This is a genomic window from Streptomyces sp. NPDC041191 (assembly GCF_055591945.1).
The window spans coordinates 54,647-252,651 of sequence record NZ_JBVIZC010000006.1; the positions used below are offsets into that span (position 1 = coordinate 54,647).

Consider the following 198,005-nt stretch of genomic DNA (forward strand, 5'->3'; position numbering starts at 1 on the left):
CGACCACCACTTCAGGACCCTCGCCGAGCGGCTCGTCGCCCTGGGGGCGAACGACACCGTCATCGTCCTCGGCTGGGAGATGAACGGCACCACCTACAGCCACCGGTGCGGTCCCGACCCCGCCGCGTGGAAGGAGTACTGGAACCGCATCGTCACCGCCATGCGCTCCGTGCCGGGCCAGAAGTTCCGCTTCGACTTCAACCCGAGCCGCGGCCTCGACGCCGTGCCGTGGACCGAGTGCTACCCGGGCGACGGCGTCGTCGACATCATCGGCATGGACTCGTACGACCAGCCGCCGGGAAGCAGTTTCGACCAGCACGTCAACGAGCCGTACGGGCTTCGGAAACAGGTCGATTTCGCGGCCGAGCACGGAAAGCTGATCTCCTACCCGGAATGGGGCCTCTTCCGCAACGGCGACAATCCGGAATACATGCGGCGCATGCTCGAATGGATGAACCTGCACAAGCCGCTTTACCACACGATCACCGATTACTGCCCGCACGGCGTCTGGCAGTGCGACGACAATCCGGAGTCGTCGCTGGTGTTCCGCCAGATGCTGTACGGGAAGGAACCGGAGGTTCCGACGGAGCCGGAGCCGAAGCCTGAACCGGAGCCGAAGCCTGAACCGGAGCCGAAGCCCGAACCGGAGCCCAAGCCCGAGCCGAAGCCGGAGCCGGAGCCGGAGCCCAAGCCCGAACCGGAGCCGGAGCCCAAGCCCGAGCCCGAACCCCGGCCCCCGGCCGTCTGCTGGACCGTGGGTCTCGGTTCCTGGGTGGAGGGCTGGCTCGGCGGGTCCGTCTGTCTTCCGAAGGACCCCTGGAAGAGCGGGACCGACGCCGGCTGGAAGGACGCGTTCAAGGGCGCCTGGCCCTTCTGATCCTCCCGGTCCCCGGCCCCGGCCGGGGACCGTTCCCCGCGACGGCGGCGGCGACGGCGACGGCGACGGCGGCGGCGGGAGGTCACCCGCCGCGCCGCACGTGCTTCCCCACCCGGGCGAGCGCCTGTCCCACCCGGGTGTCCTCCCGCGCCCGCCGGGCCGCCCACCGCCGCGCCCCGGCCGCGCCCGCCCGCGCCCAGAGCAGCGGAGCCGTACCGGCACCGGCCAGGAGCAGCCGGCGGTTGCGCACGGGCTCCGGACGCCAGTGGTGCTTGTACGGCTCGCTGCCCCGCAGCATGCTCAGGGCGGCCCGCCCGCCCGCGCCGGCCTCGCGCGCCCCGTGCCGCAGCAGCATCGCCGCCACGTCGACCTTGCGGGCGCGCAGCTCCGGGTCGGCCCCGTACAGGTACCCGCCGGCCAGCCGGGGCGACATCAGGGTCAGGTCGGCGGCGACCACGTCCCCGGCGAGCCGGAACTCGGTGACCATCGCGTCCCCGCGCTCCACCATGGGCCGCACGGCCCGGACGAGATGCTGGGCGAACCGCTCGCTGGTGTGCTCGGCGGTCACGCCCCGCCCCTGCCACTGGAGCCGGTGGAGCCGCAGGAGCCGGTCCAGGGCGGCCGGGACCTCCTCGCCGGGCACCACGCGCGCGTCGATGCCGAGCGCGTCCAGCTTGCGCAGTTTGGCGCGGACCCGCTGGGCCTTCCCGGAGGGGATGCGGGCCAGGAGTCCCTCCATCGGCACGGCGGGCAGTTCCAGGCACAGCGAGTCGGGCAGCGTCCGGCGCGGACCGGACCAGTGGGCGAGGACCCGCTCGCTGGCCGCGCCCGGCCGGACCTCCCGCAGGTCGACCACCGCGCCCCGGGCGGCCCGCGCGATCCCCCGGGCCAGGGCGGGCGCCGCCTCCGGGCAGCCGTCGTCGAGGAGCACGTCCGTGAAGTCGGTGATCGAGCCGCCGAGCTGGGTGAGGACGGGCAGCGGCCCCCGGGCCCGCATCAGGGGTGCGGCGGCCACGAGTCCGCCGTCCTCCCGCCGTACGAGCACCACCCGCAGCGCGCCGGGCCGCCCGTACGAGAGCCACCAGGAGTGCAGCCAGGAGTGGGACTGGAAGGGGGTGGCGGAGGAGCAGCGCCGGTACAGCGCCGTCCACTCGGCCGCGAGCCGCCCGAAGTCCTCCCCGTCGCGGCAGACCTCGGTCCGCAGGGTCCCCGGGGTCACACCGTCTCCGGCTGGTGCGCGGCGGCGGCCGGGGCGGGCACGGCGGCGGCCCCGGCCCGACGGGAGTGGCGGGCCTCGTCGCGTGCGGCGGCGCGCCGCGGGCGGACGAGGAGGGCCAGGCCGCCGAGGAGCCCGCCCGCGCAGCCGCCGACGAGCGCGGCGAGCGGCGCGGACGGCGAGACCGGGTCCACGGGCTTCGTGGCGCGGGAGAACCGGACGACCTTCACGCCCGTGCTCCCCGCCACGTGCGCGCTGTCGAGGATCAGCGCGCGGGCCACCCCGTCGGCCATGGCCACCGCCTCGGCGGGCTTCGCGGACCGGGCGGTGATCGAGATCATCGGGGCGTCCGGGGAGGTCTCCGCCGTCACGCTCCTCCGCAGCGTCCCGGCGGTCACCCCGGCCCACACCTGGGCGTCGCCGGTCACCGCGATGTCGGTGGCGACCCGCCCGTACGCCTGGGCGAAGCCGACCGCCCCCGCCGGGTCGGTCCTTCCGGCCGGTACGACGATGACGTGGCTGGTCGCCGCGTACTCCGGGGTCTTCAGCGCCCCGTAGCCGCCGCCGAGGGCGGCCCCGGCGAGGACGGCGGCGGGCAGCACCGCCCAGCGGCCGGGGAGGCGCGGTCCGGCGGGCGGGAAGGAACGGAGGGGTGTGGTCTTCACGGGTCGGGTTTCTCCCACTTCACGGATGCTTCACGGGGACGGGGACGGGGGCTGGGACAGGGACGGGGGCTGGGACAGGGGCGGCGGCTGGGACGGAGTCCGGGGCCGGCTCCGGACCTGGGGCGGGATGCCGTGGACGGTCCGCTCGTAGAGCGACGCCAGCAGGCGGGCGCTGTGCGCGATGTCGTAGCGGCGGGCCGCCTCCGGCACCGGGAGCCGGGTGGTCCCGGCGTCCCGGAGGTCCCGCAGGGCGGAGGCCAGCCCGGGTACGGAACCGGTGATCCGGCGGGCGCCCGGGGCCGCGTCCGGCGGCAGGTCCTCGACCGCCGGACAGGCCGCGTACAGAACGGGAAGGCCGGCCGCCAGCGCCTCCACGACCGCGAGCCCGAAGGTCTCGTCGGGCGAGGGCGACACGAAGACGTCCATCGCGGCGAGCAGTCCGGGCAGCGAGGGCCCGGCCGCGCCGGGGGCCGGGGGGTCCTCGCAGGCGCCGGTGAGGAGCACCCGGCCGCCCGCCCCGAGGCCGTCGGCCAGCCGCAGCAGCGCCTCGCGCTCACCGCCCCCGCCGACGAGGAGCAGCCGGGCCTCCGGCACCGCCGCCACCGCCCGTACGAGCAGGTCGAACCGCTTCCCGGGCGCCAGCCGCCCCACCCCGCCGACGACGTACGCGTCCTCGGGGAGGCCGAGCGCCGCCCGGACGCGGCGGCGGGCCCCCGCGTCGAAGGCGAACCGGCCGGTCTCGATGCCGTTCGGCACCACCCGGACGCGGTCCCCGGGCACGCCCCAGGCCACCAGCCGGCGGGCCACGCCGACCGAGACGGCGACCGTGGACGTGCCGAGCCGCTCCGACGCCAGGTACAGGGCGCGGGTGCCCGCCGACAGCGGCCGGCCCTCGATCTGGGTCTCGCCGAGGGAGTGCTCGGTGGCGACGATCCGCCGCACCCCGGCGAGCCGGGCCGCCGCCCTGCCGTACACGCACGCCCGGTACAGGTGCGTGTGGACGAGGTCGTAGCGGCCCCGCCGGACGACCCGGGCGAGCCGGGGCAGCGCGCCGAGGTCGCGGTTCCCCGTCATGCCGAGGTGGGTGACGGGGGTGCCGTCCGCCTCGATGCCCGCCGCGACCGGACCCGGGTCGGTGAGCGTGACCACCTCGCTCCGCACGGGAAGGTGGCGCAGCAGGAGCCGCAGCTGCTGCTCGGCACCGCCGATGCCGAGGCCGGTGATGACGTGCAGGACCTTCACCGGGCACCGACCACGGCCGGGCCGTACCGGGCGGGGGCGGGCAGATCGGCGGGGCGGCGCCGGCGCAGCGGGTGCAGGAGGCGCTTGGCGGCGAGCCGCCAGGCGGTGTCGTTCTCGCCGATGTGGACGCGGGGCAGGGCGTACGCGCCGGTGTACGGGCCCGGGTCGATCGCGCAGGCGTAGCGGTAGCCGGCCTCGCGCACGGCCCGCATCGCACGCCGGTCGAACCGCCCGTACGGGTAGCAGAAGCCCTCCACCGGGCCGCCCGTCAGTTCCTCCAGGAGCTCGCGGCTGCGCAGGGTTTCGGCGGCCAGCGTCCGGTCGTCGGCCTCGGGCAGCGGGACGTGCGTGAGGCCGTGCGAGCCGATCTCCATCCCGGCGCGGGCGATCCGCCGGACGGCGTCCCCGGAGAGCAGCCGCTTGCGCGGGCCCGCCGCGTCCCAGCCGTTCTCGCCGCCTAGCCGCCCCGGCAGGACGTACACCGTGGCCGTGAAACCGTGCCGGCGGAGCAGCGGCAGCGCCGCGTCCGCGAAGTCCGCGTACCCGTCGTCGAAGGTCAGGCCCACCAGGCTCCGGGCGCGCCCCTGGGCGGCGGCGGTGAGCAGCTCCCCCACCGACACCCCGCGCAGCCCGCGCTCGCCCAGCCAGCGGAGCTGCCGGGCGAAGCGCACCGGGGAGACGGTCACCCGGTACGGGTCATCGGCGGTGTTCGCGATCGAGTGGTACATCGCCACCCACAGGGGCGGTCTCCCCCACGGGGGCGGCTTCGGCAGCAGACGGCTCGGCGCGGTGACGGCGGGCATGGGGGGTCCTCCGGTGGGCGGAGCTGGACAGGGGGAGAAGGCCGGGCGCCTCGGGGGCGCAGACGAGGAACAGCAGGAAGACGCCGGTGACGGCGAGGGCGGCGACGGCGACGGCGAGGGCGGCGGGACCGATCGCGACCGAGCAGACCCAGCCGGCGCCGGTGGCCCCGGCGCCCGCGCCCGCGAGGCGGAACAGCCCCGCGCCGAGCCGGCCGGCCCGGACCGGGACGGCCTGGCGGTGCGCGCCCCGCAGCAGCAGGACGGCGGTGAGCGTGATGCCGAACGCGTTGGCGCCGGCGATGCCCACCGCGCCCCAGCACCGGGCGCCGGGCACGCCCGCGACGGCGGTCGCGACGAGCCCCGCGCCCATGGCGACGGCCGGGTACCAGAGCGGGCGGGCGGCGGAGAAGTAGCAGCGGACCAGGGCGCCGACCATCGTCTGGCCCAGCAGGCCGAGGGCGTACACCCGCATGACGGTGGCGGTGGCGGCGGTGTCCGGCGCCCCGAACTCGCCCCGCTCGAAGAGCAGTTCGACGATCCGGGGGGCGGTGGCGATCACCGTCGAGGCGCCGGCCAGCACGACGACGGCGGCGAGCAGCAGGTCCCGCTCGACCCGGTGCCGGGCCGCCTCCGTGTCGCCCGCCGCGAGGGCGCGGGCGACCACCGGGAAGCTGACCGTGCACAGCATCAGCGACAGGATCATCGGCATCTGCGCGACCTTCTGCGCGTAGTTCAGGTGCGAGATGGCGCCGGCGGGCAGCGGCGCGGCGAGGAACCGCTCGATCAGGGTCTGGGACTGGCGGCAGAGCGAGAACGCGACGACGGGCGCGATCAGGCCGAGCACCAGGACCCGGCCGTCCCCCCCGCCCGTGGACGCGGGAGCCGCCGCGTCCGGCGCCGGTACGGTCCCGGAGCGCAGCGCCCGGACCAGGGAGGGCGCCTGCACGAGGACCATCAGGACCCCGCCGACCGCGACCCCGACGGCGGCCGAGCGCACCCCCCAGGATGCGCGCAGCACCAGGACGGTGCCGATGATCCCCACGTTGTACGCCACGTAGATCGCCGCCGGCGGCAGGAAGCTGCCGTGCGCGCGCAGCGCGGCCGAGCAGTAGCCGACCAGGGCGAAGGAGAGCACGCAGGTCGCGGTGGACCGGGTGCAGTCGACGGCGAGCGCCGGGTCGGGGAGGCCCGGCGCGAGGGCGGCGACGAGCAGCGGGGCGGCGACCACGAGGACGGCGGCGACGACGGCGGCGGTGAGGGTGAGCCGGGGGAGCGTGCCGCGCACGAGCGCGCGCACCGGGTCGGCGAGGTCGCCGGACGCGCCGCCGGAGCGATGCGCCAGGGCGCGGGAGAAGGCGGGCACCAGGATCAGCGCCATCGCGTCCTCGATGAGCAGCGTCGAGGCGAACTCGGGCACCGTCCACGCCACCAGGAACGCGTCGGTCGCGGCCCCGGCCCCGAAGTACCCGGCCAGGATCTGGTCCCGTACGAGGCCGAGCAGCGCGCCGACGGCGGTGAGACCGGCGGTCACGGCCGCCGCCTTCGCCAGGAACCCCCGCCCCCGCTGTTCGTCGCCCGCGCCCCGCGCCCCGCGCGCGTGTGCGCGGGCCCGGCGCCCGGGGCGGGCGGACGGCGCGGACGCGGTCTTCGACGTGGGGACGGCGGCGGGCGACTCGGGCACGGGCGGGGCGGACAGAGACCCGGACAGGGCGGACTGGGCGGACGGCTCGGACAGGGACCCGGACGGGGCGGACGCGCCGGACCCGGCGGACGAGCCGGGCGCACCCGGCGGGACGACCGGCCCCGGGACCCACGGCGAGTCCGCCGGCACCGCCGCCGCCCACGGATCGGCCGTCCAGGGGACGGCCGTCCACGGATCGGCCGGCGGGGTGCCGAGCGGCGGGCGGGACGCGGGGCACGGCTCCCCGGTCCACGGCGCGTCGGCCCACGGCGCGTCCGTGGGCCGGGGCTCCCCGGCCCACGGGTCACGCACGTCCCACCCCCGCCAGCGACCACCGGGCCGCCAGGCCGAGCACGACCGACATCAGCACCGTCGAGGGCCCGCCGATGTCCGCGTAGAAGAAGTCCACGAGCTGCCAGACGAGCAGACCCGTCGCCACGAGCGCGCAGTCCGCGCCGGGGCCGGGGGCCGGACCGGAAGCCGTGCCGGGCCGCCGCCGCAGCGCGCCGGCCAGCAGCGCCGCCCAACTGCCCGCCAGGGCCAGCAGCCCCACAAGACCCTGCTCGCTCAGGACGAGCAGGTACATGTTGTGCGGGGAGAGCAGCGGCTGGCGGTGGAAGCCGGCGCCCGCGCCCGCCGTGTCGCCGCCGGAGGACAGCGCGACCGAGGCGTGCGCGTCGCGGTACCGGGGGAAGCCCTTCAGGCCGACGCCCGTGAGCGGTTCCGCGCGCCACATCTCCCCGGCCGCCGCCCACATCGTGTACCGGTCCGTCACCGACTGGTCCGGCGCCGCCGTCACCCGGGTGATGCTGGCGACCCGCTCCTCCACCACCTCCGAGCCGATCCCCAGGCCGCCGACGAGGACGACCCCGAGCGCGCCCGCCGCGAGCGCGACCCGGACCGCCCGGAGCGGCCCCGCCAGGAGGAGCTGGAGCGCGCAGGCGAGTACGGTCGCGATCCACGCGCCCCGGCTGAAGGACAGCACGAGCGGGAGGAACAGCAGCCCCGTGCAGACCAGCGCGGCCGTCCGCGCCCGCCCCGGGCCGCTGCCCAGCGCGATCCCGGTGGCGGCGACCAGGCCGTACGAGACGGCCGTCGCCATGCCCATCACGTCGGTGGCCCCGAAGGTGCCGACGGCCCGGATGTCCTCGCCCTGGTACGAGGCGCCCGTACCGGTCAGGTACTGGGCGACGCCCACCGCGCCCTGGAGCAGCGCGAGCCCGACCAGGGCCCAGGCGACCACGGCGAAGTCCCGCCGGTCGCGGACCGTCAGGAGCACGGCGGCCGGGACGAGGACGAAGACCTGGACGTAACGGGCGACGCCCGGCAGGCTCGACGCCGGGTCGTTCGAGGTGATCGCGGCCAGGCAGATCCCCAGCACCGGCAGGCCGAGGACGACGGCCGCCGTCCGGGTCAGCGGCCGGGCCCCGTCGCGCACCACCCGTACCAGGCAGATCAGGACGAGGAGCCCGGAGGCCGCGTCCGCGACCGTCCCCGTGCCGCCGGTACCGCCGTCCGCGCCGCCGCCGGGGACGAGCAGCAGCGCGACCACGGCGAGGACCGGGGCGAGTGCCGCGGCCCGGCGCAGCCGGTCCCGCGCGGCCGGGGGGACCGGGGCGGCCACGGGCGGCGACGCGGCCGTGGCCATCCTCAGCTCCCCGTGGGCCGGACGAACTCGCCCGCCGTGCGCAGCAGGATGCAGACGTCCTGCCAGAGCGACCAGTGGTCGATGTAGTGGTTGTCGAAGCGGCAGCGGTCCTCGATCGAGGTGTCGCCGCGCAGCCCGTGCACCTGCGCGAGCCCGGTCAGCCCCACCGGCATCCGGTGACGGTCCGCGTAGCCGGCGTGGATCTTGCTGAACTGGGCGACGAAGTGGGGGCGTTCCGGCCTCGGTCCGACCAGGCTCATGTCGCCGCGCAGCACGTTCCAGAGCTGCGGCAGCTCGTCCAGGGAGGTCTTCCGCAGGAAGCTCCCGGCCGCGCTCATCCGCAGGTCGCCCGCCACGTTCCAGCGGGTGGCCGCCTCGGTGTCGTCGGAGGGGCGGAGCGTACGGAACTTGAGCAGGGTGAAGGGGCGCCCGTGCCGGCCCACCCGCTCCTGCCGGAACAGGACCCCGGGCCCGTCCGAGAGGCGCACCGCGAGCGCGCAGAGCAGCAGCACGGGCAGCGCGGCCACGAGCGCGAACGCGGCGAGGACGACGTCGAGGACCCGCTTGGCGCCCAGTCCGCGCCGTTCGTCCAGCGGGACGATCCGGTGCCAGGCGTATCCCCACATGTGCTCGCCCATCGGGCCGGGCCGGTGCCGGCCGCCGACCCGCCAGGTGGCGCAGCCGTACTGCTGGAAGAGCGTCACCAGGCCCGGGGCGTCCTCCAGGAACACCGCGTCGCACACGGTGTTCTGGATGACGGCCCGGTGGATCTCCTCGGTCGTGGTGAGCACCGGGAGCCCGGCCTCCCCGGCCGGACGGACGCCGCCCTGCTCCGGCACGCCGACGATCCCGACCGGCCGCAGCCCGTACTCGGGGTGCCGGGCGGCGGCCGACGCGAACCGGCGCGCGGCCGCCGCCCCGCCGACGACGAGGGCCGACCGGGGGTGGGCCCGCGCGATCCGGCGGCGCCGGGCGAGGACCAGCGCGCGGACCAGGCACACGACGAGGACGTGGACGCCGTACGCGGCGCAGAGCCGCGCCGGGCCGATCGCCAGGGCCGGGGAGTACGCGGCGGCCCCGGCCGCGGCCAGGCACCAGGCCACCCCGGCGCGGGAGGCGAGCGCGGGCAGTTCGTCCAGGGCCCGGACGTGCGCGGCCGGCCGGTGGAGCCCGGCCCACCCGTCGAGCACCAGGACGACCGCCAGGACCGGCAGCACGAGCCGGACGTCGTGGTGGGCCGTGCTCAGCACGGAGACGGCGGCGACGACCGCCAGGCAGTCGGCCGCCACCGGCGCCGCCGCGCCGGACCGGGTGCCGGGCCGGGTGCGGCCGCGCGGCGGCGCGAGCCGGCCGGGCGTGCCGCGGGGCGGCGCGAGGGGGGCGAGACCGAGGGTCCGGTCCGCCGTGGGCCGGGGACCCGGCGAGGAGGGAACGCTGGTGCTTTCCGTGGTCACTGCGCAATCGGCTCTCTGTGCTCGTCCCCCCGCACACCGGCCAGCTCGCGGTAGACGTCCGCGACGGCGGCGCCGGTGCGCCGGACATCGAAACTGCTGAGTACGTGTGCCTGGGCCTCGCGGCCCAGACGGCGCCGAAGCTCCGGCCTGCCGAGGAGGCGGCCGAGAGCGGCGGCGAGCGCGGCCGGGTCCTCGGGCGGGACCAGGCACAGGGGTTCGTGGTCCGGCGGCAGGCTCTCCCGGGCCCCGTCCACGTCGCTGACGACGACGGGCCGGCCGCTCGCCATGGCCTCCAGGGGCGCGAGCGCCATGCCCTCCCAGCGGGACGGCAGGACGACCACGTCGGCCGCCCGGTACCAGGGGGCGGTGTCCCCGACGGCCCCGGTGAACCGCACCGAGGGACCGGCGGCGGCCCGCAGCGCCTCCCCGTCCGGACCGTCGCCGACCAGGACGAGCCGGGCCGTGGGCACCTCCGCGAGGACGGCGGGCCAGGCGGCGAGGAGGACGTCCTGCCCCTTCTGGCGGCAGAGCCGGCCCACGCAGACGACGGTGGGGACGGGATTGCGGGACGGTCCGGCGCCGGCGAACCGGTCCACGTCCACGCCGTTGTGGACGACCGACCAGTCCGCCTCGACCCCGGCCGCCTCGCCGGTCCGCCGCTCGGCCTCGCTCACGCAGAGGACGCGGTGCGTCCAGCGGGCGCCGAACCGTTCCCAGCGCCGGGCGAGCGCGGCGGTCGTCCCCCCGACCGCGGCGAAGGACCAGGCGTGCGGCTGGTACACCGTGGGGACGCGTCCCCGGACGGCGAGCCGGGCGCACAGCCCGGCCTTGGCGCTGTGCGCGTGGACGAGGGCGGGCCGTACGGCGCGGATCAGCCGGGCCAGGTCCCACGTCTCGCGGACGAGGGAGGGCCCGGGGGCGCGGCGGGCCCGCCAGTCGTGGACCTCGGCCCCCTCGGCGCGGACGGCGGCGGAGAGACCGGTGCCGGGCGGGCAGGCGACCGCGACCCGCAGGCCGGCGGCGCGCTGGGCGCGGACGAGGTCGGCGACGACGCGGGCGACCCCGCCGTCGCCGGGCTGGACCGCGTGCAGGACGGTGACGGACCCGGGGTCCGTGTCGCATGGTGACAGCACGTCAGCGCCGGACGTCGGCCCGGGCGGACGCCGCGCCGCGGGGCACGGCAGGAACCGCTGAATTCCGCATACAGGTTCTCCGCTTTGATGAGAGAAGGAAGGGAAGACCCGCGAAGGCCGGGAGAGGAGAAGGTGTCGTCCGCACGTAACGAGTGAACGCGCGGCGGGCCCGGAAGCAACGTTCGGGAACGTTATAACCCCGGCGGGGGACGAAGGCGGGCATTAGGTGTCCGGCGACGCCAACTGCCGTGTCCGGCGGTCCCGTTCTCCGCCGCGCGTGTCGCGGCATTCCGCGTCCGGCGGCCCCGTCGGCCCCCGTGCGGTCCGGCACCCGGGTGAACGTCACCCGTTCGGGAGAGCAACCGATGGAAATGTGGCGCGTTGTTGAGAGAGTCGGGTCGCACAGTCCGCGCGGTCCGAGTCGCATGAATTCGATCGAGGAGCACTTCCCCATGTCCCGTATCGCCAAGGCCGTTGTCCTCACCGCCGGTGCCGCCGCCGCCGTCGCCGGTGCCGCCGGTGCCGCCGTCGCCGACTCGGGTGCCGAGGCCGTCGCCGCCCACTCGCCCGGCGTCCTGTCCGGCAACGTCCTCCAGCTCCCGATCCACATCCCGGTCAACATCTGCGGCAACACCGTCGACGTCATCGGCGTGCTGAACCCCGCCTTCGGCAACACCTGCGTCAACGCCTGATCGAGCACTTCTGATCGGTCCTTCCGCAGCCGGTGCGTCCACCCCTCGGGGTGGGCGCACCGGCTTTTTCTCGCCGTGATGGAAGCGGTGCGCCTCCGAACGCGCCGTCGCGCGCCGCCCGGTGCAACGGCGCACGCCCCTCCGGAGGGTGGGGCGCCGAGGTGGATTCACCCGAACGAATGCGTGGCGCTCAGTAGTTCCACGACTGCGGAGGGCTATGTCCGCAGGCACCCGGAGAGGGCAACGGGCCGGCGGGCGGGGGAGGGGAACGGGTGTACGCCCGCTCCGGAGGTCCGTTCTTTCCGGCCGTTCCACTGCGTCTGCACGTATGTACGGCCGGTGCGGCGCCGACCGCGTCGATCGGACACGGCACCGAGAAATTCGCCCGTCCGGAGTTTCCGGCGGCCGTACTCCTCGTTACAGAGAGGGAACGCCGCGCGGCATTTCCCCGGAAACTCCGCGCGGAAAGTGACGTGAAAGAGCAGAGGAAGGATTCACCCCATGAAGCCCACCAAGGTCGCCGCGGTCGTCGCCGGTTCGCTGATGGCCCTGGGTGCCGCCGCACCCGCCATGGCCACGGAGGCGCTGACCCCCGCCAGCCTGAACGGCGGTCTGGAGGCGATCAGCGCCAACGGGCTGAAGACGGACATGCTGAGCAACACCACGGAAGGCTCCCCGGTGAAGACCGTCACCGACACGGCGGAACGGCTGAACGAGACCGCCAAGGGCACCCCGCTGCTCGGCGGTCTCCCGGTCCCCGGCGGTCTTCCGGTCCCGGGTGGTCTCCCGGTCCCGGGTGGTCTTCCGCTGGGCGGCTGACGACACATCAGCGAGCCTGGCTGTCACGGGTAAGCGCGGCGGCCGGAGCGTCCCGCCCCACGGTCGGCTGATCGAATGATTTTCTGATCGGCCGCCGTGTGGCCCTCGCTCCATGGGTCACCCCGCCTCCTACTCTCTCGCCAGTCCCACGAGAACGACGGTGGGTACCGGGCCGGACGGAGCGAGGGGGGAATCCTCGCCGGCCCCTCCTTTTCTCCAGAGGAAGAGCGGTATGCGGTCGATCATCAGCAGGAAAGTACTCACCGCGGCGGCAGCGACCGGCATCCTGTCGCTGAGCGGCGGATTCGCCCTTGCCGCGAGCTCCCCCGGGGCGGGTGACGGGCCGGGGTACGGCGGGTCCGGCCACGTCCAGGGTCCCCTTCCGGCGGACGTCTGCGGCAGGGCCATGGAGAGGGGCGACGCCGTCGCGGCGGCCCTCGGCCACCTGTGCGCGCCCGAGGAGGACCCGGGAGGCTACGGCGAGGAGCCGTCGCACCCGCCGACGACGCCCCCCACCAAGCCGCCGACGACGCCTCCCACGCACCCGCCGACGCACCCGCCGACGCATCCGCCGACGCATCCGCCCACCACGCCTCCCACGCACCCGCCGACGCACCCGCCGACGACGCCTCCCACGAAGCCGCCGACGCACCCGCCCACCACGCCCCCCACGCATCCGCCGACGACGCCGCCGACGAAGCCGCCCACGCACCCGCCGACGACGCCTCCGACGACCTACCCGCCGAAGCCCGGTGAGTGCGAGGAGCCCGACCCCTGCGGTCCCACCAAGCCGCCGACGACGCCTCCCACGAAGCCGCCGACGCACCCGCCGACGACGCCTCCGACCACGCCTCCCACGACGCCGCCGACCACGCACCCGCCGGTCACGCCTCCCACCACGACCCCGCCCCACCTCCCCGAGACCGGCAGCGAGGCCGAGCTCATGGGGGCGGCCGCGATCAGCGCCGCCCTGGTCGTCGGCGGCACCGTCCTGTACCTCCGCGGCGGACGCGCCGCCCGCCGCCACTGACCCTCCGTACCGTCACGGCGTCAACCGGGGCCCTCGCCTTCACCGGCGAGGGCCCCGCGCGTTGCTGCACACAGGGGAAACCCGCCACGTTCCCCCGGGGGCCTCGTTGTCAGGGCATGACTCTGCGCTCTCACGCCGGCATGGGACTCCTCATGACCGCACTCGCCTCCGCCGCCCTGGCCGCGCCGGCCTCCGCCGTCGAAGCGCCGGTGGTCGTCCCGCTCCAGGGGCTCGAACCGGTCCTCCCGATGGACGCCCCCACCGTGGCCACCGGCGTCCCCGTCCCGGTGCCCGGCGCCCCCACCGGCTTCCAGGAGGGCACCGGCTCCCTCCCCGGCGTCACCCTGCCCAGCGTGCCCCTCGTCGGCGCCTTCCCGAAGACCGTGGTGGACGCCCCCCTGCCCGAACTCCTGAGGGGCGGCGACCCCGGTCACGCCCTCCTCGCCGCCCCGGGCTCGGAGATGCTGGCGGTCACCCCGGGCGCCACCGTCGGCAACCCGGTGACCGCGCCGCGCGGTGCCGGTCTGCCGAAGCTCACCGCGCCCCGGGTCGGCCTGCTCGCCCCCACGGCGAGCGGGGCCCTGGACTCCACGCTCGGCCTGGCGCCCGAAGGACCCTGACCGGCCGGTGGGCGAAGGGGGCGCCCGCGGCCCGTTCGCCCGCGCTTCCGTTCCTCATGACCCCATGACCCCATAACCTCATGGCCCCATAACTCCCGTACTCCCGTTCTGCGTTCTCCTGTGCGAGCGGTGACCGGGCGGGTGAAGGGACGATTCTTCCCCGCCACCCCAAGGGATGTCGGTCGTTGCAGAAGAAGGCTTGTCGCATGGCCGCGGCCTGCGGACCGGAGCCGTTCCGTCGCATCCGGCGGCGGACGGAATTCCGGTCCGCGGGCCATTTTCCTTTTCTTTTCCCCGTTCGGCCCAATGGCCGTGACCCCTCGCCCCGGACGGCGTTGAACGGGCATGACGGCCGTGATTCCTGCGGTCGCTATCCACGTCCAAGGAGTTCTTGATGTCTCGCATCGCGAAGGCTGCCGTTGTCCTCGCCGGCACGGGTGCCGTTGCCCTCAGCGGAGCCGGCCTGGCCGTCGCCGACTCGGGCGCCGAGGCCGTCGCCGCCCACTCGCCCGGTGTCGCCTCCGGCAACGTCCTCCAGGTCCCGGTCCACATCCCGGTCAACCTCTGCGGCAACACCGTCAACGTCATCGGCGTGCTGAACCCCGCGTTCGGCAACACCTGCATCAACGCCGACCTCGACGACGACCGCCACGAGGACGGCGGCTACGGCGGCTGATCCCCCTCGTTCCCCCACGTGTCCCCCCGGTCCATCCAGGGCCGGGGGGACACGTGCGTGCGGGGCTCAGGCGTACCGGTAGATCCGGCTGTGGTCGGACATCGAGGCCGGGGTCACCCCCCAGGGCGCCATCGCCTGGTGCCGGGCGACGACCTTGCCGTGCTGCCCGTCACCCAGCGGCGGCGGCTCCGCCGGCAGGTAGGCGGCCCCCGGGTTGCGCTGCTGCCAGCGCGACCAGACCAGGTCCACGAAGGAGTGGTGCAGCCAAAAGACCGGATCGTTCACCGAACCGCCGCCGAGCATCAGCCCGCCGACCCAGCGGTGCACCCGGTTGTGGATGCGGAACCGGTCGTTGCCCTGCCCCGAACCCCACCCCTCCAGCCGGTTCCGGAAGCCGGAGGGACTGGTCGAGTTCCAGGGCGCCACGTCGTACACCCGCTCCCGCATCACCTCCTCCAGCTGGGCCTGGGTGGGAAGCGTGATCGGATCGCGGGGACGCCCGAAGTCCCTGGTCAGGAAGCGGCTCTGGGTCATCGAGTGGACGATGTTCCAGCGCCCGGAGGAGTGCGCGAAGGGGCCCGTCATCACCTGGAGGTCGGCCCGGCGCCCGTTGCCGCCCATGAAGTCCTCGCCCCAGAGGGACGAGGCCGGACTGTTGTCGCGGGTCCAGTCCCAGTACGGGACGGACACCGCCGGATCGACCCGGCGCAGCGCCGTCTCGAACTCCAGCAGGAACTTGCGGTGCCAGGGCAGGAAGCTCGGCGTCATGTGGGCCACCCGCAACTTCCCCTCCCCGTCGGCGACGTAGTGGTCGATGTGGGTGCGGACGAACCGGTCGTACGTGCCGTCGCGCTTGAGCTCCAGGACGGCGGCGACGAACCGGCGGCGCTCGGCGGCGGTCAGATCGCGCTGGTTCTTACGCGTGTACACCACGCGGGGTCCCTCCCATCGGGTCGGCGGGGACGCCGTGGGCGCCGGCGAGGGGGGAGAGCGGGAACCCGCCCAGCTCGTCCACGGCCGCGCGGGTCGCCGCCAGGGGCGTCGGACAGGACTCGTAGTGGTCGACCGGCGTGACGTAACCGCCGTCGGCGCAGCGCATCAGGTGCAGCGGCCGGCCGTCGACCAGGGCCACGGGCTCGCCCCCGGGGCCGGAGAAGCCCAGGATGCGGTGGCCCCCGTACATCTCGTCGAAGGCGTGCGGGTCGTCCGGGACCTCCTCCGGGCCCCCGTCCGGACCGCGGAGCGCGACCCTGCCGAGGGCGCCTCCCGTGAAGGCGGTGACGGCCAGGGCGAAGAGGGACCGCAGGGCGACGCGGCGCGGGACGATCATCGGTGATCTCCAGGTGGTCGGCTGGGGGTCCCCCCGCCGCAGGTAGGGGGAGCCTTCAGGGCACAACGATGAAAACCCGGGTTCGTTGCGGCGGAAATGCCAGCGGTGTGAATATCGGCCGACCGGGTGAAAGGGACGGGGGAAAGGGGTGGTTGCGGCATTAGCATCCGATTCATGACCACTTCCCCTGTCGCTTCCTCGGCTCGCAGTGCCTCACCGCTGGGGACCCTCACGGTGATCCCGTGGTCCAGCGAGCCCTCCGCCGACTCGGCGGGCACGCCGTTCCTCATGGCGTACTCGCTCGGCGACGGCCGGGACGGTCCGGAGGCCGGGCGGCGGGCGATGCGGTCGGCCCTGGAGAACACGGGCCTCTCGCTCGGCGACCGGCTCTTCGACCTGGAGCGGGACACCGGGATCAACGCCTCGCTGCTCGTGGAGGACGGCTCGGCCGTGCTCACCCTGCCCTTCCTGAAGGCGCGGTGCCCGGTGCCGGACGAGTGGGGGGCCGCCGCCCGCGAGAGCGGCAAGGTCTATCTCATCTGCTCGGCGCGCCCCTGGCCCGAGGCCGTGCCGGGCCGGCCCGTGGAGGAGGAGCGGCTGCGCGCCTTCGTCTCGGACGAGGAGATGCTCGCGGACAGCGCCCACGTCCTGATGCCGGTCCGGCGCCTCCAGGGCTGAGCGGGCGGAAACGGAGAGGGGTCGCGCCATGACGACGGTGGACGTACGGGGCGGGGTGCCGGGGCAGCGGCGCGGGGAGACGGCCGGGGAGCCAGGGGGCCCGGTCGGAGCGGGCCGGGCCCTCGCGTGGCTCCTGGTGGTCACGGGTGCGGCCGGACTGCTCGCCGCCTGGGTGATCACGCTCGACAAGTTCAAGCTCCTGGAGGACCCCGGTTTCACCCCCGGGTGCAGCCTCAACCCGGTCGTCTCCTGCGGCAGCGTCATGAAGAGCGGGCAGGCGGCGGTCTTCGGCTTCCCCAACCCGATGATCGGCCTCGTCGCGTACGGCATGGTGGTCGCGATCGGCGTCGGCCTGCTCGCCGGCGCCCGCTACCGCCGCTGGTACTGGCTCGGCCTCCACGCCGGCACCCTCTTCGGCGTCGGCTTCTGCACGTGGCTGATGCACCAGTCGCTGTACGAGATCAACGCGCTCTGCCTGTGGTGCTGCCTCGCCTGGACCGCCACGATCCTCATGTTCTGGTACGTCACCGCGCACAACGTGCGCACCGGCGTCCTGCCCGCCCCGGCGGGGGCGCGGACCTTCTTCGGCGAGTTCGCCCTCGCTCCTCCTCTGCTGCACATCGGGGTGGTCGGGATGCTGGTCCTGACCCGCTGGTGGGACTTCTGGACGAGCTGACATGGGCCGTCGCCCCCGGTGGCCCGCCCGGCCGCGAGCCGCACCGACGCTGCTGCTCGCGGCCCTCCTCGTCCTCCTTCCCCTCCTCCTGCCGGACGGCCGGATCGCGCCCGGCCACCGGCACGCCGGGAAACGGCCGCCGGAGGTGGCGGCGGGGTTCTTCACCGGCTCCGACGAGGCCGGGGTGCGGCGGATCGCCCGGGTGCAGGAGTGGCTCGGCGGCGAGCCGCTGACCGTCGGGCACACGTACCTGCCCGGCGACCGCTGGTCCAACATCGAGGGACACCCCGCCCTCTTCGGGCCGTGGGCGCGCTGGAAGGAGGAGCGGCCCGGACGGCTCTTCGTGCTCAACGTGCCGCTGCTCGACCGCAGCGAGGACCGGCTGCCCGACGCCGAGGTGCGGGCGGAGCTGCGGCGGGGCGCGGAGGGCGCGTTCGACGGGCACCTCCGGACCCTGGGGGAGCGGCTGGTGGCGCACCGGCTCGGGGACGCGGTCCTGGTCCTCGGCTGGGAGATGAACGGCACCACCTACAGCCACCGTTGCGGACCCGACCCGGAGGCGTGGAAGGCGTACTGGCGGCGGGCGGTGGGGGTGCTGCGGGCCGTGCCGGGGCAGCGGTTCCGCTTCGACTTCACGCCGAGCCGGGGGCGCGACGCCGTGCCGTGGCCGCTCTGCTACCCCGGGGACGACGTCGTGGACATCATCGGGATGGACGCCTACGACCAGCCCGAGGGGCTCCCCTTCGAGGGCCAGGTGAACGAGGAGTACGGCCTCGCCCACCACGTGCGGTTCGCGGCGGAGCACGGCAAGCCGGTCTCGTACCCGGAGTGGGGGCTCTTCCGCAACGGCGACAACCCGGCGTACGTACGGGGGATGCTCGACTGGTTCGCCGCGCACCGGCCGGTCTACCAGACCGTGACGGACTACTGCCCGCACGGGGTGTGGGAGTGCGCGGACAACCCGGAGTCGGCGCGGGTGGTCAGGGGCGCGCTGGGAGCGCCGGACCGGCCTTGAGGGTGTCGACCGTGCGGTCGAGGAGGGTCACGAGGTCGTCGGCGCGGCCGTGTTCGGCCCAGTGGACGGTGGCCTCGCGCAGGGCGCCGAGGACGGCGGCGGTGAAGACCCGGACCTCCAGGTCGCCGGGGGAGCGGCCGGTGCGGTCGGCCAGGGCGCGGGCGAGACGGCGCCCGGTCTCGGCGGTGGTGTCGGTGAACCGGGCCCGCACGGCGGGGGTCTCCGCCATGAGCCGGGCGCGCAGCCGGGTCTCCTCCGGTTCCTCCGCGAAGGCGGTGCGGACCGCTTCGAGGAGGACCGCGCGCAGCGACTCCAGCGGTTCCTCGTCCCCGGGGCGGGCGCGCAGCCGGGCTTCGAGGAGGGCGTCGTCCTCGTCGGTGAGGAGGATGTCCTCGCGGACGGGGAAGTAGCGCGTGACGGTGGACGGGGAGACCTCGGCCGCCGCCGCGATCCGGTCGGTGGTCGCGGCCTCCCAGCCGTGCTCGGCGGCGAGCCGGTAGGTGGCCTTCCGGATCGCGGCGCGGGTCTTCGCCTTCTTGCGTTCGCGCAGGCCGGGGCGGGTGGGGGGTTCGGCAGCCATGGCCACCATGGTCCCAGGTCAGGCGTGCTGGTACGCCACCAGCGAGATGCCGACGTAGTGGGCGATGAAAGCGGCGAGGGTCAGCGTGTGGAAGACCTCGTGGAAGCCGAACCAGCGCGGGGAGGGGTTGGGGCGCTTGATGCCGTAGACGATGCCGCCCGCGCTGTAGAGCAGGCCGCCGACGACGACCAGGACGAGGACGGCGATGCCGCCCGTGCGCAGGAAGTCGGGGAGGAAGAAGACGGCGGCCCAGCCCATCGCGATGTAGCAGGGGGTGTAGAGCCAGCGGGGCGCGCCGACCCAGAAGACGCGGAAGGCGATGCCGGCGAGGGCCGCCGCCCAGACCGCCCACATGAGCGGCTTCGCCGTGGAGTCGGGGAGCAGGAGCAGGGTGAGCGGGGTGTAGGTGCCCGCGATGATCAGGAAGATGTTGGCGTGGTCGAGGCGCCGGAGCACGGCTTCGCCGCGCGGCCCCCAGGTGCCGCGGTGGTAGAGCGCGCTGACGCCGAAGAGCAGACACGCGGTCAGGACGTAGATCCCGCAGGCGACACGGGCGCGGGACGAGTCGGCGAGGGCGACCAGGACGACGCCCGCGACGATCACGGCGGGGAACATGCCCGCGTGCAGCCAGCCTCGCAGCAGGGGCTTCAGCGGGAGCGCCGGGGACGGGTCGGCCGGGGTCACTTCCGGAGGGACTGCAGTCATGCACGGAATCGTACCTACGCTCCCGTAGGTCCCGTATATGAGTGGCGATGCTCACATGTGCGGCCCTCTGGACATATGGGCAGTTCCATCGGATGATCAAATGAGTGCGGTCGGCACCGGATGAGCAGCTACGAAGCATCCGGGTCGCGGCCCCCACGGGGCAAAAACCAAAAACCCCCTCAAAAGGAGCAATCGTGGCGCGCGACAACGCGGCTCCCACCGCCGTCCCCACCCAGCACCGTGAACTGGTCTCCTGGGTGAACGAGATCGCCGAGATCACCCAGCCCGACGCCATCGTCTGGTGCGACGGCTCCGAGGCCGAGTACGAGCGCCTGTGCGAGGAGCTCGTCGCCAAGGGGACCTTCAAGAAGCTCGACCCGGCTCTGCGCCCGAACTCCTACTACGCCGCCTCCGACCCCTCCGACGTCGCGCGCGTCGAGGACCGCACCTTCATCTGCTCCGAGAAGGAGGAGGACGCGGGCCCGACCAACCACTGGAAGGCCCCGGCGGAGATGAAGGAGATCTTCGCGGGCGAGGACGGCATCTTCCGCGGCTCCATGAAGGGCCGCACCCTGTACGTCGTGCCCTTCTGCATGGGCCCCGTCGGCTCCCCGCTCTCCGCCATCGGCGTCGAGATCACCGACTCCGCGTACGTCGCCGTCTCCATGCGCACCATGACCCGCATGGGACAGGCCGTCCTCGACGAGCTGGGCGACGACGGCTTCTTCGTCAAGGCCGTCCACACCCTCGGCGCCCCCCTCGCGGAGGGCGAGCAGGACGTGCCGTGGCCCTGCAACTCCACCAAGTACATCTCGCACTTCCCCGAGACCCGCGAGATCTGGTCGTACGGTTCCGGCTACGGCGGCAACGCCCTGCTCGGCAAGAAGTGCTACGCGCTCCGCATCGCCTCCGTCATGGCGCGCGACGAGGGCTGGCTCGCCGAGCACATGCTGATCCTCAAGCTGACCCCGCCGCAGGGCGAGTCGAAGTACGTCGCCGCCGCCTTCCCCTCGGCGTGCGGCAAGACCAACCTGGCCATGCTGGAGCCCACGATCTCCGGCTGGACCGTCGAGACCATCGGCGACGACATCGCCTGGATGCGCGTCGGCGAGGACGGGCGGCTCTACGCCATCAACCCCGAGGCCGGCTTCTTCGGCGTCGCGCCCGGCACCGGCGAGCACACCAACGCCAACGCCATGAAGACCCTCTGGGGCAACTCCGTCTTCACCAACGTCGCCCTCACCGACGACGGCGACGTGTGGTGGGAGGGCATGACCGAGGAGGCGCCCGCGCACCTCGTCGACTGGAAGGGCAACGACTGGACGCCGGAGTCCGGGACCCCCGCCGCCCACCCCAACGCCCGCTTCACCGTCCCGGCCGGCCAGTGCCCGACGATCGCCCCCGAGTGGGAGGACCCCAAGGGCGTCCCGATCTCCGCGATCCTCTTCGGCGGCCGCCGCGCCTCCGCCGTCCCGCTGGTCACCGAGTCCTTCGACTGGAACCACGGCGTCTTCCTGGGCGCGAACGTCGCCTCCGAGAAGACCGCCGCCGCCGAGGGCAAGGTCGGCGAGCTGCGCCGCGACCCCTTCGCCATGCTGCCGTTCTGCGGCTACAACATGGGCGACTACATGGCCCACTGGGTCAAGGTGGGCGCCGGCGCCGACCAGGCGAAGCTGCCGAAGATCTACTACGTGAACTGGTTCCGCAAGAACGACGCCGGCAAGTTCGTCTGGCCCGGCTTCGGCGAGAACAGCCGCGTCCTGAAGTGGATCGTCGAGCGCCTGGAGGGCAGGGCCGAGGGCGTCGAGACCCCGATCGGCATCCTGCCGACCCCGGAGTCCCTGGACACCGACGGCCTGGACCTGCCGGCCGAGGACCTGGAGTTCCTCCTCAAGGTCGACCGCGACGTGTGGCGCGAGGAGGCCGCCCTGGTCCCCGACCACCTGAACACCTTCGGCGACCACACGCCGAAGGAGCTGTGGGACGAGTACCGCGCGCTGGTCGAGCGCCTGGGCTGATCCCGCACCCCGAACTCGTGGTGGGTTGCCCCGACATTCCGCCCTGACCAGTGGGGTCACGACGGCCCACCACGATCCGCCCGGCCCCCGGAGCCCCCTCAGGCTCCGGGGGCCGGCGCATGTCCGGACCCGGAGGCACGGGCCTTTCGTACGGAGGGGCGGCGGAACGGAGTCCGGGGCACGGCCGGGGGTCCGGCCGTGCCCCGGAGGGGGGTGGGTGGCACCCGGTCCGCGCGGTTCGTGGCGCGCGGACCGGGGCCGTCAGGGGGCGGCGACCGCGGCCGGGGCGGGTTCCCCGGCCAGCGCCGCGGTGTGCGCGTCCATGCGCTCGGCGGTGAGGATCGCGGCGGCCGTGTCGGCCCGGGAGGCGGCGACGACCAGGGCGCGGCCCGCGAGGGCGTGCGCCCTGCGGTGCAGCTCCCGCGCGGGCGTACCGCTCAGGGCCGCGTGACGCGCGGGCGGCGCGCCGCGCAGCCGTGCCACCTGCCGGGCGATGAGTTCGCCGGCCTCCGTGTCGCCCAGCTCGTCGGTGACGGCGAGCAGGGCGGCGAGGTGTCCGGCGAGCTGGATGTCCAGCTCCTCCTCGCGGGAGCGGTGCGGGTACGCGTCGTGGGTGTCGTCGGCCATCCGGTGGACCGACTTGGTGCGGATCGGTTCGTACATGGGGACGGCCTCCTGAGGTGCTCTGGAGCCATCCTAGCTTAGATCATGTCTAAAGTTGAGTCGTGTCCGGCGAGGGGATTCCGGTGGCCGGCGCGGACCGTCAGGGCTGGGCGTAACCGTCCAGGAAGCGCCCGATCCGCGTCACCGCGTCCGCCAGGTCCGCCGCGGCCGGCAGCGTGACGATCCGGAAGTGGTCCGGCTCGTGCCAGTTGAAGCCCGTCCCGTGCACGACCATGATCTTCTCGGCCCGCAGCAGGTCGAGGACCATCTGCCGGTCGTCCTTGATCTTGTAGACGTTCGGATCGAGCCGGGGGAAGAGGTACAGCGCGCCCTTCGGCTTCACGCACGTCACGCCCGGGATCTGCGTGAGCAGCTCGTACGCCGTGTCCCGCTGCTCCAGGAGCCGCCCGCCCGGACGGACCAGTTCCTCTATCGACTGCCGGCCCTGGAGCGCGGCGGCCACCGCGTGCTGCGCGGGCATGTTCGCGCAGAGGCGCATGTTGGCCAGGATCGTCAGCCCCTCGATGTACGAGGAGGCGTGGTGCTTCGGGCCGCAGACCGCCAGCCAGCCCGAGCGGAACCCGGCCACCCGGTAGTTCTTGCTCATCCCGTTGAAGGTGAGGCAGAGCAGGTCGGGGGCGATGGCGGCGGTCGGGGTGTGCGTGGTGCCGTCGTAGAGGATCTTGTCGTAGATCTCGTCCGAGCAGACGACCAGGTCGTGCCGCCGGGCGATCTCCGTCAGGGAGCGCAGCATGTCGTCGTCGTAGACGGCGCCCGTCGGGTTGTTCGGGTTGATGATCACGATCGCCCGGGTGCGGTCGGTGATCTTCCGCTCGATGTCCGCGAGGTCGGGCATCCAGTCGGCCTGCTCGTCGCAGCGGTAGTGCACGGCCGTCCCGCCCGCCAGCGACACCGAGGCCGTCCACAGCGGGTAGTCGGGGGCCGGGACGAGGACCTCGTCGCCGTCGTCGAGGAGGGCCTGCATCGCCATCTGGATCAGCTCGGAGACGCCGTTGCCGAGGTAGATGTCCTCGACGGAGAGCGGGATGCCCTTGGTCTCGTAGTGGCTCATCACCGCCCGGCGGGCCGAGAGGAGCCCCTTCGCGTCGCCGTAGCCGTGCGCGTGCGAGAGGTTGCGCAGCACGTCTTCCAGGATGGCGGGCGGGCACTCGAAGCCGAAGGCGGCCGGGTTGCCCGTGTTGAGCTTGAGGATGCGATGACCCGCGGCTTCGAGCCGCATCGCCTCTTCGAGGACCGGGCCCCGGATTTCGTAACAGACGTTGGCGAGCTTCGTGGACTGGATCACCTGCATGACGAGAGCTTACGGCCGGCCCGGCCCGGACGCTCCGTGTTCTGGGCCACGTCGTGGCGGACGCCCGTCCGGAAGCCGGACGGGGCGGGGCGCCGGGGCCGCGCGGGCACGGGACGCCGGGACCGGACGCGGACGGGCGCCCCCGGCGCGGCGCGGGGGGAGGGGCCGGGTGCGAGGGAGTGCGGCGCGGGGGAGGGGCCGGGCGCGGCGGGGCGCGGCGCGGCCGGATAGGTTGGCGCGTCATGTGGGTTTTCAGCGCCTCCGGATGCCGGTGGCTGGGTGCGGGCGGGTCGCTCGCCGTCGCCGTGGGCGGATGGTTCGCCGGGACGCTGCCGGTGCGCGGCGGGCGGGGGCTGTGGGAGCCGCACGGTCCGGCGGCCACCTCCGCCGGGGCCGTCCTCGCGTACCTCGGCCTGACCCTGCTCGTCGCCGCGTGGGGGCGGTACGGCGTGCTGCTCGCCCGGGACGTGCGGGACGGGGCGGCACCGGCCTCCCGGGCCGCCCGGGACGGGGTCCTCGCGACCCTCGCCTGCTGGGCCGTGCCGCTGCTCCTCGCCCCGCCGCTGTACAGCGCGGACGTCTACAGCTACGTCTCCCAGGGCGCGATGGTCCTCGAAGGGCACGACGTGTACGGCGCCGGGCCCTCCGTCCTCGGCCCCGGCGACCCGGGGGCGGACGCGGCGGCGAGCGTCGGCGGGCACTGGACCGACACCCCCGCCCCGTACGGCCCGGCCTTCCTGCTCCTCGCGGCGGCGGTCGTGAAGCTCACCGGCGGCGCGGTCGTGCCCGCCGTCCTCGGCATGCGCCTGGTCTCCCTCGGCGCGCTCGCGCTCGTGGCGTGGGCGGTGCGGGGACTCGGCGGCGGGCCCGGCGGCCGGGCCGGCGCGCTGTGGCTGGCCGTCCTCAACCCGCTCTTCCTGATCCACGTCGTCGGCGGCACGCACAACGACGGCCTGATGACCGGACTCGTCCTCGCCGGCGTCCTGCTCACGACGCGGGGCCGGTGGATCCTCGGCTGTGCCCTCGTCGGCCTCGCCCTGACGGTGAAGTCCCCGGCGGCGGTCGCCCTGCTCTTCATCGGCGTCACGGTCGCCCGCCGGGACGGCGGCCTGCGGGGCGCGGCGAAGGGCCTCCTGCTGCCCGGGGCCGTCGCGGGGGCCGTGGCGGCGGGGGCGACGCTGCTCGCCGGGACCGGGTTCGGATGGCTGCGGACCCAGAGCGTGGCCGGGACCATCCACACCGCCCTGTCGGTCTCCAGCGACCTCGGACTCGGGCTCGGGCTGCTCCTCGGGGACGACCCCGACCCGGTCAAGGGCGTCGTGCAGAAGCTGGGCCTGCTCGCGGCCCTCGTGATCATCGCCGTGCTGGCGTGGCGGTCGTGGCGAGGGCTCCTCGACCCGGTCCTCGGTCTCGGCCTCTCCCTGGTGGCCCTCGTCGCGCTCTCGCCCATGGTCCAGCCCTGGTACCTGCTGTGGGGGACGGCCGTCGTCGCGGCCGCCGCCTGGCACAGCCGGGCGGGTCAGGTGCTCGCGGTGCTGTCGGCGGCGCTGGTGTACGAGACGGCGCCGTCCGGGCGCACGCCCTGGTACGGCTTCGCGCTGGCGGGGGCGGTGGCCGTGCTCGGCCTGGCACGGACCCGGCGGGAGCCGTGGCCCGCCGCCGTGACGGGCGGTCCGCGTCCGTCCCCGGCCCCGTCCGCTTCCGCGTCCCCGGAGCGCCCCCGGTCCCGGTAGCCTCCGGCACCATGACGCGTGCCTGGGTTCCACCGGTGTTGCTGCTGCTCTGCGGTTCGTCCGTCGCGACCGGGAAGGCCCTCGGGGGGAACCCCGCCGGAGCCGCCGTCCTCCTGCTGCTGTTCGTGCTGCTCGCGGCCGCCGTCTCTCCCCTGGTCTTCCCGAGGCCGACCGGCGCGGCGGAGGCCCGGCGCCGCGCCGGGGCCGACGGCCGCCCCGTCGTCTACTGGCGGCCGGGCTGCGTGTACTGCCTGCGCCTGCGCGTCCGGCTGGGCACCCGCGCCCGCCGGGCGCACTGGGTCGACATCCGGCGCGATCCGGAGGGGGCCGCGGCGGTGCGGGAGGCCACCGGTGGCGACGAGACCGTGCCGACCGTCGTCGTGGCGGGGCGCGCCCACGTGAACCCGGACCCGGCCCGGGTCCGCGCGTGGCTGTCCCGCCAGGTGTATTGATCACCAGCGTCAACAACGCTCGTGATCAATACGCCTGGGCCCTGTTCAGCTCCCCGAGCAGCTTCCAGGTGCGGCGTCGGTCCTCCTCGCCGTTCACCTCCGTCGCGGTGAACACCACCTCCGTCGCCCCCGCCTCGCGGTAGCGCCGTATCCCCGCGGCCACGGTCTCCTCGTCGCCGATCAGGGCCAGGTCGGCGGCCCGCTCGGCACCCGACAGCTCGATCACCCGCCGGTAGGAGGGGATCCGCTCGTAGAGCGCGAGGGCCTCGGCCGAGGTCTCCCGCACGGCGTCCGCGTCGGACGTGACCACGCCCGGCACGAGGGCCACGACCCGGGGCGCGGGGCGGCCCGCCGCCTCGGCGGCGGCGTGGACCGCCGGGACGATGTGCTCGGCGAGCGCCCGGGGCCCCGCCAGGTACGGCAGGATGCCGTCGGCGAGTTCGCCGCTGACCCGAAGCGCCTGCGGCCCCATGGCGGCGACCAGGACCGGCACCGTCGGCCCGGCTCCCGGCACCGACGCCGAGTAGGGGGTCGTGGCGGTCAGGAACTCCCCGTGGAAGTCGGCGCTGCCCGTTTCGAGCAGCGGACGCAGAGCGGTCAGGAACTCCCTGAGCAGCCCGATCGGCCGCTCGTACGGGATGCCGAAGCCGGTCTCGGTCAGATGGCGGGTGCCCAGGGCGAGCCCGAGGTGGTAGCGGCCGCCGGTGGCGGCCTGCGCCGTCTGCGCCTGGGACGAGACGAGCAGCGGGTGCCGGCCGAAGACCGGGATCGCGGCCGTCCCGACCTGGAGGCCCGGCACCTCGCGCCCGACGATCGCGGCGAGCGAGGGCGAGTCGTACGCGAAGGTCTGGCCGAACCACGCGGAGTGCAGGCCGGCGTCGCGCGCCTCCCGCGCGAGCCGCACCGTGTCGTCGATCGGAAGCTGACGGGAAGTCGAGCTGAGCGTTGCTCCGAGAGTCATGCACCCGGCAACGGGCCCTTCCCGCACCGGCATTCCCGTTTCCGTGTGACAAGCACGTGTCGGGAACCCGGGGCCCGTCACGGTGCCGCTCGCCGTGCTCCCGCCCGGCCGGCGGGAACGCCTCGCCGCCGAGTACCGCGCGGCCGGGGCCTGTCCCGAGGACCGGGACCGGACACCCCTAGGGGCGGGACACCGGCGTCCGCCTGATCGTCCTCCCCGCCAGGACGTCCGTCCGCCTGCCGTCCTCGATCACGAACCTCCCCCCGATCAGGACGTGCGGGATGCCCCTCGGCGGGGTCCGCGGGGCCGCGTACGTCGCGCCCGCCGCGACCGTCGCCGGGTCGAGGAGGACCAGGTCGGCCACGTACCCCTCGCGCACCAGGCCCCGGTCCGGCAGGCGGAGGCGGGCGGCCGGGCGGGAGGTGAGGTGGGCGACGCACTCCTCCAGGGAGAGGACGCCGAGGTCGCGCACGTACCGCCCCAGGTACTCCGGGAACGTGCCGTACGCGCGCGGGTGCGGCTTGAGGCCCTGGAGGATGCCGTCCGAGCCGCCGGTGTGCACCCGGTGGCGCATGATCGTCCGGACGTTCTCCTCGTGGCCGACGTGCTGGAGGATCGTGGTGCCGAGCCGGTCCTCGACCAGGAGCCGGCGGGCCGTGGCCCAGCCGTCGACGCGGCGGCCCACGAACCCCGCGAGCGCGGGCTCGTTCACCCCCGCGACCTCGATCGTGTCCCAGTCGACGGGGACGCCGTGGCAGCCGTCCGAGCCGACCACCTCCAGGTGGTGCCCGATCCGCGCGGCCGTCGCGTCGTCCCGGAGCCGCGCGAGCACCGCCTCCGGGCCGCCCTCGCTCGCCCAGCTCGGCAGCAGGGCCACCAGGGTCGTGCAGCCGGAGGTGTACGGGTACGTGTCGAGGCTGATGTCCGCGCCCGCGTCCAGGGCCCCGTCCAGGAGCGCGAGCAGCTCGGCGGCCCTGCCCTCGTTCACGCCGAAGTTCATGGTGGCGTGGGCCAGGTGCAGGGCGCACCCGGCCTCGCGGGTGAGGGCGACCATCTCCGCGTAGGCGTCGAGCGCCCCGGCGCCGTACGAGCGGTGGTGCGGGCAGTAGTAGCCGCCGTACTCCGCGACGACCCGGCACAGTTCGGTCAGTTCGGCGGCCGGCGCGTACATCCCCGGGGTGTACGTCAGGCCGGAGGACATGCCGACCGCGCCCTGCTCCAGGCCCTCCGCGACGAGCCGCCGCATCCGGTCCAGCTCGGCCCCCGTCGCCGGGCGGTCCTCCCAGCCGACCGCCAGGGCGCGGACCGTCCCCTGGGGGACGAGGTAGGCGGCGTTGACGGCGATGCCCCGGCCGCCGTGCGCGTGGTCGAGCCGGTCCAGGTACTCGCCGACCGTGCGCCAGTCCGTGTCGAGGCCGGAGCCGTCGCCGTTCCAGCCGGTGATCGCCCGGCGCACCTCCGCGAGTGTGCGGTCGTCCACCGGCGCGTACGACAGGCCGTCCTGGCCCAGGACCTCCAGGGTCACGCCCTGGGCGGCCTTCGCGGAGTGGTCCGGGTCGCGGAGCAGCGCGAGGTCGCTGTGGGCGTGCATGTCGACGAAGCCGGGGGTGAGGACCAGCCCCTCGGCGTCCAGGGTCCGGCGGCCGACGGGCCGCTGGCAGCCCGAGGCGGCGGCCTCCTGGACGATCGTGGTGATCCGGCCCCCCTCGACGCCGACGTCGGCCCGGTAGGAGGGGCCGCCGCTGCCGTCGACGACCTCGGCGTCACGGATGACGAGTTCCAGCACTGTTCCGGCTCCCCGGCTCTCGGACGGTTTCGGAGGACGGCGTCCCGGAGGGACGCGTGGTGGAGGGGGGCCTTCTCCGTAGGGGGCGCCCCCTACGGAGAAGGCGCCCCCTTTCCGGAGAAGGTGCCCCGGAGGGGGGCGCCCCGGGAGAAGGTGCCTCAGAAGAAGGTGCGGATGTGGTCGACCACCGTGCCGTCGGCCTCGACGAGCGGGATGAGCTGCCACTTGTCGAACGCCGTGCACGGGTGGGAGAGGCCCATCCCCACCCAGTCCCCGACCTCCAGGTCCGCCCCCGGCTCCGTGCGGAGCCAGGCGTGCTGGTCGGAGAGGCCCGTGACGGTGATGCCCTCCGCGGCCCGGACCTCACCCGTACGGGCGTCGCGGACCACCTGCGCCTCCGGGAGGTGCAGGTCGTGGGCGGCGTCCCGCTTGCCCGCGTTGGTGAACGCCTGCCCGTCGGTGGGACGGGAGACGACCTGCGACCAGAGCCGGAACGCCGGCCGGAGCGCGCCCTCCTCCGGCACCCGGTTGAAGGGGGTGAGGGTCCGGTAGTGGCCGTCGTCGTGCGAGACGTACGCGCCGGAACGCAGCAGCTTCAGGACCGGGAGCGAGAGGGCGGGCAGCTCCGCGAAGACCTCCGCGACCGTGTCGAACCAGGCGCTGCCGCCCGCGCTCACCACGATCTCCCCGATGCCGGCGTCGAAACGGCCCTCCGCGTCGAAGGCGGCGGCGAGGCCGGTCAGCCGCAGCAGCCAGGCCCGGACCCGGTCCGGGCTCGCCCGGGGCACCTCCCCCTCGTACCCGGCGACGCCGACGAGCCGCAGGGTCGCGGCGGCGGCGACCGCGTCGGCGACGGCGGCGCACCCGGCCTCCGTACGGACGCCGGTGCGCGCCTCCTCGCCCGCGCCCAGTTCGACCACGACGTCCACCGGGCGGGACGCCCCGGCGTCGCGCAGGGCCTCGTCCATCAGCTCGACGCCGCGCACGGAGTCCACGTAGCAGACGAAGCGGAAGTCCGGGTCGGCGTCGAGCTCGGCGGCCAGCCAGCGCAGGGCGGCGGGGTCGGCCAGCTCGTTGGCGAGGAAGATCCGGGCGATGCCGTGGGCGCGGTAGACACGGGCATGGTGGGGCACGGCGGCGGTGATGCCCCAGGCGCCGTGCTCCAGCTGCCGGTCGAAGAGCTGGGGGGCCATGGAGGTCTTGCCGTGCGGGGCGAAGGCGAGGCCGTGCCGCTCGGCGTAGGTCTCCAGGAGGCGCAGGTTGTGCGCGACGGACTCGGCGGAGAGGGCGAGGACGGGGGTGGTGTAGCCGCCGGTGAAGAGGTTCCGGCGCTGGGCGGAGAGCTCCCCGACGGTCAGGCCCTCGGCGTCCGGGGGGAGGGCTTTGAAGCGGTGGTCGACGCGTTCGGCGGCGGGGTCCGGGGCGCGGCGGGCCGGGCCGGCCGTCGTTCCCGTCCGCGCGGGCGTCCGGGCCGCCGGATCGTTCGCGGGTCCGCCCGCCGGGCGGTCCGTTCGGCCGTCCGCCGGGCCGTTCACCGGATCGTTCGCCGGGTCGGGCATGGGATCTCCTCCTCGTCGGTGTTGCAAGCTGTGCAACGTTCATTGCGCATCTTGCTCATCGTTGTCTAACATCCGGGCCAAGGCCGGGTCAATGGACCCGTGGGAGACGCAGGGAGCACGAGAGTGAGCGGAGACGCACCCGCGGACGCGGCCGCCGCGGCCCCGGACGTCGTCTGCCTCGGCGAGTCGATGGTCACCTTCCTCCCCTCCCGGCCGGGCCCCCTCGCGGACGTCCCTTCCTTCACCCGCGCGATCGGCGGTGCCGAGTCCAACGTCGCCTGCGCCCTGGCCGCCGCCGGCCACCGCGCCAAGTGGGTCGGCCGCGTCGGCCGCGACGGCTTCGGCGACCACCTCCTCGACACCGTCGGCGGCCACGGCGTGGACGTCACCGCCGTCGGCCGCGACCCGCACCGGCCGACCGGGATCTACTTCCGCACGGACCGGGACCGGGCCACCGACGCCCACGAGGTCGTCTACTACCGGGCCGGTTCCGCCGCCTCGGCCATGTCCCCGGCCACCGTCCCCTACGAGACCGTCGCCGGCGCCCGGATCCTGCACCTCACCGGCATCACCGCCGCCCTCTCCGAGGACTGCCTCGCCCTGATGAGGGACCTCACCGCCCCGCGCCCCGGCCGGCCGCTCGTCTCCTTCGACGTCAACCACCGGCCGGCCCTGTGGCGCGACGGCGGCGCGCCCGACGTGCTGCTCGCGCTCGCCCGCCGCGCCGACGTCGTCTTCGTCGGCGCGGACGAGGCGGAAGGGCTCTGGGGCCTGGGGAGCGCCCGCGCCGTCTTCGGCGCCCTCCCCGAACCCGGGGTCGTCGTCGTCAAGCTCGGCGCGGACGGGGCCGTGGCCGTCGACCGCCGCTCCGGGGAGGGCGGTGACGGGGAGGGTGGTACCGGGGAGAGCGGTGCCGGGGGCGGCCGTACCGGAGACCGCCGTACCGGAGACCGTCGTACCGGAGACCGTCGTACCGGGAGCCGCGTGCTCCCCGAGGAAGGCACCTTCGTCCCCGCCCCCCGCGTCGACGTCGTCTCCCCGATCGGCGCCGGGGACGCCTTCGCCGCCGGTTTCCTCTCCGCCACCCTCCGCGGCCTCGGCCTCGGGGACCGGCTCCGCCACGGCCACCTCATGGCCGCCGCCGCCCTCACCGTCCCCGGCGACCTGGCCGCCGCGCGGCGGCCCTCCTGGACGGACCGCGCCGACCGCCTGGTGGCCCTCGACGACGCGGCCTGGGAGACACTTCACCTCGGCCCCGGCTGGACGGAGGCCGACCGGGAGGACGCCGGCCGGCCGGGGGACGGCCGGAAGCCCTCCGGCGGGAAGGACTCCGGCGGGGCGGCCCCCGACCGGGCCGGGAACGGCCGGGAGGACGCCGGCCGGACGGCGGCCCGCCCGGCGGGGCCCGGCCGTACGGGAAACGACCAGGAGGTACGCACGCCATGAGCCAGACCGTCGACCGGGCGCTCAGCATCCTGCCGCTGCTCGCGCGGGGCCCCGCCGACCTCGGGCAGGTCGCCGAGAGCCTCGGCGTCCACAAGTCCACGGCCCTGCGCCTGCTCCGCACCCTCCACGAGCACGGTCTCGTCCACCGCCAGCAGGACCAGCGCTACCGTCTCGGCGCCCGGCTCTTCGCCCTCGCGCAGGAGGCCGTCGAGAACCTCGACGTCCGCGAGATCGCCCACCCCCACCTCGCCGCCCTCAACGAGCGCACCGGGCACACGGTCCACCTCGCGGTGTACGAGGAGGGGGAGGTCCTCTACATCGACAAGGTCGAGAGCCGCTACCCGGTCCGCATGTACTCGCGCATCGGCCGGCCCGTCGCGATCACCGTCGCCGCCGTCGCCAAGCTGCTCCTCGCCGACCTGCCCGAGGCCGAGCGGCGCGCGGTCGCCGCGAAGCTCGACTACCCCCCGTACACGCCCCGTTCGACGCCGAACGCCGCCGCCTTCCTCAAGGAGCTGGAGATCGTGCGCGAACAGGGATGGGCCACCGATCTCGGCGGCCACGAGGAGTCCATCAACTGCGTCGGCGCTCCCGTCCGCGGCGCGGACGGGCGGGTCGTCGCCGCCCTGTCGGTCTCGGCGCCCAACGTGGTGGTCACGGCCGACGAACTCCTCGCCCTCCTCCCGCAGGTGCGCCGCACCGCGGACGCCATCAGCCGGGAGTACTCCGGCACCGCTCCGACCAAGGACACCGCATGACCGAGCAGACGACCGAGAAGACCGCGATCACCCCCGCCACCCACACCGCCCCGCCCGCGAAGTTCTCGCACGGCGTGCGGAAGGGCAACATCCTCCAGGTCGCCGGCCAGGTCGGCTTCCTGCCCGCCGTGGAGGGACAGGCGCCGACGGTCGCGGGCCCGACCCTGCGCGAGCAGACCCTCCAGACCTTCGCCAACGTCAAGGCGATCCTGGAGGAGGGCGGCGCGACCTGGGACGACGTGATGATGATGCGCGTCTACCTGACGGACGTGGACCACTTCGCCGAGATGAACGAGATCTACAACCGGTACTTCGAGGAGCAGGGCCTCAAGGCCCCCGCCGCCGCCCGCACCACCGTGTACGTCGGCCTCCCGCCCGGCCTCCTCGTCGAGATCGACGCGCTGGCCGTCCTGGGCTGAGCAGGACCGCACCGGCACCGGGGCGCCGCGGCCCCGGACGCCCCCGGCGGCTCAGATCCAGCCGCGGCGGGCCGCGACGACACCGGCCTGGAAGCGGTTCACCGCGCCCAGGAGTTCGTGGAGGCGGCTCATGCGCCGGCGCATGGTGCGGACCGACCAGCCGAGCTGACGGGCTATCGCCTCGTCCTTGAGGCCGCTGACCAGCAGGGTCAGCACCAGGCGGTCCTCCTCGCCGAGCGGGTCCTCGGCGGGGAGGTCGAGCGGCAGGGCCTGCTTCCAGCACAGCTCCCAGTAGTCGGTGAGGGCGTCCAGCAGGGCGGAGGGGCGGACGACCGCGGCGCGCACGCCGTCGAGGTCCAGGGAGAGCGGCATCAGCGCCAGCCGCCGGTCCGCGATGGCCAGTTTGATCCGCAGGCCCGGCATCACCCGGGCCTGCTCGCCGCGGCGCACGAGCCCGCGGATGTCCTCCAGCACCCCCGGCCACTCCAGCGCCTCGGGGGCGTAGACCGCGCGGTAGCGCACGCCGCGCCCCAGCGCGTTGCTCTCCACCGGGTTGGAGGTGGTCAGGGCGTACGGCGGCCGGTCCAGCGTCATGACGTCCTCGCGCGCCTCCTGCTGGAGGCGGACGAACCAACGCCCCAGCGCCTCGCGGCCGGTGGCGATCTCCACCTCGTCCTCCCCGGTGGAACCGGCCCGGGCCGCCGCGAAGAGGCGGGACAGCTCGCCCGCCGCCGAACGGACCCGGTCCAGCTCCTCGGCCCTGGCCCGCACCAGGGACTCGACCGCGGCCTCCGGCTCGATCGCCGCGTACCGGCGGCGGACGCCCGCGAGCCGCCCGACCAGACCGTGGTCGTGCAGCCGGTCCAGCGCCCTGGCGGCACGGACGGGGGAGCAGCCGAGGTCGGCGGCGAGTTCGGCCGGGGCCGCCGTGCGCCGGGCCAGGACGGCCCGGTAGACGCTCTCGTCGAACGGATCGATGCCTGCGGCGGTGAGCGCGGTCGTCATATGCGGATACTGGCCCACTTGTGCCAGGGGCAGCAAGGGGCCGCCGGAATCCGTTGTACGGAGAGTGACTTCGGGGCTAGGACCTTTGTCCATGGCCAAGAACCCACGAAGAAGCCGGCGCCTGGCGGCCGTCACGGTCACCACCGCGGCGCTCGCCGGAACGCTCACCGCGCTGCCCGGCACCACGACCGCCACCGCGGACTCGCCCGACACGAACCGGCGGGTCATCGTCGAACTGTCCGGGGAGGCGGCCGTCGCCGCCGCCCCCGGCGGTTCCCTCACGTCCCCGGGCGCCGCCGCGGCCTCCGCCGTCGGCGCCGCCCGGCAGGCCCTGGCGGTACGGCAGGACGCCCTCGTCGCGACCGCCCGGAACGCCGGACTGCACCCCGCCTCGCCCCGCCGACTCGGCCTGCTCGTCAACGCCGTGGCGATGACGGTGCCCGCCTCCGAGACGGCGCGGCTGGCCGCCCTGCCGGGCGTCGCCGCCGTCCGGCCCGACACCCGCGTACAGGTGCGCACGGACACCAGCGTGCCGCTGACCGGCGCGCCCGAGGTGTGGAAGCGCGAGGACCCGGCCGGGACGAAGGCCACCGGCAGGGGCACCGTCGTGGCGGTCCTGGACAGCGGCGTGGACTACGGCCACCCCGACCTGGGCGGCGGCTTCGGCGAGGGCCACAAGGTCGTCGGCGGCTACGACTTCGCCAACGGCGACGGCGACCCGATGGACGACAACGGGCACGGCACCCACGTCGCGGGCATCATCGCGGGCAGGGCGGCCGCGAAGGGGGGCGTCACCGGCATGGCGCCCGACGCGCGCCTGCTGGCCTACAAGGTCACCGGCGCCGACGGCAGCGGGTACACCTCCGACATCATCGCCGGCATCGAGGCGGCGGCCGACCCGGCCAACCCCCACCGGGCCGACGTCATCAACATGAGCCTCGGCGGCCCCGGCGACGGCACCGACCCGCTGGGCCGCGCGGCGACCGCCGCCGTACGCGCCGGAGTGGTCGTCGTCGCGGCGGCGGGCAACAGCGGACCCGGCGCCGGCACCGTCAACACCCCGGCGTCGGCCGACGGCGTCATCGCCGTCGGCGCCTCCACCAGCGGGGTGCGGACGCCCAACGCGTACCTGGCGGGCAGGGAACCCGAACTGATCCAGACGTACCGGGGCATCCTGTCCGCCAACCCGCCCCGGGAACCGGTCACCGCCCCGCTCGTGGACGTCGGCGCGGGCACCGCCGAGGACTGGAAGCGGGTCGGTGACGTACGGGGCAAGATCCTGCGGGCCGACATCCTCGTCGCGCCCGGTACGGACGTCCTGAGCCAGAACGACATCGACTGGGCGCGCGAGGCCGAGGAGCGCGGCGCGCTCGCCGTGCTCGGCGGCCTCCCGGCCCACGGCGGACCCGTGCTCGCCACCACCCCGGGAACGGTCGAGGTCCCGGCGACCCCCGCCCGCCCCGACTTCGCGCGGACCGCCGCCTCCGGCGACTCGCTGCGCATGGACCGCCTGGTCCTCATGGGCATCGACACGACCCAGTACGCCCAGCTGAGCCGCGAACTGGCCGCAGGGAAGGTGCTCGTCACCCTGCGCGGCACCGACTCCACCGACCAGGTGGCCTCGTTCTCCTCGCGCGGCCCCGGCACCGGCTTCGCCCTCAAGCCCGACCTGGTCGCCCCCGGCGTGGAGATCCGCTCGGCGATCCCCACCTCGATGTACGGGCCCGGCGTCTACCGCATGTCGGGCACCTCGATGGCGAGCCCGCACGTCGCCGGCGCCGCCGCGCTGCTGCGCCAGCTGCGCCCGGACCAGGGCCCCGACGCGATCAGGTCCGCACTCGTCGGCACCGCGAAGCAGCTCCCCGGCGCCGGTCCCACCGTCCGGGGCAACGGGCGGCTCGACGTGGCCGCCGCGGCGTCGGCCACCCTCGGCGCCTCCCCGACGGCCGTGTCGTTCGGCCTCGCCGACCTGGCGGACCGGACCGTCGGCGGCACCGCGGAGATACGCCTGACCAACCCCGGCAAGGAGCCGCTGACCACCGCCCTCGGCAGCACCGGGCCCGCCACCGTGTCCCCGGCGCGGGTCACCGTCCCCGCCGGGGGGACCGCGACCGTCACCGTCACCCTGCGCGCCGACCGCCCGGCCGCCGACACGGAGATCAGCGGCCTGATCACGGCCACCCCCGCGCGCGGCCCGGCCCTCCGGGTGCCGTACCTGCTCGTCGTCCGGCACCTGGTCGTCCAGGCGTCCCCCGACCCGAGCGACGGCCGTTCCACCGTGCACGTCGCCGCCCCGGCCGCCCTGGACGCGCCGCCGGAGGTCACCGTCACGCCGCCGCACGGCAAGGCGTTCACCCTGCGCACCACCATGAACGGCGCCGGCTACTACCAGGCCGACGTGACCGGGAAGGCGGCCGGCGCCCACCGGCTGTCCGTGCGGGCCACGACCACCGACGGCCGGCGGATCACCGGCACCGGCGCCTTCGAGGTCACTCCCGCCGGCAGCCGCGGCGACCGATGGGAGCCCATCGGCCCGAACGGCGAGGCCGGACACGTCGCGCTCTCGCCCGCCCGGCCGAAGCAGGCCGTCATGACCCAGTACGGCAAGGCCGCCCCCTGGCTGACCACCGACGGCGGCGCCCACTGGCGCCAGGTGGGCCGGCTGCCGGTCGCCGACGGCAGCGGCACCGGGGCGGTCGTGGTCGACGCCCGCCGTCCCGACCGCTGGTGGTACGCCGTGAACTCGGCCGGCGACCCCACCCGCCGGGGCACGATCCTGCGCACCGACGACAACGGCCGTACCTGGCGCACGCTCGACGTGCCCGACGTCCGCGTCGACGAGTTCGTCGCGGACGAGGGGACCCGCACCCTCGCCGCCGTGACCGGCGACACGCTGAGGGTCAGCACGGACGCGGGCGACAGCTGGGCCGCGTACCCGACCGGCGTGACCGGTCCCGTCCGCGAGGCCGCCCTCGTCGGCGACACCCTGTACCTGGCGACCTTCGACGGCGTCTGGCGGATCGACGGCGTCGGCAAGGGCGACCCCGGCCCGGCGCGCCTCCTCCTCGACGAGCCGGTGGAGGGCGTCTACGGCATGGCGGCCGACTCCGCCGTGGTGGCGACGTACGTCCCCGGCACGGGCGTCCGCGGCTCCTACGACAAGGGCCGCACCTGGTCCACCCTGCTGCCCCTGGAGAGCGGCGGCCACGGACTGTCCGCCTCCGGCGGCGACCTGTACCTGCGCACGCTGTTCGGCGCCGGGCAGGTGAGCCACGACCACGGCAGGACCTGGAAGCCCGCCCCCGCCCCCTCCGGGGCGGCCATCGCGATGGACTACGACCGCTGGGCCGACGGCTCGGTGACCGTGTCCAGCGAACAGGACGGCCTGTACCGCGGTTCGGCCGACGGCACCGGTTACCGGAGGATCGGCGTCCAGGGCCTGACCGTCTTCGCCCTCGCGACCAGTGGCGACCGGCTGCTCGCCGGAACGGTGAGCGGCACCTACCGCACCGCGGTCCCCGTCGCGAGCCCCGAGTGGGGCCCGTCCGGCGGGGAGGGCATGACCGGCCGCCTCACCTCGCACATCGCCGTCTCGCCCGGGGACAGCAGGGTGGTGTGGCAGGTCCGGCGCACCGCGACCGGCCTCTTCGAGGTCTCCCGCAGCGACGACGCCGGCCGGACCTGGCGGGTGAAGGGGGTGTCGTCGGAGATCCCGACCTCGATCCTGGTCCACCCGGCCGACCCGGACCGGGTGACGATCGGCTTCAGGAGCATCCTGGGCGACGGCCTGTTCTCGACCCTCGACGGCGGCAGGACCTGGAAGAACCTCTTCCACCCGAGGGCCTTCGAGGCCATGGCCGGTGATCCGCGCGACCCGCGGCGCCTCTGGCTCGGCAACGCCTCGGGCCTCTACCGCTCGGACGACGGCGGCGTCACCGTGACCAAGGTCGCGGAAGGCCCCGTCTCCGCGATCCTGGTGGACGACCGGCGCCTGGTTGTCGGAGGCTCGTCCGTCCGGGTCAGCACCGACGGCGGCAGGACCTTCCGCACCGCCGACACCGGGCCGCTCGCGGTCCACGTCTCGGACCTGCTGCGGGCCGGCGGGGCGCTCTACGCGGCCACCACCCGCTCGGCCGCGTCCGGACTCGTCCAGGGCGGCCGGGGCGTACTGCGCAGCACCGACAACGGCCTGACGTGGGAGAACGTGTCGAGCGGCCTGCAGAACACCGACGCCACCAAGCTGGCCGCCGCCCCCGACGGCCGCACGCTCTACGTCGGTACGGTCGACGGAGGGGTGCACCGCCTAAAGCTGCGCCGCTGACCCGTTCGCGGGGGCGCGTCCGCGCGAACGGCGCGCCCCCGCGACGGCGCGGCGAGCATCGACATCCTCCTGAAGAACAACACCAACTGGACCTCCGCCACGCATTGGCCCGGTGGGGCGCGTCAACACTACGATGCGACCGCCGGAAAGGCCTTGGATGCTGCGGGCCAGGTGACCGGAACCGGTGCCGAGGTGTCGCAGACGATCACGTGGACGGAAACGACATTGGTGACACCCTGATGAAGGCGAAGAGGATCTTGGCCGCTGTCGGTGCCCTGCTGGCCGCCGGGCTCGCACTCGCCTGGTTCACCGGGTGGGGGCCGGTGGCGCCCGGAACCATCTCCGCCCGTCAGCTGGCGGGAGTGTGGACGGACGGGGACGGGGCCTCCGTGGAGTTCCGTACGGACGGAACGTTCTGCGCCCGTGACTTCCCCGTCGAGCGATCTCCCGAGCGGCTGATCACCTCGTGCGGAGAATGGTCGTTCAGCGACGACGGCGACCGGGACCAGGGGATCGACCTGGGCTTCGACACGCCCTCGTTCGCCCTGGACTCCATGGTGAGGGTCGCCGGGCGGGGCGGCGAGGGCGGGCTCTACGTCCTCTACGACATCGACGACTTGTCGGACCGCGTCGAACTACACCGGCGGGGCTGACGGCACCCACGCACCGGCCGGGGCCGGCGGGAGGTTCCTCCCGTCGGCCCCGGCCTTCGTCCAGGGGATCAAACCGCGCAGTACTGCCCCTGCTTACCGATCGAGCGGTACATGCAGTCCGCGTTCTCCAGGAGCTGGAGCACCGCGTCGCGGTTGCGGGCCGTCTCGCGGTCGATGACCTCGTCGGGCGGGTAGAAGCCGCCGCCGGAGGACGAGGACGGGTACATCTCGAAGGTGTACGCGAAGATCTTCTGCGCACCCCACAGGTAGTCGTCGATCGAGCCGTCCGTGACGTACAGGTCGCTGGACTGCTCGGGCGTGTAGCCGTTGCTCGCCGCCATCTTCTTCCCCGCGGCCGCGAAGGCGTTCCGGTCGTCCGCGGTCATGCCGGTGGTGGTGTCGGCGGTGGTCCAGCCGAACGGCCAGAGGACCAGTTCGCTGTACGTGTGGAAGTCGATGGCCGCCTTGATCTGCTGCTTCCCGCCGACCACCCGGGAGCGGACGAAGTCGGCGACGACCTTCACCTCGGGGGCGGACTCGGGGGCCGCGCCCCGGTAGGTCTCGGAGCCCTTGGAGCCGGACGAGCCGCCGCAGCAGCCCCACTTGTAGTCCCAGTTCCGGTTGAGGTCCGTGCCGACGTACGAGGAACCGGAGTTGGGCTGCCGGTTCTTGCGCCAGCTCCGGTACGAGCCGGAGGCGATGTCGTACTCGCCGCCGTCCGGGTTGAGGTCCGGGACGATCCAGATCTCGCGCCCGTTCACGGCGTTGGTGATCCTGCTGTCCGTGCCGTAGCCCGCGCCGAGTTCGCGCAGCAGGTAGAGCGCCATCTCGACGGTGAGGTGCTCGCGGGCGTGCTGGTGGTGGGTGAAGAGGACCTCGGGCTCGTTCTCGTCGGCGGCCACGTTGTCGCTGATCTTGATCGCGACGATGTCCCGGCCCTCGTACGACTTCCCGATCACCCGCTTGCTCATGATCGAGGGGTACTGGGCGATCCGCTGGTCGATCTCCGCGTTCGCCTCGGCGTAGTTGTGGTAACGGGAGTCCGCCGACGGGAAGTCCAGCGGGCCGAGCGCCGACCGGACGGCCCCGCCCCGGTCCGGAGGGGCCGGCAGGGCCACCGGCTCGTGGCCCAGGGCCCGGAGGCGCCCGAGCTGTTCGGCGTTCGCGCTGACCACGACCGAGCGGGCGTCGACCTCGTCGATCGAGACGCCGGTGGCGGTGAGCGCGGTGCGGGCGGCCGGGGTGGAGGGTCCGGTGATCTCGTACTGCCGGATCACCTCCCCGGCCCCGGCGGCGCGGGCGGTGCCGGCCGGCGCGGGGTCGGCCCCGGCGGGGGTCGCGAGCGCGGAGAGGGGCGCCGCGAGGGCGAGCGCCAGGAGGGCCGCCAGGCCGGCGGACCTCCTGCCGCGGGGTGAACGTCGCATGCTGTCTCCTGTGGTGTGGGGGGTGGGGGAGCGCGACAACGAGAACGACGGAGCGAGGTGGAGCGGCGTGCCCGGCACATGGTGGACTCATGTCATGGACTGGTCAAGGTAGGGGGTTCGGTCATACTGTCCCGCGTGGGGACCCTCATCGGCAGATACGTCATCGAGAACAAGCTGGGCGAAGGCGGCATGGGCACCGTGTACCTCGCCCGCTCGCGCGGCGGACGCGCCGTCGCCGTCAAGGTGGCGCGGCCGGAACTCGCCTCCGACCCCTCCTTCCGCGCCCGCTTCCGCGCCGAGGTCGCCGCGGCCCGGCGGGTCGGCGGCTTCCACACCGCGCAGGTCGTCGACGCCGACCCCGACGCCGAGGCGCCCTGGCTCGCCACCGCCTACATCCCCGGCCCCACCCTCGCCGGACTCGTCGCCGCCGAGGGCCCGATGGACGAGCCGCGGCTGCGCGCGCTCGGCGCCGCGCTCGCGGAGGCCCTGGAGGCCATCCACGCCTGCGGGCTCGTCCACCGCGACCTCAAGCCCGGCAACATCGTCATGGCGTCCGACGGACCGCGCGTCCTCGACTTCGGGATCGCCCGCGCGGTCGAGTCGACCCGGCTCACCGCCACCGGCTCCGCCTTCGGCACCCCCGGCTACCTCGCCCCCGAACAGGCCCTCGGCGAGGAGGTGACGGGCGCCACCGACGTCTTCGCCCTCGGCGCCGTCCTCGTCGCCGCCGCGGGCGGACGCCCCTTCGGCGAGGGCACGCCCATGGGCCTCATGTACCGCTCGGTCCACGAGGCCCCGGACCTCGGCGCCGTCCCCGGGGCGCTGCGCGGCCTCGTGGCGCGCTGCCTCGCCAAGGACCCGGCCGAGCGGCCGACGCCGGACGAGATCCTGGACGCGCTGGGGGAGGCGGAGCCGGGGGCGGGGACGGGAGCGCCGACCGCCACGGTGGTCGTACCGGCGGTGGACGGGGGAGTGCCCGCGGTGTCCGGCGGGGGCGTGCCGCCCGTCGGCCCCGCCGCGGCGGCCGCGGCCGGTTTCGTGACGGTCCCCGCGTCCGCGCCCCCGGCCGGGTACGGGTATCCGTCCGCGCCGGGCTTCGGGCCCCCGGTCGGCGCCGCGCCCGCCCCGGGCTACGGGCCTCCCGCCGCCTACGCCGTCCCCCCGCCGCCCTCCTCCGCACCGGGGGACCCGGCCGTCTTCGTGGCCGCCGACCGGGTGTCCGGGATCGTGGTGGACGGTTCCGGGGTGCACCTCCAGCTCTACGGCGAGGAGGTGGAGTTCGGCTGGGAGGAGATCGCGGGCGTGGACCTGGCGCGCACCCGGCGCGGCCGGGGACTGCGCGTCGCGGTCTCGCTCCGCGAGGGCGGCGCGTACACGTGCGAGCTCGACGGCCGCCGCGCCGCCCGCGTCGACGAGTGGACGGTCCGGCTCGACGCGGTCCTGGCCGGTTTCCTGCCCCGCCGCTGAACACGCCTTCCTCCGGGGCCGGATCGTGGTTCTCGGAGTGGCCGGCGCTCTTGAAGCGGGTCAGTGCTCTCGAAGGTGACCAGTGCTCTCGAAGTGGATCGGGGCTTCCGGAGCCGATCGGGGCTCCTGGAGCGGACTGGCGCTCCCGGAGCGGTCCGGCGCTCCCGGAACAGCCTGTCGCTCCCGAAGTGGAGCAGTGCTCGCGAAGCGAATCGGCGCTCGCGAAGCGAATCGGCGCTCCCGAAACGGAGCAACGCCGCCGGGGGAGCGGCGGCGCTGCGGGGCCCGTAGGCGCGGGGGAAGGGCGTACGCGTACGGGGAGTTCCTGCGCGCACGGGAAGGACGTACGCGTAGGAGGAGGTTCCGCGCGCCGGGAGAGGCCGTGCGCGCGGCGGGTGTCCCTCCCGGGCGCGGGAGGGACACCCCGTCCGCTACGGGAGGCCGTGCACGTGCGGGCCGACCGCGTTCGACCAGGCGTTGCCCGCCGTCGCGTCCCAGTTGGTCGACCAGGTCATCGCGCCGCGCAGCGTCGGCCACGCCTGGGCCGGCTTGAAGGTGCCGCAGCCGGTGAGCTTCGTCAGGCAGTCGAGGGCGTTGTTCACGACCTGCGGGGAGACGTAGCCACTGCCCGCGCCCCGGGTGGAGGCGGGGACGCCCAGGCCGACCTGGGACGGATCGAGCCCGCCCTGGATCTGGATGCAGGCGAGCGCGGTGAGGAAGTCCACCGACCCCTGGCTGTACACCTTGCCGTCGCAGCCCAGCATCGAACCGCTGTTGTAGTACTGGGTGTTGACGACCGTGAGGATGTCCTTCACGGCGAGCGCGGTCTTGAAGTACTCCGTGCCCGTGGACTGCATGTCGATGGTCTGCGGGGCCATCGTGAGCACCAGGCCCGGGCCCGCCTTCGCGGAGAGCTGGCGCAGCGCCTTGGTGAGGTAGGTGGAGTTGATGCCGTGTTCGAGGTCGATGTCGACGCCGTTGAAGCCGTACTCCTGCATCAGGGCGTACGCGCTGTTCGCGAAGGCGGTCGCGCTCGCGTCGCTGTTGATCGTGACGTTGCCCTTCTCGCCGCCGACGGAGATGATCACGGACTTGCCGACCGCCTTCTTGGCCGCGACGTCGGCCTTGAAGTCGGCCACCGAGGCGTAGCCGACGGCCGGGTCGAGGGTGAAGGTGATCTGGCCGGGCGTGGTGGTCGAGTCGGCGAAGGAGACGGCGATGATGTCGTACGCCGCCTGCACGTCCCGCAGCTTCTGCTTGGCCGCGCCGTTGTCGAAGTTCTGCCAGTAGCCGGTCACGGCGTGCTTGGGCACGGCCGGGCCGGGGCCGGTCTGGTCCTTGGCGGTGCGCGCCGTCACGGCGGCGGACTTCGCGGACTCGCCCGCCGCGTTCGTCGCGGACACCTGGAACTGGTAGGCGGTGTCGGCGGTGAGCCCGGTGACCGTCGTGGAGGTGCCGCTCACGGTCTGCGGGGCGGTGCCGTCCCGGTACACCTTGTAGGCCGTCGCGCCGGAGACCGCGCCCCAGCTCAGGTTCACGGAGGAGGAGGTGACGGTGCCCGCCGCGAGGCCGGCCGGGGTGGACGGGACGACCGGGTCGGGGTCCGGGACGCCGCCCCCGTCGGGTCCGAAGACGCTCACGTCGTCGACGAGGTAGGGCGAGGTGCCGTACCAGCCGTGGGTGTAGATCTCGACCGAGGTGGTGGAGGCGCCCGTGGTGAAGGTGGTGGTGAGCTGCTTCCAGGACGGGGAGTCCGGCGTCCAGGTGGAGACCGAGCCGGTGCCGGTCCCGGTGCCGCTCGCGCCGAGGTAGGCGTACCCGCCCTGGACCCAGGCGCTCAGCGTGTACGTCGCGTTGGGCTTCACGGTCACGGTCTGCGTGCACTTGGCGTTGTCGAGGCCGGCGGGGGCCGCCTTCAGGGCGCCGGTGCCGGTGCGGACCGGCGAGGAGACGGCGGTGCCGCTCCCGCCGGAACAGGCCCAGTTGGCCAGGCCGTTCTCGAAGCCCGCGTTCCTGGCGACGTTGACGTCCGCCGCCTGGGCGGTGCCGGCGCCGCCGACGAGGACGAGTCCGGAGCCGACGGCGAGCGCGAGGGCTCCGCCGAGCCATCTGCCTCCGCGCGGGCGGGTGGGGGTGCGGTCCACGTGCGTCCTCCGTGGGGGAGTTGGGGATGTGGAGGTGCCGTACGGAGGGGGGGCGTACGGGGTACGGGTTTCGGACGGTGGCCACCGTTGTGGGAACAAGCTGGTCCAGACCAATCGCATTGTCAAGACTTCCGACGGCGAGAGGCGTCCGCCCGGACGCGACAAATGGAGGGAGCTTGGCGGATTGTGTGTTCACCACCCCGGGGCACGTGGATAAGGTGCAGAGACGGCGGCACCCCGGTGCGACGCCGTGAACGCGGTAGGTGAGCCGTGACTCCCGGGAAACCGGGGGCCGGAGGGGACGGGGGGCCGACGTGCCGACAGCGATCGCGGTCACCAGCGCCGACCTGGTGCTGCCTCCGGTCGATCCCGGAACCCCGCGGGCCGCCGTGTTACCGCCCCCCGAGGGCCGGCCGCTCGACGCCTCGGTGGCGGACATGCGCCAACTCCTCGCCCGGTACGGACACGTGGTCGTCGTCTGTCCCACCTCCGCGCCGGTCGCCGTCGCCCGGCGCCTCCACGCCGTCCGCGCCCTCCTGGAGAGCGACCGGATCGCCCTGGTCAGGACCGACCTGCCGCCCCTCGGCGCGGCCGTGCTCGTCCGCCAGCTGTGCCGGCTGGCCGGCTGCGACTTCACCCCCGGCGTCCTCGCCTCCGCCGCCCGGCTGCTCGCCCACTACATCTACGCGGGCGCCGTCCTCGGCTCGGTCTCCCGGCTCGACCGCGTCCCCGTCGGCCTCGGCTCCCACCTCAAGGGCTGGCTGCCCGGCGCCCACTTCGCCGTCCTCGCCGGCCCCACCCCGCAGATCGTGCGCGTCGGCGACCGGGAGGAGTCCCTCGCGGGGCCGGAGTTCACCACCGAACTCCTCCTCGCCCGCGGCCGGCTCCAGACCGACTGGCCCGCCACCACCCTCGTCCCCCGGTGGCGCATCCCGGGCCCCGTCCAGGAGACCCCGCTGCCCGCCTCCTCGCCCGCCTGGTGGGGCACCGGCAGGCTCGTCGAGTTCGCCGCCCACCTCCCCGACCTGTCGGTCCTCCACCAACTCGTCTCCTCCGTACGGCGGGACACCTGCCACTGGTGCGGCATGGACCTCATCGGGGACCGCTGCGGCTTCTGCGCGGCCCCGCTGACCGTTCCCGACCGGGAAGACCGGGGAACCCACGCGGTCCGGCGCACCGGCGCGTACGGGGAGCCGTACGCGGACGCGCGCGAGGAGCCGGGCACCGGCGCGTACGGGCAGCCGTACACGGGCGCGTACGAGGAACCGCGCACCGGCGCGAACGCCGTCCACGGACCGGGGACCGCCGCCCCCCACGCCCTGGGCCCCGCCGGACGGACCGCCCCGCCCGCCCTCGGCCCGGCCCCCCGCGCCCCCGGCCCCCGCACCCCCCGCGCCCTGCCGTGAACGGTCTCCCCGGGCCCCCGCCCCCTCCCCGCCCCGCCACCGGCCCCGTACCACCGGCCGGCCGACCGCCGGCCCACCCGTCCGCCCGTCCGCCCGGACCCACGTCTCCGATCGAGGTAGTACGGCCATGAACTCCCGCCAGCGCCGCGGCGTCGTCCTGCTGCTGCTGTCCGTCCTGTGCGCCCTCGGCGCCTTCGCCGGTGTGCTCGCCGTCATCAGCGACGTGAACACCAAGGTCGGTCCGGAGACCACCGCGTACCGGATCAAGAAGGACGTGGCCCCCTACACCACCCTGACCCCGGGGCAGTTCGAGAAGATCACCATGCCGAAGCGCTGGCTCTCCGAGACCGCCGTCACCGACCTCGGCCGGCTCCGGGGAAAGATCGCCGTCACCGAACTCAAAGCGGGCTCCCTCCTCCAGGAGGACATGATCGTCGACCGGCCGGCGCTCCAGCCGGGCCAGCAGGAGATCGCCATCATGATCGACGCCGCCACCGGCGTCGCGGGCAAGATCACCGCCGGCGCCACCGTCAACATCTACGCCACCTTCGCGGGAGAGAAGAAGGGCGACCCCGACCAGTCCCGGATGATCGTCGCCGGCGCCCGCGTCCTCGACGTCGGCAGGCTCACCCCGGTCTCCGACCGCTCCGACCGGTCCGACCGCGCCACCTCCACCGTCCCCATCACCTTCGCGCTCTCGACCCTCGACACCCAGCGCGTCGCGTACGCCGAGTCCTTCGCCGAGCACGTACGCCTCGCCCTCGTCGCCCCCACCAGCGGCGGCGCCCCGGCCGACCAGCGCGACCGCACCTACACGCTCGACAAGGACAAGTGAGGCCGGTATGACCACGAGGATCCTGCCGGCCGTCGGCGACCCCGACGCGTCCCGGTCCGTCGTCACGCTGCTCAGCCAGCTCCCCGACGCCGAACCCGCCCCGCCGGCCGCCGACTCCACCCAGCTGGTCGACACCCTCGCCCGTCTCGCCGCCGCCTCCCTGGACGAACTCCCCGAGGTCGTCCTCGTCCACGAGCGGATCGGCCCCGTTCCCGCGCTCGAACTCGTCCGCGAGGTGGCCCTCCGCTTCCCCGCCGTCGGCGTCGTCCTCATCACCGCCGACGCCAGCCCCGTCCTCTTCTCCGCCGCCATGGACTCCGGGGCCCGGGGCCTGGTCACCCTCCCCCTCGGCTACGAGGAACTCGCCAGCCGCGTCCAGGCCGCCGCCCAGTGGTCCGCCGGCGTCCGCCGCCACCTCGGCACCGGCGCCGACCGGGGGGCCGGCGGCCCCGGCGGCACCGTCGTCACCGTCAGCGGCGCCAAGGGCGGCGTCGGCACCACCGTCACCGCCGTCCAGCTCGCCCTCGCCGCCCGCGCCTCCGGCAAGAGCGTCGCCCTGGTCGACATGGACCTCCAGAACGGCGACGTCGCCTCGTACCTCGACGTCCAGTTCCGGCGCTCCGTCGCCGACCTCGCCGCCATCACCGACATCTCGCCCCGCGTCCTCCAGGACGCCGTCTACGTCCACGAGACCGGGCTCTCGCTGCTGCTCTCCCCCGCCGAGGGCGAACGCGGCGAGGAGGTCACCGACCGCGCCGCCCGCCAGGTCGTCAGCGCCCTGCGCGGCCGCCACGAGGTCGTCGTGGTCGACTGCGGCTCCCGGCTCGACGGCGCCAACGCCGCCGCGATCGAGATGGCCGGCACCGCGCTCCTCGTCACCACCCCCGACGTGGTCGCGGTCCGGGCCGCCAAACGGACCGTGCGCATGTGGGAACGGCTCCAGGTCCGCAAGGCCGAGGAGACCGTCACCCTCGTCAACCGCCACCACCGCTCCAGCGAGATCCAGCCCTCCCTCGTCCAGAGGATCACCGGCACCCGCGTCGCGGGCGTCGCCGTCCCCGCCCAGTTCAAGGAGCTCCAGGCCGTCGTCGACGCGGGCCGCCTCCACGAACTCGACGCCAGGTCCACCGTCAAGCAGGCCCTGTGGGCCCTCGCGGGAGAACTGGGCCTGACCGGGGCCCCGGCGGCGGGCGCCCCCGGCAAGCAGCTCGCCCGCGCGGGCGACCGGGGCTCCCTCGGCCTGCGCCGCCGCACCGGGGGCCGCTGACCGATGCGCATCCACCGGGACGGCGCCACGGGCGCCGGGGACGACAGGGGACAGGTGGCGATCGAGTTCGCCGGCATGGTGCCGCTGATCCTGCTCACCCTCGCCCTGCTCTGGCAGGTCGTCCTGGTCGGTTACGCCTACACGCTGGCGGGGAACGCGGCGGACGAGGCGGCGCGGGCGTGCGCGGTCGACGACGACGGCCCGGCCGCCGCCCGCCGCCACGTCGACGGGGCCTGGAGCGCCTCCGGCGGGGACTGCGTGCCCGGCGGCGGGATGGTCCGCGTCCGCGTCGAGGTCGAGGTCCCGGCCCTGGTCCCGGGCCTGGGAGGACTCTTCCCGGTCACGGCCGACGCGGGCGCGGTGAAGGAGGAGGACCCGGCACCATGAGCCCACGACCGCGCACGGGAGCCCGCGACCGCGGCCAGGTCGCCGTCGAGTACCTGGGCTTCCTCCCGATCCTGCTCCTCGTCGGCCTCGCGGGCCTCCAGCTCGGCATCGCCGCGTACGCCGTCCAGCAGGCGGGCACGGCGGCCCGCGCGGCGGCACGGGCGGCGAGCAGCGACGCGGAGGACGCGCCGAGCGCCGAGGAAGCGGCCGCCGCGGCCGCGAGCGGCTGGCTCCGCCCCTCCGTCTCGGGGCCCCGCAGGGGCGGCGGCGAAGTCACCGTCACCGTCACCGTGCGCATCCCCTCCGTCGTCCCCTTCTGGAAGGACTTCGGCGACGCGGAGAAGACCGTCACCATGCCGACGCCCGACGAGGAGGACCTGCCATGAGCCTGCGCTCCCGGATGCACACCCCTGAGGAGAAGGGCGCGGTCACGGCCAGGGAGGACGGCCATCTCGTCGCCGCCTTCCGCGCCAAGCTCCTGGAGGAGATCGACCTCACGGAGATGTCCGCGCTCGCCGCCGCCGAACGCCGGGCCCGCCTGGAGCGCGTCCTCGGGCACATCATCAGCCGCGAGGGCCCGGTCCTCTCCACCGCCGAACGCTCCCGGCTGATCCGCCGGGTCGTGGACGAGGCCCTCGGCCTGGGCGTCCTGGAGCCGCTGCTCGAAGACGCCTCGATCACCGAGATCATGGTCAACGGCCCCGACCAGATCTTCGTCGAGCGGGGCGGCCGCGTCGAACTCCTGCCGCTCCGCTTCGCCTCCCACGACCAGCTCATGCAGACGATCGAGCGGATCGTGTCGACCGTCAACCGGAGGGTCGACGAGTCGAACCCGATGGTCGACGCCCGCCTCCCCTCCGGCGAACGCGTCAACGTGATCATCCCGCCGCTCTCCCTCACCGGCGCGACCCTCACCATCCGCCGCTTCCCCCGCGCGTACACGCTCCACGAGATGCTCGGCCTCGGCTCCCTGGACGAGCAGATGCTGCTCCTGCTCTCCGGGCTCGTGCAGGCCAGGTTCAACCTGATCGTCTCCGGGGCCACCGGCACCGGGAAGACGACCCTCCTCAACGCCCTCTCCGGGCTCGTCCCGGAGGGCGAACGGATCATCACCATCGAGGACTCGGCCGAACTCCAGCTCCAGCAGTCCCACGTCATCCGCCTGGAGGCCCGGCCGCCCAACATCGAGGGCCGCGGTGCCATCACCATCCGCGACCTCGTCCGCAACTCCCTCCGCATGCGCCCCGACCGGATCATCGTCGGGGAGGTCCGCGGCGGCGAGACCCTCGACATGCTCCAGGCGATGTCCACCGGCCACGACGGCTCGCTCGCCACCGTCCACGCCAACTCCGCCGAGGACGCCCTGATGCGGCTCCAGACCCTCGCCTCCATGTCCGAGGTGAAGGTGCCGTTCGAGGCCCTGCGCGACCAGATCAACAGCGCGGTCGACGTTCTCGTCCAGCTCACCCGGCATCCCGACGGAACCCGCCGGATCACCGAGATCGCCGTCCTCGCCTCGCACGGCCGCGAACGCTTCCTGCTCGCCACCGTCTGCCGCTTCCACGCCCAGCCGCTCGCCGCCGACGGACGGGTGTACGGGCAGTTCACGTACCATCCGCTGCCCCGCCGGGTCGCCGAACGCCTCTACCTGGCCGGGCAGCCCGTCCCGCAGGCGTTCGGCGTGGCCGCCACCGACGCCCACCTGACCACCCGCGAAGCCGTCTAGGCCCCGCACGACCGAGGAGCAAGGGCCATGACCGACCCCTTCTGGCCGACGGCAGCCGTCGCGCTGCTCTGCTGCGTCCTGGGCGTGACCGGCGTCCAGCTGTACGCGAGCGGGGCCCGCCGGCACGCCGCCCTCGTCGCCCGCCTGGACGAGACGGGCGCACCCGAGACCGCCGGCCGCCGCAGGCGCCGCTTCCGGGGCATCGACCGGCGGGTGCGCCGGACCACCCTCGGCCGCAAGCTGGAGCTGCGGATCGCGGCCACCGGCCTCGACGTCACCCCGGGGGAGTTCACGGTGGCCCTCACGGCGACCGTGGCGGTCCTGTGGGCGGTGGGACAGGCGGCGCTGTCGCCGTTCTTCGGCCCGATCTGCGGTCTCCTCGGCGTCTGGGTCGCCCTCGGGTACCTCAACTGGCAGCGTCAGAAGCGCATCGAGAAGTTCATCAACCAGCTCCCCGAACTCTCCCGCATCCTGGCCAACGCCACCCAGGCCGGACTCGCCCTCCGCATGGCCCTCGGCCTCGCCGCCGAGGAGCTGGAGGCCCCGGCCGGCGACGAACTGGAGAAGGTCGCCCAGCAGCTGGCCGTCGGCACCTCCCTGGACGACGCCCTCGGAGAACTGGCCGAACGCCTGCCCTCCCGCGAGCTCGTCGTCCTCGTCACCACCCTGGTCCTCGCCAACCGGGCCGGCGGCACCGTCGTCTCCTCCCTGCGCAACCTCACCGAGACCCTGGAGGAGCGCAAGGAGACCCGGCGCGAGGTCCGCACCCAGCTCTCGCAGGTGAGCATGACCGCGTACTCCGTGCCCGTCATCGGCGTCGGATCGCTGCTGCTCATCGACAACCTGCAACCCGGGTCCCTGGACCGCATGACCGGTTCGGGCCTCGGGCAGCTCGCCGTCGTCGTCGCCCTCGCCCTGTACGGGGTCGGCTTCGCCGTCATCCGCCGCTTCTCGAAGATCGACGTGTAGGGACGGCCGCCGTGGACCTCCTCCTCGCCCTCCTGGCCGGACTCGCCGTGGCGGGCGCCTGCTACGGGATACGCCTCTACCGGGCCGACGCCAGGCTCCCCGACGACCTCCGGCTCGCCCTGGAGGTCGGCGCGACCCGTACGGGCGCCGTCGACTCGGCGGTGGACCGCCTGGGCATGCGCTGGTCGCCGGCGGTCCTGCGCCTGATGGGCCCGAAGCGGGTCAACGCGGTACGCCGCCGCATCGACCTGGCCGGAAACCCCGGCGGCCTCACCATCGACCGGTACGGGGCGCGCAGGGCGGTCTACGGCTTCCTGGGCGTCCTGGGCGCCCTGACGATGCTGAGCAGGGGCGCGTACCTGACGGCCCTGCTCCTGCTCGCCTTCGGGGCGTTCTGGACGGAGGTCGGCATCTGGTCGGCGGTCCGCATCCGCAAGGACCAGATCGAACGCACCCTTCCGGACTTCCTGGACGTCCTGGCCGTCGTCGTCTCGGCGGGCCTCGGCTTCCGCCAGGCACTGGAACGGGTGGCGGAGAAGTACGAGGGACCCTGGTCCGACGAACTCCGCATCACCCTGCGCCAGATGGACATGGGCGTCAGCCGCCGCCAGGCCTTCGACGAACTGCGCCGCCGCAACGACTCGGAGCAGGTCGCCCAGTTCGTCACCGCCCTCCAGCAGGGCGAGGAGCTGGGCGCCCCGATCGTGGACACCCTCATCCAGATCGCCAACGACATGCGCCGCACCGACGCCCAGAACGCCCGCCGCAAGGCGGCGAAGGCGGTCCCGAAGGCGACCATGGTCATCACGACCCTGATGGTCCCGGCGACGATCATCCTCCTGGGCGCGGGCCTGTTCCTGGGCACGGGGACGGACTTCGGGGCGGTGACGGGTAAGTGAGCGGCCGACAGCAACGGAGGTGTTGATGCGACTGCACACGGGAAAGAAAGCTCCAGGAACCTTGACCATGCGAACCACCACTCAAGTAATTTGCATATGCGACGAGTGCGTCATGGCGCGGGTTGGGTGTAGGAGGTGGGGGGGATGACCTCAGTGGATCTGGTGGAGCCGGCCGTCACGCACCTGGGCGGCCGGTGGTCCAGTGAGAGAGCTTTTTTCTTCTCTGAACTCTCTACCTGTGCCCACGTCGAGACCGTAGCCTCCTGGCAAGGTGTCGGGCTCCGGAGATGACCAAACTTGACGACCGGGCCCGGAGGACCTGGGTATTGAAGGAAGCGTGGGCGTACAGTGCCCGCGCACAGGCGTCCGACCGCAGAGGGGACCACGATGAACGACGCGATGCTAAAAGTCCTGGCCAAAGCCAAGATCGAACTCACCTCGCGTGCGCGCCCCGAGGATCGCGGGCAGACGGCGGTGGAGTACCTGGGAATCATCGTGGTGGTCGTGGCAATCGTGGTGGCGATCACGGGGACGGACATCGGGAGCACGATTATGACGGCGATCAAGAACAAAATCGCCGAGCTGACCGGCTGAATTTTCATTGCGGCAGGGACTCGGGACAGGCTTTTCCTGTCTACATCGCTGTCATAGGGGGGTTGTTGTTCTTGGCCTTCGCCTACTTCGCGATAGGTCAGGCCGCGTCTGCTCGAAATAATGCCCAGAGTGCCGCTGACGCGGCAGCCCTGGCGGCTGCGCAGGATGCCCGGGATCAGTTGCGTGAAGGCTGGCTCGAAGTGCTCCTCGACCCGGATCGGTGGGGCGAATTCCTTGAAGGGAGGGCTTACGTGCCAGAAGCCGCGTGTGAGAGCGCGGCGGTCTTCGCATTCCGGAATGGAGCCGACCTTGTCGCTTCTGGCTGTGAGCCGCTCTCCTCGGAGGGCAGCGGATTCAGGGTGACGGTGCGCACGGCAGGTGGAGAGCCGAACCGCGCGACGGCGTCCGCAGAGGCGGTGATCAAGCCGCGTTGTATGTTCAAAAAACAGGAACCTACCCCAGAGTTGCCGACATCCTCGCCCACGTCCCCTCCGTCGGGTGAGCCCGAAGAACCCGAAGAAGAGGAACACGCTTCGATTCGTGGGCTTTTCTGTGCTGGCGAACCCTGGGACGTCGACTTGAAAGATCCAAAGCTTCCCAGTGCTGCGGATCTGTTCATCGTCCGACTGTCCAAATGAACTGAAAAGAGTAAAGGATGAGCGTTGCATGAGCCTACGGTACGCGCGGAATCTTCGTGGAACGGCCGTCGTCGCCGTTGCGTCGATGGCACTCCTCGTGGTTGGTTGTGGAGTGGGTGAGGAGCCGAAATCGGATAAACCTTCTGTTGTGGCGACAGCTTCTCAGGGGGAAAGTAAAACGAAGGGCTCGCAGTCGGCTGATGAGCCGACAGAGACTGTGGCGGTCCTCAGGGGACAGGACGGTTTCGAGTTGACCATCAATTCGGCGGTTCGTGATGCTGGCGGATTCCTGACTCTCAAGGGAGCTCTGAAGAATACATCTGAAAAAGGGCGAGCGGTTCCCGATGTTGTGAGGGGGGATGAGACAGAAGTGCTGAAGCACGGAACGTCTCTGGGAGGGGCCACTCTCGTGGATTTGGCGGGGAAGAAGCGCTACTACGTTCTGCGGGACACGGACGGGCGACCGTTGACCACAACAGGTCTGGGGATTGTCTCGGCCGGCAAGTCGGTCGATATCTTCCTCCAGTTCCCCGCACCCCCCACCTCCACCACCGAAGTCTCCTTCCAACTCCCCACCTTCGAACCCGCCACCCTCACCCTCTCCTGAGGCGACGCCATGACGACGACACACCGCCGCCTCGCCACCCTCGCCCTCGTCTCCGTGGTCCTGTGGCCCGCCACCGCGCCCGCCGCCCGGGCCGACGATCCGCCCGGCTCCGCCGGCAGCGCTTCCCCCGCGCCCGTCATCGACGAGACCGCGCCGGGGTTGATGCTGCCCGACGGGGCCGTGCTCGCGCCCGCCAAGGTGCTCGACATCAAGCAGATCGTCGAGGAGGAGGGCGGCGCGCAGCGGCGGCAGGACACCAACGTGGACGTGACCTTCGCGCTCCAGGCCGAGGTCCTGTTCCCGAAGGACAGCGCCAAGCTCGGCGCCGCCGCCACCAGCCGGATCGCCGCGATCGCCGCCGAGATCAACAAGCAGGGGTCGGGGCGGGTCCGGGTCTTCGGGTTCACCGACAACCTCGGGACGTACGAGCACGGCCTGAAGCTCTCGAAGCAGCGCGCCGTGGCCGTGCAGCAGGTGCTCGCCCGGGCCCTCGACCCCGGGACGACCTTCGACATCCGTGGTTACAGCGAGGACTATCCGATCGCCGACAACGCCACCGAAGAAGGCCGCAAGAAGAACCGGCGGGTCGAGGTCTCCTTCCCGCGCACCACCCCGCCCGCCGCCCCCTGAGCAGCGGTACCAGGGGCGGGGGCCGTACGGGCAGGCGCCATGAGCAGGACGCGGGTCCGGCGGCTCTCCGGTGCCTTCGCCCCCGGGCGCGACCGCCCCACCGCACCGCGTGCCGCCTCCGCGTTCCGTCGCAAAACACGGAATCGGCGGTGTCCGCCCGCCGGTCGGGGGCATTCTGAACAGATGACGACGATGCCGAGCGTGACGCCGGGTGAGCAACTGGTCAGTGATCTCGTCACCCGGATTCCCGGGTTCCGGGGGGCCTACGAGACCCATGTGTTCCATCAGGGCGGTGTGTTGCCGCACGTGTTCTTCTGGGACGTCGTCCAGGACACCGTCCGTTCCTTCCTCGGCGAGGACCCGGCCGCGCCCGACTGGCGCCGCACGCTCGCCTTCCTGGAGGAGGAGGTCCGTCGCGGGGACCACGGCGTCGACGAGGTCATCGTGACCTCGTTCCTGGGCGACCTGCCCTCTCCGCACGAGCCGGGGCACGCGATCGTCCACCGGCTCGGCCCCGTCATGGCCGCGAAGTTCGCCCGCGTGAGGCCGCTCGGCTGATCCCTCGGCTGATCCCTCGGCCGGTCTCCGGCCGATCCTCCCTCGGGCGACCTCCGGCCGATCCCCGCGCCGGTCTCTCCACCAGCCTCCCCGCGCGGCCCTGAGCGGTCCCGCGCGGCCCTGAGCGGTCCCGCGCGGCCCTGAGTTGCCCCGTGCGCCCCCGTGTTATTCAACTAGCCTCCCACCAGGGGTACTTGGGTATCGTTCCCCGGACATGCCGAGGCTGACGCGCTCCGGCGCGGACCGGGGGTGGCGGAAACGTGCTGAGTGACGAGGACGTCCTGGCGGCCGTGCGGCGCAGTCTCCAGGAGCGCGGCGAGACCGGCCGGGTGCTTCCGGAGGAGGCGGACATCAGCCACCACCTCCTGATCGAGGGGAAGATCCTGCGCAGCATGGAGACCCGCACGGAGGAGGAGCGGTTCCACCAGGGCTCCATCGACCTGTCGGACCGGCCCGTGTACGGCTCCGACCTCCACGCGTACCGCATACCGCCCCCCGAGGACCCCGCCTCCGGGACGACGCTGAGACTGGTGCGGCGCGGTTCGGTGGACGACCGGTCCTGCGACTGCGGCAACGGCGTGGTGGCCTGCGAGCGCTGCAAGGGGAGCGGCGAGCTGCCGTGTGCCCCGGCCAAGGCGTGCGGCGAGTGCCGGGGGATCGCCGCCTGCCTGTGGTGCGACGGCACCGGTCGCCGCAGCCGTCAGACGCACAGCCGGCTGAACACGGGGCAGCAGGCGAGGGAGGGACGCGTCACCTGCGGCAAGTGCGGCACCGCGAACGCGGCGTGCGCCGGCTGCCGCGGACACGGCGGGACCACCTGTGCCCGGTGCGGCGGATCGGGTTCCCGCGCCTGTCCCGACTGCGACCGGACGGGCACCGTGCCCCACCGGCGCTGCGGCGGCACCGCGCGGACCGTGACGTGGACCGAGGGCGTCGTCACCCGGAGCCCGCTCGTCGTGAAGGTCACGTTCTCCTCCCCCGAGCTGCCGTACGGGGCGTGGAGGAGCGCCCGCGACCACGGGGCCTGGACCGGCGTCCGCGTGGTCGGCCCGCGCTCCTCCCTCGCGCGCGACACCGCCGGGAACGTGGCCGCGGCCCTGGAGCCGTGGCTCGTCCGGCACGACGGGGAGGTGGGCCGCCGGGTCGACCTGCGCCACCTGTCCCTGGCGCGCGTCACCCTCGCCCCGGACCCCCACCGGGTGTTCTTCGTCGTCCCCGGGCACGACGGGCCGCACGTCGCCGCGTGGCCCTCCGTGAGCCGGGTCCGGCTGATCGCCGCCGTCGCGCTGGCGGCCCTGGTGGCCCTCGTCGTCGTGTCCCGCCTCCTCGTCTGAGCCCGGCAGGAAGAGAGCGTCCGCCCCACTGTCCCGCCTCTTCGTCCGAGCCCGACGGGAACGGAGCGTCCGCCCCACCGCCCCGGTCCCGCCCTCCGCCCCTCCCCGCCCCGCCCCCGCCGTCCCACCCCACCGCCCCGAACCGATAATCGAACCCATGCCCCCGCCCCGTCCCGACGGCCCCCGTCGTTTCCCCCGCCCCCTCCTCCTCGCCCTCGGCGGCTACGCCGCCACCCGCGCGATCGGTCTCGTCGTCCTCGCGATCGCCGCCGCCGCGACCGGCGAGGACGGGGCGCACCGGCTCAAGGGCCGCTGGGACTCCGTCTGGTACACGCGGATCGCCGAGCACGGCTACGGGTACGAGGTCACCCTGCCCAACGGCGACGTCCACTCCGACCTGGCCTTCTTCCCGCTCCTTCCCGCCCTGGAGCGGGGCCTCTCCACGGTGCTCCCCCTGGACGCGGCCACCGCCGGGCTCCTCGTCTCCTGGACGGCCGGGCTCGCCGCCGCCTGGGGCATCTTCGCGTGCGGCGCCCACGCCTTCGGGCCGCGGACCGGGACCGTGCTCGCCGTCCTGTGGGGCGTGTACCCGACCGCGTTCGTGCAGTCCATGGCGTACACGGAGACCCTCTTCACCGCCCTCGCCGCCTGGTCCCTGTACGCGGTCCTGCGCGACCGCTGGATCCTCGCCGGTCTCCTCTGCGCCGCCGCCGGCCTCACCCGCCCCACCGCCGCCGCCCTGGTCGCCGCCCTCGGGACCGCCGCCCTCGCCGCCCTCGTCCGGGACCGCCGGCTGCCCGCGCGGACGGTGGCCGGCGTGCTGCTCGCGCCCCTCGGCTGGCTCGGGTACGTCGTGTACGTCGGCGTCCGCGCACACAGCCCCACCGCCTACTTCGAGGTCCAGGCCGCCTGGGGCAACTCCATCGACGGCGGCCTCGCGCTCGCCCGGTTCGTCGTGGGCCTGCCGTGGCCCGCCGCCCTCGGCCTGACGGCGGCCCTCGCTCTCCTCGCCGGGCTCGTCGTCCTCTGCGTACGCCAGGGGCAGCCGCTGCCCCTGCTCGCGTACACGGTCGGCGTCGTCCTCGTCTCCCTCGTCGGCGCCGCCTACTTCGGGTCGCGTCCGCGCCTGATGATGCCCGCGTTCGGGCTGCTGCTCCCGCCCGCCGCGGCCCTCGCGAAGCGCCGGCCGCGCACCGCCGTGCCCGTCCTCGCCGTCCTCGCCCTCGCCTCCGCCGCGTACGGCGCCTTCACCCTGCTCGGCCCGGGCCCCCCGTGACGGCCACGTCCACCCGTATCCCCCGCCGCACCCCCCACTCCGCCAGCGCGCCCGCCTCCGCCTCCAGGACGTGCCGGCCGCGCGGACGGACCATGCCGAGCCGGCCCGGCCGCATCGTGGCCACCGACAGGACCCGGAACGAACGGTCCAGGTACGCCACGTCGATCGCGAACCGCATCCCGAAGGTGTGCACGCTGTTGGTCCGGACGATCAGCAGCGCCCCCGCGACCCCGTCCCGCCCGAGCAGTCCCCGCCGCCGCGCCCGGTACGACGCCGCCACCTCCAGGGGCACCGGATGACCCCCCGGCACCGTCAGCGTCCCCGTTCCGTCCGCCCATTTCGCCATGTGCCAGACCGTAGCCGCACCGACTGCCTAGGGTCGGCTCCGTGTACGTCTCGCTGATCGCCGCCGCCGCCCTGTGGGGGGCCGCCGCGGGGCTGCTCGTCCCGCGCGCCGCGTACCGGCTCTCCGTGGAGCCGGGCGAACCGTGGCGGGACCGCTGCCCCGCCGGGCACGTGCTCGCGGGCCCCGCGCGCGGCTGGCTCGGCGGGCCCGGCCGGGGGGCCTGCGCGACCGCCGCCCCGGCCGGCGCCGTCGTCCCCACCGCCCTGGTCTGCGCCGCGCTCGCCGCCGCCACCGGCCCCCGGCCCGAACTGGCGGCCTGGCTGCTCGCCGCCCCCCTCGCCGTCCTCCTCGCCCGTGTCGACGCCCGCGTCCACCGGCTGCCCGACGGGCTGACCCTGCCGCTCGCCGCCGGCCTGCCGCTGCTCCTGGGGGCCGCCGCGCTCCTGCCGGGCGGCGCCGGCTCCTGGCCCCACGCGCTGCTCGGCGCGGCCGTCCTCGGCGGCTCCTACCTGGTGCTCTTCCTGATCAACCCGCGCGGACTCGGCTTCGGCGACGTGAAACTGGCGCTCCCGCTGGGCGCGGCCCTCGGCTGGTACGGCCGGGAGGTCCTCTTCGCCGGGGCCTTCGCGGGGTTCCTCCTCGGCGCGGTGTACGGCCTCGGGCTTGTCCTGCTCCGGCGGGCCGCCCGCTCCTCGGCGATCCCCTTCGGGCCCTTCATGCTCGCGGGCGGCCTCCTCGGCCTCCTTCTCGGCGCGTCCACCGCCACGCCCTGAGGCCGCGGCCGGGGCCCCGGGGTCCCCGCCGTCAACGTCGTACCCCTCGTCCTCCGTCCCTCCTGGGAGGGACGGAACCCCGCCGCCACGCCGGGGCGCAAAACCGCCACGGGGCCCCGGAGCCCTTGTCCCGCTTGGGGCCCGGACGGTCCGGAGCGGCGCGCCGGACCGACGTGGCGCGCACCACGACCACCGAAGGGTTATGGTGGAAACCCCCCCCTCGGGCCGGTCCGTATCCCCCCCACGGACCGGCCCGTTTTTCTTTCCCGGACGAGCACCCGGCCCCCTGCCGGCGCCCCGGACCGCGGCCCCGACCGGGCCCCGGCCCCGCCTCGGCCGGGCCCCGGCCGAAGTCTCAGCTCCGGCCGGCCCAGATGTTCGTCCCCGCGGTGTCCACCGCGAACGAGTCGATCTCCACCAGCTCCGCGTCCGTCAGCGGCGCGCCGCCGAGCGCGGCCACGTTCTCCTCCAGCTGGGCGACGCTGGACGCGCCGATCAGCGCCGAGGTCATCCGCGGGTCCCGCAGCACCCACGACAGCGCGAGCTGCGCCAGGGACTGCCCGCGCCGCTCCGCGATGTCCGCGAGGCCGCGCAGGCGCCGCAGCACCTCGTCGGAGAGCAGGGCCGGGTCGAGGGACTTGCCCTGGGTGGCCCGCGAGCCCTCCGGGACGCCCTTCAGGTACTTGCCGGTCAGCAGTCCCTGGGCCAGCGGCACGAAGGAGATGCAGCCCATGCCGGCCGCCTCCAGGGTGTCCAGGAGGCCGTCCTCCTCGGTCCAGCGGTTGATCATCGAGTACGAGGGCTGGTGGATCAGGGCCGGGACGCCCATCTCCCGCAGGATCCGCGCGGCCTCGGCGGTCTGCTCACCGGTGTACGAGGAGACGCCGACGTACAGCGCCTTGCCCTGCCGGACGGCGGAGGCCAGGGCCCCCATCGTCTCCTCCAGGGGGGTGTCCGGGTCGAAGCGGTGCGAGTAGAAGATGTCGACGTGGTCGAGGCCCATCCGCTTCAGGGAGGCGTCCAGCGAGGACAGCAGGTACTTGCGGGAGCCCCACTCGCCGTACGGCCCGGGGTGCATCAGATAACCGGCCTTGGTGGAGATGGCCAGTTCGTCCCGGTAGGGGGCGAAGTCCTGCGCGAAGATCTTGCCGAAGTTCAGCTCGGCCGAGCCGGGCGGCGGCCCGTAGTTGTTCGCGAGGTCGAAGTGGGTGACGCCCAGGTCGAAGGCGCGGCGCAGGATCGCCCGCTGGGAGTCCAGCGTGCGGTCGTCGCCGAAGTTGTGCCAGAGGCCGAGTGAGATCGCCGGCAGCTTGAGGCCGCTGCGGCCCGCGCGGCGGTACTCCATGGTGTCGTAGCGGTCCGCGGAGGCGCGGTACAAGGGGGAATCAGTCACGTATCTCTGCTTATCACGGACTTGTGACCGTCCCGGACTGGGAGCCCGCACCCCCGCGCAGTAGTGTGGCGGCCTGCGGACCGCCGATGCCTGGGGGCCCGTCGCTGCACGGAGGGGTAAAGAACAGTGAACCTGCGCGACCTGGTGTACGGGCTCTACGCACGCCGGGTGGAGGGCCGTCTCGACCACGCCCAGGTCCCCAAGCACATCGGGGTCATCCTCGACGGGAACCGGCGCTGGGCCAAGGCGTCCGGCGGGACCCCCGAGCAGGGACACAAGGCCGGCGCGGACAAGATCCAGGAGCTGCTCGGCTGGTGCGCCGAGACCGACGTCGAGGTCGTCACGCTCTGGATGCTCTCCACGGACAACCTGAACCGGCCCGAGGAGCAGCTCGTGCCGCTGCTCGGCATCATCGAGAACGCGGTGCGCGCGCTGGCCGCCGACGGCCGCTGGCGGGTCCACCACGTCGGCACGATGGACCTGCTGCCCGCCCGCACCCAGTCCGTGCTCAAGGAGGCCCAGGAGGCCACCCGGACCAACACGGGCATACTCGTCAACGTCGCCGTGGGGTACGGCGGACGCCAGGAGATCGCCGACGCGGTCCGCTCGCTCCTCCTGGAGCACGCCGAGCGGGGCACCAGCTTCGAGGAGCTGGCCGAGATCGTCGACGTCGAGCACATCTCGGAACACCTCTACACGCGCGGCCAGCCCGACCCCGACCTGGTGATCCGCACCAGCGGCGAGCAGCGGCTCTCCGGGTTCATGCTGTGGCAGAGCGCCCACTCGGAGTACTACTTCTGCGAGGTCCACTGGCCGGCCTTCCGTAAGGTCGACTTCCTGCGGGCACTGCGCGACTACGCGGCCCGGCACCGGCGCTACGGGACCTGAACCGCCCGGACGGAATCCGAACCACTAGGACGACATTCGAACTCCCGGGCGAAGTCCGAACGTCCGGGCGTGGACCGGTCGGCGCCCTGGCAGCGCCCGGCAGACACCCTGACAGGGCCCGACGGACACCCTGACAGGGCCTGGCAGACACCCGGGCAGGACCCGGTGGACGCCCGGCCGGAACCGATCACCTCGTGTTCACGAACACGTCGTCACACCCCCTGGCATGGCCGCCCCCGTTGGAGGGCATATCCCTGGTGAAGTGAGCGGCACGGAGACCGCCACCCGGGAGGCCCCTTGCGCCAGGACGACCGTGCGGGACACGCACGGGAGAAGTGGAGGGCCGTGGTCCGGCCCGCGCAGCGCGGCCCGATCCCGGTCCCATCCCGCAGCGACACCGGTTCCGTCGCGCCCCGACCTCACAGGGGTCTTCAGAGGGGGTCTGTCCTTCCGTGGTGACCAGCACGAAGCGCCGCCTTTCCGACCGGCGCACCTATGTTCTCGACACCAGCGTCCTGCTGGCCGACCCCAACGCCGTCTCCCGCTTCGAGGAGCACGAGGTGGTGCTCCCGATCGTCGTGGTGACGGAGCTGGAGGCCAAGCGGCACCACCCGGAGCTCGGGTACTTCGCCCGGCAGGCCCTGCGCCTCCTGGACGACTTCCGGGTCCGGTACGGACGCCTCGACGCCCCCCTGCCCATCGGGGACCTGGGCGGCACCCTGCGTGTCGAACTCAACCATTCCGACCCCGGCGTCCTGCCCGCCGGCTACCGGTTGGGGGACAACGACTCACGGATCCTCGCGGTCGCGCGCAACCTCCAGGCCGAGGGGTACGACGTCACGGTCGTCTCCAAGGACCTGCCGCTGCGCATCAAGGCGTCCTCGGTCGGGCTCCTCGCCGAGGAGTACCGCGCCGAACTCGCCGTCACGGACTCCAGCGGCTGGACCGGGATGGCCGAACTGTCCCTCTCCGCCGACCAGGTGGACCTGCTCTACGACCAGGACACGCTGTACGCGCCGGAGGCCGCCGAGCTGCCGGTCCACACCGGCCTGGTGCTCCAGTCCGAGCGCGGCAAGGCGCTCGGCCGGGTCACCGCCGAGGGGAACGTGCGCCTCGTCAGGGGCGACCGGGAGGCGTTCGGGCTGCGCGGCCGCAGCGCCGAGCAGCGGATCGCGCTCGATCTGCTCCTCGACCCGGACGTCGGCATCGTCTCCCTGGGCGGCCGGGCCGGCACCGGCAAGTCCGCGCTCGCCCTCTGCGCGGGCCTGGAGGCGGTCCTGGAGCGCCGCCAGCACCAGAAGGTGATGGTCTTCCGCCCGCTGTACGCGGTCGGCGGCCAGGAGCTGGGGTACCTGCCGGGCAGCGAGGCCGAGAAGATGAGCCCGTGGGCGCAGGCCGTCTTCGACACGCTGTCCTCGGTCGCGAGCCGCGAGGTCGTCGAGGAGGTGCTCGGCCGGGGGATGCTGGAGGTCCTCCCGCTCACCCACATCCGGGGCCGTTCCCTCCACGACGCCTTCGTCATCGTGGACGAGGCCCAGTCCCTGGAGCGGAACGTCCTGTTGACCGTTCTGTCCCGGATCGGGGCGAACTCGCGGGTCGTGCTGACCCACGACGTGGCCCAGCGCGACAACCTCCGGGTCGGCCGGTACGACGGAGTCGTCGCCGTCATCGAGAAACTGAAGGGGCACCCGCTCTTCGCCCATGTCACCCTCACCCGCTCCGAGCGTTCCCCGATCGCCGCGCTCGTGACGGAGATGCTGGAGGACGTTCAAATCTGACCGTTTCGTACGCACTTGTGTGCGTACGGCAGAGGGCGCCGCCCGGCGAAGCGCAGGATCTTAGCCGGGCGGCGCCCTTCTGTCCGCAACATCGCCCGGAACACTTGCTCCTGTCGAGGTGTGAGCTTTCACACGCACCACAGAATTGCCTTGCGGTGGCGCGGTCCGGCAGAGTCTTGCTTCCGTCAGGCCCCGCATACGGCACACGTGCATCCCCAGGGGTGCCCACCGCACAACTCAACAGCCGTCCGCCGTATGCCGCCCACAGCACCACGGGCCCGTGTCTCCTGTGACCCCGTACGTCGGAGACCAGTGCCAGGGGCAAGATTTCGCCCGCGTGGTCACCTGTGCGGGCGTGCTGGAAGGAAACCGTGTGAGCCGGATCTCGGTCCGGGGATTCGCAGTGGCTTCGGCCACCGCGGTCACCACCGTCGGCGCCGTCGTCGGCGTCGCCTCGGGCAACGCCGCCCAGTCCGCTGACGACACCTTCGAGGCCGCCGCGGCCGACACCACCCTCCTCGCGGACATTCCCGCGGGCGAGCAGGCGCAGGTGCAGGTCTCGTCCCTCTCCGAGCAGGCCGACGTCCAGGCCGCCGCGGCCGACTCGGTCGCGAAGAAGTCGGCGGAGGAGGCGGCCCGCATCCGCGCCGCCCAGGACGCCGAGGCGAAGAAGCAGGCCGCCGACAAGGCGGCCGCCGAGGCCAAGGCCAAGGCCGAGAAGGAGCGCAAGGAGAAGGAGGAGGCCGAGCGGGCCAGCCGCTCCGCGATCCGCGAGTCCGTCTCCTTCGCCGCCCAGGGCTCGTACACGGTCGCCGAGGTCAAGGCGATCGCCCGCCAGATCGTCCCGTCCGGGCAGTTCCAGTGCTTCAGCAACATCGTGGACCACGAGTCCACCTGGAACTACCGCGCGACCAACCCGTCCTCGGGCGCCTACGGCCTCGTGCAGGCGTATCCGGGCTCGAAGATGGCCTCGGCCGGCGCCGACTGGCGGACCAACCCCGCCACCCAGATCAAGTGGGGCCTCAACTACATGAACGAGCGCTACGGGAGCCCGTGCGACGCCTGGTCGTACTGGCTGACGCACCGCTCGTACTAGTACCGGCGCCTCAACCACGGGAAGCCCCCCGCCGTCCTACGGCGGGGGGCTTCCGCGCATGGGCGTGTAGGTTCGAAGGTCAGGGGCACCCGGGGAGCTGACGGGAAGAGCGGGCGGGGAAGAGGGAAGAGATGTCGAGAGTGCCAGGGTGGCTGAACCGGCTGGGCGAGAGCCTGAGCCGCATGGGTGAACGTCTCGACGAGCGCAGGGCGGAGGCGGAACGGGACGACGAGATGGACGCGCCGTACGGAAGACCCGGAGGCGGCTCCCGCGCGGACGCGGAGGACGCCGTCGGGGACACCGCCGAGGACACGGCCCTCTCCGTGCCCGCGCCCCCCTCGTACGCGCCGGCCGTCGCCGCCCGCCCCGACCCCGCCGCCGCGATCCCCTGGGGCATGCGCGTGGCCGCCGAGGCGGGCTGGCGGCTGCTCGTCCTGGCCGGCACGGTCTGGGTCCTGATGAAGATGATCAGCTCCGTCCAGCTGGTCGTCCTCGCCTTCGTCGCCGCCCTCCTCGTCACCGCCCTGCTCCAGCCCACCGTGGCCGCGCTGCGCCGCAGGGGGCTGCCCCGGGGGCTCGCCACCGCCGTCACCGCCGTCTCCGGCTTCGTCGTGATGGGCCTGGTCGGCTGGTTCGTGGTCTGGCAGGTGATGGACAACATCGACAACCTGTCCGACCAGGTCAAGGGCGGCATCGAGGAGCTCAAGCGCTGGCTCCTCAACAGCCCCTTCCACGTGACCGAACAGCAGATCAACGGCATCGCGAAGAACCTCAGCGACTCCGTCGGCGCCAACGCCGAACAGATCACCCAGGTCGGCCTCCAGGGCGTCACCGTCGTCGTCGAGGCGATGACCGGCATCCTGCTCGCCATGTTCTCGACGCTCTTCCTCCTGTACGACGGGAGGAAGGTCTGGGAGTGGGTGCTCAAGCTGGTCCCCGCCCAGGCCCGGCCGGGCGTCGCCGGCGCCGGACCGCGCGCCTGGCGCACCCTCACCGCCTACGTGCGGGGCACGGTCCTCGTGGCCCTCATCGACGCCGTCTTCATCGGCATCGGCCTCTACTTCCTCGACGTGCCGATGGCCGTGCCGCTCGCCGTCTTCATCTTCCTCTTCGCCTTCATCCCGATGGTCGGCGCCGTCGTCTCCGGCGCCCTCGCGGTCGTCGTCGCCCTCGTCACCAACGGCGTGTTCACCGCCCTGATGGTGCTCGTCGTCGTCCTCGCCGTGCAGCAGATCGAGGGTCACGTCCTCCAGCCGTTCATCCTCGGCCGGGCGGTGCGGGTCCACCCGCTGGCCGTCGTCCTCGCGGTCGCGGCCGGCGGCCTGACCGCGGGCATCGGCGGCGCCGTCGTCGCCGTCCCCCTGGTCGCCGTCACCAACACGGCGGTCGGCTACCTCCGCGCCTACAGCACCGAGCAGGCCCTGCGCAGGGCACCGGAGCCGCGCGGGGCGACCGCGTACGAGGTCGCCCCCACCCCGGCACCCGGCGCGGCGCCCGACAAGGCCGACAAGGCGGAGGGGGCGTGATCTCGGAGCCGGAGCTGGAGGGCGGGGAGGAGCCGGGGAGCCCCGAGGTGCTCACCGCCGACCCGCCGCCCCGCCCGCCCCGGGCCCGCCGCCCCTGGCTGTGGGCGCTCGGGGGCGCGGTCGCGGCCTCGGCCCTCTGGGGCGGCGGCCTCTACGCGTACGGACAGCGGGAACCGTCGGGGCCGGACCTGCGCGGGTACGGGGCGGTGGAGAACCTCTGCGAGGTGGCGCGGCTGGAGGCCCTCGCCGGGGTCCTGGGCAAGCGGACCGGAGCGGGCTCCTCCCCCTTGATGGACGAGGCGGCGGTCCACGAGTCGGAGTGCTCGGTCAGCTTCGGATCCCCGGGGGCCGAGCTGGGCGTCAGGGTCGCGTACACCCTGCACAGGGTGGTCGACCCCGGGCCGGAGTTCGAGGCGCGGTGCCGGCAGACCGGGCTGCTGCAGAAGATCGACGGCATCGGCGAGCAGGCGTTCTTCGAGGACATGGGGGAGGACGGGGGCCGGCTCCGGGTCCTCGACGGCCAGGCCGAGATCGACGTCGTCCTCTACCACCAGAGGGAAGTGGTGGACGGGGAAGTGGTCACGACCGTCCCCCCGGTGGACCTCTCCGGGATCGAGACCCCGATGACCAAGGACGTTCTCGCCCTGATGGCCGCGCTCAGGAAGTGACGGGGCGCCGGGGCCGGGAGGGACCGGGGGCCACGAAAGGCCCGTGAACGGCGGAAGGACCCCGGGGCCCGATGCCCCGGGGTCCTTCTCGTGCGGTGTGGCCGCGCCCTACTCGGCGAGGACCGCTTCCGCGTCGAGGGTGACGCCGACCGCCTGGATCACCGCGGCGATCTTCACGGCCTCCTGGATCGTGGTGCGCTCGACACCGGCCTGGCGCAGGACCTGCTCGTGCGAGTCCAGGCACTGGCCGCAGCCGTTGATCGCCGAGACGGCCAGCGACCACAGCTCGAAGTCGACCTTCTCGACGCCCGGGTTGCCGATGACGTTCATCCGCAGGCCGGCGCGCAGCGTCCCGTACTCGGGGTCCGACAGCAGGTGCCGGGTCCGGTAGAAGACGTTGTTCATCGCCATGATCGCGGCGGCGGACTTGGCCGCCTGGTACGCCTCGGGCTTCAGGTTCTCCCGGGCCTCCGGCTCCAGCTCCCTGAGCACCTTCGGCGAGCGCGAGGCGATCGCGCAGGCGAGGACGGTGCCCCACAGCTGCTGCTGCGGAAGCTCGCTGTTGCCGATGACCGAGCCGAGGTTGAGCTTCAGGTCCTTGGCGAAGTCCGGTATGGCTGCCTTGAGTTCATCGAGAGCCATGTCGGATCACTCGCCCGAGAGGAGCTTGACCGGGTCGAGGGTGGTCTCACCCTTGGTCCAGTTGCACGGGCACAGCTCGTCGGTCTGCAGGGCGTCGAGCACCCGCAGGACCTCCTTGGGGTTACGGCCGACGGAGCCGGCGGTCACCATGGTGAACTGGATCTCGTTGTTCGGGTCCACGATGAAGACGGCGCGCTGGGCGAAGCCGTCCTCGCCCTCGACGCCGCAGTCCCGCATGAGCTCGTGCTTGGAGTCCGCGAGCATCGGGAAGGGCAGGTCGCGCAGGTCGTCGTGGTCCTTGCGCCAGGCGTGGTGCACGAACTCGGAGTCGCCCGAGACGCCGAGGATCTGGGCGTCGCGGTCCGCGAACTCGTCGTTCAGCTTGCCGAACGCGGCGATCTCGGTCGGGCAGACGAAGGTGAAGTCCTTCGGCCAGAAGAACACCACGCGCCACTTGCCCTCGTAGGCCTTGTGGTCGATCTGCTCGAACTCCTTGCCGCTCTCCAGCGACACGCAGGCGGTCAGGTCGTAGGTGGGGAACTGGTCACCGACAGTGAGCACGCGCTCTCCTTGCAGCTGGGAAGTGCCCCTTTTGAGGGTCTTCCGTAGGGGTTGGACGGATCACCAGCATGGCACGGAGTGCATTGATCAGGGAAATAGCTAGAGTGGGGCGTGTTGATCGAAGGTGGTTATCAGTGGCATCCCCGTACCTCCCCCCGCTCGGCCCCCAGCGGGGCAAACAGCCCAGCCTTGCGCAGCTCAGGGCGTTCGTCGCGGTCGCGGAGCATCTGCACTTCCGGGATGCGGCGGCCTCCATCGGCATGAGCCAGCCCGCGCTCTCGGGCGCGGTTTCGGCACTCGAAGAGGCACTCGGTGTCCAGCTCCTCGAGCGTACGACGCGGAAGGTGCTGCTCTCGCCCGCCGGGGAACGGCTCGCGGTGCGCGCGCGAGCCGTCCTCGACGCGGTGGCGGAGCTGATGGAGGAGGCGGAGGCGGCGCAGGCCCCGTTCACCGGGGTGCTGAGGCTCGGGGTGATCCCGACCGTCGCCCCCTACCTGCTGCCCACGGTCCTGCGCCTCGTCCACCGGCGCTACCCGGACCTCGACCTCCAGGTCCACGAGGAGCAGACCTCCTCGCTCCTGGAGGGACTGGCGGCCGGGCGGCTCGACCTGCTCCTCCTCGCCGTGCCGCTCGGGGTGCCCGGGGTCACCGAACTCCCCCTCTTCGACGAGGACTTCGTCCTGGTCACGCCCGCCGGGCACCCGCTGGCCGGACGGGACGACATCCCGCGCGAGGCCCTCGGGGAACTCCGGCTGCTGCTCCTGGACGAGGGCCACTGCCTGCGCGACCAGGCCCTCGACATCTGCCGCGAGGCCGGGCGCTCGGACGGCGCCGAGGTCACCACCACCGCGGCCGGCCTCGCCACCCTGGTCCAGCTGGTGGCGGGCGGCCTCGGCGTGACCCTGCTGCCGCGCACCGCCGTCACGGTCGAGACCGCCCGCAACACCGCCCTGTGGACCGGGTTCTTCGCCGATCCGGCCCCCTCGCGGCGGATCGCCCTCGCGATGCGGACGGGCGCGGCCCGGCAGGGCGAGTTCGAGGAGCTGGCCGAGGCGCTGCGGGAGGCGATGCGGAGGCTGCCGGTCCGGGTGGCGGGCGCGAACGGAACCGGAACCGGCGCCTGAGGCGGGACCCGGCGCCGCGCCCTTACGCGTACGGGTCGCGCACGGGTTACTCCGTGCGCAGCCCGTCCGCGCGCATCAGCCGCCACAGGGCCGGCAGGCTCAGCAGCGTCACGACCGCGATCAGGGCGGCGCCGATCCCGACGACGGGCAGGAAGGCCCACCAGTCCTGGACCCGCTGCCCGCCCATCCTGAGCAGGACGAGCCCGAGCCCGAGGCCGCCCGCCACGGCGAGGGCGAGTCCGAGGGCGATCGGTACCGCCGTCTGCCACAGCACCGACCAGCTCAGGGTGGAGCGCCGGGTGCCGAAGGCGACCAGCGAGGAGAGCAGCCGCCTGCGGTCCTTGAGCTGTTCAAGGGTCGTGACCAGGAGCGAGGCCGCCACCAGGAGCATCGTCAGGGTGGAGCCGACGAGGATGCCGGTGCGGACGCTGGAGAAGGCCGCGTCGCGCTCGACGTCCTTCAGGTCGCGCACCCAGGAGGTCGGGTCGATCGCCGCCGCCGTGTTCCGCACGTGGTCGGCGGCGTCGGGCACCGCCGGGTCGATCCGGATCATGCTCTGCGCGTGGGGCTCGTGGAGCAGGGCGGCGTCGATCGCCGACGGGGTGGCGAGGAGGCCGTACTGGTACAGGCCCGTCGGGTCGGGGCGGGAGTCCACGACCCGGGCGGTGGCGGGGACGTGCCACAGCGGCGGAGGGCTCGCGGCCCGCCCCGGCCCGCCCTTCTCCGGGTGCGGGTGCGGGTCGCGCAGGGCGACCGTGGCGCCGGGCCGCGCGACCCGGGTGATCCGGGCGTCGTCCGGGGCGCCCTGCCGGCCGTGCGGGAGGAAGACGAAGACGTCGCCGTCCCCGCAGGAGGGCAGCGCGGCGTACTCCTTGAGGGAGGCGCAGTCGCCGACCCTGATCGAGGCCAGCGGGGCGAACTCCTCGCCCTTCCCCAGGGGGCCGGGCCGCCACACGTGCGACTCGACGACGCCCATCGCCTCGGTGACGCCCTCGGTCCGTCCGAAGCGGGCCACCATCCCGCGGGCCTCGTCGGCGGTCCTGGCGTGGGCGCCGACGGCGAGCTGGGCGCGGGAGGTGTCCTCGCCCGTGAACCGCGTGAAGTCGCTCTCCATCGCCTGGAAGAGCATCTGGAGCGCGATGGCCCCGGTCGCCGCGACGACGATGCCGCTGACCGCGCGGGCCGCCGTGCCGCTGCTCAGCTGGAGCCTGCGGACGGCGAGCTGCCAGGCGACCGGCCCGCCGCGCAGCCGTCCCATCCCGGCCTCCACCAGCCACGGCAGCAGCGTGGTCAGTCCGACCAGGAAGAGGACGGTGCCGGCCACGACGGGCACGGTGTCGAGACTGGTCGCGGTCGCCTCGACCCGGCCCATGAGCGGGACGAGCAGGGCGGTGCCGGCTCCGAGGAGCAGCAGCCGCCACCACAGCCGGCGGCGGCGCGGGACGGAGGTCCTGACGACTCCGAGCGGTTCGATCGCCACTCCGCGCAGGGCGAAGAGGGTGACCACGACCGAGGAGACGGGGACGGCGGCGAGGGCGAGCGCGGCGAGCGCGGGCATCGGCACGACGTCGGAGGGGAAGGCGTTGACGTCCCAGACGGTGAAGGCGCCGGCGAACTGCCGGGCCACCGCGAAGAGCCCGATCCCGGCCAGGAGGCCGAGGAGCGCGCCGGCGAGGGATTCGCCGGCCGCGATCCGCCGGGTCGTGGCGGTGTCCGCGCCGACCAGCCGGAGCGCCGCGAGCCGCCGGTCGCGCTGCTCGCCGCCGAAGCGGACGGCGGTCGCGATGAAGACGAGCACGGGCAGGAGCAGGACGACGCAGGCGACGACCACGAGGAGGATCAGGAAGGCGTTCATCGGCTCCTCGGGCACCGACCAGCCGAAGCCCCTGCCGCGCCCGTCGGAGTTGCCGGCGTCGAGGAAGCCGGCGTGGGCGACGTACCGCAGGTCGGCCGGGCCGATCAGCCCGTCCTTGCCGATCGTCCCGGCCACCCGGTAGGGGAGCCGCTCCTTGAGCAGGGTCCCCTCGGGGGAGTCGAGCAGTTCGCGGAGCGCGGGGGAGACCAGCATCTCGCCGGGCCGGGGGAACGCGGCCGCGCCCGGGGGGACCGGGGGCGCGTCGCCCTCGGCGCGCAGCAGCAGTCCGGAGACGACGTCGTCCCGGTAGGTGGTGGCGCGGGTGAGGTGGAGGAAGGTGTCGGGGCCGGGGCGGGGGGCCTCCGCGCTCGCGTCGACGGCCCGCACCGCCTCCCGCACCTCCCGCTGGAAGAGCATCTGGGGCAGCGAGGAGGCGAGCAGCAGCAGGGCCGTGCCGAAGCCGACGCCGGCCGCGGTCAGCAGGGTGCGGAAGAGGCCGGGGCGGCCGCCGGCGACGGCGAACCGGGCGCCGAGCGTCAGGTCGCGGACCCAGGTGCGGAGCTTCATGCCGCCCACTCCGCGTCCCGCACCCTGCCGTCGCGCACGACGATCTCGCGGTCCGAGTAGGCGGCGACCCGGGCCTCGTGGGTGACGAGGACGACGGCGGCGCCGGTGTCCCGCGACGCGTCGGTGAGCAGGCTCATGACCCGTTCGCCGTTGAGGGAGTCGAGGGCGCCGGTGGGCTCGTCGGCGAAGATCACCCGGGGGGCGGTGACGAGCGCGCGGGCGACGGCGGCGCGCTGGCCCTGGCCGCCGGAGATCTCGCCGGGGCGCTTGTCCGCGACGGAGTCGACCTCCAGGCGGGTCAGCCATTCGAGGGCGCGGGCCTCGGCGGTCTTCCGCTTCTCGCCGTTGAGGCGGAGGGGGAGGGCCACGTTCTCGACGCAGGTCAGTTCGGGGACGAGCTGGCCGAACTGGAAGACGAAGCCGAAGTCGGTGCGGCGCAGGGAGCTGCGGGCGCCGTCGGAGAGCGCGGTGAGGTCGCGTCCGTCGTAGGTGAGGGTGCCCGCGTCGGGGCGCACGATTCCGGCCAGGCAGTGCAGCAGCGTGGACTTGCCGGAACCGGAGGGGCCCATGACGGCGACGACCTCGCCGGCCCGGAGGGAGAAGTCGGCGCCCGTGAGCGCCGGGGTCGGCCCGTACGCCTTGTCGAGGCCGGTGGCGCGCAGGAGCGGTGCGGAGGTCATCGGCGGATCTCCTCGGCGAGCCGGTCGAGCCGGGCGGCGGTCAGTTCCAGCCAGCGCAGGTCCGCCTCCAGGTGGAAGAGGGCGTGGTCGCAGATGAGCTGGTCGGCGAGGTCGCCGTCCTGCTTGCGGCGGGTGAGCTCGCGCATCAGGCGCAGGTGCTCGGAGCGCTGGGTGTCGAGGAGCTCGGCGGCCCCGCGCCCGGTGAGCAGGGCCAGGACGACCTTGGTGTAGAGCGTGGACTGGAGGTACGGCTCCGGCTTCTCCGGGGTGGCGAGCCACCGGGCGACGTCGGTGACGCCCGCCTCGGTGATGGCGTACCGCTTCCGTTCGGGGCCGCCGCCCGCCTCGACGCCGTCGACGGCCACGAGGCCGTTCTTCAGGAGCCGGGACATGGTCGAGTAGACCTGCCCGTAGTGGAGCGGCCGGTCGTGGCCGAACTTCTCGTCGAAGGCGCGCTTGAGGTCGTAGCCGTGGCGCGGACCGGACTCCAGGAGTCCGAGGAGGGTGTGACCGATGGACATGGGCGTCACTGTACATGGGGTGTATACGCACGATGTATAGCTGGTCGGAGGTAAGCGGAACGCCTCGTTCGCGCAACCGTCCGGCCCGCCGGAGCGTCGGTTCCTCTGGGTGCGGGTGCTGATTCTCACGTCCGGAAAAGGCGTGATCGGTCTCCTTTGTCCGCCTCGCCGGTGTTAGCTTGCTGAGCTGATCCGGCGGGTACGGGGACAGCGCCGGGGCGCGGGGACACACGACGAGCGGAGCGACGGAACACATGGGCCGACCTGACACGGGAAAGGCGAAGAAGGGCGGCATACGCCGCTTCTTCTCCCCGAAGAAGCTCCTGGGCACGTTCCTGATGGTCTGCCTGATCGGCGCGGGCGCCCTGTACGTCGTCTACCTCATGGTCCCGGTGCCGACGGCCAACGCCGAGGCGACCATGCAGAGCAACATCTACAAGTACGCCAACGGCAAGATCCTCGCCCGCACCGGCAAGGTCAACCGCGAGATCGTCGACCTGGACAAGATCCCGGAGCAGGTCCAGAAGGCGTTCGTCGCCGCCGAGAACAAGAGCTTCTACCGGGACAACGGCGTCGACATCAAGGGCACCACCCGCGCCGTCTGGTCCACCCTCACCGGCAAGGGCAAGCAGGGCGGCTCGACCATCACCCAGCAGTACGTCAAGAACTACTACCTGAGCCAGGACCGGACGGCGAGCCGCAAGCTCAAGGAGATGGTCATCGCCGTCAAGGTGGACCAGCGGATGGACAAGGGCGACATCCTCGCCGGGTACATGAACACCAGCTACTACGGGCGCGGCGCCTACGGCATACAGGCCGCCGCCCGCTCGTACTACGGCGTCGACGCCTCCCGCCTCACCACCGCCCAGGGCGCCTACCTCGCCGCCCTGCTCCAGGCGCCCAACCAGTACGACTGGACCACCGCCAACGCCACCGGCCGCAAGCTGGTCGAGGAGCGCTGGAACTACGTCCTCGACAACATGGTCGGCGAGGGCTGGCTCCCGCCCGCCGAGCGCGCCGGCACGAAGTTCCCCGTCCCGCACAAGCCCAGGCCCCTGCCCGGCATGGAGGGCCAGACCGGCTACATCGTCGAGGCGGCGAACGAGGAGCTGGCCCGCCAGGGCGTCAGCGAGGAGGACATCCGGGCCGGCGGCTGGACGATCACCCTCAACATCGACGAGAAGAGGCAGAAGGACCTCGTCACGGCCGTCGGGAAGCAGCTGGAGTCCAAGCTCGACCGCAAGGGCAACGCGAAGCACGCCACCGTCCAGGCCGGCGCCACCTCCGTCGACCCGAAGACCGGCGCGGTCGTCGCGATGTACGGCGGCGTCGGCGCCACCGAGCACTGGATCTCCAACGCCACCCGCCGCGACTACCAGCCCGCCTCCACCTTCAAGCCGATCGTCCTCGCCAGTGCCCTGGAGAACGGGTCGACCACCCAGGACGGACGGACGATCGGCCTCGGCACGATCTACGACGGCACCAGCAAGCGCCCGGTCGTGGGCAGCGACATCCCCTTCGCCCCGGAGAACGAGGACGATGACGACTACGGCTCCCTCTCCGTCCAGCGGGCCGTCAACAGCTCCGTCAACTCCGTCTTCGCGCAGATGATCGTGGACGTCGGCCCCGGCAAGGTGAAGCGCACCGCACTCGGGCTCGGCATGAAGGACGGCAAGGACTTCCCCGAGGCCCCCGCCATGTCCCTCGGCACCATGAACGCCTCGACCATGGACATGGCGGGCGTCTACGCCACGCTCGACAACCACGGCAAGAAGGTCACCCCCACCCTGGTGAAGACCGCCGAGCACCGGGACCGCAAGGTCCGGGGCGGTAACGCGATCGGCGGCCAGGCCGTCAGCCGCGAGACCGCCGACACCGTCACCAAGGCCCTGACGGGGGTCGTGAAGCCCGGGGGCTCCGGCTTCCGCGCCGCGGGCGACTACGAGGCCGCCGGCAAGACCGGCACCTCCGAGAACAACCGCTCCGCCTGGTTCGTGGGCTACACGCCCGAACTCGTCACCGCCGTCGGCCTCTTCGGCGAGAGCCCCACGGGCCGCCAGGTCACCCTCACCGACACCATCAACGAGGGCCGCGCCAACGGAGGCCGTACGCCCGCCCAGATCTGGGGCGACTACACGAACCGCGCCCTCGACGGCGGCTCCGACGCGGAGTTCGACCTGGAGACCAAGGGCCCGGACGAGGCCGAGCCGGACCCCGCCCGGACCACCGAGGCCCCGGACGAGCCGACCCGGGAGCCGTCCACCACCCCTCCGGCCACCCCGGCGAAGCCGACGCGGACCCCGGCGACCACCCCGCCGGTGACCCCGTCGCACACTCCGGCGACCACGCCGCCGACGCCCACCCGGGAGCCGGTGACCGACGAGCCGTCCTCGCCGCCCTCGATCGAACCGCCGGACGGCGGCGCCACCGAGCCCGGCCAGGACCGGCCCGGCCGCCCCGGCGGACCGGGCACCCCGCCGCCCCGGCAGTGACGGCACGGCGGTGACGGCACGGCGGTGACGTCCCGGCGGTGACGGCACAACGGAGGGCCGGACCCCGTGCGGGTCCGGCCCTCCGCCGCACGCGGGCCCGTACGCCCCTCACGCCCGTACGGGCCGCCGGCGTCGTACGGGCACGCGGGAAGGGCGCTCACGCCCCCCGCGTGCGGGCCCCGTCCGCCCTCAGGCGCGGGTCGCCAGCTCGAACCAGACCACCTTGCCGCCCGAGAGCCGGGTGGCCCCCCACCGCCGGGCCAGCCGGTTCACCAGGAAGAGGCCGCGGCCGCCCTCGTCCGTGTCCCGCGCCCGCCGCTGCCGGGGCAGCTGCGGGGAGTCGTCGCCGACCTCGCAGCGCAGCACGTCCGTCCGGAGCAGCCGCAGGGTCACCGGCCGCTCCGCGTACCGCACGGCGTTCGTCACGACCTCGCTGACCAGCAGCTCCACCGAGTCCGTCAGCTCCTCCAGGCCCCAGCGGGCGAGCGCCCGCCGGGCGAGGCGCCGGGCCCGGCCCGGAGCGGCGTCCTCCGGGTCCAGGAACCAGTACGCCACGTCGCTCGGCGCGATCCCGTCGAAACGGGCCGCGAGCAGCGCGATGTCGTCGTCCCGGTCCCCCGGGCCCAGCATGTCCAGGACGTCGTCGCAGAGCGCTTCGAGCGGCGGCGAGTGGTCGGGGCCGGTCAGCTGCGCGGTCGCGGCGAGCCGCTCCCGCAACTGCTCGATCCCGGTCCACACGTCCCGCACCCGGGACTCCACCAGACCGTCCGTGTACAGCAGCAGCGTGGCACCGGCGGGGGCGTCCAGCTCGACCGCCTCGAAGTCCACCCCGCCCACCCCGATCGGGGCGCCCGACGGCACCCGCAGGACCTCCGCGCGCCCGCCCAGGTGGAGGAGTATCGGCGGCGGGTGCCCCGCGTTCGCCACGGTGATCCGGTGCGAGACCGGGTCGTAGACCGCGTACATGCAGGTCGCCATCCGGTTCTCGCCCAGCCGCTGCGCCTGCTCGTCCAGGTGGTGCAGGACCTCCTGCGGCGGCAGGTCGAGCCCGGCCAGGGTCTGCGCGGTGGTGCGCAGCTGGCCCATGATCGCCGCCGACGTCATGGAGTGGCCCATGACGTCGCCCACGACCAGGGCGACCCGGCTGCCGGGCAGCGGGATCGCGTCGTACCAGTCGCCGCCGACCCGCGCCGTCTCGGCGGCCGGCAGGTAGCGCGACGCCAGCCTGACCCCGGTCGGCTGCGGCAGCGAGTCCGGCAGCATCGTCCGCTGGAGCTCGTCCGCGATGTACGCCTCACGCCCGTACAGCACGGCCTTGTCGATGCCGAGCGCGGTGTGGGTCGCGAGCTGCGCCGCCACCAGCAGGTCGTTCGGGTCGAAGCCGGCCCGCTCGGGGCGGCGCAGGAACACGGCGGCGCCGATCACCCGCCGCCGGCCGCGCAGCGGAGCCAGTATCGCCCGCGGTCCGCCGGGCAGCGGATGGCCGGAGCCGAGCAGCTCGGTCAGCGCGGCGCGGGCGGCGGCGGAGTCGCCGAAGACCGGCCGCACCCCGCGCAGCACCTCGGCGAGGGCTCCGCCGGGCCGCACCTCGCAGAGTTCGGCCGCGAGGGTCGGCTCCGGATCGGGTACGAGGACCGCGTCCCCGGACTCCGGGTCCGTTAACCGCAGCCGGTCCGACCGGCGCAGCCGCAGCACGAACGGGGCCGCCGGCCGCTCGTCGCCCACCGGCAGCGGGTCGCGGAGGTGGACCAGGATCTCGTCCGAGAAGGTGGGCACGGTGGCCCGGCACAGACCGAGCACGATCTCGTCCAGGTCGATGCCGCGGGCGATGCGCCGCGTCGCCGCCCCGACGAACCGCAGCCGCTCGCCCTCCCGCCGGGCGGCGCCGTCCCCGGCCCCGCCGGGCGGCTGGGGGGAGACCGCGACGGCCACGGCACCGGGCCCACCGGCCCCGCGGGGCGGTGCGGGCAGGCCGGCGGCGGGGGCCTCCGTACCGGGAAGCGCCGCTCCGCCCGGCCGGTCGGGCAGGCCGGTCACCGCCTCCTGGCGGGGGCGCGCGCGTTCCTGCGGCCGGGCAGCCAGGGGCTGCCGTCCTTCGTGGGAGGTGGGATGCTCCGTCACGCGTGGGGTTCCGTCCGTCCGGGCCGGTGGTGCGATGCACTCGCTCTTCTCGCCGATGCCGCGCCCGCGACGGGGATAAACCCCTCGCGCGCGGCGGATGCCGAGGCTCCGCACGTCGCGGGGACGACAGGGGGCGCGCCACCCGGGCAGACGTCCGGCACTGCTCTCCCCCTCGTGGGTGACTGGCGGTCAGGCCCCGCTCCGTACGCGGCCACTGTCGTACTGTCCGGTAGCTCTGACGTGCTGTTCGTTCCGATTCCGACGTGCGGAGGACGATCCTACGTTTGCCCCCCTGGGGCGCGACAAGGGTCTCACGGGGCCGTGTGCGCCGAAGTGCGGTCCCAGTCCGCCGGCAGCTCCGGAACCCGCCACGCCGGATCGGGCCGCCAGTGCTCCCAGCCGTCCCGGAACGGCGTCCCCCAGGCCCGGACGCGCTCCACCGCCAGCTCTCCGGCGGCCCGCACCCGGGCCGCCTGCTCCGGCCCCATCAGGCCGGACCGCTGGGCCTGCGCGAACTCGTCCTCGTCCCGCCACACCCAGGTGCGGTCGGGGTAGACGGAGATGTCGAGGAAGTGGTCCTCGGAGTCCACGCCGCCGGACCACCGCGTCCGGGGCTCCTCCAGGTTCACGTACCAGCTGCGGAAGCGCCAGCCGCGCTCCCAGAAGAGCCACACCGACCACGGCTCGCCGGGCCGCGCCAGCTTCAGGACCCCGGTGCCGGACCAGCGCGCCCGGCCCGTGGTGCGGGGGGCGGTGTAGCGGGTGGCGAGCGGCTCCTCGTGGACGGGGGCGCCGTCGGCGAGCACGGGCCGCACGCACTCGGTGCCGGGCGCCATCCAGACCGCGAGCAGATCGGCCGTGTCCCGGACGACCGTCACGGGCCGGCAGATGTGCACCGCTCCGGTGCCGTTGCCTCGGTAGCGCCAGAGGATGTGGTCCCCCGGCGCCCAGTGCGGGGAGCCGTCCGATCCTGTCATGCGCAGATCTTAGGGCGTGTGCCGGAAGCGGCGCCGTCCTCCGGGCGGACTGCGCCGCTTCCGGCACACGCCCCCGGCGCCGCCGCGGCACGGGTCACGGGCGGCCGCCCCCGCCCTACGGGCGCGTCATCCGCAGGACGTCGAGGGCTTCGTCCAGCTGTTCCAGGGTGAGGTCGCCCCGCTCGACGTACCCGGAGTCGAGGACCACCTCGCGGATGGTCCTCCGCTCGGCGAGGGACTTCTTGGCGACCTTGGCGGCCTCCTCGTAGCCGATGTACTTGTTCAGCGGGGTGACCACGGACGGCGAGGACTCGGCGTACTCGCGGGCGCGTCCGGCGTTGGCCGTGATCCCGTCGACCGTGCGGTCCGCGAGCAGCCGGGAGGCGTTGGCCAGGAGCCGTACGGACTCCAGCAGGTTCTTGGCCATCACCGGCAGCATGACGTTGAGCTCGAAGTTCCCGGCCGCGCCCGCCACCGCCACCGTCGTGTCGTTCCCGGTCACCTGCGCGGCGACCATCAGGACCGCCTCGGGGATCACCGGGTTCACCTTGCCGGGCATGATCGAGGAGCCGGGCTGGAGGTCGGGGAGGTTGATCTCCGCGAGGCCCGTGCGCGGCCCGCTGGCCATCCAGCGCAGATCGTTGGCGATCTTGGTGAGGGAGACGGCGAGGGTCCTGAGCTGCCCGGACGTCTCCACCAGGCCGTCGCGGGCGCCCTGCGCCTCGAAGTGGTCGCGGGCCTCGGTCAGCGGCAGCCCGGTCGTGCGGGCGACCTCCTCGATGACGGCCGCCGAGAAGCCGGGCGGGGTGTTGATGCCGGTGCCCACCGCCGTGCCGCCGAGGGGGAGTTCCGCGAGCCGGGGGAGCGCGGACCGCAGCCGTTCGACCCCGTACCGGATCTGGGCCGCGTACCCGCCGAACTCCTGGCCGAGGGTGACCGGGGTGGCGTCCATCAGGTGGGTGCGGCCGGACTTCACGACCTCCGCGAATTCGGCCGATTTCCGCTCCAGGGCGGCGGCCAGGTGCTCCAGGGCGGGGATCAGGTCGCGGGTGACGGCGCCGGTGGCCGCGATGTGGATGGAGGACGGGAAGACGTCGTTGGAGGACTGCGAGGCGTTCACGTGGTCGTTGGGGTGGACCTCCCGGCCCTCCGGCAGCCGCTCGGTGGCGAGGGTGGCGATCACCTCGTTGGCGTTCATGTTGGACGAGGTGCCCGAGCCGGTCTGGAAGACGTCCACGGGGAAGTGCTCGTCCCAGCGGCCCTCCGCGACCTCCCCGGCCGCCGAGACGATCGCCCCGGCCCGGTCCCCGTCGATCACCCCGAGCCCGGCGTTGACCTTGGCGGCGGCGGCCTTGATCCGGGCCAGGGCCTCGATGTGGGCGCGTTCCAGGCGCTGGCCCGACACGGGGAAGTTCTCCACCGCCCGCTGGGTCTGCGCCCGCCACTTGGCGTGGGCGGGAACCCGCACCTCACCCATGGAATCGTGCTCGATCCGGTAGGGCTCACGGTCGTTCATCTTCTTCAACCTCCCGAAAAAGTTGAGCAGTTGTCTTGTTCGATGTATTCCCAAGCCGCGTACCGGCCAGTAAAAACCGTGGGTAACCCCACTTCCAGGAGGCGCCATGACGCGCACCAGGTACAGACTCCGCCGGCCCGCCGCAGCCGTCGCCGCGGCCGCCGCGGTCCTCGGAACCATGATCGCGGCCACCGCTCCCGCCGGCGCGGCCGACACGGCCACCGGCACGAGGGCCACCGTCTCCTCCGTACCCCTTCCCCCCGCCCTGGAGGCGATCCGGGCGGCCGAGGCCACCAAGATCTACGGAAGCCCCGAGGAGCGCCCGCTCGACCAGCGCAGGACCGGACTGGTCTCGCTCGGCGACAGCGAGATCTCCGGCGAGGGCGTCGGGACCTACGAACCCCCCACCAACGGTCCCACCAACTGGTGCCACCGCTCGCCCGACGCCGCCATCCACCGCACCGGGATCCCCGCGGACCTCACGTTCAACGTGTCCTGCTCCGGCGCGTACAGCGGCAACATCCGCATCGGCGGCTCCCCGCAGTACGCCGACGAACTCGTCCAGAGCGACAACCTCGCCGTCAAGGCGCGCAACACCCGCGTCAAGATGGTCCTCCTCGTCGCCGGAGCCAACGACGACCTCCAGTTCGGCCCCGTCATGACCGACTGCGTCACCCGCTACCTCCTCAGCCAGGGCGCCTGCGAGCCCAAGTACGCCCCCGGCTGGCAGGCCCGCGTCGACGGACTCGTCCCCAAGGTCGAACAGACCGTCCGCGACCTGAGGACCGTCATGCGCGACGCCGGGTACGCCGACGGCGACTACAAGCTCGTCCTCATGGGCTACCCCAGCCCGATCGGCCCCGACTTCCGCGACAACCCGAACTTCCCCGGCAAGCTGGCCTGCGGCGGCCTGGGCTACGACTCCGACACCGTCTGGGGCCGCAACACCGCCGTACCCGCCTTCGAGCGCGGCATGCGGAAGGCCGCCGCGAGCACCGGGGCCACCTACCTCGACAACTCCCGCCTCTTCCACGGCCACGAGGTCTGCATGGAGGACCCCTGGGCCCGGGGCCTCTACATCGACGTCACCAAGCCCGGCCTGCCGGACGAGAACTCCGTCCGCCAGTCCTTCCACCCCAACGCGCGCGGGCATGCCGCCTTCGCCTCCTGCCTCACCCAGCTCTACGCGTCCGGCCTGCGCGAGGCGAGCTGTGCCGACGTGAACTCCACCGGCAAGCCCGCCCTCTTCCCGCTCGCCTGGGACGACGCCTACCGGCCGCTGAGGAACCAGGCGACCGGCAACTGCCTGGACGTGGACGCCGCGAGCAGCTCCAACGGCACCCGGGTCCTCGGCTGGGACTGCCACGACGGACGCAACCAGACCTGGTGGTACGACTCCGCCCGGCAGACCGTCCACACCGGCCTCACCCAGGACCGCTGTCTCGACGTGCCCGACCTCCAGTACCGGACGGGCACGGCCCTGCTCCTCTGGAACTGCCACGGCGGCGCCAACCAGAAGTTCGTCCGTGACGGCGCCACCATCCGGCCCGCCGCCGCGACCGGCGTCTGCCTCACCCAGGGCGCGGCGAGGGAGCCCGTCAGGCTCCAGACCTGCGACGGCTCCGCGAACCAGAAGTTCGCGTAGCCCGTACCCCGCAGGGAACACCGCGGCCCCCGTCCAGCACGGGACGGGGGCCGCGGCACGCCCGGCTCAGGAGCCCTTCAGGGTCGTGCGGGCCAGTTCGTACGCCGGGAGCATCGCGCGGTGCTCCCCGGTGTCCGACCCGCCGAGATCGACCACGACCACCCCGCGCGGGGTGGTGACGGCGAAGGCGCGGGCCTCCTTGCCCCCGGCGTTCTCGGTCTCGGCACTCTTGCCGAGTGGCTCGTCCCGCACCGTGTAGGTCGCCTCGACGGCGGGCAGCGCGCCCGCCGTCGTCTCCCGGTAGAAGGCGCCCGGACTCTTCCCGCCCGCCGTCACGAAACCTTCGAGCACGGCCCGCGCGGACCCCTTCTCCGCCGTCCACACCCGCAGGAAGCCCAGGTGTCCGGCCGGTTTGGCGTCGATCTCGCAGCGCATGACGGCCGGCCCCCGGCGGGCGAGCTCCGCGAGTTCGGACCCCTCGGGGACCACGACCGCCTTCGGCCTCCACTCCGCCGCGAGCGTGAAGGAGACCGGCAGGACGCAGGCCGTCCCCGGGCCGCCGAGGGAGGCCCCGGCGGCGGGCGCGGCCGGGGCTCCGGTCCCCGGCGGCCCCGCGGTCGGCCGCGCCCCACCGGCGACCTCCGGCAGCGGCTCGGGACCGCAGCCGGACAGCAGCGGTCCCGCCGCGAGGAGGACGGGAACCAGGAGCCGTGCCGGAAGTCTCATGACCGGCAGGGTAGTCCCGGACCGGACCCGCCGGATCCGGGAGGTCCCGGCGGGCGGGGCCGGCGCGGCGCGCGTCCCCGCGTCCGGACGGGAGTGACCGAAGTCCCGTTGTGGAGGCGGACCGGCCCCCGGGATGATCGGGGACCGGAACGGAGGGAGCGCCATGAAGTACGCCGAGGGGCCGAGCACGCACGGTGACATCCACATCGGGGCGTCCGTGCCCCTGGTCTGGGAGCTGGTGACCGACATCCTGCTGCCCGCCCGGTTCAGTCCCGAACTGCGGCGCGCCGCCTGGCTCGACGGGGCGGACGGCCCCCGGCCGGGCGCGCGCTTCGAGGGGTACAACCACCACCGGCTGCTCGGCGAGTGGCGGACCGTCTCGTACGTGACCGAGCTGGTGGAACGGCGGGTGTTCGCCTGGGCCGTCACGGACGCGGACGGCCTCTTCGGGGAGCCGGTACCGGACCCGGCGGGGGCCCTGGCGGCCTGGCGCTACGAACTCGCCCCCGAGGACGGGGGCACCCGGCTGCGGCAGTCGGCCCGCCTCGGTCCGGGCCGCAGCGGAGTCACCCTGACCATCGAACGGTGGCCGGACCGCGAGGAGGAGATCGTCGCCGCCCGGCTGGAAGAGCTGCGCACGGGGATGGAGGCGACCCTCGCGGGCGTCAAGGCCCTCGCCGAACAGGGCGGTTGACGCCCCGGCGCGGACGGCGGGAGGAACCCCGGCCGGTGGTGGCCGGGGCCCCTCGGGGGACGCCGTCCCGGGTCAGGCGAGGCCGGGGCCCCGCACCGGGATGTGGGTGAACGTCGGCTCCGGCGCCGGGTTCTGGAAGAAGTCGTTCCCCTTGTCGTCCACGACGACGAAGGCCGGGAAGTCCTCGACCTCGATCTTCCAGACCGCCTCCATGCCGAGCTCCTCGTACTCGACGACCTCGACCTTCTTGATGCAGTCCTGCGCGAGGCGGGCCGCCGGGCCGCCGATCGAGCCGAGGTAGAAGCCGCCGTGCGTGCCGCACGCGTCGGTGACCTGCTGCGAGCGGTTGCCCTTGGCCAGCATGACCTTCGAGCCGCCCGCCGCCTGGAACTGCTCGACGTAGCTGTCCATGCGGCCGGCCGTCGTCGGGCCGAAGGAGCCGGAGGCGTACCCCTCGGGGGTCTTCGCCGGACCCGCGTAGTACACCGGGTGGTCCTTCAGGTACTGCGGCATCTCCTCGCCCGCGTCCAGGCGCTCCTTGATCTTGGCGTGCGCGATGTCGCGCGCCACGACCAGCGGCCCGGTCAGGGAGAGGCGGGTCTTGACCGGGTGCCTGGTCAGCTCGGCCAGGATGTCGTCCATCGGCTGGTTGAGGTCGATCCGCACGACCTCGCCGGCCTCCAGGTCGGAGTCCTCCGTCTCCGGCAGGAACCGCGCCGGGTCCGTCTCCAGCTGCTCCAGGAAGACGCCCTCGGCGGTGATCTTCGCGACGGCCTGGCGGTCGGCCGAGCAGGAGACGGCGATCGCGACGGGCAGCGAGGCGCCGTGGCGCGGCAGGCGCACCACGCGCACGTCGTGGCAGAAGTACTTGCCGCCGAACTGCGCGCCGATGCCGATCCGCTGCGTCAGCTCGAAGACCTTCTCCTCCAGCTCCTTGTCGCGGAAGCCGTGGCCGGTCTCGGCCGAGCCCTCGGTGGGCAGCTCGTCCAGGTAGTGCGCGGAGGCGTACTTGGCGGTCTTCAGGGCGAACTCGGCGCTGGTGCCGCCGACGACGATCGCCAGGTGGTACGGCGGGCAGGCGGCCGTGCCGAGCGAGCGGATCTTCTCCTCCAGGAACTTCATCATGCTCGCCTCGTTGAGGACGGCCTTCGTCTCCTGGTAGAGGAAGGACTTGTTGGCGGAGCCGCCCCCCTTGGCCATGAAGAGGAACTTGTACGCGCCGCCGTCGGTCGCGTACAGCTCGATCTGCGCGGGCAGGTTCGAGCCGGTGTTCTTCTCCTCCCACATGGTCACCGGGGCCATCTGCGAGTACCGCAGGTTGAGCTTGGTGTACGCGTCGTAGACGCCCTTGGACAGGGCCTCCTCGTCGCGGCCGCCCGTCAGCACGTTCTGGCCGCGCTTGCCCATGACGATCGCGGTGCCGGTGTCCTGGCACATCGGGAGGACGCCGGCGGCGGCGATGTTCGCGTTCTTCAGGAGGTCGAGCGCGACGAACTTGTCGTTGCCCGACGCCTCCGGGTCGTCGATGATCCGGCGCAGCTGGGCCAGGTGGGCCGGGCGCAGGAAGTGCTGGATGTCGTGGATCGCCTCGGCGGCCAGCGTGCGCAGCGCCTCCGGCTCGACCTTGAGGAACGTACGCCCGTCGGCCTCGAAGGTGGAGACGCCTTCGGAGGTCACCAGGCGGTAGGGCGTGGTGTCCTCTCCCAGGGGGAGCAGATCGGAGTACGAAAACTCTGGCATGACGGCGGTCATTCCTCACTCGGCGGACGGCGGCGCCGCCTCCGTTGGCGGCGCGCCCTCCAGCGTAGAACGCGCCCGCCCCGGCGTTCCTGTGAGGTAAGGCTCACCCGCGCCGGCGCCGGGTCCCGGGCGCGGCCGGACCCGTCCGCGCCGATTCCGTCCGCGCCTTCCGGCCCCGCCCCCTGGTCGCGATCTATCGCGTTTCGCTAGGCTGCCTCCGTGGACCTCGAAAAGCAGCCCGAACCCGAGAAGCAGCCGCAGCCGCAGCGGTCGGCCGCCCCCGCCGAGACCGCCCCCGCGGCGCCCGTCTTCGCCGATCCGGAGGGCTCGCTGCGGGCCTCGGACGCGGACCGGGACCGGATCGCGGACATCCTGAGGGACGCCCTGGCCGAGGGGCGGCTCGACCCCGAGGAGCACGCGGACCGGATCGACGCGGTCTACCGTGCCAAGACGGTCGGGGAGCTGGAGCCGATCGTCCGCGACCTGCCGGCGGCCCGGACCTCCCGGCCGGAGCCCGGGGAGGCGTACGCCTACGGCCCCGACGTCCCGGAGGGCGCCCCGGACAACCTCGTCGCGGTCTTCTCCAGCACCACCCGCAAGGGCCGCTGGCGGGTGGGCCGCCGGACGAACGCGTTCGCGTTCTTCGGCAACGTCGAGATCGACCTGACCGAGGCGATCTTCGCCCAGCGCCTCACCACCATCAACGCCACCTCCGTCTTCGGCAACGTCGAGGTGCGGGTCCCGGAGAACATCAGCCTGCGCGGCAACGGCAGCGGGATCTTCGGCAACTTCGAGGTCGTGACCCTGGAGGGCGTCGATCCGCAGGCCCCGGTCGTCGTCGTCAACGGCTACTCGGTCTTCGGGAACGTCGAGGCGCGGCCCAAGCGCGGCAAGTGGATCACGGACCTCCAGGCCAGAGCACGGAAGCACCTGGGCCACTGACGGACACCGGACGCGGACGCCCCGGCCGGGCGCCCGGCGTCCGGGCGCGGGGGAGTACGCCGGCGGCGGGGCGGGAGCGGGAGCGCGCGCCGGCCCGGCGGGGTGGGAGCGGACGGTCGCGAGGCGCCGCGAGGGCGGGAAGACCGGCCACGAGGTGACCGGAATGCGCCGTCCGGCGTTCGCGGGGCGGTGCGCGGCGGCACCCAGTGCATAGGCGCACGCACAGTGGGTAAGGCTCGTGCATCGCCCTCGCCCGCGAAGCCGTCGTCAGGAGTAGACCGTGCTGCAACTGCCGCATCAGCCCCTCCAGGCCGTCGCCGTCCCCCCGCCGCGCACCCCCGCCCGGGAGGACGAGGGCGGTCCGTGGCACGCGGAGGCGGTGTGCCGCAGGGACGAGGCCGGACTCTTCTTCGCCCCCTCCAAGGAGCCCACCGCCGCGCGCCTCGCGCGCGAGGAGGCGGCCAAGCGGGTCTGCGCGCGCTGTCCGGTGATGGTCGAGTGCCGCGAGCACGCGCTGCTCCAGCCGGAGCCGTACGGGGTGTGGGGCGGGCTCACGGCGGCGGAGCGCCGCGTCGTGCTGGCCCGGCGCCGGCGGCGCGAGGTGGAGCTGAGGAAGTCGGCCCCGGCCGAACGGATCGCCAAGGCGGGCTGACCGGACCCCGACGGAGGCGCGGACGCTCCGCGCGGGCCCGTACGGGAAGGGGCGCCCCCACCGCACATGGGGGCGCCCCTCTTCGTGCCGTCCGTCCGGCGGCTCCCGCCGGACCGGCGGCGGACCGTCTCAGTTGGCGCGATCGAAGTCGATCTTGCTGTACGCGCGCAGCTTCGAGAGCCGGTGCGTGGAGTCGATCTGGCGGATCGTGCCCGACTTCGAGCGCATGACCAGGGACTGCGTGGTCGCCGTCTCGGCGCGGTAGCGCACCCCGCGCAGCAGTTCGCCGTCGGTGATGCCGGTGGCCACGAAGAAGACGTTGTCCCCGCCGACCAGGTCGTCCGTGGAGAGCACCCGGTCCAGGTCGTGGCCCGCGTCGAGGGCCTTCTGCCGCTCGGTCTCGTCCTTCGGCCAGAGCTTGCCCTGGATCACGCCGCCGAGGCACTTGATGGCGCAGGCGGAGATGATGCCCTCGGGGGTGCCGCCGACGCCCATGAGCATGTCGACGCCGGTGCCCTCGCGGACGGCCATGATCGAACCGGCGACGTCGCCGTCCGAGATGAACTTGATCCGGGCCCCGGTCTCGCGGATCTCCTTGACGATGCCCTCGTGGCGGGGGCGGTCCAGGATGACGACCGTGATGTCCTCGGGCGAGGAGTTCTTCGCCCTGGCGACCCGGCGGATGTTGACCGAGACGGGGGCGTTGATGTCGACGAAGTCGGCGGCCTCCGGGCCGGTGACCAGCTTGTCCATGTAGAAGACCGCGGACGGGTCGAACATGCTGCCGCGGTCGGCGGCGGCCAGGACGGCGATCGCGTTGGGCATGCCCTTGGCGTTGAGCGTGGTGCCGTCGATCGGGTCGACCGCGATGTCGACCTCGGCGCCGGTGCCGTCGCCGACCCGCTCGCCGTTGAAGAGCATGGGGGCTTCGTCCTTCTCCCCCTCGCCGATGACGACGACGCCGTCCATCGAGACGGTGGAGATCAGGGTGCGCATGGCGTTGACCGCCGCGCCGTCCGCGCCGATCTTGTCGCCGCGGCCGACCCAGCGCCCGGCGGCCATGGCGGCGGCCTCGGTCACGCGGACCAGTTCGAGGGCGAGGTTGCGGTCGGGGGCCTCGGGGGAGACCTCCAGTTCGGGCGGGAGGGTGTGCTCGGTCATCGGGGCGCACCTTTCTGTACGGCGACGGCCGGGAAAAAAAGAGGGTGCTGCGACTCTATCGTCAGGTCGACAAAATGAGCAGGGGGGCCTACGTATGAGCACGGGACCGTGATGCGACCATGGGGGGCGTGGCAGGTATGCGAGGCAGGCAGACGGTACGCGGGATGTTCCAGTCCCTCGGTGTGATCATGGTCGCCGCGGGCGTGATGTATCTCTTCATCCCGCACGACGAGAGCACGGAGCCGGTCAAGGCGAAGGACTACCGGGTCGAGCTCCTGACGGCCCAGCGGGCGGCGCCGTATCCGGTGCTGGCCCCCGAGGGCCTCGGAGAGGGCTGGAGGGCGACGGTCGTCTCGTACCGGCGCGAGAAGGCCGACGCGTGGCAGCTCGGCTTCCTCTCCCCGGACACGCAGTACGTGGCGATCCACCAGTCCACGGCGGCGGCGGGCGCGTTCGTGCCCGAGGTCACCCACAAGGCGAAGAACACGGGGAAGACCCGGGCGGTCGCCGGTGAGGTCTGGCAGCTCTGGGAGGGCCCGAAGTACGACGCGCTCGTACGCACGCAGGACGGCGCCACGACCGTGGTGACCGGCACGGTCTCCTTCGACCGGCTGGCCGAGATGGCGGGCTCGCTGCGGTCGAAGAAGGTCTGAGGCGTCCCCGGGGCCGAGGGCGCCGGGAGGGCCGGGGCGGGTCCGGGACCTGCCGGGCCGGCCCGGGAGGCGTACGGGAAGGGCCCCGCACTCGTGGAGTGCGGGGCCCTTCCCGTGGCGGTGGCCGCGGCGGTGACCGCGGTCACCGGCCCGCCGGTCTCAGACGGTGGTGACGACCTCGTCGAAGGACAGGCGCGGGGAGCGCGGGAACCAGGCGTCCTCGCCCGGCTTGCCGATGTTGACGACCATCAGCGGGGTGTGGTCGTCGTCGAGGAACTCCTTCTGGACACCGGCGAAGTCCAGGCCGGTCATCGGACCGGCGGCCAGGCCGGCGGCGCGGACGCCCACGATGAAGTACGCGGCCTGGAGGGCGGCGTTCAGCAGGGCGGACTGCTCACGGGCCGGGCGCTCGGCGAAGAACATGTCCTTGGCCTGCGGGAAGTGCGGGAGCAGGGCCGGCAGCTCGTCGTGGAACTCGTTGTCGGCGGAGAGGATCGCGACGAGCGGCGCGGCGGCGGTCTTCGGCCGGTTGCCCTCGGCCATGTGCGCGACCAGGCGCTCGCGGGCCTCGGGGGAGCGGACCAGGGTGATGCGCAGCGGGGACTGGTTGAAGGCGGTGGGGCCGTACTTCACCAGGTCGTAGATCGCCCGGACCTGCTCGTCGGTCACCGGCTCGTCGGTGAACGTGTTGGCGGTGCGGGCCTCGCGGAAGAGGAGGTCCTGGGCGGCGGGGTCAAGGGCGAGGGACATGCTGCGTACCTTCCGGACTGCGCGGCTGCGCGAAAGCGCACAAGGGGGATCACTCGTACGGAGTTCAAGCGATGTCCCCGACAGTACGCCCAGGATTGGTGAAAGTTCAACTACCTAATCCGGATAGTGATCCGCTTCACTCGTGATCCTACGCCGGGACGGGAGCGGACCGGAAGGTCACCCCTCCCCGTCGTCCCCGGCCCCGTCCTCCCCGCCGTCCGCCTCCGACGCGAGGGCCGCGTCCAGGCGGGCCCGCGCCCCTTCGAGGCGGAGCCGGCACACCTTCGCCAGCTCCTCCCCGCGCTCCCAGAGCGCCAGGGACTCCTCCAGGGTCGTCCCGCCCGCCTCCAGCCGCCGGACGACCTCGATCAGCTCGTCCCGCGCCTGCTCGTACCCGAGCGTCGTCCCGTCCGTGCCCGTGCTCGTGCTCGCTGCCATGTTTCGTCCTCTGTCGGTGATCGGTGATCGGTGAACGCCGGCCGATGTGCCGTGGTCGTGGCCGGCGGCCATGTGCGGGGGCGTCCGGCCCCGGAGCGCTCAGCCGGGGTCGGCCACGCGCCGCACCGCGAACTCGCCCTCCGCGACCCGGGCCCGCAGCTCCTCGTCCCCGGAGACCTCGCCGGGGGAGCGGACCACCGTGCCGTCCGCCCGCTGGAGCACCGCGTACCCCCGTTCCATCGTCGCGGCGGGCGACAGCGCCCGGACCCGCGCCCGGGTGTGCGAGAGCTCCGAGTCGGCCCGGTCGAGCAGATGGCCGAGGACCCGCCGGCTCCGGGCGAGCAGCGCGGCCACCTCGTCCTCGCGGACCTCGACCACGCGCAGCGGCCGTTCCATGACGGGCCGCGCGAGCGCGTGCGCCAGCCCGCGCTCCTCGCGGTCGAGGAGGCCCCGCACGGTCCGCAGCGCCCGGTCGCGCAGGCCGCGCACCCGGTCCAGCTCCTCCCCGACGTCCGGGACGACCTTCTTGGCCGCGTCCGTCGGCGTCGAGGCGCGCAGGTCGGCCACCAGGTCGAGCAGGGGCGAGTCCGGTTCGTGCCCGATCGCGGAGACCACCGGCGTACGGCAGTCGGCCACCGCCCGGACGAGCTGCTCGTCCGAGAACGGCAGCAGGTCCTCGACGCTCCCGCCGCCCCGGGCCACGATGATCACGTCCACCCCCGGGTCCGCGTCCAGCTCCCGGACCGCCCCCACGACCTGCGGAACCGCCTTCACGCCCTGCACCGCGACGTTCCGCACCTCGAAGCGGACGGCGGGCCAGCGGCGGCGCGCGTTCTCCAGCACGTCCCGCTCGGCGGCCGACGCCCGTCCGCAGACGAGGCCGATCCGGTGTGGCAGGAACGGCAGCGGTCTCTTCCGGTCGGACGCGAACAGGCCCTCGGCGGCCAGGGTCCGCTTCAGCTGTTCGAGGCGGGCGAGCAGCTCCCCGATCCCGACCGGCTTGATCTCGACGGCCCGCAGCGACAGCTGCCCGCGCGGCGCGTACCACTCGGGCTTGGCGTGCACGACGACCCTGGCCCCCTCCGACACGACGTCCGCGACCGCGTCGAAGACCTGCCGGTAGCAGGTGACGCCGATGGAGATGTCGTACGAGGGGTCCCGCAGCGTCAGGAAGACGACCCCGGCACCGGGGCGCCGCGACAGCTGCGTGATCTGCCCCTCGACCCAGATCGCCCCGAGCCGGTCGATCCACCCGCCGATCAGCCGGGAGACCTCACCGACGGGGAGCGGCGTTTCCGCGGACGTAGTCAGAGCCATGGACCGAGCGTAACGGCGCGGTAGGACAACGTCAGGGCGCCGAGGGGCGGAAGGGCGGAGGGCGTCACGGCGCCGGACGCCGGTCGTACGGGACGGCCGGGGCCGGGTCCGTACGGGACGGTCCGGGTCCGTACGGGACGGTCCGATCCCGTACGGGAGGGCCGGGGCCGTGCGCGGACCCCACCGCGGACCCCACCGCGGCCCCCGCCGCGCGCGGCTCCGGACACCCCGCCGCGCGGTCCCGCACCCCGGGCGCCCTCCTCCCGTCAGGACTCCTGCCGCACCCCCTGGACGGCCAGCACCACGAGCCCCACGCCCAGCCACACCACGCCCACCACCTGGGCCGCCGTCGACGCCTCCACGATCACCGCGACCAGGATCGCCGCGCCGACGACCGGGACCACCACGTGTTTGAGCACGTGCGGCGGCCCCTCTCCCCTCCGTACGGCGAACCAGCCCACCACGCTCGCGTGCAGCAGGACGAAGGCCGTCAGGGCGCCGACGTCGACCACCGACACCAGGTGGTCGAGGCCGTCGTCCCGTCGCGCCGCCCACACCGCCGCGATCATCGTCACCGCCGCCGCCACGAGCAGCGCCACGCGCGGCACGCCGCCGTCCGTCCGGGCGAGCGGGCGGGGCAGGCGCCGGTCGCGGCCCATCGCGAAGAGCAGCCGGCCCCCGGCCGCCTGCCCGGCGAGCGCCGCGAAGGCCGCGCCGATCGCCTTCGAGACGGCCACCAGGTCGTGCAGCCAGCCGCCGACCGAGGTGTCCACGGCGTCGTAGAAGGCGGAGCCCTGCTTTCCGGGGTCGGCGGCGAGATCGGCGGAGGAGACCGGTTCGAGCAGCGCCACCAGCCAGGTCTGGGCCACGAAGAGCACGCCCGCGAGGGCCAGGCAGAACAGCAGCGCCCGCGCCACCTTCTCCGACCCCCCGGTGACCTCCTCGGCGAAGGAGGCGATCGCGTCGAAGCCCAGGTAGGAGAGGACGGCGACCGAGACCGCGCCGAGCACCGCCGCGAGCGAGAAGGAGACGTCCCCGGTCAGCGGCGACCACCAGTCGCGCTGCGCCCCGTCCCGTACGAGCGTCACCACGGCCGAGACGGCGAAGACCAGCAGGACCACGATCTCCATCGCGAGCACGGCGAAGCCGACCCGGGCCGCCGCCCGGACGCCCCACAGGTTGAGCAGGGTGGTGACGACCACCGCGATCCCGGTCCACACCCACCGGTCCACCTCCGGGACCAGCGCCTCCATGGCGATGCCCGCGAAGAGGTAGGCGACGGCGGGGATCAGCAGGTAGTCGAGCATCGCCATCCACCCGGCGACGAACCCCGGCCCCTCCCCGAGCCCCTTGCGCGCGTAGGTGAAGACGGAACCCGCCTGGGGGGCGACCCGCACCATCTGGGCGTAGCTGAACGCCGTGAACGCCATGGCGACCGTGGCCACCAGGTACACGAGGGCGACCGCGCCGTGCGACTTGGCGTCCAGCGTCCCGAAGACGCCGACCGGCGCCATGGGCGCGATGAAGAGAAGTCCGTAGACGACCAGGTCGCGGAACCCGAGGTTCCGTCGAAGCCCCGTGTGGTCCTCGCCGCCCGTACCCGCCGTCACCCGCGATTCCTCGGCCATGGACCCAGTCTCGGCCACGACGGCGGCCGAACCGCTGACCGACGCGGCCGTACGGAACGCGGCCTTCCGCCGACCGGCGCGGCCGTGCGGGGACGCGGCCTTACGATGGGACGCATGACTGCAACGCCCGCGCCGACGCCCGATTCCGCCTCCGCGACGAACCGCCCGAAGCGTGTCCTGCTCGCCGCTCCCCGCGGCTACTGCGCGGGCGTGGACCGTGCCGTGATCGCGGTGGAGAAGGCCCTGGAACAGTACGGGGCCCCGATCTACGTCCGGCACGAGATCGTCCACAACAAGTACGTCGTCCAGACCCTGGAGCGGAAGGGCGCGATCTTCGTCGACCAGGCGACCGAGGTGCCGCCGGGCAACATCGTGATGTTCTCCGCGCACGGCGTCGCCCCGACCGTCCACGAGGAGGCCCGGCAGGGCCGGCTCGCGACCATCGACGCCACCTGCCCGCTGGTCACCAAGGTCCACAAGGAGGCCGTCCGCTTCGCCAAGGACGACTTCGACATCCTCCTCATCGGCCACGAGGGCCACGAGGAGGTCATCGGCACCTCCGGCGAGGCCCCGGACCACATCCAGCTCGTCGACGGCCCCGAGGACGTGGCGAAGATCGAGGTCCGCGACCCCTCCCGGGTCGTCTGGCTCTCCCAGACCACGCTGTCGGTGGACGAGACGATGGAGACGGTCGACGCGCTGAAGGAGAAGTTCCCGCAGCTGATCTCCCCGCCGTCCGACGACATCTGCTACGCCACGCAGAACCGCCAGACCGCGATCAAGGAGCTGGCCGGCCAGGCCGAGCTGGTGATCGTCGTCGGCTCGAAGAACTCCTCCAACTCGATCCGCATGGTCGAGGTCGCCAAGCAGGCCGGCGTGCCCGCCGCGTACCTCGTGGACTTCGCGAGCGAGATCGACGAAGCCTGGCTGGAGGGCGTCACCAGCGTCGGCCTCTCCTCCGGCGCCTCCGTCCCGGACGTCCTGGTGCAGGAGGTCCTGGAGTGGCTCGCCGAGCGCGGTTACGCGGACGTCGAGATCGTCAAGACGGCCGACGAGTCCCTGACCTTCTCGCTCCCCAAGGAGCTCCGCAACAGGGACCTGCGGGCCGAGGCCGAGAAGCTGGGCGCGGCGGCACCGGTCGAGGACTGAGCCGACGGATTGCCCCCGGCCGATCACCTCGGGTGGTCCGCCCCGGTGGTCCGCCCCCGGCGGGAGGGCGGACCGGCCGGGGCGGCCGGACCGAGGAGTAACTCGGCGCGCCAGCCTTTACGGTGGGTCCATGAACGTCTTCGGAGTGGACATCGGCGGCTCGGGCATCAAGGGCGCTCCCGTGGACCTGGAGCGCGGCGCGCTCACCGCGGAGCGCCAGAAGGTACTGACTCCACAGCCCTCCACACCCGACGGGGTGGCGGACTGCGTCGCGGAGGTCGTGGAGCACTTCGGCTGGACGGGACCGGTGGGAGTGACCTTCCCCGGCGTGGTGACGGGCTCCACGATCCGTACGGCCGCCAATGTCGACAAGTCGTGGATCGACGTCGACGCGGGCGCGCTCCTCGGTGAACGCCTCGGGGGACTCCCCGTGACCGTCCTGAACGACGCGGACGCGGCCGGGATCGCGGAGATGACCTTCGGCGCGGGCCGGGGCCGCAAGGGCACGGTGATCATGCTGACCCTCGGCACGGGCATCGGCTCCGCCCTGTTCGTCGACGGCCGGCTCGTCCCCAACACGGAGCTGGGCCACCTGGAACTGAAGGGCCACGACGCGGAGAAGCGGGCCTCCACGAAGGCCAAGGAGGACGAGGACCTCACCTGGGAGCACTGGGCGACCCGCAGGGTGCGGAAGTACCTGGAGCACGTGGAGATGCTGTTCTCGCCGGAACTCTTCATCATCGGCGGCGGCGTCAGCCGCAAGGCGGACAAGTTCCTCCCGCTCATCGAGGGCGTCCGCGCGGAGATCGTCCCGGCGGAGCTCCAGAACAACGCGGGCATCGTGGGGGCGGCGATGGCGGCGCGGGCGGCGTCCGGAGCCTGAGGGGGAAGGGCCGGGGGCGAGGACGGGGAGCGGGGGGCGGACGCGCCCGGCTTCCGGACTGCGGATCGTCCGGCGCAACGGATGCCCGGCCCCCGGCCCGTTCGGCGCAACGGATGCCCGGCCCCCGGCGCACCGGTGGGCCGGGCCCATCGGCGTGCCCGGCCCACCCGTGCGCCCGGCTCACCGGGCCTTGGCGGCCCTCGTGGTTTTCGTACCCTTCGCGTCTTGCGCGTCCTTCGCGCCCTTCGGTGCCGGTGCCGGTGCCGAGGCCGGGGACGGAGGGCCGGCCGCTCCCCGGCCCGGCCGGGGCCGCCGCTGTCGCCGCCCCATGTCCCGCACCTTGCGGACGCTCGTGATGACACCGGCGACCAGGGTGCCGCCGTACAGCCATCCCGCCTGGACGGCCAGGGCGGTCACGACGGCCATGGCCTGGCTGCCGAGGCCGCCCGTGCCGCCTGCGACGGGGACGATGCCGACGGCGAAGGCGATGGGGACGCCGATGGGGGCGGTGACCAGGTCGGCGGTACGGACCCAGAGCGCGGTCAGGGCGCTGACCAGCAGGAACACCAGCCCGTAGGCGACGGGGGAGGCGTCGAGGAGCAGCAGGTCGAGCAGACCGGCTGCCAGCATGACGGCCGAGGCGAAGAGCCCCGCGCCGAGACCGGTGAGCCGGGGCGCGGGGAGCCGCCGCAGGGCGAGGACGACGGGAGGCACGGGCCGGCCGCCGGGCCGCCGGGCGGGGGCGCGGTCCGGGATGCGGCCGGGAGCGCCGGGAACGCCGGGGGATCCGCCCCGTTCGGCGCGGGCACCACCGGGGGCCCGCCCGGCACCGCGGGTCGCGCGGTGCGCGGGGGCGCCCTCCGCGAGCGGACCGGAGGGGGCGGCGTGCGGTGCGGCGGGCGGCGGGGCGACGGGCGGTTTGCCGGGGGATTTCGGCCGTCTGCGCCCTTGGGGCCGGCTTGTCCTGTGCTGCTCCATCCGACCAACGTAGGTCGGCGGGGGGCGGGAACCGGGTCCGGGACACGCGCTTTGGGCGACCTTGCGCCCGAGAACGGCCGAAGGCCGACGTCACCGGCCGGTTCGCCCCGCCCGTAAACTGGGGGACCGGCCCCCCGTCCACACTTCAGGAAGTCGCCACCGTGTCGCTCACGATCGGAATCGTCGGTCTGCCGAATGTCGGCAAGTCGACCCTGTTCAACGCCCTGACCAAGAACGACGTACTGGCGGCCAACTACCCGTTCGCCACGATCGAGCCCAACGTCGGCGTCGTCGGCGTCCCCGACGCCCGCCTCGCCAAGCTCGCGGAGATCTTCGGCTCGCAGCGCGTCCTCCCGGCGACGGTCGACTTCGTCGACATCGCGGGCATCGTGCGCGGCGCGAGCGAGGGCGAGGGCCTGGGCAACAAGTTCCTGGCGAACATCCGCGAGTCGGACGCCATCTGCCAGGTCATCCGCGCCTTCAAGGACGAGAACGTCGTCCACGTCGACGGCAAGGTCTCGCCGAAGGACGACATCGAGACGATCAACACGGAGCTGATCCTCGCGGACCTCCAGACGATCGAGAAGGTCCTGCCGCGCCTCCAGAAGGAGTCCCGGATCAAGAAGGACGTGGCGCCGAAGGTCGCCGCGGTCGAGGCGGCCCAGGCGATCCTGGAGCGCGGCGACACCCTCTTCTCGCAGGGCGTCGTCCAGGGCTCGGAGAAGGCGGAACTCCTCCACGACCTGCACCTGCTCACCGCGAAGCCGTTCCTCTACGTCTTCAACGTGGACGAGGACGAGCTGACCGACGACGCCTTCAAGGCGGAGCAGAGCGCCCTGGTCGCCCCGGCGGAGGCGATCTTCCTCAACGCCAAGCTGGAGCAGGACCTCGCGGAGCTGGACGAGGAGGACGCCATGGAGCTCCTCCAGTCCGTCGGCGCCGAGGAGCCCGGCCTCGCCACCCTCGCCCGCGTCGGCTTCGACACCCTGGGCCTCCAGACCTACCTGACGGCCGGCCCCAAGGAGTCCCGCGCCTGGACCATCAAGAAGGGCGCGACGGCCCCCGAGGCGGCCGGTGTCATCCACACCGACTTCCAGAAGGGCTTCATCAAGGCCGAGGTCATCTCCTTCGCCGACCTCGTGGAGACGGGCTCGGTCGCCGACGCCCGCGCGGCCGGCAAGGCGCGCATGGAGGGCAAGGAGTACGTGATGCAGGACGGGGACGTCGTGGAGTTCCGCTTCAACGTCTGAGTTCTTCGGCGGCCGGACAGGGGTTGCCTGTGTGGCGTTCCGGTCACGGCCGCCGCGTCGAGGCGCCCCGTGCCTGTTCGACCGCTGCGAAGAGCGCCTCCGGTGCGGCTTTCTGCCGTCTCGGGGCGCGGGGCCGTGAACGCGGGCGCCGGGCCGCGTCGAGCAGCGCGTCCGGGAGGGCACGTGGCGCGGCGGAGGCTCCGTCCGGGAACGGACGGAGCCTCTGGTCCCGGGCATCCGGGTCAGCCCAGGAGGCGTCCCGCGGCGGACTCCCGCGCGGATCGGGACTTGCGGAGGTCGCGTGCGACGACCGCCTTCTGCAGCCAGCGGTCGGCCCCGTCGTAGCGTGCCGTGAACGCGCGACGGCCGTGCACGGCGAGGTAGTTGTCGACGATCAGCAGGCTGCCCGCTTCCACCACCACGTCCTGCTGCACCCGCTCCAGCTCCGTCACCAGCTCCTTGAGCGCCACTTCCGCTTCGTGGTCGCCGTCGACGCAGCGCATGAAGAACGGGTCGATGCGCAGGTACGGAGCGTCCTCGGCGCCGAAGAGCACGGCGACGGGCTCGGGGTTGTCCCGCATCGCGCGCATCCGCAGCAGTCCGGGGTCGTTGGGCCGCTGAACGGCGAGCTGCCGCAGGTGCTCGTCGTCGGGCAGGATGTAGAAACGCGGTGCGGACAGCACCCGTCGCGTGTCCGCCGACAGTTCCACCTCCTGGACCGAAGCCAGCGTCGTCGGAACCCGGTCGTGGTTGCGGATGCCGAAGAGGGCCAGGTAGTCGCAGCGGTAGGGGTGGAACGCGTCCTCGGTGTGCCATTCGAGGAGCACGTCGCTGCCGTGTCCGTTCTGCTCGCCTTCTTCGCCGGCGATGGGCAGCACGTTCTGGATCATCCGTCCGGACTGCAGCGTGGGCCAGCTGAACACTTCGCCGAGGCACTGTCCCATCAACCCGAGGAAGAGCTCTTCCCGGCGGGTGCGTCCGGCGGCGGCGGCCTCGGCCCAGGTGCCGGGTGTCGGGCCGACGGCCTCGTCGTCGACGCCGAAGCCGCGCAGCAGGAAGCCGGCGGCCGCGTCGTTGCGCCGGAAATCCTCCAGGGCCCGGCGAAGACCGGTCGGGACCTTCGACACCAGCTCCCAGGCGTTGTCGTAGAACGCCTGCTCGCCGGGGTCGCTCTGTGCCACGTGCGGGTCGGAGAGCAGCTGTTCGAGGGAGGCTATGTCGTCGGCGGAGAGGTCGTAGTTCAGGATTCCGCGGTACTGGCTCATGGGCGCCTTACTCGGGGTGTCGGATGTGGGGTGTCGGCCTTTTAAAGGCCGGTGTGCGGGAGGCGGTCCTGCTGTTCTTCCGCCGTACTGCCCTCGGGGACCCACCATGGAATGTGACGGTCGAGAGGGGCGATCGGCATGACGGCCTTGAACATGTCGTTCTCCATGGTGGCCAGCCGCACGTCGTACGGTTTGCCGACCGCGGCGAAAGCGCGTTGGATTCCCGTGCGCTGCCGTTCGATGAACTTGGCGTTCCGCTCGAAAGTGCTGACGGGTTGCAGCAGGAAGTAGGTCCGCTGGTCGCCGTGGCTGTACCGCGGCGATGTCTCCGGGTAGCAGGGGGCGAAGGAGACCAGGAAGAACAGTTCGCCCTCGATCATCGCGTACCAGCGTTCATCGGGCTGCGGATCGTCGGGAATGTACACGCTCGGGAACATCCGGGTAAGCGTGGTGTAGAAGCGTCGGGTGAGATCCACCAGCGCGTCCAGCGTGGTGCCGAGCGTCGGCTCCTCGAAGGTGATGATCATGCCGTCGAGCGAGCGTTCTTCGGCCGTGCGGAAGAAGTCCGAGATGAGGTCGCGGTGCCGCGCCAGCTCGTTCTCGACGTCATCGGTCGGAATGGTGATCCCGGGTCCCAGCTTCGACGGCTTGGCGAAGGGGCAGTACGTCTTCTGCGTGATTTCCTCGAAGCTCATCCCTGGTTCCCCGCCTTCACTGCTTCCGCGCCCGCCGGCACTGGTGCGCTATGGGCTTTCGTGGCCCGGCAGCCGATGACGTAGAACCACCAGCTGGCCATCACGACGGCGATCAGGACGTAGAACATCGCGGCCGGCACGAAGTGCTGGAGCAGGAAGCCGCAGAGGATCGGCCCCAGGGCGATGCCGATGTGGATGAGATTCTGTGCCCCGAAATAGCTGCCGCGCAGGTTGTCGGGGGCGATGGAGTCGATGAACGTGAACTCGGCGGGCACCAGGACGACCTCGCCGAGGCTGAAGACCACCACGGCGGCGACGATGACGGCCGCGTTCGTGGACAGCGACATCGCGACCAGCCCGATGACGAAGGCGCCGATCCCGACGGTCAGCCACTTCAGGAGGTTGTCCTGCTTCAGGCGGCTGCCGAGGGCGTACTGGGCGCCGATGACCGTGATGGCGTTGGCGGCGGAAATGTAGGCGACCAGCCTGTAGGCGGTGTCGCGGTCCTCCACCAGGACGAGGTACTGCGACATGAAGGTCAGGAGGGGCCCGTACACCACGATGCTGAGAATTCCACCGATGGTGAAGTAGGTCAGACGCCGGTCCGCCCCCATCACCTTCAGCACGTCGCGGAACTTGGGGGTCTCTTCCTCGTCCTGCTTCTCCGCGCTCTGCTCCGTTTCCCCGGCCGGTGTCGTCGTACCGGTGCCGGCGGGCAGGAACCGTTGGCGGAAAATCACCAGAGGCACCAGGGAGGCGCCGATGACGACGACGCTGAGGAAGAACGGCCCGCCGGAACCGAGCGTGAGCGCGGCGATGCCCAGGAAGGGGCCCACCGCCGCACCGATGTTCTGCAGCGAATACCGCAGGGAAAACACCTTGACGCGGTTCTCGGCCGGCACCAGTTCGGAGAGCAGGGCACTGCCGGCGACGCCCATCGACCAGGAGGCGACGTTGGTCATCAGCAGGATGACCGTGACGGCGACCGGATCGTGGAACACCGTCAGGCTGAGATTGAACAGGATGATCGCGATGTCCAGCGCGATCACCAGATCGATTTTTCTGAACCGGTCCGCGAGATAGCCGCCGTAGACGCCCGCCAGCGTGCCGACCAGTACGCTGCCGCCGATCACGTAGCCGATGGTGGCGCCGTCCATGCCCACCGTGTCGTACAGGTAGATGGGCATGTAGGCCAGGATCGCGAAGGAACTCAGGCTCCGCGCGGCGGCGGAGGCCAGGAGGACCTTCATCGCGAACGGAAGTCCACGGACCATCGTCAGGAAGTTCTTCATCCGTTGTCCCCTGCCGCGATCGTTTCGAGCGTACCGATGATGGATTCCTTGATCTCGTCGATCCGGTCGTCGTCGAACACCCCGGGGTGGTATCCGACGGTGAACGTGATGTCCCGGTCCGGGGTCACCGTGATGCTGAGCGGGTAATGCGGAATGCCCGCTCCGTCCTGCGCCCGCTCGCGCACCCGCAGACCGTCGGCGCCGCTCTCGTCGAGGGAATCCGCGGGGTAGCTCTGGAACACGTAGCAGGCGTCGAACAGTTCGCCCGCCCCGAAGATCCGCTGGATCTCGGTGAGCTCGAGGGAGCGGTGCGGGAAGATGTCCAGCTGCGACTCCTGCACCCGGGCCATGGTCGTGCCGACGGGCTCGCCCGGCTGGACGCGCACGCGCAGCGGCACGGTGTTGAGCAGCAGCCCGACCATGGACTCGGCGCCGTCGAGTTCGGCCGGCCGCTCGGAGACGGTGTTGCCGAACAGCACGTCGTCGCGCCCGGTGAGACGGCCGAGCGCGATGCCCCACGCCGTCTGGAGGGCCGTGTTGAGGGTCACCCCGGCCCGGGCGCACCGCTGCCGCAGCGAACCGGTCAGCTCCGGCGTCAGTGTGACGTCCGTGGCGCGCAGCGGGACGTCCGGCGCCGGCTTGCCGGCGTGGACCCTGGACGGGCCGTCGACGCCCGCCAGATAGCTCCGCCAGGCCGACACCGCGGTCTCGCGGTCGCACGACGCGAGCCACGCCAGGTAGTCGCGGAAGGGCGGCGCCGCCGGCAGCCGCTCGCCGCGGTACAGGGCGAACAGCTCCCGCCACACCAGCGAGTTCGACCAGCCGTCGAGCAGGATGTGGTGGTCCCCGACGAGCAGCCGGTGCCGCTCCGGTCCGAGGCGCAGCAGGGTGAAGCGCATCAGCACGGGCGCCGACAGGTCGAACCGCCGGCCCTGGTCCGCGGCGAGGATCTCCGCCTCCCGGCGCTCCTGCTCCGCCGGTGCGAGCCGGGACAGGTCGTGCACGGTCCACGGGACCTCCACCTGTTCCCGCACCACCTGCACCGGCGCCTGGAGGCCCCTGTGGGTGAAGCCGGCGCGCAGGTTGGGGTGTCTCGTCAGGAGCGCGTGCGCCGCCCCTCGCAGCCGCTCGGTGTCCAGCGGCCCGTCCAGGTCGAACAGGCTCTGCCGCTGATAGGGGTCGGGGCCGTGGTGGTCGGCGGCGCTGTACAGCAGGAAGCCCTGCTGGAGCGGGGTGAGCGGCAGGACGTCGCAGAGGCCGGGGTAGTCGGTCTCCAGCTGGTTGAGGGCCGACTGCTTGACGTCGACCCAAGGGACGTCCGAAGGGGTCAGCCCGCCGAGCTCCGGATGCTCCGCGAGGCCGGCCAGTGCGCTCAGGAAGGTCACCCACCGGTCGGCGAGCGCCCCCACGGCGGCTTCGGTGAACCGGGTGGCGTCCCAGGACCAGACGGTCTCCAGAGCCTTGCCGTCACCGGCCGGCCGGACGTCGACGGCGAGGGCGGGTTCCGTACCGCCGTCCCCGAAGCGCGCGTCGCCGTCGGCACGGTCCGCACCGGCGGGCATCACCCGGAAGCGCACGTGCGAAGCCCCGTACGGGGACAGCCGCCGCGCGGCCGCGGGGTCGGCGAGCAGCGCGGAGTAGTTCCGGCCGGCTTCCGGTACGGCGCGTACCTGCTCCTTGACCCGCTTCAGCACACGGGCCAGCTCGCGCGGTTCGGCCAGGGCCTTGTCCAGGTCCGGGGTGCCCGGATTGAGACGCACCGGGTGCGCGGCCGGGGAGTCCGCCGTGGCCAGGTCGAGCCGCAGCCAGGCGCCGGCTTCGGGCAGTCGCGTACGGCGCCACTCGACGAGCACCGGAGCGAGCGCGGCCACCGCGATGTGTTCGGGGCCGCAGTGGTACAGGCGCGGCAGGTCGGTCAGCAGCCGCTCGGCGTCCTCGCCGGTGACGCGCCGGGTGAGGCGCCCCCGGGCCACGCCGGGCGAGGCGCCGGACACCGGGTAGGCCGGGTCGGGAGTCCGCAGGATCTTCTCCCAGGCGTCGACGTCCACGACCGCGCCGTCGTCCGCCGGGTGCGCCTCGGCGTGCTGGGCGGCCCGGGCCACCAGGGCCTCGACCGTCTGCTCGTGGAACACGTCGCGCGGGGTGATCCGGAAGCCCTCCGCGCGCGCCCTGCTGACGAGTTGGATGGACCGGATGCTGTCGCCGCCGAGGTCGAAGAAGCGGTCGTCGGCGCCGACCGCCGCCAGGCCGAGGACGTCGGCGAAGAGCGCCGCCATCGCCACTTCCCGCGGCGTGGCCGGAGGGCGTCCCGTCCGGGAGCCGAACTCGGGTGCGGGCAGCCGCCGGATGTCCAGCTTGCCGTTGGGCGTCAACGGCAACGCGTCCAGTACGACGACGGCGGCGGGCACCATGTGGTCCGGCAGCCGTCGTGCCGCGTGGCGGCGCAGTTCGGTGGCGAGGCCGAGGCCGCGATCGGCGGCCTGGGGGTCGTTGGCGAGCTGCCGCGGCGGACGCCCGTCCTCGTCCGAGGCCAGGAACACATCGGTCAGTCCCTGCCCCGGGGCCCGCCCGTCGGCGAGGAACACCACGTCGAACCGGTCGCCCTCCTCGGTGTCGGTCCACGTCGGGTGCACGGTGTAGCCGAGCCCGGCGCCGATCCCGCACAGGGTCTCGGGGTCGACCCCGGGCCGTACGCCGGCGGCCTCGGACAGGCCGCGTACGGAAGCGCCGGTTCCGGAAGCCACCCGCCGCGCGGTCGCCACCTGTGCCGTCACCCGGCCGTTGGGGACGCCGGTGACGCGCAGCGCCCGGGGCCGGGCCGTGGCCAGGTGGGCCTCGACGTCCTCGGCGCTGCTCCACCCGCGCGCGGGCACGTCGGCGAGGGACAGCAGGTCCGCTCCCCGCTTGTGCAGGACCACGTCGTAGCGGAAGTCCGTCAGCTCGTTGCGGAAGGACCCCCGCTTGAGCTGTACGTCCACACCGGCGATGTCCGGGACCAGGTCGCCGATCCGGGCGAAGAAGGCCGGGTCGAGCAGCAGCTCGCTCTCCAGCTCCTGCTGGTGGGCGACGATGTCCCGCACCGTGGCCGGCGAGTCGTCGGCGTACGCGCCGTCGTGCAGGACGATGGCGGTGACGAAGGCCCGCAGCAGCCGCAGGTTGCGGATGTCGCCCAGCACGATCCGCCCGCCGGGAACGAGCATCTCCGTGGTCCGGCGCACGACGTCGACCAGGTAGTCGACGCTGGGGAAGTACTGCGCCACCGAGTTGATCACCACGGTGTCGAAGCGGGCGGGCGCCAGCGCGCCGACCTCGTGGGCGGCCAGGGTGTGCAGCTCGACCCGGTCGCGCAGGTCGCCGCCCGCGATCGCCCCGCCGAGGGTCCGGATCAGGGCGTCGGAGAAGTCCACGCCGGTGTAGGCGGTGCAGTGCGGTGCGACCGGCCGGAGGATCAGGCCGGAACCGACCCCGACCTCCAGCACTCTGTCGGGCCGCAGGTCGAGGATGCGCCGGACCGTGGCCTCCTGCCACTCGGTCATGTGCTCCAGCGGCAGCGGCTCGTTGTCGTAGCTGGAGTTCCAGCCGGTGAAGTCCTGCTCGGCGCCGAGGTCGCGCTGCTCGCTGTACCCCTGCTCGTGGATCTGGTGCCACTTGTCGACGTGCTCGATGTCGCGGGTCCCGCCGTGCGCCCGGGGGACCACGTAGCCGACGAGCTGCTGATGGCCGGGGGTGTCCTCGCGGACGACGACGGCGGACTGCGCCACCTCCCGGTGGTCCTTCAGGACCGCGTCGATCTCGCCGAGCTCGATGCGCATCCCGCGGATCTTGACCTGGTCGTCGGCGCGGCCGACGAAGTCCACCACGCCGGCCGCACCGTTCGCGCGCCAGCGCGCCAGGTCTCCGGTGCGGTACATGCGGCTGCCGGGGGCACCGAAGGGGCAGGCCACGAACCGCTCGGCGGTCAGGGCCGGCCTGCCGAGATAGCCGCGGGCCAGGCCGTCACCGCTGATGTACAGCTCGCCGGTGACGCCGGGCGGCACCGGGCGCAGCGCGGCGTCGAGGATGTACACCTCGGTGTTGCTCAGCGGGCGGCCCACCGGCACCGACGCGTCCTCGAAGCCGTCCGGGCCGCTGCCGCACTCCCAGTACAGGGTGTCGACGGTGGCCTCGGTCGGCCCGTACGCGTTGATCATCCGGCGGCCCGGCGCCCAGGCGGCGGCCAGCGCGGGCGGGCACGCCTCACCGGCGACCATCACGTTGCCGCAGTCCGCGAGCGCGTCCGGGGACATCCCGCTGAGGATGGTGGGCGAGAAGGTGACGTGCGTCGGCCGGTACCGGGCCGTCACCGCACGCTGCCGGTCGGCGGAGAGCAGCTCGTCGGGCGAGGTGAGCACGACGGTCGCGCCGGCGAGCAGGGTGCAGCACAGCTCGCAGAACGTCGGGTCGAAGTTGATCGAGGAGAACTGCAGGAACCGCGAGCCCGGTTCGAGCCGGAACCGCTCGAGGTAGCTGTGGGCGAGGTTGGGGATGCCCCGGTGCGTGACGGCGACGCCCTTGGGGCGCCCGGTGGAGCCGGAGGTGTAGATGACGTACGCCAGGTCGTCCGGGCGCAGCGGCGCGCGGCGGTCCGCGTCCGTCGGCGCGTCGGAGCGGTGCCGCGCCAGCTCGCCCGCCGTGTCCGGGGCGTCGAACTCCAGGCGCGGCAGCCGCCGCGCCCCGTCGGTCAGCTTCGCGACGACGTCGCTCGTGGTCAGGAGCATGACGGGAGCGCTGTCCTCGATCATGAAGGCGAGGCGGTCCGGCGGATAGTCCGGGTCGAGCGGCAGGTACACGCCGCCGGCCTTGAGGATGCCGAGCAGCGCGCACAGCAGTTCGGGACCGCGCCGCATCGCGAGCCCGACCACGTCGTCACGGCCGACGCCGCGGGAGATCAGCCAGTGGGCGATCCGGTTCGACCGGCGGTCCAGCTCGGCGAAGGTCAGCTCCGTGTCCTCGTGGACGAGCGCGACGGCGTCGGGGGTGCGGGCCACCTGATCGGCCAGCAGCCGCGGATAGGTCGCACCGGACAGTTCCAGGCCGGTGTCGTTCCACTCCCGCAGGATCGTGCGCCGCTCGGCCGCGCCCAGGACGTCGATGGACGCCAGCGGACGCGCCGGGTCGTCGGCCACCGACCACAGCACCCGCAGCAGCCGTTCGCCCAGGGCCTCGGCCGTGGACCGGTCGAACAGGTCGGTCGCGTACTCGATCTCACCGCTGAGCCCGTCCGGCCGGCCGGCCGCGGTGAACCGCTCGGTCAGTTCGAAGGTCAGGTCGAACTTCGAGGTGCGGGTCGGCACCACCTCGAGCGCCGCCGCCGGCTCACCGAGGCGCCACTGCGGGGCCGCGTTGTTCTGCAGCACCAGCATGACCTGGAACAGCGGGTGGTGGCTGGTGCCGCGGGTCGGGTTCAGCACCTCGACGAGGTACTCGAACGGCAGGTCCTGGTTCTCGTACGCGGCCAGGTTGGCGGTCCTGACCCGGGCCAGCAGGTCGGTGAAGGCCGGATCGCCCGAGGTGTCGGTGCGCAGCACCAGGGTGTTGACGAAGAAACCGACGTTGTCGTCGACGGCACGGTCGGCGCGTCCGGCGAGGGCGCTGCCCAGGGGGATGTCGGTGCCGGCGCCCAGCTTGGTCAGCAACGTCGCCGTGGCCGCCTGGAGCACCATGAACAGGCTGACGCCCTCCCGCTTGGCCAGCTCCGTCAGCCGGTCCGCGAGCGGGGCCGGCACCTCGAAGGGCATCACGTCGCCCCGGTAGGTCGCCGTGACGGGGCGCGGACGGTCGGTGGGCAGCTCCAGCAGCTCCGGCGCGCCGTCGAGCTGTGCGCGCCAGTAGGCGAGCTGCCGCGTCATGAGGCTGTCCGCGTCGTCGGCCGAACCGAGGAGTTCGCGCTGCCACAGGGTGTAGTCGGCGTACTGGACCTCCAGCGGCGGCGTCGTGGGAGCCGTGCCCGCGCGGTGGGCGGTGTACGCGTCGCACAGGTCGCGCACCAGCGGGACCAGCGACCAGCCGTCGCTGGCGATGTGGTGGATGCACAGCAGCAGCACGTGCTCGTGTTCGCCGGTGCGGAACAGGTCGACGCGGACCGGGACGTCGGTGGTGAGGTCGAAGAGGTGTCCCACCGCCATCTCGATGGCGACGGGCAGCTCCTGGTCCGTGACCTCGTGCACGGAGATGTCGGCGGCGGCGGCCACGGCGGCGTCGGAGCCGGCCACCACCACCTGTTCGGCGCCGAGGGGCCCGTCCGCGAACCGGGTGCGCAGGCTTTCGTGCCGCTGCAGGAGGTGGACGACGGCCGCGCGCAGCGCCGCGATGTCGAGCTCTCCGGTCAGCCGTACCGCGACGGGCATGTTGTAGGTGGCGCTGGGGCCCTCCATCCGGTGGAGGAAGTACAGGCGCTGCTGGGCGTACGACAGCGGCAGCGAGGCGCCGCGCTCCATCGGACGCAGGGCGGGGCGGGCCCGCTCGGCTCCGGTGAGCAGCAGGGCGAGGGCGGCCGGGGTGGGCTCGTCGAAGACGGCCCGGATGGGTATCTCGACGCCGAGTTCGCCGCGGACGCGGGCGACGAGGCGGTTGGCGGCGAGCGAGTTGCCGCCGCGGTCGAAGAAGCTGTCGTCGGCACCGACGTCGTCGAGCCCCAGCACCTCGCCGAACAGCCCGGCCAGCACCCGCTCCTGCGGGGTGGCCGGAGCCCGGCCCGACCCGGTGCCGGAGCGGGTCGCCGCCGGCAGCGCCTTGCGGTCGATCTTGCCCGCCGGAGTCAGCGGGAAGCGGTCGAGGATCCCGATGCCGGACGGCACCATGTGCGCCGGGAGCCAGGCGCCGAGGGCGTGGCGCAGCTCGTCGGCCGTGGGGCTGTGGCCGCCCGCCGGTACGACGTACCCGGTCAGCTGGGCCACGCCCGAGACGTCCTCGCGCATGATCACGCGCGCCTGGGCCACCTGGGGAAGCCGGCGCAGCGCCGCCTCGATCTCGCCGAGCTCGACGCGGTAGCCGCGGATCTTCACCTGCTCGTCGGTCCGGCCGACGAAGTCCAGCGTGCCGTCGGCACGCTGCCGCACCAGGTCCCCGGTGCGGTACATGCGGCTTCCGGGGGCGCCGAACGGGCAGGCCACGAACCGCTCGGCGGTCAGCGCGCCGCGTCCGCGGTAGCCGCGGGCCAGGCCGTCCCCGGAGAGGTAGAGCTCGCCCGTCCCGCCCCGCGCCACCGGCGCCAGGCGGTCGTCCAGGACGTGGACCCCGGTGTTCCACAGCGGGCGTCCGATGGTGACGGGCTCCCCGGCGGTCACCGGCGCCAGGAGCGACCAGATGGTGGTCTCGGTCGGGCCGTAGAGGTTCCACACCGAGGCGGTGCCCGAGGCGAGGAAGTCGGCGAGGTCCTGCGGCAGCGCCTCGCCGCCGCACAGCAGCCGCGCCGTACCGGGAAGTTCGGCCGGGCTCCAGTCGGCCTCCCGCAGCAGCTGCCACAGCGCCGGGGTCCCCTGCACCAGCGTGGGCCCGGCCGCGGCCAGGTACCGGCGCAGCGCCACGCCGTCCACGGTGGTCTCCCGCGGCACCAGGTGCACCGCGGCACCGTTCACCAGCGGCAGGTACAGCTCCAGTCCGGCGATGTCGAAGGAGATCGAGGTGGTGGAGAGGACGACGTCACCCGGGTGCACCCCGAACCGGTCGGTCAGGCAGTCCAGGAAGTTCGCGAGCGAGCGGTGCGTGACGACGACCCCCTTGGGGCGCCCCGTCGAGCCCGAGGTGTAGATGGTGTAGGCGCCGCGGTCCGGGTCGAAGTCCGGGCCGGCGGTGCCGGCCGGAGCCGGGACCCGCGGGTCCTCCCGCCGGTCCTCCCGCCGGTCCAGGTACAGCACCGCGCCCGTGTCGACCCCGGTCAGCTCGTCGAAGCCGGCCTCCGCCTCCCGGGTGGTGATCAGCGCCCGGGGCGCGGCGTCGGCCACCATGTAGGCGAGCCGGTCCGGCGGGTAGTGGGGGTCCAGCGGCAGGTACATCGCCCCGGCCCTGAGGGTGCCGAGGAGCGCGGCGACCAGGTCGGGGGAGGTGGGCAGGAGGATCCCGACGATGTCCTCCGCCCCGATGCCCCGGTCGGTCAGCCGGCGCGCCACCCCGTCGGCCCGGGCGTCGAGCTCGCCGTACGTCACGACGGTGTCCCCGGCGACCAGCGCCGGCGCCCCGGGGGCACGGGCGACCTGTTCCGCGAACCGGCCGAGGAGACCGGTCGCCGGTGCCGCCCCCCGGACGAGGGCGTCGAAGCGTTCGAGTTGTTCGGTCATGAGGCCAGTTCTCCCGCCACGGCGCCCGGGTGAACGGGGCCCAGGTCTGTCCAGTTCTTCTCGATGTGCTCGGCGCAGGCCGTCCGCGCTCCGGGGCCGAAGTCGGTGTGCCATCCGGCGGGCACGGCGGCGGACGCCGGCCACAGGGAGTACTGACCGGCGGCGTTGCGCAGCACGAGGTACACGCCGGTGGCGTCCTCGAACGGGTTGGTGGCTGTGCTGTCCATGCTGATCAGTTCTCGCCCAGGTAGTTGAGGGTGCGGGCCACGAGGTACGGGGCCTCTTCGATGCAGAGCCGCTGGCCGTAGAAATCGGAATCCAGCACTTCCGCGGTCAGCTCGCCCTTGACGACCGAACTCCAGTCGTCGAGCGTGTCGTTGTCCCGCGCGAGGAGCAGGAGCAGATCGACGTCGGCGGGCTCGGGGCGGTACGACTCCCACGCCCGCGCGGTGCTGACGAAGGAGGTGTAGAGGCGGCGGCAGAACGCCTCGGCCCGCTCGTCGAAGCCCAGGCCCGTGCCGAACATGGCGGCGGCCGAGTTGCGCAACGCCAGTTCGAGGTCGGCGTCCCGCGGGTCCATCGCCGGAAACTGTTCCGTGGTGCCCGACATGCGCAGGAGGCCCTCGTAGAAGTCCACGATCAGCTCGTCCTCGGTCATCACACCGGCGGAATCCCGCTCGATGTAACCGTCGACCACGATCGTCCGGCCGACGGCGAGCCCGCGGTCGGCGGCGATGCGGTTGATCTCCAGGCAGAGCGCTCCGCCCGCGCAGGAGCCGAAGAGGTGGAACTCGTCCTCGCCGAACTCGTCCTGCAGCGCGTCCGCGTAGAGCCCGGCGAGCCCCTGGATGTCGTCCGGCACGCTCCCGGCGCCCTCGACCAGCAGGGGCGACTGCAGCCCGTAGCAGGCCCGGTCCGTGCCCAGCTCCCGGACGAGCCGGCCGTAGCCGTCGACCATGCCGTGCCCGGCGTGGACGAAGACGATCGGGGTGCGCGCACCCTGGTTGCTCATCCGGATCAGCGCGACCTCGGCGTTGGCGGCCTGCGGCTGCGCCTTCTCCGCGCTCAGTTCGGCGATGGTCTGGAACCGCATCAGGTCGCCCATGTTGAGCCGCCAGCCGAGACGCTGGTTGATCTGCTCGACGGTGACGAGGGCCGTCAGCGAATCGCCGCCGGCCTGGAAGAAGTTGTCGTGCACGGTCACGTCGTGCTTGAGCGTGGTGCTCCAGATGTCCAGGAGCATCTGTCGCACCAGGCTCGGTGCCACCGGTTCGGCCGGCGGGATGACAGCCGTCTGGGCTGCGGTCATGTGATGTGTCCTTTTCGGGAATCTCGCGGGCGGTCGGCCGGGAACTGTCCGCCGGATCGGGCCGTGGGCCCGGTCCGGCCCCGGTGCGGTGCGGCTCCTGGGGCGTGTGTGCCGGGCGCCGTCGGGCGGACGGGGCCTTCGGCACACGCCCTAGGCCAGAACGGGCCCCGGGCCGGTCCGGTGCGACAGGCCGGGCCGCCCGTCCAGGTGGACGTAGACCCGGTGCAGCCAGCGGTCGTTGCCGTCGTAGCGGGGGGTGAACTCGGTACGGCCGTGCACCACGAGGCGGTTGTCCAGGAACGCCATGTCGCCCGGCCGCAGCACCAGCTCCGACGCCACCTCGGCCAGGGCGGCGCCGAGCCGGCGCAGCGCCTCGCCGGCCTCGCCGTCGAGCGCCCTGGTCGCGTTGAAGTCGACCTGGATGTCCGGGTCGTCGAACGAGCCGTTCAGGACGCCGTGCGCGGTGGCCGCGTCGCCCGCGCGGAACGACGGCGGCGCCTCGGTGACGAAGCGGGGCTGGCGCAGGATCGCCACGTCGTCGTCGTCGAGCAGCACCCGCGCCCGCCGTACGGAGGAGAACAGGGTGCCCGCCGTGCCCTCGTGGTCGCTGCGCAGGCACAGCAGTCCGATGAGGTCCGGCCGGTGCGGGTGGAAGGCGTTCTCGTTGTGCAGTTCGAGCTCGACGGAACCGCCGTTGCTCTGCGAGGCCGCCAGCACCGGGACCGGTACGACGTTGTGCACCAGCGCGCCGTGCTTCTCGTCGCGGAAGGCGAACACGTCGCCGAGCTGCTGGCCGAGGAGCATGGCCGTCGAGGCGGGCACCGTGGCTCCGCGCTCCACCGAGTCCGGCACCGACGGAGTGGCGGGCAGCCTCTCCGCGTCGACGGGGAGGTTCCTGACCAGCAGGGTTCCGCCGGGGCCGGGCGCGGAGCGGAAGTCGCGCAGGGCTTCGAGCAGCCGGACCGGCAGCCGGCAGCTGTGCCGCCGCGCCTGCGCCAGCCAGCGGGGATCGTCGACCCGCCCGGCGGCCGGGGACCGGTGCAGTTCCTCCGCCAGGGAGCGCACCTCGGTGCGCTCCCGCTCGGTCAGCGTCACGCTCGACCGGTCGGTGTCCTCGGGGATTCGATGGCTCAACACGTGCAGGGGCATGTCTGGTCCTCTGAGCGTCTGCGCAGCCTTGATGCTGCATGGCACGCCGCGTCCGTTCGCGCGGTGTCTGGCAGTCACGAGCCGCATCGGCCGTCTACGCGCCGATCGCGGCGGTCATCTCGCGCTCGACGAGGTCGCGCAGTTCCCGGGGGAAGCGGAGGAATTCCCAGTGGTCCCCTTCGAGGACGTGGTACGTGGCCGAGGCGCACTCGTCCCACCCGGGCCACACCTCCGACGGGGGGACGACGGCGTCCTCGGTCCAGCCGATCACCGAGACGGGGACGTTCCGGCTGGGCAGCGCCTCGGCCCGGTAGCCGCGCTGCAGCCGCACGTCGGCGAGCAGGATCTCCGCGGCCATCTCGAGGTATTCCGGGGGCAGCCGGTAGCCCAGGGCCGCGCACCGCTCCTCGATCTCGGCGACCATGTCGACCTCGTCGAGGTCGACGAAGTTCAGCTTGCCGTAGAGCCCCTTGTGCGGAGCGCCCCACCCGGAGGCGAACAGCCGCCGGGGAGCCGGCAGGCCCCGCTCCTCCAGGTGTGCCGCGATCTGCAGCAGGAAGGGCACCGCACCGCAGTGCCCGATCAGCGCGTACGGCCGGTCCAGCCGGTCGGCGATCTCCGCCACCAGGCCCTCGGCGAACTCCTGGTGGCTGCTGACGTGGGCTTCGCCGAACCGGTTCTCGCGGCCCGGCGGCTGCACGGCGCAGAACCGGCCCGCGCCGAGCTCTCGCGGCCACGCCTTGAACGAGGCGGCTCCGGTGCCCGCGTACGGCACGCCGAAGACCAGGTAGTCGCCGTCGGCCGGAACGGGCTGCAGGGTCCAGACGGTCATACCGCGGTCACCTCGACGGGAACGCTCTTGTACTCGAGCATGAAGTTCGACCGGAGCCGGACGGCCGGGCCGGCCGGGACCAGCCGGCCGGGCCGCTCGCGCAGGCCCTGGAGCAGGGCGGCGAGCGCGGTGCGGCCCATCGCGGCGCCGATGCAGTGGTGCGGTCCGCTGGCGAAGCCGACGTGGCGGTTGGGGGTGCGGCCGAGGTCGAACCGGTCCGGGTCGGGGAACTGGTCCTCGTCGCGGTTGGCGGACGCCGTCCACAGCGTGACCGAGTCGCCCTCGGCCAGTGGCACGCCGCGCACCACGACGGGTCTGGTGACCTGCCGCTGCACGTACGAGGCGGTGGACGTCCAGCGGACGAACTCCTCGAGGCCGGTGCCGACCAGCTTCGGGTCCGCCCGCAGCCCCTCCCACTGCGCCGGGTCGTCCATCAGCGCGAGCAGACCGCCACTGGCGCTGTGCTGGGTCGTCTCGTTGCCGCCGATGGCCAGGTTCATGAGGTTGAACAGGAGCGTGTCCTCGTCGAGTTCGCGCTCGCCCGGCTCGGGCCGGAGCAGGATGCTCACCGCGTCGTCGCCCGGCGTGGCCCGGCGCTCGGCGATCAGGTCCAGGAAGAAGTCGAAGACGTCCGCCTGGGCGGTCGCGAGCCGCAGCCCCTCGTGCGCGATACCGAGGGTGTGGTCCTCGTCCCGGTAGCCGATCATGGCCTGGGTGAGGCGCAGCAGGTGCAGGGCGTCGGCGTGCCCGATGTTCAGCTGGGCCATCAGGCCCCCCGCCGGCAGCTCGCGGGCCACGTCGGTGGCGAAGTCGCCGCCGCCGTCGGCCCACATCCCGTCCAGCACGACGGCGACCCGCTCGCGGACCGTCTCCGTCACCCGCTCGATCATCTTCGCGGAGAACACCCGGTGCATCCGGCGGCGCAGCTGCCGGTGGCGCTGTGCGTCGGAGGTGACGAGCATGCGCCCGGAGGCGGTGTCGACCTCGTTGCGGAACGAGCCGCCGATGACGGTCCCGTGCTCCGAGCTGAACGTCTCGGTGTCCCGGAAGGCCATCAGCACGTCGTCGAACTTGGTCAGGGCCCAGAACCCGCCCTCGGGCGTGGGGTTCCAGTGGACCGGGTCCTCCGCGCGCAGCCGCGACCACAACGCGTGGGGGTCGCCGGTGACGAACGCCTCGGTGTCGTTGAGGTCGATGTCGGCGGCCGACATCAGGAGCTGTGTCATTCGTCCTCTCCCTTGCTCCGCGACGCGTCGAGGGCGAGCGCCATGTCGGACAGCACGGTGTTGCCGAGGACCTCCTCCAGGCCGAGGCCCGCCTCCTGGTCCCGGTTGATCCGGCGGCTCATGCGGAAGGCCAGCATCGAGTTGCCGCCGAGCTCGAAGAAGTCGTCGTCGACGCTGATCCGCTCGGTGCCGAGCAGCTCCTCCCAGACCTTGACGAGGTAGCGCTCGCTGTCCGTGCGCGGAGCCACGTAGTCGCTGCGGCGCCGGTCCCGGTCGTCCAGGAACCGCAGGAGCGCCGCCGTGTCGCGCTTGCCGTGCGGGGTGGACTGGATCTCCGGCACCTGGAGGAACTCGGAGGGCACCTGGTAGTCGGGGACGGTCGCCTCGGCGTACGCGCGCACCTCGGGCATGGTGGTCCGGCCCTGGGGCACGACGAACGCGACGAGCCGCTTGTCCTGGCCCTCGCCCCGCGCCAGCACGGCGACGTCGAGGACGCCGGAACAGGCCAGCAGCGAACGCTCCACCTCGCGCGGCTCGACCCGGTAGCCGCGGATCTTCACCTGGTCGTCGTTCCGGCCGAGGTAGTCCAGTACGCCGTCGGGGCGCTCGCTGACGAGGTCGCCGGTCGCGTACATCACGGACCCGGGGGTGCCGAACGGGTCGGGCAGGAACCGCTCCGCCGTTCGCGCGGGATCCCGCAGATAGCCGCGGGTCACGCCGGCTCCGCCGATGTGCAGCTCGCCCGGCGTGCCCTTCGGGACCGGGCGCAGCCGCGCGTCGAGGACGTGCAGCCGCACGCCCGCGAGACCGGCGCCGATGGGCACGCTCGTCGCGTCCGGCGCGACGTCGGTGATGGTGAACGCGGTGGCCGCGGTGGTTCCCTCGGTGGGCCCGTACAGGTTGACCAGTTGGCCCGAGAACTTGCTCGCGAGCACGTCGCGGCAGGCGGCGGGACGGACCACGTCGCCACCGGTCTGCAGCACGCGGAGCGAGGAGAACACGTCGGCGTCCTCGGCCGCGATGTGGTTGAAGGCCATGGTCGGCGAGAGCAGCGCGGTGATCCGGCGGCGGCGCAGCTCGCGGCCGGGGTCGCCCTTCACCAGGTCGGGCACCGAGGGCATCATGACGATCTCGGCGCCGGCCCAGAACGAACTCCACAGCTCCCAGTGGAAGGTGTCGAAGGAGATGTTCGCTATCTGGGCCACGCGGTCGGCGGGGCCGAGGTCCGGCAGCAGCGGATTCACCGCGAAGTGCACGAGGTTGTGGTGTTCGACCACGACGCCCTTGGGGGTACCGGTGGAGCCGGAGGTGAACAGCACGCACGCGGCGTCCCGCGGGGCGGGCTCGGGCAGGGCGTCCTTCGGCGCGTCGGTCCGGGCGCGTTCGGCGTCGTACTCCCAGACCACGGTGCGCACCTGCTCGCCGAGCTGTTCCCGCTCGCCCGGACCGACCAGGGTCAGGCGGCCGTCGGCCGCGCGGAGCATGAGCTCGCGCCGGGCCTTCGGGTACCGCAGGTCCACGGCCACGTAGGCCGCGCCGGCCCGCAGGACGCCGAGGATGCTGATGACGAGGTCGACGTCGCGCTCGCGGTGGATGCCCACCCGGTCCTCGCGGCGTACGCCCTCCTCGACGAGGCGCCGGGCCAGCTCCGCCGACGCGCGGTCGAGCTCGGCGTAGGTGAGCCGGCGGCCGGAGTCGTCCGACACCGCCGGTCGGTCGCCGTGCGCGGCGGCCGACCGGGCGAAGAGCTCGGTGAGGGTGGGGGGCGCGTCCGGGCCGGTGCGGTCGTCGGCGTGCACGGCGCGCATGGTGTTCACGTCAATCACGGTGTTCACGGTGTGAGCACTCCTGTTCCTTCGGGGAGACCGTCCGCGATGACCTGGAGCAGGTCCGCCGGTGCCGATCGGTGGGTGAAGTCGTCTCCGGTCAGCAGGACTCGCCGCACGTTTCCGTAGGCCGACCACTCGTCCATCTCCTCGGGACGCATGTGCGTGTCCCCGGTCCAGGAGATGGTGGTGACGTCCAAGGGGGTGCCGCCCGGACCCGAGGGCTGGTAGGCGCAGGTCAGCGCGATGTCGGCGCGCAGCACCTGGATGGACAGGGCGAGCAGTTCGTCCGGGGGCGTGGGCTCGCCGCGCTGCTCGCAGCCGTGGCGCAGTTCCTCCCTGTACTCCTCGTCCGTGGTCTCCGGCGTGAAGGGGCCGGAGCGCCCGCCGCCGAAGTAGCCGCCGCGGTGGGGAGCCAGACAGGAGGAGGCGAAGATCTGCCGGGGCACCGGACCGCCACGGGCGGCGAGTTCGACCGAGAGGCCGTAGGCCAGGCGCGCTCCGAAGCAGTGGCCGAAGAAGGCGAAGGGCTTGTCCAGGTAGGGCCGGAGCGCGTCGGCCGCGTCCTTGGCGAACACGTCCATGGACGTGTGGGCGGGGGACCTGAACCGGTTCTCGCGGCCCGGGAGCTGGACGGGGCAGATCTCGACGTCACCCGTCCGCACGGGCCAGCCGCGGTAGGCGGAAGCGCCCATCCCGGCCACCGGGAAGCAGAACACCCGGGCCCGCGCGTCGGGATCGGTGTCGCGGACGAGCCATTGCCGGCCGCCTTCTCGTGCGCTCACGTCCGCACCCGTCCCACACCGGCCGGACGCGAATCCGTCCAGTTCTCGGATATCCATTCCAGGCAATCGGGCTTGTCGCCGCGGTAGCCGGCCTCGCTCCATCCGGGGGGTACGGAAAGGCCGGCGGGCCAGATGCTGTGCCGTCCTTCCTCGTTGCGCACGGCCAGCCATGCGGCATTTTCCGCTGCTTCCCATGAGGTGTTGCTCATCATTGCTCCGGTCGGGATGTGGGTGGGTGATTTCAAAGACGGTGGCCCTGCCAAATGAAGCTCGGAAAACCAGGCTAGAACCCGGAATCGACCGTCACCGGCACCTGCTGAGGCAGAACGGAGGCGACTGCCGGGCACCCGGCTTCCGGTGTTTCGGCAGGTCGTACGGCGGAATCGGATCCGGCTGGTGCCGCACCGGCAGCCCGCTGCCCCTCGCAGGGGCGGCCGGCATGCCGCCTCTTCCGAATGGTGACGGGAAAATGGGTCATTCCCGCGATGAAGATCGACCGCAGATGCTGCGGCTCTCCATAGGGTTCGATCGACGCGCACCGCCGGAGGAGTTCCTCGAAGAAGATGCGCAGGGTCATCCGGGCCAGCGGTGCCCCGATGCAGAAGTGCGGCCCGAAGCCGAAGGCGACCTGGCGTTTCGCATTGCCGCGCGTGATGTCGAACCGGTGCGGGTCGGGGAATTGGGACTCGTCCCGGTTGGCCGATCCGATCCACGCGACGACCGCTCCACCGGCGGGGACCGTGCCCCCGCCGATCTCGACGTCGTGCACCGCGTACCGCATGAAGTTGCACGCGGACGACGTCCAGCGCAGCCCTTCCTCGACGAGGTTGGGCACCAGGGACGGGTCGGCGGCGGCCCGCGCGTACTGCTCGGGGTGTTCGACGAGCGCCTGCACCGTGCCCGAGATGGTGTAGGGGGTCGTGATGTTGGCGCCCAGGAGGATGCTGTAGCCGTCGAGGGCGATCTCCTCGTCGGTCAGCGGCGCGTCCCCCGCGCGGACGCTCATCAGGTGGTCGAGCAGACTGCCGTCCTCGCCGCCGTCCGACCGCCGCCGCTTGACCCACTGGGTCACGTAGTCGACGAGTTCGTGGTGGGCGATGGCCAGGGTCGCCGCTTCGCTGCCGAGCTTGAAGTGCGGGTCCGAGGGGGCCATCACCATCGACGTCAGCTGGACGAGTTCGTTCCAGTCCTTCTCCGGGATTCCCAGGAGCGGGCCCGTGACGATCGCGGGCAGGCGCTGCACCTGCTCGCCCAGGTCGAAGGGGGAGCCGTCGAGGGCCGGTTCGAGGAACCGTACGACCGCCCGCCGGATGCCGTCCTCCCAGGACCTCACCGCCCGTGCGGTGAGCTTGGGGGCGATCGGCCTGCGGACCTCGGTGTGCCGGGGCGGGTCGGTGGACGTCAGCAGCACGCCGGCCGCGACGTCGTCCTCCCCGAGGTGCGTGATCACCGTGCCGCGCTCCGAGGTGAATTCCCGGTGGTCGCCGAGCACGCGGCAGACGTCGTCGTAGCGGGTCACCGACCAGAACTCCCGGCCGTCCGCGAGGGTCTGGTGGTGCAGGGGCGCCTCCGCCCGCATCGCGTCCCAGACGCGGTGGGGATCGCCCGACGTGTAGAGGTCCAGGTCGAGCAGATCGACGTCGGCGAGGTCGATGCCGCGGCCGGTGCCCGGTGTCAGCCTCACGCCCGGACCCTGCCCGGTTCGATCAGCTCGGCGACCCGGGCCGGGGTCTGCGCCAGGTAGAAGTCACGTACGGACAGCTGGACTCCGTAATCCTGCGACAGCCGTTCGAGGATCCGGATGCCGATCAGCGAATTCCCGCCGATCTCGAAGAAGTTGTCGTCCGCCCCGACCTCGCGGTCGTCGAGGAACGATGCCCACAGCGCCGCGACCTCCCGCACGAGGGGGGCGGGCGGGCCGGGGTGTGCGGGGGGCCGTTCCGATGTCCCGTCCTGTGCGTCCTGCTGACGGACGGCCTTCGATGACGATTCCATTGTCTGTCGTTCCCTCTCGGTCGGGGTCGATCTCGTACTTCGGGTGGACGGGGGTCACAGCGGTGCCGTCTGCCGGACCCTCGTGATGTCCTCGGCCATGTGCCGAGCCAGGTTCTCCGCCTGCTCGAACAGGTAGAAGTGGCCGCCGGGCAGGTGGTGGAACCGCACGGGCCGGGCGCAGTACGACTGCCATTCGTCGATCAGCTCGGGCGTGGACAGCTCGTCCTCGACGCCCATGAAGACCGACATCGGCACCGTGACGGGCGGTCCCGCCGCGTACGCGTAGGTGTCCACCAGGTGCAGGTCGCCCCGCAGGACGCCGACCATCCAGTCCGCCGTGTCGGGGTCGCTCAGCAGCTCCTCCGGAGTGCCGCCCAGCCTCCGCATGAAGCCGATCAACCGCTCCGACGACCACAGGTCGCGGCGCTCCGAGAAGCGGGCGCACGCCAGTTCGGGCGCGGGCATCGAGGACACCCCGAGCCAGACCGGCGGGAGGCCGGCCCGCTCCAGCTCCCGGACGAGCTCGTATCCGATCAGGGCGCCCATGCTGTGCCCGAACACGGCGTACGGGCCGTTCGCTTCGGCCAGGAAGGCCGGCTTGAGCAGCTCCACGGCCTCCGCCGCGTCACGGCAGTGCGGCCGGTGGGAGGCCGCGCCGCGGCCCGGGAGGTCGACGGCGCGCAGTCGCCAGCCGGGCGGGAAAGCCTGGGCCAGCGGCATGTAACCAGCGGCGGAACCGCCCGCGTGGTGAAGGAAATAGCAGGTCAGCTCCTCGGCGGACCCGTCGGATGACGTCCCGGGACGTTTCCGGAGATCTCTGAACATCGTTGTCTCGCCTCTCTCATGGGCCCGGTCACCGAGCCGGCGGTGCCGTGGCGGGGTGCCCCGGTCCGAAGCGGCGTGCCGCGGTGTTACCGGGCGGCCCGGTTGACCGCGGAGGCGATGGCGCGCACGGCCGCGCCGGCCTCGTCGGAGTGGAGGCCGACACCCCAGACGCTCTCCCCGCCGACCGCGCACTCGGCGTAGACGACCACCGAGGCGTTCCCGGCGCCGGGCGGCTGGACGGTGAGGGACTGCGCCACCACGTCCGCCCCGGCACCCCGCAGCGCCTCGGCGAACGCCTCGCCGCCGTCGGCCCGGAAGGAGCGGGTCGATCCGTCGAGTTCCGCCTCGACCGCGCCGTCCGCCGTGCCGGCCACCCGCAGCCGCGGACCCCCGGCCAGGAACTCCCGGGTGAAGAGCTGCCACACCTGCGCGGCCCCGACCTCGGTGGCGCACTCCTCGCTGTGCCGCTGGACCAGGCGGGAGAACTCCACCTGGAGGCGGCGCGGGAGGTCGAAGCCGTGCCCCGTCTTGAGCAGGTAGGCGACCCCGCCCTTGCCCGACTGGCTGTTGACGCGAATGATCGCCTCGTACGAACGGCCGACGTCCATCGGGTCGATCGGCAGGTAGGGAACGCCCCAGGGGGTCTCGCCGACGAGGGTCCCGGCGCTCCGCGCCGTTCGCTCCATCGAGTCGAACCCCTTCTTGATCGCGTCCTGGTGGGAACCGGAGAACGCGGTGTACACCAGATCGCCCGCGTACGGGTGACGCGGATGGGTCGGCAGCTGCGTGCACTCCTCGGCGACCCGCCGGATCGTGGCGATGTCCGAGAAGTCGATCATCGGGTCGACGCCCTGGGAGAAGAGGTTCATGCCGAGCGTCAGCAGGTCCACGTTGCCGGTGCGCTCGCCGTTGCCGAAGAGGCAGCCCTCCACGCGGTCGGCCCCGGCCAGGACCGCGAGTTCGGCCGCGGCCACTCCCGTGCCCCGGTCGTTGTGCGGGTGCACGGACAGGCTGATGTGCTCGCGACGGCTCAGGTTGCGGTCCATCCACTCGACCTGATCGGCGTACTCGTTGGGCAGGGTGCACTCGACGGTCGCGGGCAGGTTGATGATGATCGGACGCCCCGGACCCGGCTGCCAGACGTCCATGACGGCCTCGCAGATCTCCAGCGCGTAGTCGGACTCGGTCGCGGTGAACGACTCCGGCGAGTACTCGAACAGGATCTCGCCGCCGACGTGCCGCGCCGCGAGCTCGGTGATCAGCCGGACCGCCCGCACCGTCATGCGGAGGATGTCCTCGCGGTCCGCGTCGAACACCACCCGGCGCTGGAGCGGAGAGACGGAGTTGTACAGGTGGACCACGGCGCGCGGGGCGCCCCGCAGCGCCTCGAAGGTGCGCTCGATCAGTTCGGGGCGCGCCTGCATGATGACCTGGATCGTCACGTCGTGCGGGATCAGGTCCTGCTCGATCAGCTCGCGCACGAAGTCGAAGTCGACCTGGCTCGCCGACGGGAAACCGACCTCGATCTCCTTGAAGCCCATGGCGACGAGCTGCCGGAACAGCCGGTGCTTGCGCGCCAGGTCCATGGGCTCGGGCAGCGCCTGGTTGCCGTCGCGGAGGTCCACCGAACACCACAGGGGAGCCTTGCGGAGCTTGCGCGCCGGCCACCGGCGGTCCGGCAGGTCCGGGGCGTCGAAGGGCTTGTAGCGGTGCACCGGCATACCGCTCGGCTGCTGGACGCTCCCGGTCAGGGAGGTGCCGGCCGGGGAGGCGGCGGTCAGGGAGGTGGCGGCCCCGGAGACGGGCCGTTCCACGAGGGTGCTTGACATCATTGGTCCTCTGCTCGAATCGGAAAGGAATGTCCGTGTACTGAGGGGCCCGCTCGCCCCGGGAACCGGCCGGTACGGGCGCCTGCCGCGCCGGAGGTCCGCGCGACGGGGGGGGGCGCACGGCGGGAAGCGGCGGTCACGGGCCCGGTGCGCCTTCGGGGAAGGACGCTCGCCGACACCCCGGCCCGCTTGTACGGCGAACCGGTCGCCATGCGCGACGGGTCAAGACCCTAGGAGCGCCGACGCCCCGGAACCGGAGACAACGGAGGCGACCGGGCGGCGACTTCGGCCCCGTACCGCCGGTCGGATCCGCCTCCGGTTCCCGGGGCGGGGACCAGGACGCCGAATCGCCTCCCCGAAGGTGGTGCGCGCCATTCCCGGGGACTCCGGGCTGCACGTAACCTGAGCCGCATGACAGCCCGTTTGGACGACGAAGACGACGGCGACCGTGAGGGCGTCCCCTCTCCCGGGGAGGAGGTGGCCGGCCAGGAGCGCGACTACTGGGAGAACCGGCGACTCACCCAGGAACTGGACGACGACGAGGCCGGACGGCGGGAGCGGCGCCGGCTGAGGGTGCGGGAGCGGAAGATGCACCTGCGGGTCCGCATGCACCGCTACGCGCGTCAGCAGGACCAGGGACCGCTGCCGGGAGCCCTGGTGTTCCCGCCGTCGTCCGGGGACGACGACCCCTACGACCGTCACGACGACACGAGGTCCGACGACGACCGGTACTGACGGCCGGCCCCCTCGGTCCCCGCCTCCCGGCTCCGGAGCGGGGGGAGACCGGACCGGAGCCCGGGTGAGGCCCGCGACCCGTCGCCGGCGCCCCCTTCACCCGTACGCCGCACCGGCACGGCGATGGCGGTCAGGAGGAGGCCGTCCCTGTGCAGCCAGGTGCCGCTGAAGCCGTCCAGGACCTCCCCGTCCAGCGTGGGCCCCTCGACGAGCAGTCGTGCTTCGAAGGTTCCCGCCGGGTCGATCCTCACGATCGCCTCCTCGAATCCGAGCCAGCGCCCGGTCAGGGGGAACCAGGTCTTGTAGACGCATTCCTTCGCGCTGAACAGCAACCGGTCCCACGCGGTTCCGCAGGCGGGCAGGATCGCCAGGAGGTCGGTTTCCTCGCGGCGCGCGAGCACGTTCAGCAGGCTGTCGCCGTCGGGCAACGGGGCGTTCGGTTCCGCGTCGACGCCCAGCGCGGCGATGTCGCGGTCGTGCGCGACCGCCGCACCCCGGTAACCCGTGCAGTGGGTCATGCTCCCCACGATCCCGGCCGGCCAGCGGGGTTCCCGGTTCTCACCGGGGACCAGGGCCGCGGGAGGCTGCCCGAGCTTCGTGAGCGCGTCACGCGCGCAGGCACGTACGGTCGCGTACTCCGCCCGGCGGGAGGCGACGGCCGCGGCGACGGCGGGCCGCTCCTCGGGGAACAGCACGGCCTCGGCGCCGGCACGGTCGCCCAGCGAGTGAGCGGTCCGGACCGTGGGGGGAAGGATGTGCTCCAGCACGTGCTCTCGATTCTCCATCTGTTCCGTGGACCCGCTCGGCGATCGGGCCCGTGCACGGACTCACGCCGCGTAGGACGGGGACTCCACGCCCGCGGGGGACTGCCAGCGCAGGGGCCCCCTGGATTCGAGCGCGGGAACCGCCGGCGCGGCGCTCTCCGCCAGCAGGTGGCGGACCAGGTTCAGCACGGTGAACCTGGGGGTGCCGCCCGCGTCCCAGCCGGCCGGGCGCACCAGGCCCCGGGTGCACAGCAGGTGGACGGCGCCCAGCGCCGGGTCGCCGACCTGCTCCGGCGAGGCGAAGGCCTGGGCCATGGTCCAGGGGAGCGCATGGGCGGCGAGCCGGCGCAGGACATCGGCGTCGCGCGGACGCAGTGACGTGACGGACGCCCCGAGCACCGCCCGCAGACCGGCGGTGTCGTTGCCGGGCGGGGTGGCGAGCTTGAACGGATCGCGTCCGGCCAGGCTCAGGAGCTGGTCCGGACTGTAGAGGAGGAGCCAGGCGGCGGCGGCCTCGATCGCCCGGGGGATGCCGTCGAGGCTCCGGCAGATGCCGGCGAGCGCGGCCATGACCCGGCTGTCGGCCAGCGCCTCGCGTTCGAGGGAACCGCAGCGCGACAGCATCAGCCGCAGGGCGGGGCCGACGGCCGGTTCACGGCCCGCGGGACCGGCCGGACGGTCTGCCGCGGACAGCGGGAAGACGGGGTAGTCGGTGCCCGCGCCCCCCTTCGAACCCTCGCGGGCCTCGTACAGGACGTGCAGTCCCCGGCACTGCACCAGCAGGCGGCGGAGCGCCGCCTCCGCGCCGGGGCCCATGGTGGCGTCGGGCACCACCAGCAGGACGTGGTGGGAGCCGAAGGCGGTGGCCATACGGTCGGGTTCGGCATCGGCGTCGCCGCGGAGCAGGGCGGCGACATGGGCCTGCAGGCGGTCCGCGGGCCTGCCGGTGGGCTCGCCCTCCGGCTCCGCCCAGACGACCGGCATCTGGGCGGAGGCGTCCATCGCCCCGGCGACCTCCTGGATCAGCCGGGACTTGCCGACTCCGGCCATGCCGACCACCCGGATCAGGCGATGTCCGCCGAACCTGATCAGGCTCATGAGGGCTTCGATGTCGCGTTCGCGGCCGATGGTCGGTTCGAGGACGGCGGGCGGCGGGGTGAGGGAGTCGGCCGGTATGCCGCGGGTGGAGGGCCCGGCGGCCGCTTCCTCGATCCTCGCCCGCTGGACTCCGGTCAGCCGCAGACCGTCCAGCAGCAGGCGGAGGGTTTCCCGCCGGGGGTTCTGGGTGAGGTCGAGTTCGAGATCGCGAATCGTCCGGACGCTGACGGACGACAGGTCGGCGAGCTGGGTCTGGGTGACGCCGATGCGTCTGCGCGCCGCCTTGAGCTCGGCCCCGAGGCTCGGAGACGCCTGGGGGTCCGGCGTCACGGTGTGCTCGTCGCGGTTCTGGGTCGAATTCACAACATCCTCGCCACTGTGTCTCGTGCTGCGGACAGCAAACTGGTTCTGGTCGCGCTCCGTCGCCGCGTCCCTCCCGAAAGCGGTGCCGGCCCGGTCACCGGCACGCGTGATGTCCCACCCCCGGCGCCGTCCGGAAGGAGCCGCGGTCAGGGGGCGTTCAGCCGGCCGACGCCCACGGCTCTTCCCCGTACCGCTCCACCGAGGACAGGGCCGCGGCGTAGTCGCGCTCCACGGTCCGCTCGTCGGCGTGGAGGAGCTGGACCCGGGTCAGCGGCGGAGCCCCGCCCACCACCGCGCCGCGGTAACTCTCCAGTGCCTCCAGTTCCCGCACGAGGCTGCCGAACCTCGCGGAACCGGACGGCGGGGTGGGCAGGGCGACCCAGGCCGCGTGCCGCAGCCGCCGGTAGGGCCTGGCGGCACGCAGCCGGAACCATTCCGGGGCGAGATAGGCGAAGACGGTCCAGTCGGCCTGTCCTTCGCCGATCGCCGTGCGCGTGAGCAGCGGCTCGTCGGTCGCGCAGATGCCCGCGCTCGGGGCGATCCGGACCGGACCGTGCGCGGTGTGCTCGAACTCCGTGCAGGCCGGGCCGTTGCGCAGCCCCGCCGCGTCGAGTCCTGTCAGGGTCAGGTCCACCAGGCGGTCCTGCCGCGAGCCCCGGCGGGCGAGCAGCCTCGCACCGTGCGGCCGTCCGTCCGCTCGCGGCGAGCCGGCCTGCCGCGTCTCCCAGATGTCGCAGATGTAGTGGACCCCGTCCAGGCTCACGGAATGCACCTTGAACCCCGTCGGCCCGGCTGTTTCCGCGGCGTTCCGCCGCGCCGCGCCCCGTCGCACGCCACTGCTGCGCAGGCCCAGGCCCGCGCTCAGAGCCGCGGCGAGCCCGACGCCCGTGCCGAGTCCTGGCAGCACGGCCACCGGTCGGTGGGAGGAGACGCGGTCCAGCGTGTCCGTGAATTGATCGCGGTGCACCACGAGGTCACGGAAGTCGTCGCGGTGCGAGGGCGGCGCACATCCTTCGGGTATCGCCGCGGTGCTTTTCACATGGACAATTTCATAACCCCGTTCCCGGATCGGGGAAACGAGCAGTCGCGCGCTGGAGTAAGCATCGACCAGGGCCACCACGGGCCGATCGGCCATCCCGGCTCCTCCTTCTTTGTGCCAGGCATTTCATTCGGACACCGCCACATCTTTCGGGGACCCGCGGAAGGGCTCGGCCCTCGGTGGCGTGTGCCACGTGCGGCTCCGGTCGCGGGACGGCGCTCGAGGGGAGTCGCGAAGGCGAATCCCGGCGCTCGCCCCGGGGCACCCGGTACCGTGACCGGCCCGCGTTTCCGCATCCGTTCGGACCGCGTCCCGTCCGGACGGCTGCGGGAGCGTGGTGGGAATCAGCCCCACGCGGAGTCGGACGGCGTGGCGGTTTCGGTGCCCTGCGAAGCGGATGCCGCGTATTCGACATTTGCCGGCGTCGCGCTGCCCACAAGGAGATTGACGGCGCCGAAGGCCAGCAGGGCGGCCGTTCCGTGGGCGACAAGGATGATGCGAATGCGGTTAATCATGATTCCCCCTCGACTCAAAAACTGAGTTCACCGTTGCGGTGTTAAGAATCATCCACCGCCGTTCGCCACGAGTGAAGGCTCGAATGGCATCATGAGTGGGCAGTGCAAGAACGTGAAGGGTGGACAAATGTGTACAGAACATGATCAGGTGGGGGTGACGAAGCTCCCTGAGCTGTGCGAGGCAGGCCTGAAGCGCTATCGCGAGGCGCTGGCGGCGGACGGCGCCACGGCGGACCGGATACCCGACTGCCTGATCGAGCTGGGGCTGCTCCGGTTCCTGCCGGACAACCCGGACTCTCTCACTCCGGTCCCCCCGGACCTTGCCGCTGCCTCACTTTCCCGGCCGATCAAGCGGGCCATCGCGGAGCACCAGGACACCCTGATGGCGATCCGCGCCACGATGGCCCGGGCGGAGGCCGTCTACACGGAGGTCCAGCAGGACGGCGACACCTCGATCCAGGTGCTCTCCGGCGAAAGCGTGATCGCGGCCGTCCTGGAAGAGGCGGTGCGGTCCTGCCGCGAGGAGCTGCTGACCGCCCAGCCCAACGGCGGCCGTTCGCCCGAACTCCTCGCCGAGGCCCTGCCGCGCGATCTCGCCCTGGCCGCCCGCGGCGTCAAACAGCGCACGCTGTACCAGCACACGGTACGGGGACACGGCCCCACGCTCTCCTACATCGAGCGGGTGGTGGCCGCGGGCGCGGAGGTCAGGACGATCGACGAGGTGTTCGAGCGGCTGATCGTGTGCGACGGCAAGACGGCCTTCATGCCCGGCCCGCACGACCGCCGCCAGTCCGCGCTGGTCATTCGGCACCCCAGCATCATCGACTATCTGGTGAAGGGCTTCGAGCTGGCCTGGAGCCGTGCGGCGGTCGTGGGCGAGGCCCCTTCCCGGCTGCGCCCGCCGCCCCTCACCAACGAGACCCGGAGGGCCGTGCTGAGGCTCATGGTCGAGGGCTACACCGACGAGGCGATCGCGGGACGCCTGGGCATCAGCAGGCGGACGGTGGGCACCCACGTCCAGAAGACCTCGGAAGTCCTCGGCAGCCGCAGCCGCGCGCAGCTCGCCTACCTCATCGCGCAGACCGACCTCCTGGACCACTCCGACCTGGGTGTCGTGGAGGAGGAAGAGGAGGCTTCGGCCGAGACGGCGATGTGAGGAGCGCCGGCGGCCGGGGCGTCGCCCGCCGGAGGCCGTGACCGCCCCGCCCGGACGTCGGACCGGGCGGCTTCCGCGCCTGTCAGTAGCCGGTCGTGCCGTCGAGCATCTCGCGCAGGATGTCCAGGTGGCCGTTGTGGCGGGCGGTCTCCTCCACGAGGTGGAGCAGGATCCAGCGCAGATCGACGCGGAGACCGTCGCGGATGGTTCGCTCGGCCCGCTCGTCCAGGTCGGTCCCGGCGACCAGTTCGCGGTGGCGGGCGCTCTGTTCGGCGTACTCGTCGAGCAGCCGCGCGAGCGGGAAGTCGACGGCGATCCGCATCTCGCGGTCCGGGTCCTCGTCCGTCATCGGGGCCCGGTCCTCCTCGCCGAGGAAGACCACCCGGAACCAGTAGTACTCGACCCAGCGGAGGTGGTTGATCACTCCGCTCACGGTCATCAGCGGTGAGCCCGGCAGGAGCGCCCTGCGGGCGTTCTCCGCGGAGATGCCCTCGCACTTGGCGCGGGCGGTGTCCCGCGCGTAGTCGAGGAACGTGGTGAGCTGGGTGCGTTCGTCCCACGCGGGCGGTGTGTCGTCGATTCTTGTCATCGCGCGAAGCGTCCCCGATCACCGCGTCCGATGTCGAGGCTTTTACGAAGATCCTCACTCGTTCCCCTTCGCTCCCCTCCCCTCCGATTCCCTCCGCTCCCCTCCGCTCCCCTCCGCTCCCCTCCACTCCCCTCCACTCCCCTCCACTCCCCTCCACTCCTTCTCCGGCGGACGCCGACGGCCCCCCTCCCGAAGGCACCGAGGACCGCACGCCCCGCGGTACCGCCCGCGAGGAGGCCCCGCCCCCGGCGCCCCCGCGTCGTGGTTTCGGTCACCTTGCTCCCGGAGGGCCCCGCTCCGTGCGATCGGCCCCCGTCCCCCACGTATCCTCGACTGCCGGGGAAAACGGGGAGAGTGACAGCGGAGGTACGCAAGGTGGAGTTCCGGCTGCTCGGCTCCGTCGCGATGGTGACGGAGGACGGGGAGGTAGCCCTGGGACCCGCCAAGCGGTCCAGTCTCCTCGCCATGCTCCTCCTGCGGCCCAACAGCGCCGTGAACGTCGGCCAGTTGATCGACGCCCTGTGGGAGGAGGAGCCGCCCGTCCACGCCAAGACCGTCCTCCAGGGGCACGTCTCGCGGCTGCGGGCCCTGCTCGCCGAGCACGGGGCCGAGGCGTACGGGGTCGAGCTGGCCACCCAGGGTTCGGCGTACGTGCTGCGGATGCCGGAGTCGCTGGTGGACGTGCACCGGTTCGAGGAGCTGGTGGGGCTCGCCGGGGTGCAGCGGCAGCCCGCCGACGCGGTGCGGATGCTGCGGGAGGCGCTGTCGTACTGGCAGGGCCCGGCGCTCACCGGCACCGTCCACAGCCGCACCCTGGAAGCGGCCGCCAGCGGGCTGGAAGAGCTGCGGCTCGCCTCCGTGGAGGCGCTGGCGCAGGCGTACGGGCAGCTCGGCGAGCACGCCAGGGCCGCCGCGGTGCTCCGTACCGAGGCCGTCGCCCACCCCCTGCGGGAGTCCCTGGCGGCCGCCCTGATGCTGGCCCTCGGCCGTTCCGGACGCCAGTCGGACGCCATCGACTGGTACCACAGGACCCGCCGGCTGCTCGCCGAGGAGCTGGGCGTCGATCCCGGTGAGGCGCTCTGCGCGGCGTACGCCACCCTGCTCCGCTCCGCCGAGCCCGCCACCGCGCCGCGTCCCGTCGCGGCCGTCCGGGTCCCGGCGCCGGAGGGCCTGCCGCGGGCGCCGCGCGGCTTCACCGGACGCGGCGCCGAGCTGGCCGCCCTCGACCGGGCGGTGCGCGGCGGGGACGGGCCGGTCTGCCTCGTCACCGGCCCCGCCGGCGTCGGCAAGACCTCCTTCGCGGTCCACTGGGCGTACGAGCGGCGCGCGGACTTCCCGGACGGGCGGCTCTTCGCCGACCTGAAGGGGTTCAGCGAGACCCCCGCGCCCGAGACCGCCGCCGTCCTGCGCGACTTCCTGCTCGCGCTCGGCGTCCCGCCGCAGCGGATGCCGGAGGGCGTCGAGGCGCGCGGCGCGCTGTTCCGCTCCCTGACCGCCGAGCGCAGGCTGCTCGTCGTCCTCGACAACGCGCGCTCCTCCGAGCAGGTCCGGCCGCTGCTGCCCGGCGGCGACCACTGCGCGACGCTCGTCACCAGCCGCGACCGGCTCGGCGGCCTCATCGCCTCCGACGCCGCCCGCCCGATGCCGCTCGGCCACCTGCCGGAGGCCGACGGCGCCGCCCTGCTCGCCACCGTCCTCGGCGCGGACCGGATCGCCGCCGAGCCCGCCGCCGCCGCGCGGCTCGCCGGGCTCTGCGACGGGCTGCCGCTCGCGCTGCGGGTGACGGCGGCCCGGCTCGCCGAGCGCCCGGCCTGGACCCTGGGCGCGATGGTCGGCGAACTCGCCGACGAGCAGAGCAGGTTGAGCCTGCTCGACGTGGAGGACCGGGGCGTCTCCGCCGCGCTGCGCCTCACCGTGCAGCAACTGCCCGACTCCGCCGCCCGCATGTTCCGCGCGATCGGCCTGCACACCGGGGCCGACCTGGACCGGTTCGCGGCGGGCGCGCTCGCCGGGACCTCGCCGGTCCAGGCGTCCGCCGACCTGGACCGGCTCGCGGCCGCGCACCTGCTCACCGAGTCCGTTCCCGGCCGCTGGACCCCGCACGACCTGGTGCGCCTCTACGCCCGCCACCTCGCCCCGCAGGCCGACCCCGAGGGGCTGATCCGCCTCCTCGACCACTACCTCTACACGGGCCTGGCGGCCGACGCCGCCGCGGAGCCGGGCTCCCAGCCCTGCTACGCGCTGCCCGCCGACGCCCGGCGGCCCGCCGGGGTCCGGGAGTTCGAGGACCGTACGGCGGCCCTGGAGTGGTACGCGGCGGAGCGCGCCGCGCTGGAGGGCGCGGTCACCGCCGCGGCGGCCCTCGGACTGCACGACCGGGCCTGGCGGCTCGCCCTGGTGCAGTGGCCGCTGATGCTCTCGCGGATCGGGGACGGCTGGACGCCGGTCCTGGAGGCCGGGCTCGCCTCCGCCGAGCAGGTGGGCGACGTCGACGCGCAGTCCCGGGCCCGGGCGCTGCTCGGCTGGGTGCTGCACGCGGAGGGCCGGAACGCCGAGGCGCTCGTCCACCTGGAGAAGGCCCCCGGCCTGGCCGCCCGGGCGGGCGACGCGATCAGCGAGGCGATCGCCTACGTCAACCACGCCGCCGTCCTGGACGCGACCGGCGAGCACGAGCGGGCCGGGCTGCTCATGCTGCACGCGGTCTCCCTCGCCGACCGCACCGGCCACCCCTCCACCCAGGTGCTGACACTCCAGCACCTGGCGGCCCACTGCCTGAAGGCGGAGGAGTACGAGGCGGCGCTCGCCCACGCCCTCCGCGCGGAGGAGCTCGCCGCACCCGACGCGGTCGTCGTACGGGCCAACCTCCAGATCGTCCGGGGCGAGGCGCTGGCCGGGATCGGGCGCCTCGAAGAGGCCGCCGACCAGCTGGAACGCGCCATCGCGGCGTCCGACGCGGCCGGTTTCACCGAGGGCTCGGCGCGGGCGGCCGCCCGTCTCTCGCGCTTGTCAGCGGATCGTTAGCGGCGCGTAAGCGGGACGGCAGTACGACGCGGAAAGCTGGATACAGCACCGAACGACGAACCGGTGCGAAGGCACCGGAAGGGTGCCCCGGCGCGCGAGTACCGAGCGCCCGCCGTCCGACCGCGTTTACGGGGGAGAACCACCATGCGCAACCACCGCAAGAACACCGTCCTGGCCGCCGCCGCCATCACCGCCCTCTCGCTGGGCCTGACCGCCTGCGGGGGCTCCGACACCGGGGCCAAGGACGCGGGCAGCGCCAACGCCGCCGCCCAGCCGTCGGCCGCGACCGCCGGGACCACCGCCGGCCAGACCGCCACCCCGGACGCCGGTTCCGCCGGCGGCTCGGCCGGTGGCTCCACGACCGGCGGCTCCACGGGCGGGGGCTCCACGACCGGCGGTTCCACGGGCGGGGGCAAGACCACCACCGCCTCGACCGGTTCCACCGGCGGCGGCACGTCCTCCACCAAGGCCCCGGCCTGCGCCCGCGGCGACATCAGGGTCACGGCGGCGAAGGCGGACGAGGTCCCGACCGAGCACATCGTCCTCACGGCCACCAACACCTCCGGCCGCACCTGCACCCTCCTGAAGTACCCGCTGCTCGCCTTCGGCCCGATCCAGACGGCCAAGGACATCCCGGCCGTCGCGAAGAGCAAGCCGGCCGCCCCGGTCGTCCTGAAGGCCGGCCAGCCCGCGTACGCCAACGTGCGCGTCGCCCTCGGCGGTGTCCACGAGGACAACAAGGTCGTGACGGAGTTCAACGTGAACCTCTTCGCCGCCGACGGCCCGGCCGAGGGCAGCATCGTCGTCAAGGCCCCGGCCGGCGGCCTCGCGGTCGACGAGGCCGCCGCGAAGACGGGCTACTGGACGCACGAGCTGCGCAACGGCGCCGACGAGTTCTGACCGGTGCGGGACGGGGCCCCGGAGCAGGGGCCCCGCGTCCTCGTCCCGCCCTGTCCACTCCCGTTTCGTCCCGTCCTGTCCGCTCCCGTTCCGTACGGCGGTGCCACGGTGGGGCGCGCAGGACCGTCGCCGCCCGTCCCCTCCCGCCCCCCGAAGAGACCGCGCCGTGCCAGGACCCCCTGGGCGGCGCGGACCTGTTTCCCGGTGCCGCCGGGGGGCGCGTCGCCCGCCCCGGCGGCGCACGGTGCTCGGCGGCGGGGGCAACTCCCCCCTCGTGTCGGCACGATGAATTCCTCCGTGGCGCGAGGGGCGGGAGGGCGACCGGTGCCTCCGCGCGGCCGGGGCCCGGGGAGGCCCCGGTGCTTCGGACAGCCCCAGGTGAGCGCGGTCGCGGGCGGGCCGGCCCGGCGGCGGAGGGCGCACGCGGGCGGAGCCGGGGCCGGGACGGCGGCCGTGTGGCACGCGTGTTGCGGGAAGCCGGGCACCCTTGTGCGATTCCTGTGGATCGGCCAATCTTTCGCTCGACGGCCGGACATGCGAAACGGCGTGTACGCCTCATGTTCTCTTGTCATGTCCATGCCGTAATCGCCGCGACGGCACGCTCCCGCGGCGACGCACCCCCCACGGAAAGCCACCCCCCACAACCCCCCACACAGGCACACCCCCCACGACAACCCCCCACAGAAGCGCGCCGCCACGGAAGCGCGCCCCGATGAGGAGGACCCCTCGCATGTCAGTGATGCGTGACTCGCGTCGCAGAATCGCCACCGCCTCGGCCATCGCCGTCGCCGCCCTCGCCCTCGGCTCCCTCTCCGCCCTGCCCGCCACCGCCGCCCCGGCCGCCCCGGAAGGCGTCATCGAGAACGCCGGGGCCGAGGGCACCGTCCCCGGCAGCTACATCGTCACCCTCGACGAGTCGGCACCGGCCGAGACGGCCGCGGGCCGCGCGGTCGCCGCCAGGTTCGGCGCGAAGATCAAGCGGACGTACACCTCGGCGGTCAACGGCTACTCCGTGCAGCTCTCCGAGGCGCAGGCGAGGAAGCTCGCGGCCGACCCGGCCGTGAAGTCCGTCGTCCAGAACCGGGTCTTCACGATCGACGCCACGCAACCCTCCCCGCCGTCCTGGGGCCTCGACCGGATCGACCAGAAGGCCCTTCCGCTCAACCAGAACTACACCTACCCGGACGCCGGGGGGCAGGGCGTCACCGCGTACGTCATCGACACCGGCGTGCGCATCAGCCACGGCGACTTCGGCGGGCGCGCCGCCAACGGCTACGACGCCATCGACAACGACAACGTCGCCCAGGACGGCCACGGCCACGGCACCCACGTCGCGGGCACCGTCGCGGGCAGCTCCTACGGCGTCGCCAAGAAGGCGAAGGTCGTCGGCGTCCGCGTCCTCGACAACTCCGGTTCCGGCACGACCGAGCAGGTCGTCGCGGGCATCGACTGGGTGACGAAGAACGCCGTCAAGCCGGCCGTCGCCAACATGAGCCTCGGCGGCGGCGTGGACAGCGTCCTCGACGAGGCCGTCCGCACCTCCATCGCCTCCGGGATCACCTACGCGGTCGCGGCGGGCAACGACGGCGCCAACGCCTCCAACTACTCGCCGGCACGGGTCGCGGAGGCCATCACGGTCGGCGCCACCACCAGCTCCGACGCCCGGGCGAGCTACTCCAACTACGGTTCGATACTGGACCTCTTCGCCCCGGGCTCCTCCATCACCTCGGCCTGGAACTCCGGCGACTCCGCCACCAACACCATCTCCGGCACGTCCATGGCGTCCCCCCACGTCGCCGGTGCCGCCGCGCTGTACCTCGCCGCCAACCCGACGGCGACCCCGGCCCAGGTCTCGGCGGCCCTGGCGGCCGCGGCCACCCCGAACGTCGTGACCAACCCGGGCTCCGGCTCCCCGAACAAGCTCCTGTACGTCGGTGACGGCGGCACCACCCCGCCGCCCACCGGCAAGAACTTCGAGAACACCACGGACTACGCCGTCCCGGACCGGGCGACCGTCGAGTCCCCGATCACCGTCACCGGCGTCACCGGCAACGCCCCAGCCGCCCTCAAGGTGCCGGTGAACATCGTCCACACCTACATCGGTGACCTCCAGGTCCAGCTCGTCGCCCCCGACGGTTCGGCGTACACGCTGAAGGCGTTCGGCACCGGCGGCAGCGCGGACAACATCAACACCACGTACACCGTGGACGCCTCCTCGGAGGTCGCCAACGGCACGTGGAAGCTGCGGGTCACGGACAACGCGACCTACGACACCGGAAGGATCGACTCCTGGGGACTGCAGTTCTGACCCGGACCGATCCCGCTCCGCGCCGGAGGCGCGGGGCATGAGCCCCGAGGGGGCGGCCGCCGGCGGGCGGCCGCCCCCTCCGCGTCGTGCGTCCGGCCCGGCGGCAGGCCGTCGGACCGGGGCGACCGCCCAGCTTCATCACTTCGAGTGAAACTCTGGCCCATGCTTGCGGTTCGCGACCCTCGGTTGTCAGTCTGTAGCTGACAGTCAACCTGAGGGGAGTGTCCAGTGACGTTCGGTGAGCAGCCCGCCTACCTGCGCGTGGCGAGCGATCTGAGGGAGAAGATCGCCAACGGCTCGCTTCCGCCTCATACCCGCCTTCCCTCGCAGGCACGCATCCGCGAGGAGTACGGGGTGTCGGACACCGTCGCACTGGAGGCCCGCAAGGTGCTGATGGCCGAGGGGCTCGTGGAGGGCCGCTCGGGCTCGGGGACGTACGTGCGGGAGCGCCCGGTGCCGCGCCGGATCGCCCGCTCCGGTTACCGTCCCGCCACCGGCGCCAGCCCCTTCCGCCAGGAGCAGGCGGCCGAAGGGGCCCGGGGCACCTGGGAGTCGAGCAGCGAGCAGGAGCCCGCGAGCGCCGAGGTGGCCGAGCGGCTCGGCATCGAGCGGGGGGAGCGGGTGATGCGCACGCGGTACGTGTACCGGGACGGCGGCGAGCCCATGATGGTCTCCACCTCGTGGGAGCCCCTGGCCGTCACCGGCCGGACCCCGGTCATGCTGCCGGAGGAGGGCCCCCTGGGCGGCTGCGGCGTCGTCGAGCGGATGGCCGCCATCGACGTCGTCGTGGACAACGTGGTGGAGGAGGTCGGCGCCCGGCCGGGCCTCGCGGAGGAGCTCCTGGCGCTCGGCGGGGTCCCGGGCCACGTGGTGATGGTCGTGGAGCGGACCTACTACGCGTCGGGGCGCGCCGTCGAGACGGCGGACGTCGTGGTCCCGGCCGACCGCTACCGAATCGCGTACCACTTGCCGGTGAAGTGAAGTGAAGTGAAGTGAAGCGACGTGGCGCGATGCGACGCGATGCGACGCGACGTGATGTGGTGTGACGTGTCGTGACGTGAAAGGGGCGGTGGAGTGGTGAGAGGGGCGGGTTTCCCCGTCGCCCGAGCGGGCGCCGGACCGCCACGCCCCGCTTTCTCCGTCCGCGCAGGCCCGTGACGCCCCCGTTCCCTCCGCCCGCGCCGGACGGTCGCACCCCCTCCTTCCGTCCTCGCCCGCCGTCCCGCAGCCGCCCCGGGGCACGGCTTCGGCCTCCCTCCGTCAGTAACCGGCCGATTCGTGCCTCTTCGTGAAAACTCATATCCGCTGTGTGAAGGTCAGGCGTAAGCTTCGGCATATGCGGATCGCGGTTTCCCGGAGATCCTCGGCGACGCCCGGAGCGGCGGAGGGAGAAGCCTGATGACCGACAGCGGCCCTGTCCTCCCCTGGCACGTCATACGGCAGGACGAGAACGGCAACCGTTACCGGGTGGGGCGGTACGCGACCCGGGACGAGGCGCAGAAGGTCGCGGACAGCCTCGACGACCGCGGCCACCAGCGGCTCTACTGCATCGAGCGCGTCGGCAGCCCCGCCCTCTGAGCGCGGCGGTCCCCGGGCCCCGTGGGACGCCGTCCGCACCCGGCTACGCTCGCGTCCATGACGGAACGCGCCACCGGCCCCGCCGCGCCCCACGAGTCCCGCCGCGCCCCCGGTCCCGACCGGGACGCCGGGGTCGTGGTCGTCGTCGCGGGCGCCCTGTACGACCGGGGACGTCTGCTCGCCGCGCGGCGCAGCGCCCCCGCCGACCTGGCCGGCCGCTGGGAACTGCCCGGCGGCAAGGTCGAACCGGGCGAGTCCCCGGAGGAGGCCCTGGTCCGGGAGCTCCGGGAGGAGCTGGGCGTGGAGGCCGAACCGGGGGAGCGCATCCCCGGCGAGTGGCCGCTGAAGCCCGGGTACGTGCTGCGCGTGTGGACCGCCCGCCTGCTCTCCGGCGAGCCGCGCCCCTTGGAGGACCACGACGAACTGCGCTGGCTCGCCCGGTCCGAGGTGGACTCGGTCGACTGGCTCGATCAGGACCGTCCCGCCGTCGCGGAAGCCGCGCTGAGGCTCCCGGCCGTGCCCTCCCGAGGAGCACGGAACCGAACCCCTACGCCGTTCGTGCCACTGTGCGCCCGCAGCCGCCCCCCGAGGGGATAACGTGCGCTGAATGGTGGGTATGTACCCATTGATCCCTCGCAAGAGGACGTGGGCCCTCCGCTGCCGTACGGCTGGGGAAGTGATCGGGTGTGATCGGCACCGACGGCCATCGGGCCGAGTGGAACTTCCCGGCGGAGGCGGACGCCGTGCGCACGGCCCGCCACGCGGTGCGCGAAACCCTGCGGGCCTGGGAACTCGACGCCGTCCTCGGCGACGTGACCGTCCTGCTGGTCAGCGAGCTGGTGACCAACTCCCTGCGGTACGCCTCCGGTCCCATCGGGGTCCGGCTGGCCCGGCTCCCCCCGGGCGGCACCGACGCGACGCGCGCACCGGCGCTCCTCGTGGAAGTCTCCGATCCGCTTCCGGAACCGCCGACCACCCGGGCCCCGGGACCCGACGACGAGGGGGGACGGGGCCTCGGCCTCGTGGCGTGCACCGCGCGCCGCTGGGGTACCCGCAAGGGGACGACCGGCAAAACCGTATGGTTCGAGCTGGCTCTCCCTGGTGAGTAAAGAGGGTGGGACGACGATCACCGGTACTCGGAGCGGGACCACCGGGACCATCCTGTGATCGTGGACGTCGCGCCACCGGGACTCGCCGCATCGCACACCGCGGGGACGGCCGGTCCGGTGCGGTGAGCTGGAGGGGACGGTCGCGTGAGCGAAATACCTGGGACGGCGGGCGGCGTCGTGTGGCAGAGCGGCACGCCCGGCTCTCTCTACGACCACATCCGCGTGGCCTCCTTCTCGATCGGTCCGGACGGACGGGTCGAGCAGTGGAGCAGGAGGGCCGCGGAACTCTTCGGGGTCACCGCGGAAGAGGCCGTGGGCAAGGACCCCGTGGAGGCGTTCATCCCCGCCGACCTGCATGAACGCGGTTACCAGCAGGTCAAGGAGATCCTCGACGGCGAGGAGTGGACGGGCCTCGTCCCCTTCCGGGCGCCCGGTGAGGAAGAGCCCCACGGCATGGCCGAGGTGTACGTCATGCCGAGCGAGACCCGGACCGGGGAGCGGGCCGCGCTGTGCGTCGTCGTCGACGTGCGCGCCCTCCGCCGCATCGAGACCGACCTCGCCGCCTCCCAGGCGATATTCGGCCAGTCCCCCTTCGGTTTCCTCCTCTTCGGCACCGATCTCACCGTGCAGCGGGCCAACCGGCGCTTCGCCACCGTCTTCGGCGGCGAGGCCGACGACCACCGGGGCCGTACCGTCCGCGACTACCTCGGCCGGTCCGAGGCCGAACGGATGACCGCCGCCCTCCGGCGGGTCCTGGAGACCGGCGAATCCGTCACCGACCTGCGCGTCGTCGGCGCCGCCCCCGGCGCCAGGGACCGCCGCCACTGGTCCGTCAACCTCTACCGGGTGCACAGCGGATCCGGCCGCCCGATCGGCGTCGCGGGCCTCGGCATCGACATCACCCGCCGCCACAACGCGGCCAGGGAAGCCGCCAGCGCCCGGCGCAACCTGGCCCTCCTCAACCAGGCGGGCGCCCGCATCGGCAACTCCCTCGACCTGGAGGCCACCGCCCGTGAACTCCTCGACGTCGCCGTGCCCGGCTTCTGCGACCTCGCGTCCGTCGACCTCTACCAGACCCTGCTGACCGGTGACGAGGCACCGCCCGGCCGGTGGGGGAGCCCCCACGACGCCGGCCACGGGGCCGGCAGCGCCGAACTCCGCCGGGTCGCCTTCGCCAGCGCCGTCTCCGACACCCCCCTCCGGAGCGACGCGGGGCACGCGCCGGACGGCCGGCCCGGGGCCGTGCCCGTCGAGGTCGGGTCCGTCCACCGCTACCCCTTCAACTCCCCGTACGCCGGGGCCCTCCGCACGGGCCGGATCCGTACGGTGCCGGGCACCGACGGCGATCTCGCGCAGTCCACCCTCGTCGTCCCGATGACCGCCCACGAGACGGTCATCGGCCTCGTCCAGTTCTCCCGCGCCAAGGGCAGCGAACCCTTCGGCCAGCGCGACCGGGCCCTCGCCGCCGAACTCGCCTCCCGCGCCGCCGTCTGCATCGACAACGCCCGCCTCTACCGCCGCGAGCACGAGCGGGCCCTGATCCTCCAGCGCAGCCTGCTCCCGCCCGGCGACCCCGAGGCCGCGGGGCTCGACATCGCCTGCCGCTACCTCCCCGGCACCGACGCCACCGAGGTCGGCGGCGACTGGTTCGACGTCATCGAACTCCCCGGCCACCGCACCGCGCTCGTCATCGGGGACGTCATGGGCCGCGGCCTGCGGGCCGCCGTCGCCATGGGCGAACTGCGCACCGCCGTCCGGACCCTCGCCCAGCTCGACCTGGAACCGGCCGAGGTCCTCTCCCACCTGGACGAGATCGCCTGCGGCCTCGGCGCGCCGATCGGCGCCCAGCAGTCCCGCGCGCACAAGTCGCGCGGCCCCGAACTCTCCGAGGTCTACCTCGCCACCTGCGTCTACGCCGTCTACGACCCGGTCACCCGCCGTTGCACCTTCGCCAACGCCGGGCACCTGCCGCCGGTCCTGGTGGAGCCCGGCAAGGCGGCCGCCCTGGTCGACGTGCCCCCCGGGGTACCGCTCGGGGTCGGCGGCGAGCCCTTCGAGGAGGTCGAGGTCGAGCTGCCGGAGGGCGCCCTCCTCGCCCTCTACACCGACGGTCTCGTCGAGTCCCGCGACCACCCCCTGGACGAGGGCCTCGGCGCCTTCCGGCGCGTCCTCACCGACCCCGCCCGCCCCCTGGAGGACGTCTGCGACCGGGTCCTCACCAGCCTGAACACCGGACACGGCGAGGACGACATCGCCCTTCTCATGGCGAGGGTCCAGGGGCTGCCCGGCGAGGCGGTCGGCGACTGGCGGCTGCCCAGGGAGCCCCGTTCGGTCGGCCGGGCCCGCGAACTCGCCCGCGCCCAGCTCGCGGCCTGGGGCCTCGAACCGCTCGTCGACACCGTCGAACTCCTCGTCAGCGAACTCGTCACCAACGCGCTGCGCTACGGCGAGGGGGAGATCCGGCTGCGTCTGCTGCGCGACCGCACCCTGGTCTGCGAGGTCTGGGACGCGGGCCTGGTCCAGCCCCGCCGCCGCCGGGCCCGGGACACCGACGAGGGCGGCCGGGGCCTCCAGCTCGTCGGACTGCTCAGCTCCTCCTGGGGCGCGCGCCGCACCCCGCGCGGCAAGACCGTCTGGTTCGAACTGGCCCTGCCGGACGGCGAGGGGGACCGGGAGCCCACGGTGGAACAGCTCCTCAGCATGTTCTGAACGCCCCGGCGGAGCGACCGCCGGTACGCGTACGGGCGCCCCCGCGCGTACGGCCCCGGGTCACTCCTCGGGCGCCGCCGGGCGGCCCCCGGCCCCGGCGCGCCTCGCCCCGGGAGCGGTTGGGCTCACTGACCGGGCCGGGCGCGTCGGCGCTCTTCGGGGTGTCCGTCCTGCGGTTCCGCGCCGTCGCGGTCCGCGCCCGACCCGCGTTCCCGCGCGTCCGCCGGGGCCGCGCCGGCGGTCCGTTCCGGGGCCCGCAGCCGGTCGAAGGGCCCGGCCTGGGAGTCGAGCCGCTCGTTCGCCTCCGCGCAGCACCGGAGGATCTCCTCCAGCAGGGCCCGGCGGGTCGCGTCGTCCCCGGGGGAGGCGCCGTCCAGTCCCCGCCGCAGCCGGAACGAGGCCGTCAGCCGCTCCCCGGCGAAGTCGACGGCCTCGGCGAACGGCCGGACCGCCTCCTCGCCGAACCGGGCCGACGCGGAACCCAGCTCCTCCCGGCCGGCGCGGACGGCTTCGCCGGTGGCGGCCAGGGCCCGGCGGGCCCGTCCGTCCAGCTCGTCCAGGGACGGCGGCGCGGGCCCCTTCGGCGGCCCCCAGCCCTGTCCGTCCCGAGGGGTGGTGCGGGTCCGGATCCGCAGGCGCCGCTCGGCGTACGTGTACGCGCCCACGGCACCGGCGCCGACGGCCAGCACCACGGGCAGGATCAGGTCGGAGGCGGAGGTGCCGTCCGTGCCGCCGGAGCCGGCGGCGCGGGCACCGGGCGCGGCGGGGACGACGAGCCACCACACCGCCACCAGTACCGCGAAGAGGGCTCGGGTGGCTGTTCGCGTCACAAGAGTGAGGTTATGTCCGGGTATGTCGGCCCGCGATCGGGCGGTCCACCCGGAGCCGGTGCCGGGCGGGCGCCCTCCGGTGGCGGCACCCGGGAGCCGGACCCGCACGGCCGGGGTGCCCGACCCCTCCTCCCGCCGCCCGCCCGTCCTCGCCGGTCGATCACCCTCCCCGCCCCCGTCGACCGGCCACCCCCCCCGCCCGTCCCGCCCCGTTCCGCCGCACGAGTGGCGTTTTCCGGCCACCCGGCCCCGCCTTCCTGGCTGGATTCCTTCCTTCCTTTTCAGTGGATGAGCAGGAGGTGTGATCATCTCCAAATGGAATGAATCTGGACGAAGGGGTACAAGTCATGTCCCAGATCGGTGCCCCTCGCGGGGGGACATGCCCCAGGAGCCCCCGCTCCCGCACGCTCCGCACCGTCGCCGCCCTCACCAGCGCCGTCCTCGGCGTCACCGTCCTCGCCGGATGCAGCTCCGACGACGAGGACGGCGGGGCCCCGGCCGCCGCCCAGGACAACGCGCCCGCTGCCCGCGACCGGGTCGCCGACGGCGGCACCCTGCGCTGGGCCGTCGACGCGGCCCCCGCCACCCTCAACGCCTTCCAGGCCGACGCCGACGGCGCCACCTCCCGCATCGCCGGGGCCGTGCTCCCCGCCCTCTACACCCTCGACCAGCGGGGCAGGCCGCAGCGGAACCCCGACTACCTGGAGTCCGCGCAGGTCGTCGAGGTCGAGCCCAAGCAGGTCGTCCTCTACAAGCTCAACCAGCAGGCGGTGTGGAGCGACGGCCGCGAGATCGGGGCGCCCGACTTCGTCGCCCAGTGGCGGGCCCTGAGCGGCCGCGACACCGCGTACTGGACCGCCCGGAACTCCGGCTACGAGCGGATCGAGAAGATCGAGCGCGGCAAGAACGACCTGGAGGTCCGGGTCACCTTCTCCAAGCCGTACGCCGACTGGCAGTCCCTCTTCACCCCCCTCTACCCGAAGCAGGTGATGGGGTCCCCGGCCTCCTTCAACGACGGGGCGCGCACCGCCCTGAAGGCCACCGCCGGACCGTTCCTGCTGAAGTCGGTCGACCGCGAGACCGGTGACGTGACCCTCGCCCGCAACCCCCGCTGGTGGGGGCAGCCCGCCAAGCTCGACAGCGTCGTCCTCAGGGCCGTCCCCCGCTCCGAGCGGGCGGACGCCCTCGCGGCCGGCGCGCTCGACCTGGCCGACATCGACGGCTCCACGGCCGAGCGGATCGCCCTCGCGCTCCGGGACGCGCGCGCCGGACGGAACGGCGCGCAGGCCGCCCTCGCCCACGGCCCCGGCTCCTCGATCACCCCCTCCCAGGCCCTGAAGTCCTGGGCCCTCGCCCACGGCTCCGACGAGGAGCGGGCCGCGGAGGTCAGGGCGGCCCGCGCGAAGAACCAGGAGGCGATCGCCCGGTACGCGAGCGCGCAGGACGGCCTGGCGAAGTACGTGGTCCGCAAGTCCCTGGAGCCCGCCTACACCCAGCTCTCCCTGAACGGCGAGTCCGGGCCGCTCTCCGACGAACGGGTGCGGCGCGCGGTGGCCCGGGCCATCGACCGCCGGGAGCTGGCCGAGTCCGTGCTCAAGCCCCTCGGTCTCCCGGCGGAACCCCCCGGCAGCCACCTGGCCCTCGCCGGCCAGGCGGCGTACGCGGACGGCAGCGACGCCCTCGGCGGCCAGGACGTCCAGGAGGCACGGGCGCTCCTCGCCGACGCGGGCTGGGTCCCGGGCGGGGCGGCCAGGAAGCCGGCCGGCACGAAGGCGGGCAGCGAGGCCGAGAAGGACGCGGCGGAGAAGGCCCGCAAGGAAGCGGAGAAGGCGGGCAAGGACGCGGAGAAGGCCGACGGGGGCGCGGGGGAGGGGACCGGCGGGGACAGGGCCGCCGGCGCCGTCACCGCCACCCCCACCGGCGCCGGGAAGAAGAGCGGCGACGTCCCCTCCGACGAGGGCCTCTACATCGTCGGCGACGACAAGCCGGGCGACCGCCCGGCCGCCCCCGTCCCCGCCGTCCCCGCCGATGACGTTCCCGGGAGCGGCACCCACGTCCTCGCCCCCGCGCCCGCCGCCGCCCGCCAGAGCGCCGCCCTCTACGCCCGCGCCGAGGCCCTCGACACCGGTACGGGCTCCGCCGCGCGGGCCGGGGCCCGGCCCGTCGCCGGGTCCGACCGGGGGATGGCCGGGGCCTACGCCCCGCGCGGCACCGCCGCTCCCGTGGCCGTGCCCGGAGCCGGCCAGGCCCTCGGCAAGGACGGCAAGGCGCTCAGCCTCCGCTTCGTCCTGCCGTCCGGGCCGGGCTCCGAGTCGCTGCGGGCGGTCGGGGACCGGGTCGTGCGGATGCTCGACGTGGTCGGCATCCGGACCGAGGTCACCAAGGTCTCCGACGAGAGCTTCTTCAAGGACCACATCGCCTCGGGCGACTACGACCTCGCCCTCTACTCCTGGCCCGCCTCCGCCTTCCCGGCGACCGACGCCCGGCCGATCTTCGCCAAGCCCGAGCCGGCCTCGGACGGCTCGCTCGTGGTCGAGCAGAACTACTCCCGCGTCGGCACCGACCGCATCGACCAGCTCTTCGACCAGGCGGCGGGCACGCTCGACGAGGAGGAGGCCCGCGAGCTCGTGCGCCAGGCCGACGCCCGGATCTGGGCCGCGGCCGGCTCCCTCCCCCTCTACCAGCGCCCGCAGCTCGTGGCCGCCAGGGCCGACCTGGTGAACGCGGGGGCCTGGGGGTTCGCCGCCCCGCGCTACCAGGACATCGGCTTCAGGAAGAAGGAGACCCCCAAGGGCGCCGAACGAAACCGCTGAAACCGCTGAAAGCGCTGGAACCGCAGGTCAGAACCTCAGAATCCGCTCAACTTCCTTGCCCGCCGGCGCCCCCGGCGGGCACGATCGCGACGGCCCCTTTGACCCGGTCGCACGGCCTTTCCCGCTCCTGCGGACCCCCCAGTGAAACCCCCCGTGAAACCCTCTCGGATTCCGGTCGGGGAAGCCCCTTGCGCGGCAGCCCCGTACCATGGACAGAGCCGTGGCGCGTCCGCCCGGCGGGCGTAAGAGGAACTGACGCCGATTCCCCCGAGCTGAGAGAAGCGCAAGCCACCCATGCCCACGCGCCACGACATCCGTAACGTCGCCATCGTCGCCCACGTCGACCACGGCAAGACGACCATCGTCGACGCCATGCTCAAGCAGGCCGGTGCCTTCGCCGCCCACCAGCAGCTCGACGACCGCATGATGGACTCGAACGACCTGGAGCGTGAGAAGGGCATCACGATCCTCGCCAAGAACACGGCGGTGAAGTACCACCCCAAGGACGGCGGGGCCCCGATCACGATCAACATCATCGACACCCCCGGCCACGCCGACTTCGGCGGCGAGGTCGAGCGCGGCCTGTCGATGGTGGACGCGGTCGTCCTCCTCGTGGACGCCTCCGAGGGTCCCCTCCCGCAGACCCGCTTCGTGCTGCGCAAGGCCCTCCAGCAGCGCCTGCCCGTCATCCTCTGCATCAACAAGACGGACCGCCCGGACTCCCGGATCGACGAGGTCGTCAACGAGACCTACGACCTCTTCCTCGACCTGGACGCGGACGAGGACCAGATCGAGTTCCCGATCGTCTACGCCTGCGGCCGTGACGGCGTCGCCTCGCTGACCAAGCCGGAGGACGGCACCGTCCCCGCCGACAGCGACAACCTGGAGCCGTTCTTCTCCACCATCCTGGAGCACGTCCCGGCCCCGACGTACGAGGAGGACGCGCCGCTCCAGGCCCACGTCACCAACCTCGACGCCGACAACTTCCTCGGCCGCATCGCGCTGCTCCGCGTCGAGCAGGGCGAGCTGCGCAAGGGCCAGACGGTCGCGTGGATCAAGCGGGACGGCACGATCTCCAACGTCCGCATCACCGAGCTGATGATGACCGAGGCGCTCACCCGCAAGCCGGCCGAGGTGGCGGGCCCCGGTGACATCTGCGCCGTCGCCGGCATCCCCGACATCATGATCGGCGAGACCCTGGCCGACCCGGAGAACCCGGTCGCGCTGCCGCTGATCACGGTCGACCAGCCGGCCATCTCCATGACCATCGGCACCAACACCTCGCCGCTCGTCGGCCGCGGCGGCACCGGCAAGGGCGCGGACGCCAAGTCCGCCGTCAAGGACCGCAAGGTCACCGCCCGCCAGGTGAAGGACCGCCTGGACCGCGAGCTCATCGGCAACGTCTCGCTCCGCGTCCTGGAGACCGAGCGTCCCGACGCCTGGGAGGTCCAGGGCCGCGGCGAGCTGGCGCTCGCCATCCTGGTCGAGCAGATGCGCCGCGAGGGCTTCGAGCTGACCATCGGCAAGCCGCAGGTCGTCACCAAGGAGGTCGACGGCAAGGTCCACGAGCCCGTCGAGCGCCTCACGGTCGACGTCCCCGAGGAGCACATGGGCGCGGTCACGCAGCTCATGGGCGTCCGCAAGGGCCGCATGGACAACATGTCGAACCACGGCTCCGGCTGGGTCCGCATGGAGTTCGTCGTCCCGTCGCGCGGCCTCATCGGCTTCCGTACGGAGTTCCTGACGCAGACCCGCGGCACGGGCATCGCCCACTCCATCCACGAGGGCCACGAGCCCTGGTTCGGCACGCTGACGACCCGCAACAACGGTTCGCTGGTCGCCGACCGGGCCGGCGCGGTCACCGGTTTCGCGATGACCAACCTCCAGGAGCGCGGCGTCCTGTTCGTCGAGCCCGGCACCGAGGTGTACGAGGGCATGATCGTCGGCGAGAACTCCCGCTCCGACGACATGGACGTCAACATCACCAAGGAGAAGAAGCTCACCAACATGCGCTCCTCCTCGGCCGACTCCTTCGAGGCGATCGTGCCGCCGCGCAAGCTCTCCCTGGAGCAGTCGCTGGAGTTCTGCCGCGACGACGAGTGCGTGGAGGTCACCCCGGAGGCCGTGCGCATCCGCAAGGTCGTCCTGGACCAGAAGGAGCGCGGCCGTTCGGCCTCGCGCGCCAAGAACGCCTGAACCGGGCCGGTTCCGCGTACCGGAGACGGACGGGACCGGACGAGCGCGGCCGGTGACGGCGGGGCGGATCACGCGAGCCCGTGACCTCCGCCGATCCCGGCCGGTGCGACGCCGGTGACGAAGCCCGGACCCCCACGGAAGCCGTGGGGGTCCGGGCTTTTCGGCGTCTTCCGTCAAGCTCATTTCGGAGGCCCGGTGTCCGGATACCGGTCATCGCTCTCCGGTACGTGTGTTAACGGTCCGTTTCGGGGGTGTCTGTCTGTGCTCAGTTTGTCCGGATTTCGGTATCCGGACAGATGGTGATGTTGTCAAACCGAGACCACTTAAGTGTGGTTTACGGCCCGGACGTACTTAATAGTTGGCTCCATTGAGCTCGGGTCAATGGGTCACGCACTGTGGGGAGTGCCGACTCACGAGCACACTCGGGGTACTTGGGTGCGAAGCCGTCAGGGGTGTCGGCGAAACCTGGAGTGCCCCCCTTGTAGTGACAAAGTGGACTCATGAGGAGGAACCCATGCGCGGTGCCAAGAGCGCCAAGTGGGTAACGGGCGCGATCATCGTTGCCCTTGCTGCGACCGCCTGTGGCGGGGGGAAGAGCGACGGCGGCAGTGACGCCAAGGGCGCTGTTGACCCGAACGGAATCTTCTCGGTGGAGCTGGGCGAGCCCGAGAAGCCGCTGTACACCGGTGACACGATGGAGTCCAACGGCTCCGCCGTCATGGCCGGCCTGTTCTCGACCCTGGTCGACTACAAGGCCGACGGCTCGCTGGAGATGATCAACGCCGAGTCCGTCACCACGCAGGACTCGAAGACCTGGACCGTCAAGCTCAAGCCGGGCTGGACCTTCCACGACGGCACCCCGGTGACCGCGAAGTCCTACGTGGACGCGTGGAACTGGAACGCCAACATCAAGAACGCCATGGGTCTGAACTCGTGGTTCGCCGACATCAAGGGCTTCGAGAAGCTCAGCCCGGCCGAGGAGGGCGCCAAGCCCACGGCCGACAAGCTGGACGGTCTGAAGGTCGTCGACGAGAACACCTTCACCATCGAGCTGTCGAAGCCGGTCCCGTACTTCTCGCACAAGCTCGCCTACATCGTCTTCGCGCCGCTCTCGGAGTCCTTCTACAAGGACCCCAAGGCCGCGGGCCAGAAGCCGGTCGGCAACGGTCCCTACAAGTTCAAGAGCTGGGACCACAAGAAGAAGATCGAGATCGTCCGCTTCGACGGCTACAAGGGCCCGAACAAGGCGAAGAACGGCGGTGTGGTCTTCAAGAACTACACCACCCTCGAGGCCGCGTACGAGGACCTGAAGTCGGGCAACGTCGACGTCCTGCGCCAGCTGGCCCCGAAGGACCTGCCGGTCTACCGCCAGGACCTCGGCGACCGCGCCGTGGACCAGGCGTACTCCGCCGTCCAGACCATGGCCGTCGCGTTCTACGCCGACCAGTGGAGCAAGCCCAAGCCGATCGACCCCAAGGTCATCCAGGGCCTCTCCATGGGCATCGACCGCGCCACGATCACCAAGACGGTGCTCCAGGGCACGCGTGAGCCCGCGTCGGGCTGGGTCGCGAAGGGCGTCCTGGGCTTCCAGGAGAACGCCGCGGGCGACGTCACCAAGTTCAACCCGGCGAAGGCCAAGGAGCTCATCGCGGCCGGCGGCGGCGTCCCCGGCAACAAGATCTCCATCCAGTTCAACGCCGACGGCGGCCACAAGGAGTGGGTGGACGCGGTCTGCAACTCCATCACCCAGTCCACGGGCGTCGCCTGTGTCGGTGACGGCAAGCCGGACTTCCAGGCCGACCTGACCGCTCGCAAGACGAAGCAGGTCAAGTCGTTCTACCGCTCCGGCTGGGTGCTCGACTACCCGGTGAACGCCAACTTCATCTCGGACCTGTTCCGTACGGGTGCGGCGGGCAACCAGGGTGGCTTCTCGAACAAGGACCTGGACGCGAAGATCGCCAAGGCGGACTCCGCTCCGACCCTCGACCAGTCGGTCAAGGAGTTCCAGGCCATCGAGAAGGACCTGGTCAACTACATGCCGTCCATCCCGCTCTGGTACTACAAGGTCAACGCGGGCTACTCCGAGAAGGTCTCGGGCGTGGCTTACGGTCAGGACGGCGACCCGATCCTGACCGGCGTCGAGGTCAAGAAGTAACCGTCCGAGCGTAGTCCGCACGCCGTCACGGGACTGACCGTCCGTCAGTCCCGTTCCGGCGCCTTACGCAGCGGCTGGGGGGCCCTTCCACGGCACCGTGCTGCCCGAATCCGGGCGGTACGTCGCGGGAGGGCCCTCGGCTGCGGCCGTCACATCTCAACGGAGGCATGATGGGGCGCTATGTCGCACGACGACTGCTCCAGATGATCCCGGTCTTCTTCGGGACAACCCTGCTGATCTTCCTCATGGTCTACAGCCTGCCCGGCGACCCCGTGGCCGGTCTGTTCGGCGACAAGGGGGCGTCCCCCGCGACCATCGCGGAGATCAGACACAAGCTCGGTCTCGACCAGCCGCTCCTGAAGCAGTACTGGGACTACATCAGTGGAATCGTCTTCCACTTCGACTTCGGTACGCAGATCCGCAACGACCGGCCTGTGACCGAGGTGCTGGGGGACGCGTTCCCCGTCACCATCCAGCTGGCGGCCCTCGCCTTCGCCTTCGAGCTCGTCTTCGGTCTCGGCCTCGGCATCATCTCCGGCCTCCGGGCCGGCCGCATGGCCGACAACGCCGTCCTGATCTTCACCCTGCTGATCATGTCGATCCCGGTCTTCGTGCTGGGCTTCCTCATCAAGCTGGTGTTCGCCTTCCAGCTCGGCTGGATCGCTCCGAACGTCAGCAACGACCAGCTGATATCCGAGATGATCGCCCCCGCCATCGTCCTCGGTGGACTCTCCCTCGCCTATGTGGCGCGGCTCACCCGCACCTCCATGGCGGAGAACCTGCGGGCCGACTACATGCGGACCGCCGTCGCCAAGGGCCTGCCGCGGCGCCGCGTCATCGGCGTCCACCTCATGCGCAACTCGATGATCCCGGTCGTCACCTTCCTCGGCACGGACATCGGCGCCCTGATGGGCGGCGCGGTCGTGACCGAGAGCATCTTCAACGTCAAGGGTGTCGGTGGTCTGATCGCCGAGTCGATCACCCGCCGCGAGGGCAGCACCCTCGTCGGCCTCGTCACCGTCCTGGTGGTCGTCTACCTGGTCACCAGCCTGCTCATCGACCTGCTGTACGCGGTCCTGGACCCGAGGATCCGGTATGCCTGACGTGACCAAGACCGCAGCCCCGGCGACGGCGGACGCCGTCGCCCCCTCGGCGGACGTGTCCGCCCCGCAGGAGAAGCGGGAGAAGCCCCGTTCGCTCTGGGGCGACGCCTGGCGGGACCTGCGCCGCAACCCGTACTTCCTCGTGTCGTCGGTGCTGATCTTCTTCCTGCTGCTCGTCGCCGCCTTCCCGGGGATGTTCACGAGCGCCTCGCCCACGGCGGGCGACCTCGTCAAGCACTACCTCGGGAAGCCGTCACTCGGTGACGTCGGTTCCGCCGGCTGGCTCGGCTACGACGGGCAGGGCCGTTCCGTCTACGCCCGCCTCATCCACGGCACCCGTGCCTCGATCATCGTCGGCATCTGCGTCACCCTGATCGTCACCGTGATCGGCGGCGCCATGGGCATGATCGCCGGTTACTTCGGCGGCTGGGTGGACGCGGTCCTCTCCCGGGTCACCGACGTCTTCTTCGGCATCCCCTTCCTGCTCGGCGCGATGGTCATCCTGCAGGCGTTCGTCGAGCGGACCGTCTGGGTCGTCGTCTTCGCCCTCGCCTTCCTCGGCTGGACGCAGATGACCCGCGTCATGCGCGGCGCCGTGATCACGGTCAAGCAGGCCGACTACGTGCACGCCGCCAAGGCCCTCGGCGCCGGCACCGGCCGGATCCTCTTCCGGCACATCCTGCCCAACGCCATGGCGCCCGTGATCGTCGTCGCCACCATCGCGCTCGGCGGGTACATCTCGGCCGAGGCCACCCTGTCCTACCTGGGCCTGGGCCTCGCCGCCCCGACCATCTCGTGGGGTGTCGACATCTCCGCCGGTGTCCAGCAGATCCGTACGGCGCAGCACATCCTGCTGTACCCGTCGATCATGCTGAGCCTCACCGTTCTGGCGTTCATCATGCTCGGCGAAGCCGTCCGCAACGCCCTCGACCCCAAGCTGCGCTGAGGAGGGCGTAAAAGATGAGCATCATCGACAAGACCGCGGCCGTCCCCGCGCCACGCGACGGCGGCGACCACAACGGTCCGCTGCTCGAAGTGAAGGACCTCCACGTCGAGTTCCACACCCGTGACGGTGTGGCCAAGGCGGTCAACGGCGTCAACTACTCGGTGAACGCCGGCGAGACCCTCGCCGTCCTCGGCGAGTCCGGCTCCGGCAAGTCCGTCACGGCCCAGGCCGTCATGGGCATCCTGGACATGCCGCCCGGCAGGATCCCGCAGGGCGAGATCCTCTTCCGCGGCCAGGACATGCTGAAGATGTCCGAGGAGGAGCGCCGGAAGATCCGCGGCCAGAAGATCGCCATGATCTTCCAGGACGCGCTGTCCTCCCTCAACCCGGTCCTCAGCGTCGGCTACCAGCTCGGCGAGATGTTCCGGGTGCACCAGGGCCTGTCCAAGAAGGACGCCAAGGTCAAGGCCATCGAGCTGATGGACAAGGTCAAGATCCCCGCCGCCAAGGCGCGGGTCGGCGACTACCCCCACCAGTTCTCCGGCGGCATGCGCCAGCGCATCATGATCGCGATGGCGCTCGCCCTGGAGCCGGACCTGATCATCGCCGACGAGCCCACCACGGCTCTCGACGTGACCGTCCAGGCCCAGGTCATGGACCTCCTCGCGGAGCTCCAGCGCGAATACAACATGGGTCTGATCCTGATCACCCACGACCTCGGCGTCGTCGCCGACGTCGCGGACAAGATCGCCGTGATGTACGCGGGCCGGATCGTCGAGCAGGCCCCCGTGCACGAGCTGTACGGCCGCCCCGCGCACCCGTACACCCGAGGTCTCCTCGACTCGATCCCGCGCCTGGACCAGAAGGGCCAGGAGCTGTACGCGATCAAGGGCCTGCCGCCCAACCTGCTCCGCGTTCCCACCGGGTGCGCCTTCAACCCGCGCTGCCCCAGGGCCGAGGACATCTGCCGCACGGAGGTCCCGCCCCTGGCCCCGGTCACCGAGCAGGACGGCGCGGACCTCCCGGGCCGCAAGAGCGCCTGCCACTTCTGGAAGGAGACGATCCATGGCTGACACCGGCAAGAACGAAGAGGCCGTGGCCGCCGCCAACGAAGAGGCCGTGGTCGCCGCCATCGAGGCCCCCGTCGAGCGCGGTGAGCCCATCCTCCAGGTGCGCGGCCTGAAGAAGCACTTCCCGCTGACGCAGGGCATCCTGTTCAAGAAGAACGTCGGCGCGGTCAAGGCCGTGGACGGGGTCTCCTTCGACCTCTACCAGGGCGAGACCCTCGGCATCGTGGGCGAGTCCGGCTGCGGCAAGTCCACGGTCGCCAAGCTCCTGATGAACCTGGAGCGGGCCACCGCCGGCGAGGTCTTCTACAAGGGCCAGGACATCACCAAGCTGTCCGGGCGCGCCCTGAAGGCCGTACGCCGCAACATCCAGATGGTGTTCCAGGACCCGTACACGTCGCTCAACCCGCGCATGACGGTCGGCGACATCATCGGCGAGCCCTTCGACATCCACCCCGAGACGGCCCCGAAGGGCGACCGGCGCCGCAAGGTGCAGGAGCTGCTCGACGTCGTCGGTCTGAACCCCGAGTACATCAACCGCTACCCGCACCAGTTCTCCGGCGGTCAGCGCCAGCGCATCGGCATCGCCCGCGGCCTCGCGCTCAACCCGGAGATCATCATCTGCGACGAGCCGGTCTCGGCCCTGGACGTCTCCGTCCAGGCGCAGGTCATCAACCTGATGGAGAAGCTCCAGGACGAGTTCAACCTCTCCTACCTCTTCATCGCGCACGACCTGTCGATCGTCCGGCACATCTCGGACCGCGTGGGCGTCATGTACCTCGGCAAGATGGCCGAGATCGGTACGGACGAGGAGATCTACGACCACCCGACGCACCCGTACACCCAGGCGCTGCTCTCCGCGGTGCCGGTGCCGGACCCGGAGGCCCGCGCGCACCGCGAGCGGATCATCCTCACCGGTGACGTCCCCTCGCCGGCGAACCCGCCGTCGGGCTGCAGTTTCCGCACCCGCTGCTGGAAGGCGCAGGAGAAGTGCGCCCAGGAGGTTCCCCTCCTCGCGGTTCCGGAGCGTTTCCAGGGCCAGGACACTCCCGCCGCCCACTCCTCGGCGTGCCACTTCGCCGAGGAGAAGCAGGTCGTCCCGGTGCACTGACACCCCCACTCGCTCCTCACGGCCGGCCCCCGGCGCCCCCACGGCGCCGGGGGCCGGCCGTTTCGCGTGCCCTTCCCGTCCCCCGGCGGCGGCCCGAGCCGGCGCCGGCCGCCGTCGCACCGATGGACGCCGACAACATGCAGCCGTACGGCCCTGGGGTGATATTGGGTTTCTCGGTGCGAATCTGGACATACGGGAGGCACTTCATGCGCGGAGCCACGCACGCCAAGTGGGCCGCTCTGGCCACCGCGGTCGCCCTCGCGGCAACGGCCTGCGGCGGCGGCGACAGCGGCGGCGGCAGCGGGGCCGACGGCATCGTGTCCTCCTCGTGGGGCGACCCGCAGAACCCGCTGGAGCCCGCCAACACCAACGAGGTCCAGGGCGGCAAGGTCCTGTCGATGATCTTCCGGGGGCTCAAGCAGTACGACCCCAAGACCGGCGAGGCCAAGGACATGCTCGCCGAGAAGATCGAGACCACCGACTCGACCACCTTCGCCATCACCGTCAAGGACGGCTGGACCTTCTCCAACGGCGAGAAGGTCACCGCCAAGTCCTTCGTGGACGCCTGGAACTACGGCGCCCACCTGAAGAACAACCAGAAGAACGCCTACTTCTTCGGCCAGATCGAGGGCTACGACAAGGTCCACCCCGACCAGGGCGAACCCACCGCCGCGACCCTGTCCGGCCTCAAGATCACCGGCGAGCGCACCTTCACGGTCAAGCTCACCCAGAAGTTCTCCACCTGGCCCGTCACCCTCGGCTACGCGGCCTTCGCGCCCCTGCCGAAGGCGTTCTTCGACGACCGTTCCGGCTGGCTCGCGAAGCCGGTCGGCAACGGCCCGTACACCGTCGACTCCTACACCAAGGGCTCCCAGATGGCCCTGAAGAGGTGGGACGGCTACCCCGGCGACGACAAGGCGCAGAACGGCGGCGTGACCCTCAAGGTCTACACCGACAACAACACCGCCTACACCGACCTGATCGCCGGCAACCTCGACCTGGTGGACGACGTGCCCGCCGCCCAGCTCAAGAACGTCAAGGCCGACCTCGGCGACCGGTACATCAACGTCCCCGCCGGCATCATCCAGACCCTCGCCTTCCCGTTCTACGACCCGAACTGGAACAAGCCCGGCCAGGAGAAGCTGCGCCAGGGACTGTCACGGGCGATCGACCGCGACCAGATCACGCGGACGATCTTCCAGCAGACCCGCACCCCCGCCGTCGACTGGACCTCGCCCGTCCTCGGCGCGGACGGCGGCTACAAGAACGTCTGCGGCGACCTCTGCACGTACGACGCGGCCGAGGCGAAGAAGCTCGTCGCCGAGGGCGGCGGCATCCCCGGCGGCACCCTGCGGATCACGTACAACGCCGACACCGGCAGCCACAAGGAGTGGGTGGACGCCGTCTGCAACTCCATCAACCGCGCCCTCGGCAACGACCGCGCCTGCGTCGGCAACCCCGTCGGCACCTTCGCCGACTACCGCGGCCAGGTCACCACGCAGAAGCTCAACGGCCCCTTCCGGGCCGGCTGGCAGATGGACTACCCGCTCATCCAGAACTTCCTCCAGCCGCTGTACTACACCAACGCCTCCTCCAACGACGGCAAGTACACGGACCCCGAGTTCGACAAGCTGGTGAACCAGGCCAACGCCGAGACCGACACCGCCAAGGCCGTCGGACTCTTCCAGAAGGCGGAGGAGGTCCTGCGCGACGACATGGGCGCCATCCCGCTCTGGTACCAGAACGGCAGCGCCGGCTACTCGGAGCGCCTGAGCAACGTGGCCCTGAACCCCTTCAGCGTCCCGGTCTACGACCGGATCAAGGTCGACTGACGCCCGGGCGTTCGTCCCACCCCCCAGCAGGCCGGCGGCGCACGGCCCGGCCCGCGGACCCCCGCGCCGGGCCGTACGCCTTCCCGGACCCCTCTTCCCGGAGCCAACCCCCGGAGCCCCCCATGGGTCGTTATGTGATCCGGCGGCTGCTGCAGATGATCCCGGTCTTCTTCGGCGCCACGCTGCTGATCTTCCTGATGGTGAACGTGATGGGCGACCCCGTCGCCGGACTGTGCGGCGACCGCCAGTGCGACCCGGCGACCGCCGCCCAGCTCAAGAAGGAGTTCGGCCTCGACAAGCCGGTCTGGCAGCAGTACCTGACCTACATGGGCAACGTCTTCACCGGCGACTTCGGCACGGCCTTCAACGGCCAGGAGGTCACCGAGCTGATGGCCGACGCCTTCCCGGTCACCATCCGCCTCACCGTCGTCGCCATCGTCTTCGAGATCGTCATCGGCATCAGCCTCGGCGTCCTCACCGGCCTCAAGCGCGGCCGCCCCGTCGACACCGGCGTACTGCTGCTCACCCTGGTCGTCATCTCCGTCCCGACCTTCGTCACCGGCCTGCTCGTCCAGCTCCTCCTCGGCGTCAAGTGGAACTGGATCGACCCCTCGGTCTCCGGCGGGGCCCCCTTCGACGAACTGATCGTCCCCGGCCTGGTCCTCGCCTCCGCGTCGCTCGCCTACGTCACCCGGCTCACCCGGACCTCGATCGCCGAGAACAAGCGCGCCGACTACGTCCGCACCGCCGTGGCCAAGGGCCTGCCCCGCCGCCGGGTCATCACCCGGCACCTGCTGCGCAACAGCCTCATCCCCGTGGTCACCTTCATCGGCACCGACATCGGCGCGCTCATGGGCGGCGCCATCGTCACCGAGCGGATCTTCAACATCCACGGCGTCGGCTACCAGCTCTACCAGGGCATCCTGCGCCAGAACACCCAGACCGTGGTCGGCTTCGTGACCGTCCTGGTGCTGGTCTTCCTGGTGGCCAACCTGCTCGTCGACCTCCTGTACGCCGTCCTTGACCCGAGGATCCGCTATGCCTGAGCTGCCCGAGCACCACGACGACGGTTCGGCCATCGCCTCGACCGGCGCCGGAAGCGCGACCGACCTCGCCATGTCCGAGGCCGAGACCCTGGAGAAGGTCCCCGGCGGCCCCGACGGCACCGGCCCCGACAGGAAGCCCCGCTCCCTCTGGTCCGACGCCTGGCACGACCTGTGCCGGAACCCGGTCTTCATCGTCTCCGGCCTGATCATCCTCTTCCTGGTGGTCATCGCCGTCTGGCCGCAGCTCATCGCCGACGGCAACCCGCTGGACTGCGACCTCGCCAAGGCCCAGGAGGGCTCCCAGCCCGGCCACCCCTTCGGCTTCAACGGCCAGGGCTGCGACGTCTACACCCGTACGGTCTACGGGGCCAGGGCCTCCATCCAGGTCGGCGTCCTCTCCACCCTCGGCGTGACGCTCCTCGGCTCGGTCCTCGGCGGCCTCGCCGGCTTCTACGGCGGGGCCTGGGACGGCTTCCTCTCCCGGATCACCGACATCTTCTTCGCCATCCCCGTCGTCCTCGGCGGCCTGGTCCTCCTCTCCGTCATCAGCAACAACACCGTCTGGCCCGTCATCGGCTTCATGGTGCTGCTCGGCTGGCCGCAGATCTCCCGCATCGCCCGCGGCTCCGTCATCACCGCCAAGCAGAACGACTACGTCCAGGCCGCCCGCGCGCTCGGCGCCTCCAACTCCCGGATGCTGCTCCGGCACATCACGCCCAACGCCGTGGCCCCCGTCATCGTCGTCGCCACCATCGCCCTCGGCACGTACATCGCCCTGGAGGCGACGCTCTCCTTCCTCGGCGTCGGCCTCAAACCCCCCACCGTCTCCTGGGGCATCGACATCTCCGCGGCCTCGCCGTACATCCGCAACGCCCCGCACATGCTGCTCTGGCCGGCCGGCGCGCTGGCCGTCACGGTGCTCGCCTTCATCATGCTCGGCGACGCCGTCCGCGACGCCCTCGACCCCAAGCTGAGGTAGGGACCCATGCTGCTCGAAGTGCGCGACCTGCACGTGGAGTTCCACACCCGGGACGGGGTGGCCAAGGCGGTCAACGGCGTCGACTACTCGGTGAACGCCGGCGAGACCCTCGCCGTCCTCGGCGAGTCCGGCTCCGGCAAGTCCGTGACCGCCCAGGCCGTCATGGGCATCCTGGACATGCCGCCCGGCAGGATCACGCGGGGCGAGATCCTCTTCCGGGGCCAGGACCTCCTGAAGCTCAAGGAGGAGGAGCGGCGCAAGATCCGGGGCGCCGGAATGGCGATGATCTTCCAGGACGCGCTGTCCTCCCTCAACCCGGTCCTCAGCGTCGGCGACCAGCTCGGCGAGATGTTCCAGGCCCACCGGGGGATGTCGCGGAAGGACTCCCGGGCCAAGGCCGTCGAGCTGATGGACCGGGTCCGCATCCCCGCCGCGAAGGAACGCGTCGGCCAGTACCCCCACCAGTTCTCCGGGGGCATGCGCCAGCGCATCATGATCGCGATGGCGCTCGCCCTGGAGCCGGACCTGATCATCGCCGACGAGCCCACCACGGCTCTCGACGTGACCGTCCAGGCCCAGGTCATGGACCTCCTCGCGGAGCTCCAGCGCGAACTCGACATGGGTCTGATCCTGATCACCCACGACCTCGGCGTCGTCGCCGACGTCGCGGACAAGATCGCCGTGATGTACGCGGGCCGGATCGTCGAACAGGCCCCCGTGCACGAGATCTACAAGGCCCCCGCCCACCCCTACACCAAGGGCCTCCTCGAATCGATCCCGCGCCTGGACCAGAAGGGCCGGGAGCTGTACGCGATCAAGGGCCTGCCGCCCAACCTGCTGCGCATCCCGTCCGGCTGCGCCTTCAACCCGCGCTGCCCGATGGCCCGGGACGTCTGCCGGACCGACGTGCCCCCGCTGTACGCGGTGACCGACTCCCCGGTGCCGCGCACCAGCGCCTGCCACTTCTGGAAGGAGTGCCTCCATGGCTGAGACGGCCGGAACGACCGCGACGGCCGGGACCGCCGGAAGGGGCGAGGCGATCCTGGAGGTCCGGGACCTCCACAAGCACTACCCGCTGACGCGGGGCATCCTCCTCAAGAAGCAGGTCGGCGCCGTCAGGGCGGTGGACGGGGTCGACTTCGACCTCGCCGCCGGCGAGACCCTCGGCATCGTCGGCGAGTCCGGGTGCGGCAAGTCGACCGTCGCGAAGATGCTGGTCAACCTGGAACGGCCCACGTCGGGAACCATCCGCTACAAGGGCGAGGACATCTCCAAGCTGTCCGGGCGCGCCCTGAAGGCCGTCCGCCGCAACATCCAGATGGTGTTCCAGGACCCGTACACGTCGCTCAACCCGCGCATGACGGTCGGCGACATCATCGGGGAACCGTACGAGATCCACCCCGAGGTCGCCCCCAAGGGCTCCCGCCGCAAGAAGGTCCAGGACCTCCTGGACGTCGTCGGCCTGAACCCGGAGTACGTCAACCGCTACCCGCACCAGTTCTCCGGCGGCCAGCGCCAGCGCATCGGCATCGCCCGCGGCCTCGCCCTCCAGCCCGAGATCATCGTCGCGGACGAACCGGTCTCGGCCCTCGACGTCTCCGTCCAGGCCCAGGTCGTCAACCTCCTGGACCAGCTCCAGTCCGAGTTCTCCCTGTCGTACGTCTTCATCGCCCACGACCTGTCCATCGTGCGGCACATCTCCGACCGGGTCGGCGTCATGTACCTCGGCCGGATCGTCGAGATCGGCTCCGACGCCCAGATCTACGACCACCCCACCCACCCGTACACCCAGGCGTTGCTCTCCGCCGTCCCCGTCCCGGACCCCGAGGCGCGCGCCCACCGCGAGCGGATCATCCTCACCGGCGACGTGCCCTCACCGGCGAACATCCCCTCCGGCTGCCGCTTCCGCACCCGCTGCTGGAAGGCCCGGGAGCGCTGCGCCCTGGAGGTCCCGCTCCTGGCCGTCCCGGCCGTCTTCCGCCTCGTCGACTCCCCGGCCCACCACGACTCCGCCTGCCACTTCGCGGAGGAGAAGCACGTGGTGCCCGAGGAGAACCGGGTGGTCCCCGGCGGGAAGCCGGGGGACGGGGCCCCGGAGGCGGAGGCGGAGGCGGGGGCGGGGGCCGGGGGGAGCCACGAGGTCCCGCCGGGGGGCGGCGCCCCGGCCTCCGGAACGGACCGGGACGGGCCGCGCGCCGGGGCGGGCGGAGAGGCCCCTCCCGCCGGGGACGGCGGGGACGCCTCACGGGCCGGGGACGTCCCGCGCACCGGGAGCGGGGGAGAGCCCCCGCGCCCCGGAGGCAGCCACATGATCTCGCCGGAGGACGACGCCCCGCACCGCGAGGCCCCCTGACGCCCCGCGACGCCCCTCGCCGGACCGAGGCCGCCCGGACGTCCGGATATGCGGAACCGCTTGTTTCGGCGGGGCGCGACCGTGAGTATCGGGGCCGTGACTGTGACACGCCCGGCACGTCTCACCGGCGCCGCGCTCTGCGCCGCGCTCGCCCTCGTCACCACCGTGTGGGTCCTCGAGGACCTCGCCGCGCTCGGCTCGCCCGCCGCTCTGGCGCGGTACTGGACCGGCGACGCCCCCGTCCTCCTCCGGGGCCGGCCCGCCACCTCCCCGCTGGACCCGGCGCTCCTCGCCGTCTCGGCGGCCACCGCCGTCGCCGCCCTCCGCGCGCGGCACGCCGCCGCCGCGCTCGCCGCCACCGGGGGCGTCACCCTCGCCCTGCGCCTGCCCGGCCTCTGGGCGCCCGGGAACGAGGCCCTCGTCACCACCCTCCTCGACCTGGCCCTCGCCACCGGCCTGGTCGCCGTCGCCCTCACCGGCCGCCCGGCGGACACCCCGTACGCGCCGCTCCCCACCCGCCCCCGGACCGCCGCCGCCGTCACCGCCGGGCTCCTGCTCCTGGCCGCCGGTCTCGCGACGGTCCTCCGGGAGCTGTACCGGGCCGTCGAACTGCCCCCGGAGGTCACCGTCGACCGGTTCACCGGCGGCCGGTCCGTCATCGGACCGGTCTTCGCGCCGCCTCCCGGCTGGCTGTCGGCGGTCCTCGCCGCGCTGTACGCCGCAGCCGCCGTCTCCGCCCTCGCGCGGGCCCGCCACAGCCGCCCCCTCGGGCTGCTCGCCGGTGTGCTCCTGGCCGCCGGCGGCCTCGGCGGGACCGTACGGGCCGTCCGGTACGGGACGCTCGCCCACCTCGCGGACCTCCCCGCCGCGCACCGGGCGGACGTCCTGGCCTCCGTCCTCGGGCTGCTCGCCGGTCTCGCGGTGCTCGCCCTCCTCGCCGGGCGCGGCGTCCCCGACGCCCCCGGCCCGCGGCCGTGGGCCGGGACGCCGCACCCGGCCCCGCCGCGTCCGCCGCCGCCCGGCTGGTGACCCGCCCCGCCGGGCGCCCTCCGCCCCTTCCCTCCCGGGCGCGGGCACCGATACCGCCCGATCTCCCCGCAGGCGAGGAATTCGGCCAATCCACAGCGGTCGCGAACGGCGCGCGCCGGGGGCGAGTCCGGCGCCCGCCGGACGCTCCCCGCCCGAGAACGTCCGGAAACGCCGGAAAACCACCCCGGACCCGGGGCGGACCGCCGGGGCCGTACGGTCCCCCGGGCGGGCTAAACCTCCCCCGGGGCGGCGGCGAGCCGTCACCGGGGCGCGGGGACGCGGCCGAAACCAGCACCGTGCGCCCCCCTCGTGCCTCCGTCCGCCGATCAATGCGATGGCACGGATAGTTATGATCCGTAGCGCTGGGTGGGTATGCATCCGACCGGCATGTGCTTCCTGCTCCTTGCCCGAACCGCTCCGGGCAATCCGACCGAAGAAGTCCGACCGAAGAAGTGTGGAGGTGAACCGCCGTGGCACTCTCGATCTCCGTGGTGGTGCTGCTGGCGATCGTCGTCTTCCTTCTGATCCGGAAATCCGGTCTGAAGGCGGGACACGCGGCGATCTGTGCGCTCCTGGGCTTCTACCTGGCGAGCTCGTCCATCGCCCCGTCCATCAGCACCCTCACGACGAACGTGGCGGGCATGATCGGCGGCCTCAAGTTCTGAGCCCGGCCGCCCGCCGGTCCCGGCGCGCACCGGTCCTCCGTACGTGACGGCCCTCCTCCCGGTCCGACCTCGTAGGGTGGGGACATGTCCGATCTCCCCGCCCGCCGTCTGCTGCTGGTGCACGCGCACCCGGACGACGAGTCGATCAACAACGGCGTCACCATGGCCAGGTACGCGGCCGAGGGCGCCCTCGTCACCCTCGTCACCTGCACGCTCGGCGAGGAGGGCGAGGTCATCCCGCCCGGCCTCGCCCACCTGGCCCCCGACCGGGAGGACCGGCTCGGCCCGCACCGCGTCGGCGAACTCGCCGCCGCCATGGCCGAGCTGGGCGTCACCGACCACCGCTTCCTCGGCGGCCCCGGGCGCTTCCGCGACTCCGGGATGATGGGCGCCGAGCAGAACGGGCGGGACGGCGCCTTCTGGAGCACGGACGTCGACACCGCCGCCCCGTACCTCGTGGAAGTGATCCGCGAGACCCGCCCCCAGGTCCTGGTCACCTACGACCCCGACGGCGGCTACGGACACCCCGACCACATCCAGGCCCACCGGGTCGCCACCCGCGCCGCCGAGCTGGCCGCCGACCCCGCGTACCGCCCCGACCTCGGGCCGGCCCACCCGATCGCCAAGGTCTACTGGAACCGCGTCCCGCGCCCCGTCGTCGAGGCCGGTTTCGCCCGGCTCCGGGCCGAGGGCTCCGCCTTCCCGGCCGTCGCCGCCGTCGAGGACGTCCCCGGCGTGGTCGACGAGGACCGGATCACCGCCGAGATCGCCGGGACCCCGGAGCACGCGGCCCGCAAGCGTGCCGCGATGGCCGCGCACGCCACCCAAGTCGCGGTCGACGGGCCCTTCTTCGCCCTCTCCAACGACCTGGGGCAGCCCCTCCTCACCACCGAGTACTACGAGCTGGTCCGGGGCGCCTCCGGTGCCCCGGCCGGCGAGCGCGAGACGGACCTCTTCGCGGGGGTGGCGGAATGAGCGCCTCCGCGAGGGGCCGCGCGGCGTCGTCCGGCGGGCCCGCCGCTCCCGCCGCCCCTCCGGACACCGGTCTCCCGGTCTCCCGGACCGCCCGGTACGCCTGGTACGGCCTCCTCCTCGTCCTCGGCCTCCTCGTCGGAACCGCCGGGGCCCTCGTCCAGGCCGCCTGGCTCCCCGGCGGCCTGCTCCTCGCGCTCCTCGCCGCCGCGAGCCTCTTCTACGGGGGGCTGCGCGCCACCGGCACCCAGGCCGGCGTGGTCTGCGCGGGCGCCGGCTGGCTCCTCGCCGTCGTCCTGCTCGGCTTCGGACGGCCCGAGGGCGACGGGGCGTTCGGCGGAGGCGTCGGCGAGCTGCTCTTCCTCTTCGGAGGCATGGGCATCGCTGTGATGTGCGCCACGCTGCCCCGATTGCCGCGACCTCCCCGGTGAAAAGGAGGAGTTGAGGGCGGGGACGTCCCGACTTCGCCCGGATTGACCGTCGTCAGCAGCCCGGGGGTCGGGTGGGAGACGACGGCGGCCAGTATGGTGGTGCGCGCCGCCGAACCGCCCGGGACAACACGAGCATCAGCAAGAGCGGGCGGTGGAGCCAACCGGGAGATCCTGCTTTGAGTCGTGAAACTGGTCGAGAGACTGACAGTTCGTCCTCCGGCGCCCAGGGGCGCGGTGGAGCCGCGTACCCCTCGGGCACCCCGCCGTACGGAGCCCGCCAGTATCCGTCGCTCCACCCCTCCCAGGACGTTCGGGAGGAGACCGCCGCCGCGTCCGTTCCTCCGGAGGAGCCCAGGACCGAGACGACCCTGACGACCCGGATCCGGATCAACATCCCGGGGTCGCGCCCGATCCCGCCGGTCGTGGTCCGCAAGACGGTCAACGAGACGTCCGCCCCGGCCGCCGAGCCGGAGTCCGCCCCCGCCCCGGAACCGGATCCCGCGCCGACGGCGCCCCCGGAGCCGCCGGGGGCCGAGGAGGCCCCGCAGGCCCCGAAGGCGCCCAAGGCGAAGGAGACGAGCGACTGGTTCGCTCCCCGCAAGTCCCCGGCACCGGCTCCCGCGCCGTCCCCCGCACCGGCCCCGGCCCCCGCCCCGAAGCAGACGGCGCCCGGTCCGGACGCCCCGGGCACGGGCTTCGCGGGCTCCGCGACCTCGGGCGTCCCCACGGTCGGCAACGCCCCGTCGAGCCGCCCGGTCGCCCCGGCCCCGCCCGCCCCGGGCAACCCGCTGTACGACACCGGCACCCCTGCGGGCGGTACCCCGGTGCACGAGGGCACGCCTGCGGGCGGCACGCCGGTGTACGACGGAACCCCTGCGGGCGGCACCCCGGCGTACGACGGGACCCCTGCGGGCGGCACGCCTCTCTACGACGGCACCCCGGCGGGCGGCACCCCCGCGTACCGGGGCCCGGCCGCGCCCAGCGGTCCGACCACCGGCCCGGTCAGCGGCATCGCCTCGCTCGGCGCCCCCGGCGCCGGTGCCGGCCAGGCCCCCTTCCCGGGACAGCCGGGACAGCCGGGTCGGGGCGGGCCGGGACAGCCGGGTCGGGGGAACCGACCGGGCCAGGGCCAGGACACGGGCTCCCCGTTCCCCGGCGCCGCCCCCCGCATGTCCGACGACACCGCGATCCTGACGCCCCAGCAGCCCGCCCCGGCCCCCGGACGCGGTCCCGGCCCGGACGCCCCGGCAGGCGGTCACGTCTCCGGTGCCACCCTCACCAGCGGCGTTCCCGTGGCCCCGCCGGCGGCGGCCCGCCCGAACCCCGCCCCGCGCCCCGAAGAGCGCGAGGCCCCGGCCCCCGCCGGGCGCGAGGCCCCCGCCGCCGGCCGGGCCCCGGCGAAGAAGGGCCGCTCGAAGCTGGTCCTCGTCGCCGCCGGGATCGTCGGCCTCCTCGGCGTCGCCTACGGCGCGGGACTGCTCCTCAACCACTCCGACGTCCCCAAGGGCACCACCGTGCTCGGCGTGGACATCGGCGGCGGGACGAAGGAGGAGGGCGTCAACAAGCTGGAGAGGGCCCTCGGCAAGCGCGCCCACACCCCGCTCCAGCTCGGCGTCGGCGGCAAGAAGGTCCAGCTGTCCCCGGACAGGGCCGGCCTGTCCCTCGACAGCCAGGAGACCGTCCGCGCCGCCGCCGGCAGCGACTACAACCCCGTCTCGGTCATCGGCTCCCTCTTCGGCGGCGAGCGGATCGCCAAGCCGGTCTTCCCGGTGGACAGGGAGAAGCTGGCCGTCGCCCTGACGGACCTGGCCGGTGCCTCCGCCTCCGCGACCGAGGGCACGATCCTCTTCGCCCCGAACAAGGTGACCCCGGTCGAGGGCAGGCCCGGCAAGGACCTGGACGTCCAGCGCTCGATGATCTCGGTCCAGGACGCGTTCCGGGCCCAGGTCGAGACGGGTCTGCCCAAGCTCGTCGAACTGCCGGTCACCACGCTCCGGCCCTCGGTCACCAAGGCCGAACTGGACCGGGCGATGAAGGAGTTCGCCGAGCCCGCCATGTCCGAACGGATCACGATCAAGGCGGGCGGGAAGCAGATCCAGTTCGGTCCGGCGCGGTCGCTGCCGCAGATCCTCTCCATGAAGGCCGTCGGCGGCCGTCTGGTCGAGGTCTACGACAAGAAGGCGATCGAGCGGCTCCTGGACGGTGCCTTCGACGGCATCATGATCACCAAGCCCGACGGCACCAGGCAGCAGGTGTCCGCCGACGACGTGGCCCGCGTGATGGGCGAGGCCCTGAAGGGCAGGACCCCCGCCGAACGCACCAGGACGATCGACCTGAACGGCAAGGGCTGACCGCGCCCCGCCCGCCCCGGGCCCCCGTCCGGCACTCCGCCGGCCGGGGGCCCGGCGCGTGCTCCGGACGTCCCGCCGCCCGGAGCACGCGAGCCGGACGCCACTCGCGCCACGCGCCCTAGTTGAGCCGGGCCCGCGCCGCCAGCGCCCGGCGGCGGATCACGGTCGCCGACTCCGGGTCCACCGCGTCCATCACCCGGGCGTACGCCTCCATCTCCGCCGCCCCCGTCAGGAAGTCCCCGCGCCCGACCAGCAGCTCGGCGCGCTCGTAGCGGAGCTTCGCCGGGTGCGAGGGGAGCAGCAGGGCGAGTTCCACCGCCCACAGGGCGACGTCGGAGCGTTCGGGGCGGAGGGCCGCCCAGGCGCGGATGTTGTTGAGGACGCGCAGCACGATCGCGCCGGGCTCGGCCGGCCGGAGCATCGAGCGGTCGAGCGCCTCGCCGGTCGCGCTCGCCACCAGGAGCTCGGCGTCCGCGCCCGTCATGGCGCGCCCGCCCGAGAACGGGTCCGCGAGGTTCAGGTCGGCCGGGTCGCCGAAGCCGACGACGAAGTGGCCGGGCAGGCCGAGCCCGTACACCGGGGCGCCGGCCCGCCGGGCGACCTCCATCCAGACGACCGACAGCAGGATGGGCAGGCCCCGGCGGCGCCGGAGCACCTCGTGGAGGAGCGAGGACTCCAGGCGCTGGTAGTCGGCGGGCACCCCCTCGAAGCCCTCCCGGCGGCCGAGGAGCGCGGCGAGCGCCCCGGCCCAGTCGCCGGTGCTCCGGGCCGCGTACGGGACGAGCCCGGCGAGGCGGTCGAGTTCGATCTCGGCTCCGTCGAGGTCGTGCCGGGTGACGGAGGGATCGGCCACCGCCCCGATGAGCAGGCAGAGCCGCGCCAGGTCGGGCCGCTCGGCCCGCGCCTCCTCCGCGAACTCCCGCCGCCAGTCGGGCACGTCGCCGGCCCCGTGCTCCGGGTCTCCGCGACCGTGGTGCCCGCCGTGGTTCCCGTGGTCGTCGTGGGGGCCGCGGGGTGCTTCCTCCGTCACGCCTCCGCCCATCGGTAGTGGTGGTAGTGGTGGTGGACCGCGAAGCCCATCCCGTCGTACAGCGCCCGCGCGCCGTCGTTGTCCGTCTCCACCTGGAGCCAGGCCGCCGACGCGCCCTCGTCGAGGGCCCGGCGGGCGAGCGCGGTCATGACGGACGTGGCCAGGCCCCGGCGCCGGTGGGCCGGGCCGACCTCGACGGCCATGAAGCCGGCCCAGCGGCCGTCCACGACGCAGCGGCCGACGGCCTCCGGTACCCCACCCGTGCCCGCCACGGACGCGAACCACACGCCCGGGCCGGGGGCGAGGACCTTCCGCGCCTCAGGCCCGGGCTCGCCGGTGCGCCCGTAGCGGCGCAGCCAGGGCTCGTCCACGGCGCGGGAGAGGCGTACGGCGGAGACGTCGGCGTCCAGGTCCCCGACCGGGGCGAGCGCCCCGGTCCGCAGCTCGGCCGACACCTCGCGCCGCCAGCCGAGCCGTTCGAGAGCGGCGCACAGCAGCTCCTGGGTGCCCTCGGCGCCGGTCGCGGCCTGCACGTACGCGGGGAGCCCCCGGTCCGCGTACCACTCCCGCACGCGGGTCAGCGCCTCGGGGAGCGGGAGTCCCGGATCGCCCAGGGGGAGCGCGGAGTTGGCGCGGCGGGTGAAGCCGCCCGCGGCCCGCAGGGTCCACTCGCCGAGCCGTTCGCTCTCGACCGGCGGCCACGCGCGGGCGGTGACCCGGGCCAGTTCGGGGAAGGTGGCGGCGGGACCCCGCCGCCGGGCCGGGGCGGCCGGCACGACCTTCCCGGCGGCCAGCGCGGATTCCGCGATCCGGACGGACTCACCACTCTTCCGTGTGATCAGCAGCACACCGGCGTCCCATGATGTGAGCACCCCGACCGCGTCGGTGAACCGCACGTCCGCCCCGGCCGAGTCCGTCACGTACCGAACGGAGACACGTTTTCCCACGTCAGCGCCGGTGATTCGGACCTCAAGGCGCCCACCGCCGGTGAATTCCACAGCTTCTCCGCCCCTCCTGTTCGGATCGCCCCCGAGAACGGAGATACTAGGTGCGGGCATCGACGACGCCGCGCTCCCGCGCAGACCAGCCCTATCGAGGAGGAACGACAGCGTGACCTACGTCATCGCGCAGCCTTGTGTCGACGTCAAGGACAAGGCGTGCATCGAGGAGTGCCCCGTCGACTGCATCTACGAGGGCAAGCGGTCCTTGTACATCCACCCGGACGAATGCGTCGACTGCGGGGCCTGTGAGCCGGTCTGCCCGGTCGAGGCGATCTTCTACGAGGACGACACCCCGGAGGAGTGGAAGGAGTACTACAAGGCGAACGTCGAGTTCTTTGACGACCTCGGTTCGCCCGGTGGTGCCTCCAAGCTCGGTGAGATCGAGCGCGACCACCCCTTCATCGCCGCCCTGCCGCCGCAGAACGGCTGATCGACCGCGTCCGGTCCCGTACGGCTTCGCCCGCCGTGCGGGGCCGACGCGTTTTCCCGATACGTTTCCCCGACGCCTTCCCGCGTCCGACCGCTCGTACGAGGAAGTGAGACAACCGTGAGCGCAGTCTCTTCGCGCCTTCCCGTCTTTCCCTGGGACAAGCTGGAGCCGTACAAGAAGACGGCCCTGGCGCACCCGGACGGGATGGTGGACCTGTCCGTCGGCACGCCCGTCGACCCGGTTCCCGCACTGATCCAGAAGGCCCTGGTGGCGGCGGCGGACTCGCCGGGCTATCCCACGGTGTGGGGGACGCCGGAGCTGCGGGACGCGCTCACCGGCTGGTGCGAGCGGCGCCTGGGCGCGGTCGGCCTCGCCCACGAGAACGTGCTGCCGGTGGTCGGCTCCAAGGAGCTGGTGGCCTGGCTGCCGACGCAGCTGGGCCTCGGGGCGGGGGACAGGGTGGCGTACCCCCGGCTCGCGTACCCGACGTACGAGGTCGGCGCGCGGCTCTGCGGCGCCGAGCCCGTCGTGTACGACGACCCCACGGAGCTGGACCCGGCCGGCCTGCGGCTGCTCTGGCTCAACTCGCCGTCCAACCCGACCGGCAAGGTCCTCGCGAAGGAGGAGCTGACCCGGATCGTGGCCTGGGCGCGCGAGCACGGCGTCCTGGTCTTCGCCGACGAGTGCTACCTGGAGCTGGGCTGGGAGGCCGACCCGGTCTCCGTGCTGCACCCGGACGTCAACGGCGGTTCGTACGAGGGGATCGTCGCCGTCCACTCCCTCTCCAAGCGCTCCAACCTGGCCGGTTACCGGGCCGCGTTCGCGGCGGGCGACCCGGGCGTGCTCCACGAGCTGCTCCAGCTCCGCAAGCACGGCGGCATGATGACCGCGGCCCCGGTGCAGGCGGCGGCGGTCGCGGCGCTCGGCGACGACGCCCACGTGGCCGAGCAGCGCGAGCGGTACGCGGCCCGGCGGGCGGCGCTGCGGGCGGCCCTGGAGGCGCACGGCTTCCGGATCGAGCACAGCGAGGCGAGCCTGTACCTGTGGGCGACCCGGGACGAGCCGTGCTGGGAGACGGTGGCGTACCTGGCGGAGAAGGGCATCCTGGTGGCGCCGGGCGACTTCTACGGCGAGGCCGGGGCGCGGTTCGTGCGGGTGGCGTTCACGGCCACGGACGAAGGGGTCGCGGCGGCCGTCGAGCGGCTGGGCTGAGGACGTACGACGGGAGGGCCCCGGAGAGCATCCGCTCTCCGGGGCCCTCCCGCGTACCGCGCGCGTCAGCCGAGGGGCAGGTTGCCGAGGCCGCCGGCCAGGGCGTCGCCCGCCGGGCCGGCGGTGGCGGTGCCGGCGGTCCTGCCGAGGGCCTCGCCCGCGCCGTCGGCCGTCTTCCGGGCCACCGGGGCGGCGGTCCCGCCGGCCGCGCCCACGGACTCGCCGGCGGCGGGGAGGGTCGTGCCGACGGCGTCGGCGGTGGTCCGGGTGGCGCCGTCGACGGTGGCGTCCGCGTCGGCGACGTCCAGGGCGGTCAGACCGCCGAGGGCGCCGGCCGGCGCGAGGTGGTCGAGGGCGCTCGCGGAGCCGGCCGCACCGACCACGGGGGCTGCGCCGGCCGCGAGGAGAAGGGCGGCGCGGGCGATCCGGCGGGTCAGGGGGAGGGACATGGTGCTCCTTCGGCGAGGTGCGACGAGTGGGTTCGGACGCAGTGACAACCGGCCCCGGGGCGGGGGAGGTTGCGGAGTCGGAAGGTAAAGAATGGGTAATGCGTCGTATTGTCGGCCGGGAGGAAAGCGGACGAAGGCCCCCTTGCGCGGACGCCTGCCGAACCGTCACTTCTCTTGTCGCGCAAGGGGACGGGAGGGGTGGGCCGGAGCCCCGGGCGAGCGCGTCGAAGACATCCGGAATCCTCCGGGGCGCGGGCCGGGACCGTGCCCCGGACGGGCGAGGAGGAGAACGGGCGTACGGGGGCGTTCGGCCGTCGCGCGGGCGGAGCCGACCGCCGGGGAAGGCGCACGAACGGCCCGGAGGCGTTCGGTTCGGTGCGCGGCGCGGAGCCGGGGAGCGGGCCCGCCGGTCGCCGCGCCGCGCCCCACGGGCCCGCCGGTCGCCCCGCCCCACGCCGGTCGCCGTGCCCCGCGTGTCGTGGGTTCGCCGGTCGCCGTGCGCCCGCGCGTCACGGGCCCGGTCGCCGCGCGCCACCGGTCGCCGCGTCCCGTCCGGCTACCGCGCCAGCCGTACGCGTACCGCGTCGCCGCCCGCCGCCGGTCCGCCCGGGTTCCTCGACCAGCCCCCGCCGTGGTCGTCCGCGCGCCACACCCGGTCCCGGTAGGAGACCTCCGCGACGCGCAGGTCGTCCGCCCGCGCCACCGCCCACTGCGCCAGCTCCCAGCCGTGCCGCTCGGCCGCACCGGCCCCCGGACCGCCCGCCTGCCGCACCGGCACCACGAGCACCGGGGAACCTGGCGCCGACCGGCCCGTGCCCGGACGGCCCGTCGCCACCGTCGGAGCCGCCTCCCGGCCGAACGCCCGCACCAGCTCCGTGCGCACCCGCTCCGGATCGCCCGGCGGGCCCTCCGTCGTGCTCGCCGTGCAGGACAGACCCGCCGGCGTCCGGCCCGTCAGGGCGGCGGCGAGCAGCGCGGCGTCCGGTTCGTGCTTCGCGTACGCCTGCGGGAAACCGCTCCGCTGCACCTTCTGGGCCGCCGCCGTCAGCGGCATCCGCGAGTACCCCGGGATCTCCTCCAGGCCCTCGTAGAACTTCCCCGCCGCGTGGAACGGGTCCATGATCTGCGCGGGCGTCCCCCAGCCCTGCGACGGCCGCTGCTGGAAGAGGCCGAGCGAGTCCCGGTCGCCGTGGTCCAGGTTCCGCAGCCCCGACTCCTGGAGCGCCGTCGCCAGTGCGATCGTCACCGCCCGCTCCGGCAGCCCCCGGGAGGTGCCCACGGCCGAGATCGTCGCCGCGTTGGACGCCTGCTCCGGAGTGAACTCGTACCGCTGGTCACCGCTGCCCACGCTGCACCGGGGCGTGCCCATGCTGCCCGTCAACTGGTGGAAGGCCAGGTACGAGGCGACACCGAGGAGGGCGGCGAGGGAGGCCGCGGAACGGGCCAGGAGGCCACGGCGGACGGGACGGCTGGGCTGGGACACGGGCCCACCGTACTGGAGGCCGGGTTAGGGTCGGCACATGGCTGACATCACCCCGCCCGAAGCCCTTCTCGACCTCTCCCGGGACGGGGCGGCGCTCACCGCCGACCTCGTCGACCTGCCGTCCGTCAGCGGGACCGAGAAGCCGCTCGCGGACGCGATCGAGCGGGCCCTGCGCGCGCTGCCGCACCTCACCGTGGACCGGTACGGCAACAACGTCGTCGCCCGCACCCGCCTCGGCCGTGCGGAGCGGGTCGTCCTCGCCGGCCACATCGACACCGTGCCGATCGCCGACAACGTGCCCTCGCGGCTCGACGCGGACGGCGTCCTGTGGGGCTGCGGCACCTCCGACATGAAGTCCGGCGTCGCCGTGCAGCTCCGGATCGCCGCGACCGTCCCCGAGCCCAACCGCGACCTCACCTTCGTCTTCTACGACAACGAGGAGGTCGCCGCCGACCTGAACGGCCTCGGCAAGATCGCCGCCGCGCACCCCGACTGGCTGGAGGGCGACTTCGCGGTCCTCCTCGAACCCTCCGACGGCCAGGTCGAGGGCGGCTGCCAGGGCACGCTCCGCGTCGTCCTGCGCACCGCCGGCGAGCGCGCCCACTCCGCCCGCTCCTGGATGGGCTCCAACGCCGTCCACGCCGCCGCCCCGATCCTCGCCCGCCTCGCCGCGTACGAGCCGCGCAGGCCGGTCGTCGACGGCCTGGAGTACCACGAGGGCCTCAACGCCGTGGCGATCGAGGGCGGCGTCGCCACCAACGTCATCCCCGACGCCTGCTCCGTCACCGTCAACTACCGCTACGCGCCCGACCGCTCCCCGGCCGAGGCCCTGGCCCACGTCCGGGAGGTCTTCGCGGACTGCGGCGTCGCCGAACTCGTCGTGGAAGACGAGAGCCCCGGCGCCCTGCCCGGCCTCTCCCACCCCGCGGCCGAGGCGTTCATGAAGGCCGTCGGCGGCAGCGCGCACCCCAAGTTCGGCTGGACCGACGTCTCCCGCTTCAGCGCCCTCGGCGTCCCCGCCGTCAACTACGGGCCCGGCGATCCCATGTACGCGCACAAGCGGGACGAGCACGTCGCCGTGGAGCGGATCCACCACTGCGAGGCGCGGCTCCGCGACTGGCTGACCGCCCGACTCCCGTAATTTCGCGTTTCGTCACCTCCGTCGTCCTACCCTGACCGGACCAGAAGATCAGTGGGCGGTCCCGGTGGACCGCCGGTCGGCGGAGGGAGCAGGTCATGGGCATTCCCGAGGGAGTGGCGAAGCCCGAGGAGCAGCGTCAGGGCCCGGTGCTCAGGCGCGGGGACCAGATCCAGCCGGGCACGGCGGACCAGCGGCTGCTCGACACCGAGGGCGACTCGGAGTGGGTGCACACCGACCCCTGGCGGGTCATGCGCATCCAGTCCGAGTTCGTCGAGGGCTTCGGCGCCCTCGCCGAGCTGCCGAGCGCGATCAGCGTCTTCGGCTCGGCCCGCACGAAGCCCGACTCGCCCGAGTACGAGGCGGGCGTACGGCTCGGCCGGGCGCTCGTGGAGGCCGGCTTCGCGGTCGTCACGGGCGGCGGTCCGGGCGCCATGGAGGCGGCCAACAAGGGGGCCAGCGAGGCCAGGGGCGTCTCGGTGGGGCTGGGCATCGAGCTCCCCTTCGAGCAGGGGCTCAACCCGTACGTCGACATCGGCATGAACTTCCGGTACTTCTTCGTCCGGAAGACGATGTTCGTGAAGTACGCCCAGGGGTTCGTCGTCCTGCCCGGCGGCCTCGGCACCCTCGACGAGCTCTTCGAGGCGCTCACCCTGGTCCAGACCCGCAAGGTCACCCGCTTCCCGATCGTCCTGTTCGGGACGGAGTACTGGAAGGGCCTCGTGGACTGGCTGCGGGACTCGGTCGTCGCGGGCGGCAAGGCGGCGGAGCAGGACCTGCTGCTCTTCCACGTCACGGACGACGTGGACGAGGCCGTGGCGCTGGTGACGAAGGAGACCGGCAAGTAGGGCCGGGCGCGGGGGGCGCCGGACGCGGCGCCCCCTCCCGGGCGACCCCTACGCCAGCCCGCGCCGGGCCGCCGCCGGGGGCCGGTGACCCGCGATGGACGCCACCATGTCCAGGACCTGCTTCGTCTCCGCGACCTCGTGCACCCGGTACACCCGCGCGCCCAGCCACGCCGAGACGGCCGTCGTCGCGAGGGTGCCGAGCAGTCGTTCCCGCACCGGGAGGTCCAGCGTCTCGCCCACGAAGTCCTTGTTGGACAGCGACACGAGCACCGGCCAGCCCGTCTCCGTCATCTCCCCGAGCCGCCGGGTCGCCTCCAGGCTGTGCCGGGTGTTCTTCCCGAAGTCGTGGCCCGGGTCGATCATGATGCCGTCCCGGCGCACCCCCAGCTCCACCGCCCGCTCCGCCAGGCCCACGGTCACCCGCAGGACGTCGGCCATCACGTCCTCGTACTCCACCCGGTGCGGCCGGGTCCGCGGCTCGGCGCCCCCCGCGTGCGTGCAGACCAGCCCCGCCCCGTACTTCGCGGCCACCTCCGCGAGCCGTGGATCGACCCCGCCCCACGCGTCGTTCAGGACGTCCGCGCCCGCCTCGCACACCGCCTCGCCGACCTCCGCCCGCCAGGTGTCCACACTGATCACCACGTCCGGGTGGCGCCTGCGGACCTCCGCGACGAAACCGACCGTGCGCCGCGCCTCCTCCTCGGCCGACACCTCCTCGCCGGGGCCCGCCTTCACCCCGCCGATGTCGACGATCGCCGCCCCCTCGGCCACGGCCCGTTCGACCCGGGCGAGCGCCGGCTCGTCCAGGAAGGTCGCGCCCCGGTCGTAGAAGGAGTCCGGGGTCCGGTTCACGATCGCCATGACCACCGGTTCGTGCGGCCCGAATTCACGCCGTCCCAAGCGCAGCATCCCTTTTGTCCTCCCTCGCGTCCGTTCGCCTGCGACCCTAACCGTCGGTGACGCATGGCACGATCGGCACGGGACGGTTTCCACTCCGGGAAGAGGCGCGCAGGTGTTCTGGTTTCTGCTCATCACGATGGTCGTGGTCGTGGCCGCGGTGACCCTGGCCGTGGTCGGCGGCGACGGGGAGGTGCTGCCCGAGGTGGCGCCCGAGCAGCTGGTCGACCCCCTGCCGGCCGCCCGGCCGGTCGACCGCGCCGACGTCGAGGCGCTGCGCCTCCCGGTGGCCGCCCGGGGCTACCGGATGGTGGACGTGGACGACGTGCTGGTCCGCCTGGGCGCCGAACTCGCCGAGCGGGACGCCCGGATCGCGGAGCTGGAGGAGGCGCTCGCGGGCGCGGGGCTCGGCACCGGCCGCGGCTCCGCCCCCGGCTTCGTCTCCGACCCCGGCCCCGGCCCCGGCACTGACACCGGCCCCGGAACCGACGCCGGTTCCGGTGGCGCGGAAGGCGACCGCCCGTGACGGCCGGCGGAACGGTCACCGGCCCGGACGGGCTGCCCCGCTGCCCCTGGGGCCTGTCGGCCGAGGACTACGTGGCGTACCACGACGGCGAGTGGGGCCGCCCGGTCCACGGCGACGACGCCCTCTTCGAACGGCTCTCCCTGGAGGCGTTCCAGTCGGGCCTCTCCTGGATCACGATCCTGCGCCGCCGCGAGGGCTTCCGGCGGGCGTTCGCCGGCTTCGGCATCGCCGCCGTCGCCGCCTTCGGCGAGGCGGACCGGGAACGGCTGCTCGCCGACCCGGGCATCATCCGCAACCGCGCCAAGATCGACGCCACCCTCGCCAACGCGAAGTTGCTCGCGGGCTGGGAGCCGGGCGAACTCGACGCCCTGATCTGGTCCCACGCCCCCGACCCGGAGGGCCGCCCGGCCCCGCGCACGCTCTCCGACGTCCCGGCGGTCACCGACGAGTCCACGGCCCTCTCCAAGGCCCTCAAGAAGCGCGGGATCCGCTTCGTCGGCCCCACCACGGCCTACGCCCTCATGCAGGCGTGCGGCCTGGTCGACGACCACCTGGCGGAGTGCGCGGCCCGGGGCGGCCGGCGGACCGCCCCGGCGGAGGCTCAGCGGCCCAGGTAGCGGGGCTTCTCCTTGGCGACGAAGGCGCGGACCGCGATCGTGTGGTCCTCCGACGCGCCCGCCAGGGCCTGGAGCTCCTCCTCCTTGTCCAGGGCCTCGGACAGCGAGTGGTCCGCCCCGTACGCCAGGGACTCCTTCAGGGCCGCGTACGCCAGCGTCGGGCCGTCCGCGAGGGCGCGGGCCACCTTCGCGGCCTCGGCGGCGAGGTCGGCGGACGGCACCACGCGGTTCGCGATGCCCAGCTCGTACGCCTCCTGCGCGCGGACCGAGCGCGGGAAGAGCAGCAGGTCGGAGGCGCGGCTCGCGCCGATCAGCCGGGGGAGCGTCCACGACACGCCCGAGTCGGCGGTGAGCGCGACCCCCGCGAAGGAGGTGTTGAAGGAGGCCGTGTCCGCGACCACCCGGTAGTCCGCCGCGAGCGCGAAACCGAAGCCCGCCCCCGCCGCGACGCCGTTCACGCCCGCCACGACCGGCTTGCGCATGCCGGCCAGCGCCCGGGTGATCGGGTTGTAGTGGTCCCGGACCGTGTTCATGGTCTCGTGCGTGCCGGACTCCTCGTCGGCCCGCAGCAGCTCCACGTGCTCCTTCAGGTCCTGGCCGACGCAGAAGGCCCGGTCGCCGGCCGCCGTGAGCAGCACGGCCCGTACGGCGGGGTCCGAGGCGGCCGTCTCCGCCGCGTCCCGGAGGGCCACCTTGGTCGCGATGTTCAGCGCGTTCATGGCCTCGGGCCGGTTGAGCGTGATGGTGGCGAGTCCGTCGCCCACTTCGTACAGCACCGTGTCGGCCATCGGGTTTCCTCCGCCTCGTCGCGTGATTGACCAGCACAGCATGGCGGAAATCACCCCCGGCACACATGTGAGCTGCGTCAAAGACGCCGGAGGCCCGGGGCGGTGCGCCGAACGCCGGGCGGCGAAGTATCGCAGGCAGACCACCGAAATGTGGGGTTATGAGAGAGCGCGTTGCGCAAGCGATGCCATGCGATGTTGGTCATCGGGTCCTGCCATGCGGGATAATGACCTGGAAGCAATGTGTTCGAAGCCGGTGACGCGTGCTCCGCATCAAGGAGCTGCCCGGTTGTTGATGGGCTGGTTTCAGGAAGGGGAACAAGCATGGCGGCCATGAAGCCGCGGACGGGTGACGGCCCGCTCGAGGTGACCAAGGAGGGGCGGGGCATCGTCATGCGCGTTCCGCTCGAAGGCGGCGGTCGGCTTGTCGTCGAGCTGACCCCGGACGAGGCCGAGGCACTGGGCGACGCCCTCAAGAAGGTCGTCGGCTGACCCTCTCTCCAGATTTTCCACCGCTGCCCCGGTCACGGCCCGCCGTACCGGGGCAGCGGTGTTTCCGGCCCCCGGGCGTTCCCGGTCCGTGCGGTGCTCCCGGCGCGTACGGCGTTGCCGGTCCGTGCGGCGTTGCCGGTCCGTGCGGCGTTGCCGGTCCGTGCGGCGTTGCCGGTCCGTGCGGCGTTGCCGGTCCGTGCGGCGTTGTCGGCGCGTACGGCGGGGGAGCGGGCCCGGGTCAGCCCCGGCGCACCGCGCACAGGAGGCCGTCGCCCACCGGCAGCAGCGAGGAGACCATCTCCGGGGACTCCCGCACGGTCCGCAGCAGCTCGCGGACCCGCTGGACCTCCGCCGGCTGCGCCGACGAGTCGATCGTGCGCCCGTCCGCGAAGACGCCCTCGAAACAGACCAGCCCCCCGGGCCGCAGCAGACGCAACGATTCGGCGAGGTAGTCCAGGTACTCCAGCCGGTCGCCGTCGCAGAACACGAGGTCGTACCCGCCGTCCGCGAGCCGGGGCAGCACGTCCAGGGCGCGGCCGGGGATGAACCGGGCCCGGTTTCCCGCGAAGCCCGCCGCCCGGAAGGCCGTCTTCGCCAGCTGCTGGCGCTCCGGCTGGAGGTCCACCGTCGTCAGGACCCCGTCCGGCCGCATGCCGAGCAGCAGATAGATGCCCGACACGCCCGTGCCGGTCCCGATCTCCGCCACCGCCTTGGCGTCCGCCGTCGCGGCGAGCAGGCGCAGCGCCCCGCCGGTGCCCGGCGACACCGAGGGGAGCCCTGCCTCCCGGGCCCGCTCCCGGGCCCAGCGCAACGCTTCGTCCTCGGCGACAAAGGCGTCGGCGAACGCCCAGCTCGTCTGCCGGTTGGCGGTAATGGCCCTCTCCTGTCCCCGTAGTTGACGCAACGGTGACTGTATCCGCTGCCGACGGGAACCCGCAGATGGGACCGGGCGTTCACCAGGGGAGGGACGCGACGGCGCCAGCCGGGCGACCCGGTCTCAAATTCGCGTAAAGATTCTTATCCGGAACTAACGGGCGAGGTGGTTATGGTAGGGGCTCCGCTGGACACCACCAGAGCCGACAGGGGAGGTGCGGCTGCGCCTGTGGATCGGGGAGGAGTGCTTCGGCGTCTTCTCGGGTCGGCGGGTGAGCCGAAATCCGTGACCGACACCGCTGACCGTTCCCGCACCGCCGACTCCGCTCCCGCCACCGCGACCTTCGCCCCGGATGCGGAATCGCAGGCGTGGACCCCTCCCACGTGGGAGGAGATCGTCAGCACGCACAGTGGCCGGGTCTACCGCCTCGCCTACCGCCTCACCGGCAACCAGCACGACGCCGAAGACCTCACCCAGGAGGTCTTCGTCCGCGTCTTCCGCTCGCTGTCGACGTACACGCCGGGCACCTTCGAGGGCTGGCTGCACCGCATCACCACCAACCTCTTCCTCGACATGGTCCGGCGCAAGCAGCGGATCCGCTTCGACGCGCTCGGCGACGACGCCGCCGAGCGGCTGCCCAGCCGCGAGCCCTCGCCGCAGCAGGTCTTCAACGACACGCACTTCGACGCCGACGTGCAGCAGGCCCTCGACACCCTCGCGCCCGAGTTCCGCGCCGCCGTGGTCCTCTGCGACATCGAGGGCCTGTCGTACGAGGAGATCGCCGCGACCCTCGACGTGAAGCTCGGCACGGTCCGCAGCCGCATCCACCGCGGCCGCTCCCACCTCCGCAAGGCGCTCAAGCACCGCTCGCCCGAGGCACGGGCGGAGCGTGCGCTCGCCTCCGTCGGATGGGAGGGGGGCACGGCGTGAGCGGCACATTCCCCCCCTCTCCGCCTCCCTCTCCCGCGGAGCAGCACCTCGGTGACCGCCTGGCCGCGCTCGTCGACGGCGAACTCGGCCACGACGCCCGGGAGCGGGTCCTCGCCCACCTGGCGACCTGCGCGCGCTGCAAGGCGGAGGCCGACGCGCAGCGCACCGTCAAGAACCTCTTCGCCTCCGCGGCGCCCCCACCGCCCTCCGAGGGCTTCCTCGCACGCCTCCAGGGGCTTCCGGGTGGCTCCGGCGAGCCGGGAGGCGGGGGCCCCGGGAGTCCCGGGGGCTTCGGGAGGTCGAAAAGCCCCCTCGAAGGGTTCCTCGGGAGCGGGATGACGTCGGACGGCTTCGCCACGGCGGCGGTCGTCACCCCGCACTCCGGGCGTCCCGGCCACGGCTTCCGGATACACGAGGTCGGTGACCGGGGCTCCGGGCGCGGGCGGCGCTTCGCCTTCGTGGCGGCCAGCGCCGTCTCGTTCGCCGCCATAGCGCTCGGCGGCACCCTGCCCGTGGACAGTTCGGTGAGCGCGAGCGGACGCGGCGCGCAGGGCACGGGCAGCGCCGTCACCCCGCTCCGCACCACCGGGGGCGGTGCCGGCGGCACCGGTGTGCCGGTCACGCGCGGCGCGCGGTCCGGCGAGCGGTCCGGCGGCGCCCAGTCGGTCGCGGCGGCTCCGCTCGCCGCGACGACCCCGACCGCGTTCCCGCACGGTCCGGTGACGTCCGCGGTCCTCGGCACGGTCCCGTCGGGCGCGGTCCCGCCGGACGCGCCGCGCTCCTTCGCCGCCCCGGCGGCGGCCGTGCGGCTCTCGTACCCGGCTTCGCCCTCCCTACTCGCCCTTTCCCCGTTCGTACGGCCGACCCCGGCCCTCCGGTCGGCCTTCGGCCCCGGGGCCGCCGCGGCGACGGGCGCGACGACCGGGCCGCTGGGCTCCCCCCGCTGACCCGCGACCTGATTGAATCCAGGGACAGCGGCGCCCGACCAGGGGTGCGGCCGGGTCAGCGGTTGCGGGGAGAGCATGAACAACGGGAAGCCGAACTGGTGGAGTCGGCAGTCGAACGCGCCGGAGGCGGCGCGCATACCCACGCCGCCGCCGTCCGGTGACGGCGACTTCCCGCTGCCCGCGCCGCAGCCGGCCACCCCGCCGGAGCCTCCGGCGGGGCACCGGGAACCGTCCCCGGAGACCGTGACCGGAACGGAGCCTGCGGCGCCGGACGGCCCGGTGTCGGAACCCCCGGTGTCGGAACCCCCGGTCTCGGAGGGGCCGGCGCCGGCATCCCCGACGCCGGCATCTCCGGCGCCGACATCCCCGACGTCGACGCCCCCGGCTCCGGAGGGCTCGGTGCCGGGGCCCCCGGCCCCGGAGAGCCCGGTGCCGACGGATTCGCAGCCGGACGACCGGGCGTTGACGGGTGAAGAGCCCGGCGACAGCCCGGCGTCGGCGGGCGCCCCGCCGGTGACCGCGCCCGCCGCCGGGCCGCAGGACCCCGCGCCCGCCGTCACGATGACCAAGACCGCGCCCCCCGTCCCGGAGGCCGCCCCCGCCGTCGCGACGGCCGGGGCGGAGTCCCGGGACGGGGCGCCCGCGCCCGCTCCCCCGGCGGAAGCACCGTCGGAAGCACCCGCGCCCGTCCTCCCGGCGCAGGCGCCCGCCCCCGCGCCCCCGTCCGAGGCGCCCGCCCCGCAGGGACAGGCCGCCGCCGGGCCCCTGCACGCACCCGACGAGTACCGGACGCCCCCCTACGGCGAGCCCGGCCCGTGGGCGCCCGCCCCGCCCGTGCAGCGGCCCCCGGCCCCCGTGCCGCCGCAGCAGCCCCACCCGCAGACCCCGCCGCACCCGCAGCCCCACCCCCACCCCCACCCGCACGCCCAGCCCCATCCGCAGCCGCACCCCCAGGGCCCCGCGCCCTGGGTGCAGTACGACCCCTGGGGCGTCGGCGGCGCCGGGCTGCCGCCCGCTCCCGCCGGGAAGAAGTCCCGCAAGGGCCTCGCCGTCGTCGGAGCGCTCCTCTTCGCCCTCGTCACCGGCGTCATCGGCGGCGGCATCGGCGCGTACGTCGAGCGCAACGGCGGGCTCACCACCGTCGAACTGCCCCAGGCCGGGGCCGGGGACACCGGGCGCGCCCCGGAGAGCGTGGCCGGGATCGCCGCCGGCGCCCTGCCCGGCGTGGTCACCCTGCACGTCAAGGGCGGCGGTTCGTCCGGCACCGGCACCGGCTTCGTCCTGGACACCAAGGGCCGCATCCTCACCAACAACCACGTCGTCGACGGGGCCCGGTCCTCCGGGGACATCTCGGTGACCTTCGCCGGGGGCGAGACCGCCCGCGCCAAGCTCATCGGCAAGGACACCGGCTACGACCTGGCCGTCGTCCAGGTCACCGGTGTCTCCGGCCTCAGGCCGCTGCCGCTGGGCAACTCCGACAACGTCCGCGTCGGGGACCCGGTCGTCGCCATCGGCGCCCCCTTCGACCTCTCCAACACCGTCACCTCCGGCATCATCAGCGCCAAGGAGCGCCCGATCACCGCCGGCGGCGAGAAGGGCGACGGCAGCGACGTCAGCTACGTCGACGCCCTCCAGACCGACGCCCCCATCAACCCCGGCAACTCCGGCGGCCCGCTCCTCGACTCCCGGGGCCGGGTCATCGGCATCAACAGCGCGATCCGCGCGGCCGGCGGTTCCGGCGCCGGCGAGGGCGCGGGCCAGCCCGGCTCCATCGGCCTCGGCTTCGCCATACCGATCAACCAGGGCAAGCGCGTCGCCGAGGAGCTGATCAACACCGGCAAGGCGGTCCACCCGGTCATCGGGGTCAGCCTCGACATGCAGTTCAACGGCGACGGCGCCCGCGTCGGGGAGAAGGGCAAGGACGGGACCGCCTCCGTCACGCCCGGCGGTCCGGCCGCCGGGGCGGGGCTCCGGCCCGGCGACGTCATCACCAAGGTCGACGGCCAGCGGGTGCACAACGGCGAGGAGCTGATCGTGAAGATCCGCGCCCACCGCCCCGGCGACCGGCTGGAGCTCACCCTGACCCGCGACGGCAGGGAGCTGACGAAGACATTGACGCTCGGCTCCTCGCAGGGCACCTGAGCGCCATGTGACGGACACCGCGAGGTACCCGCCCGGTGGTTCGGGCGGGTACCGTGGACCGGGCCCGGACCGGTGTTAAGGAGCTACCAGGTGTTCAGCGACATAGGCGCACTCGAGCTGGTGACGCTCGTCGTCCTCGCCGTGCTCGTCTTCGGGCCGGACAAGCTCCCGAAGGTGATCCAGGACGTCTCGCGCTTCATCCGGAAGGTCCGCGACTTCTCCGACAGCGCGAAGGCGGACATCCGCAGCGAGCTGGGTCCCGAGTTCAAGGACTTCGAGTTCGAGGACCTCAACCCCAAGACGTTCCTCCGCAAGCAGCTGGAGACCAACGAGGACCTCAAGGAGCTCAAGGAGCTGCGGGGCACCTTCGACCTCAAGAAGGAGATGAACGAGGTCGCCGACGCGGTCCACGGCCGCGAGCCCTCCGCCGTCAACGGAGCCGTCAACGGCTCTGCCGGTGCCGCTCCCGACCTCCTCAGGAAGCGGGACGAGCCGGACGCCGGCGGACGCCCTTCGTACGACTCCGACGCGACCTGACGACGGGCCGTCACCGCTCCGGCGGGTCCCGGTGGCTATCCTCCCTCTGTTGACGGAACGAGGAGGCGGTCGAGATGGAGACCACGAGACGGGCGGAGCGCGTGTCCGTGGCCCGGCGCGCCGACGAGGGCTACCTGCGGGCGCCCTTCGCCTGGTACGGCCTCGACGAGGCGTTCACCGGGCCGCGCTGGCTCATGCAGGTCGGCACGGCGGCGGACGGCAGCGTGCAGCACGGCTCGACCGGGCACGGCGTGGCCCCGTCGGTGAAGACGGACGCGAGCACGGCGGAGAAGGAGCGTTTCGCCGTCGTCGTGACGGTCGCGGCGAGCCCGGTCCGGCGGACGGGTGACGGGACGGGCGTCCTCGACGCCACCACGGTCTCCTCCGCCGCCTGGCTGGCCGGCTCCGGACTGCTCGTGCACACCTGGCCCCCCTCGCTCGACCACATGACGCGGGACAACTGGCTGAACCAGCAGACCGAGACGGCCTTCGAACTCGCCGACGACCTCGACGGGCCCGCCTGGACGACCCTCTCGCTGCCCGTGGACGGGTCACCGGCGTCGTTCCACTACCGCGAGACCGAGTTCGGCTGGGTCCTGGCCGGCTCGGCGGCGGGCGTGCACCTGGGGGCGTACGGGCGGGGGATGAGCGCGTACGGACTGGGGTTCGCGCAGATCAAGGACCTGGACGCGTACGCCTGAGCCGTCCCGGCGCGCCCAGGTACGCGAAAGGGCGCCCCCTCGACGGGGAGCGCCCTTCCCGGATCAGAACTTGTTGCGCGGCGTGATGCCCAGGCTCATGCCCGACAGGCCCCGCTGCCGGCCGCCCAGCTTGCCGGCGATCGCGCGCAGCGCCGCGCCCGCGGGGGATTCCGGGGCGGACAGGACGACCGGCCTGCCGTCGTCGCCGCCCTCGCGCAGCCGCACGTCGATCGGGATCGAGCCGAGGACCGGCACCGTCGCGCCCGTGGTCCGCGTCAGGCCGTCCGCGACCCTCTGCCCGCCGCCGGTGCCGAACACGTCCACCATCTCGTCGCAGTGCGGACACGGCAGGCCCGCCATGTTCTCCACGACGCCGACGATCTTCTGGTGCGTCTGGACGGCGATCGAACCGGCCCGCTCCGCGACCTCGGCCGCCGCCTGCTGCGGGGTGGTGACGACCAGGATCTCGGCGTTCGGCACGAGCTGCGCGACCGAGATGGCGATGTCGCCGGTGCCCGGGGGCAGGTCGAGCAGGAGGACGTCCAGGTCGCCCCAGTACACGTCCGCGAGGAACTGCTGGAGCGCGCGGTGCAGCATCGGGCCGCGCCACACCACGGGCGCGTTGCCCGGGGTGAACATGCCGATGGAGATGACCTTCACGCCGTTCGCGGACGGCGGCATGATCATGTTCTCGACCTGGGTCGGACGGCCGTCCGCGCCCAGCATCCGGGGCACGCTGTGGCCGTAGATGTCAGCGTCCACGACACCGACCTTCAGCCCGTCGGCGGCCATCGCGGCCGCCAGGTTCACGGTCACGGAGGACTTGCCGACACCGCCCTTCCCGGAGGCCACCGCGTACACCCGGGTCAGCGAGCCGGGCTTGGCGAAGGGCACCTCGCGCTCGGCGCCCGTGCCGCGCAGCGCCGCCGCCAGCTCCTTGCGCTGCTCGTCGCCCATGACGTCGAGCGTGACGTCGACGGCGGTGACGCCCTCGACCCGGGTCACGGCCTCGGTCACCCGCCGGGTGATGGTGTCGCGCATGGGGCAGCCGGCGACGGTCAGGTAGACCGTGACGGCGACCCTGCCGTCCTGTTCGATCTCCACCGACTTGACCATGCCGAGTTCGGTGATCGGTTTGTTGATCTCGGGGTCGTTCACCGTCGCCAGTGCTTCGAACACCGCGTCTTCCGTAGCCATACCGATGATGGTACGGCGCCGACCACCGGCCCATGAAAGGTCTGTCAACGGTCGGGTACGTCACTTCTCCGGGTGTCGCCGGACGGGAACAGGTCCCGGCGCTCCTCCAGCTCCTTCACCAGGTCCTGGAGTTCCGAGCGGATCCAGTCGCGCGTCGCGACCTCGCCGAGGCCCATGCGCAGCGCCGCGATCTCCCGCGTCAGGTACTCGGTGTCCGCGATCGACCGCTCGTTCTGCTTGCGGTCCTGTTCGAGGTTGACGCGGTCCCGGTCGTCCTGGCGGTTCTGGGCGAGCAGGATCAGCGGTGCCGCGTACGAAGCCTGGAGGGACAGCGCGAGCGTCAGGAAGATGAACGGGTACTCGTCGAACTTCAGCGGCGCCGGCGCGAAGATGTTCCACAGCACCCAGATCACGATCGTCAGGGTCATCCAGACCAGGAACCGACCCGTCCCCAGGAACCGCGCGATCCGCTCCGACATGCGCCCGAACGCCTCGGGGTCGTACTGCGGCAGCAGCCTGGCCCGCCGTTCGAGCGGGACGTCGAGCCGGATGCGGGACACGGCCCGGTCGCGCTCCCGCTCCTGCGCGCGTTCAGCGGCCATGTCCCGCCTCCTCCTCCACGTGGAACTCGGTCTCCCGCCAGTCGTCCGGCAGCAGGTGGTCCAGTACGTCGTCGACGGTCACCGCGCCGAGCAGCGAGCCGCTCTCGTCCACGACGGGCGCGGCGACCATGTTGTACGCGGCGAGGTAGCTGGTGACGGCGGGCAGCGGGGTGTCCGGCCCGAGCGGCGGCAGGTCGCTGTCCACGAGCGCGCCGACCAGCGTGAACGGCGGGTCCCGCAGCAGCCGCTGGAAGTGCACCGTGCCCAGGTACTTGCCGGTCGGCGTCTCGTCCGGCGGCCGGCACACGTACACCTGCGCGGCGAGCGCGGGCGACAGGTCCTGCTGGCGGACCCGGGCCAGGGCGTCCGCGACGGTCGCGTCCGGCCGCAGCACGATCGGCTCCGTCGTCATCAGGCCGCCCGCCGTGCGCTCCTCGTACGCCAGGAGACGGCGCACGTCGGCCGCGTCGTCCGGCCGCATCAGGGTGAGCAGCCGCTCCTGGTCCTCCTCGGGCAGCTCCGAGAGCAGGTCGGCCGCGTCGTCCGGGTCCATCGCCTCCAGGACGTCGGCCGCCCGCTCCTCCTTCAGCTTGCCGATGATCTCGATCTGGTCGTCCTCCGGCAGCTCTTCGAGGACGTCGGCGAGCCGGTCGTCGTCGAGGGCCGCGGCCACCTCGGCGCGCCGCTTGGGGGAGAGGTGGTGCAGGGCGTTGGCCAGGTCGGCGGGGCGCAGCCGCTCGAAGGTGGCGAGCAGGTTCTCGGCGCCCTGCCCGTGCTCCTCCAGGGAGAAGCCGGAGACGGCCGACCACTCCACGGTCAGCGTCTCGCCCTTGCGCCGCAGCGCCCCGCCCTTGCCGCGCCGCACGAAGACCTTGTCGATCTCCCAGTCGCGGCGGGCGGGCAGCTGCTGGATGGCGATGTCGAGGACGGTGACCTCCTCGCCCTCCCGGCCGTCGGCCCCCACGAGCCGCACCCGCCGGTCGAGGAGCTCGCCGAGCACGAGCCGTTCGGTGGGGCGCTGCTCGAAGCGGCGCATGTTGACCACGCCGGTGGTGATGACCTGGCCGGACGCGACGCCGGTGATCCTGGTCATCGGGACGAAGACCCGGCGGCGGCTCAGCACCTCCACGACCATCCCGAGCAGACGCGGCGGGCGGGGGCCGACCCGGAGCATGGCCACCAGGTCGCTGACCCGGCCGACCTGGTCGCCGACGGGGTCGAAGACGGGGACCCCCGCGAGGTGGGAGACGAAGATCCGGGGGGCGCCTGCCGCCATGCCACGCGCCTCCTCGGTGCCGCACGATTCGAGTCCTCACAGCGCCCCGCCGGTGATCGCGGGGCCCACCGGTTCAGGCTAGCCCGTGCCGTTCCGGCCCGCTCCGGCAGCGCCCCCGTACGGCTGCCCGTGAGGTCCCCCGTCCGGCCCGGGTACGCTGCGGTCTGCTGTTACCCCGGTACCGGAACCGAAACCCCCGGTACCGGTCGCGCGCCGGACCCCGCCCTTCCGCCCGCAGGGGCCCGGTCCCGGCACCCCGTACGGGCCCCGGCCCGTAGCCCGCACGACACGAGAGGCCGCGCAGATGACCGTCCGTACCCCGTCGTCGCGTATCCGCCGGGTCCTCGCGCCCCTGGTGCTCTGCGCCGGGCTGGTGGCGGGACTCGGAGCCTGCGCCGCCGACCCCGACCCGGACGAGGGGACCAACGGGGTCGGCACGCTCCCCGCGCCCGAGATCGAGCGCGAGGCGCGGGCGGCGGCGGACACCGCGAAGTCGGTCCGCCTGGCCGGGACCCTGGTCAGCAAGGGCGGCACCTTCACGCTGAACATGCGCCTCAAGCAGGACGGCGCCTCCGGTTCGGTGACGACGAAGAACAGCACCTTCGAGCTGCTGCGGGTCGGCGACGCGCTCTACCTGAAGGCCGACGCGGGCTTCTGGGCCCACGACGGCAAGGGCGGCGAGCCGACGGAGCGGGACGCCGAGGCCGCCGACAAGCTCGGCGGCATGTACGTGAAGGTGCCGCGGGACGACCCCTCGTACAAGCAGCTGCGCGGCTTCACCGACATGGGCTCGCTCCTGGACGGCCTGATCGGCCTGCACGGCGAGAAGGTCAAGGGCGGCCGGGCGCAGATCGGCGGGGTCCGCGCGGTCGAGGTGAAGGGCGGGGCGGACGGCGGGGGCGGCGTCCTCGACGTGGCCCTGCAGGGCTCCCCGTACCCCTTGCGCTTCGCGCGGGGCGGGGGCGGGGGCATGGTGACGCTCTCCGAGTGGGACAAGGAGTTCCCGCTCTCCGAGCCCTCCAAGGAGGAGACCGTGGACTACGGGAAGCAGCTCCCCCGGACCTGAGGCGGGGCCGGACGCTCAGCCCCGCCGGCGGCGCTTCAGGAGCAGGCGCGGCAGCGCGGCCGGCACGGGGCGGCGGGTCGTGGCCGGCGTCGGCAGCGGCACGGCGGCCAGGGAGCCGTCCGGCAGCTCCGCGGCGACCTCGCGCGGGTCGAGCCGCAGCACCCGGCACTCGCGCGCCCAGCGGTCCGGCATCGCCTCGCCGTCGGGCGCGTTGAGCCGCTTGCCCTTCAGCTCCGCGACGGCCGCGTCCCACTCCTCCGTGCCGGGGGCGAGTTCGCGCACGGCGGCGGTCCAGGCGACGATCCGGCCGCCCTTGTCCTTGCTGCGGACGGTCACCCCGGCCGTCCCGCCGTCCACCAGGCCCGGCAGCGGCTGCTCGCCGGGACCGTCGCCGACCACGAACGCGGCGCCGTCGTGCCAGACGTGCCACAGCGCGCGGGCGGGCCCGGTGCCGCGCACCCACACCAGGCCGGACTTCTTGGTGGCCTCCTCGACGAGGGCGGGCCCGAGCGACTGATCGGTCATGGCGGCAGCCTATCGATCCGGGCGGGGGCTACAGCCAGCCGTTGCGCTTGAGCGTGCGGTGGATGGTGAGGCAGACCACGACGATGCCGGTGAGCACCATCGGGTAGCCGTACCTCCAGTGCAGTTCCGGCATGTGGTCGAAGTTCATCCCGTACACCCCGCAGACCGCCGTGGGGACGGCGACGATCGCCGCCCACGAGGTGATCTTGCGCATGTCCTCGTTCTGCGCGACGGTCGCCTGCGCCAGGTTGGCCTGGAGGATCGAGTTGAGGAGTTCGTCGAAGCCGACGACCTGCTCCTGGACGCGGGCGAGGTGGTCCGCGACGTCCCGGAAGTACTTCTGGATGTCCGGGTCCACGAGCCGCATCGGCCGCTCGCTGAGGAGCTGCAGCGGTCGCGCCAGCGGCGTGACGGCCCGCTTGAACTCCAGGACCTCGCGCTTGAGCTGGTAGATCCGGCCGGTGTCGGTGCCGCGCGTGGAGCCCTTCACGGCCGGCGAGAAGACGTCGATCTCCAGCTGGTCGATGTCCAGCTCGACGGAGTCCGCGACCGCGATGTAGCCGTCCACGACGTGGTCCGCGATGGCGTGCAGCACGGCCGAGGGGCCCTTGGCGAGGAGTTCCGGCTCGTTCTGGAGGCGGTGGCGGAGGTTGCGCAGGGAGCCCTGGCCGCCGTGCCGGACGGTGATGACGAAGTCGGGGCCGGTGAAGCACATCACCTCACCGGTCTCGACCACCTCGCTGGTCGCGGTGAGTTCGGTGTGCTCGACGTAGTGGATCGTCTTGAAGACGGTGAAGAGGGTGTCGTCGTACCGCTCCAGCTTGGGCCGCTGGTGGGCGTGGACGGCGTCCTCGACGGCGAGCGGGTGCAGCCCGAACTCGGCCGCGATGCCCGCGAATTCGGCCTCGGTCGGCTCGTGCAGGCCGATCCAGGCGAAGCCGCCGCTCTCCCGCACCTGCTGCATCGCGCCGCGCGGCGTGAGGCACTCGCCGTCCTCGACCCGGTGCCCGTCGCGGTAGACGGCGCAGTCCACGACGGCGGTGGAGGCCGAGTGGTCGCGGGTGGGGTCGTACGCGGTGTACGTGGTGGGGGTCTTGCGCAGGGGGTGCCGCAGGCTCGGGCGGACGGCGGCGCGCAGGTCACGAATCATCGACATGGGCATGCTCCTTCACGGAGAGGCCGTCGGCGACCGTGGCGCAGCCCGGAATGGGGACGTGGAGCTGTGTCGTCCACAAAGCGGGCGGCACCGGGGGATCGCGGTGACGGCGTTCGCTACAGACAGGCAAAGGCGAAATGCTCTTCCGTCGTGCGAGATGCCGGAGAAGGAGGGTCACGCGGTCCGTGCGGATCGGGAGAACCGGAAGGACCGAAAAAACCGACGGGACCGACGGGAACGCAGACCCGGAATCACCGGAGGAAAGAACGCACCTGGCTCGGGTGCGGGGCGGAAGAGCCGTTGGTACTGCCCGACCGACTTCGGTCCATCGCAGCCCCACCTCCTCCGGCCGGTCCCTCGTGAGGGATGACGTGTGACGAGAGATCGGGCCATCCTGCACGCCCGACCAGCGGCCAAGACTATCAGCCGACAGAGGGTCAATCCCTTGTTTTGCCCGTTCCATACGCGCTTTATGCTCAACTCATGGGAGAAGTTCTTGCTCTGGTCGAGGCCCGGTTGCGGACCGCCCTCGGGGAACCGGACGCGCGCGCCGCGGTGACGTTCCTCGGCACGGACCGGATCGAGGTGCTCCGTTTCATCGACGGCGATCTCGTGCGGTACGCGACCCTCGGGATGTCCGCGCAGCCGATGGCCGACCCGACCTCCGCGCTCGCCGATCCGGTGAAGGGCCCGCGCGCGGAACTCGTCCTCACCGTCCGGGGCGGCCTCGCCGACACCGACAAGGTGCTGCGCCCGCTCGCCGTGCTCGCCGCCACCCCGCAGGTCGAGGGCCTGGTCGTGGCCCCCGGCGCCTCGCTCGACGTGGGCGGCCCGCTCTGGCCGGGCGCCCCCTTCGGCTCGGTCCTCGTGGCGGAGCCGGGCGGCCTGGTGGAGGACCTGGAGCTGGACGCCCCGAGGGACCCGGTGCGGTTCCTGCCGCTGCTGCCGATGACCTCGAACGAGGCGGCGTGGAAGCGGGTGCACGGGGCGCGGGCCCTGGAGGAGCGCTGGCTGGCGCGGGGGACGGACCTGCGCGATCCGCTGCGCAGGTCCGTGGAGCTGGACTGACCCGCGGCCCGGCGCCCCGGACCGTACGGCAGGCGGGGCCCTCCGGCCCGGCCCCGGCCGCTCCCCGGGAAGGCTCCGGGGCGGCCGGAAGGGGCGCGCGGGTGGACGGCCCGTGCCGGACGGGTGATCGTTCGGGGTCGTCCTTGACGCGGGGCGGAAGCGGTAGGACCGTTGAGCCCTATGAGGGGCGAACCCCGTTGTCCTAAGTGCGGTGGCAGGGTCAGGGCGCCCGGCCTCTTCGCAGACTCCTGGCAGTGCGACGCGCACGGCTCGGTGCACCCGCTCCAGCCCGTCGTCCCGCCCAGCGTCGAGGCCCTCGGCGTCGTGGCGCATCGCTCCCGGGTGCCGGTGTGGATGCCGTGGCCCCTGCCCGTCGGCTGGCTCTTCACCGGGATCGCGTACGCCGGCGACGACCGCGGCGGCGGGCGCGCGACCGCCGTCGCCTGCACGGGACCGGGCCCGCTCGGCGGCATCGGGGAACTGCTCCTGGTCGCCGAGGAGCTGGGCGTCGGCCTCGGCGCCCGGTACGCCGGCATCGAGGGCCCCGACCCCGGCTCCGGACTGGCCATCGACAAGCCGCCCCAGACGAAGGTGCTCGCCGCCGGGCGCCCCACCCCGCTCTGGCACGTCGGCGGCGCCCCGCACGACCGCGCGGTCTTCGCGGGCGAGGCGCGCGGCCTGTGGCTGTGGGCGATCGTCTGGCCGGAGCAGTCGGGCCTCCTCATGTACGACGAACTGGTCCTCACCGACCTGCGGGACGCGGGCGCGGAGGTCGAACTGCTGCCGTGCGGGGCGCTCACGCCCAGGCTCCTGGGGTAGGGGCCCGGTCTCCTTCCCGGACGGCGTCCGGGGCCCGTACGGACGCGGTCGCGGGGCGGTTCCGCCCGGGCGTCTCCGTACGGGTGTGTTCGATTCGCCCGTTATGCTGAAGCGTCCCCCGTCCGTCCCGAGCCCCGGAGCACCGCGTCGTGCGCATCGACCTGCACACCCACTCCACGGCCTCCGACGGCACGGACACCCCGGCCGAACTGGTCAGGAACGCGGCCGCGGCCGGGCTCGACGTCGTCGCCCTCACGGACCACGACACCACCCGCGGCCACGCCGAGGCCGTCGCCGCGCTGCCCGCCGGACTGACCCTCGTCACCGGGGCCGAGCTGTCCTGCCGGATGGACGGGACCAGTCTGCACCTGCTCGCGTACCTCTTCGACCCCGAGGAGCCGGCGCTCCTCGCCGAGCGCGAACTCGTCCGGGACGACCGGGTGCCGCGCGCCCGCGCCATGGTGGACAAGCTCCGGGAGCTGGGCGTCCCCGTCACCTGGGAGCAGGTGGCCCGGATCGCCGGCGACGGCTCCGTGGGCCGCCCGCACGTGGCCGAGGCCCTGGTCGAGCTCGGGGTCGTACCGGACGTGTCCGCCGCCTTCACGCCCGACTGGCTCGCCGACGGCGGCCGGGCGCACGTCGGCAAGCACGAGCTGGACCCGGTCGAGGCGATCCGTCTCGTCAAGGCGGCCGGAGGCGTCACCGTCTTCGCCCACCCGCTCGCCGCCAAGCGCGGCCGGGTGCTGCCGGAAGCCTCGATAGCCCGGCTCGCCGAGGCCGGGCTCGACGGCGTGGAGGTCGACCACATGGACCACGACGAGGCGACGCGGGCGCGGCTGCGCGGGCTCGCGAAGGAGCTGGGCCTGCTGACCACCGGCTCCAGCGACTACCACGGCAGCCGCAAGACCTGCCGCCTCGGCGAGTACACCACCGACCCCGAGATCTACGGCGAGATCACCCGCCGGGCGGCGGGGGCCTTCCCGGTCCCCGGCGCCGGGGGACCGGCCGCCTCCTAGGGCGCACTCCGCAAGGCCCCGTTCGCCCCTCGGGCGGACGGCGGCGCTTCCCCGGCGCGCTCCGGGCCGGCGGTTCCGGCCGGTCCGGGTCCCCCGGGACCGTCTCCCCGTGAGCCGGTCCCGGGGGCGGGCGGTCCGCCGCCCCGTTCCGTGCCCGGCCGTGCCGGTGGGCCGCCGCCCCGGCCCGTACGGAGGCTCCCGCCCCTTCCCGGTCCGTCCCCCGCGCGGTCACGCGCCGCACGGGGACGGCACCGCCCCTGCCCCGGAGCCGGAATCCAGCATTCCGATCCCGGGGCCACACCCCACCGTTCCACCTCTCCCGCAAGGCACCCCACCGTGTTCGACGTCGCCGTCTTCGGCTCGCTGTTCCTCACCCTCTTCGTGATCATGGACCCTCCCGGGATCACCCCGATCTTCCTCGCCCTCACCTCCGGCCGCCCGGCCAAGGTGCAGCGCCGGATGGCCTGGCAGGCCGTCGCCGTCGCCTTCGGCGTCATCGCCGTCTTCGGCGTCATGGGCCAGCAGATCCTGGCGTACCTGCACGTCTCCGTCCCCGCGCTGATGATCGCGGGCGGACTGCTCCTGCTGCTCATCGCGCTCGACCTGCTCACCGGGAAGACCGACGAACCCCAGCAGACCAAGGACGTCAACGTCGCCCTCGTGCCGCTCGGCATGCCCCTGCTCGCCGGGCCCGGCGCGATCGTCTCGGTCATCCTCGCCGTGCAGCACGCCGACGGCGCGGCCGCGCAGCTCTCCGTCTGGACCGCCATCGCCGCCATGCACGTCGTCCTCTGGCTGACCATGCGGTACTCGCTGGTGATCATCCGGATCATCAAGGACGGCGGCGTGGTCCTGGTGACCCGGCTCGCGGGCATGATGCTCTCCGCCATCGCCGTCCAGCAGATCATCAACGGCCTCACCCAGGTGATCCGGGGCTCCTGACCCCGGAGGGACCCGGTCCCGTCCCGGGAGCCCCGGGCCCGGACACCACTGCGCCCCCGTACGGATTCCGTCGTCGCGGAGTCCGTGCGGGGGCGCGGTGCGTGGGGTGGACCGGGCCTGTTACGAGGCCGAGGTCTCGGCGGGGCGGATCCAGATGCGCTGGCCGACAGAGGCGGCCTGCTGCACGATCCGGTTGACGGAGGCGGCGTCCACGACCGTCCGGTCGACGGGCGTGCCGTCGACGTCGTCGAGTCGCAGGATTTCGAAGCGCACGGGCTTCTCCCTTCGTCTGAGTTGATCCTCCTGGTGGAGAACTGCGTTACTGATCTGTACAACGACGTGCATCCTGCAAACATTCCTTACGCTAAGGAAAAATTTCGGATGGCTAACTACCGGTGGGTAGGGGGTGTGGCGACCACTCCGTCCGCAGCGGACAATGAGCCGCGTATGAACGACGCAGACACCACCCAGGTGACCGAGACCGACGCCCGCCTGCGCGCACTCGACGCACGTCTGGAGCGCACCAACGAGCTCCTCCGACGGATGCTGGCCGAGGTCGCCAAGACCCCCTCCACCCACGCCATCTTCGTCGACGCGGGTTACGTCCATGCTGCGGCCGGGTTGCTGGTGACGGGCACCGAGGACCGGCGCTCCTTCGACCTCGACGCGGAAGGACTCATCGACGCGTTCATCGACAAGGCCCGCACGATCTTCGCGGACAGCAGACTGCTGCGCGTCTACTGGTACGACGGCGCCCGGCGCCGCATCCACACCCCCGACCAGCAGGCCATCGCCGAACTCCCCGACGTCAAGGTCCGCCTCGGCAACCTCAACGCCAACAACCAGCAGAAGGGCGTCGACTCCCTCATCCGCACGGACCTGGAGTCCCTCGCCCGCCACCGCGCCATCAGCGACGCCGCCCTCGTCGGCGGCGACGAGGACCTGGTCTCCGCCGTCGAGGCCGCCCAGGGCTACGGCGCCCGCGTCCACCTCTGGGGCATCGAGGCCGCCGAGGGCCGCAACCAGGCCGAGGCGCTGCTCTGGGAGGTCGACAGCCAGCGCACCTTCGACCTGGACTTCTGCCGCCCGTACGTCACCCGCCGCCCCGTCACCACGTACGAGAACGAGGGCGAGCCGCCGCCCTCCCGCGAGGAGGTGCGCTTCGTCGGCGCCCGGATCGCGGCGACCTGGATCGCGGAGCGGGGCCGCGACCGGCTCGCCGAACTCCTCCCCGGCGCGCCCTACCTGCCCGGCACGATCGACCAGGACCTCCTGGTCGAGGCGGAGCGGCTGCTCAGCCGCTCCCTGCGCGGCCACCCGCCGCTCCGGCGCGCCCTGCGGGACGGCTTCTGGCAGCACCTCAAGGCGCAGTACTGACCCCGGCGGGCGCGGCCGTCCGCTCCCAGAAGCCGACGAGGCGGTCCGCCAGCTCGCGGGGGTGCGACACGTTGGGGGAGTGGCCCGCGCCCGCGATCACCGTGTGGTGCGCGCCGGTACGGGCCGCCGCCGCCGCGAGGTCCGCCGTCGACCAGACCATCTCGTCCGTCCCGTACGCGAAGTGCAGCGGCGCCGGCAGCGCGACCAGCTCCTCCGTGCCGTCCCGGCGGTCGAGCAGCAGCCGTCCGGCGCCCCTGAGCTGGGCGATCCGGGTCCGCGCCCACCGCCGCCGCAGGAAGTCCGCGACCTCCGGCACGTCGACGGTGTCCGGTTCCTCGCCCCGGCCGTCCAGCCGGCACATCGCCCGCCACACCCGGTCCTTCGGCAGCAGCGCGAGCGCGGTCCGCAGCGCCCGCACCCGGACCCGCTGCGGCCGGGACACCCGGCCGACGCCCGAGGAGAGCAGGGTGAGGGAGCGGAAGGCGTCCGGCGCGAGCGCCACCGCCGCGCGGGCCACCAGGCCGCCGAACGAGTGGCCGAGCAGATGGACGGGCCCGTCGCCGAGGGCGGCGGCCTGCGCCACCGCGTCGAGCGCGAGCGCCCTGCGGCGGTAGGCGGCCCGGCCCCGGGGTCCCGGGGTGTCGTTCTGCCCGCGTCCGTCCACGGCCACGGCCCGGTACCCGGCCTCGCCCAGCGGCTCCAGGAGGGCCAGGAAGTCCTCCTTGCTGCCCGTGTACCCGGGCAGCAGCAGCACCGTCCCGCGCCGCTCGCCGGCCGGCTCCGCGTCGAGCACGGCGAACGGCCCGCGCGCGGTCTCCAGGCGGCGGACACGGGTACGGGGAGGCAACACCAGCGACCGGGGCTTGCTCATACAGGGACTGTAACCGCCGGGGCGCGGGACGGTCCGGCCCGGCGGGAGGCGCCTCGCGACCGGGGCGTTCCCGGCCGTGCCGCCGCGCGCCGGCCGGACGGCGGGACCCCGGACGCCACCGCGGCCCGGCCCCCGGGGAGGGGCCGGGCCGCGGTGGCGGGACGGGACGGGCTCAGCTCTCGGCCGGGGCCGCCGTCTTCTTGGTGGTGCGGCGGCGCGGAGCCGCCTTCGGTGCCTCTTCGGCGACCGGCTCGACGGCCGCCTTCTTCGTCGTGCGACGACGGGTCGGCGCCTTCGGCTCGGAGGCGTCCGGAGCCTCGGCGGTGACCGTCTTCTTGGTCGTGCGGCGGCGGGGAGCCTTGGGGGCCTCCTCGGCGGCCTGGGCCGTTCCGGCGGTCTCGGCCGTCTCGACGGGTTCGGCCACGGCCTTCTTCGTCGTACGGCGGCGCGGGGCCTTGGGGGCCTCCTCGGCGGCCTGGGCCGTTCCGGCGGTCTCGGCCGTCTCGACGGGTTCGGCCACGGCCTTCTTGGTCGTGCGACGGCGCGGGGCCTTCGGAGCTTCCTCGACGGCCTGGGCCGTCCCGGCGGCTTCCGCGACGGGTTCGGCCACGGCCTTCTTGGTCGTGCGACGGCGGGGAGCCTTGGGGGCCTCCTCGACGGCCTGGGCCGTCCCGGTGGTCTCGGCGGTCACCGGTGCGTCGGCGGTCCCGGCGGCCGGGGCCCCGGCCACCGGCGAACCGGCGGCCTTCCGGACGGCGCGGCGGCGCGGGGCGGCCTCGGGGGCCTCCTCGACGGCGGCCGGCGGGGTCACGGCGGGGACCACGATGACGGCCGCGGCCCCGGCGGACGCCGGGGAACCGGCGGCCCTCGTGGCCGCGCGCCGACGGCGCGGAGCGGGCGCGGGGGCCTCCTCCACGGCCGGAGCGGCGACCGGCTCGGCGACGGCCTCGGCGGCCGGGGCCCCGGCGGTCACCGGCGAACCGGCGGGCCTGCGGGCCGCGCGGCGGCGGCGCGGAGCCGGCACCTCGGCGGAGGTCCCGGCCGGGTCCTCGGTGACGGCCGCGACGGTCTCGGCCGCCGGAGCGGGGGGCGCGGCGGTCTCGACGGCCGCGGCGGTCTCCACGGCCGGCTCGGCGGCGGGCTTCCCGGCGGTGCGGCGGCGCGAGGTCCTCTTCGGCTCCTCGCTCCTGCCCGGCTCCCCGGCCTTCGGCTCCGTCACGACGGCCGGGGTCCCGCCCACGGGGTTCGCCCGGAGGGCCGCCGCGGCGGTCTCGGGCGTCTGGAAGGAGACGGTGTCCTCGACCTGACGCGCCACCCGGGCGCGACGGCGGCGCGCCGCGAGGGACGGCGTCTGGCCGGCGGGAGTCGCCGGAGCCGCGGGGGTCCGGACGGCCGGAGCGGGCTCCGGGCGGGCGGCGCGGGCACGGCGGCGGGGGGCCTTCGGCTCCTCGCTCCGCCGCTCCTCGGTCCTCGCCGGCTGCTCGGTCCCGCGCTCCTCGACGACCGCCGGGGCCTCGGCGACGGCGACCGGAGCGGTCCGCGTCGCCGGGGCCGCCTGGGCCGACCGGTCGGCCGGGGGCGTCCGGTCGGCGGAGGCGGAGACGGTCTGCGCGACCGGTGCGGAGCCCTGGACGCCGACGCGGGTGCGACGGCGGCGGCGCGGAGTGCGCGGACCGGACTCGGCGGGGGCCTCGTCGGCGGACGTCTCGACGGCCGGGGCGGACGGCGCCTCGGCGGCCGGGGTACGGGTGGCCGGTGCCGCCGGGGCGTCACCGGACTCGCCGCCACGGGTGCGCCGGCGCTGGCGCGGGGTCCGGGTGCGCTCCGGGCCCTCCTCGGCCTTCTCCGCCGTCTTCGGGCCGCGCCCGCGACGGCCGCCGGGCTCGCCCAGGTCCTCCAGCTCCTCCGCGCCCAGGCCCGCGCGGGTCCGCTCGGCGCGGGGCAGGACGCCCTTGGTGCCGGCCGGGATGTCCAGCTCCTCGAAGAGGTGCGGGGAGCTGGAGTACGTCTCGACCGGGTCGTGGAAGTCCAGGCCGAGCGCCTTGTTGATGAGCTGCCAGCGCGGGATGTCGTCCCAGTCGACCAGCGTCACCGCCGTGCCCTTCGCCCCCGCGCGGCCGGTGCGGCCCACGCGGTGGAGGAACGTCTTCTCGTCCTCCGGCGTCTGGTAGTTGATGACATGGGTGACGCCCTCGACGTCGATGCCGCGCGCGGCGACGTCGGTGCAGACGAGCACGTCGACCTTGCCGTTGCGGAAGGCGCGCAGTGCCTGTTCGCGGGCGCCCTGGCCGAGGTCGCCGTGGACGGCGCCGGAGGCGAAGCCGCGGCGCTCCAGCTGCTCGGCGATGTCGGCCGCCGTGCGCTTCGTACGGCAGAAGATCATCGCGAGCCCGCGGCCGTTGGCCTGGAGGATGCGGGAGACCAGCTCCGGCTTGTCCATGTTGTGGGCGCGGTAGACGTGCTGCTTGATGTTGGCGACGGTCACGCCCTCGCCGTCGGGCGAGGTGGCGCGGATGTGCGTCGGCTGCGACATGTAGCGACGGGCCAGGCCGATGACCGCGCCCGGCATGGTGGCCGAGAAGAGCATCGTCTGGCGCTTCGCCGGAAGCATGTTCATGATCTTCTCGACGTCGGGCAGGAAGCCCAGGTCGAGCATCTCGTCGGCCTCGTCCAGGACGAGGACCCTGACGTGGGAGAGGTCGAGCTTGCGCTGGCCGGCCAGGTCGAGCAGGCGGCCGGGGGTGCCGACGACGACGTCGACGCCCTTCTGCAGCGCCTCGACCTGCGGCTCGTACGCCCGGCCGCCGTAGATGGCGAGCACGCGGACGTTGCGCACCTTGCCGGCGGTCAGCAGGTCGTTGGTGACCTGCTGGCACAGCTCGCGGGTGGGGACGACGACGAGCGCCTGCGGGGCGTCGGTGAGCTGCTCGGGCTTCGCCCGGCCGGCCTCGACGTCCAGGGGGACCGTCACGCGCTGCAGGATCGGCAGGCCGAAGCCGAGGGTCTTGCCCGTGCCGGTCTTGGCCTGGCCGATGACGTCGGTGCCGGTGAGGGCGACCGGGAGGGTCATCTCCTGGATGGGGAAGGGGTTCACGATGCCGACGGCCTCAAGGGCCTCGGCCGTCTCGGGAAGGATTCCGAGCTCTCGGAAAGTCGTAGTCAGGGTGCTGCCTCTTCTGTGAGACGCGGCGCGAGGCGAACGAAGGGGGTCGTACCGTGCCGGTACACTGCCGGCCCGGTCGGAAAGACCGCCGCCGGGTGGCACGGGACCACTGCCGTCGCTCGAGCGTCGTACCGCTGAGGGTGACCCTTCCGCGGGGTCCGCCGGAAGGGCTGTCGGGCCGGAGCCGATCGGGCCACCGACCGGGCATCCTCATTCATGCGTCGGCCCACCGGGTACGTCCGAACGTGCGAAAGCATGTCCGCATACTCGGCAGGCGCCTTACCACTGTACCCCGGAATCGCGCATGTGTGTCGGGTGGAAACGGGATGAGGGCGCGGTCACACTGACTGACCAGGACCTTCCACGGGTACGCGGGCGGGCTATTGTGCGCTGCATGGAGACGCCTGACAACGCCACACCCACCGGGATCGCCGCCAAGGACTGGGCGACGGCATCCGCCGAGCCGCAGTACCGCGCCGCCGTCATCGACCTCCTCGGCGCCCTGGCCTACGGAGAGCTGGCGGCCTTCGAGCGGCTCGCCGAGGACGCCAAGCTGGCGCCCACCCTCGCGGACAAGGCGGAGCTGGCGAAGATGGCCTCGGCCGAGTTCCACCACTTCGAGCAGTTGCGGAACCGGCTCGCGGCCGTCGACGCGGAGCCGACGGAGGCCATGGAGCCCTTCGCGAAGGCGCTCGACGACTTCCACCGCCAGACCGCGCCGTCGGACTGGCTGGAGGGCCTGGTCAAGGCGTACGTGGGCGACTCGATCGCCAGCGACTTCTACCGCGAGGTCGCGGCCCGGCTCGACTCCGACACCCGGGGCCTGGTCCTCTCCGTGCTCGACGACACCGGCCACGGGAACTTCGCCGTGGAGAAGGTCCGTGCCGCGATCGACGCCGACCCGCGCGTCGGCGGCCGGCTCGCGCTCTGGGCGCGCCGCCTGATGGGCGAGGCGCTCTCCCAGGCCCAGCGCGTGGTCGCCGAGCGGGACGCCCTCTCGACCATGCTGGTCGGCGGCGTCGCGGACGGCTTCGACCTCGCGGAGGTCGGCCGCATGTTCTCCCGGATCACCGAGGCGCACACCAAGCGGATGGCCGCGCTGGGCCTCGCCGCCTGATCACGCGCCGTACGGAGCCACCCGCCCCGTCTCCCGTGACGGAGCCACCCGCCCCGCGTCGCACGGAACCGTCCGCCCCGCGCCGCACGGCCGGCTCCGTACGGAGGGCGGGGCGGCGCCGTTCACACCGCGGCTGATCGGCGCAGGCGCCGCGAGGCCGGGCGGATCAGGAGCGAGAGGACGACCGCCGCCACCGCGACGGCGCCCACCAGGGTGGCGAGGGAGTGGCCGGGGCCGAGCGCCCCGTGGGTGACGAACGCGCCGAACACCCCGCCCAGGCCGCCGGTGACGAGGACGGGCCCCCGGCCGGGAAGACGGCCGGGCAGCCGGTGCAGGGCGGCCCAGGCCAGAACGAGACCGAGCAGGGCGGAACTGAGGGCTTCCAGATACACGGGGGGATCACCTCGCGAGGGGTGCGGGGCGGACGGTGCGGTCGAGGTCCTTCCTACCCGTGGCCCCCGGCGCACAATCCTTCCGTACCCCCGACGCGCGCGTGCGGACATGCGGCAGGGGCCCGGCGGACCGAGACGGTCCGGCCGGGCCCCTGCCGTGTGTCCGGGGTTTCAGAGCGCGCCGAAACCCACGCGGCGGACGGTGGGCTCACCGAGCTCCACGTACGCGATCCTGTCGGCCGGGATGAGGACCTTGCGGCCCTTCTCGTCCGCGAGGCTGAGCAGCTGCGCCTTGCCGGCCAGCGCGTCGGCAACCGCGCGCTCGACCTCCTCGGCGGACTGCCCGCTCTCCAGAACGATCTCCCGGGGTGCGTGCTGCACGCCGATCTTGACCTCCACGGCTATGTCCCTCCGAACGGTCAGCGTTGCGCGATCTACCCGCGCCGTACGCTGCACACATTAGCCCGGCGAGGGGACGCGTACGGCTCGACGGCCGCACGCCAGGAGCGAACAGCCGGGGGCACGGGCCCCTCCAGGATCAGTGCCCCTCGGCGCTGAGCTGCCCGTCGGCCGGATGCAGCGGGAAGCCCGCGATGCCGCGCCAGGCCAGCGAGGTCAGCAGCTCCACCGCCTTGTCGCGCGGGATGGGGGACTCGCTCGACAGCCAGTAGCGGGCGACGACCTGGGAGACGCCGCCGAGCCCCACGGCGAGCAGCATCGACTCGTCCTCGGACAGGCCGGTGTCCTCGGCGATCACCTCGGAGATCGCCTCGGCGCACTGGAGGCTGACTCGGTCCACGCGCTCGCGCACGGCCGGCTCGTTCGTCAGGTCGGACTCGAAGACCAGGCGGAACGCGCCGCCCTCGTCCTCGACGTAGGCGAAGTACGCGTCCATCGTCGCCGCCACCCGGAGCTTGTTGTCCGTGGTCGACGCCAGGGCCGTGCGCACCGCGAGGAGGAGGGACTCGCAGTGCTGGTCGAGCAGGGCGAGGTAGAGCTCCAGCTTCCCCGGGAAGTGCTGGTAGAGCACCGGCTTGCTGACCCCCGCCCGCTCGGCGATGTCGTCCATCGCGGCGGAGTGGTACCCCTGGGCGACGAAGACCTCCTGGGCCGCGCCGAGGAGCTGGTTCCGCCGGGCACGTCGCGGCAGGCGCGTGCCCCGGGGGCGTGCTGCCTCTGTCTGCTCGATGGCGCTCACGCGGCCTCCCAAATGTCGATCCATGCGCGCGGTGGCGACGCGCCGCCATCGTACTTTCGGGTAACCCGGCTGTGCGCGGTGCGGACGCAGGATTTCACGGAGCGGACGCCCCGGTCGACACGCGGTGCGGGAAACGGAACGGGGGACCGGTGGCGGACGCGGACGTCAGCGGTAGTCGTCCTCGTCCAGGGCGACCACCCGCGCCTGCTCGGCGGCGTCCGCCTCGTTCGCCGATTCGCGCTCGACGTGGGTCAGCGGCTCGTCCTCCTCGGGGCGCAGCTCCGTGTGCTGTTCGGCGGCGTCCGCCTCCGGCGTCTCCTCGTGCAGCACGACGACCTCTTCCTCCTCGGTGAACGTGTCCGGCTCGGTCGGATCGACAGTCATGCGGTTCCTTTCCGTGCGGGGCGAAGGGGGTCCTCTCCGACGGCTTCCCTTCGAGCGTAGGAGCACACGTGCCCCGGCGCACACGCACTTCGTACGCACTTGTGACCGCACCCACACACGGGCGCGCGTGATCGTCTCGTAATATTGCGCCCATGTCCTCGACCGAGCCGCCCGAAACCCGGACCGCCGCCGCACCGTCCGCGCCCCGGTCCCGTGCCGTACGGGTCGCCGAGGGCGAGGAGCTCCGCTCCGTCACGCTGCCCGGCCTCCGCCTCACCGTGCGCTCCCGGCCCGGCGACCGGCCCGGTCTGCCGCCCGCCCTGTACGTCCACGGCCTCGGCGGCTCCTCGCAGAACTGGTCCGCCCTGATGCCGCTGCTCGCGGACGTCGTGGACGGCGAGGCCGTCGACCTGCCCGGCTTCGGCGTCTCCCCGCCGCCCGGCGACGGCGACTACTCGGTCACCGGGCACGCCCGCGCCGTCATCCGCCTCCTCGACTCCGGGGCGCGCGGTCCGGTCCACCTGATCGGCAACTCGCTGGGCGGCGCCGTCGCCACCCGCGTCGCCGCCGTCCGGCCCGACCTGGTCCGCACCCTGACCCTGGTCTCCCCGGCCCTGCCCGAGCTGCGGGCCCAGCGCACCGCCTGGCCCACCGCGTTGCTCGCGCTGCCCGGCGTCCCCTCCTTCTTCGCGAAGCTCACCAGGGACTGGACGGCCGAACAGCGGGTACGCGGCGTCATGGCACTCTGCTACGGCGACCCCGGCCGGGTGACCGACGAGGGCTTCCTGCACGCGGTCGAGGAGATGGAGCGGCGCCTGCGGCTGCCGTACTTCTGGGACGCGATGGCCCGCTCCGCGCGCGGCATCGTCGACGCGTACACCCTCGGCGGGCAGCACGGGCTGTGGCGCCAGGCCGAACGGGTCCTCGCGCCGACGCTGCTCGTCTACGGCAGGCGCGACCGGCTCGTCTCGTACCGCACGGCGCTGAAGGCGGCCGCCGCCTTCGGCGGCTCGCGCCTGCTCACCCTCCCCGACGCGGGGCACGTGGCGATGATGGAGTACCCCGAGACGGTCGCCCAGGCCGTCCGGGAACTGATCGCCGATCACGGCGGGAGCTGATCCGGGGCGTGGGACGACACAGTCGCAAGGGCTCCGCGTCCCCGGTGGCCGACACCGGGCGGCGGGAGACGGACACACGGCCGGAGCCGGAACCGGCCGCCGGGCAGACCCCCGGGACGGGGCGCCGCCGCAGGCCCGCGACCGGCGACGGCCGGGACCGGACGGGCACACCGGCGCACGGGACACCGACGTACGGGACACCGGATGACGGGAGCGGGGCCCCGGGGACTCCCGCGCGCGGTACGCCGGTCCACGGGGGGGCCGGTTCGGCTCCCGGTTCCGGGGGCCCGCGCCACGGCACTCCCGCGCACGGCACCCCCGCCTTCGGCCGCGCCCCCGCGCGCGGCGATTCCGGCCGGGGGACGGCGACCGTGCGGGGCGGGCATCCGCAGCACGACGAGGAGGGCGGCCCGCGTCCCGCGCCGTACGCGGGCCGGCGCGCCGCCGCCCGGCCCCCCGCGCCCGAAGGGACCGACGGCCGGGAGCCGTTCGTCCCCGGGCCCCGTCCCGGGGACGGGGCCGAACCGGACCCCGGGACCGGTTCCGAACCCGGTTCCGGGACCCCGGCGGGCCGGAGCGGACTCGGCCGCACCCTCGCGGGCGTCGCGGCCGCCGCCGTCGCCACCGTCCTCGCCGTCGTCGTCACCGGACAGGTCACCGACCGGGGCGCGGCCCCGTCCGCCGCCCGCGCCGCCGGGGGACCGGCCGAGCGGGCCGCGGACGACGCCTCCGCCTCCCGTTCCGACGACCGCTCCACCCCGGCGCTCCCGACCCCCGCGCAGACCCCGGCGCCGACGTACGAACAGCTGATGACCCGGCAGTTCCCGATCGACCCGAAGCTGAAGGGGAGCGGCGTCTTCGAGGTCGTCCCCGGCTTCCAGAAGGCACCGGGCAGGGGAAGGCTCATCCGGTACCGGGTCGACGTGGAGAAGGGGCTCGGCCTCGATCCGCGGCTCTTCGCCGACGCCGTGCAGAAGACCCTCAACGACCGGCGGAGCTGGGCCGGCGACGGCGCGATGACGTTCGAGCGGGTCTCCAGCGGCGAGGCGCGGTTCGTGATCACGCTCGCCAGCCCCGGCACCACCGGCGACTGGTGCCGGAAGTCCGGACTCGACACGACCGTCGACAACGTGTCCTGCGACTCCGCCTCCACCGAGCGCGTGATGATCAACGCGTTCCGCTGGGCCCAGGGCGCCGTCACCTTCGGGCCCAAGGCCATGTACGCCTACCGGCAGATGCTCATCAACCACGAGGTGGGGCACCGGCTCGGCCACGGGCACGAACTCTGCCGCACCCCGGGCGCGCTCGCCCCCGTGATGCAGCAGCAGACCAAGTCCCTGGACATCGACGGCATTTCGTGCCGCCCCAACCCCTGGGTGCATCCCGGGAGTTGAGGCCCGGGGCGCCCCGCGGCCGAGGGCGCCCGCCCCGGTCGCCCCGTCGCGGCCCCCTCGCCCGCCCGCCCGGCCCCCGCCCGACGCCGCGCCGCTTAGCGCGGCGGAACGCGATCGGGGCGGGAAAGTTACGAGCATTCACCCCTTCCGGTGGCGGGGGGGGGAAAAGGCCGGCGGCTCACCGGCTCTTCCCCCTCCGGTCTTCTCTCCGTGGGGTGGGGAAACAAAAGGGGGAAAAGGCAAAAGAGAGGGGGGGGGGAAC

The 198,005-nt window shown here is 73.3% G+C and carries 176 protein-coding genes (1 of these 176 cut by a window edge); 97 read left to right on the forward strand and 79 right to left on the reverse strand.

Annotated features, from left to right (window positions below; genetic code table 11):
- Positions 1-877: the 3' portion of a glycoside hydrolase family 26 protein gene (locus tag ACZ6AQ_RS13645; protein ID WP_468759897.1), read on the forward strand. Its footprint begins 464 nt before the window's first position; only the last 877 of its 1,341 coding nucleotides appear in the window; the start codon falls outside the window, past its left edge; its stop codon occupies positions 875-877.
- An 82-nt stretch (positions 878-959) separates the two neighbouring features.
- On the opposite strand, the gene ACZ6AQ_RS13650 is transcribed toward ACZ6AQ_RS13645, so the two are convergent.
- The 8 genes from ACZ6AQ_RS13650 to ACZ6AQ_RS13685 form a co-directional block, all read right to left on the reverse strand.
- The gene (locus ACZ6AQ_RS13650) at positions 960-2,096 is read right to left on the reverse strand and encodes a GNAT family N-acetyltransferase (RefSeq protein WP_468759898.1); all 1,137 of its coding nucleotides are present in this window, start codon (positions 2,094-2,096) and stop codon (positions 960-962) included.
- The gene (locus tag ACZ6AQ_RS13655; protein ID WP_468759899.1) at positions 2,093-2,758 is read right to left on the reverse strand and encodes a YveK family protein; all 666 of its coding nucleotides are present in this window, start codon (positions 2,756-2,758) and stop codon (positions 2,093-2,095) included. The genes ACZ6AQ_RS13650 and ACZ6AQ_RS13655 overlap by 4 nt, the downstream gene beginning before the upstream one ends.
- Positions 2,759-2,788: 30 nt before the next feature.
- Positions 2,789-4,000, reverse strand: coding sequence for a glycosyltransferase (locus ACZ6AQ_RS13660; protein ID WP_468759901.1), 1,212 nt, complete (start codon positions 3,998-4,000; stop codon positions 2,789-2,791).
- Positions 3,997-4,803 carry a polysaccharide deacetylase family protein gene (locus ACZ6AQ_RS13665; RefSeq protein WP_468759903.1) on the reverse strand — a complete coding sequence of 269 codons (807 nt, stop codon included), beginning with the start codon at positions 4,801-4,803 and terminating at the stop codon, positions 3,997-3,999. Before ACZ6AQ_RS13665 ends, ACZ6AQ_RS13660 begins: the two co-directional genes overlap by 4 nt.
- Positions 4,697-6,484: a murein biosynthesis integral membrane protein MurJ gene (gene murJ, locus ACZ6AQ_RS13670; RefSeq protein ID WP_468759904.1), complete on the reverse strand. Its 1,788-nt coding sequence runs from the start codon at positions 6,482-6,484 to the stop codon at positions 4,697-4,699. The genes ACZ6AQ_RS13665 and murJ overlap by 107 nt, the downstream gene beginning before the upstream one ends.
- A 304-nt stretch (positions 6,485-6,788) precedes the next feature.
- On the reverse strand, positions 6,789-8,132 hold the full coding sequence (locus ACZ6AQ_RS13675) for an O-antigen ligase family protein (RefSeq protein ID WP_468759906.1): 1,344 nt from the start codon (positions 8,130-8,132) through the stop codon (positions 6,789-6,791).
- A 2-nt stretch (positions 8,133-8,134) separates the two neighbouring features.
- Entirely contained in the window at positions 8,135-9,586 is a 1,452-nt protein-coding gene (locus ACZ6AQ_RS13680; protein ID WP_468759908.1) for a sugar transferase, read from the reverse strand.
- Positions 9,583-10,719, reverse strand: a complete 1,137-nt coding sequence (locus tag ACZ6AQ_RS13685) for a glycosyltransferase (protein ID WP_468759910.1) — start codon at positions 10,717-10,719, stop codon at positions 9,583-9,585. Before ACZ6AQ_RS13685 ends, ACZ6AQ_RS13680 begins: the two co-directional genes overlap by 4 nt.
- Positions 10,720-11,171: 452 nt before the next feature.
- Between ACZ6AQ_RS13685 and ACZ6AQ_RS13690 the strand changes: the two genes are divergently transcribed.
- The 5 genes from ACZ6AQ_RS13690 (at position 11,172) to ACZ6AQ_RS13710 (ending at position 14,556) form a co-directional block, all read left to right on the forward strand.
- Positions 11,172-11,411: a chaplin gene (locus tag ACZ6AQ_RS13690; RefSeq protein ID WP_388693260.1), complete on the forward strand. Its 240-nt coding sequence runs from the start codon at positions 11,172-11,174 to the stop codon at positions 11,409-11,411.
- Positions 11,412-11,912: 501 nt separating this feature from the next.
- Positions 11,913-12,230 carry a hypothetical protein gene (locus tag ACZ6AQ_RS13695; RefSeq protein WP_468759911.1) on the forward strand — a complete coding sequence of 106 codons (318 nt, stop codon included), beginning with the start codon at positions 11,913-11,915 and terminating at the stop codon, positions 12,228-12,230.
- Positions 12,231-12,462: 232 nt separating this feature from the next.
- Entirely contained in the window at positions 12,463-13,260 is a 798-nt protein-coding gene (locus ACZ6AQ_RS13700) for a hypothetical protein (protein WP_468759912.1), read from the forward strand.
- A 116-nt stretch (positions 13,261-13,376) separates the two neighbouring features.
- Positions 13,377-13,880: a hypothetical protein gene (locus ACZ6AQ_RS13705; protein ID WP_468759913.1), complete on the forward strand. Its 504-nt coding sequence runs from the start codon at positions 13,377-13,379 to the stop codon at positions 13,878-13,880.
- Between the two features lie 394 nt (positions 13,881-14,274).
- Positions 14,275-14,556, forward strand: coding sequence for a chaplin (locus ACZ6AQ_RS13710; protein ID WP_468759914.1), 282 nt, complete (start codon positions 14,275-14,277; stop codon positions 14,554-14,556).
- Between the two features lie 66 nt (positions 14,557-14,622).
- Here the strand turns inward: ACZ6AQ_RS13710 and ACZ6AQ_RS13715 are convergent, their stop codons facing one another.
- Both ACZ6AQ_RS13715 and ACZ6AQ_RS13720 read right to left on the reverse strand, forming a co-directional pair.
- Entirely contained in the window at positions 14,623-15,489 is an 867-nt protein-coding gene (locus tag ACZ6AQ_RS13715) for a tyrosinase family protein (RefSeq protein WP_468759916.1), read from the reverse strand.
- Positions 15,473-15,886, reverse strand: coding sequence for a tyrosinase family oxidase copper chaperone (locus ACZ6AQ_RS13720; RefSeq protein WP_388693271.1), 414 nt, complete (start codon positions 15,884-15,886; stop codon positions 15,473-15,475). Before ACZ6AQ_RS13720 ends, ACZ6AQ_RS13715 begins: the two co-directional genes overlap by 17 nt.
- Positions 15,887-16,060: 174 nt before the next feature.
- Here ACZ6AQ_RS13720 and ACZ6AQ_RS13725 point away from each other — a divergent pair, with 174 nt between their 5' ends.
- The 3 genes from ACZ6AQ_RS13725 to ACZ6AQ_RS13735 are packed head-to-tail and all read left to right on the forward strand — an operon-like array spanning position 16,061 to position 18,255.
- Positions 16,061-16,564: a DUF5949 family protein gene (locus tag ACZ6AQ_RS13725; RefSeq protein ID WP_468759917.1), complete on the forward strand. Its 504-nt coding sequence runs from the start codon at positions 16,061-16,063 to the stop codon at positions 16,562-16,564.
- 28 nt (positions 16,565-16,592) lie between these two features.
- A complete protein-coding gene (locus ACZ6AQ_RS13730) occupies positions 16,593-17,240 on the forward strand; it encodes a vitamin K epoxide reductase family protein (protein ID WP_468759919.1) in 648 nt (215 codons plus the stop codon).
- Between the two features lies 1 nt (position 17,241).
- Positions 17,242-18,255: a glycoside hydrolase family 26 protein gene (locus ACZ6AQ_RS13735; protein ID WP_468759921.1), complete on the forward strand. Its 1,014-nt coding sequence runs from the start codon at positions 17,242-17,244 to the stop codon at positions 18,253-18,255.
- Here the strand turns inward: ACZ6AQ_RS13735 and ACZ6AQ_RS13740 are convergent.
- The gene (locus ACZ6AQ_RS13740; protein WP_468759922.1) at positions 18,221-18,835 is read right to left on the reverse strand and encodes a TetR/AcrR family transcriptional regulator; all 615 of its coding nucleotides are present in this window, start codon (positions 18,833-18,835) and stop codon (positions 18,221-18,223) included. The two genes, ACZ6AQ_RS13735 and ACZ6AQ_RS13740, sit on opposite strands and share 35 nt — an antisense overlap.
- Before the next feature lie 18 nt (positions 18,836-18,853).
- Complete coding sequence (gene trhA, locus ACZ6AQ_RS13745; protein ID WP_468759923.1) at positions 18,854-19,540, reverse strand: PAQR family membrane homeostasis protein TrhA; 687 nt, start codon at positions 19,538-19,540, stop codon at positions 18,854-18,856.
- 194 nt (positions 19,541-19,734) lie between these two features.
- On the opposite strand from trhA, the gene ACZ6AQ_RS13750 reads away from it, so the two are divergent.
- On the forward strand, positions 19,735-21,558 hold the full coding sequence (locus ACZ6AQ_RS13750; RefSeq protein ID WP_468759925.1) for a phosphoenolpyruvate carboxykinase (GTP): 1,824 nt from the start codon (positions 19,735-19,737) through the stop codon (positions 21,556-21,558).
- Between the two features lie 261 nt (positions 21,559-21,819).
- Here the strand turns inward: ACZ6AQ_RS13750 and ACZ6AQ_RS13755 are convergent, their stop codons facing one another.
- Both ACZ6AQ_RS13755 and ACZ6AQ_RS13760 read right to left on the reverse strand, forming a co-directional pair.
- Complete coding sequence (locus tag ACZ6AQ_RS13755; RefSeq protein ID WP_468759926.1) at positions 21,820-22,221, reverse strand: SCO4983 family protein; 402 nt, start codon at positions 22,219-22,221, stop codon at positions 21,820-21,822.
- 100 nt (positions 22,222-22,321) lie between these two features.
- On the reverse strand, positions 22,322-23,533 hold the full coding sequence (locus tag ACZ6AQ_RS13760; protein ID WP_468759927.1) for a pyridoxal phosphate-dependent aminotransferase: 1,212 nt from the start codon (positions 23,531-23,533) through the stop codon (positions 22,322-22,324).
- Between the two features lie 242 nt (positions 23,534-23,775).
- Between ACZ6AQ_RS13760 and mptB the strand changes: the two genes are divergently transcribed.
- The gene (gene mptB / locus ACZ6AQ_RS13765; protein WP_468759929.1) at positions 23,776-25,266 is read left to right on the forward strand and encodes a polyprenol phosphomannose-dependent alpha 1,6 mannosyltransferase MptB; all 1,491 of its coding nucleotides are present in this window, start codon (positions 23,776-23,778) and stop codon (positions 25,264-25,266) included.
- 11 nt (positions 25,267-25,277) lie between these two features.
- Positions 25,278-25,718 carry a glutaredoxin family protein gene (locus ACZ6AQ_RS13770; RefSeq protein WP_468759931.1) on the forward strand — a complete coding sequence of 147 codons (441 nt, stop codon included), beginning with the start codon at positions 25,278-25,280 and terminating at the stop codon, positions 25,716-25,718.
- A 25-nt stretch (positions 25,719-25,743) separates the two neighbouring features.
- On the opposite strand, the gene ACZ6AQ_RS13775 is transcribed toward ACZ6AQ_RS13770, so the two are convergent.
- The 3 genes from ACZ6AQ_RS13775 to ACZ6AQ_RS13785 all read right to left on the reverse strand — a co-directional run bounded on the left by ACZ6AQ_RS13775 (position 25,744) and on the right by ACZ6AQ_RS13785 (position 30,024).
- Complete coding sequence (locus tag ACZ6AQ_RS13775) at positions 25,744-26,679, reverse strand: LLM class F420-dependent oxidoreductase (protein WP_468759933.1); 936 nt, start codon at positions 26,677-26,679, stop codon at positions 25,744-25,746.
- A gap of 178 nt (positions 26,680-26,857) precedes the next feature.
- Entirely contained in the window at positions 26,858-28,465 is a 1,608-nt protein-coding gene (locus tag ACZ6AQ_RS13780; protein WP_468759934.1) for an N-acyl-D-amino-acid deacylase family protein, read from the reverse strand.
- A 158-nt stretch (positions 28,466-28,623) separates the two neighbouring features.
- Positions 28,624-30,024 (reverse strand): alanine racemase, encoded by a 1,401-nt coding sequence (locus ACZ6AQ_RS13785; RefSeq protein WP_468759935.1) that lies wholly within the window; start codon positions 30,022-30,024, stop codon positions 28,624-28,626.
- Between the two features lie 123 nt (positions 30,025-30,147).
- Between ACZ6AQ_RS13785 and ACZ6AQ_RS13790 the strand changes: the two genes are divergently transcribed.
- From ACZ6AQ_RS13790 to ACZ6AQ_RS13800, 3 genes are read left to right on the forward strand one after another with little or no spacing between them, the layout of a single operon-like run.
- The gene (locus ACZ6AQ_RS13790; protein WP_468759937.1) at positions 30,148-31,470 is read left to right on the forward strand and encodes a sugar kinase; all 1,323 of its coding nucleotides are present in this window, start codon (positions 30,148-30,150) and stop codon (positions 31,468-31,470) included.
- Positions 31,467-32,228 carry an IclR family transcriptional regulator gene (locus tag ACZ6AQ_RS13795; protein ID WP_388693302.1) on the forward strand — a complete coding sequence of 254 codons (762 nt, stop codon included), beginning with the start codon at positions 31,467-31,469 and terminating at the stop codon, positions 32,226-32,228. The genes ACZ6AQ_RS13790 and ACZ6AQ_RS13795 overlap by 4 nt, the downstream gene beginning before the upstream one ends.
- A complete protein-coding gene (locus ACZ6AQ_RS13800) occupies positions 32,225-32,647 on the forward strand; it encodes a RidA family protein (RefSeq protein WP_468759938.1) in 423 nt (140 codons plus the stop codon). The genes ACZ6AQ_RS13795 and ACZ6AQ_RS13800 overlap by 4 nt, the downstream gene beginning before the upstream one ends.
- A gap of 51 nt (positions 32,648-32,698) precedes the next feature.
- Here the strand turns inward: ACZ6AQ_RS13800 and ACZ6AQ_RS13805 are convergent, their stop codons facing one another.
- Positions 32,699-33,652 (reverse strand): helix-turn-helix domain-containing protein, encoded by a 954-nt coding sequence (locus ACZ6AQ_RS13805; protein WP_468759940.1) that lies wholly within the window; start codon positions 33,650-33,652, stop codon positions 32,699-32,701.
- 91 nt (positions 33,653-33,743) lie between these two features.
- Here ACZ6AQ_RS13805 and ACZ6AQ_RS13810 point away from each other — a divergent pair, with 91 nt between their 5' ends.
- Complete coding sequence (locus tag ACZ6AQ_RS13810; RefSeq protein ID WP_468759942.1) at positions 33,744-37,973, forward strand: S8 family serine peptidase; 4,230 nt, start codon at positions 33,744-33,746, stop codon at positions 37,971-37,973.
- 257 nt (positions 37,974-38,230) lie between these two features.
- Complete coding sequence (locus ACZ6AQ_RS13815) at positions 38,231-38,626, forward strand: hypothetical protein (protein WP_468759943.1); 396 nt, start codon at positions 38,231-38,233, stop codon at positions 38,624-38,626.
- Positions 38,627-38,694: 68 nt separating this feature from the next.
- Here ACZ6AQ_RS13815 and ACZ6AQ_RS13820 read toward each other — a convergent pair whose 3' ends face one another.
- A complete protein-coding gene (locus tag ACZ6AQ_RS13820; protein WP_468759945.1) occupies positions 38,695-40,050 on the reverse strand; it encodes a M14 family metallopeptidase in 1,356 nt (451 codons plus the stop codon).
- A 135-nt stretch (positions 40,051-40,185) separates the two neighbouring features.
- On the opposite strand from ACZ6AQ_RS13820, the gene ACZ6AQ_RS13825 reads away from it, so the two are divergent.
- Positions 40,186-41,517: a serine/threonine-protein kinase gene (locus tag ACZ6AQ_RS13825; protein WP_468759947.1), complete on the forward strand. Its 1,332-nt coding sequence runs from the start codon at positions 40,186-40,188 to the stop codon at positions 41,515-41,517.
- 431 nt (positions 41,518-41,948) lie between these two features.
- Here the strand turns inward: ACZ6AQ_RS13825 and ACZ6AQ_RS13830 are convergent, their stop codons facing one another.
- Positions 41,949-43,661 carry a chitinase gene (locus tag ACZ6AQ_RS13830; protein ID WP_468759949.1) on the reverse strand — a complete coding sequence of 571 codons (1,713 nt, stop codon included), beginning with the start codon at positions 43,659-43,661 and terminating at the stop codon, positions 41,949-41,951.
- Between the two features lie 314 nt (positions 43,662-43,975).
- On the opposite strand from ACZ6AQ_RS13830, the gene ACZ6AQ_RS13835 reads away from it, so the two are divergent.
- From ACZ6AQ_RS13835 to ACZ6AQ_RS13905, 15 genes are all read left to right on the forward strand, one after another.
- Positions 43,976-45,067, forward strand: a complete 1,092-nt coding sequence (locus ACZ6AQ_RS13835; protein WP_468759951.1) for a hypothetical protein — start codon at positions 43,976-43,978, stop codon at positions 45,065-45,067.
- A 127-nt stretch (positions 45,068-45,194) separates the two neighbouring features.
- Positions 45,195-45,902, forward strand: a complete 708-nt coding sequence (gene cpaB, locus ACZ6AQ_RS13840; RefSeq protein WP_468759952.1) for a Flp pilus assembly protein CpaB — start codon at positions 45,195-45,197, stop codon at positions 45,900-45,902.
- 7 nt (positions 45,903-45,909) lie between these two features.
- Entirely contained in the window at positions 45,910-47,169 is a 1,260-nt protein-coding gene (locus ACZ6AQ_RS13845) for an AAA family ATPase (RefSeq protein WP_468759954.1), read from the forward strand.
- A gap of 3 nt (positions 47,170-47,172) precedes the next feature.
- The gene (locus tag ACZ6AQ_RS13850) at positions 47,173-47,556 is read left to right on the forward strand and encodes a TadE/TadG family type IV pilus assembly protein (protein WP_468759955.1); all 384 of its coding nucleotides are present in this window, start codon (positions 47,173-47,175) and stop codon (positions 47,554-47,556) included.
- Complete coding sequence (locus ACZ6AQ_RS13855; protein ID WP_468759956.1) at positions 47,553-47,942, forward strand: TadE/TadG family type IV pilus assembly protein; 390 nt, start codon at positions 47,553-47,555, stop codon at positions 47,940-47,942. The genes ACZ6AQ_RS13850 and ACZ6AQ_RS13855 overlap by 4 nt, the downstream gene beginning before the upstream one ends.
- Positions 47,939-49,282 carry a CpaF family protein gene (locus ACZ6AQ_RS13860; RefSeq protein WP_468759958.1) on the forward strand — a complete coding sequence of 448 codons (1,344 nt, stop codon included), beginning with the start codon at positions 47,939-47,941 and terminating at the stop codon, positions 49,280-49,282. The genes ACZ6AQ_RS13855 and ACZ6AQ_RS13860 overlap by 4 nt, the downstream gene beginning before the upstream one ends.
- Positions 49,283-49,309: 27 nt before the next feature.
- Entirely contained in the window at positions 49,310-50,251 is a 942-nt protein-coding gene (locus tag ACZ6AQ_RS13865) for a type II secretion system F family protein (protein ID WP_468759959.1), read from the forward strand.
- Positions 50,252-50,262: 11 nt separating this feature from the next.
- A complete protein-coding gene (locus ACZ6AQ_RS13870) occupies positions 50,263-51,150 on the forward strand; it encodes a DUF5936 domain-containing protein (RefSeq protein ID WP_388693326.1) in 888 nt (295 codons plus the stop codon).
- 387 nt (positions 51,151-51,537) lie between these two features.
- A complete protein-coding gene (locus ACZ6AQ_RS13875; protein ID WP_468759960.1) occupies positions 51,538-51,744 on the forward strand; it encodes a Flp family type IVb pilin in 207 nt (68 codons plus the stop codon).
- Positions 51,741-52,382 (forward strand): pilus assembly protein TadG-related protein, encoded by a 642-nt coding sequence (locus ACZ6AQ_RS13880; protein ID WP_468760230.1) that lies wholly within the window; start codon positions 51,741-51,743, stop codon positions 52,380-52,382. The genes ACZ6AQ_RS13875 and ACZ6AQ_RS13880 overlap by 4 nt, the downstream gene beginning before the upstream one ends.
- 28 nt (positions 52,383-52,410) lie before the next feature.
- Complete coding sequence (locus tag ACZ6AQ_RS13885) at positions 52,411-52,989, forward strand: hypothetical protein (protein ID WP_468759961.1); 579 nt, start codon at positions 52,411-52,413, stop codon at positions 52,987-52,989.
- 9 nt (positions 52,990-52,998) lie between these two features.
- Positions 52,999-53,619 (forward strand): OmpA family protein, encoded by a 621-nt coding sequence (locus ACZ6AQ_RS13890; protein ID WP_468759963.1) that lies wholly within the window; start codon positions 52,999-53,001, stop codon positions 53,617-53,619.
- 183 nt (positions 53,620-53,802) lie between these two features.
- On the forward strand, positions 53,803-54,177 hold the full coding sequence (locus tag ACZ6AQ_RS13895) for a hypothetical protein (RefSeq protein ID WP_468759965.1): 375 nt from the start codon (positions 53,803-53,805) through the stop codon (positions 54,175-54,177).
- A gap of 260 nt (positions 54,178-54,437) precedes the next feature.
- Entirely contained in the window at positions 54,438-55,511 is a 1,074-nt protein-coding gene (locus tag ACZ6AQ_RS13900) for a hypothetical protein (RefSeq protein ID WP_468759966.1), read from the forward strand.
- 157 nt (positions 55,512-55,668) lie between these two features.
- Positions 55,669-56,787: a hypothetical protein gene (locus tag ACZ6AQ_RS13905; protein WP_468759967.1), complete on the forward strand. Its 1,119-nt coding sequence runs from the start codon at positions 55,669-55,671 to the stop codon at positions 56,785-56,787.
- On the opposite strand, the gene ACZ6AQ_RS13910 is transcribed toward ACZ6AQ_RS13905, so the two are convergent.
- Positions 56,759-57,133, reverse strand: coding sequence for a DUF192 domain-containing protein (locus tag ACZ6AQ_RS13910; RefSeq protein ID WP_468759968.1), 375 nt, complete (start codon positions 57,131-57,133; stop codon positions 56,759-56,761). The two genes, ACZ6AQ_RS13905 and ACZ6AQ_RS13910, sit on opposite strands and share 29 nt — an antisense overlap.
- Before the next feature lie 41 nt (positions 57,134-57,174).
- On the opposite strand from ACZ6AQ_RS13910, the gene ACZ6AQ_RS13915 reads away from it, so the two are divergent.
- Positions 57,175-57,906, forward strand: a complete 732-nt coding sequence (locus ACZ6AQ_RS13915) for a prepilin peptidase (protein WP_468759969.1) — start codon at positions 57,175-57,177, stop codon at positions 57,904-57,906.
- A gap of 355 nt (positions 57,907-58,261) precedes the next feature.
- Here the strand turns inward: ACZ6AQ_RS13915 and mgrA are convergent, their stop codons facing one another.
- Positions 58,262-59,299, reverse strand: a complete 1,038-nt coding sequence (gene mgrA, locus ACZ6AQ_RS13920; RefSeq protein WP_468759970.1) for an L-glyceraldehyde 3-phosphate reductase — start codon at positions 59,297-59,299, stop codon at positions 58,262-58,264.
- 126 nt (positions 59,300-59,425) lie between these two features.
- Between mgrA and ACZ6AQ_RS13925 the strand changes: the two genes are divergently transcribed.
- From ACZ6AQ_RS13925 to ACZ6AQ_RS13945, 5 genes are all read left to right on the forward strand, one after another.
- Positions 59,426-60,187 (forward strand): isoprenyl transferase, encoded by a 762-nt coding sequence (locus ACZ6AQ_RS13925; RefSeq protein ID WP_388693346.1) that lies wholly within the window; start codon positions 59,426-59,428, stop codon positions 60,185-60,187.
- Positions 60,188-60,639: 452 nt separating this feature from the next.
- On the forward strand, positions 60,640-61,965 hold the full coding sequence (locus ACZ6AQ_RS13930) for a PhoH family protein (protein WP_388693348.1): 1,326 nt from the start codon (positions 60,640-60,642) through the stop codon (positions 61,963-61,965).
- Between the two features lie 373 nt (positions 61,966-62,338).
- Positions 62,339-63,061 (forward strand): aggregation-promoting factor C-terminal-like domain-containing protein, encoded by a 723-nt coding sequence (locus tag ACZ6AQ_RS13935; protein ID WP_388693350.1) that lies wholly within the window; start codon positions 62,339-62,341, stop codon positions 63,059-63,061.
- Between the two features lie 131 nt (positions 63,062-63,192).
- Positions 63,193-64,587, forward strand: coding sequence for an AI-2E family transporter (locus tag ACZ6AQ_RS13940; protein ID WP_468759972.1), 1,395 nt, complete (start codon positions 63,193-63,195; stop codon positions 64,585-64,587).
- Entirely contained in the window at positions 64,584-65,255 is a 672-nt protein-coding gene (locus ACZ6AQ_RS13945) for a hypothetical protein (protein ID WP_468759973.1), read from the forward strand. Before ACZ6AQ_RS13940 ends, ACZ6AQ_RS13945 begins: the two co-directional genes overlap by 4 nt.
- Positions 65,256-65,363: 108 nt before the next feature.
- On the opposite strand, the gene ACZ6AQ_RS13950 is transcribed toward ACZ6AQ_RS13945, so the two are convergent.
- Complete coding sequence (locus tag ACZ6AQ_RS13950; protein WP_388693355.1) at positions 65,364-65,897, reverse strand: alkyl hydroperoxide reductase; 534 nt, start codon at positions 65,895-65,897, stop codon at positions 65,364-65,366.
- A gap of 6 nt (positions 65,898-65,903) precedes the next feature.
- Positions 65,904-66,458 (reverse strand): peroxiredoxin, encoded by a 555-nt coding sequence (locus tag ACZ6AQ_RS13955; RefSeq protein ID WP_388693357.1) that lies wholly within the window; start codon positions 66,456-66,458, stop codon positions 65,904-65,906.
- Between the two features lie 134 nt (positions 66,459-66,592).
- On the opposite strand from ACZ6AQ_RS13955, the gene ACZ6AQ_RS13960 reads away from it, so the two are divergent.
- A complete protein-coding gene (locus ACZ6AQ_RS13960; RefSeq protein ID WP_468759975.1) occupies positions 66,593-67,582 on the forward strand; it encodes a LysR substrate-binding domain-containing protein in 990 nt (329 codons plus the stop codon).
- A gap of 46 nt (positions 67,583-67,628) precedes the next feature.
- Here the strand turns inward: ACZ6AQ_RS13960 and ACZ6AQ_RS13965 are convergent, their stop codons facing one another.
- Genes ACZ6AQ_RS13965 through ACZ6AQ_RS13975 form a run of 3 tightly spaced genes read right to left on the reverse strand, consistent with a single transcriptional unit; the run spans position 67,629 to position 71,205 of the window.
- The gene (locus tag ACZ6AQ_RS13965; RefSeq protein WP_468759977.1) at positions 67,629-70,004 is read right to left on the reverse strand and encodes an FtsX-like permease family protein; all 2,376 of its coding nucleotides are present in this window, start codon (positions 70,002-70,004) and stop codon (positions 67,629-67,631) included.
- Positions 70,001-70,684: an ABC transporter ATP-binding protein gene (locus tag ACZ6AQ_RS13970; RefSeq protein WP_468759979.1), complete on the reverse strand. Its 684-nt coding sequence runs from the start codon at positions 70,682-70,684 to the stop codon at positions 70,001-70,003. Before ACZ6AQ_RS13970 ends, ACZ6AQ_RS13965 begins: the two co-directional genes overlap by 4 nt.
- Positions 70,681-71,205 (reverse strand): PadR family transcriptional regulator, encoded by a 525-nt coding sequence (locus tag ACZ6AQ_RS13975; RefSeq protein ID WP_388693365.1) that lies wholly within the window; start codon positions 71,203-71,205, stop codon positions 70,681-70,683. The genes ACZ6AQ_RS13970 and ACZ6AQ_RS13975 overlap by 4 nt, the downstream gene beginning before the upstream one ends.
- Before the next feature lie 254 nt (positions 71,206-71,459).
- Between ACZ6AQ_RS13975 and ACZ6AQ_RS13980 the strand changes: the two genes are divergently transcribed.
- A complete protein-coding gene (locus ACZ6AQ_RS13980) occupies positions 71,460-73,697 on the forward strand; it encodes a transglycosylase domain-containing protein (RefSeq protein WP_468759981.1) in 2,238 nt (745 codons plus the stop codon).
- A 189-nt stretch (positions 73,698-73,886) separates the two neighbouring features.
- On the opposite strand, the gene ACZ6AQ_RS13985 is transcribed toward ACZ6AQ_RS13980, so the two are convergent.
- The 3 genes from ACZ6AQ_RS13985 to ACZ6AQ_RS13995 form a co-directional block, all read right to left on the reverse strand.
- On the reverse strand, positions 73,887-75,818 hold the full coding sequence (locus ACZ6AQ_RS13985; protein ID WP_468759983.1) for a SpoIIE family protein phosphatase: 1,932 nt from the start codon (positions 75,816-75,818) through the stop codon (positions 73,887-73,889).
- Positions 75,819-76,129: 311 nt separating this feature from the next.
- Positions 76,130-76,795, reverse strand: a complete 666-nt coding sequence (gene fomD, locus ACZ6AQ_RS13990; RefSeq protein ID WP_468759985.1) for a cytidylyl-2-hydroxypropylphosphonate hydrolase — start codon at positions 76,793-76,795, stop codon at positions 76,130-76,132.
- Positions 76,796-76,910: 115 nt separating this feature from the next.
- Complete coding sequence (locus ACZ6AQ_RS13995) at positions 76,911-78,311, reverse strand: class II fumarate hydratase (protein WP_468759987.1); 1,401 nt, start codon at positions 78,309-78,311, stop codon at positions 76,911-76,913.
- A 106-nt stretch (positions 78,312-78,417) separates the two neighbouring features.
- On the opposite strand from ACZ6AQ_RS13995, the gene ACZ6AQ_RS14000 reads away from it, so the two are divergent.
- Entirely contained in the window at positions 78,418-79,956 is a 1,539-nt protein-coding gene (locus tag ACZ6AQ_RS14000) for a ricin-type beta-trefoil lectin domain protein (RefSeq protein WP_468759988.1), read from the forward strand.
- Between the two features lie 66 nt (positions 79,957-80,022).
- Here ACZ6AQ_RS14000 and ACZ6AQ_RS14005 read toward each other — a convergent pair whose 3' ends face one another.
- On the reverse strand, positions 80,023-80,682 hold the full coding sequence (locus ACZ6AQ_RS14005; RefSeq protein WP_468759990.1) for a lipoprotein: 660 nt from the start codon (positions 80,680-80,682) through the stop codon (positions 80,023-80,025).
- Between the two features lie 163 nt (positions 80,683-80,845).
- On the opposite strand from ACZ6AQ_RS14005, the gene ACZ6AQ_RS14010 reads away from it, so the two are divergent.
- The gene (locus ACZ6AQ_RS14010; RefSeq protein WP_468759992.1) at positions 80,846-81,376 is read left to right on the forward strand and encodes an SRPBCC family protein; all 531 of its coding nucleotides are present in this window, start codon (positions 80,846-80,848) and stop codon (positions 81,374-81,376) included.
- 72 nt (positions 81,377-81,448) lie between these two features.
- Here ACZ6AQ_RS14010 and ACZ6AQ_RS14015 read toward each other — a convergent pair whose 3' ends face one another.
- Positions 81,449-83,116 carry a fumarate hydratase gene (locus ACZ6AQ_RS14015; protein ID WP_468759994.1) on the reverse strand — a complete coding sequence of 556 codons (1,668 nt, stop codon included), beginning with the start codon at positions 83,114-83,116 and terminating at the stop codon, positions 81,449-81,451.
- 219 nt (positions 83,117-83,335) lie between these two features.
- Between ACZ6AQ_RS14015 and ACZ6AQ_RS14020 the strand changes: the two genes are divergently transcribed.
- A complete protein-coding gene (locus ACZ6AQ_RS14020; RefSeq protein ID WP_468759995.1) occupies positions 83,336-84,058 on the forward strand; it encodes a DUF1707 SHOCT-like domain-containing protein in 723 nt (240 codons plus the stop codon).
- A 280-nt stretch (positions 84,059-84,338) separates the two neighbouring features.
- Entirely contained in the window at positions 84,339-84,710 is a 372-nt protein-coding gene (locus ACZ6AQ_RS14025) for a WhiB family transcriptional regulator (protein WP_388693384.1), read from the forward strand.
- 129 nt (positions 84,711-84,839) lie between these two features.
- Here ACZ6AQ_RS14025 and glpX read toward each other — a convergent pair whose 3' ends face one another.
- Positions 84,840-85,871: a class II fructose-bisphosphatase gene (gene glpX, locus ACZ6AQ_RS14030; protein WP_468759996.1), complete on the reverse strand. Its 1,032-nt coding sequence runs from the start codon at positions 85,869-85,871 to the stop codon at positions 84,840-84,842.
- Between the two features lie 119 nt (positions 85,872-85,990).
- On the opposite strand from glpX, the gene ACZ6AQ_RS14035 reads away from it, so the two are divergent.
- Positions 85,991-86,524, forward strand: a complete 534-nt coding sequence (locus tag ACZ6AQ_RS14035) for a DUF4245 domain-containing protein (protein WP_468759997.1) — start codon at positions 85,991-85,993, stop codon at positions 86,522-86,524.
- A 159-nt stretch (positions 86,525-86,683) separates the two neighbouring features.
- Here the strand turns inward: ACZ6AQ_RS14035 and ACZ6AQ_RS14040 are convergent, their stop codons facing one another.
- The 4 genes from ACZ6AQ_RS14040 to ACZ6AQ_RS14055 all read right to left on the reverse strand — a co-directional run bounded on the left by ACZ6AQ_RS14040 (position 86,684) and on the right by ACZ6AQ_RS14055 (position 90,657).
- Entirely contained in the window at positions 86,684-87,274 is a 591-nt protein-coding gene (locus ACZ6AQ_RS14040; protein ID WP_388693390.1) for a malonic semialdehyde reductase, read from the reverse strand.
- Positions 87,275-87,451: 177 nt separating this feature from the next.
- Positions 87,452-87,712, reverse strand: a complete 261-nt coding sequence (locus ACZ6AQ_RS14045; protein ID WP_468759999.1) for an exodeoxyribonuclease VII small subunit — start codon at positions 87,710-87,712, stop codon at positions 87,452-87,454.
- A 99-nt stretch (positions 87,713-87,811) separates the two neighbouring features.
- Positions 87,812-89,029: an exodeoxyribonuclease VII large subunit gene (xseA, locus tag ACZ6AQ_RS14050; protein ID WP_468760001.1), complete on the reverse strand. Its 1,218-nt coding sequence runs from the start codon at positions 89,027-89,029 to the stop codon at positions 87,812-87,814.
- A gap of 266 nt (positions 89,030-89,295) precedes the next feature.
- Positions 89,296-90,657, reverse strand: coding sequence for an APC family permease (locus tag ACZ6AQ_RS14055; RefSeq protein ID WP_468760002.1), 1,362 nt, complete (start codon positions 90,655-90,657; stop codon positions 89,296-89,298).
- 105 nt (positions 90,658-90,762) lie between these two features.
- Between ACZ6AQ_RS14055 and ACZ6AQ_RS14060 the strand changes: the two genes are divergently transcribed.
- Both ACZ6AQ_RS14060 and ppgK read left to right on the forward strand, forming a co-directional pair.
- Complete coding sequence (locus ACZ6AQ_RS14060) at positions 90,763-91,806, forward strand: 4-hydroxy-3-methylbut-2-enyl diphosphate reductase (protein ID WP_388693397.1); 1,044 nt, start codon at positions 90,763-90,765, stop codon at positions 91,804-91,806.
- A gap of 130 nt (positions 91,807-91,936) precedes the next feature.
- Positions 91,937-92,689 carry a polyphosphate--glucose phosphotransferase gene (gene ppgK / locus ACZ6AQ_RS14065; RefSeq protein ID WP_388693399.1) on the forward strand — a complete coding sequence of 251 codons (753 nt, stop codon included), beginning with the start codon at positions 91,937-91,939 and terminating at the stop codon, positions 92,687-92,689.
- Between the two features lie 180 nt (positions 92,690-92,869).
- On the opposite strand, the gene ACZ6AQ_RS14070 is transcribed toward ppgK, so the two are convergent.
- The gene (locus tag ACZ6AQ_RS14070) at positions 92,870-93,403 is read right to left on the reverse strand and encodes a DUF6542 domain-containing protein (RefSeq protein ID WP_468760004.1); all 534 of its coding nucleotides are present in this window, start codon (positions 93,401-93,403) and stop codon (positions 92,870-92,872) included.
- Between the two features lie 425 nt (positions 93,404-93,828).
- On the opposite strand from ACZ6AQ_RS14070, the gene ychF reads away from it, so the two are divergent.
- Complete coding sequence (ychF, locus tag ACZ6AQ_RS14075) at positions 93,829-94,917, forward strand: redox-regulated ATPase YchF (RefSeq protein ID WP_388693403.1); 1,089 nt, start codon at positions 93,829-93,831, stop codon at positions 94,915-94,917.
- Between the two features lie 242 nt (positions 94,918-95,159).
- Here ychF and gntD read toward each other — a convergent pair whose 3' ends face one another.
- The 16 genes from gntD to leuA all read right to left on the reverse strand — a co-directional run bounded on the left by gntD (position 95,160) and on the right by leuA (position 118,263).
- Positions 95,160-96,182, reverse strand: coding sequence for a guanitoxin biosynthesis L-enduracididine beta-hydroxylase GntD (gene gntD, locus ACZ6AQ_RS14080; protein WP_468760005.1), 1,023 nt, complete (start codon positions 96,180-96,182; stop codon positions 95,160-95,162).
- A 41-nt stretch (positions 96,183-96,223) separates the two neighbouring features.
- Complete coding sequence (locus ACZ6AQ_RS14085) at positions 96,224-96,877, reverse strand: hypothetical protein (protein WP_468760007.1); 654 nt, start codon at positions 96,875-96,877, stop codon at positions 96,224-96,226.
- A complete protein-coding gene (locus ACZ6AQ_RS14090; RefSeq protein WP_468760008.1) occupies positions 96,874-98,169 on the reverse strand; it encodes an MFS transporter in 1,296 nt (431 codons plus the stop codon). Before ACZ6AQ_RS14090 ends, ACZ6AQ_RS14085 begins: the two co-directional genes overlap by 4 nt.
- Positions 98,166-106,484, reverse strand: coding sequence for an amino acid adenylation domain-containing protein (locus ACZ6AQ_RS14095; RefSeq protein WP_468760010.1), 8,319 nt, complete (start codon positions 106,482-106,484; stop codon positions 98,166-98,168). The genes ACZ6AQ_RS14090 and ACZ6AQ_RS14095 overlap by 4 nt, the downstream gene beginning before the upstream one ends.
- Positions 106,481-106,711 carry an MbtH family protein gene (locus tag ACZ6AQ_RS14100; protein ID WP_388693414.1) on the reverse strand — a complete coding sequence of 77 codons (231 nt, stop codon included), beginning with the start codon at positions 106,709-106,711 and terminating at the stop codon, positions 106,481-106,483. The genes ACZ6AQ_RS14095 and ACZ6AQ_RS14100 overlap by 4 nt, the downstream gene beginning before the upstream one ends.
- 5 nt (positions 106,712-106,716) lie before the next feature.
- Positions 106,717-107,793, reverse strand: coding sequence for a thioesterase domain-containing protein (locus ACZ6AQ_RS14105; RefSeq protein ID WP_468760012.1), 1,077 nt, complete (start codon positions 107,791-107,793; stop codon positions 106,717-106,719).
- Between the two features lie 150 nt (positions 107,794-107,943).
- Positions 107,944-108,942 (reverse strand): TauD/TfdA family dioxygenase, encoded by a 999-nt coding sequence (locus ACZ6AQ_RS14110; protein WP_468760014.1) that lies wholly within the window; start codon positions 108,940-108,942, stop codon positions 107,944-107,946.
- 94 nt (positions 108,943-109,036) lie between these two features.
- Entirely contained in the window at positions 109,037-109,774 is a 738-nt protein-coding gene (locus tag ACZ6AQ_RS14115; protein ID WP_468760016.1) for a thioesterase II family protein, read from the reverse strand.
- Entirely contained in the window at positions 109,771-111,000 is a 1,230-nt protein-coding gene (locus ACZ6AQ_RS14120; RefSeq protein ID WP_468760017.1) for a cytochrome P450, read from the reverse strand. Before ACZ6AQ_RS14120 ends, ACZ6AQ_RS14115 begins: the two co-directional genes overlap by 4 nt.
- Positions 110,997-112,835, reverse strand: coding sequence for a non-ribosomal peptide synthetase (locus ACZ6AQ_RS14125; protein WP_468760018.1), 1,839 nt, complete (start codon positions 112,833-112,835; stop codon positions 110,997-110,999). Before ACZ6AQ_RS14125 ends, ACZ6AQ_RS14120 begins: the two co-directional genes overlap by 4 nt.
- Entirely contained in the window at positions 112,832-113,611 is a 780-nt protein-coding gene (locus ACZ6AQ_RS14130; RefSeq protein ID WP_468760020.1) for a thioesterase II family protein, read from the reverse strand. Before ACZ6AQ_RS14130 ends, ACZ6AQ_RS14125 begins: the two co-directional genes overlap by 4 nt.
- Entirely contained in the window at positions 113,608-113,820 is a 213-nt protein-coding gene (locus tag ACZ6AQ_RS14135; RefSeq protein ID WP_468760022.1) for an MbtH family protein, read from the reverse strand. Before ACZ6AQ_RS14135 ends, ACZ6AQ_RS14130 begins: the two co-directional genes overlap by 4 nt.
- 74 nt (positions 113,821-113,894) lie before the next feature.
- The gene (locus ACZ6AQ_RS14140) at positions 113,895-115,295 is read right to left on the reverse strand and encodes a cytochrome P450 (protein WP_468760024.1); all 1,401 of its coding nucleotides are present in this window, start codon (positions 115,293-115,295) and stop codon (positions 113,895-113,897) included.
- Positions 115,292-115,606, reverse strand: a complete 315-nt coding sequence (locus tag ACZ6AQ_RS14145; protein WP_468760026.1) for a phosphopantetheine-binding protein — start codon at positions 115,604-115,606, stop codon at positions 115,292-115,294. The genes ACZ6AQ_RS14140 and ACZ6AQ_RS14145 overlap by 4 nt, the downstream gene beginning before the upstream one ends.
- Positions 115,607-115,660: 54 nt before the next feature.
- Positions 115,661-116,431, reverse strand: a complete 771-nt coding sequence (locus tag ACZ6AQ_RS14150) for a thioesterase II family protein (protein ID WP_468760027.1) — start codon at positions 116,429-116,431, stop codon at positions 115,661-115,663.
- Between the two features lie 86 nt (positions 116,432-116,517).
- Positions 116,518-118,263, reverse strand: a complete 1,746-nt coding sequence (gene leuA, locus ACZ6AQ_RS14155; RefSeq protein ID WP_468760029.1) for a 2-isopropylmalate synthase — start codon at positions 118,261-118,263, stop codon at positions 116,518-116,520.
- Positions 118,264-118,671: 408 nt separating this feature from the next.
- On the opposite strand from leuA, the gene ACZ6AQ_RS14160 reads away from it, so the two are divergent.
- Positions 118,672-118,995: a hypothetical protein gene (locus ACZ6AQ_RS14160; protein ID WP_468760030.1), complete on the forward strand. Its 324-nt coding sequence runs from the start codon at positions 118,672-118,674 to the stop codon at positions 118,993-118,995.
- Here the strand turns inward: ACZ6AQ_RS14160 and ACZ6AQ_RS14165 are convergent.
- From ACZ6AQ_RS14165 to ACZ6AQ_RS14180, 4 genes are all read right to left on the reverse strand, one after another.
- Positions 118,959-119,780 carry a 4'-phosphopantetheinyl transferase family protein gene (locus ACZ6AQ_RS14165; RefSeq protein ID WP_468760032.1) on the reverse strand — a complete coding sequence of 274 codons (822 nt, stop codon included), beginning with the start codon at positions 119,778-119,780 and terminating at the stop codon, positions 118,959-118,961. The genes ACZ6AQ_RS14160 and ACZ6AQ_RS14165 overlap by 37 nt on opposite strands.
- A 42-nt stretch (positions 119,781-119,822) precedes the next feature.
- Entirely contained in the window at positions 119,823-121,220 is a 1,398-nt protein-coding gene (locus tag ACZ6AQ_RS14170; protein WP_468760033.1) for a helix-turn-helix domain-containing protein, read from the reverse strand.
- 157 nt (positions 121,221-121,377) lie between these two features.
- Entirely contained in the window at positions 121,378-122,355 is a 978-nt protein-coding gene (locus tag ACZ6AQ_RS14175; RefSeq protein ID WP_468760034.1) for a hypothetical protein, read from the reverse strand.
- A gap of 248 nt (positions 122,356-122,603) precedes the next feature.
- A complete protein-coding gene (locus tag ACZ6AQ_RS14180; protein ID WP_468760035.1) occupies positions 122,604-122,774 on the reverse strand; it encodes a hypothetical protein in 171 nt (56 codons plus the stop codon).
- Positions 122,775-122,928: 154 nt separating this feature from the next.
- Between ACZ6AQ_RS14180 and ACZ6AQ_RS14185 the strand changes: the two genes are divergently transcribed.
- Positions 122,929-123,930, forward strand: coding sequence for a LuxR C-terminal-related transcriptional regulator (locus tag ACZ6AQ_RS14185; protein ID WP_468760037.1), 1,002 nt, complete (start codon positions 122,929-122,931; stop codon positions 123,928-123,930).
- Between the two features lie 82 nt (positions 123,931-124,012).
- On the opposite strand, the gene ACZ6AQ_RS14190 is transcribed toward ACZ6AQ_RS14185, so the two are convergent.
- The gene (locus ACZ6AQ_RS14190) at positions 124,013-124,519 is read right to left on the reverse strand and encodes a DinB family protein (RefSeq protein ID WP_468760038.1); all 507 of its coding nucleotides are present in this window, start codon (positions 124,517-124,519) and stop codon (positions 124,013-124,015) included.
- Positions 124,520-124,894: 375 nt separating this feature from the next.
- Here ACZ6AQ_RS14190 and ACZ6AQ_RS14195 point away from each other — a divergent pair, with 375 nt between their 5' ends.
- From ACZ6AQ_RS14195 to ACZ6AQ_RS14230, 8 genes are all read left to right on the forward strand, one after another.
- Positions 124,895-127,540, forward strand: coding sequence for an AfsR/SARP family transcriptional regulator (locus ACZ6AQ_RS14195; RefSeq protein ID WP_468760231.1), 2,646 nt, complete (start codon positions 124,895-124,897; stop codon positions 127,538-127,540).
- A gap of 144 nt (positions 127,541-127,684) precedes the next feature.
- On the forward strand, positions 127,685-128,440 hold the full coding sequence (locus tag ACZ6AQ_RS14200; RefSeq protein ID WP_468760039.1) for a DUF4232 domain-containing protein: 756 nt from the start codon (positions 127,685-127,687) through the stop codon (positions 128,438-128,440).
- Between the two features lie 730 nt (positions 128,441-129,170).
- Complete coding sequence (locus ACZ6AQ_RS14205) at positions 129,171-130,748, forward strand: S8 family peptidase (RefSeq protein ID WP_388693460.1); 1,578 nt, start codon at positions 129,171-129,173, stop codon at positions 130,746-130,748.
- Between the two features lie 228 nt (positions 130,749-130,976).
- The gene (locus tag ACZ6AQ_RS14210; protein WP_468760041.1) at positions 130,977-131,729 is read left to right on the forward strand and encodes a GntR family transcriptional regulator; all 753 of its coding nucleotides are present in this window, start codon (positions 130,977-130,979) and stop codon (positions 131,727-131,729) included.
- Between the two features lie 417 nt (positions 131,730-132,146).
- The gene (locus ACZ6AQ_RS14215; protein WP_388693464.1) at positions 132,147-132,326 is read left to right on the forward strand and encodes an SPOR domain-containing protein; all 180 of its coding nucleotides are present in this window, start codon (positions 132,147-132,149) and stop codon (positions 132,324-132,326) included.
- Between the two features lie 57 nt (positions 132,327-132,383).
- Positions 132,384-132,923, forward strand: a complete 540-nt coding sequence (locus ACZ6AQ_RS14220) for a (deoxy)nucleoside triphosphate pyrophosphohydrolase (RefSeq protein ID WP_468760043.1) — start codon at positions 132,384-132,386, stop codon at positions 132,921-132,923.
- 89 nt (positions 132,924-133,012) lie between these two features.
- Positions 133,013-133,435, forward strand: a complete 423-nt coding sequence (locus ACZ6AQ_RS14225; RefSeq protein WP_468760044.1) for an ATP-binding protein — start codon at positions 133,013-133,015, stop codon at positions 133,433-133,435.
- A 144-nt stretch (positions 133,436-133,579) separates the two neighbouring features.
- Positions 133,580-136,144 carry a SpoIIE family protein phosphatase gene (locus tag ACZ6AQ_RS14230; RefSeq protein ID WP_468760046.1) on the forward strand — a complete coding sequence of 855 codons (2,565 nt, stop codon included), beginning with the start codon at positions 133,580-133,582 and terminating at the stop codon, positions 136,142-136,144.
- Positions 136,145-136,269: 125 nt separating this feature from the next.
- On the opposite strand, the gene ACZ6AQ_RS14235 is transcribed toward ACZ6AQ_RS14230, so the two are convergent.
- Positions 136,270-136,974 carry a hypothetical protein gene (locus ACZ6AQ_RS14235; RefSeq protein ID WP_468760048.1) on the reverse strand — a complete coding sequence of 235 codons (705 nt, stop codon included), beginning with the start codon at positions 136,972-136,974 and terminating at the stop codon, positions 136,270-136,272.
- Between the two features lie 347 nt (positions 136,975-137,321).
- On the opposite strand from ACZ6AQ_RS14235, the gene ACZ6AQ_RS14240 reads away from it, so the two are divergent.
- From ACZ6AQ_RS14240 to ACZ6AQ_RS14320, 17 genes are all read left to right on the forward strand, one after another.
- The gene (locus tag ACZ6AQ_RS14240) at positions 137,322-139,787 is read left to right on the forward strand and encodes an ABC transporter family substrate-binding protein (protein ID WP_468760050.1); all 2,466 of its coding nucleotides are present in this window, start codon (positions 137,322-137,324) and stop codon (positions 139,785-139,787) included.
- 294 nt (positions 139,788-140,081) lie between these two features.
- On the forward strand, positions 140,082-141,983 hold the full coding sequence (gene typA / locus ACZ6AQ_RS14245; RefSeq protein WP_468760052.1) for a translational GTPase TypA: 1,902 nt from the start codon (positions 140,082-140,084) through the stop codon (positions 141,981-141,983).
- Positions 141,984-142,497: 514 nt separating this feature from the next.
- Positions 142,498-144,138: a peptide ABC transporter substrate-binding protein gene (locus tag ACZ6AQ_RS14250; protein ID WP_388693476.1), complete on the forward strand. Its 1,641-nt coding sequence runs from the start codon at positions 142,498-142,500 to the stop codon at positions 144,136-144,138.
- 170 nt (positions 144,139-144,308) lie between these two features.
- Positions 144,309-145,241, forward strand: a complete 933-nt coding sequence (locus tag ACZ6AQ_RS14255; protein WP_468760232.1) for an ABC transporter permease — start codon at positions 144,309-144,311, stop codon at positions 145,239-145,241.
- Entirely contained in the window at positions 145,234-146,187 is a 954-nt protein-coding gene (locus ACZ6AQ_RS14260) for an ABC transporter permease (RefSeq protein WP_468760054.1), read from the forward strand. The genes ACZ6AQ_RS14255 and ACZ6AQ_RS14260 overlap by 8 nt, the downstream gene beginning before the upstream one ends.
- 14 nt (positions 146,188-146,201) lie before the next feature.
- Complete coding sequence (locus ACZ6AQ_RS14265; protein ID WP_388693480.1) at positions 146,202-147,260, forward strand: ABC transporter ATP-binding protein; 1,059 nt, start codon at positions 146,202-146,204, stop codon at positions 147,258-147,260.
- The gene (locus ACZ6AQ_RS14270) at positions 147,253-148,365 is read left to right on the forward strand and encodes an ABC transporter ATP-binding protein (protein WP_468760056.1); all 1,113 of its coding nucleotides are present in this window, start codon (positions 147,253-147,255) and stop codon (positions 148,363-148,365) included. The genes ACZ6AQ_RS14265 and ACZ6AQ_RS14270 overlap by 8 nt, the downstream gene beginning before the upstream one ends.
- A gap of 206 nt (positions 148,366-148,571) precedes the next feature.
- A complete protein-coding gene (locus tag ACZ6AQ_RS14275; RefSeq protein ID WP_468760058.1) occupies positions 148,572-150,197 on the forward strand; it encodes a peptide ABC transporter substrate-binding protein in 1,626 nt (541 codons plus the stop codon).
- A 122-nt stretch (positions 150,198-150,319) separates the two neighbouring features.
- Complete coding sequence (locus ACZ6AQ_RS14280; RefSeq protein ID WP_388693486.1) at positions 150,320-151,243, forward strand: ABC transporter permease; 924 nt, start codon at positions 150,320-150,322, stop codon at positions 151,241-151,243.
- Positions 151,236-152,222: an ABC transporter permease gene (locus ACZ6AQ_RS14285; RefSeq protein ID WP_468760060.1), complete on the forward strand. Its 987-nt coding sequence runs from the start codon at positions 151,236-151,238 to the stop codon at positions 152,220-152,222. Before ACZ6AQ_RS14280 ends, ACZ6AQ_RS14285 begins: the two co-directional genes overlap by 8 nt.
- Before the next feature lie 6 nt (positions 152,223-152,228).
- Positions 152,229-153,212, forward strand: coding sequence for an ABC transporter ATP-binding protein (locus ACZ6AQ_RS14290; RefSeq protein ID WP_468760061.1), 984 nt, complete (start codon positions 152,229-152,231; stop codon positions 153,210-153,212).
- Positions 153,205-154,575, forward strand: a complete 1,371-nt coding sequence (locus tag ACZ6AQ_RS14295; RefSeq protein WP_468760063.1) for an ABC transporter ATP-binding protein — start codon at positions 153,205-153,207, stop codon at positions 154,573-154,575. Before ACZ6AQ_RS14290 ends, ACZ6AQ_RS14295 begins: the two co-directional genes overlap by 8 nt.
- A gap of 96 nt (positions 154,576-154,671) precedes the next feature.
- The gene (locus ACZ6AQ_RS14300) at positions 154,672-155,604 is read left to right on the forward strand and encodes a hypothetical protein (protein WP_468760065.1); all 933 of its coding nucleotides are present in this window, start codon (positions 154,672-154,674) and stop codon (positions 155,602-155,604) included.
- Positions 155,605-156,074: 470 nt separating this feature from the next.
- Entirely contained in the window at positions 156,075-156,269 is a 195-nt protein-coding gene (locus tag ACZ6AQ_RS14305; protein ID WP_053640878.1) for a hypothetical protein, read from the forward strand.
- An 84-nt stretch (positions 156,270-156,353) separates the two neighbouring features.
- Positions 156,354-157,244 (forward strand): N-acetyl-1-D-myo-inositol-2-amino-2-deoxy-alpha-D-glucopyranoside deacetylase, encoded by an 891-nt coding sequence (mshB, locus tag ACZ6AQ_RS14310; RefSeq protein WP_468760066.1) that lies wholly within the window; start codon positions 156,354-156,356, stop codon positions 157,242-157,244.
- Positions 157,241-157,672: a DUF6113 family protein gene (locus ACZ6AQ_RS14315; protein WP_468760068.1), complete on the forward strand. Its 432-nt coding sequence runs from the start codon at positions 157,241-157,243 to the stop codon at positions 157,670-157,672. Before mshB ends, ACZ6AQ_RS14315 begins: the two co-directional genes overlap by 4 nt.
- A 176-nt stretch (positions 157,673-157,848) precedes the next feature.
- Positions 157,849-160,023 (forward strand): peptidoglycan binding domain-containing protein, encoded by a 2,175-nt coding sequence (locus tag ACZ6AQ_RS14320; RefSeq protein ID WP_468760070.1) that lies wholly within the window; start codon positions 157,849-157,851, stop codon positions 160,021-160,023.
- A 118-nt stretch (positions 160,024-160,141) separates the two neighbouring features.
- Here the strand turns inward: ACZ6AQ_RS14320 and ACZ6AQ_RS14325 are convergent, their stop codons facing one another.
- Complete coding sequence (locus ACZ6AQ_RS14325) at positions 160,142-161,053, reverse strand: transglutaminase family protein (RefSeq protein ID WP_468760072.1); 912 nt, start codon at positions 161,051-161,053, stop codon at positions 160,142-160,144.
- Entirely contained in the window at positions 161,050-162,051 is a 1,002-nt protein-coding gene (locus ACZ6AQ_RS14330; RefSeq protein ID WP_468760074.1) for a GNAT family N-acetyltransferase, read from the reverse strand. The genes ACZ6AQ_RS14325 and ACZ6AQ_RS14330 overlap by 4 nt, the downstream gene beginning before the upstream one ends.
- A gap of 112 nt (positions 162,052-162,163) precedes the next feature.
- Here ACZ6AQ_RS14330 and fdxA point away from each other — a divergent pair, with 112 nt between their 5' ends.
- Together fdxA and ACZ6AQ_RS14340 are read left to right on the forward strand one after the other, a co-directional pair.
- Complete coding sequence (fdxA, locus tag ACZ6AQ_RS14335) at positions 162,164-162,484, forward strand: ferredoxin (protein WP_366308635.1); 321 nt, start codon at positions 162,164-162,166, stop codon at positions 162,482-162,484.
- 117 nt (positions 162,485-162,601) lie between these two features.
- Positions 162,602-163,696 carry a bifunctional succinyldiaminopimelate transaminase/glutamate-prephenate aminotransferase gene (locus ACZ6AQ_RS14340; RefSeq protein ID WP_468760076.1) on the forward strand — a complete coding sequence of 365 codons (1,095 nt, stop codon included), beginning with the start codon at positions 162,602-162,604 and terminating at the stop codon, positions 163,694-163,696.
- Positions 163,697-163,761: 65 nt separating this feature from the next.
- On the opposite strand, the gene ACZ6AQ_RS14345 is transcribed toward ACZ6AQ_RS14340, so the two are convergent.
- Together ACZ6AQ_RS14345 and ACZ6AQ_RS14350 are read right to left on the reverse strand one after the other, a co-directional pair.
- Positions 163,762-164,145 carry an ATP-binding protein gene (locus ACZ6AQ_RS14345; protein ID WP_468760078.1) on the reverse strand — a complete coding sequence of 128 codons (384 nt, stop codon included), beginning with the start codon at positions 164,143-164,145 and terminating at the stop codon, positions 163,762-163,764.
- Positions 164,146-164,701: 556 nt separating this feature from the next.
- Positions 164,702-165,628 (reverse strand): VldE C-terminal domain-containing protein, encoded by a 927-nt coding sequence (locus ACZ6AQ_RS14350; protein WP_468760080.1) that lies wholly within the window; start codon positions 165,626-165,628, stop codon positions 164,702-164,704.
- A 37-nt stretch (positions 165,629-165,665) separates the two neighbouring features.
- On the opposite strand from ACZ6AQ_RS14350, the gene dapE reads away from it, so the two are divergent.
- Together dapE and ACZ6AQ_RS14360 are read left to right on the forward strand one after the other, a co-directional pair.
- Entirely contained in the window at positions 165,666-166,769 is a 1,104-nt protein-coding gene (gene dapE / locus ACZ6AQ_RS14355; protein ID WP_468760082.1) for a succinyl-diaminopimelate desuccinylase, read from the forward strand.
- Positions 166,770-166,864: 95 nt separating this feature from the next.
- Positions 166,865-167,614 carry an LOG family protein gene (locus tag ACZ6AQ_RS14360; protein ID WP_468760084.1) on the forward strand — a complete coding sequence of 250 codons (750 nt, stop codon included), beginning with the start codon at positions 166,865-166,867 and terminating at the stop codon, positions 167,612-167,614.
- Between the two features lie 48 nt (positions 167,615-167,662).
- On the opposite strand, the gene folP is transcribed toward ACZ6AQ_RS14360, so the two are convergent.
- Positions 167,663-168,523 (reverse strand): dihydropteroate synthase, encoded by an 861-nt coding sequence (gene folP, locus ACZ6AQ_RS14365; RefSeq protein WP_468760086.1) that lies wholly within the window; start codon positions 168,521-168,523, stop codon positions 167,663-167,665.
- Positions 168,524-168,626: 103 nt separating this feature from the next.
- Here folP and ACZ6AQ_RS14370 point away from each other — a divergent pair, with 103 nt between their 5' ends.
- Together ACZ6AQ_RS14370 and ACZ6AQ_RS14375 are read left to right on the forward strand one after the other, a co-directional pair.
- Positions 168,627-169,037, forward strand: coding sequence for a hypothetical protein (locus tag ACZ6AQ_RS14370; protein ID WP_468760087.1), 411 nt, complete (start codon positions 168,627-168,629; stop codon positions 169,035-169,037).
- Positions 169,034-169,654 (forward strand): DNA-3-methyladenine glycosylase I, encoded by a 621-nt coding sequence (locus ACZ6AQ_RS14375; RefSeq protein ID WP_468760088.1) that lies wholly within the window; start codon positions 169,034-169,036, stop codon positions 169,652-169,654. The genes ACZ6AQ_RS14370 and ACZ6AQ_RS14375 overlap by 4 nt, the downstream gene beginning before the upstream one ends.
- Here the strand turns inward: ACZ6AQ_RS14375 and chcB are convergent.
- Positions 169,639-170,442: a 2-cyclohexenylcarbonyl CoA isomerase gene (gene chcB / locus ACZ6AQ_RS14380; RefSeq protein WP_468760090.1), complete on the reverse strand. Its 804-nt coding sequence runs from the start codon at positions 170,440-170,442 to the stop codon at positions 169,639-169,641. The genes ACZ6AQ_RS14375 and chcB overlap by 16 nt on opposite strands.
- 321 nt (positions 170,443-170,763) lie before the next feature.
- Between chcB and ACZ6AQ_RS14385 the strand changes: the two genes are divergently transcribed.
- The gene (locus ACZ6AQ_RS14385) at positions 170,764-170,931 is read left to right on the forward strand and encodes a DUF3117 domain-containing protein (protein WP_009997451.1); all 168 of its coding nucleotides are present in this window, start codon (positions 170,764-170,766) and stop codon (positions 170,929-170,931) included.
- Positions 170,932-171,169: 238 nt separating this feature from the next.
- Here ACZ6AQ_RS14385 and ACZ6AQ_RS14390 read toward each other — a convergent pair whose 3' ends face one another.
- The gene (locus tag ACZ6AQ_RS14390) at positions 171,170-171,835 is read right to left on the reverse strand and encodes an O-methyltransferase (RefSeq protein ID WP_468760091.1); all 666 of its coding nucleotides are present in this window, start codon (positions 171,833-171,835) and stop codon (positions 171,170-171,172) included.
- Positions 171,836-171,976: 141 nt separating this feature from the next.
- Between ACZ6AQ_RS14390 and sigE the strand changes: the two genes are divergently transcribed.
- The 5 genes from sigE (at position 171,977) to ACZ6AQ_RS14415 (ending at position 177,062) form a co-directional block, all read left to right on the forward strand.
- Positions 171,977-172,735 carry an RNA polymerase sigma factor SigE gene (gene sigE, locus ACZ6AQ_RS14395; protein ID WP_388693522.1) on the forward strand — a complete coding sequence of 253 codons (759 nt, stop codon included), beginning with the start codon at positions 171,977-171,979 and terminating at the stop codon, positions 172,733-172,735.
- On the forward strand, positions 172,732-173,682 hold the full coding sequence (locus tag ACZ6AQ_RS14400) for an anti-sigma factor family protein (RefSeq protein WP_468760092.1): 951 nt from the start codon (positions 172,732-172,734) through the stop codon (positions 173,680-173,682). The genes sigE and ACZ6AQ_RS14400 overlap by 4 nt, the downstream gene beginning before the upstream one ends.
- Before the next feature lie 429 nt (positions 173,683-174,111).
- Positions 174,112-175,824 (forward strand): S1C family serine protease, encoded by a 1,713-nt coding sequence (locus tag ACZ6AQ_RS14405; protein WP_468760094.1) that lies wholly within the window; start codon positions 174,112-174,114, stop codon positions 175,822-175,824.
- A 90-nt stretch (positions 175,825-175,914) separates the two neighbouring features.
- Complete coding sequence (locus tag ACZ6AQ_RS14410) at positions 175,915-176,361, forward strand: sec-independent translocase (RefSeq protein ID WP_468760095.1); 447 nt, start codon at positions 175,915-175,917, stop codon at positions 176,359-176,361.
- Positions 176,362-176,435: 74 nt separating this feature from the next.
- On the forward strand, positions 176,436-177,062 hold the full coding sequence (locus ACZ6AQ_RS14415) for a hypothetical protein (RefSeq protein WP_468760097.1): 627 nt from the start codon (positions 176,436-176,438) through the stop codon (positions 177,060-177,062).
- Positions 177,063-177,125: 63 nt separating this feature from the next.
- Here ACZ6AQ_RS14415 and ACZ6AQ_RS14420 read toward each other — a convergent pair whose 3' ends face one another.
- The 3 genes from ACZ6AQ_RS14420 to ACZ6AQ_RS14430 are packed head-to-tail and all read right to left on the reverse strand — an operon-like array spanning position 177,126 to position 180,137.
- On the reverse strand, positions 177,126-178,259 hold the full coding sequence (locus ACZ6AQ_RS14420) for an Mrp/NBP35 family ATP-binding protein (RefSeq protein ID WP_468760098.1): 1,134 nt from the start codon (positions 178,257-178,259) through the stop codon (positions 177,126-177,128).
- A 44-nt stretch (positions 178,260-178,303) separates the two neighbouring features.
- Positions 178,304-178,861 carry a DUF1003 domain-containing protein gene (locus ACZ6AQ_RS14425; RefSeq protein WP_468760099.1) on the reverse strand — a complete coding sequence of 186 codons (558 nt, stop codon included), beginning with the start codon at positions 178,859-178,861 and terminating at the stop codon, positions 178,304-178,306.
- Complete coding sequence (locus ACZ6AQ_RS14430) at positions 178,851-180,137, reverse strand: magnesium transporter MgtE N-terminal domain-containing protein (protein ID WP_468760101.1); 1,287 nt, start codon at positions 180,135-180,137, stop codon at positions 178,851-178,853. Before ACZ6AQ_RS14430 ends, ACZ6AQ_RS14425 begins: the two co-directional genes overlap by 11 nt.
- A gap of 304 nt (positions 180,138-180,441) precedes the next feature.
- Between ACZ6AQ_RS14430 and ACZ6AQ_RS14435 the strand changes: the two genes are divergently transcribed.
- Positions 180,442-181,203, forward strand: coding sequence for a hypothetical protein (locus ACZ6AQ_RS14435; RefSeq protein WP_468760102.1), 762 nt, complete (start codon positions 180,442-180,444; stop codon positions 181,201-181,203).
- 15 nt (positions 181,204-181,218) lie between these two features.
- Here the strand turns inward: ACZ6AQ_RS14435 and ACZ6AQ_RS14440 are convergent, their stop codons facing one another.
- Positions 181,219-181,728, reverse strand: coding sequence for a hypothetical protein (locus tag ACZ6AQ_RS14440; RefSeq protein ID WP_468760104.1), 510 nt, complete (start codon positions 181,726-181,728; stop codon positions 181,219-181,221).
- 28 nt (positions 181,729-181,756) lie between these two features.
- Entirely contained in the window at positions 181,757-182,884 is a 1,128-nt protein-coding gene (locus ACZ6AQ_RS14445) for a magnesium and cobalt transport protein CorA (protein ID WP_468760106.1), read from the reverse strand.
- Between the two features lie 483 nt (positions 182,885-183,367).
- Between ACZ6AQ_RS14445 and ACZ6AQ_RS14450 the strand changes: the two genes are divergently transcribed.
- From ACZ6AQ_RS14450 to ACZ6AQ_RS14465, 4 genes are all read left to right on the forward strand, one after another.
- Positions 183,368-183,952: a suppressor of fused domain protein gene (locus tag ACZ6AQ_RS14450; protein ID WP_388693537.1), complete on the forward strand. Its 585-nt coding sequence runs from the start codon at positions 183,368-183,370 to the stop codon at positions 183,950-183,952.
- A gap of 180 nt (positions 183,953-184,132) precedes the next feature.
- Positions 184,133-184,771 carry a DUF6758 family protein gene (locus ACZ6AQ_RS14455; protein ID WP_468760107.1) on the forward strand — a complete coding sequence of 213 codons (639 nt, stop codon included), beginning with the start codon at positions 184,133-184,135 and terminating at the stop codon, positions 184,769-184,771.
- Positions 184,772-184,920: 149 nt separating this feature from the next.
- Positions 184,921-185,787 (forward strand): PHP domain-containing protein, encoded by an 867-nt coding sequence (locus ACZ6AQ_RS14460; protein WP_468760108.1) that lies wholly within the window; start codon positions 184,921-184,923, stop codon positions 185,785-185,787.
- A gap of 336 nt (positions 185,788-186,123) precedes the next feature.
- Positions 186,124-186,729, forward strand: a complete 606-nt coding sequence (locus ACZ6AQ_RS14465) for a MarC family protein (RefSeq protein WP_468760109.1) — start codon at positions 186,124-186,126, stop codon at positions 186,727-186,729.
- Between the two features lie 120 nt (positions 186,730-186,849).
- Here ACZ6AQ_RS14465 and ACZ6AQ_RS14470 read toward each other — a convergent pair whose 3' ends face one another.
- Complete coding sequence (locus ACZ6AQ_RS14470) at positions 186,850-187,002, reverse strand: hypothetical protein (protein ID WP_388693545.1); 153 nt, start codon at positions 187,000-187,002, stop codon at positions 186,850-186,852.
- Positions 187,003-187,176: 174 nt separating this feature from the next.
- On the opposite strand from ACZ6AQ_RS14470, the gene ACZ6AQ_RS14475 reads away from it, so the two are divergent.
- The gene (locus ACZ6AQ_RS14475) at positions 187,177-188,106 is read left to right on the forward strand and encodes an NYN domain-containing protein (protein ID WP_388693547.1); all 930 of its coding nucleotides are present in this window, start codon (positions 187,177-187,179) and stop codon (positions 188,104-188,106) included.
- Here the strand turns inward: ACZ6AQ_RS14475 and ACZ6AQ_RS14480 are convergent.
- Together ACZ6AQ_RS14480 and ACZ6AQ_RS14485 are read right to left on the reverse strand one after the other, a co-directional pair.
- Positions 188,090-188,977 (reverse strand): alpha/beta hydrolase, encoded by an 888-nt coding sequence (locus ACZ6AQ_RS14480; protein ID WP_468760110.1) that lies wholly within the window; start codon positions 188,975-188,977, stop codon positions 188,090-188,092. The genes ACZ6AQ_RS14475 and ACZ6AQ_RS14480 overlap by 17 nt on opposite strands.
- Before the next feature lie 172 nt (positions 188,978-189,149).
- Entirely contained in the window at positions 189,150-192,047 is a 2,898-nt protein-coding gene (locus ACZ6AQ_RS14485) for a DEAD/DEAH box helicase (protein ID WP_468760233.1), read from the reverse strand.
- A 487-nt stretch (positions 192,048-192,534) separates the two neighbouring features.
- On the opposite strand from ACZ6AQ_RS14485, the gene ACZ6AQ_RS14490 reads away from it, so the two are divergent.
- Positions 192,535-193,257 (forward strand): ferritin-like fold-containing protein, encoded by a 723-nt coding sequence (locus ACZ6AQ_RS14490; protein ID WP_467385701.1) that lies wholly within the window; start codon positions 192,535-192,537, stop codon positions 193,255-193,257.
- Between the two features lie 122 nt (positions 193,258-193,379).
- On the opposite strand, the gene ACZ6AQ_RS14495 is transcribed toward ACZ6AQ_RS14490, so the two are convergent.
- The 4 genes from ACZ6AQ_RS14495 to ACZ6AQ_RS14510 form a co-directional block, all read right to left on the reverse strand.
- A complete protein-coding gene (locus tag ACZ6AQ_RS14495; RefSeq protein ID WP_468760112.1) occupies positions 193,380-193,649 on the reverse strand; it encodes a hypothetical protein in 270 nt (89 codons plus the stop codon).
- A gap of 171 nt (positions 193,650-193,820) precedes the next feature.
- A complete protein-coding gene (locus ACZ6AQ_RS14500) occupies positions 193,821-194,048 on the reverse strand; it encodes a DUF3107 domain-containing protein (RefSeq protein WP_388693553.1) in 228 nt (75 codons plus the stop codon).
- A 139-nt stretch (positions 194,049-194,187) separates the two neighbouring features.
- Positions 194,188-194,847: a TetR/AcrR family transcriptional regulator gene (locus tag ACZ6AQ_RS14505; RefSeq protein ID WP_388693555.1), complete on the reverse strand. Its 660-nt coding sequence runs from the start codon at positions 194,845-194,847 to the stop codon at positions 194,188-194,190.
- A 165-nt stretch (positions 194,848-195,012) separates the two neighbouring features.
- Positions 195,013-195,231, reverse strand: a complete 219-nt coding sequence (locus tag ACZ6AQ_RS14510; RefSeq protein ID WP_388693557.1) for a hypothetical protein — start codon at positions 195,229-195,231, stop codon at positions 195,013-195,015.
- A 152-nt stretch (positions 195,232-195,383) separates the two neighbouring features.
- Between ACZ6AQ_RS14510 and ACZ6AQ_RS14515 the strand changes: the two genes are divergently transcribed.
- Positions 195,384-196,349: an alpha/beta fold hydrolase gene (locus tag ACZ6AQ_RS14515; protein WP_468760114.1), complete on the forward strand. Its 966-nt coding sequence runs from the start codon at positions 195,384-195,386 to the stop codon at positions 196,347-196,349.
- A gap of 371 nt (positions 196,350-196,720) precedes the next feature.
- Positions 196,721-197,743, forward strand: coding sequence for a DUF3152 domain-containing protein (locus tag ACZ6AQ_RS14520; protein ID WP_468760115.1), 1,023 nt, complete (start codon positions 196,721-196,723; stop codon positions 197,741-197,743).
- The last annotated feature ends 262 nt before the right edge of the window (positions 197,744-198,005 follow it).

What these genes read in the sequence shown, in the direction of transcription:
- ACZ6AQ_RS14000 (WP_468759988.1), top strand. Translation starts at nt 78,418, where the DNA reads ATGACGCGCACCAGGTACAGACTCCGCCGGCCCGCCGCAGCCGTCGCC.
- ACZ6AQ_RS14315 (WP_468760068.1), top strand. Translation starts at nt 157,241, where the DNA reads ATGAGCGCCTCCGCGAGGGGCCGCGCGGCGTCGTCCGGCGGGCCCGCC.
- ACZ6AQ_RS14455 (WP_468760107.1), top strand. Translation starts at nt 184,133, where the DNA reads ATGAGGGGCGAACCCCGTTGTCCTAAGTGCGGTGGCAGGGTCAGGGCG.
- ACZ6AQ_RS13795 (WP_388693302.1), top strand. Translation starts at nt 31,467, where the DNA reads ATGAGCCAGACCGTCGACCGGGCGCTCAGCATCCTGCCGCTGCTCGCG.
- ACZ6AQ_RS14290 (WP_468760061.1), top strand. Translation starts at nt 152,229, where the DNA reads ATGCTGCTCGAAGTGCGCGACCTGCACGTGGAGTTCCACACCCGGGAC.
- ACZ6AQ_RS13895 (WP_468759965.1), top strand. Translation starts at nt 53,803, where the DNA reads ATGACGACGATGCCGAGCGTGACGCCGGGTGAGCAACTGGTCAGTGAT.
- ACZ6AQ_RS14180 (WP_468760035.1), bottom strand. Translation starts at nt 122,774, where the DNA reads ATGATTAACCGCATTCGCATCATCCTTGTCGCCCACGGAACGGCCGCC.
- ACZ6AQ_RS14010 (WP_468759992.1), top strand. Translation starts at nt 80,846, where the DNA reads ATGAAGTACGCCGAGGGGCCGAGCACGCACGGTGACATCCACATCGGG.
- ppgK (WP_388693399.1), top strand. Translation starts at nt 91,937, where the DNA reads ATGAACGTCTTCGGAGTGGACATCGGCGGCTCGGGCATCAAGGGCGCT.
- ACZ6AQ_RS13710 (WP_468759914.1), top strand. Translation starts at nt 14,275, where the DNA reads ATGTCTCGCATCGCGAAGGCTGCCGTTGTCCTCGCCGGCACGGGTGCC.
- ACZ6AQ_RS13810 (WP_468759942.1), top strand. Translation starts at nt 33,744, where the DNA reads ATGGCCAAGAACCCACGAAGAAGCCGGCGCCTGGCGGCCGTCACGGTC.
- ACZ6AQ_RS14135 (WP_468760022.1), bottom strand. Translation starts at nt 113,820, where the DNA reads ATGAGCAACACCTCATGGGAAGCAGCGGAAAATGCCGCATGGCTGGCC.
- ACZ6AQ_RS13910 (WP_468759968.1), bottom strand. Translation starts at nt 57,133, where the DNA reads ATGGCGAAATGGGCGGACGGAACGGGGACGCTGACGGTGCCGGGGGGT.
- ACZ6AQ_RS14190 (WP_468760038.1), bottom strand. Translation starts at nt 124,519, where the DNA reads ATGACAAGAATCGACGACACACCGCCCGCGTGGGACGAACGCACCCAG.
- glpX (WP_468759996.1), bottom strand. Translation starts at nt 85,871, where the DNA reads ATGACCGAGCACACCCTCCCGCCCGAACTGGAGGTCTCCCCCGAGGCC.
- ACZ6AQ_RS14275 (WP_468760058.1), top strand. Translation starts at nt 148,572, where the DNA reads ATGCGCGGAGCCACGCACGCCAAGTGGGCCGCTCTGGCCACCGCGGTC.
- ACZ6AQ_RS13700 (WP_468759912.1), top strand. Translation starts at nt 12,463, where the DNA reads ATGCGGTCGATCATCAGCAGGAAAGTACTCACCGCGGCGGCAGCGACC.
- ACZ6AQ_RS13785 (WP_468759935.1), bottom strand. Translation starts at nt 30,024, where the DNA reads ATGCCCGACCCGGCGAACGATCCGGTGAACGGCCCGGCGGACGGCCGA.
- xseA (WP_468760001.1), bottom strand. Translation starts at nt 89,029, where the DNA reads ATGGCTCTGACTACGTCCGCGGAAACGCCGCTCCCCGTCGGTGAGGTC.
- ACZ6AQ_RS13970 (WP_468759979.1), bottom strand. Translation starts at nt 70,684, where the DNA reads ATGACCTCCGCACCGCTCCTGCGCGCCACCGGCCTCGACAAGGCGTAC.
- ACZ6AQ_RS13735 (WP_468759921.1), top strand. Translation starts at nt 17,242, where the DNA reads ATGGGCCGTCGCCCCCGGTGGCCCGCCCGGCCGCGAGCCGCACCGACG.
- ACZ6AQ_RS14145 (WP_468760026.1), bottom strand. Translation starts at nt 115,606, where the DNA reads ATGGAATCGTCATCGAAGGCCGTCCGTCAGCAGGACGCACAGGACGGG.
- ACZ6AQ_RS14120 (WP_468760017.1), bottom strand. Translation starts at nt 111,000, where the DNA reads ATGACACAGCTCCTGATGTCGGCCGCCGACATCGACCTCAACGACACC.
- ACZ6AQ_RS14175 (WP_468760034.1), bottom strand. Translation starts at nt 122,355, where the DNA reads ATGGCCGATCGGCCCGTGGTGGCCCTGGTCGATGCTTACTCCAGCGCG.
- gntD (WP_468760005.1), bottom strand. Translation starts at nt 96,182, where the DNA reads ATGAGCCAGTACCGCGGAATCCTGAACTACGACCTCTCCGCCGACGAC.
- ACZ6AQ_RS13820 (WP_468759945.1), bottom strand. Translation starts at nt 40,050, where the DNA reads ATGCGACGTTCACCCCGCGGCAGGAGGTCCGCCGGCCTGGCGGCCCTC.
- ACZ6AQ_RS14345 (WP_468760078.1), bottom strand. Translation starts at nt 164,145, where the DNA reads ATGTCCCTCCCCCTGACCCGCCGGATCGCCCGCGCCGCCCTTCTCCTC.
- ACZ6AQ_RS14475 (WP_388693547.1), top strand. Translation starts at nt 187,177, where the DNA reads ATGAACGACGCAGACACCACCCAGGTGACCGAGACCGACGCCCGCCTG.
- ACZ6AQ_RS14240 (WP_468760050.1), top strand. Translation starts at nt 137,322, where the DNA reads ATGTCCCAGATCGGTGCCCCTCGCGGGGGGACATGCCCCAGGAGCCCC.
- chcB (WP_468760090.1), bottom strand. Translation starts at nt 170,442, where the DNA reads ATGGCCGACACGGTGCTGTACGAAGTGGGCGACGGACTCGCCACCATC.
- ACZ6AQ_RS14295 (WP_468760063.1), top strand. Translation starts at nt 153,205, where the DNA reads ATGGCTGAGACGGCCGGAACGACCGCGACGGCCGGGACCGCCGGAAGG.
- ACZ6AQ_RS13965 (WP_468759977.1), bottom strand. Translation starts at nt 70,004, where the DNA reads ATGAAGCTCCGCACCTGGGTCCGCGACCTGACGCTCGGCGCCCGGTTC.
- ACZ6AQ_RS14480 (WP_468760110.1), bottom strand. Translation starts at nt 188,977, where the DNA reads ATGAGCAAGCCCCGGTCGCTGGTGTTGCCTCCCCGTACCCGTGTCCGC.
- ACZ6AQ_RS14490 (WP_467385701.1), top strand. Translation starts at nt 192,535, where the DNA reads ATGGAGACGCCTGACAACGCCACACCCACCGGGATCGCCGCCAAGGAC.
- ACZ6AQ_RS14040 (WP_388693390.1), bottom strand. Translation starts at nt 87,274, where the DNA reads ATGTCCCTCGCCCTTGACCCCGCCGCCCAGGACCTCCTCTTCCGCGAG.
- typA (WP_468760052.1), top strand. Translation starts at nt 140,082, where the DNA reads ATGCCCACGCGCCACGACATCCGTAACGTCGCCATCGTCGCCCACGTC.
- ACZ6AQ_RS14270 (WP_468760056.1), top strand. Translation starts at nt 147,253, where the DNA reads ATGGCTGACACCGGCAAGAACGAAGAGGCCGTGGCCGCCGCCAACGAA.
- ACZ6AQ_RS13740 (WP_468759922.1), bottom strand. Translation starts at nt 18,835, where the DNA reads ATGGCTGCCGAACCCCCCACCCGCCCCGGCCTGCGCGAACGCAAGAAG.
- ACZ6AQ_RS13730 (WP_468759919.1), top strand. Translation starts at nt 16,593, where the DNA reads ATGACGACGGTGGACGTACGGGGCGGGGTGCCGGGGCAGCGGCGCGGG.
- sigE (WP_388693522.1), top strand. Translation starts at nt 171,977, where the DNA reads ATGGTAGGGGCTCCGCTGGACACCACCAGAGCCGACAGGGGAGGTGCG.
- ACZ6AQ_RS13690 (WP_388693260.1), top strand. Translation starts at nt 11,172, where the DNA reads ATGTCCCGTATCGCCAAGGCCGTTGTCCTCACCGCCGGTGCCGCCGCC.
- ACZ6AQ_RS14510 (WP_388693557.1), bottom strand. Translation starts at nt 195,231, where the DNA reads ATGACTGTCGATCCGACCGAGCCGGACACGTTCACCGAGGAGGAAGAG.
- ACZ6AQ_RS14055 (WP_468760002.1), bottom strand. Translation starts at nt 90,657, where the DNA reads ATGGCCGAGGAATCGCGGGTGACGGCGGGTACGGGCGGCGAGGACCAC.
- ACZ6AQ_RS14105 (WP_468760012.1), bottom strand. Translation starts at nt 107,793, where the DNA reads ATGACCGCAGCCCAGACGGCTGTCATCCCGCCGGCCGAACCGGTGGCA.
- ACZ6AQ_RS13995 (WP_468759987.1), bottom strand. Translation starts at nt 78,311, where the DNA reads ATGAACGACCGTGAGCCCTACCGGATCGAGCACGATTCCATGGGTGAG.
- ACZ6AQ_RS14160 (WP_468760030.1), top strand. Translation starts at nt 118,672, where the DNA reads ATGACAGCCCGTTTGGACGACGAAGACGACGGCGACCGTGAGGGCGTC.
- ACZ6AQ_RS14415 (WP_468760097.1), top strand. Translation starts at nt 176,436, where the DNA reads ATGGAGACCACGAGACGGGCGGAGCGCGTGTCCGTGGCCCGGCGCGCC.
- ACZ6AQ_RS14035 (WP_468759997.1), top strand. Translation starts at nt 85,991, where the DNA reads ATGGGGGGCGTGGCAGGTATGCGAGGCAGGCAGACGGTACGCGGGATG.
- ACZ6AQ_RS14515 (WP_468760114.1), top strand. Translation starts at nt 195,384, where the DNA reads ATGTCCTCGACCGAGCCGCCCGAAACCCGGACCGCCGCCGCACCGTCC.
- ACZ6AQ_RS14150 (WP_468760027.1), bottom strand. Translation starts at nt 116,431, where the DNA reads ATGTTCAGAGATCTCCGGAAACGTCCCGGGACGTCATCCGACGGGTCC.
- ACZ6AQ_RS14045 (WP_468759999.1), bottom strand. Translation starts at nt 87,712, where the DNA reads ATGGCAGCGAGCACGAGCACGGGCACGGACGGGACGACGCTCGGGTAC.
- ACZ6AQ_RS13865 (WP_468759959.1), top strand. Translation starts at nt 49,310, where the DNA reads ATGACCGACCCCTTCTGGCCGACGGCAGCCGTCGCGCTGCTCTGCTGC.
- ACZ6AQ_RS14385 (WP_009997451.1), top strand. Translation starts at nt 170,764, where the DNA reads ATGGCGGCCATGAAGCCGCGGACGGGTGACGGCCCGCTCGAGGTGACC.
- ACZ6AQ_RS14215 (WP_388693464.1), top strand. Translation starts at nt 132,147, where the DNA reads ATGACCGACAGCGGCCCTGTCCTCCCCTGGCACGTCATACGGCAGGAC.
- ACZ6AQ_RS13890 (WP_468759963.1), top strand. Translation starts at nt 52,999, where the DNA reads ATGACGACGACACACCGCCGCCTCGCCACCCTCGCCCTCGTCTCCGTG.
- ACZ6AQ_RS14360 (WP_468760084.1), top strand. Translation starts at nt 166,865, where the DNA reads ATGGGCATTCCCGAGGGAGTGGCGAAGCCCGAGGAGCAGCGTCAGGGC.
- ACZ6AQ_RS14115 (WP_468760016.1), bottom strand. Translation starts at nt 109,774, where the DNA reads ATGACCGTCTGGACCCTGCAGCCCGTTCCGGCCGACGGCGACTACCTG.
- ACZ6AQ_RS14445 (WP_468760106.1), bottom strand. Translation starts at nt 182,884, where the DNA reads ATGTCGATGATTCGTGACCTGCGCGCCGCCGTCCGCCCGAGCCTGCGG.
- ACZ6AQ_RS14430 (WP_468760101.1), bottom strand. Translation starts at nt 180,137, where the DNA reads ATGGCGGCAGGCGCCCCCCGGATCTTCGTCTCCCACCTCGCGGGGGTC.
- ACZ6AQ_RS13675 (WP_468759906.1), bottom strand. Translation starts at nt 8,132, where the DNA reads ATGGCCACGGCCGCGTCGCCGCCCGTGGCCGCCCCGGTCCCCCCGGCC.
- ACZ6AQ_RS14420 (WP_468760098.1), bottom strand. Translation starts at nt 178,259, where the DNA reads ATGGCTACGGAAGACGCGGTGTTCGAAGCACTGGCGACGGTGAACGAC.
- ACZ6AQ_RS13885 (WP_468759961.1), top strand. Translation starts at nt 52,411, where the DNA reads ATGAGCCTACGGTACGCGCGGAATCTTCGTGGAACGGCCGTCGTCGCC.
- fomD (WP_468759985.1), bottom strand. Translation starts at nt 76,795, where the DNA reads ATGACAGGATCGGACGGCTCCCCGCACTGGGCGCCGGGGGACCACATC.
- ACZ6AQ_RS13665 (WP_468759903.1), bottom strand. Translation starts at nt 4,803, where the DNA reads ATGCCCGCCGTCACCGCGCCGAGCCGTCTGCTGCCGAAGCCGCCCCCG.
- ACZ6AQ_RS13775 (WP_468759933.1), bottom strand. Translation starts at nt 26,679, where the DNA reads ATGACTCTCGGAGCAACGCTCAGCTCGACTTCCCGTCAGCTTCCGATC.
- mptB (WP_468759929.1), top strand. Translation starts at nt 23,776, where the DNA reads ATGTGGGTTTTCAGCGCCTCCGGATGCCGGTGGCTGGGTGCGGGCGGG.
- ACZ6AQ_RS13720 (WP_388693271.1), bottom strand. Translation starts at nt 15,886, where the DNA reads ATGATCGTCCCGCGCCGCGTCGCCCTGCGGTCCCTCTTCGCCCTGGCC.
- ACZ6AQ_RS13940 (WP_468759972.1), top strand. Translation starts at nt 63,193, where the DNA reads ATGTCGAGAGTGCCAGGGTGGCTGAACCGGCTGGGCGAGAGCCTGAGC.
- ACZ6AQ_RS13905 (WP_468759967.1), top strand. Translation starts at nt 55,669, where the DNA reads ATGCCCCCGCCCCGTCCCGACGGCCCCCGTCGTTTCCCCCGCCCCCTC.
- ACZ6AQ_RS13850 (WP_468759955.1), top strand. Translation starts at nt 47,173, where the DNA reads ATGCGCATCCACCGGGACGGCGCCACGGGCGCCGGGGACGACAGGGGA.
- ACZ6AQ_RS14110 (WP_468760014.1), bottom strand. Translation starts at nt 108,942, where the DNA reads ATGCCCCTGCACGTGTTGAGCCATCGAATCCCCGAGGACACCGACCGG.
- ACZ6AQ_RS14255 (WP_468760232.1), top strand. Translation starts at nt 144,309, where the DNA reads ATGGGGCGCTATGTCGCACGACGACTGCTCCAGATGATCCCGGTCTTC.
- ACZ6AQ_RS13975 (WP_388693365.1), bottom strand. Translation starts at nt 71,205, where the DNA reads ATGTCCATCGGTCACACCCTCCTCGGACTCCTGGAGTCCGGTCCGCGC.
- ACZ6AQ_RS14095 (WP_468760010.1), bottom strand. Translation starts at nt 106,484, where the DNA reads ATGACCGAACAACTCGAACGCTTCGACGCCCTCGTCCGGGGGGCGGCA.
- ACZ6AQ_RS14265 (WP_388693480.1), top strand. Translation starts at nt 146,202, where the DNA reads ATGAGCATCATCGACAAGACCGCGGCCGTCCCCGCGCCACGCGACGGC.
- ACZ6AQ_RS13805 (WP_468759940.1), bottom strand. Translation starts at nt 33,652, where the DNA reads ATGACGACCGCGCTCACCGCCGCAGGCATCGATCCGTTCGACGAGAGC.
- ACZ6AQ_RS14205 (WP_388693460.1), top strand. Translation starts at nt 129,171, where the DNA reads ATGTCAGTGATGCGTGACTCGCGTCGCAGAATCGCCACCGCCTCGGCC.
- ACZ6AQ_RS14435 (WP_468760102.1), top strand. Translation starts at nt 180,442, where the DNA reads ATGACCGTCCGTACCCCGTCGTCGCGTATCCGCCGGGTCCTCGCGCCC.
- ACZ6AQ_RS14280 (WP_388693486.1), top strand. Translation starts at nt 150,320, where the DNA reads ATGGGTCGTTATGTGATCCGGCGGCTGCTGCAGATGATCCCGGTCTTC.
- ACZ6AQ_RS13800 (WP_468759938.1), top strand. Translation starts at nt 32,225, where the DNA reads ATGACCGAGCAGACGACCGAGAAGACCGCGATCACCCCCGCCACCCAC.
- ACZ6AQ_RS14260 (WP_468760054.1), top strand. Translation starts at nt 145,234, where the DNA reads ATGCCTGACGTGACCAAGACCGCAGCCCCGGCGACGGCGGACGCCGTC.
- mshB (WP_468760066.1), top strand. Translation starts at nt 156,354, where the DNA reads ATGTCCGATCTCCCCGCCCGCCGTCTGCTGCTGGTGCACGCGCACCCG.
- ACZ6AQ_RS14085 (WP_468760007.1), bottom strand. Translation starts at nt 96,877, where the DNA reads ATGAGCTTCGAGGAAATCACGCAGAAGACGTACTGCCCCTTCGCCAAG.
- ACZ6AQ_RS13860 (WP_468759958.1), top strand. Translation starts at nt 47,939, where the DNA reads ATGAGCCTGCGCTCCCGGATGCACACCCCTGAGGAGAAGGGCGCGGTC.
- ACZ6AQ_RS13770 (WP_468759931.1), top strand. Translation starts at nt 25,278, where the DNA reads ATGACGCGTGCCTGGGTTCCACCGGTGTTGCTGCTGCTCTGCGGTTCG.
- ACZ6AQ_RS14285 (WP_468760060.1), top strand. Translation starts at nt 151,236, where the DNA reads ATGCCTGAGCTGCCCGAGCACCACGACGACGGTTCGGCCATCGCCTCG.
- ACZ6AQ_RS13755 (WP_468759926.1), bottom strand. Translation starts at nt 22,221, where the DNA reads ATGTACGAACCGATCCGCACCAAGTCGGTCCACCGGATGGCCGACGAC.
- ACZ6AQ_RS14485 (WP_468760233.1), bottom strand. Translation starts at nt 192,047, where the DNA reads ATGACCCTCCCGGTCGCCCTCACCGGCACCGACGTCATCGGCCAGGCC.
- ACZ6AQ_RS14220 (WP_468760043.1), top strand. Translation starts at nt 132,384, where the DNA reads ATGACGGAACGCGCCACCGGCCCCGCCGCGCCCCACGAGTCCCGCCGC.
- ACZ6AQ_RS13855 (WP_468759956.1), top strand. Translation starts at nt 47,553, where the DNA reads ATGAGCCCACGACCGCGCACGGGAGCCCGCGACCGCGGCCAGGTCGCC.
- ACZ6AQ_RS14165 (WP_468760032.1), bottom strand. Translation starts at nt 119,780, where the DNA reads ATGGAGAATCGAGAGCACGTGCTGGAGCACATCCTTCCCCCCACGGTC.
- cpaB (WP_468759952.1), top strand. Translation starts at nt 45,195, where the DNA reads ATGAACTCCCGCCAGCGCCGCGGCGTCGTCCTGCTGCTGCTGTCCGTC.
- ACZ6AQ_RS14090 (WP_468760008.1), bottom strand. Translation starts at nt 98,169, where the DNA reads ATGAAGAACTTCCTGACGATGGTCCGTGGACTTCCGTTCGCGATGAAG.
- folP (WP_468760086.1), bottom strand. Translation starts at nt 168,523, where the DNA reads ATGCTGCGCTTGGGACGGCGTGAATTCGGGCCGCACGAACCGGTGGTC.
- trhA (WP_468759923.1), bottom strand. Translation starts at nt 19,540, where the DNA reads ATGACTGCAGTCCCTCCGGAAGTGACCCCGGCCGACCCGTCCCCGGCG.
- ACZ6AQ_RS14060 (WP_388693397.1), top strand. Translation starts at nt 90,763, where the DNA reads ATGGGACGCATGACTGCAACGCCCGCGCCGACGCCCGATTCCGCCTCC.
- ACZ6AQ_RS14015 (WP_468759994.1), bottom strand. Translation starts at nt 83,116, where the DNA reads ATGCCAGAGTTTTCGTACTCCGATCTGCTCCCCCTGGGAGAGGACACC.
- ACZ6AQ_RS13705 (WP_468759913.1), top strand. Translation starts at nt 13,377, where the DNA reads ATGACTCTGCGCTCTCACGCCGGCATGGGACTCCTCATGACCGCACTC.
- ACZ6AQ_RS14005 (WP_468759990.1), bottom strand. Translation starts at nt 80,682, where the DNA reads ATGAGACTTCCGGCACGGCTCCTGGTTCCCGTCCTCCTCGCGGCGGGA.
- ACZ6AQ_RS13950 (WP_388693355.1), bottom strand. Translation starts at nt 65,897, where the DNA reads ATGGCTCTCGATGAACTCAAGGCAGCCATACCGGACTTCGCCAAGGAC.
- dapE (WP_468760082.1), top strand. Translation starts at nt 165,666, where the DNA reads ATGGCTGACATCACCCCGCCCGAAGCCCTTCTCGACCTCTCCCGGGAC.
- ACZ6AQ_RS13725 (WP_468759917.1), top strand. Translation starts at nt 16,061, where the DNA reads ATGACCACTTCCCCTGTCGCTTCCTCGGCTCGCAGTGCCTCACCGCTG.
- ACZ6AQ_RS14440 (WP_468760104.1), bottom strand. Translation starts at nt 181,728, where the DNA reads ATGACCGATCAGTCGCTCGGGCCCGCCCTCGTCGAGGAGGCCACCAAG.
- ACZ6AQ_RS14450 (WP_388693537.1), top strand. Translation starts at nt 183,368, where the DNA reads ATGGGAGAAGTTCTTGCTCTGGTCGAGGCCCGGTTGCGGACCGCCCTC.
- ACZ6AQ_RS14100 (WP_388693414.1), bottom strand. Translation starts at nt 106,711, where the DNA reads ATGGACAGCACAGCCACCAACCCGTTCGAGGACGCCACCGGCGTGTAC.
- ACZ6AQ_RS13845 (WP_468759954.1), top strand. Translation starts at nt 45,910, where the DNA reads ATGACCACGAGGATCCTGCCGGCCGTCGGCGACCCCGACGCGTCCCGG.
- ACZ6AQ_RS14425 (WP_468760099.1), bottom strand. Translation starts at nt 178,861, where the DNA reads ATGGCCGCTGAACGCGCGCAGGAGCGGGAGCGCGACCGGGCCGTGTCC.
- ACZ6AQ_RS13980 (WP_468759981.1), top strand. Translation starts at nt 71,460, where the DNA reads ATGGGCCGACCTGACACGGGAAAGGCGAAGAAGGGCGGCATACGCCGC.
- ACZ6AQ_RS13875 (WP_468759960.1), top strand. Translation starts at nt 51,538, where the DNA reads ATGAACGACGCGATGCTAAAAGTCCTGGCCAAAGCCAAGATCGAACTC.
- ACZ6AQ_RS13695 (WP_468759911.1), top strand. Translation starts at nt 11,913, where the DNA reads ATGAAGCCCACCAAGGTCGCCGCGGTCGTCGCCGGTTCGCTGATGGCC.
- ACZ6AQ_RS14200 (WP_468760039.1), top strand. Translation starts at nt 127,685, where the DNA reads ATGCGCAACCACCGCAAGAACACCGTCCTGGCCGCCGCCGCCATCACC.
- leuA (WP_468760029.1), bottom strand. Translation starts at nt 118,263, where the DNA reads ATGATGTCAAGCACCCTCGTGGAACGGCCCGTCTCCGGGGCCGCCACC.
- ACZ6AQ_RS13760 (WP_468759927.1), bottom strand. Translation starts at nt 23,533, where the DNA reads ATGCAGGTGATCCAGTCCACGAAGCTCGCCAACGTCTGTTACGAAATC.
- ACZ6AQ_RS14250 (WP_388693476.1), top strand. Translation starts at nt 142,498, where the DNA reads ATGCGCGGTGCCAAGAGCGCCAAGTGGGTAACGGGCGCGATCATCGTT.